Annotated in this window: 204 protein-coding genes, 1 pseudogene and 1 riboswitch (2 of these 206 cut by a window edge); of the genes and pseudogenes, 106 read left to right on the top strand and 99 right to left on the bottom strand. The window is 71.1% G+C overall.

What is annotated here, in order from left to right; all coding sequences use genetic code 11:
• The 3 genes in view from ACQPZX_RS37920 to ACQPZX_RS37910 are tightly spaced (each overlapping or abutting the next) and all read left to right on the top strand, a layout consistent with a single transcriptional unit that may run on beyond the window.
• Positions 1-1,617 carry the 3' portion of an FtsX-like permease family protein gene (locus tag ACQPZX_RS37920; protein WP_433366542.1) on the top strand. It extends 1,344 nt beyond the left edge of the window, so the window shows 1,617 of its 2,961 coding nt (coding positions 1,345-2,961); its start codon lies beyond the left edge, outside the window; it ends in the stop codon at positions 1,615-1,617.
• Positions 1,614-4,790, top strand: a complete 3,177-nt coding sequence (locus ACQPZX_RS37915; protein ID WP_433366539.1) for an FtsX-like permease family protein — start codon at positions 1,614-1,616, stop codon at positions 4,788-4,790. The genes ACQPZX_RS37920 and ACQPZX_RS37915 overlap by 4 nt, the downstream gene beginning before the upstream one ends.
• Positions 4,771-5,424 carry an ABC transporter ATP-binding protein gene (locus ACQPZX_RS37910; RefSeq protein ID WP_433366536.1) on the top strand — a complete coding sequence of 218 codons (654 nt, stop codon included), beginning with the start codon at positions 4,771-4,773 and terminating at the stop codon, positions 5,422-5,424. The genes ACQPZX_RS37915 and ACQPZX_RS37910 overlap by 20 nt, the downstream gene beginning before the upstream one ends.
• A 20-nt stretch (positions 5,425-5,444) precedes the next feature.
• Here the strand turns inward: ACQPZX_RS37910 and ACQPZX_RS37905 are convergent, their stop codons facing one another.
• Complete coding sequence (locus ACQPZX_RS37905) at positions 5,445-6,287, bottom strand: ABC transporter ATP-binding protein (RefSeq protein ID WP_433366533.1); 843 nt, start codon at positions 6,285-6,287, stop codon at positions 5,445-5,447.
• Positions 6,288-6,303: 16 nt separating this feature from the next.
• Positions 6,304-6,588, bottom strand: a complete 285-nt coding sequence (locus tag ACQPZX_RS37900; RefSeq protein WP_433366530.1) for an ArsR/SmtB family transcription factor — start codon at positions 6,586-6,588, stop codon at positions 6,304-6,306.
• A gap of 72 nt (positions 6,589-6,660) precedes the next feature.
• Between ACQPZX_RS37900 and ACQPZX_RS37895 the strand changes: the two genes are divergently transcribed.
• Entirely contained in the window at positions 6,661-7,599 is a 939-nt protein-coding gene (locus ACQPZX_RS37895; protein WP_433366527.1) for a ribose-phosphate diphosphokinase, read from the top strand.
• 18 nt (positions 7,600-7,617) lie between these two features.
• On the opposite strand, the gene ACQPZX_RS37890 is transcribed toward ACQPZX_RS37895, so the two are convergent.
• From ACQPZX_RS37890 to ACQPZX_RS37880, 3 genes are all read right to left on the bottom strand, one after another.
• Entirely contained in the window at positions 7,618-8,019 is a 402-nt protein-coding gene (locus tag ACQPZX_RS37890) for a hypothetical protein (protein ID WP_433366524.1), read from the bottom strand.
• A gap of 5 nt (positions 8,020-8,024) precedes the next feature.
• Positions 8,025-8,828 (bottom strand): SDR family NAD(P)-dependent oxidoreductase, encoded by an 804-nt coding sequence (locus ACQPZX_RS37885; RefSeq protein WP_433366521.1) that lies wholly within the window; start codon positions 8,826-8,828, stop codon positions 8,025-8,027.
• Between the two features lie 233 nt (positions 8,829-9,061).
• The gene (locus ACQPZX_RS37880) at positions 9,062-10,150 is read right to left on the bottom strand and encodes a lytic polysaccharide monooxygenase auxiliary activity family 9 protein (protein ID WP_433366519.1); all 1,089 of its coding nucleotides are present in this window, start codon (positions 10,148-10,150) and stop codon (positions 9,062-9,064) included.
• 256 nt (positions 10,151-10,406) lie between these two features.
• Here ACQPZX_RS37880 and ACQPZX_RS37875 point away from each other — a divergent pair, with 256 nt between their 5' ends.
• The 8 genes from ACQPZX_RS37875 to tuf all read left to right on the top strand — a co-directional run bounded on the left by ACQPZX_RS37875 (position 10,407) and on the right by tuf (position 20,388).
• Complete coding sequence (locus tag ACQPZX_RS37875) at positions 10,407-11,342, top strand: SIR2 family NAD-dependent protein deacylase (protein WP_433366516.1); 936 nt, start codon at positions 10,407-10,409, stop codon at positions 11,340-11,342.
• Between the two features lie 132 nt (positions 11,343-11,474).
• The gene (locus ACQPZX_RS37870) at positions 11,475-12,035 is read left to right on the top strand and encodes a GNAT family N-acetyltransferase (protein WP_433366513.1); all 561 of its coding nucleotides are present in this window, start codon (positions 11,475-11,477) and stop codon (positions 12,033-12,035) included.
• 200 nt (positions 12,036-12,235) lie between these two features.
• The gene (locus ACQPZX_RS37865) at positions 12,236-12,973 is read left to right on the top strand and encodes a phosphodiesterase (protein WP_433366510.1); all 738 of its coding nucleotides are present in this window, start codon (positions 12,236-12,238) and stop codon (positions 12,971-12,973) included.
• A 154-nt stretch (positions 12,974-13,127) separates the two neighbouring features.
• Positions 13,128-15,143, top strand: coding sequence for a response regulator (locus ACQPZX_RS37860; RefSeq protein WP_433366508.1), 2,016 nt, complete (start codon positions 13,128-13,130; stop codon positions 15,141-15,143).
• Positions 15,144-15,971 carry a DNA-3-methyladenine glycosylase family protein gene (locus ACQPZX_RS37855; protein WP_433366505.1) on the top strand — a complete coding sequence of 276 codons (828 nt, stop codon included), beginning with the start codon at positions 15,144-15,146 and terminating at the stop codon, positions 15,969-15,971.
• A gap of 145 nt (positions 15,972-16,116) precedes the next feature.
• A complete protein-coding gene (locus ACQPZX_RS37850; RefSeq protein ID WP_433366502.1) occupies positions 16,117-18,168 on the top strand; it encodes a serine/threonine protein kinase in 2,052 nt (683 codons plus the stop codon).
• A 30-nt stretch (positions 18,169-18,198) separates the two neighbouring features.
• Positions 18,199-18,939 (top strand): L,D-transpeptidase family protein, encoded by a 741-nt coding sequence (locus ACQPZX_RS37845; RefSeq protein WP_433366499.1) that lies wholly within the window; start codon positions 18,199-18,201, stop codon positions 18,937-18,939.
• A gap of 258 nt (positions 18,940-19,197) precedes the next feature.
• Entirely contained in the window at positions 19,198-20,388 is a 1,191-nt protein-coding gene (gene tuf, locus ACQPZX_RS37840) for an elongation factor Tu (RefSeq protein WP_433366496.1), read from the top strand.
• Positions 20,389-20,432: 44 nt separating this feature from the next.
• Here tuf and ACQPZX_RS37835 read toward each other — a convergent pair whose 3' ends face one another.
• From ACQPZX_RS37835 to ACQPZX_RS37820, 4 genes are all read right to left on the bottom strand, one after another.
• A complete protein-coding gene (locus ACQPZX_RS37835) occupies positions 20,433-22,631 on the bottom strand; it encodes a carbohydrate-binding protein (protein WP_433366493.1) in 2,199 nt (732 codons plus the stop codon).
• A gap of 611 nt (positions 22,632-23,242) precedes the next feature.
• Positions 23,243-24,280 carry a hypothetical protein gene (locus ACQPZX_RS37830; protein ID WP_433366490.1) on the bottom strand — a complete coding sequence of 346 codons (1,038 nt, stop codon included), beginning with the start codon at positions 24,278-24,280 and terminating at the stop codon, positions 23,243-23,245.
• Positions 24,281-24,284: 4 nt separating this feature from the next.
• Positions 24,285-24,695: a PLD nuclease N-terminal domain-containing protein gene (locus ACQPZX_RS37825; protein WP_433366488.1), complete on the bottom strand. Its 411-nt coding sequence runs from the start codon at positions 24,693-24,695 to the stop codon at positions 24,285-24,287.
• A gap of 97 nt (positions 24,696-24,792) precedes the next feature.
• Positions 24,793-25,581: an SGNH/GDSL hydrolase family protein gene (locus ACQPZX_RS37820; protein WP_433366485.1), complete on the bottom strand. Its 789-nt coding sequence runs from the start codon at positions 25,579-25,581 to the stop codon at positions 24,793-24,795.
• Positions 25,582-25,818: 237 nt separating this feature from the next.
• Here ACQPZX_RS37820 and ACQPZX_RS37815 point away from each other — a divergent pair, with 237 nt between their 5' ends.
• Entirely contained in the window at positions 25,819-26,199 is a 381-nt protein-coding gene (locus tag ACQPZX_RS37815) for a hypothetical protein (protein ID WP_433366482.1), read from the top strand.
• On the opposite strand, the gene ACQPZX_RS37810 is transcribed toward ACQPZX_RS37815, so the two are convergent.
• From ACQPZX_RS37810 to ACQPZX_RS37790, 5 genes are all read right to left on the bottom strand, one after another.
• Positions 26,196-27,938: a HelD family protein gene (locus tag ACQPZX_RS37810; protein WP_433366480.1), complete on the bottom strand. Its 1,743-nt coding sequence runs from the start codon at positions 27,936-27,938 to the stop codon at positions 26,196-26,198. The two genes, ACQPZX_RS37815 and ACQPZX_RS37810, sit on opposite strands and share 4 nt — an antisense overlap.
• A gap of 15 nt (positions 27,939-27,953) precedes the next feature.
• Positions 27,954-28,217 carry a DUF6510 family protein gene (locus tag ACQPZX_RS37805; RefSeq protein ID WP_433366477.1) on the bottom strand — a complete coding sequence of 88 codons (264 nt, stop codon included), beginning with the start codon at positions 28,215-28,217 and terminating at the stop codon, positions 27,954-27,956.
• On the bottom strand, positions 28,214-28,966 hold the full coding sequence (locus ACQPZX_RS37800; RefSeq protein ID WP_433366475.1) for a ferredoxin reductase: 753 nt from the start codon (positions 28,964-28,966) through the stop codon (positions 28,214-28,216). Before ACQPZX_RS37800 ends, ACQPZX_RS37805 begins: the two co-directional genes overlap by 4 nt.
• Positions 28,936-29,535 carry a sulfite oxidase-like oxidoreductase gene (locus tag ACQPZX_RS37795; RefSeq protein WP_433366472.1) on the bottom strand — a complete coding sequence of 200 codons (600 nt, stop codon included), beginning with the start codon at positions 29,533-29,535 and terminating at the stop codon, positions 28,936-28,938. The genes ACQPZX_RS37800 and ACQPZX_RS37795 overlap by 31 nt, the downstream gene beginning before the upstream one ends.
• Positions 29,536-29,604: 69 nt before the next feature.
• The gene (locus tag ACQPZX_RS37790) at positions 29,605-31,272 is read right to left on the bottom strand and encodes a S8 family peptidase (RefSeq protein WP_433366469.1); all 1,668 of its coding nucleotides are present in this window, start codon (positions 31,270-31,272) and stop codon (positions 29,605-29,607) included.
• Between the two features lie 96 nt (positions 31,273-31,368).
• Between ACQPZX_RS37790 and ACQPZX_RS37785 the strand changes: the two genes are divergently transcribed.
• Positions 31,369-32,124 carry a hypothetical protein gene (locus ACQPZX_RS37785; protein ID WP_433366466.1) on the top strand — a complete coding sequence of 252 codons (756 nt, stop codon included), beginning with the start codon at positions 31,369-31,371 and terminating at the stop codon, positions 32,122-32,124.
• Between the two features lie 83 nt (positions 32,125-32,207).
• On the opposite strand, the gene ACQPZX_RS37780 is transcribed toward ACQPZX_RS37785, so the two are convergent.
• Complete coding sequence (locus ACQPZX_RS37780) at positions 32,208-34,178, bottom strand: S8 family serine peptidase (protein WP_433366463.1); 1,971 nt, start codon at positions 34,176-34,178, stop codon at positions 32,208-32,210.
• Between the two features lie 131 nt (positions 34,179-34,309).
• On the opposite strand from ACQPZX_RS37780, the gene ACQPZX_RS37775 reads away from it, so the two are divergent.
• A complete protein-coding gene (locus ACQPZX_RS37775) occupies positions 34,310-35,002 on the top strand; it encodes a hypothetical protein (protein WP_433366460.1) in 693 nt (230 codons plus the stop codon).
• A 248-nt stretch (positions 35,003-35,250) separates the two neighbouring features.
• Positions 35,251-37,095: a hypothetical protein gene (locus tag ACQPZX_RS37770; protein WP_433366457.1), complete on the top strand. Its 1,845-nt coding sequence runs from the start codon at positions 35,251-35,253 to the stop codon at positions 37,093-37,095.
• A 72-nt stretch (positions 37,096-37,167) separates the two neighbouring features.
• On the opposite strand, the gene ACQPZX_RS37765 is transcribed toward ACQPZX_RS37770, so the two are convergent.
• Positions 37,168-37,782: a hypothetical protein gene (locus ACQPZX_RS37765; protein ID WP_433366455.1), complete on the bottom strand. Its 615-nt coding sequence runs from the start codon at positions 37,780-37,782 to the stop codon at positions 37,168-37,170.
• A gap of 646 nt (positions 37,783-38,428) precedes the next feature.
• Between ACQPZX_RS37765 and ACQPZX_RS37760 the strand changes: the two genes are divergently transcribed.
• The 5 genes from ACQPZX_RS37760 to ACQPZX_RS37740 all read left to right on the top strand — a co-directional run bounded on the left by ACQPZX_RS37760 (position 38,429) and on the right by ACQPZX_RS37740 (position 44,189).
• The gene (locus ACQPZX_RS37760) at positions 38,429-39,319 is read left to right on the top strand and encodes a hypothetical protein (RefSeq protein ID WP_433366452.1); all 891 of its coding nucleotides are present in this window, start codon (positions 38,429-38,431) and stop codon (positions 39,317-39,319) included.
• Between the two features lie 74 nt (positions 39,320-39,393).
• Positions 39,394-40,599: an IPT/TIG domain-containing protein gene (locus ACQPZX_RS37755; RefSeq protein WP_433366450.1), complete on the top strand. Its 1,206-nt coding sequence runs from the start codon at positions 39,394-39,396 to the stop codon at positions 40,597-40,599.
• Positions 40,600-40,660: 61 nt separating this feature from the next.
• Entirely contained in the window at positions 40,661-40,954 is a 294-nt protein-coding gene (locus ACQPZX_RS37750; protein ID WP_433366448.1) for a DUF1540 domain-containing protein, read from the top strand.
• Positions 40,955-41,264: 310 nt separating this feature from the next.
• Complete coding sequence (locus ACQPZX_RS37745; RefSeq protein WP_433366445.1) at positions 41,265-43,700, top strand: beta strand repeat-containing protein; 2,436 nt, start codon at positions 41,265-41,267, stop codon at positions 43,698-43,700.
• 108 nt (positions 43,701-43,808) lie between these two features.
• Positions 43,809-44,189, top strand: a complete 381-nt coding sequence (locus tag ACQPZX_RS37740) for a PPOX class F420-dependent oxidoreductase (protein ID WP_433366442.1) — start codon at positions 43,809-43,811, stop codon at positions 44,187-44,189.
• Positions 44,190-44,264: 75 nt separating this feature from the next.
• Here the strand turns inward: ACQPZX_RS37740 and ACQPZX_RS37735 are convergent, their stop codons facing one another.
• Complete coding sequence (locus ACQPZX_RS37735) at positions 44,265-45,047, bottom strand: hypothetical protein (protein ID WP_433366439.1); 783 nt, start codon at positions 45,045-45,047, stop codon at positions 44,265-44,267.
• A gap of 123 nt (positions 45,048-45,170) precedes the next feature.
• On the opposite strand from ACQPZX_RS37735, the gene ACQPZX_RS37730 reads away from it, so the two are divergent.
• Genes ACQPZX_RS37730 through ACQPZX_RS37720 form a run of 3 tightly spaced genes read left to right on the top strand, consistent with a single transcriptional unit; the run spans position 45,171 to position 47,611 of the window.
• Positions 45,171-45,740 (top strand): TetR/AcrR family transcriptional regulator, encoded by a 570-nt coding sequence (locus tag ACQPZX_RS37730; protein ID WP_433366436.1) that lies wholly within the window; start codon positions 45,171-45,173, stop codon positions 45,738-45,740.
• Between the two features lie 20 nt (positions 45,741-45,760).
• Positions 45,761-46,189, top strand: coding sequence for a hypothetical protein (locus ACQPZX_RS37725; protein WP_433366433.1), 429 nt, complete (start codon positions 45,761-45,763; stop codon positions 46,187-46,189).
• A gap of 3 nt (positions 46,190-46,192) precedes the next feature.
• Complete coding sequence (locus ACQPZX_RS37720) at positions 46,193-47,611, top strand: multicopper oxidase family protein (RefSeq protein ID WP_433366431.1); 1,419 nt, start codon at positions 46,193-46,195, stop codon at positions 47,609-47,611.
• A gap of 4 nt (positions 47,612-47,615) precedes the next feature.
• Here ACQPZX_RS37720 and ACQPZX_RS37715 read toward each other — a convergent pair whose 3' ends face one another.
• The 7 genes from ACQPZX_RS37715 to ACQPZX_RS37685 form a co-directional block, all read right to left on the bottom strand.
• The gene (locus tag ACQPZX_RS37715) at positions 47,616-48,779 is read right to left on the bottom strand and encodes a DUF5925 domain-containing protein (protein ID WP_433366428.1); all 1,164 of its coding nucleotides are present in this window, start codon (positions 48,777-48,779) and stop codon (positions 47,616-47,618) included.
• A gap of 75 nt (positions 48,780-48,854) precedes the next feature.
• Complete coding sequence (locus ACQPZX_RS37710; RefSeq protein ID WP_433366426.1) at positions 48,855-49,295, bottom strand: nitroreductase family deazaflavin-dependent oxidoreductase; 441 nt, start codon at positions 49,293-49,295, stop codon at positions 48,855-48,857.
• A 58-nt stretch (positions 49,296-49,353) separates the two neighbouring features.
• Positions 49,354-50,226, bottom strand: a complete 873-nt coding sequence (locus ACQPZX_RS37705) for a class I SAM-dependent methyltransferase (protein ID WP_433366423.1) — start codon at positions 50,224-50,226, stop codon at positions 49,354-49,356.
• A gap of 3 nt (positions 50,227-50,229) precedes the next feature.
• Positions 50,230-51,630 (bottom strand): VWA domain-containing protein, encoded by a 1,401-nt coding sequence (locus ACQPZX_RS37700; RefSeq protein ID WP_433366420.1) that lies wholly within the window; start codon positions 51,628-51,630, stop codon positions 50,230-50,232.
• Positions 51,627-53,789 (bottom strand): DUF5682 family protein, encoded by a 2,163-nt coding sequence (locus ACQPZX_RS37695; RefSeq protein ID WP_433366417.1) that lies wholly within the window; start codon positions 53,787-53,789, stop codon positions 51,627-51,629. Before ACQPZX_RS37695 ends, ACQPZX_RS37700 begins: the two co-directional genes overlap by 4 nt.
• On the bottom strand, positions 53,782-54,843 hold the full coding sequence (locus ACQPZX_RS37690) for an ATP-binding protein (protein ID WP_433366414.1): 1,062 nt from the start codon (positions 54,841-54,843) through the stop codon (positions 53,782-53,784). Before ACQPZX_RS37690 ends, ACQPZX_RS37695 begins: the two co-directional genes overlap by 8 nt.
• Positions 54,840-57,569 carry an SWIM zinc finger family protein gene (locus ACQPZX_RS37685; RefSeq protein ID WP_433366411.1) on the bottom strand — a complete coding sequence of 910 codons (2,730 nt, stop codon included), beginning with the start codon at positions 57,567-57,569 and terminating at the stop codon, positions 54,840-54,842. Before ACQPZX_RS37685 ends, ACQPZX_RS37690 begins: the two co-directional genes overlap by 4 nt.
• A gap of 82 nt (positions 57,570-57,651) precedes the next feature.
• Between ACQPZX_RS37685 and ACQPZX_RS37680 the strand changes: the two genes are divergently transcribed.
• Entirely contained in the window at positions 57,652-58,275 is a 624-nt protein-coding gene (locus ACQPZX_RS37680; protein WP_433366408.1) for an epimerase, read from the top strand.
• Here ACQPZX_RS37680 and ACQPZX_RS37675 read toward each other — a convergent pair.
• A complete protein-coding gene (locus tag ACQPZX_RS37675; RefSeq protein WP_433366405.1) occupies positions 58,268-59,266 on the bottom strand; it encodes a glutathione S-transferase family protein in 999 nt (332 codons plus the stop codon). The genes ACQPZX_RS37680 and ACQPZX_RS37675 overlap by 8 nt on opposite strands.
• Positions 59,267-59,292: 26 nt before the next feature.
• On the opposite strand from ACQPZX_RS37675, the gene ACQPZX_RS37670 reads away from it, so the two are divergent.
• On the top strand, positions 59,293-60,378 hold the full coding sequence (locus ACQPZX_RS37670; protein WP_433366402.1) for a calcium:proton antiporter: 1,086 nt from the start codon (positions 59,293-59,295) through the stop codon (positions 60,376-60,378).
• On the opposite strand, the gene ACQPZX_RS37665 is transcribed toward ACQPZX_RS37670, so the two are convergent.
• Positions 60,379-61,407 carry a LacI family DNA-binding transcriptional regulator gene (locus ACQPZX_RS37665; protein ID WP_433366399.1) on the bottom strand — a complete coding sequence of 343 codons (1,029 nt, stop codon included), beginning with the start codon at positions 61,405-61,407 and terminating at the stop codon, positions 60,379-60,381. It abuts the gene before it with no gap.
• A 279-nt stretch (positions 61,408-61,686) separates the two neighbouring features.
• On the opposite strand from ACQPZX_RS37665, the gene ACQPZX_RS37660 reads away from it, so the two are divergent.
• Positions 61,687-62,235, top strand: coding sequence for a hypothetical protein (locus tag ACQPZX_RS37660; protein WP_433366397.1), 549 nt, complete (start codon positions 61,687-61,689; stop codon positions 62,233-62,235).
• Positions 62,236-62,608: 373 nt separating this feature from the next.
• Positions 62,609-64,015, top strand: a complete 1,407-nt coding sequence (locus ACQPZX_RS37655; protein ID WP_433366395.1) for a DUF1996 domain-containing protein — start codon at positions 62,609-62,611, stop codon at positions 64,013-64,015.
• Positions 64,016-64,061: 46 nt separating this feature from the next.
• Here the strand turns inward: ACQPZX_RS37655 and ACQPZX_RS37650 are convergent, their stop codons facing one another.
• A complete protein-coding gene (locus ACQPZX_RS37650; protein ID WP_433366392.1) occupies positions 64,062-64,628 on the bottom strand; it encodes a DUF305 domain-containing protein in 567 nt (188 codons plus the stop codon).
• A gap of 128 nt (positions 64,629-64,756) precedes the next feature.
• Positions 64,757-64,825: riboswitch (guanidine-III (ykkC-III) riboswitch) on the top strand.
• Positions 64,826-64,839: 14 nt separating this feature from the next.
• Here ACQPZX_RS37650 and ACQPZX_RS37645 point away from each other — a divergent pair.
• Positions 64,840-65,154, top strand: a complete 315-nt coding sequence (locus tag ACQPZX_RS37645; protein WP_433366389.1) for a DMT family transporter — start codon at positions 64,840-64,842, stop codon at positions 65,152-65,154.
• A 62-nt stretch (positions 65,155-65,216) separates the two neighbouring features.
• Here the strand turns inward: ACQPZX_RS37645 and ACQPZX_RS37640 are convergent, their stop codons facing one another.
• From ACQPZX_RS37640 to ACQPZX_RS37615, 6 genes are all read right to left on the bottom strand, one after another.
• Entirely contained in the window at positions 65,217-65,387 is a 171-nt protein-coding gene (locus tag ACQPZX_RS37640) for a hypothetical protein (RefSeq protein ID WP_433366387.1), read from the bottom strand.
• 125 nt (positions 65,388-65,512) lie between these two features.
• The gene (locus ACQPZX_RS37635; RefSeq protein WP_433366384.1) at positions 65,513-66,301 is read right to left on the bottom strand and encodes an endonuclease/exonuclease/phosphatase family protein; all 789 of its coding nucleotides are present in this window, start codon (positions 66,299-66,301) and stop codon (positions 65,513-65,515) included.
• A gap of 17 nt (positions 66,302-66,318) precedes the next feature.
• Positions 66,319-66,693 (bottom strand): VOC family protein, encoded by a 375-nt coding sequence (locus ACQPZX_RS37630; RefSeq protein WP_433366381.1) that lies wholly within the window; start codon positions 66,691-66,693, stop codon positions 66,319-66,321.
• A gap of 108 nt (positions 66,694-66,801) precedes the next feature.
• Positions 66,802-70,230 (bottom strand): galactose-binding domain-containing protein, encoded by a 3,429-nt coding sequence (locus tag ACQPZX_RS37625; RefSeq protein WP_433366378.1) that lies wholly within the window; start codon positions 70,228-70,230, stop codon positions 66,802-66,804.
• A 245-nt stretch (positions 70,231-70,475) separates the two neighbouring features.
• The gene (locus tag ACQPZX_RS37620) at positions 70,476-71,132 is read right to left on the bottom strand and encodes a response regulator (protein WP_433366375.1); all 657 of its coding nucleotides are present in this window, start codon (positions 71,130-71,132) and stop codon (positions 70,476-70,478) included.
• Positions 71,129-72,229, bottom strand: coding sequence for a histidine kinase (locus tag ACQPZX_RS37615; protein ID WP_433366372.1), 1,101 nt, complete (start codon positions 72,227-72,229; stop codon positions 71,129-71,131). The genes ACQPZX_RS37620 and ACQPZX_RS37615 overlap by 4 nt, the downstream gene beginning before the upstream one ends.
• A gap of 185 nt (positions 72,230-72,414) precedes the next feature.
• Between ACQPZX_RS37615 and ACQPZX_RS37610 the strand changes: the two genes are divergently transcribed.
• From ACQPZX_RS37610 to ACQPZX_RS37595, 4 genes are read left to right on the top strand one after another with little or no spacing between them, the layout of a single operon-like run.
• Positions 72,415-72,723 (top strand): DUF6223 family protein, encoded by a 309-nt coding sequence (locus ACQPZX_RS37610; RefSeq protein ID WP_433366369.1) that lies wholly within the window; start codon positions 72,415-72,417, stop codon positions 72,721-72,723.
• A gap of 29 nt (positions 72,724-72,752) precedes the next feature.
• Positions 72,753-73,442, top strand: coding sequence for a response regulator transcription factor (locus ACQPZX_RS37605; protein WP_433366366.1), 690 nt, complete (start codon positions 72,753-72,755; stop codon positions 73,440-73,442).
• Positions 73,435-74,790, top strand: coding sequence for a sensor histidine kinase (locus ACQPZX_RS37600; RefSeq protein ID WP_433366363.1), 1,356 nt, complete (start codon positions 73,435-73,437; stop codon positions 74,788-74,790). The genes ACQPZX_RS37605 and ACQPZX_RS37600 overlap by 8 nt, the downstream gene beginning before the upstream one ends.
• A gap of 34 nt (positions 74,791-74,824) precedes the next feature.
• Complete coding sequence (locus ACQPZX_RS37595) at positions 74,825-75,334, top strand: hypothetical protein (RefSeq protein WP_433366360.1); 510 nt, start codon at positions 74,825-74,827, stop codon at positions 75,332-75,334.
• 51 nt (positions 75,335-75,385) lie between these two features.
• On the opposite strand, the gene ACQPZX_RS37590 is transcribed toward ACQPZX_RS37595, so the two are convergent.
• A complete protein-coding gene (locus ACQPZX_RS37590) occupies positions 75,386-76,162 on the bottom strand; it encodes a DUF5995 family protein (protein WP_433366357.1) in 777 nt (258 codons plus the stop codon).
• 157 nt (positions 76,163-76,319) lie between these two features.
• Positions 76,320-79,127 carry a helix-turn-helix transcriptional regulator gene (locus ACQPZX_RS37585; protein ID WP_433366355.1) on the bottom strand — a complete coding sequence of 936 codons (2,808 nt, stop codon included), beginning with the start codon at positions 79,125-79,127 and terminating at the stop codon, positions 76,320-76,322.
• A gap of 248 nt (positions 79,128-79,375) precedes the next feature.
• Between ACQPZX_RS37585 and ACQPZX_RS37580 the strand changes: the two genes are divergently transcribed.
• The 8 genes from ACQPZX_RS37580 to ACQPZX_RS37545 all read left to right on the top strand — a co-directional run bounded on the left by ACQPZX_RS37580 (position 79,376) and on the right by ACQPZX_RS37545 (position 90,127).
• On the top strand, positions 79,376-80,005 hold the full coding sequence (locus ACQPZX_RS37580) for an adenylate/guanylate cyclase domain-containing protein (RefSeq protein WP_433366352.1): 630 nt from the start codon (positions 79,376-79,378) through the stop codon (positions 80,003-80,005).
• A gap of 158 nt (positions 80,006-80,163) precedes the next feature.
• Positions 80,164-82,233, top strand: a complete 2,070-nt coding sequence (locus ACQPZX_RS37575; RefSeq protein WP_433366349.1) for a DNA gyrase/topoisomerase IV subunit B — start codon at positions 80,164-80,166, stop codon at positions 82,231-82,233.
• 13 nt (positions 82,234-82,246) lie between these two features.
• Positions 82,247-84,769, top strand: coding sequence for a DNA gyrase/topoisomerase IV subunit A (locus ACQPZX_RS37570; RefSeq protein ID WP_433366346.1), 2,523 nt, complete (start codon positions 82,247-82,249; stop codon positions 84,767-84,769).
• 741 nt (positions 84,770-85,510) lie between these two features.
• The gene (locus tag ACQPZX_RS37565) at positions 85,511-86,131 is read left to right on the top strand and encodes a M15 family metallopeptidase (protein WP_433366343.1); all 621 of its coding nucleotides are present in this window, start codon (positions 85,511-85,513) and stop codon (positions 86,129-86,131) included.
• Positions 86,132-86,171: 40 nt separating this feature from the next.
• The gene (alr, locus tag ACQPZX_RS37560) at positions 86,172-87,266 is read left to right on the top strand and encodes an alanine racemase (RefSeq protein WP_433366340.1); all 1,095 of its coding nucleotides are present in this window, start codon (positions 86,172-86,174) and stop codon (positions 87,264-87,266) included.
• Positions 87,267-87,268: 2 nt separating this feature from the next.
• Positions 87,269-88,219, top strand: a complete 951-nt coding sequence (locus ACQPZX_RS37555; protein ID WP_433366337.1) for a D-alanine--D-alanine ligase family protein — start codon at positions 87,269-87,271, stop codon at positions 88,217-88,219.
• Positions 88,212-89,483 (top strand): sensor histidine kinase, encoded by a 1,272-nt coding sequence (locus tag ACQPZX_RS37550; RefSeq protein ID WP_433366334.1) that lies wholly within the window; start codon positions 88,212-88,214, stop codon positions 89,481-89,483. Before ACQPZX_RS37555 ends, ACQPZX_RS37550 begins: the two co-directional genes overlap by 8 nt.
• The gene (locus tag ACQPZX_RS37545; RefSeq protein ID WP_433366331.1) at positions 89,480-90,127 is read left to right on the top strand and encodes a response regulator; all 648 of its coding nucleotides are present in this window, start codon (positions 89,480-89,482) and stop codon (positions 90,125-90,127) included. Before ACQPZX_RS37550 ends, ACQPZX_RS37545 begins: the two co-directional genes overlap by 4 nt.
• A gap of 62 nt (positions 90,128-90,189) precedes the next feature.
• Here the strand turns inward: ACQPZX_RS37545 and ACQPZX_RS37540 are convergent, their stop codons facing one another.
• Both ACQPZX_RS37540 and ACQPZX_RS37535 read right to left on the bottom strand, forming a co-directional pair.
• Positions 90,190-90,399 carry a hypothetical protein gene (locus ACQPZX_RS37540; protein ID WP_433366328.1) on the bottom strand — a complete coding sequence of 70 codons (210 nt, stop codon included), beginning with the start codon at positions 90,397-90,399 and terminating at the stop codon, positions 90,190-90,192.
• Positions 90,400-90,423: 24 nt separating this feature from the next.
• Positions 90,424-91,554 carry an MFS transporter gene (locus tag ACQPZX_RS37535; RefSeq protein WP_433366325.1) on the bottom strand — a complete coding sequence of 377 codons (1,131 nt, stop codon included), beginning with the start codon at positions 91,552-91,554 and terminating at the stop codon, positions 90,424-90,426.
• 37 nt (positions 91,555-91,591) lie between these two features.
• Between ACQPZX_RS37535 and ACQPZX_RS37530 the strand changes: the two genes are divergently transcribed.
• On the top strand, positions 91,592-92,623 hold the full coding sequence (locus tag ACQPZX_RS37530; RefSeq protein WP_433366322.1) for a LacI family DNA-binding transcriptional regulator: 1,032 nt from the start codon (positions 91,592-91,594) through the stop codon (positions 92,621-92,623).
• Here ACQPZX_RS37530 and ACQPZX_RS37525 read toward each other — a convergent pair.
• Positions 92,620-93,441 carry a class I SAM-dependent methyltransferase gene (locus tag ACQPZX_RS37525; protein WP_433366319.1) on the bottom strand — a complete coding sequence of 274 codons (822 nt, stop codon included), beginning with the start codon at positions 93,439-93,441 and terminating at the stop codon, positions 92,620-92,622. The genes ACQPZX_RS37530 and ACQPZX_RS37525 overlap by 4 nt on opposite strands.
• A gap of 77 nt (positions 93,442-93,518) precedes the next feature.
• On the opposite strand from ACQPZX_RS37525, the gene ACQPZX_RS37520 reads away from it, so the two are divergent.
• Positions 93,519-94,748 carry an ROK family protein gene (locus tag ACQPZX_RS37520; protein WP_433366316.1) on the top strand — a complete coding sequence of 410 codons (1,230 nt, stop codon included), beginning with the start codon at positions 93,519-93,521 and terminating at the stop codon, positions 94,746-94,748.
• A gap of 437 nt (positions 94,749-95,185) precedes the next feature.
• Here the strand turns inward: ACQPZX_RS37520 and ACQPZX_RS37515 are convergent, their stop codons facing one another.
• From ACQPZX_RS37515 to ACQPZX_RS37480, 8 genes are all read right to left on the bottom strand, one after another.
• Complete coding sequence (locus tag ACQPZX_RS37515; RefSeq protein WP_433366313.1) at positions 95,186-96,580, bottom strand: GH1 family beta-glucosidase; 1,395 nt, start codon at positions 96,578-96,580, stop codon at positions 95,186-95,188.
• A gap of 66 nt (positions 96,581-96,646) precedes the next feature.
• Entirely contained in the window at positions 96,647-97,663 is a 1,017-nt protein-coding gene (locus tag ACQPZX_RS37510) for an ABC transporter ATP-binding protein (protein WP_433385671.1), read from the bottom strand.
• Positions 97,663-98,715, bottom strand: coding sequence for an ABC transporter permease (locus ACQPZX_RS37505; protein WP_433366310.1), 1,053 nt, complete (start codon positions 98,713-98,715; stop codon positions 97,663-97,665). The genes ACQPZX_RS37510 and ACQPZX_RS37505 overlap by 1 nt, the downstream gene beginning before the upstream one ends.
• 3 nt (positions 98,716-98,718) lie before the next feature.
• Positions 98,719-99,699, bottom strand: a complete 981-nt coding sequence (locus ACQPZX_RS37500) for an ABC transporter permease (protein WP_433366308.1) — start codon at positions 99,697-99,699, stop codon at positions 98,719-98,721.
• Positions 99,696-100,742, bottom strand: a complete 1,047-nt coding sequence (locus tag ACQPZX_RS37495; protein ID WP_433366305.1) for an ABC transporter ATP-binding protein — start codon at positions 100,740-100,742, stop codon at positions 99,696-99,698. Before ACQPZX_RS37495 ends, ACQPZX_RS37500 begins: the two co-directional genes overlap by 4 nt.
• Positions 100,743-100,806: 64 nt before the next feature.
• Positions 100,807-102,492 (bottom strand): ABC transporter substrate-binding protein, encoded by a 1,686-nt coding sequence (locus tag ACQPZX_RS37490; protein WP_433366302.1) that lies wholly within the window; start codon positions 102,490-102,492, stop codon positions 100,807-100,809.
• 167 nt (positions 102,493-102,659) lie between these two features.
• Positions 102,660-103,661, bottom strand: a complete 1,002-nt coding sequence (locus ACQPZX_RS37485) for a LacI family DNA-binding transcriptional regulator (protein ID WP_433366299.1) — start codon at positions 103,659-103,661, stop codon at positions 102,660-102,662.
• A 211-nt stretch (positions 103,662-103,872) separates the two neighbouring features.
• Positions 103,873-104,664 carry an NAD-dependent protein deacetylase gene (locus tag ACQPZX_RS37480; protein WP_433385668.1) on the bottom strand — a complete coding sequence of 264 codons (792 nt, stop codon included), beginning with the start codon at positions 104,662-104,664 and terminating at the stop codon, positions 103,873-103,875.
• Positions 104,665-104,801: 137 nt separating this feature from the next.
• On the opposite strand from ACQPZX_RS37480, the gene ACQPZX_RS37475 reads away from it, so the two are divergent.
• The 3 genes from ACQPZX_RS37475 to ACQPZX_RS37465 all read left to right on the top strand — a co-directional run bounded on the left by ACQPZX_RS37475 (position 104,802) and on the right by ACQPZX_RS37465 (position 107,160).
• The gene (locus ACQPZX_RS37475) at positions 104,802-105,161 is read left to right on the top strand and encodes a hypothetical protein (protein WP_433366296.1); all 360 of its coding nucleotides are present in this window, start codon (positions 104,802-104,804) and stop codon (positions 105,159-105,161) included.
• A 135-nt stretch (positions 105,162-105,296) separates the two neighbouring features.
• Positions 105,297-106,010 carry a hypothetical protein gene (locus ACQPZX_RS37470; RefSeq protein WP_433366294.1) on the top strand — a complete coding sequence of 238 codons (714 nt, stop codon included), beginning with the start codon at positions 105,297-105,299 and terminating at the stop codon, positions 106,008-106,010.
• 148 nt (positions 106,011-106,158) lie between these two features.
• Positions 106,159-107,160, top strand: a complete 1,002-nt coding sequence (locus tag ACQPZX_RS37465; RefSeq protein WP_433385665.1) for an App1 family protein — start codon at positions 106,159-106,161, stop codon at positions 107,158-107,160.
• Here the strand turns inward: ACQPZX_RS37465 and ACQPZX_RS37460 are convergent.
• Positions 107,134-107,352, bottom strand: coding sequence for a hypothetical protein (locus ACQPZX_RS37460; RefSeq protein ID WP_433385662.1), 219 nt, complete (start codon positions 107,350-107,352; stop codon positions 107,134-107,136). The genes ACQPZX_RS37465 and ACQPZX_RS37460 overlap by 27 nt on opposite strands.
• Positions 107,353-107,387: 35 nt before the next feature.
• Here ACQPZX_RS37460 and ACQPZX_RS37455 point away from each other — a divergent pair, with 35 nt between their 5' ends.
• Positions 107,388-108,035: a hypothetical protein gene (locus ACQPZX_RS37455; protein ID WP_433366291.1), complete on the top strand. Its 648-nt coding sequence runs from the start codon at positions 107,388-107,390 to the stop codon at positions 108,033-108,035.
• Here the strand turns inward: ACQPZX_RS37455 and ACQPZX_RS37450 are convergent.
• Positions 108,030-108,971, bottom strand: a complete 942-nt coding sequence (locus ACQPZX_RS37450) for a L,D-transpeptidase (protein WP_433366288.1) — start codon at positions 108,969-108,971, stop codon at positions 108,030-108,032. The genes ACQPZX_RS37455 and ACQPZX_RS37450 overlap by 6 nt on opposite strands.
• Positions 108,972-109,361: 390 nt before the next feature.
• On the opposite strand from ACQPZX_RS37450, the gene ACQPZX_RS37445 reads away from it, so the two are divergent.
• The 3 genes from ACQPZX_RS37445 (at position 109,362) to ACQPZX_RS37435 (ending at position 113,890) form a co-directional block, all read left to right on the top strand.
• Positions 109,362-110,432, top strand: a complete 1,071-nt coding sequence (locus tag ACQPZX_RS37445; RefSeq protein WP_433384968.1) for an IS110 family transposase — start codon at positions 109,362-109,364, stop codon at positions 110,430-110,432.
• A 135-nt stretch (positions 110,433-110,567) separates the two neighbouring features.
• Entirely contained in the window at positions 110,568-113,339 is a 2,772-nt protein-coding gene (locus ACQPZX_RS37440; protein ID WP_433366285.1) for an ATP-binding protein, read from the top strand.
• Positions 113,340-113,374: 35 nt separating this feature from the next.
• Entirely contained in the window at positions 113,375-113,890 is a 516-nt protein-coding gene (locus tag ACQPZX_RS37435) for a YceI family protein (protein WP_433366283.1), read from the top strand.
• 13 nt (positions 113,891-113,903) lie between these two features.
• On the opposite strand, the gene ACQPZX_RS37430 is transcribed toward ACQPZX_RS37435, so the two are convergent.
• A complete protein-coding gene (locus ACQPZX_RS37430) occupies positions 113,904-114,512 on the bottom strand; it encodes a dihydrofolate reductase family protein (RefSeq protein WP_433366280.1) in 609 nt (202 codons plus the stop codon).
• Positions 114,513-114,585: 73 nt separating this feature from the next.
• Between ACQPZX_RS37430 and ACQPZX_RS37425 the strand changes: the two genes are divergently transcribed.
• Positions 114,586-117,183: a helix-turn-helix transcriptional regulator gene (locus ACQPZX_RS37425; protein WP_433366277.1), complete on the top strand. Its 2,598-nt coding sequence runs from the start codon at positions 114,586-114,588 to the stop codon at positions 117,181-117,183.
• A 32-nt stretch (positions 117,184-117,215) separates the two neighbouring features.
• Here ACQPZX_RS37425 and ACQPZX_RS37420 read toward each other — a convergent pair whose 3' ends face one another.
• The gene (locus tag ACQPZX_RS37420; RefSeq protein WP_433366274.1) at positions 117,216-118,823 is read right to left on the bottom strand and encodes a DEAD/DEAH box helicase; all 1,608 of its coding nucleotides are present in this window, start codon (positions 118,821-118,823) and stop codon (positions 117,216-117,218) included.
• 152 nt (positions 118,824-118,975) lie between these two features.
• On the opposite strand from ACQPZX_RS37420, the gene ACQPZX_RS37415 reads away from it, so the two are divergent.
• The gene (locus ACQPZX_RS37415) at positions 118,976-119,824 is read left to right on the top strand and encodes a sigma-70 family RNA polymerase sigma factor (protein ID WP_433366271.1); all 849 of its coding nucleotides are present in this window, start codon (positions 118,976-118,978) and stop codon (positions 119,822-119,824) included.
• Positions 119,825-119,868: 44 nt separating this feature from the next.
• On the opposite strand, the gene ACQPZX_RS37410 is transcribed toward ACQPZX_RS37415, so the two are convergent.
• On the bottom strand, positions 119,869-120,384 hold the full coding sequence (locus ACQPZX_RS37410; RefSeq protein WP_433366269.1) for a hypothetical protein: 516 nt from the start codon (positions 120,382-120,384) through the stop codon (positions 119,869-119,871).
• Between the two features lie 160 nt (positions 120,385-120,544).
• Here ACQPZX_RS37410 and ACQPZX_RS37405 point away from each other — a divergent pair, with 160 nt between their 5' ends.
• Positions 120,545-122,878, top strand: coding sequence for a HelD family protein (locus ACQPZX_RS37405; protein WP_433366266.1), 2,334 nt, complete (start codon positions 120,545-120,547; stop codon positions 122,876-122,878).
• 40 nt (positions 122,879-122,918) lie between these two features.
• On the opposite strand, the gene ACQPZX_RS37400 is transcribed toward ACQPZX_RS37405, so the two are convergent.
• Complete coding sequence (locus ACQPZX_RS37400) at positions 122,919-123,839, bottom strand: sigma-70 family RNA polymerase sigma factor (protein WP_433366263.1); 921 nt, start codon at positions 123,837-123,839, stop codon at positions 122,919-122,921.
• Between the two features lie 128 nt (positions 123,840-123,967).
• Here ACQPZX_RS37400 and ACQPZX_RS37395 point away from each other — a divergent pair, with 128 nt between their 5' ends.
• Positions 123,968-124,468, top strand: a complete 501-nt coding sequence (locus ACQPZX_RS37395; RefSeq protein WP_433366260.1) for a DUF456 domain-containing protein — start codon at positions 123,968-123,970, stop codon at positions 124,466-124,468.
• Here the strand turns inward: ACQPZX_RS37395 and ACQPZX_RS37390 are convergent.
• Both ACQPZX_RS37390 and ACQPZX_RS37385 read right to left on the bottom strand, forming a co-directional pair.
• Entirely contained in the window at positions 124,461-125,723 is a 1,263-nt protein-coding gene (locus ACQPZX_RS37390; protein WP_433385659.1) for a D-alanyl-D-alanine carboxypeptidase family protein, read from the bottom strand. The genes ACQPZX_RS37395 and ACQPZX_RS37390 overlap by 8 nt on opposite strands.
• Before the next feature lie 92 nt (positions 125,724-125,815).
• Positions 125,816-126,244: a hypothetical protein gene (locus ACQPZX_RS37385; RefSeq protein ID WP_433366257.1), complete on the bottom strand. Its 429-nt coding sequence runs from the start codon at positions 126,242-126,244 to the stop codon at positions 125,816-125,818.
• A 201-nt stretch (positions 126,245-126,445) separates the two neighbouring features.
• Between ACQPZX_RS37385 and ACQPZX_RS37380 the strand changes: the two genes are divergently transcribed.
• Positions 126,446-126,793 (top strand): histone-like nucleoid-structuring protein Lsr2, encoded by a 348-nt coding sequence (locus ACQPZX_RS37380; RefSeq protein WP_433385656.1) that lies wholly within the window; start codon positions 126,446-126,448, stop codon positions 126,791-126,793.
• Here the strand turns inward: ACQPZX_RS37380 and ACQPZX_RS37375 are convergent.
• The 4 genes from ACQPZX_RS37375 to ACQPZX_RS37360 all read right to left on the bottom strand — a co-directional run bounded on the left by ACQPZX_RS37375 (position 126,790) and on the right by ACQPZX_RS37360 (position 129,829).
• A complete protein-coding gene (locus tag ACQPZX_RS37375; protein WP_433366254.1) occupies positions 126,790-127,659 on the bottom strand; it encodes an LLM class flavin-dependent oxidoreductase in 870 nt (289 codons plus the stop codon). The genes ACQPZX_RS37380 and ACQPZX_RS37375 overlap by 4 nt on opposite strands.
• A gap of 14 nt (positions 127,660-127,673) precedes the next feature.
• The gene (locus tag ACQPZX_RS37370; protein ID WP_433366251.1) at positions 127,674-128,138 is read right to left on the bottom strand and encodes a MarR family winged helix-turn-helix transcriptional regulator; all 465 of its coding nucleotides are present in this window, start codon (positions 128,136-128,138) and stop codon (positions 127,674-127,676) included.
• A gap of 82 nt (positions 128,139-128,220) precedes the next feature.
• Positions 128,221-129,363 carry a PP2C family protein-serine/threonine phosphatase gene (locus tag ACQPZX_RS37365; RefSeq protein WP_433366248.1) on the bottom strand — a complete coding sequence of 381 codons (1,143 nt, stop codon included), beginning with the start codon at positions 129,361-129,363 and terminating at the stop codon, positions 128,221-128,223.
• Between the two features lie 79 nt (positions 129,364-129,442).
• A complete protein-coding gene (locus tag ACQPZX_RS37360; protein WP_433366245.1) occupies positions 129,443-129,829 on the bottom strand; it encodes an ATP-binding protein in 387 nt (128 codons plus the stop codon).
• Positions 129,830-129,985: 156 nt separating this feature from the next.
• On the opposite strand from ACQPZX_RS37360, the gene ACQPZX_RS37355 reads away from it, so the two are divergent.
• Entirely contained in the window at positions 129,986-131,788 is a 1,803-nt protein-coding gene (locus tag ACQPZX_RS37355; RefSeq protein ID WP_433366242.1) for a sigma-70 family RNA polymerase sigma factor, read from the top strand.
• A 9-nt stretch (positions 131,789-131,797) separates the two neighbouring features.
• On the top strand, positions 131,798-132,796 hold the full coding sequence (gene fgd, locus ACQPZX_RS37350) for a glucose-6-phosphate dehydrogenase (coenzyme-F420) (protein ID WP_433366239.1): 999 nt from the start codon (positions 131,798-131,800) through the stop codon (positions 132,794-132,796).
• Between the two features lie 99 nt (positions 132,797-132,895).
• Here fgd and ACQPZX_RS37345 read toward each other — a convergent pair whose 3' ends face one another.
• A complete protein-coding gene (locus ACQPZX_RS37345) occupies positions 132,896-134,446 on the bottom strand; it encodes a glycosyltransferase family 2 protein (RefSeq protein WP_433366236.1) in 1,551 nt (516 codons plus the stop codon).
• Between the two features lie 288 nt (positions 134,447-134,734).
• Between ACQPZX_RS37345 and ACQPZX_RS37340 the strand changes: the two genes are divergently transcribed.
• The 3 genes from ACQPZX_RS37340 to ACQPZX_RS37330 are packed head-to-tail and all read left to right on the top strand — an operon-like array spanning position 134,735 to position 137,063.
• Entirely contained in the window at positions 134,735-135,601 is an 867-nt protein-coding gene (locus ACQPZX_RS37340) for an LLM class F420-dependent oxidoreductase (protein WP_433366233.1), read from the top strand.
• On the top strand, positions 135,598-136,257 hold the full coding sequence (locus tag ACQPZX_RS37335) for an HAD family hydrolase (protein ID WP_433366230.1): 660 nt from the start codon (positions 135,598-135,600) through the stop codon (positions 136,255-136,257). The genes ACQPZX_RS37340 and ACQPZX_RS37335 overlap by 4 nt, the downstream gene beginning before the upstream one ends.
• Positions 136,257-137,063 (top strand): alpha/beta fold hydrolase, encoded by an 807-nt coding sequence (locus ACQPZX_RS37330; RefSeq protein WP_433366227.1) that lies wholly within the window; start codon positions 136,257-136,259, stop codon positions 137,061-137,063. Before ACQPZX_RS37335 ends, ACQPZX_RS37330 begins: the two co-directional genes overlap by 1 nt.
• On the opposite strand, the gene ACQPZX_RS37325 is transcribed toward ACQPZX_RS37330, so the two are convergent.
• On the bottom strand, positions 137,056-138,231 hold the full coding sequence (locus ACQPZX_RS37325) for an FAD-dependent monooxygenase (RefSeq protein ID WP_433366224.1): 1,176 nt from the start codon (positions 138,229-138,231) through the stop codon (positions 137,056-137,058). The genes ACQPZX_RS37330 and ACQPZX_RS37325 overlap by 8 nt on opposite strands.
• A gap of 76 nt (positions 138,232-138,307) precedes the next feature.
• Between ACQPZX_RS37325 and ACQPZX_RS37320 the strand changes: the two genes are divergently transcribed.
• The 4 genes from ACQPZX_RS37320 (at position 138,308) to ACQPZX_RS37305 (ending at position 141,351) form a co-directional block, all read left to right on the top strand.
• The gene (locus ACQPZX_RS37320; RefSeq protein WP_433366221.1) at positions 138,308-138,985 is read left to right on the top strand and encodes a TetR/AcrR family transcriptional regulator; all 678 of its coding nucleotides are present in this window, start codon (positions 138,308-138,310) and stop codon (positions 138,983-138,985) included.
• Between the two features lie 68 nt (positions 138,986-139,053).
• Positions 139,054-140,718: a sodium:solute symporter family protein gene (locus tag ACQPZX_RS37315; protein WP_433366218.1), complete on the top strand. Its 1,665-nt coding sequence runs from the start codon at positions 139,054-139,056 to the stop codon at positions 140,716-140,718.
• Positions 140,719-140,731: 13 nt separating this feature from the next.
• On the top strand, positions 140,732-141,013 hold the full coding sequence (locus tag ACQPZX_RS37310) for a hypothetical protein (RefSeq protein ID WP_433366215.1): 282 nt from the start codon (positions 140,732-140,734) through the stop codon (positions 141,011-141,013).
• Between the two features lie 89 nt (positions 141,014-141,102).
• Positions 141,103-141,351, top strand: a complete 249-nt coding sequence (locus tag ACQPZX_RS37305) for a hypothetical protein (RefSeq protein WP_433366212.1) — start codon at positions 141,103-141,105, stop codon at positions 141,349-141,351.
• A 37-nt stretch (positions 141,352-141,388) separates the two neighbouring features.
• Here the strand turns inward: ACQPZX_RS37305 and ACQPZX_RS37300 are convergent, their stop codons facing one another.
• On the bottom strand, positions 141,389-142,507 hold the full coding sequence (locus tag ACQPZX_RS37300) for a PQQ-dependent sugar dehydrogenase (protein WP_433366209.1): 1,119 nt from the start codon (positions 142,505-142,507) through the stop codon (positions 141,389-141,391).
• Between the two features lie 77 nt (positions 142,508-142,584).
• Here ACQPZX_RS37300 and ACQPZX_RS37295 point away from each other — a divergent pair, with 77 nt between their 5' ends.
• The 7 genes from ACQPZX_RS37295 to ACQPZX_RS37265 are packed head-to-tail and all read left to right on the top strand — an operon-like array spanning position 142,585 to position 151,567.
• Positions 142,585-144,027 (top strand): alpha/beta hydrolase, encoded by a 1,443-nt coding sequence (locus tag ACQPZX_RS37295; RefSeq protein WP_433366206.1) that lies wholly within the window; start codon positions 142,585-142,587, stop codon positions 144,025-144,027.
• 56 nt (positions 144,028-144,083) lie between these two features.
• Positions 144,084-145,844: an ABC transporter ATP-binding protein gene (locus tag ACQPZX_RS37290; protein WP_433366203.1), complete on the top strand. Its 1,761-nt coding sequence runs from the start codon at positions 144,084-144,086 to the stop codon at positions 145,842-145,844.
• Complete coding sequence (locus tag ACQPZX_RS37285; RefSeq protein ID WP_433366200.1) at positions 145,841-147,772, top strand: ABC transporter ATP-binding protein; 1,932 nt, start codon at positions 145,841-145,843, stop codon at positions 147,770-147,772. Before ACQPZX_RS37290 ends, ACQPZX_RS37285 begins: the two co-directional genes overlap by 4 nt.
• A gap of 42 nt (positions 147,773-147,814) precedes the next feature.
• Complete coding sequence (locus ACQPZX_RS37280; protein ID WP_433366197.1) at positions 147,815-149,590, top strand: gamma-glutamyltransferase family protein; 1,776 nt, start codon at positions 147,815-147,817, stop codon at positions 149,588-149,590.
• A gap of 37 nt (positions 149,591-149,627) precedes the next feature.
• The gene (locus tag ACQPZX_RS37275) at positions 149,628-150,101 is read left to right on the top strand and encodes a GyrI-like domain-containing protein (protein ID WP_433366194.1); all 474 of its coding nucleotides are present in this window, start codon (positions 149,628-149,630) and stop codon (positions 150,099-150,101) included.
• 34 nt (positions 150,102-150,135) lie between these two features.
• Complete coding sequence (locus tag ACQPZX_RS37270) at positions 150,136-150,573, top strand: HIT family protein (protein WP_433366192.1); 438 nt, start codon at positions 150,136-150,138, stop codon at positions 150,571-150,573.
• Positions 150,574-150,616: 43 nt separating this feature from the next.
• Positions 150,617-151,567, top strand: coding sequence for a hypothetical protein (locus tag ACQPZX_RS37265; protein ID WP_433366189.1), 951 nt, complete (start codon positions 150,617-150,619; stop codon positions 151,565-151,567).
• Between the two features lie 187 nt (positions 151,568-151,754).
• On the opposite strand, the gene ACQPZX_RS37260 is transcribed toward ACQPZX_RS37265, so the two are convergent.
• Genes ACQPZX_RS37260 through ACQPZX_RS37250 form a run of 3 tightly spaced genes read right to left on the bottom strand, consistent with a single transcriptional unit; the run spans position 151,755 to position 155,578 of the window.
• Complete coding sequence (locus ACQPZX_RS37260) at positions 151,755-153,002, bottom strand: MFS transporter (protein WP_433366186.1); 1,248 nt, start codon at positions 153,000-153,002, stop codon at positions 151,755-151,757.
• Entirely contained in the window at positions 152,995-153,555 is a 561-nt protein-coding gene (locus ACQPZX_RS37255; protein WP_433366184.1) for a winged helix-turn-helix domain-containing protein, read from the bottom strand. Before ACQPZX_RS37255 ends, ACQPZX_RS37260 begins: the two co-directional genes overlap by 8 nt.
• A gap of 46 nt (positions 153,556-153,601) precedes the next feature.
• A complete protein-coding gene (locus tag ACQPZX_RS37250) occupies positions 153,602-155,578 on the bottom strand; it encodes a copper-translocating P-type ATPase (protein ID WP_433366181.1) in 1,977 nt (658 codons plus the stop codon).
• A 67-nt stretch (positions 155,579-155,645) separates the two neighbouring features.
• Here ACQPZX_RS37250 and ACQPZX_RS37245 point away from each other — a divergent pair, with 67 nt between their 5' ends.
• Positions 155,646-156,128, top strand: coding sequence for a pyridoxamine 5'-phosphate oxidase family protein (locus ACQPZX_RS37245; RefSeq protein ID WP_433366178.1), 483 nt, complete (start codon positions 155,646-155,648; stop codon positions 156,126-156,128).
• Complete coding sequence (locus ACQPZX_RS37240) at positions 156,118-157,029, top strand: hypothetical protein (protein ID WP_433366175.1); 912 nt, start codon at positions 156,118-156,120, stop codon at positions 157,027-157,029. Before ACQPZX_RS37245 ends, ACQPZX_RS37240 begins: the two co-directional genes overlap by 11 nt.
• Here ACQPZX_RS37240 and ACQPZX_RS37235 read toward each other — a convergent pair.
• From ACQPZX_RS37235 to ACQPZX_RS37215, 5 genes are all read right to left on the bottom strand, one after another.
• A complete protein-coding gene (locus tag ACQPZX_RS37235) occupies positions 157,026-159,158 on the bottom strand; it encodes an ATP-binding protein (RefSeq protein ID WP_433366172.1) in 2,133 nt (710 codons plus the stop codon). The two genes, ACQPZX_RS37240 and ACQPZX_RS37235, sit on opposite strands and share 4 nt — an antisense overlap.
• Positions 159,159-159,584: 426 nt before the next feature.
• Positions 159,585-160,259: a tRNA (guanosine(46)-N7)-methyltransferase TrmB gene (trmB, locus tag ACQPZX_RS37230; protein ID WP_433366170.1), complete on the bottom strand. Its 675-nt coding sequence runs from the start codon at positions 160,257-160,259 to the stop codon at positions 159,585-159,587.
• Between the two features lie 46 nt (positions 160,260-160,305).
• Positions 160,306-160,695 carry a hypothetical protein gene (locus ACQPZX_RS37225; protein ID WP_433366167.1) on the bottom strand — a complete coding sequence of 130 codons (390 nt, stop codon included), beginning with the start codon at positions 160,693-160,695 and terminating at the stop codon, positions 160,306-160,308.
• Positions 160,696-160,756: 61 nt separating this feature from the next.
• On the bottom strand, positions 160,757-161,704 hold the full coding sequence (locus tag ACQPZX_RS37220) for a TolB family protein (protein ID WP_433366165.1): 948 nt from the start codon (positions 161,702-161,704) through the stop codon (positions 160,757-160,759).
• Positions 161,705-161,830: 126 nt separating this feature from the next.
• The gene (locus ACQPZX_RS37215) at positions 161,831-162,487 is read right to left on the bottom strand and encodes a MerR family transcriptional regulator (RefSeq protein ID WP_433385653.1); all 657 of its coding nucleotides are present in this window, start codon (positions 162,485-162,487) and stop codon (positions 161,831-161,833) included.
• Positions 162,488-162,546: 59 nt separating this feature from the next.
• Between ACQPZX_RS37215 and ACQPZX_RS37210 the strand changes: the two genes are divergently transcribed.
• A complete protein-coding gene (locus ACQPZX_RS37210) occupies positions 162,547-163,281 on the top strand; it encodes a DUF4188 domain-containing protein (RefSeq protein WP_433366162.1) in 735 nt (244 codons plus the stop codon).
• Between the two features lie 320 nt (positions 163,282-163,601).
• On the opposite strand, the gene ACQPZX_RS37205 is transcribed toward ACQPZX_RS37210, so the two are convergent.
• Together ACQPZX_RS37205 and ACQPZX_RS37200 are read right to left on the bottom strand one after the other, a co-directional pair.
• Entirely contained in the window at positions 163,602-164,264 is a 663-nt protein-coding gene (locus ACQPZX_RS37205) for a hypothetical protein (RefSeq protein ID WP_433385650.1), read from the bottom strand.
• Positions 164,265-164,322: 58 nt separating this feature from the next.
• Positions 164,323-164,892, bottom strand: coding sequence for a TetR/AcrR family transcriptional regulator (locus ACQPZX_RS37200; protein ID WP_433366159.1), 570 nt, complete (start codon positions 164,890-164,892; stop codon positions 164,323-164,325).
• A gap of 179 nt (positions 164,893-165,071) precedes the next feature.
• Between ACQPZX_RS37200 and ACQPZX_RS37195 the strand changes: the two genes are divergently transcribed.
• Both ACQPZX_RS37195 and ACQPZX_RS37190 read left to right on the top strand, forming a co-directional pair.
• A complete protein-coding gene (locus ACQPZX_RS37195) occupies positions 165,072-165,329 on the top strand; it encodes a hypothetical protein (protein ID WP_433366156.1) in 258 nt (85 codons plus the stop codon).
• 25 nt (positions 165,330-165,354) lie between these two features.
• Positions 165,355-165,504 carry a hypothetical protein gene (locus tag ACQPZX_RS37190; RefSeq protein ID WP_433366153.1) on the top strand — a complete coding sequence of 50 codons (150 nt, stop codon included), beginning with the start codon at positions 165,355-165,357 and terminating at the stop codon, positions 165,502-165,504.
• 69 nt (positions 165,505-165,573) lie between these two features.
• Here the strand turns inward: ACQPZX_RS37190 and ACQPZX_RS37185 are convergent, their stop codons facing one another.
• The 3 genes from ACQPZX_RS37185 to ACQPZX_RS37175 are packed head-to-tail and all read right to left on the bottom strand — an operon-like array spanning position 165,574 to position 168,910.
• Positions 165,574-167,718, bottom strand: a complete 2,145-nt coding sequence (locus ACQPZX_RS37185) for an FtsX-like permease family protein (RefSeq protein WP_433366150.1) — start codon at positions 167,716-167,718, stop codon at positions 165,574-165,576.
• Positions 167,715-168,389 carry an ABC transporter ATP-binding protein gene (locus ACQPZX_RS37180; RefSeq protein WP_433366147.1) on the bottom strand — a complete coding sequence of 225 codons (675 nt, stop codon included), beginning with the start codon at positions 168,387-168,389 and terminating at the stop codon, positions 167,715-167,717. The genes ACQPZX_RS37185 and ACQPZX_RS37180 overlap by 4 nt, the downstream gene beginning before the upstream one ends.
• Entirely contained in the window at positions 168,386-168,910 is a 525-nt protein-coding gene (locus ACQPZX_RS37175; RefSeq protein ID WP_433366144.1) for a PadR family transcriptional regulator, read from the bottom strand. Before ACQPZX_RS37175 ends, ACQPZX_RS37180 begins: the two co-directional genes overlap by 4 nt.
• A gap of 63 nt (positions 168,911-168,973) precedes the next feature.
• On the opposite strand from ACQPZX_RS37175, the gene ACQPZX_RS37170 reads away from it, so the two are divergent.
• On the top strand, positions 168,974-169,717 hold the full coding sequence (locus tag ACQPZX_RS37170) for an alpha/beta hydrolase (protein WP_433366141.1): 744 nt from the start codon (positions 168,974-168,976) through the stop codon (positions 169,715-169,717).
• On the opposite strand, the gene ACQPZX_RS37165 is transcribed toward ACQPZX_RS37170, so the two are convergent.
• From ACQPZX_RS37165 to ACQPZX_RS37155, 3 genes are read right to left on the bottom strand one after another with little or no spacing between them, the layout of a single operon-like run.
• The gene (locus tag ACQPZX_RS37165) at positions 169,714-170,541 is read right to left on the bottom strand and encodes a hypothetical protein (protein WP_433366138.1); all 828 of its coding nucleotides are present in this window, start codon (positions 170,539-170,541) and stop codon (positions 169,714-169,716) included. The two genes, ACQPZX_RS37170 and ACQPZX_RS37165, sit on opposite strands and share 4 nt — an antisense overlap.
• Positions 170,538-171,449 carry a hypothetical protein gene (locus ACQPZX_RS37160; protein WP_433366135.1) on the bottom strand — a complete coding sequence of 304 codons (912 nt, stop codon included), beginning with the start codon at positions 171,447-171,449 and terminating at the stop codon, positions 170,538-170,540. The genes ACQPZX_RS37165 and ACQPZX_RS37160 overlap by 4 nt, the downstream gene beginning before the upstream one ends.
• A gap of 55 nt (positions 171,450-171,504) precedes the next feature.
• On the bottom strand, positions 171,505-172,410 hold the full coding sequence (locus ACQPZX_RS37155) for a proteasome assembly chaperone family protein (protein ID WP_433366132.1): 906 nt from the start codon (positions 172,408-172,410) through the stop codon (positions 171,505-171,507).
• A gap of 185 nt (positions 172,411-172,595) precedes the next feature.
• On the opposite strand from ACQPZX_RS37155, the gene ACQPZX_RS37150 reads away from it, so the two are divergent.
• The gene (locus tag ACQPZX_RS37150; protein WP_433366129.1) at positions 172,596-173,276 is read left to right on the top strand and encodes an EcsC family protein; all 681 of its coding nucleotides are present in this window, start codon (positions 172,596-172,598) and stop codon (positions 173,274-173,276) included.
• Between the two features lie 65 nt (positions 173,277-173,341).
• Entirely contained in the window at positions 173,342-173,917 is a 576-nt protein-coding gene (locus ACQPZX_RS37145) for a hypothetical protein (protein WP_433366126.1), read from the top strand.
• Here ACQPZX_RS37145 and ACQPZX_RS37140 read toward each other — a convergent pair.
• The 5 genes from ACQPZX_RS37140 to ACQPZX_RS37120 are packed head-to-tail and all read right to left on the bottom strand — an operon-like array spanning position 173,904 to position 178,942.
• Positions 173,904-174,749, bottom strand: coding sequence for an NAD-dependent epimerase/dehydratase family protein (locus tag ACQPZX_RS37140; protein ID WP_433366123.1), 846 nt, complete (start codon positions 174,747-174,749; stop codon positions 173,904-173,906). The genes ACQPZX_RS37145 and ACQPZX_RS37140 overlap by 14 nt on opposite strands.
• Positions 174,746-175,819 (bottom strand): cytochrome P450, encoded by a 1,074-nt coding sequence (locus ACQPZX_RS37135; RefSeq protein ID WP_433366120.1) that lies wholly within the window; start codon positions 175,817-175,819, stop codon positions 174,746-174,748. Before ACQPZX_RS37135 ends, ACQPZX_RS37140 begins: the two co-directional genes overlap by 4 nt.
• Positions 175,816-177,234: an AMP-binding protein gene (locus ACQPZX_RS37130; protein WP_433366117.1), complete on the bottom strand. Its 1,419-nt coding sequence runs from the start codon at positions 177,232-177,234 to the stop codon at positions 175,816-175,818. Before ACQPZX_RS37130 ends, ACQPZX_RS37135 begins: the two co-directional genes overlap by 4 nt.
• Positions 177,234-177,950 (bottom strand): glycosyltransferase family 2 protein, encoded by a 717-nt coding sequence (locus ACQPZX_RS37125; RefSeq protein WP_433366114.1) that lies wholly within the window; start codon positions 177,948-177,950, stop codon positions 177,234-177,236. The genes ACQPZX_RS37130 and ACQPZX_RS37125 overlap by 1 nt, the downstream gene beginning before the upstream one ends.
• Positions 177,947-178,942 carry a 3-oxoacyl-ACP synthase III family protein gene (locus ACQPZX_RS37120; protein ID WP_433366112.1) on the bottom strand — a complete coding sequence of 332 codons (996 nt, stop codon included), beginning with the start codon at positions 178,940-178,942 and terminating at the stop codon, positions 177,947-177,949. The genes ACQPZX_RS37125 and ACQPZX_RS37120 overlap by 4 nt, the downstream gene beginning before the upstream one ends.
• An 88-nt stretch (positions 178,943-179,030) precedes the next feature.
• Here ACQPZX_RS37120 and ACQPZX_RS37115 point away from each other — a divergent pair, with 88 nt between their 5' ends.
• From ACQPZX_RS37115 to ACQPZX_RS37070, 10 genes are all read left to right on the top strand, one after another.
• Positions 179,031-180,587 carry a Na+/H+ antiporter gene (locus ACQPZX_RS37115; RefSeq protein WP_433366109.1) on the top strand — a complete coding sequence of 519 codons (1,557 nt, stop codon included), beginning with the start codon at positions 179,031-179,033 and terminating at the stop codon, positions 180,585-180,587.
• Positions 180,584-180,850 carry a UBP-type zinc finger domain-containing protein gene (locus ACQPZX_RS37110; RefSeq protein ID WP_433366106.1) on the top strand — a complete coding sequence of 89 codons (267 nt, stop codon included), beginning with the start codon at positions 180,584-180,586 and terminating at the stop codon, positions 180,848-180,850. Before ACQPZX_RS37115 ends, ACQPZX_RS37110 begins: the two co-directional genes overlap by 4 nt.
• 8 nt (positions 180,851-180,858) lie before the next feature.
• Positions 180,859-181,776, top strand: coding sequence for a ketopantoate reductase family protein (locus ACQPZX_RS37105; protein WP_433366104.1), 918 nt, complete (start codon positions 180,859-180,861; stop codon positions 181,774-181,776).
• 124 nt (positions 181,777-181,900) lie between these two features.
• Complete coding sequence (gene glgX, locus ACQPZX_RS37100; protein WP_433385647.1) at positions 181,901-184,012, top strand: glycogen debranching protein GlgX; 2,112 nt, start codon at positions 181,901-181,903, stop codon at positions 184,010-184,012.
• A complete protein-coding gene (gene treY, locus ACQPZX_RS37095) occupies positions 184,012-186,324 on the top strand; it encodes a malto-oligosyltrehalose synthase (RefSeq protein WP_433366101.1) in 2,313 nt (770 codons plus the stop codon). Before glgX ends, treY begins: the two co-directional genes overlap by 1 nt.
• Positions 186,321-188,054 carry a malto-oligosyltrehalose trehalohydrolase gene (treZ, locus tag ACQPZX_RS37090; protein WP_433366098.1) on the top strand — a complete coding sequence of 578 codons (1,734 nt, stop codon included), beginning with the start codon at positions 186,321-186,323 and terminating at the stop codon, positions 188,052-188,054. Before treY ends, treZ begins: the two co-directional genes overlap by 4 nt.
• Before the next feature lie 30 nt (positions 188,055-188,084).
• Complete coding sequence (locus ACQPZX_RS37085; RefSeq protein WP_433366095.1) at positions 188,085-189,200, top strand: transporter substrate-binding domain-containing protein; 1,116 nt, start codon at positions 188,085-188,087, stop codon at positions 189,198-189,200.
• Positions 189,197-190,216 carry a hypothetical protein gene (locus ACQPZX_RS37080; protein WP_433366093.1) on the top strand — a complete coding sequence of 340 codons (1,020 nt, stop codon included), beginning with the start codon at positions 189,197-189,199 and terminating at the stop codon, positions 190,214-190,216. The genes ACQPZX_RS37085 and ACQPZX_RS37080 overlap by 4 nt, the downstream gene beginning before the upstream one ends.
• Positions 190,217-190,307: 91 nt before the next feature.
• Positions 190,308-191,030, top strand: coding sequence for a PP2C family protein-serine/threonine phosphatase (locus ACQPZX_RS37075; protein ID WP_433366090.1), 723 nt, complete (start codon positions 190,308-190,310; stop codon positions 191,028-191,030).
• An 88-nt stretch (positions 191,031-191,118) separates the two neighbouring features.
• Positions 191,119-193,446: a putative bifunctional diguanylate cyclase/phosphodiesterase gene (locus ACQPZX_RS37070; RefSeq protein WP_433366087.1), complete on the top strand. Its 2,328-nt coding sequence runs from the start codon at positions 191,119-191,121 to the stop codon at positions 193,444-193,446.
• A gap of 578 nt (positions 193,447-194,024) precedes the next feature.
• Here the strand turns inward: ACQPZX_RS37070 and ACQPZX_RS37065 are convergent.
• On the bottom strand, positions 194,025-196,628 hold the full coding sequence (locus ACQPZX_RS37065) for an ATP-dependent RNA helicase (RefSeq protein WP_433366084.1): 2,604 nt from the start codon (positions 196,626-196,628) through the stop codon (positions 194,025-194,027).
• Between the two features lie 210 nt (positions 196,629-196,838).
• On the opposite strand from ACQPZX_RS37065, the gene uraD reads away from it, so the two are divergent.
• The 9 genes from uraD (at position 196,839) to ACQPZX_RS37020 (ending at position 207,052) form a co-directional block, all read left to right on the top strand.
• Positions 196,839-197,348 (top strand): 2-oxo-4-hydroxy-4-carboxy-5-ureidoimidazoline decarboxylase, encoded by a 510-nt coding sequence (gene uraD, locus ACQPZX_RS37060; protein WP_433366081.1) that lies wholly within the window; start codon positions 196,839-196,841, stop codon positions 197,346-197,348.
• Positions 197,335-197,697: a hydroxyisourate hydrolase gene (gene uraH / locus ACQPZX_RS37055; RefSeq protein WP_433366078.1), complete on the top strand. Its 363-nt coding sequence runs from the start codon at positions 197,335-197,337 to the stop codon at positions 197,695-197,697. The genes uraD and uraH overlap by 14 nt, the downstream gene beginning before the upstream one ends.
• 4 nt (positions 197,698-197,701) lie before the next feature.
• The gene (gene pucL, locus ACQPZX_RS37050) at positions 197,702-198,592 is read left to right on the top strand and encodes a factor-independent urate hydroxylase (RefSeq protein WP_433366075.1); all 891 of its coding nucleotides are present in this window, start codon (positions 197,702-197,704) and stop codon (positions 198,590-198,592) included.
• The gene (locus ACQPZX_RS37045) at positions 198,589-200,091 is read left to right on the top strand and encodes an 8-oxoguanine deaminase (RefSeq protein ID WP_433366072.1); all 1,503 of its coding nucleotides are present in this window, start codon (positions 198,589-198,591) and stop codon (positions 200,089-200,091) included. Before pucL ends, ACQPZX_RS37045 begins: the two co-directional genes overlap by 4 nt.
• 177 nt (positions 200,092-200,268) lie before the next feature.
• Positions 200,269-201,822: a DUF1996 domain-containing protein gene (locus ACQPZX_RS37040; protein WP_433366069.1), complete on the top strand. Its 1,554-nt coding sequence runs from the start codon at positions 200,269-200,271 to the stop codon at positions 201,820-201,822.
• 255 nt (positions 201,823-202,077) lie between these two features.
• Positions 202,078-203,625: a malate synthase A gene (gene aceB / locus ACQPZX_RS37035; RefSeq protein WP_433366066.1), complete on the top strand. Its 1,548-nt coding sequence runs from the start codon at positions 202,078-202,080 to the stop codon at positions 203,623-203,625.
• A gap of 4 nt (positions 203,626-203,629) precedes the next feature.
• Positions 203,630-204,763 (top strand): DUF6986 family protein, encoded by a 1,134-nt coding sequence (locus ACQPZX_RS37030; protein WP_433366064.1) that lies wholly within the window; start codon positions 203,630-203,632, stop codon positions 204,761-204,763.
• Between the two features lie 297 nt (positions 204,764-205,060).
• The gene (locus ACQPZX_RS37025; RefSeq protein WP_433366061.1) at positions 205,061-205,720 is read left to right on the top strand and encodes a PadR family transcriptional regulator; all 660 of its coding nucleotides are present in this window, start codon (positions 205,061-205,063) and stop codon (positions 205,718-205,720) included.
• A 150-nt stretch (positions 205,721-205,870) separates the two neighbouring features.
• Positions 205,871-207,052, top strand: a complete 1,182-nt coding sequence (locus ACQPZX_RS37020) for an FAD-dependent oxidoreductase (RefSeq protein ID WP_433366058.1) — start codon at positions 205,871-205,873, stop codon at positions 207,050-207,052.
• Here ACQPZX_RS37020 and alc read toward each other — a convergent pair.
• Together alc and allB are read right to left on the bottom strand one after the other, a co-directional pair.
• Positions 207,022-208,032 carry an allantoicase gene (alc, locus tag ACQPZX_RS37015; protein WP_433366055.1) on the bottom strand — a complete coding sequence of 337 codons (1,011 nt, stop codon included), beginning with the start codon at positions 208,030-208,032 and terminating at the stop codon, positions 207,022-207,024. The two genes, ACQPZX_RS37020 and alc, sit on opposite strands and share 31 nt — an antisense overlap.
• Positions 208,033-208,036: 4 nt before the next feature.
• Positions 208,037-209,347, bottom strand: a complete 1,311-nt coding sequence (allB, locus tag ACQPZX_RS37010; protein ID WP_433366052.1) for an allantoinase AllB — start codon at positions 209,345-209,347, stop codon at positions 208,037-208,039.
• Positions 209,348-209,385: 38 nt separating this feature from the next.
• Here allB and ACQPZX_RS37005 point away from each other — a divergent pair, with 38 nt between their 5' ends.
• From ACQPZX_RS37005 to ACQPZX_RS36995, 3 genes are read left to right on the top strand one after another with little or no spacing between them, the layout of a single operon-like run.
• The gene (locus tag ACQPZX_RS37005; RefSeq protein ID WP_433366049.1) at positions 209,386-210,486 is read left to right on the top strand and encodes a phosphotransferase; all 1,101 of its coding nucleotides are present in this window, start codon (positions 209,386-209,388) and stop codon (positions 210,484-210,486) included.
• Positions 210,483-211,568 carry a protein-L-isoaspartate O-methyltransferase family protein gene (locus ACQPZX_RS37000; RefSeq protein ID WP_433366046.1) on the top strand — a complete coding sequence of 362 codons (1,086 nt, stop codon included), beginning with the start codon at positions 210,483-210,485 and terminating at the stop codon, positions 211,566-211,568. The genes ACQPZX_RS37005 and ACQPZX_RS37000 overlap by 4 nt, the downstream gene beginning before the upstream one ends.
• On the top strand, positions 211,565-212,095 hold the full coding sequence (locus tag ACQPZX_RS36995) for a DUF6817 domain-containing protein (protein WP_433366043.1): 531 nt from the start codon (positions 211,565-211,567) through the stop codon (positions 212,093-212,095). Before ACQPZX_RS37000 ends, ACQPZX_RS36995 begins: the two co-directional genes overlap by 4 nt.
• On the opposite strand, the gene ACQPZX_RS36990 is transcribed toward ACQPZX_RS36995, so the two are convergent.
• The 4 genes and pseudogenes from ACQPZX_RS36990 to ACQPZX_RS36975 all read right to left on the bottom strand — a co-directional run bounded on the left by ACQPZX_RS36990 (position 212,048) and on the right by ACQPZX_RS36975 (position 215,295).
• Positions 212,048-212,479, bottom strand: a complete 432-nt coding sequence (locus ACQPZX_RS36990; RefSeq protein WP_433386083.1) for a hypothetical protein — start codon at positions 212,477-212,479, stop codon at positions 212,048-212,050. The genes ACQPZX_RS36995 and ACQPZX_RS36990 overlap by 48 nt on opposite strands.
• A gap of 103 nt (positions 212,480-212,582) precedes the next feature.
• Positions 212,583-213,095 (bottom strand): annotated as a pseudogene (locus tag ACQPZX_RS36985) (NAD-dependent epimerase/dehydratase family protein); the annotation flags it as partial.
• 72 nt (positions 213,096-213,167) lie between these two features.
• Entirely contained in the window at positions 213,168-213,704 is a 537-nt protein-coding gene (locus ACQPZX_RS36980; RefSeq protein WP_433366040.1) for a TetR/AcrR family transcriptional regulator, read from the bottom strand.
• Positions 213,705-213,765: 61 nt separating this feature from the next.
• On the bottom strand, positions 213,766-215,295 hold the full coding sequence (locus ACQPZX_RS36975) for a phospholipase D family protein (RefSeq protein ID WP_433385644.1): 1,530 nt from the start codon (positions 215,293-215,295) through the stop codon (positions 213,766-213,768).
• Between the two features lie 89 nt (positions 215,296-215,384).
• Here ACQPZX_RS36975 and ACQPZX_RS36970 point away from each other — a divergent pair, with 89 nt between their 5' ends.
• Positions 215,385-215,576: a hypothetical protein gene (locus ACQPZX_RS36970; protein WP_433366037.1), complete on the top strand. Its 192-nt coding sequence runs from the start codon at positions 215,385-215,387 to the stop codon at positions 215,574-215,576.
• Here the strand turns inward: ACQPZX_RS36970 and ACQPZX_RS36965 are convergent.
• The 4 genes from ACQPZX_RS36965 to ACQPZX_RS36950 all read right to left on the bottom strand — a co-directional run bounded on the left by ACQPZX_RS36965 (position 215,566) and on the right by ACQPZX_RS36950 (position 220,662).
• Positions 215,566-216,222 (bottom strand): class I SAM-dependent methyltransferase, encoded by a 657-nt coding sequence (locus ACQPZX_RS36965; protein ID WP_433366034.1) that lies wholly within the window; start codon positions 216,220-216,222, stop codon positions 215,566-215,568. The genes ACQPZX_RS36970 and ACQPZX_RS36965 overlap by 11 nt on opposite strands.
• Positions 216,223-216,824: 602 nt before the next feature.
• Positions 216,825-218,417: a transposase gene (locus ACQPZX_RS36960; RefSeq protein ID WP_433366032.1), complete on the bottom strand. Its 1,593-nt coding sequence runs from the start codon at positions 218,415-218,417 to the stop codon at positions 216,825-216,827.
• Between the two features lie 190 nt (positions 218,418-218,607).
• On the bottom strand, positions 218,608-219,453 hold the full coding sequence (locus ACQPZX_RS36955; protein ID WP_433366029.1) for an NAD-dependent epimerase/dehydratase family protein: 846 nt from the start codon (positions 219,451-219,453) through the stop codon (positions 218,608-218,610).
• Between the two features lie 12 nt (positions 219,454-219,465).
• Positions 219,466-220,662: an aminopeptidase gene (locus tag ACQPZX_RS36950; RefSeq protein WP_433366026.1), complete on the bottom strand. Its 1,197-nt coding sequence runs from the start codon at positions 220,660-220,662 to the stop codon at positions 219,466-219,468.
• A gap of 51 nt (positions 220,663-220,713) precedes the next feature.
• On the opposite strand from ACQPZX_RS36950, the gene ACQPZX_RS36945 reads away from it, so the two are divergent.
• Both ACQPZX_RS36945 and ACQPZX_RS36940 read left to right on the top strand, forming a co-directional pair.
• The gene (locus ACQPZX_RS36945; protein WP_433366023.1) at positions 220,714-221,451 is read left to right on the top strand and encodes an alpha/beta fold hydrolase; all 738 of its coding nucleotides are present in this window, start codon (positions 220,714-220,716) and stop codon (positions 221,449-221,451) included.
• Positions 221,448-222,338, top strand: a complete 891-nt coding sequence (locus ACQPZX_RS36940; RefSeq protein WP_433366020.1) for a HEAT repeat domain-containing protein — start codon at positions 221,448-221,450, stop codon at positions 222,336-222,338. The genes ACQPZX_RS36945 and ACQPZX_RS36940 overlap by 4 nt, the downstream gene beginning before the upstream one ends.
• A 1-nt stretch (position 222,339) precedes the next feature.
• On the opposite strand, the gene ACQPZX_RS36935 is transcribed toward ACQPZX_RS36940, so the two are convergent.
• From ACQPZX_RS36935 to ACQPZX_RS36925, 3 genes are read right to left on the bottom strand one after another with little or no spacing between them, the layout of a single operon-like run.
• Complete coding sequence (locus ACQPZX_RS36935; RefSeq protein ID WP_433366017.1) at positions 222,340-223,302, bottom strand: pirin family protein; 963 nt, start codon at positions 223,300-223,302, stop codon at positions 222,340-222,342.
• A 1-nt stretch (position 223,303) separates the two neighbouring features.
• Positions 223,304-223,744: a MarR family winged helix-turn-helix transcriptional regulator gene (locus tag ACQPZX_RS36930; protein WP_433366014.1), complete on the bottom strand. Its 441-nt coding sequence runs from the start codon at positions 223,742-223,744 to the stop codon at positions 223,304-223,306.
• 47 nt (positions 223,745-223,791) lie between these two features.
• Positions 223,792-225,168, bottom strand: a complete 1,377-nt coding sequence (locus ACQPZX_RS36925; RefSeq protein WP_433366011.1) for an alpha/beta fold hydrolase — start codon at positions 225,166-225,168, stop codon at positions 223,792-223,794.
• A gap of 61 nt (positions 225,169-225,229) precedes the next feature.
• Here ACQPZX_RS36925 and ACQPZX_RS36920 point away from each other — a divergent pair, with 61 nt between their 5' ends.
• Positions 225,230-225,688 carry a GNAT family N-acetyltransferase gene (locus ACQPZX_RS36920; RefSeq protein ID WP_433366008.1) on the top strand — a complete coding sequence of 153 codons (459 nt, stop codon included), beginning with the start codon at positions 225,230-225,232 and terminating at the stop codon, positions 225,686-225,688.
• 11 nt (positions 225,689-225,699) lie between these two features.
• Here the strand turns inward: ACQPZX_RS36920 and ACQPZX_RS36915 are convergent, their stop codons facing one another.
• Positions 225,700-226,200 carry a tetratricopeptide repeat protein gene (locus ACQPZX_RS36915; protein WP_433366005.1) on the bottom strand — a complete coding sequence of 167 codons (501 nt, stop codon included), beginning with the start codon at positions 226,198-226,200 and terminating at the stop codon, positions 225,700-225,702.
• Between the two features lie 164 nt (positions 226,201-226,364).
• Here ACQPZX_RS36915 and ACQPZX_RS36910 point away from each other — a divergent pair, with 164 nt between their 5' ends.
• On the top strand, positions 226,365-227,054 hold the full coding sequence (locus tag ACQPZX_RS36910; RefSeq protein WP_433366002.1) for a hypothetical protein: 690 nt from the start codon (positions 226,365-226,367) through the stop codon (positions 227,052-227,054).
• Between the two features lie 3 nt (positions 227,055-227,057).
• On the opposite strand, the gene ACQPZX_RS36905 is transcribed toward ACQPZX_RS36910, so the two are convergent.
• Together ACQPZX_RS36905 and ACQPZX_RS36900 are read right to left on the bottom strand one after the other, a co-directional pair.
• Positions 227,058-227,831, bottom strand: a complete 774-nt coding sequence (locus tag ACQPZX_RS36905; protein ID WP_433365999.1) for an inositol monophosphatase family protein — start codon at positions 227,829-227,831, stop codon at positions 227,058-227,060.
• Between the two features lie 61 nt (positions 227,832-227,892).
• Positions 227,893-228,652: the final stretch of a DUF1996 domain-containing protein gene (locus tag ACQPZX_RS36900; RefSeq protein WP_433365996.1), read on the bottom strand. Its footprint extends 962 nt past the window's final position; 760 of the gene's 1,722 nt are visible here — the last part of the coding sequence; its start codon lies beyond the right edge, outside the window; it ends in the stop codon at positions 227,893-227,895.

The raw sequence follows: 228,652 nt of genomic DNA, 5'->3' as shown, positions 1-228,652 counted from the left end.
CTGGCCCGGCTGCTGGGGCGGGTCGCCGACCGCGGGGGCGGCGCGGCCGTGCGCACCGGTCACCTGCGACTCGGGCTGACCGCCGTGCAGGTGTCCCGCCAGCCCGGCGGCGACCGGGTGTTCGCGCTGGTGGTGGTCGCGGTCGCGGTGTTCGCCACGGCCGTGGGCGGCTACGCCGGCGAGCGTACGGCCCGGGTGCAGCGCGCCAACGCCGAGCTGGGCGCGGTCCGGGTGCTGAATGTGCAGGCGCCCAACCGCACGGCGCTGCTGGCCGCGGTGCGCGCCGCCGACCCGGTGGGCGACCAGGCCATGGCGGTGACGGTCGACCGCACCAGCAACCCGCCGGTCCTGGCCGTCGACAGTGGACGCCTCGCCGCGGTCGCGCGCTGGCGGCCCGAGTACGGGCCGATCGGTGCGCTGCCCGCCACCGTCGCGCCCGCGCCGCTGCCCCGGATCACCGGCGCCCGGCTCGCCGTGCGGGTCAGCCACCAGGGCGCGCCGGTGGAGCTGACGCTGACCCTCCAGCACGAGGGCACGGGCGCGCCGGTGCCGGTGCGGTTCGGGCGGGTGGACGCGGGGGAGCGGACGCTCGAGGCGCCGGTCGCCGGCTGCGCCGCCGCGCCGGGCTGCCGCATCCTGCGGTGGGAGGTGAGCGGTCCGGCCGCCATTTCCGTACGCGGGCTCGACCAGCTCGATCCGCCCGGCGTGATCCTCGACCCGGCCCGCCTCGCCGACGTCGCCCGATGGCGGTCCGGCACGGCCGGCCCGTCGCTCGACCTGACCGCCGCCGGCGGCGCGCTCACCCTGGCGGCCGACACCGACCCGGGCGAGCACGGGGAGCGCGGCACCGCCGCGTACGCCGTCGACACCGACCTGCCGCTGCCGGTCGTGCTGGCCGGTGCGGCCCCGCCGGCCTGGCAGTTCGGCGAGCCCACCCTGCTCTCGCTGGGCAGCGAGCCGGCCCCGGTGCGGGTGGTCCGCACGGTCGGCGCGCTGCCGGTCGTCGGCCGCAGCGGGGTGCTCGCCGACCTCGACGCGACCCGGCGGGTCATCGGCGACGCCACCCCGGCCGGGGAGTTCCAGGTGTGGCTCGCTCCCGGCGCGCGGCCCGGCATCGTCGGCGCGCTCACCGGGGCCGGCCTCACGGTCGCCACCGACGAGACGATCGGCGACCGGACAGCCCACCTGGCCGGCCAGGCGCCCGCCGTGGTCAGCCGCTTCACGCTGATCGCCGGGGCGGTCGTGCTGTTGCTCGCGGCGGCGGCCGTCGCCGTGGCCGGGGCGGTGGACCGCCGCTCCCGGCTCGAGCAGCTGCGGGCACTGCGCGTGCAGGGGCTGCCGGGGAGGGTCGCGGTCGTCACGGCGTACGCGGGAATCGCTGCTCTTGTTCTCTCCGGTCTGGTCGTGGGTCTCCTCGCCGCCGCGATCGCGCGGCCGATGGTGCGCATCACGCTGCCCGCCTTCACGGACGGCTGGAACGTGCTGCCCGCGCCGAGCGCGCTCGGCCTCGCCCCGCTCGCCCTCGCCGGGCTGGCCGCGCTGCTCGTGCTGGGCGTCACCGGATGGCTCGCGGTGCTGCCGCTGACCCGCCGCCTGCGCCGGGAGGCGGGCCGATGATCCGCCTCGTCCTCGCCATGGTCTGGACCCGTCGCGGGCAGTCGCTGACGCTCGCGCTGCTGGCCCTGCTCGCGGTGGCCGCCGCGGTCGCCTCGCCGGCCTATCTCGCCGCCGCCGACCGGGCCGTCGCCGCCGGGCAGATCGCCACCGCCAGCCCCGCCGAGCGCGGCATCGTGCTCAGCTCCGGCCAGGACGAGCGCGGCGGCAACAACGGCAACCCTGACTTCAGCAACGTCGGCGCCGCGCTGGCCGGCCTGCCCGGCTTCGAGTACCGCTTCTCCGCCGAGTTCCCGGCCATCGGCATCGAGCCCGACAACGTCATCGCCTCGCGGGTCGTCTTCCGCCAGGACGCCTGCGGCCACCTGCGGATCGTCACCGGCCGCTGCCTGATCGGCGAGGGCGAGGCGATCCTGGGCGCCGAGACGGCCAAGCGCGCCGGGCTCGCGGCCGGCGACGCCATCACGCTCACCTTCGCCAAGAGCAACAACGACGACCACAACCCGCTCTACATCCCCGACGGCAAACCCCGGCGGCTGTACGTGGCGGGGACGTACACGGTGCCGCAGCCCGGCGACGCCTATTGGGGCACCCACGGATACTTCACCGCCGTGCCCGGTCACGGTCCCGGCGAGCCGGTCTTCATCGGCGCGGCCACGCTGGCGGTCATCGACCACGGCCGCACCGAGATGGCGATCGACGGCACGGCGGGGCCGGAGGCACTGAACATCGACCGGCTGCCGCAGCTGCGCACCGGCCTCGAGACGCTCAAGTCCCAGGCCACCAAGCTCGGCCCGACCGTGCAGATCAACACGGAGCTGCCGTACCTGCTCGACCGCATCGACGGCGGCCGCGGCAACGCCCGCCTGCTCGTGCCGGTGATGGCCGTGCCGCTGGTGCTGCTCGCCTGCTTCAGCATCTTCCTGGCGGTCAGCTACGGCGCGCAGGGCCGGCAGCCCGAGCTCGCTATCGTCGCGCTGCGCGGCACCCGCTGGTGGACCCGCTGGTGGCTGGCGGCAGGGGAGAGCCTGGTCGCGATCCTGGCCGGCGCCGTCGCCGGCTGCGTCGCCGGGCAGCTGCTCGTCAACGCCGTGGCCGCCGCCCGCTTCCCCGGCGTGGGCGTGGCCGCCGGCTGGTCGTCGCTGCGCTACGCCCCGATCGCCGCGCTGGCCGCCTGCGCCGCCGCGGTCCTCGCCCAGCGCCGCCAGCTGGTCAGCCCGGTCGCCACCCTGCTGCGCCGCAACCCCGGCCGGGTCAACGGCCCGCGCGCGGTCGCCGTCGAGGCCGTCATCGTGCTGCTCGCCGCGCTCAGCGGCATGCAGCTCGCGGTCTCCGGCGGAGAGCTCACCGGCGTCGCGCTGCTGGCCCCGGCGTTCGCCATCCTGGCCCTGTCGCTGCTCGCCGCCCGCGCCCTGCTTCCCGCCGTCACCCGCTACGCGACCCGGGCGCTCGGCGCCGGACGGCTCGGCCCGGCGCTCGCCGCCTTCCAGCTCTCCCGCCGGCCCGGCGCGCAGCGGCTCTTCGCGCTGCTGGTCGCGACGGTGGCGGTGGCCGGGTATGCGGCGTGCGCGGTCGACGTGGCGGCCCGCGGGCGGGACGTGCAGGCCGACCTGGGCGTGGGCGCCGCGCGGGTGCTGAGCGTCGACCCGGTGCACCGCAGCCGGTTGCTGCACGCGGTCGAGATGGTCGACCCCGGCGGGCGGTTCGCCATGGCGGTGGTCCGGCTACCCAGCTCTTCGGCCGACGAGGCGCTGGGGCTCGCCGTCGACTCCCGGCGGCTGGAGGCGGTGGCGTCGTGGCCGGGCGGCGGTCCGTCGGCGCGCGAGGTGGCTTCGCGGCTCCGGCCCCCGGCCGCCGAGCCGACCGTGCTGCAGGGCCAGGATCTCGGAGTCACGGTCACTACCACCGGGATGCAGAAGGGCAAGGAGCTCAAGCTGCTCGTGGCGGTCTCGTCGGAGGCCGGCCTCGGCGACGAGGTGGTCGACTTCGGCACGCTGCGGAACGGGCGCAGCACCTACAAGCAGCGGGTCGAGACCTGCCGGCTGAAATGCCGGATCAACGGCATCGAGGTGACCATCGCGACCACCGACCTCGGCGTGACCGGCCGCGTGGTGATCAACTCGCTGGGCTCGGCCGGGGCGGCGCTGCCGGCCGAGGCACTCGCGGACACGTCGCGGTGGCGGCTCGGCGGTCTCACAGGCGACGCGGCCGGTCCGGGGGCCGTCGTGGCCGATCCGGGTGGGCTGGGCATCGATGCGACGGCGCCGAACGGGATCCGCGACGGGATCTGGGCCAAGCCGGTCGACGCGCCGTCGCCGCTGCCCGCCGCCTACGCCGGAGCGAAGCCGGCCGGCAACACGGTCACCGGGCTCGACGCGAAACCCCTCGCGGTGCGGCCGATCGACCGGCTGCCGGCGGTGCCGCGGGTCGGCGACCGCGCGACGCTGGTCGACCTCGAATACGCCGACCGCCTGTCGGCGGACGCGGCCATCTCGCTCGACCCGCAGGTGTGGCTCAACGATCGCGCGCCCGCCGACATTCTCGACCGGCTGGCCGCACAGGGCCTGACTATCACCGGGGACACCCGGTCGGACGAGGTGCGCGACCGGCTCGCCGAGCAGGGGCCGGCGCTGTCGCTGTACTTCTACTTCCTGGCGGCCGGGCTCTCGGTGCTGCTCGGGGCGGGGGCGCTGGTGCTGGCGGCGGCGGTCGACCGCGAACGCCGGGTCGAGGATCTGTCGGCCCTGCGCGCCCAGGGACTGCGCCGGGCGGTCGCCGGGCGGGCCACGCTCTGGACATACCCGGTGCTGGTCGCGATCGCGGCGGTGGCCGGGGTACTGACCGCGCTCGCGGTGTGGGGGCTGACCGGGTGGGCGCTGCCGCTGGCCGGCGCGAGCCCGCCGGCGTTGCCATTGCCGGCCTGGCCCCGCATCCTGATCGTCCTGGCCACCGCCGCGGTGGTCCTGCTGCTGCTCGCCGCGGTGGCCGCCGGCACGGGCCGGGACCTGCACCGCCGCATCGACCCCGCCGGCCTTGGCCTTGGTGGCCGCCGCCCTGGCTCTGGTGGCCCCCGCCCTGGCTCTGGTGACCCGTCTGGCCCTCGTGACCGGGGTGACCGGGTTGACCGCACGACCGCATCGAACCGAGGAGACGCACGTGAAGACGTTGACCGTTGAGGCCGCGGACCTTGCCTGGGACGGCGGCCGGCCGGTGCTGACCGGAGTCACGGTCGTCGCCAAGCCGGGGGAGATCCTGGCTGTCACCGGCACCTCGGGCGCGGGCAAGACCACGCTGCTCAGCGCGATGGCGGGGCTGCTGCCGCCGGCCGGTGGGAAGGTGCTGATCGACGGGGAGCCGCTCGGGGACCGCGACCACGCGGTGTCTCTCGGGGTGGTGCTGATCCCGCAGGACAACGGGCTGGCCGCGATCCTCACGGCGGCCGAAAACATCTCGGTGGCGGTGATCGCGACCGGGGGGACGCCGGCCGAGGCGCGCCGGCGGACGGCGGAGTCGCTCGAGCCGCTCGGGCTGTCCGGGCAGGCGAACCAGCTGATCGAGGAGCTGTCCGGCGGCCAGCAGCAGCGGACGGCGATCGCCCGCGGGCTGGCGCTGCAGGGCGATGTGCTGCTGGCCGACGAGGTCACCAGCGAGCTGGACGCGGCCAACCGGCAGCGGGTGATCGAGCTGCTGCGGGCCGAGGCCACGCGCGGGGCCGCGGTGGTCTTCGCGACGCACGACCCGGAGGCGGCCGCTGCCTGCGACCGCGAGCTGCACCTGGCCGACGGCGAGGCGATCTGGGCACGCCCTTAGGGCGCTGGGCGTTCGCCGAGTCAGGCGGCGTGGTCGGTGCCGCCGGGGACCAGGGTCACCTCGCCGTCTATGTGCTGGACCGTGAACAGGGTGCCGGGCGGGTAGTTGCCCAGCACCTCGGGTGGCAGCTGGACCGTGCCGTCGCCGGCGACCACGGCGAAGTCCTGGCCGTCCCGGCCCTCGGCGCCGACCCGGCCGTCGCGGATCGTCACCGCCCGGCCCAGGCGCGCGCCCACCTCGTTGTCGTGGGTGACCACGACGATGGTGGTCTGGCGTTCGGCGTTCACCGTCTCCATGGCCGCCAGGACCTCGTCGCGGCCGGCCGTGTCGAGGCGGCTCGTGGGCTCGTCGACCAGCAACAGGCCGGGGCCGGTGGCGATGCCGACGGCCAGGGCGGCGCGCTGGCGGCCGCCCGGGGTCAGGTCGGCGAGGCGCTGGCGGCCCTGGCCGGGGAGACCGACGAGGTCGAGGATGCGATCCGGGTCGTCGAGCTTGATGCCGCGGGTGTGCGCGGCCCGGCGTTGCGCGAGCCAGATGTTGCGGTGCAATGACGCGTACGGCAGGAGGTTGCGCGACGCGCCCTGCAGGACCACGCCGATCTCCGTGCCCCGCAGCCGGGAGATCTCGCCGTCGGAGAGCTTGCCCATGTCGTACGTGCCGATGTTGATGCGGCCGGCCGACGGCCGCATCAGGCCCGCCAGCAGCGCGATCAGCGTGGATTTGCCGGAGCCCGAGGGGCCGACCAGCGCGAGCGTCTCGCCCGGCGCGATCGAGAGGTCGACGCCGGCGAGCGCGACGACGTCACCGGCCTCGGCGCGATAGATGTGCACCACGCGGCGGCAGGCCACGGCAAGTCCGTTCATGCGCTCACGCTAGCGGCTACTCGGGAAAAGCGTCGTCCCACATTCCGACCAACCATCGCTGCAAAGCGGTGAAGCCCTCGGGAGCCAGCGCGTACAGGTTTCGCGTCCCGGCGCTCTCGTGCACGACCAGCCCGGCGCCCTCGAGCACCTTGAGGTGTTTGCTCACCGCGGGACGTCCCACCGGCAGCTCGGCCGCGAGCGCGCCGACCGCCGACGGGCCGGCGGCGCGCAGGCGCTCGACGATCCGCCGCCGCGTCGGATCGCCCAGCGCGTCGAGGGCGGACTCCCATTGGTCACTCATGAGCAACGGTTACCGTAGGGGCACCGAAGGTCGCTCGCAAGTGTCCGCCGGTATCCTTTTAGGGTGGTCCCCGTGCGTGACATCGCCGTTTTCTCCGGATCCGCCCATCCCGCGCTCGCCGCCGAGATCTGCCTGCATCTGGGCGTGCCGCTGATGCCGACCCGAACCTCCCGCTTCGCCAACGACTGCATCGAGGTGCAGCTGCAGGGCAACTGCCGGGAACGGGACGTCTTCCTCATCCAGCCGCTTGTCCCACCCGTACAAGAGAATTTGGTGGAATTGCTCTTCATGCTCGACGCCGCACGCGGCGCCAGCGCCGGCCGGATCACCGTCGTGCTGCCGCATTACGCGTACGCGCGCAGCGACAAGAAGGACGCGCCGCGCATCTCCATCGGTGGCCGCCTGGTCGCCGACCTGCTGAGCACGGCCGGCGCCGATCGGGTTCTCGCGATGACCCTGCATTCGCCCCAGGTGCACGGCTTCTTCAGCATTCCCGTCGACCACCTGCACGCCCTGCGCGAGCTCGCCCACCATTTCCGCGGCTATGACCTCAGCAACACCGTCGTCGTCTCGCCCGACCTGGGCAACGCCAAGGAGGCGGCGGCGTTCGCCCGGATGCTCGACATCGACGTGGCGGCCGGCGCGAAGCAGCGCTACGCCGACGACAAGGTGGTCATCAGCACGGTCATCGGCGACGTCACCGACCGCGACGTGATCGTCCTCGACGACGAGATCGCCAAGGGCAGCACGGTCTTCGAGCTGCTGGCCCGGCTCCGGGAGCGCAACGTGCGCAGCGTGCGCGTGGCGTGCACCCACGGGCTGTTCACCGGCGACGCCATCCGGCGGCTCTCCGACGAGAAGGAGATCGAGGAGATCGTCTGCACCAACACGGTGCCGATCCCCAAGGAGAACAGCACCGACAAGCTGACGATCCTCTCGGTGGCGCCGGCGCTGGCCGAGGCCATGCGCCGCATCCACAACGGCGAATCGGTCAGCGCGCTGTTCGCGTAGCGCTGTCCGTTCTGCTGTTCAGCGGACGGCGGCCTCTGCCAATGCCACGGCCGCGGCGTCCTCGGCCACCGCGGCCGGGAGGTCGAGGCCGTGCCGCTCGGCGAGGGCGCGCCAGCTCGCGCCGGCGTAACTGGCGGCGAAGGCTGTCGCGCCCGCGACGGCCGCCGGCAGGAAGACCGAGCGACCCCGGCGGTGGGCGTAGATGCCGGCGGAGAGCGCGCCGAGTGCGACCCGGCCGGCCAACGGGGCTGGTTGCAGGCGGCTCGGCGTGCCGGGCAGCTTGTCGGCGATGAGCTCGCCGATGGCGGCGACCCGGGCGGCGACGCGGAGGAAGCCTCGATCGGCCAGCGCGGCCAGTGGGGTGACGCTGCGGCCGCCGGCGGACGCGCCCAGTGCGGCGGCTCGGATGAGAAGGCTCATGACGGCTACTTCTGGCCGGAGCCGGGCTCGGCCATCTTGCGGTGCATCTCGGCCTTCATGCTGTCCGGCATCACCTTGGCCGCGGCGCCCTGCGTCCTGGTCTTGAGGGAACCGGCCACCACCTTCTGCTTCTCCTTGATCATGGCCTCGAAGCCCTGCTTGGCGACGTCGGCCGGGTCGTCCTTCTCGCTCGCGCCGACCTTGGTGTCGTCCATCTCGGCGCGGTGGAAGAAGTTCGTCTCGGTGGGGCCGGGCATCAGCGACGTCACGGTCACGCCGGTGTCCTTCAGCTCGGCGCGGACCGCCTCGGCGAAGGACTGCACGAACGACTTGGAGGCGTTGTAGACCGCCTGGTACGTGCCGGGCATCGTGGCGGCGATCGACGAGGTGAACAGGACCTGGCCGCCGCCCCGGCTCACCATGCCGGGAAGCACGCGCTTGGCCAGGTGGACCGTCGAGGTGACGTTGACGTCGATCACGTTGAGCTCGTCGGCGAGGTCCGTGTCGCGGGTGAAGTCGCCGCCGATGCCGCGGCCCGCGTTGAGGGCGATCGCGTCGACGTCCCGGCCGGTCTCGAGGATCGCCGCGTACACCTGCTCGACCCCCTCGTAGGTGGCCAGGTCGGCGCGTACGGGAATGACCTGGTTGTTGCCGTCGCGGCGCAAATCGGCCGCCGCCTGGTCGATGGCGGCGTCCTCGGCGGCGATCAGCAGGTCGTAGCCGTGCTCGGCGAACTGCCGGGCCAGCTCGAAGCCGATCCCGCTGGACGCGCCGGTCACCACGGCGAATTCTCTGGTCGACGTTGTCATGCCGACTCGGATGCCCCGAGGGCGCGGGCTTAACCGGGCTGTGACGGGAAGCTCCGGTGAGCGGGGGACGGGGAGGGCGTCCCGACCCCCGCTCCAGTCCATGTGGACGGATTGGTGTCTCTGGGAACCGGTGTCACGCGTTAGGCGGGGGGCCTCCCTTCATTTGCGAGGGTCGATGTTGGGAGCGCTCCCAGACGACTGTAGCGGTACGTCCGGGAGTTGAACAGGGTTCGTCAGGTCGTTGCCGAGCAGGTGACCGTCGGCGTGCTGGCCGTGCCCGATCCGAGGAAGCCGAATGTGGTGTTGCCGCCGGCGCCGAGGCTGCCGTTGTAGCTGACATTCGTGGCGGTCAGGACGTTGCCGCTGATCGACGACGTCGCGTTCCAGGTCTGCTGGATGCTCGGCGCGCCGGAGTACGTCAGGCGTACGGTCCAGCTCTTGATCGCCGACGATCCGGCCGTGACCGTCACGCCCGCCTGGTACCCGCCGGACCACTGGCTGCTCAGCGCGTAGGTGGCCGAGCAGGCGCCGGTGACCGGAGGCGACGTGGGCGGGGAGGTCGGCGGGGTGGTCGGCGGCGTGGTGGGCGGAGTCGTCGGCGGCGTGGTCGGCGGGGTCGTGGGCGGAGTCGTCGGGTTGCCGCCGCCGCCGAAGTCCACGTCACTGCACCAGTAGTACGACTGGTCCAGGTGGCTGGCCTGCCAGATCGTGTAGACCATGGCCCGGCCGGTCCGGCCGCTCAGCGACACCGGGATGTTGAGCTGGACGCCGCCGTCGACCGGGTTCCACTGCGAGGCGGGTGTGTTGCCGACGACCGCGACCCGGGTCAGGTCCGACCACTTGAGGGCGGTCGTCGCCGGGTTGAAGCCCGGGTTCGTGACGTACACCCAGAGGTAGTCGGCGCCGTGCAGGGCCTGATCGAACACCTGGACCGTGAAGCTGTTGCCGATCGAGGCGGCCTTCCAGTTGCCGACCGTGTCGAGCGCGTTGTACCGGCCGCTCTGCGTGTGGCCGGCGCTGCACAGCTGGCCGTCCGGGATGGCGCCCTGGTGGTTGCCGGCGACGCCTTCGCGGAAGAGGCCGTTCCAGTTCCACATGGCGTTGGGGTCGGCCTGCCAGGCCTGCCAGCACATCGGGTCTTCGGTGGCCATGGTGGGGTCCTGGAACTTGCTGCCCCACCGCTGCCAGCAGCCGTAGTTCCGGGACGCGGGACTGATGACGTTGCCGTGCGCCTGTGCCGGCCCGGACGGGAGGGCCACCAGCGTTATCGCGGCGGCCAGAGCGCCGACGACGGCGCTGATGAGGAGTTTTCTGGTCTTCATGAGGGCTCTGCTCCGTCGAATGAACGGCCCCGGTGGACGAGGCCTGGTCATGGGGGAATCGGCGAAGGCTGCCCTCGGCCTTCACCCGGCGCGTGACCCGGCGGTGCGGCCCAACCATCCCTTCTGAATTGACATCTGTCAATGCTGAAGGGTTACGGGGACGCGCCAAACGTGCAAGTTGCGCGAGAATGCCTCGGAGGCGTCGCGGCACTGGGGCCGCGGTCACACGCCGCGTGCTGCCAGGAGGTCCGGAAAGATGCCGGAGCGTGACGCCGCGGATCTGCTCCGCGACGCGAAACGGGTCGTCGTCTTCACCGGCGCGGGGATGTCCGCCGAGTCCGGGGTTCCCACGTTCCGGGACGCTCAGACCGGTCTCTGGTCCCGTTTCGACGCCAAGACCCTCGCCACCCCCGAGGCGTTCGCGAGGGATCCAGCGCTCGTGTGGGGCTGGTACGAGTGGCGCCGCGCCGCGGTCGAGCGCGTGCGGCCCAACGCGGGGCACCAGGCCGTGGCGACGATCGAGGCCCGGATCCCCGACACGGTGGTCATCACGCAGAACGTCGACGACCTTCACGAGCGCGCCGGCTCCCGGGGGCCCATCCATCTGCACGGGAGTCTGTTCGCGCCGCGCTGCTCGGCCTGCGCCAAACCCGCGCCCGCGCCTGCGTCGAGCGGGGCCGAGTCGAGCGGGGCCGAGTCGAGCGGGGCCGAGTCGAGCGGGGCCGGGTCGAGCGAGGCCGAGTCGAGCGGGGCCGGGTCGAGCGAGGCCGAGTCGAGCGGGGCCGGGTCAGGCGGGGTTGGGTCGGGCACGCCGGGGTCGAGCGCGGCCCAGGCGACCGACGGGCCGGCAGACGCGGGCGAAGGGGACGGGCGGGTGAAGCCGCCGGCCTGTGCGCACTGCGGCGCGCACGTGCGGCCGGGCGTGGTCTGGTTCGGCGAGCAGCTCTCGACGAACGCGCTCTCCGCCGCCACCGAGGCCGTCTTCGGCTGCGACCTGCTCTTCACCATCGGCACGTCCGGCCTGGTCTATCCCGCCGCCGAGATCCCCTACGTGGCGGCCCGCTCCGGCGCCGCCGTGGTGCAGATCAACCCCGAGCCGACCTCCCTCGACGCGGTAGCCGACGTCAACCTGCGTGGACCCGCCGCCCGGATCCTTCCCGACCTCGTCGCCCGCGCCTGGGGCCGTCCATGACCCCGACAGGCGGCCCCGTCATGCTCTTGCGGCGGCGCGCCGCCGACTGCGCCTGGGGCAATCCATGACCCCGGCAGCCGGCCGCGTCCTGCTCTTGCGGCGGCTCGCCGCCGACTGCGCCTGGGGTCGTCCATGACCCTGGCCACCGATCGCCTGCTGCTTCGGCAGTGGCGTGCCGCCGATCGCGAGCCGTTCGCGGCCATGAACGCCGACCCGATCGTCATGCGGCACTTCCCGGCGCCGCTCACCCGTGCGGAGAGCGACGCCTTCGCCGACCGGAACGAGGCCGGCATCGCCGAGCGCGGGTGGGGGCTGTGGGCGGTCGAGGTCGACGGGGAGTTCGCCGGCTTCATCGGCCTTCAGCCGTTGCGGCCGGCGCTGCCGTTCGCCCCGGGCGTCGAGATCGGCTGGCGGCTGGCGGCGAGATTTCACGGCCACGGGTACGCCACCGAGGGTGCCCGCCAGGTCGTTACCTATGCCTTCGGCACGGTCGGCCTCCCGGAGATCGTCTCGTTCACCACCGAGCGGAACACCGCGTCGCGCCGGGTGATGGAAAAGCTGGGCATGACTCACGACCCTTCCGAGGACTTCGACCACCCGGCCGTGGCGGCGGAGTGGGCCGGGCGCCGCCACGTCCTCTATCGCCTGGCTGCGCTGCCCTCCACCTCATCAGCGCCCGGCGCGCGGCGATAGTCCTCCGAAGTCGGTCGACGCACCGACTTTGGTCGATGCCGGGCGCCGACCTTCGAACGCCACCCGCCGACCTTCGAACGCCACCCGCCGACCTTCGAACGCCACCCGCCGACCTTCGAACGCCACCCGCCGACCTTCGAACGCCACCCGCCTACCTTTGGCCGTCGAGCCCGCCGGCCACTCCCGCGTAGCGTCGGCGCATGGTTCTCATCGCGCATGTCAGCGACATCCACGTCGACGCGGGGGAGCGGAGCGCCGAGCGCACCGGCCGGGTCTTCCGCTACCTCGCGGGGCTGCCCTCGCCGCCCGACGCGGTCATCGTCACCGGCGACATCGCCGATCACGGCGCCGAGGCGGAGTACGAGCGGGTTCGCGGCCTGGTCAGTCTGCCGTCGCCGGTGCTGTGGTGCCCGGGCAACCACGATGACCGGGGGCCGTACCGCAAGGCGCTGCTCGGTGAGGATGCGAACGAGAAACCGGCCAATCGGGCGTACGAGATCGCCGGGATCTTGATCTTGATGGTGGACTCGAGCATCCCGGGGCGTAACGACGGCTTGCTCGCGGACGAGACGATCGCCTGGCTGGAGTCGACCCTGGCGGGGCGGGCCGAGCTGCCCGCGCTGATCTGTTTCCACCATCCGCCGGTGACGCTGGGCATCCCGTTCGTCGACGGCATCCGGCAGTTCGGCGCCGAGCGGCTCGCCGCGGTGGTGGAGCGGCATCCGCAGGTGGTGGCGCTGCTCTGCGGTCACGCGCACACGGCGGCCGTCTCGACCTTCGCGGGGCGTCCTCTGGCGGCCGCGCCGGGCGTGGTGTCGACTTCGATGCTGCCGTTCGAGACCGAGGAGATCGTCGATCTGCGGCAACCGCCGATGATCGCGTTTCACCTGCTCGACGATGATCGCCGCCTCACCACCCACTACCGCGTCATTCTCTGAGCATTCGAGGCTTGTTCGCGACCTACCTCGAGCCGCACGCTGCGCAAGGTCACCGACCGGATCTCCACCGTCGCGAACAAGCCTCGTTAGTTGCAATGCTGGCGAACCGGCCGCACGCACCCCACCAGGCACGGATCATGTCGGCATGGGTGTCATGGCTTACCCCCTCCGGTACGCGCTCGCTGACCTCGCCCTGGCGCTCAGCCGGGTCTCCGACAACACCGCGGAGGTCCGCTCCACGGCGGCGCGCGCGGCCGCCGACATGATCGGCGACGGGGCCGGCGTGCAGTTGCTGCGCGACGACGGCCGCTACGACGCGATCACCTACCACCACATCGACGACGAGCGGTCGGCGTCGCTCGGGCGGGTGCTCGACCACGCCGGGCAGCTGCCCGACGACGACTTCTCCACCGCGCTCGCCGCCAGCCGCCGGCCCATCGTGCTCGCCGGCGACGGGGTCGAGCCGCTCGCGGGGGACGAGCACCACATCCACGCGGCGGTGCTCTGCCCGGTGATCGTCGACAACACGTACGCCGGGTATCTGGTGCTGACCCGGGAGACGCCCGGCGCCTTCTACTCCACCGCCGAGGTCGAGCTGGCCCGCGACATCTCCGGCGAGCTGGCGCTGGCGTGTTCGAGCGCCCGCGCGCTGGAGCGGCTGCGGGCGAGCGAGGAGCGCTACCGGCGGGTGCTCGAGACGATCCCCGAGGGAGTGCTGCAGCTCGATCCGGACGGCGTCGCCACGTACGCGAACGAGCCGATCGGCGTGGTGCTCGGCATGCCGCGGCACCAGCTCGTCGGGGTGTCGCTGCGCGGCTTCCTCGACGACCAGGGACAGAAGGAGCTGACCCGCCGGATCGCCGAGTGCGAGGCCGGGCGGTCGACGGTCGGCGCGACCCGGCTGATGCGCGCGGACGGCTCGAAGCGCAGCGTCCGGATGAGCATGATGCCGCTGATGGACGAGCAGGGCCAGTTCAACGGCGTGGTCTGCATGGTCACCGACACCACCGACCACATCGACGCCCGCGGCCTCAAGCGGCAGCTCGACCACCTGCGGCGGCTCGACAGCCTCGGCCAGCTGATCGGCGGCATCTCGCACGACTTCAACAACCTGCTCACGGTCGTGGGCGGCTCGGCCGACATGATCCTGTCCCAGGTCGACGAGGGCTCGCCGCAGCACCGGCTCGCGCAGGACATCCTGGAGGCGGTCAGCACCGGGCGCACGCTCACCCACCAGCTGCTCGCGTTCGGCCGTAGCGAGGGCAACCGGCCCGAGATCATCCCGATCCCCGACCTGCTCACCGACGTGCAGTCGCTGTTCAGCCGCACACTCGGCGAGCACATCGGGCTGGACCTGGCGTTCGGGCCCGACGTGTGGCCGGTGCGGGCCGAGCGCGGGCCGCTCGAGCAGGCGCTGGTCAACCTGGCGGCGAACGCCCGGGACGCGATGCTGCACGGCGGCATGCTGCGGGTCGCCGCGGTCAACGAGGTGCATCAGACCGGCGAGCCGCCCGAGGGGGCGCCGCAGGGACGGCTGGTCCACCTGGTCATCACCGACACCGGCACCGGCATGACCGAGGAGGTGCGGCAGCGGGCGCTGGAGCCGTTCTTCACCACGCGGCCCACCGCCGCGGGCCTCGGGCTGGCCACCACCGCCGGCATCGTGCAGGGGATCGGCGGCCACATCGAGCTGGAGTCGCAGCCGAGGCTCGGCACGACGGTCCACCTCTACCTGCCGGCCGCCGAGGAGAAGCAGCCCGCCGAGGCCCGCCAGGCCACCAACCAGGTGATCGGCAACGTGCTGATCGTCGAGGACCAGCCCGAGGTGGCGCAGCTGGTGCAGCGGCTGATCGAGCCGGCCGGGTACGTCATCACGGTCGCGACCGACGCGCTGATGGCGGTCACCCAGGTGGCCGCGGGCGCGCATCCCGACCTGCTGATCACCGACGTCGTGATGCCCACGATGACCGGTCCCGAGCTGGCGTCGGCGCTGCGCACCCACCATCCGGACCTGCCGGTGCTGTACATGTCGGGCTACACGGCGGCGTCACTCGGCCCGCAGCTGCACCTCGACGAGAACAGTATGCTCATCGAGAAGCCGTTCACGCGTTCGACGTTGCTGGGCGCGATCCGCACGCTCTGCGGTCCCCAGCCGACACCCGGGGAGTGAGTGATCAAGGCCGAGTGGGAGGTCGTCGGACCCTGGTCGCTGGCCACTTCCCGCGCCTTCTGGGAGGGCTTCGCCCCGGCCGCGCTGGACAATCAGGCCGGCGACACGCTGCGGACGGTCTTCCTCGCCGAGCGCGAGTGGACGACCGTGACCGCGACGGTTCGCCAGGAGGGCTCGACGGCGCACATCGCCGTGACCGGGACGGGTGACCTGGACGCCGCCGCGGCGCAGGTGGCCCGGTTCCTCTCCCTCGACGTCGACGCCCGAGGCTGGCCGGCCGTCGGCGACCGCGATCCGGTGATCGGCGCGGCCCAGCGCGAGCTGCCCGGCCTGCGGCCGTGCGGATTCCATTCACCGTACGAGGCCGCCGCGTGGGCCGTGCTGTCGCAGCGCGTACGGATATCGCAGGCCGCCCAGTTGCGTGCCGGCCTCCTCGGCGCCGACGGCGCGTTCCCGGCGCCCGACCGGCTCCGCGAGCTCGATCTCGACCTGCCCGGACGCAAGACGGAATACCTGCACGCGGTCGCCGACGCGGCTCTCGACGGGCTGCTCGACGGCGCTGACCTGCGCGAACAGCCCGCCGAAGCCGCCATCGAGCGGGTCCGGCAGATCAAGGGGATCGGGCCGTTCGCGGCCGAGCTGGTGGTCCTCCGCGGCGCCAACCATCCCGACGCTCTTCCGAGGCATGAGGGCCGGCTCGAGGAGGAGATCATTTTCCGGTACGGCCGGGACGCCGACGCCGACCGGATCGCGCAAGCCTGGCGGCCTTATCGCACGTGGGCGGCCGTCCACCTGCGTGTGCTGCGGGAGATGCGCCTGTCTTCCTGACCGCTCGAACGAGCGCTGCGGCCAAGGGTGACGCGAATCCGGCTACTCCTACCAAAGGTGCGAACTTGGACGCACAGGCTTGCCAGTCGATCCGGACAAACAGCAGGATTCCGGGGCATCGCTGACTGCCCGGAAGGAAGCTTGAGTGACCAAGGATCGCACGAGCAGCGTCGCACGCGCGGATTCCGACGGCGCGTCGACCATGGATCTCAGCGGGCGATGCGTGGGGAACTCGTACGTCCTCCAGCATCCGATCGGGCAGGGCGCCACCGGAACGGTGTGGCGCGGCCTGGATCGGGCCTCGGGAGCGCCGGTCGCCGTCAAGCTGCTGCACGAGAGCCTGCTGCGGCAGCCGAAGCTGGTGACCCGGTTCGTGCAGGAGCGGACCATCCTGCTGATGCTGCGGCACCGCAACGTGGTGCGGGTGCGTGATCTCTTCAGCGTCGGGGAGACGCTCGGGCTGGTGATGGATCTGGTCGACGGCGGCAGCCTGAGAGATCACCTGCGAGAGCATCACACCGTACGGGCGGGGGAGGCCGCCCGGCTCGCGGCTCAAGTGGCGGCGGCGCTCGCCGAGGCGCACGAGCTCGGGGTGATCCATCGGGACCTCAAGCCGGACAACATCCTGCTGCGCGTGGAGGACGGCAGGCTGGACACCCGGCTCACCGATTTCGGGATCGCACGGATCCTGAACACCCCGAGCATGACGACGCCGAACGCGGTCGTGGGGACGCCGCACTACATGGCGCCCGAGGCGTTCCACGGGGTCACCGCGAGTGCGGCGACCGACGTGTACGCGCTGGGTGTGCTCCTCTATGAGCTGGTCACCGGGCGTCCCCCGTACGACAGCGACTCGATCCCGGACCTGATGCGCCGGCACATGGAGGGCAACCCGTCGCGCCGGCCCGGAATCCCGGACGGGATCTGGGAGGTGATCACGTCCTGCATGTCGATCAAGCCGCGCTTGCGGCCGACGGCGGCGGAGCTGGTCGCCGAGCTGTCGGACGCGGCGGGGCGGTTCCGGGAGGTGCCGGCGCTGCCGCGGCCGGCGACGTCGGGGGCCAGCGAGATCGACCCGGACAAGGCGGACGTCGCCGACGTGGGTCTGGACGTGGCGTGGCGAAGCGAGGTGCCGGGTCAGCGGGGGATGCCGAGGCAGGGCGGCACGGACCAGCCGCGCGCGCGATGGGTGGACAACCCTCGTGGTGCCGGACGGCGGTCGGCCGGAGCTCAGGGCCGGGCCGGAGAGAGCGCGGGGAGTGGAGACGAGGCGCGGCCGGGCGACAGCACGGAGGGCCGGCCGAGCGTGGACAAGCCGAGCCGGGACGAGCGGTCCGGCCGGGACGAGCGGTCCAGCCGGGCTGAGCGGCCCGGCCGGGAGGGTGGGCCGGAGCTGGGTGGGGACGATCCGGATGCGGTGAGTCTGCTGCCCCTGCCGCGGAACGGGGAGCGGAAGGCGGCTCGGCGGAACGCGGTGCCCAGCTGGCGTTGGGCCAAGCCGCGGGCGACCATGGCGATCATCGCGCTGGCCATGATCGCGGCGGCGGTGGTGGCCACGGTGTGGCACTACCAGCGGGACCCCGGCCGGGAGCAGGTCGCGCCGGAAGGGACCCGGATCCTCGCGGTGCCCACCGCGTCGACTCGGCCGTACCGGGGTGCGATCGCCGCCGGCAAACCGACGAAGGGCGCCGTCACCCCGAGCGCGGTGCGGGGCGAGCCCGGTGAGAAGGCGCCCGCCGACGCCGTGCGGTTGGTTACTCCGTCACCCGTACGATCAAATGCTCCCGCACCCAGGGTGACCAAGTCTCGGTCACCGCAACCCGAAGCCAAGGCCTATGGGCCGTGGCAGTGCACGCGGTCGATCGCGTTCGACATGGCGACGCGGCTGGCGCTGGCGCCCAAGCCGTGCCAGATGCTCGGGCGCGACATCCAGTACCAGGGCTCGCTGACCGCGCCCGGCGGCGGGACCGGCAGCATCACTCTCACGCTCCAGGAGGCGAGCAGCGGGCGCACCGTGGCCGGGCCCAAGACCTGCGGAAACTTGACTTTCAGCGGGGAAGGGTCGACGCAGGGATGCGGGCCGGCCGGGGCGAGTCCGGCAAAGGGCAAGAAATACGCCGTGGTGATGTCTGTCCGGTATGTCCGGGAGGGCCGCATGATGGCGAGCACGGCGAAGGGGTCGGTCTTCGACTGGTGAAGCGGGCGATCGGGCTAGCGTGAACATGCCATGGGAACCCTGCCGGCCACACTGGCGATCGTGCTGACCCTGAGCGGGCCGCCGACGGACCCGGCGTACTTTCCCACCCGTCTCACCCACCTCGGTGACGCTCGGCAGGCCATTGTCGTCACCGGGCGCTCGATGGGCTCGAGCTACGCGACGTTGCGTGCCTACGGCCGTGGTGACGACGGGCGATGGCGGGCGATCTTCCCGGCGATGGCGGCCCGCAACGGGTACGGCGGGTGGCAGTGGGCCGCCAAGCGGGTGCAGGACACGGGCACCACGCCGATCGGGACATTTCGCCTGACCGAGGCCTACGGGCTCGCGGCGGACCCCGGCGCGCGCCTGCCCTACCGCCGGCTCGACCAGAACGACTACTGGGCCGGCGATCGGCGGGATCCGCGGACCTACAATGTGTTCCAGCCGGTGGCGAGTCCGCAGCGGACGTGGCGGATCAGCCAGGCCGAGCGGCTCGGCGCCTATCCACGGCAGTACGCCTACCTCGCGGTGATCGACTTCAACCGGCCGGCGGCGACGGCCTGGGATTCCGCCAGGCACCAGTACTTCGCCGCGGATCCGGCGGTGGCCGGGCGAGGGTCGGCGATCTTCCTGCACGTCGACGGCAAGGGCTCGACGGCCGGCTGCGTCTCCGTCGCCCGGGCCGGCATGATCACCCTGCTGCGCTGGCTCGACCCTTCGCTGAAGCCACGCATAGTGATGGCCCCGCTCGGCGACATCACCAGAGCGTGACCGGAAATTAAGTCGCGGCCACGAGCGTTGCCGCCTACCGTGATCCTCATGTTCGCCCACGGTCTGCAGCTGCCCCTCGCGGTGGCTCCCGTGTGCGTTCTTCCCGGCGCAGATACGCGACTCTGACCCTTCCCCACCGGCAGCAGAACCCCGGGGAAGGGTGGCTGCCGCATGAGCGAAGCGGGTTCTGACGCGCCCCGCCTGGCGACGGGGTGTGTGACACCGATTGCCTTACATCCAGTGAGGACTGAGAAAACCATGGCGAAGAGCCAGTTCATCCGCACCAAGCCACACGTCAACATCGGCACGATGGGGCACGTCGACCACGGCAAGACGACCCTTACCGCCGCGATCACCAAGGTTCTCGCCGACCGCGACCCGGCCGCCAACCGGTACGTCGCGTTCGAGGGGATCGACAAGGCCCCGGAGGAGGCGGCGCGCGGCATCACCATCACCATCGCGCACGTCGAGTACGAGACCCCGAACCGCCACTACGCCCACGTCGACATGCCCGGCCACGCCGACTACGTGAAGAACATGATCACGGGGGCGGCGCAGGTGGACGGCGCGATCCTCGTGGTGTCGGCGCAGGACGGGTCGATGCCGCAGACCCGCGAGCACGTGCTGCTCGCCCAGCGGGTCGGCGTGCCGTACCTGGTGGTGGCGCTCAACAAGAGCGACGCCGTCGACGACCCGGAGCTGCTCGACCTGGTCGAGCTCGAGGTACGCGAGTTGCTGAGCGAGTACGGCTTCCCCGGTGACGAGGTTCCGGTCGTACGCGTCAGCGCTCTCAAGGCCCTCGAGGGCGACCCGCAGTGGGTCAAGTCCGTCGTCGACCTGCTCGACGCTGTCGACGACTACGTGCCGGTGCCGCCGCGCGAGCTGGGCGAGGCCTTCCTCATGCCGATCGAGAACACCCTCTCGATCAGCGGGCGGGGGACGGTCGTGACCGGCAAGGTCGAGCGGGGCACGCTGCGGGTCGGCGACCCGGTCGAGGTGGTCGGCCTCGGCCCGACGGTCGGCAGCGTCGCGACCGGGCTGGAGATGTTCGGCAAGTCGCTGGAGCAGGCCGAGGCCGGCGACCAGGCCGCCATTCTCCTGCGCGGGGTGAAGCGCGAGCAGGTGCAGCGCGGCCAGGTGGTCGCGGTGCCCGGCAGCGTCACGCCGCACACCAGGTTCAAGGCCACGATGTACGCGTTGACGGCGGCCGAGGGCGGGCGGCACACCCCGTTCGCGGCGGACTACCGCCCCCAGTTCTACTTCCACACCACGGACGTGTCCGGCGGGATGGACCTGGGGGACCGTGACCTGGTCATGCCCGGCGACACGCTCGACGCGGTCGTCGTGACGCTGGGCAAGCCGATCGCGCTGGAGGCCGGCATGGGCTTCGCGGTCCGTGAGGGCAACCGCACGGTCGCGGCCGGCACGGTGACGGAGCTGTTGGACTGAGGAAAGGTGCGGCCCGGCTTTCATCAAGCCGGGCCGCACTAATTTCAGCTCAGGCGCAGGTAATCCAAGTTGAAGCCGCCGGTCTCGCAGTAGACCGTGACCACCTGATCGCCGGCCGCCAGCGTCACCGGGACGTGCACCGACTGATAGGCGCCCCAGCCGCCGGTGTCCGGCACCGACGCCTTCGCCAGGACCGTGTCCGAGCTGTCCCGCAGCGACACCGCGTCGGCGGCCACCGCGCCGGTCCCGTTGGCTACCCGCAACTCCAGGTCGTAGGTGCCGGCCGTCGCGACATCGAGCCGGTACCGCAGCCAGTTGCCGGCCGCGGTCCAGCCGACGTTCTTGCCGCCGCTGGCCGACGCGTTCGACTCGACGAAGTTGACGCCCTCGGTCCAGCCGTGCTGCGCCACATAGGCCTCGGCCTCGACCTTCTCGCCGATCGGCGCGCCGTGCGGGGCGACCGTCAGCGGGACCGTCGTGGCCGCCCGGGACTTACCGTCGGTGACGTAGAAGGTGAGACTCTGCGTGCCTGCGGTGGTCGGGTGGACGGTGACGACGCCGGTGCGGGCGTCGAGCGACACCCCGTCCGGCAGGTCGGTCGCGTAGAAGGCGAGCCGGTCCCGGTCGCGGTCGGACGCGGCCAGCCGGAAGGACGTGGTCACGTACTGGTCCGCCGTCACCGGCGCCGCCGGCGCGAAGACCGGCGTGTGGTTGCGGTGGCTGCCTCCGACATTCGCTTTCCACGTGTACGTGGCGTAAGCACCCGCCGGCACGGACACCACGAAGCTTTCGCCGGCCAGGATCACCCGCACCGTCGACGAAACCGCGTTCGCGTTCGCCACGATCGCCTTGTACGAGGATCCGTCGCGGTATACGACATTGCTTACGCCGTGGGATGCGCCGCTGGATTCGACGCGGCGGTCGCCGGGGGAGAGGTAGCGGGCGAACTGCCCGAGCGGGTACAGCTCGTCCCGTACGGAAAAAGTCTTGGTGTTGGTATTGACCTTGACGAGCCGATCGGGCCACTTGGTCGTCGCGGCGATCTCGTCCCAGTCGACGTTGTTGTCGCGCTTGTCGGTCCAGTGCAGGGTGCCGCCGTCCTGGTCGGTGGCCTGCGCCCAGAGCACATAGGAGCTGGCGTCGAGCCGGAAGTAGCTCAGCACCGTGCCCGGGTTGAGATCGCTGGTCTCGGTCATGTGCACCGGCTTGCCGAACTCCTCGTAGGCGTCCCGCATCACGGTCGGATCGCCCCAGTACGGGTGGAACGCGATCGCGTCGGCCGCCTTCCGCGTGGCCGGGTCGTTCATGATCCGGTAGTAGTTCTTGGTCTCGGTGCTGTTCGGGTCGCGCCAATCCCAGAAGTTGAAATCGTGCACGTAGAGGTCGGCCTTGATCCTCGCGCGCCCGAGCTCCCGCTTGATGGCGACCGCGAGCTTCTGCTGCTGCTCGACGCTGATGTCCATCGCCGGATAGACCACATCCATGCCGGGCTCGTTCAGCAGGGTCAACGCGTCGACCTTCACACCGGCTTTCGCGTACGCCTGCAGATACTTCACGTAGTAACGGGCGAACACGTCGATACAGTCGTCGCGCAGCTTGCCGACCTGGTAATGGTCGGTGGTGCTGCCCGGCTTGAGTGCCACCTCGCCGAGGAACTTGTTGTTCGTCTTCATCCAGGCCGGCGCGCTCCACGCCGACGCGAAGAAGGTCGCCTTCGGGTTGTACTTCAGGATCAGCCGCGCGGTGTCCACGATGTGCAGGTCGACGTCGCGCTGGATGGAGAAGTGCTGGAGCCCGAAGTCGCTGCTCACTCCGGCCGGCAGGTCGTCGTAGGACCAGAACGGCAGATGCTCGATCAGGTCCGGGCTGCCGATCGTCAGCCGGAACCGGTCGAGGCCCGCGCCCGTCCTCGGGTCTGCCAGCAGGCGGATCGCCTTCTCCCGCTCGGCCGGCGTCAGCTTCCAGAGGTTGGACACGCTCGTCTCGTCCAGCGAGAACCCGATCCCGCTGTAGGCCTGCTTCACCTGACTCGGGTCGATCACGACGGTCGCGTCGGTGGCCTGCCCGCGGTCCCGGCCGACCCGCGTGTCCGGCAGCTTCTCCCAGGCGTGCCCCGCTCCCGTCGAGTAGGTGCCGCTGACAATCTGGCCGTGGCCGCCATGGGCCAGCGCCGGTTGCGCCGCCGCCAGCATCAGCGAGGCCGCCGATGCGACGGCCAGCGCCGCGGTTGTGGATCGCCTCACGAGCCCTCCCGGAATAGATCGCTCACTATCCCGCGGAGTTTATTAACCTCTTTAACTAAGGCGCAACAGCCCCGAAACCTCATTTGCGCCCTACCCGCCGCCGTTTGATGACTTGCCGCCCAAACTCATCAGGCTCGCGCCGCCGCGCTGACGCCCCCGCCGCGATGATGACTTGCTGTGCGTTGGGGGCGCGAGTTCATCAAGGTCGTGTCAGTGCGCTGACGCTGCGTCGCGTTGATGACCTGCTGTGCGTTCCACGCCCAAACTCATCAAGGTCGCGATGACGCTGCGCCGGGTTGATGACTTGGCGCGCGCTCCGGACGGCAACTCACCGTTGATTACTTGCCGCGCGCCCGGTGGCTTGCTGCCGACCGTCTCACTGCCGGCCGCTCGCCCGGGGCTTCGCGCCGATCTTGATGAAGCGCTGTCCGGAGTGGGCCGCAGGTCATCAGGGTTGGGCGGCGGGCTCACCGAAGACTGGGCCGGCCGAGGCGGCGCTGGCAATCTGGCTCGATCTTGGAGGGTTGGTGTGCGGGCGGACTCGAACTCATCAGGGTTCGCTGCGCGGCGCGTGGCGTGGGGTGTTGCTGTGCGAGGGAACTCGCCAGGGCTCACGCCGACGGGAAAAGCTCGCGGTAGAAGGGCGTCGCTCGGAACGGTCCGCCGTGGTGGGGGCTGTGCCAGACCGGGCGACCGTCGAGCGCGACAACGTAGTCGGGGTGGATGCCGTCGTCGCTCGTGGTGCGGGCCAGGGCCAGCGTCAAATGGTCGCCGGCGGTGACCGCGGCCGGGGCGGGAAGCGGGACGTAGACCGGGGCCCACGCCCGGGTGTCGCCGGACAGGGCGTCGACCTCGCGGCCGCCGCGGGCGGAGACGGCTACGCGGGCCCACAGCAGGATGCCGGTCATGGTCGCGTCCAGGGCGATCCGCAGCGTGGCTTCGCTCTGCTCGTCGCTCGGAATCCAGGGCCGGTCGGGTGGTGGCGGAGACTCGAAAGCCTCGAAGGTCACCGACTCGAGCGGGACGCAGGAGGAGATCAGGGTGTCGCCGGCCGGGCCGGCCAGGCACAGGCGCGGGTCGAAGGGCGCGCCGGTGGTGTCGAAGATGGCGTGCAGATAGGGCCGGGACTCGGCGGCCAGGGACAGCGCCCCGGCCGCGGAGAGGTCCACCGCGGCGGCGAAGGTCTGGATGCGGAACGGAATCCACAGGCAGGTGGGGGTGCACAGGCGGGCACGGGCGTCGTCGAGAGTGGGGATCGCGCCCTCGGCGGTGGCGATGTTGCCGACTATCTCGGAGACGCAGACCTCGGCCCGGGTGGGCAGCGCCAGATCGGTGGAGAGGCCGGGCAGCACGGTCACCCGGTCGGTGAGGCCCGCCGACTCGACTGCCTCGGCGGCACGGGCGGCGAAATGCGGGTCGGCCTCGACGGCGTAGACGTGGCGCGCGCCGGCGTGGGCCGCCTCGACGGCCCACAGGGCGTCGCGGCCGGTGCCGATATCGACGACCACCTTGCCGGGAGCGGCCGCCCGGACGGCGTCGCGGTAGGCGCGATGACGGTCGTCGGCCGCGTCGAAGGCGTCGTAGACGTGGTCGTCGTACACCTGGTACTCGCCCATGGACGGGAAGAGGGCGAAGCGTGAGCCGGTCACCGGCTCATTGTTCACCGTTCTCGCGGCGGCGCAGGTCCTCCTCGCGGCGGCGGAGGTCGGCCTCCCACTTCTTCATCATCGACTCGTCGTCTTGCAGGGAGGTGGCGAGGTTCTTCAGGAACTCGGGGTCGTCGTCGGGCGCTAGCTGGGCGCCTCGCTGACGCGGGCGGTCCGACTCGGGGAAGCCGTTGCCGGGGCGCCACACCGTGCCGTTGCTCAGGCGGACCGGCGGGGCGGGGCGGCCGGCCACGAACCACGCGATCGCGCCGACCGGCGAGAACAGCAGGATGATGAACACCCAGGCCACCCGGGGCAGGGCCCTGATCGCGAACTCCTCGGCCGACAGGCAGTCGATCAGGGCGACGACCAGCAGCGCCAGGTCGAGGAGGACGAACAGCGAGTAGAGGCGAACCATGGGCGTAGATACTGCCAAACCTGGGAAGATCCTGTGGTCCCGGAAAAGGTGCAAATCGGTAGTGTGGCCCGGCCGGTGCGACCGGGCCACCGTGCGTCTAGACGGCCGATGAGAAAGCGGGCAGGTATCCGTACGTGTAACCGCTCTTGTTGGGGTGGAAAGAGTTCTGCGGCGGGGCGATGGTCAAACCGTTGAGGTACGCCGTGGACGCGCAAATTCCGTGGCCGGCGAACTCGTCGCGTACGTCGGAGAAGGTGAACCCGGCCGCGGCCGCGCGTTGGGCGATCAGATCGTCCAGCACCTGCGCCCCCTGGTTGAGGACGCGGCGCTTGGCCAGGCTCATGCCGGCGAGGCCGCAGTACGAACTCGACGTGTCGAAGAGCAGGGGATAGCCGAGCACGACGACCTTCGCCTGCGGCGCCTTCGACTTGATCGCCGCGTAGGTCGCGTCGAGCTTGCCGGGCAGCGTGGATCGGATGTCGGCCTCGGCGTCGGCGACCTTTTGGGCGCAGGACGCGTCGCTGGAGACCTGGCAGCTCAGCACGGTCGGCGCGAAGCCGGCGTCGTTGCCGCCGATGGTGATGCTGATCAGGTCGGCGCCGCCGGGGATGAGCGGCACCTGCAGGCTGCGGACGTCGCCGGTGACGGCGCCGCCGCAGGTGAGGTTGGTGAACGACTTGGGCGCGTTGCGGCTGGCCCACTGGGCGGGGTAGCCGTTGGGGCTCTGCAGGCACAGCCCGGTCTGTCCGGGGGCGCCGACGCCCGAGGAGTACGAGTCGCCGAGCGCGACGTAGTCGGTGGAGGAAGCCGCCGAGGCGGGAGCCGCGACGGCGAGGGTGAGTGAGACGGTGACGAGACAGCCGAGGACGAGGGAACGGTTGCTCATCGGATGGCCTCCGGTCCGTGGGGGAGAGGAAGCCGAAGCGCTCCGGTTACCGCACGGTAAGTCAAGGGGCCGGGAAAAGATACGTCGTGATTTTCCCGTTACAACGGAGTAACATACGTCGATGTGACCTGCATCTATGTCATGCAGTGATCGATCGTGTACCGCTCGTGGTGACCTTTCATGAGTGCCACAGGCGGCCCTCAGCGTGTGCACAGTTGATCGCATTACCGTCTTCACATGGAAGAAGAACGGGCACGTCGGGTCGTCGAAACGCTTCGGGCACGCAACGTCTTCGCCCATGTCAAGCTGCCGCAGGCCGGCATCACCCAGTACGGCATCCGCGTGGTGCTGCCGGACGGGCGCGAGGCCATCTGGGACAACGACGGCACGGCGGGACTCGAGGCGCAGATCATGCGGAACGGGATCCTGGTCGGCTACGTCGCCTCGATCCCCGACTCGGAAAACTTCGGCGACGGCCAGATCGTCGAGGCCATCGCGACGGCCGACTACGACCGGCCCGTGGGCCGATCGCGCCCGGCCCGCCCGGCGACCGCGGCGACCGTTCCGCCTCGGCCCCCGGCGAGCCTGGCCCAGCGCCTGCGTGGCGGCTTTCGCTAGACCTCGGGGTTGATCAGCTGCTCGAGCCGGTTCATCGCCACCGGCCACAGCTCCGGCGTCAGGTTGGTCAGCAGCGTCTCGGCCATCGCCTGCACCACCTGGTTGATGGTCTCGTCCATCGCCGGGTCGAGCTCGATCACCGGCGGAGGCGCCGGCGCCGGCACGGGCGTGGGCTCCGGCTCTTCGGCGACCGTGGGCGGGGGCTGCTCGATCGGCAGATCCTCCGGCGCCCCGATCAGGTGCAGATGACCGGTCGAGCGGGTCAAAGCGATGTACAGGAGCCGATGCCCGCGCGGATCGTCGTCGAGGATGTGCCCCGGCTCGACCACCACGGCCGCGTCGAATTCGAGGCCCTTCGCCTCCTGCGGCGCCAGCAGTGCCACGCCGGCGATCCCCGGCGCGTCCTCGGCGGCCGAGTGCCAGTCGAGGCCCTCCGCGTCCAGGCCGGCCTCGATCTCGGCACGGCAGCGGGCGGGGCACACCACGGCCACCGATCGTCCCTGCTCGGCGTGCCCGGCCGCCGCGGCGGCGACCAGTGAGGCCCGGTCCGCGGGGTCGGCCGGCACGATCACCGGGTCGGCCGCGCCCACGCGTACGGTATTGGGCGCCGGAACGCTCGGCGCGGCCATCGGCAGGAGCTCCGCGGCCAGATCGAAGATCTGCCGCGGGATGCGGTAACCGAAACGCAGCTCGCGGTGCTCGTGCGGCTGCGCCGACGGCAGCTGCGTCACCAGGTCGTGCCAGTCGTCGCGCGCCCACAGCCCGGTCGACTGGGCCACGTCGCCGACCACGGTCATCGACCCGGTCGCCGACCGCCGGGCGACCGCCCGCAGCTGCATCGGCGACAGGTCCTGCGCCTCGTCGACCACCACGTGGCCGAAGCCCTTGGGATCGCCGTCGATCAGGTGCGCGGCCTCGTCCAGCAACGGCAGGTCGGCCGCGCTCCACCCCTCGTCCGCGGCGCGGTGGAGCGACACGATCTCGCGGTCGGTGAACTCGCCTCCGGCCGCCGACGCCAGCAGCTCGCGCGAGCCGAACAGCTCCCGCAGGAAGCCCTCGGGGTCGAGCGACGGCCACAGTCGCTCGGCGAGCCTGTTTGCCGCCTCCAGCACCAGCCGCGGGTCACTCGTGCCGGCGACCAGCGTGGCGCGCAGCAGGATGCGCCGGTCGGTCGGGGAGGCCTCGCTGGCCCGGGCGGTGTCGATCACCCGCTGGAGCGCGGCGGGGTCGAGTTCGACGGTCTTGCCGTCGATGTCGATCGAGCTGGGCAGCTCGCCGGTCGGGCTGCCGGGCCGCTCCTCGAACGCGCGGGCCAGCAGCCCGGACATCCGCGCCTCGCCCTTGAGCCGGGTGACCTGCGGCGACTCCTCCCGGGCGCGATCGGGCGCGGGCAGCAGGGCGGCCACCGAGCGATGCGCGATCCGGTCGTAGCCCCAGCCGGTCAGCACGTCGTCGGTGAACCGGGCGAACGCCGCCGACGGGCCCACCACCAGCGTCTCCGCGTCGTCGACCAGGCCCTCGTCGATCAGCCAGGCGACCCGGCGCAGCGCCGTCATCGTCTTTCCGGTGCCCGGGCCGCCCTGGACGATCACCAGGCGGTCGAGCGGGGCACGGACGATCTCGTCCTGCAGAGCGCGGATCGTCGCGACCAGCTCGGGCCCGTCCGCGAGGTGATCGCGGCCGAGCTCGGCGAGCAGGTCGTCATCGGCGGGAAGGCCCGCGTCGGCTTGGCGGAACACGGGCGGCCGGCCGGTTCAGGAGCCCGCGAGGGGCAATTCGAGGCGGACGGCGCCGCGCACGTCGAGGAAGACGCGATCGGTCGCCCGCACCAGGCGGAGCACCACGTCGTCGCAGTGCGGGCACCGGGCCACCCGGCCCATCTCCTGCCCCCACAGCATCAGCGCGCCGATCGCCTCGGCGTGACCGCAGCCCGCACAGGTGTACCGGGCCGCGGTCACGTCGAACGCGAAGATCTCGCGCAGATCGCCCGCCATAGCGTTGCCGTCGAGTTCTTTCACGAAGTCCCTCCGAAGCGTTCCGTCCGGATGCGCTTGGGGTCGTGGCCGAGCGCGACGAGGATGTCGGCGGCGGTCTCGACGAAAGTGGTCGGTCCACACACGTAGCAGTCCGGCTCGAAGTCGGCCGGCCACCCGTGCGTGTTGATCGTTGCCACGTTCACGCGCTTCGGGGCGTTCGGCGAACCCTCCGGCGCCTTGCGCGTGTAGTTCACATAAAGATCAAATCCGGGGTCATCCCGTACGTGCCGGGGCAGCTCGTCGCGATAGAGGACGTCCTCCGGCGTGCGGACCGAGTAGATCAGCCGGAACGGTTGCATGCCCCTCGCCAGGCCCCGGGCACGGACCATCGCCATCAGCGGAACCACCCCGGAACCGCCGCCGAGCAGCAGCACGGGACGCTGTTGCGTCTCCCGCCAGACGAACCAGCCGCCGACCGGGCCGCGCAACTCGATCTGTTCGCCCACCTCGAGCACGTCGGTAAGGTACGGCGATACTTCGCCGTCGTCGAGACGTTGAATGGTCAATTCGACCTTTCCGCCATCTTTCCAGGCGGACGCGATCGAGTAGCTGCGCTGCGCGGAGTACCCGTCCGGGGCGGTGAGGCGCACGTCGATGTGCTGGCCGGGCAGGTGTCCCGGCCAGTCCGGCACGTCGAGCACCAGGGTGCGCGCCGACGGCGTCTCCTGGCGCGCCTCGGTGAGGGTCGCCGCCCGCCAGGTCAGTCGCCCTGGTAACGCTGCTCGAGCCATGGGTCTCCGTACATGTGGTAACCGGCCGCCTCCCAGAAGCCCGGCTCGTCCTCCTGCATCATCTGCAGGCCGTTGACCCATTTCGCGGACTTCCAGAAGTACAGGTGGGGGATGAGCATCCGGGCCGGGCCTCCGTGCTCCGGGTCAAGATCCTCACCGTCGAACTTATAGGCGATCCAAGCCTTGCCGTCCAGCAGGTCTTCCAGCGGCACGTTCGTGGTGTAGCCGCCGAAGCTGTGCACCATCGTGTAGTCCGCAGCAGTCTCGACGTCCTCGAGCAGCGTGTCTATAGAGACGCCGCGCCAGGCGGTGCCGAGCTTCGACCATTTCGTGACACAGTGGATGTCCACGGTCACGTCGTCGTGTGGCAGAGCGGTGAACTCCTGCCAGGTCCAGCTCTTGCGCTCACCCGTCTCGGTGGTGATCGTGAAGCTCCACCGGTCGAGCGGGATGCGGGGCGTGGGCCCCGCGGAGAGCACCGGGAAGTCGTGGGTCAGGTACTGACCGGGTGGCAGGCCGGGGACCGACTCGCGTCGGCGGCCGCCGAAGCCTCTCGAAATGATGCCCATGAAGCATGAGTAAACCGCACGATCATTTCCAATCTCTACTGGTTGCGGGGCATTTCCGGGTGCGCGCGCTCACAACTCGATCGGATCCGAGATCGTCTCGGCGTACCGGCCGGAGGCGGGGACGACGACGCGGTACACGGTGTCGGTCGCGAGCCCGTCGAGCCGGGTGATGAGGGTGGCCGGGTAGGCGTGCACGGTCGTCCAGCGGCCGCGGTCGTAACGCTGCAGCTGGACGGTCTGCCCGTCGAGGCCGTCGACGACGATGAACAGCTTGGCGGGGCCGGCGCGGACGATGCGGAGATCGACCGGCGGGGCCGGGGCCGGGGCGCTCTCGGTGGCCGTCGGGGTGGAGGTGGGCGTCTCGGTCGGCGAGGGCTGTTCGTCCGACGGCGTGGGCGCCGCTTCCGATGGGGTGGGCGTGGGGTCGGCGCTGGGCGTGGGGTCGGTCGAGGGCGTGGGCTCGGTCGAGGGCGTGGGGGTGGGCGTGGGCTCGGGTGCGGCCTCGGTCGTCGGCGTGAGGTCAGTGGTGGGCGTGAGCTCGGCCGAGGGCGTGGGTTCCGCGGACGGGCTCTCCTCCGGCGTGCGCGGGGCGACCGCGGCGAGGGCGGCGGTGGCGTCGACACGGCCGTATCCGTAGTCGTCGTCGCGGCCGGGCGCGCCCAGGTCGACGGCCGTGGACTCGATCGCCCGCTCCACCTCGTCGGGCCCCAGGCGGGGGTCGGCGGCGCGGATCAGGGCGGCCAGGCCGGCGACGTGCGGCGTCGCCATGGAGGTGCCGTTCATCATGCGGTAGCCCGTGGACGGGAACGTGCTCACGATGCCACTCCCGGGCGCGGCCACGTCGACGTAGTCGCCGGCGTTCGAGTACGACGCGACCCGGTCGGCCCGGTCGGTGGCGGCCACCGCGATCACGCCCGGCTCGGCCGCCGGGTAGGAGACCGGGCTGCCGGATCCGCGCGAGTTCCCGGCGGCGGCGACGACCACGATGCCGCGGCTGCGGGCATATTCGATCGCGCTCGTCACCGAGGACGCCCGCATGGTCGCGCTCACCGACAGGTTGATGACGTCCGCGCCGTGCTCGGCCGCGTACACGATGCCGTTGGCGACGTCGGACAGGTAACCGCTGCCGTTGGCGCCGAGCACGCGTACCGGCAGGATCCGGGCGTCCGGCGCCACACCGGCGATGCCGACGCCGTTGCCGGCGGCCGCGGCGATGACCCCGGCCACGTGGGTGCCGTGGCCGTTCGGGTCGATGGCGATGCCCTCCACGCCACCGACGAAGTCGGCGCCGGGCAGCACCTGGCCGGCCAGGTCGGGGTGGTCGGAGGCGACGCCGGTGTCGACCACGGCGACGGTCACCCGGTCGCCGGTCGAGGCGGCCCAGGCGCCCGGCGTCCGCGTGGTCTCCAGGTCCCACTGCTGGTCGCGGAGCGGGTCGGAGCCTTCCGGCGCCTCGGCCACGGTCGCGATGCCGTCCAGCTCCACACCGACCGCGTTGCGGGCGCGCCGGCCCTGGTCGATCAGCTTCGTGGCGGACTCGCGGTCGGTGGCCGTGCGCGCGGTGACGACGGGCCGGCCCCGGGCGTCCAGGGTGGTGCTCACGACCCGTACGGGATGGGAAACCGAAACCAGCGACGGCAGCGTGACCTCGGGCGCGTCGTGGTGCCCGAGCACCGGCCCCGACGCGCTCGCCACCGCGCCCATCAGCGCCGCGCCCAGCAGCAGTTTCTTCCTCATGTGACCGCCTCCCCGATTCGTGGTCGGTCTGAGGATTCGGCCGGTGGCGGCGGGCACCGAGTGCGGAAGGGGTGCTTTGCCGTTTTGGAGCGGTTTGTGGGGTTGGATGAGATCATCGAGGCGACCACGGACCGCTACGGAGAGCTGGGCATGGGCCAGGACGACGGGATCTATGTCTCGGCAACGCAGCGCCGCCGGCGGCGGCGAAAGACCGGCGTGGCGGTCGCGGCCGTGGGGCTGATGCTGGGGGCCATCGCGTACGGCGGAACGACCTGGTACCTGGGTCGTCAGGCGACTGTCGCCCTCGAGCCGGCGCCGTCGGTCGCCCCGCCCACGCGCGCCACGCCCGTCCCCGCGCCGGCCGAGCCGCAGATCATGCCGGGCTCCGGGCCGCCGCCGGGGACGATCTCGGCCGCGCGCCGCTCCTGGCTCCCGTCGCCGGTGCCGTCGCCGAGCGGGCTCACCGACGACGAGCTGGCCGCCTCGCAGGTGAGCCGGCTCCTCGAGCCGCACCCGAGCGGGGTGGCGGCGGCCGACGCGGGCGCGATCGTGCGCAACGAGGTCGGGCCGGACGGCGCCCAGCTGCGCGTGGTGTCGGCTCGCTTCGACCTCACCCCGCGGTGGAAGCTGCTCGGGGTGGCCGACGCGGGGCAGCCGGTGGGGAACGCGCGGTGCACGCAGAGCTTCCGGCCCGACGGGTCGGCCACTCCGGAGAGCCGGCCAGGGCTGCTGGTGTGCTGGCGGACGTCGCCGTTCAAGAGCATCGTCGTGGTCGCCACGCGGGCGGCGGGGCGGCCGGAGCCGGCGGTCGGTGGGGCCGTGATCGCGCGGGAGTGGGCGAGCATGGGCTGAGGCCCGGGACGCATGCGGTCCCGGGCCTCAGATGGTGGTGCGTCAGGCGATCCGCACGAGCGCGTTTGAGACGCCGGTGCGGGTCAGGCGATCTTCACCGTCGCGCTGGTCACGCCGGTGAGCGTCGCGGTGGAGGCGACGACCACCCGGTACTGGGCGGCGGACGTCAGGCGGGTCACGGTCAGGCCGGAGGCCGGCACGGTCACGGTCTTGGCGACCACCCAGCGGCCCTTGTCGAGGCGCTGCACCTGCGCGGTCTGGCCGGTCGCGCCGGTCAGCACGGCCTTGAGGGTGCCCTTGGCCGGGGAGGCCACGGCGATCTGCGTCCGCACCGTGAAGGTGCTGATCGCCGAGCTCGCCTCGAGTGTGGTGTCGGAAGCCGGGACCAGCAGCTTGACCTGCAGGCTGGCGGTCGCCTTGCGGGCGAAGGTCACGACGCCGGCGGCGTTGGTGGTCGCGTTGGTGTAGGCGAAGGCGCCCTTCGGCGCGGCGGTGCCGATCTTGACGGTCTTGCCGGCGTAGGGCTTGCCCGCGGCGGTGACCGTGTAGCTCACGCCGATGGTGCTGCCGTAGACCGGCGAGGGGGAAGAGGCGACGACCCTGATGGCCGGGACCACCTTGGGCGCGGTCTTGGTCGGCGTGGGCGTGACGGTCTTGCTCGGGGTCGGCGTGGCCGTCTTGCTGGGGGTCGGCGTGACGGTCGCGCTCGGGGCCGGGGCCGCCTTCGACGGGGTCGGGCTCGGGGACGCCGGTGCCGTGGTGGGGGCCGTCGTCGTGGTGGGGGCCGTGGTCGTGGGTGCCGTCGTGGTGGGGGCGGTCGTCGTCGGGGCCGTGGTGGGGGCGGTCGTGGCGGGGGCGACGGCGGTCACGGCGGCGAGGGCGTCGATCCGGCCGTAGCCGAAGTCGGTGTCCTTGCCGGTCGTGCCGAGGTCGACGGCCGAGCTCTCCAGCGCCGACTCGATCGCGTCCGGGGTGAGCGCCGGGTTGTAGGCCTTCATCAGCGCGGCGACCGCGGCCACGTGCGGCGTCGCCATCGACGTGCCGTTGTAGCTCGAGTAGCTGCCCTTCGCGACCGGGACCGTGCTCCAGATGTTGCTGCCGGGCGCCGCCACGTCGACGTAGCTGCCCTGGTTGGAGTAGCTGGCGATGCGGTCGGCCGAGTCGGTGGCGGCCACGGCGATCACGCCCGCGTCGGCGGCCGGGTAGCTGACCGGGCTGCCCGACTGGCGCCCGTTGCCGGCCGCGGCGATGACCGTGACGCCCTTGCTGCGGGCGTAGGTGACCGCATTGCTCATCGTGGTCGACTGGCCCGAGCCGCCGAGCGACATGTTGATGATCTTCGCGCCGTGGTCGGCGGCGTAGATGATGCCGCTGGCGATGTCGGAGGTCCAGCCCGATCCGTCGGCGCCCAGCACCCGTACGGGAAGAATCTTGGCACTTGGCGCGACAGCCGAGACCCCGGTGCCATTGCCGGTCAGCGCGGCGATCGTGCCCGCGACGTGAGTGCCGTGGCCGTTCGGGTCGGTGCTGACGCCCTCGGTGCCGGCGACGAAGTCCTTGCCCGGCAGAACCTGGCCGGCCAGGTCCGGGTGGCTCGCGTCCACGCCGCTGTCGATCACCGCGACCGTGACGCCGGCGCCGGTCGACCGCTGCCAGGCATGCGCCACGTGAAGCTTGCCGAAGTCCCATTGCTGCGCGCGATAGGGGTCGGTGCCGGTCGGCACGTCGAGGGCGGTGACGACCGAGTCGACCTCGACGCCGACCGCGCCCTTCGCCTTCTGGGCGGCCTTGACCAGCTGGGTCGCGGTGGTCTTGTCGGTCGCGGTGCGCACGGTGACGACCGGTTTGCCCTTGGAGACAGAGGTGCTGACCACGCGTACGGGCCGGGCCGCCGAAACGGTGGCCGGAAGGATCTGCTGCGGGCTCTGGTCGAGTCCGCGGGTGACCGGCTGCCAGTCGGCGGCTGCCTGGGTCGGCAGCCCGAGGGCGGCGCCGCCGGCGATCGCGCCGACGGTCAGGGCGCCCGCGGCGTACCGGCGCAGGTGTTTCCTCATCGCTGTCCTCACTCACGTTGGGGGTCGAGGACAAATGTCGGTTCCGCTGAGCGCTACTTGGTGATCCCCGGGGTGCGGCTCGGTTGCTGCGTTTTAGCCCGCTATGACCGGTTCATTGCGAGCATGAGGTCATGGCTGTTCGAGATTTGTTGACGGGCCGGTGGCGTCGCGGCGTCCTGATGGCCGGGGTTGTCGGCACGGCGGTGGTGCTGGGCGGCGGGAGTTACCTGCTCACCGACCACCTGACCCGCGGAGACAACGTGACCACCGGGGCCGGCCCGGTGGAGGTTTCCGTCGCGCCGTCCGTGGCCTCCGCCTCGCCCGCGGCGTCGTCCCCGGCCGCGCAGTCGGCCTCGCCCTCGGCTGTGCCGACCGCTGCCGCCCAGGCGGTGCCGACGACGTCAGAGGCCGACGAGGCAAAGACGAAGAAGGAGATCCAGGCGGCCCGCGACGCCGCGGAGCGGGACGGGGTTCCGCTGCGCCGGGCACGCACGCCGAAGAGCGCCCCGGTCGCGGACGCGGTCACCCGCACCGAGGACATCGCGGGCGGCACGATCCGCATCACCACCGCCCGGGGCGACCTTTCCGGACAGAGCGATCAGCTCATCGCGGCCGACGACGGCGAGCCGGTCGGGACGGCCCGCTGCACGCGGAACCTGCGATTCAACAACGTCGACAAGGTCAAGCAGATCCCCACGGTGCTGCTGTGCTGGCGCACGTCGGCCGAGCGCAGCGTGGTGACTCTGGCGGCCGCGGACAGCGGCAAGCCGTCATCCGCGGCGAGCGTCAAGGTCATCGAGCGGGAGTGGGCCAAGCTCGGCTGATCGGCATCCTACTGAGGCTGTCTGACATATGAGGATGTTTGTGACTCTACGTCAACGAACCCCTACCAATCGTTACGCTTCGGGCGAGACGGCCCGCCGCCTGCGATGTGCGGGCCCACCCATCCCACAGACGCGGTTCGTCAGAACCCGCAGGAGGACCTCGCATGCGTAAGCCTCGTAACAGAACCGGCCTCCGGGCCGGTATTGCCGTGGCGGCGACGGCCGCCGCGGTCGTGGCCGGGACGACAGTGCCCGCCTATGCCGCCGCAATCGCTCTGACCGTGAACGCGAAGCAGATCCCCATCCAGGGCGGCCTTCCGATCACCGTCTCCGGAACGAACATGTTTACCGTCGCCAAGGCTGTCTCGGGTGCAGGACCGTACTACTACACCGGTCGATTGGTCGGTGGGGCCAGTCCCACCTGTACCGGTGCCAATGCGGGGGCCGCCCCTGCGGCCGACGGAATCACGATCATCGACACGGGCAACCTGACCCGCATCGACGACAACACGGCCAGCGTCGTCACACCGGCGGTACCCACGACCGGAGGCCCCTGGCTGCTGTGTGCTTACAACTCCACTGATGTCGGTACCGCGGCGGCCACGAACGCCGCGGTCGTATTCGGAAAGATGAGCGCGATCACCGGCTCCAGCGTGGGTGGCGAGACTCTGCAGCTCACCGCGCCGGCCGACACGTTCAGCGGCACCTCGTACGCCGCCGAGTTCAACGTCGCGGCGGCCGGATGCCCGGCCACCTACGCCACCGCCTCGGGAACGAACGTCGTCGCGTCCACCGCGACGAAGGCGTCCGGGTCGACGAGCGTGATCAACGTCCCGGTGCCGAGGGCCGGCGCCATCGCGGCCAGCACCGCGTACAGCATCTGCATCTACAACGGAACAGCCTCCAACAGCACGCTCGTGGCCAAGGGCGACACGCTTTACAGCGCCTATGTCACCACCAGCACGGCCAACGTCACGGCGTTGCCGGCCGCCACCCTCAACCCGGCGAGCGGTACCACGGGTGGAACCAACGCGATCACGCTCAGCGTCCCGACCGGCACCCTCGACCTGGTGACGAACCCCAGCCCGGCGGTGATCTTCACGCGCGGAGTCTGTGCGAGCACCTACCCGACGGTTTCCACGCTTCAGGAGCCGTACGCGGCGACCACCACGCCGATCTCGAGCGCCAAGGTCGCCGTCACCGTGCCGACCCGGGTTCTCGCGAACGGCACCGACGCCACCACGCCGTGGAACGCCTGCCTTTACAAGAGCGCCTCGAGCGGCGCGCTGGCCGCGCTTCCGGCCACCTACACCGTTGCGCCCGTCCTGACTGTGACGGGTGCGACCCTCGGGACCACCTCCGGTCCCTCTCAGGGTGGAACGAAGATCCTGTTCACTACGTTGGGGGCGGGCAGCCTCGCCGGTATCCCGACGGGCACGGATGTCGGTGACATGATGTCGGCCACCCTCGGTGGAACGGCCTTGACCAGCATCCGCGTCGTCAGCCCCACGTCCTTCACCGCCGTCACGCCCGCGCATGCGCCTGGGGTGGTCGACCTGGTGGTCACGACGGCTGCGGGATCGGATACGAAGACCTCGGCCTTCACCTACACCAACGGCATCACCGTCGTGCCCAACACTGCGACGGCCGGCAGCACGCCGGTGCTGGATGTCACGGGTGCCGGCTTCAAGACGATCCCGGCCGCGAACTGGGGCAGCAACATCCCGGCCTCGGGAGGCACGACCCTGGCCACCACGGCCAAGGCGCGCGTGGTTCTCACCGACAACGGTTGGAACCAGCAGGACTTCACCGGGGCCGGCCTCGCGCCGTTCGGCGCGTCCTTGGCGCCGAAGGCGCAGTGCATGAACGTGCTCGTCATCAGCGACAGCGAGCTGATCTGCACCATGGATCTCGCGCACCTGCTTGTCACCGACGCCACCGCTCTGAACGCGCCGACGCCGGGAAACGCGGTTCCGGAGGGTGTGTACAACGTGACCCTCATCAACCCGAATGTTTCGAACAAGCTGGTCAGCACCGCGGGTAACTACTCCGTGGTCTCCAGCGGATCGACCTTCACGGTGTCCGCGTTCTGATTTTGTCCGCTAACAGCGAATCGGCGGCCCGGAGTGAAATCCGGGCCGCCGATTCGTTTGGTCGAGATTCTCTCAGTCCATGTTCTGCCATTTCGCGTTGATTGCTTCGATGGCCTTCGTGCGCGAAGGGTGCCCCTTGAAGTCCACCACCATGGCGGCGACGCTCTTGGTCGGGCTCGTCTTCCAGCACATCACCAAGTTGTCCTTCTTGGCGGGTGCGGGATTGGTGGCGAACTTGAACGTCTGCGAGCACTCGGCGCCTTGGTAGGCGGTGACCCCGCCCGCCACATACGCGAGTTCCTGCTGTCCGGTCAGATCTCCCCGAGCCCAAATGACGCGAACGCTGCCGTCGGTTCCGGCGGCTGTGCTCCGCTGGACGTCAGCGACCGGTTTGACGGCCTTGGGGATGATCGGGTGCTGCACCTTGACGCCGTATTTAGCGCCCGCCTCCCGGGCCTCTTTGATCTTCTTGGCCACATCGGGCGGCAATGACGACGTGGTGCCTGCGGCCGGCTTGCGCGCTTGCGTCGTCGAAGCGGCGGCTGAAGGAGACGTCGCCTGCGCCAGTGGGGCGATGGCGGCCGTGTTCGTCGTTCTCGCCGTCTCGCCGCCGTTCCCGGACGTGCTCAGGTAGACGGTGCCACCCAGGGCCGCGGCCAGGCCGGCCACGCCGGCCACCGCCTTCACGCGGCGGCGACCCGGGCGACGGAGTTTCCGATCATCACGACTGGTCATTTCCGCTGTTCCTCTGCGATCTCGACTAGCGACCCCGCGGGGGTCCTCGATCTCATCGTCCCAGCGCATAAGACATAGCGGGTCAAAACGGCCGACGGGCGGCTGTGCGTTGCCTGAAAGCAGTGCCGGTTGCGGGCTTCTTCCTGGCTGCTCTCCGGCATCGTCGTTCTGAAGGGATCGTGCTTTCCGGGTCAGTTGTTAATGGTGGGGCGCAAATGATTCGGAATTTCATCGATCCACCCAGGAATATCTATCTTGACTTCTCGCGGAACACCGGGTGCTAGGTTGATTTCGCAGGCTCATTGGAGGCGGCCGCCAAGCTGGCTCGCTATCGGTAGTTCCGAGAGGATCTTGCTCCATGTCAAATGTCCGAGGTGGGTGGCGTGCCGCCACCAGTGTTGGCGCAAGTATGCTGGCAGCATCCGCGCTGACAATGCTCGTGCCCTCCGCGGCCCACGCGGGAACCCTTGCCAACGCCACCGTAAAAGTCACCTCGCCGGCCAATGCGAAGGTGGCTGCGGGTCTGGCCAAGCAAGTGGTCAACCTGACCGTTTCGGGAACGGGCGCACCCGCACTCACCGAAAGCAATGTCACCGGTGTGACGCTGGGCTCTTGCACGAACATTCAGAGCTATGTCGTCACCAGCGCCACCACCGTGACTGTCAAGACCCCGGCGCTCGGCTGCACCGCGTCGAGCGGCAGCGGCGACAACGTCTCGATCATCGTGGGCAGCGATGACATCACCACCGCCAACGCGATCACCTTCGTCACCCCGCCCGCCATCGACGTCGTCGGCAACAAGCCGGTGACCGCCGACAACAGCCTCGTTCTCGCGAGCGGGCAAAAGGTGCAGAAGTTCACCACGAACGGCGGTCAGTACGTCCGGGTCGTCGCCGACGCCGCCTATGCCTTCGACCCGCGTTCCGCCGCGGGCCTGGCCGTCACGTTCGGCGGCAAGGCGGGCACGGACATCAAGGTCTACGCCGACGCCGACGACACCACGGCGCTCGCCAACTCCGTTGCCGGCACGGCGGGCAACTCGTTCACCTTCAAGACGGCTTCCGGCCTGACGGCGGCGGCCGATCCTACGCTGACCATCACCCAGAACGGTGTCAGCTCCTCGTTCCAGACCGCCGCCACCGGCGCCTCGATCGTGAACGCGCCGACCATCACCTCGATGAGCGTCACGTCCGGCAAGGCCAAGGCGAGCACCACGACGGTGATCACCGGAACCCACTTCGACACCACCGCCGCCAACTACGGCTCGACCACGAACGTGACGTTCTGCGGCGTGGCCGCCACCTCGTACGGCAACCCCGCGGTGAACGCGGCGGGAACGCAGATCACGGTCGTCACGCCGGACGTCACCAACGTGACCCCCGGCCTCGGAGTGGGCTACTACGCCGGCTCGTGTGGCGTGGTCGTCGACGACGGTACGAACAAGAGCCCGGTGACGCCGGCGAGCGTGTTCACCTTCCTCAAGGAATAAGCAATCCGCGATCACTTCGATGGTTGAGTGCCCGGCCCGTATGGGTCGGGCACTCTCCATATTGGGGAACTCCGATGACTATCTCGCAGCACACGATCCGCCGCGCCGGGCTGGCCTCGGCTGCGGCAACCGTCCTGGCGCTGGCCGGTACCGCCGTGCCGGTGAGCGCCGCCGCACCGGCCTTGAGCCTCAGCGCCGCGGCGGGCCCCACCGGCGGCGGCAACACCATCATCGGCACGGTCGCCGGGACGACCGCCAACCCGAGTCCGTTCCCCGCGGGCGCGCTGCCGACCGTTCAGTTCCAGTACGCCGCCTGCACCGCGCACGCGAGCAGCCCCACCCAGCTCGACGTCACCGGCACCACCATGAACGCCGGCGTGCTGACGGTCGACCCGTTCGACGTGAACCGGATCTCGGGCACCAGGATCGCGTTCAAGGTGCCGTCGGCCGGATACCCCGATCTGGCCGTCAACTCGACCGGGCTGGTGCTCGGCGGCGATCAGACCAGTGCCACGTGGACCGTCTGCGTCTACGACAGCGACTCCGCCGTCTCCAGCACGCTGCTGGCCACCGGCTCGTACACGATCCTGCCCCGGCCGGCCATCACCTCGATCACGCCGGCGAGCAGCCCGGCCGTCGGCGGCCAGGCGATCACGGTGGTCGGCACCGGCTTCACGCAGGACGCCACCGTCGCGATCGGCGGGGTGGCCGTCACCAACCTCAAGATCGCGTCGACCGGGACCAGTCTCACCGCGACCACCGCCCCGAAGACCGCGGGCGCCGGGCTGGCTCTGACCGTCACCACCCCGGGCGGGAGCGTGAGCAGCCTCGACCCGGACAACAACGGCAACGGCTCCGACGCGATCCCGTTCAGCTACAGCAACGGCATCACGGTCTCGCCGGACACCGGGCCGGTCGGCGCCGCGGTGACCGTCGACGTGACCGGGGCGGGCTTCTCGCAGCTGCAGTTCGACGCCGGCAGCGGCACCCCGACCAGCACCAACGCGCACGTGTTCCTGGTCGGCGGCGCCTACAACTCGTCGAACAACCGGGGCGTGGCCGAATGCGTACGCGTGGCGGTGATCAGCGACACCGAGCTCATCTGCACGCTCAACCTGGCCGGGAACAAGCTGAGCCCGGCCGACAGCTCGGTCGTCCTGAGCACGCCGATCGACCAGGGTGCCTACATCCTGACGGTGGTGACCAACGGCGCCATCGGGGCCTCCGCGAACCCGACGATCATCAGCAGCGGCGCCGCGTTTGTCGTCGCCCCGTACTAAAATCAATTCGAATCGGGTTTATGGTCGAAGGCGTATCCGAGCTCGGAACCAGGAGGCCGACATGACGCAGATGCTGGAAATGCCGCGGGTACAGACCTGCACAGTCACCGCTTGTGGCTACAACCACGACGGGTGTACGGCGTTCGCGGTCACCATCGGAACCACGATGTCCGCGGAGTGCGACACGTTCGTCGAGACGGCCGACAAGGGCGGCATGGGCAAGGCGTTGGCGCAGGTGGGAGCGTGTAAGCGGTCCGACTGCATGCACAACGCCGACCTCGAGTGCCACGCCCCGGCCATTGTCGTCGGTCAGTCGGGTGACAAGGCCGACTGCCTCACCTACGAAAAACGATAAAGAGAATTTACGGCGCCCGTCGTCCTGCCCGGGACGGCGGGCGCTTTGCTATTTAGGTAAGGCATGCCTTGGCCATTCGGCGGGGGACGGCCATAATTCTTCAAAATCAACGGCGCATCATCCGTACGGGATGAGAAAGCGCTTTTGTGTTGTCGGACTTATGCCGTGAACCGAGCGAAGTGTGCGCTTCCGGCGAAGGCCCCTAATTCGGTCGGCTACGCTCCGGCGTGACGGCCCGGCGCGACCGTGACTCGACGCGGGCCCCTCGATACCTCGCCCTAGCGGTTGCTCAACCGTAGGAGGACCTCGCATGCCCAAATCCAAGCTCCGAGCCCGGACGATCGTGGCGGTGGGTGCGGTCGGCGCGGCGCTGCTCGTCGCGCCCCAGGCCGCCCACGCGGTCGGAACCGTCGGACCGCTGATCGTCGCGCCCGGCGGCAACGTGACCATCAACGATCCCGCCGTGTCGTTCAACCTGACCGCCTCCGCGGTGGTCCTGTCCCAGGCGTCCTGCCCCGGCACCTTCGCGATCGCCGGCGGCAACGGCTTGTGGAACGGCACGGTCAACACCCGCGCCACCACCTCGATCAACTTCACCGTTCCCGCCAACGGTGGCCCGCCGACCGGCACGAACGGCGCGCTCAAGGCCTACAACGTCTGCGTTTTCGACGGCACCACGCAGAACAGCAGTCCGCTGCGGAGCAACGCCGTCATCTACGTCGGCTACCCGGCGGGGGTGAATCCGGGCAGCGGCGCCACCGGCGGCGGCAACCAGCTCAGCGTCAACGCCCAGCCGAACGCGCCGATGTTCACCGGCCTCACCGCGGTGGCCGGCGTGTTCACGACCGGCGCCTGCGCCGCGACCAACGGCACGAATCCGCCGAACCTGGTCGCGACCAACGTCGTCAAGCAGTCGAACACCGCCGTGGGCCTCACGGTGCCGCCCGGCGTCGTCTCCGGCGGCGGGGGCGCGCCCCAGACCTACAACGTGTGCCTGTACGACGGCTCCACCGCCGCCGGCGGCCTGCTGACCTTCGCGCCCTACACGGCGACCTCGGCCACCGTGAACCCGGCCAGCGGCTCCTACCTGTCCACCACGGGCGTCACGATGACCTCGCCCACCCCGTTCCTGTCGGGCGTCACGACCCCGGCGGCGCTGCTGGTGAGCCAGGGCGCCGGCTGCCCCGGCACCTACTCCACGTCACCGATCGGCACGATCAACCCGATCGCGGTCACCGGGTCGGGCGTACGGCGGCTGTCCAACAACCGGGCCGTGCTCAGCATCCCGCCGCTGCCGCTGATGAACAACCAGCCGACCTCGTACCAGGTCTGCCTCTACTCCGGCGCCACCGCCGCGGCCAATCTGGTCGGCTCGGGCGCCTACACCGCGTCGATCGTCGCCAACCCGACGGCCGTGACGCCAGGCGCCGGGCCGGCAATGGGCGGCAACACGATCACCGTCGTCGGCACCGACTTCCCGACCGAGCCCGGCCGCATCACCGCTACGCTCGGCGGCATCCCGCTGATGAACATCCAGCCGCTCACCGACAAGGCGTTCTCGGCCGTGGCGCCGGCGCACGCGGTCGAGGAGAACGTGCCGTTGGTGGTGAGCACGTCGGCGGGCACGAAGGCCCTGCCCGGCGCCTACTCCTACCGCAACCCGATCAAGGTCTCGCCGAACACCGCGCCCAGCACGTCCCCGACCGTGGACCTGTCGATCGGTGGCCAGGGCTTCATGTCGATCAACTTCGGGTCGACCGGCACCGCGGGCCGGGTGTTCCTGGTCAACGGCGTCTACAACGGGGCCGACGCGGGCGCCGGCGTCCGGGCGAACGGGCCGGTCGCCGAGTGCGTGAACGTGCTGCCGCTCAGCGACGAGGAGCTGATCTGCACGCTGCAGCTGAACCGGCGGCTCAACGCGACCGGCACCGGCTTCTTCGACACGATCGGCTACACCAACACGATCAGCGACGCGACCACGATCGCGGGCAGCAAGGTCGTCACCTCGCCGTCCGGCAAGTTCGCCCCGGGTGACGTCGGGCAGCCGATCGTGCAGGGCGGCAACAACCTCATCCCGGCGAACAGCTTCGTCACGTCGGTGCTGAGCCCGCAGAAGGCGGTCATCTCGGCGTTCTCGCCGAACAGCGGGTCGGCCTCGGTCACCATCGGCAACCAGCCGGTGCGTACCCTCGCCAACGCCGTGACCACGACGGCCGGCAGCACCACCATCAGCCTCACCACGGGTTCGTTCTCCCGTGACGACGTGGGCCGGGTGGTGACCGGCGCCGGCGGGCTCCCGGCAGGCGCGACGATCACCGCGGTGGCGCCCGGCGGCGCGACCGCCACGCTCTCGGCGCCGGCCACGGCGAGCACCGCGAGCACGCTGTCCAACGTCTCGATCAGCGATGGCAGCACCCTGCTGACCGGCTCGGGCCTCGCCGCCGGCGACGCGAACGCCATCATCGGCCCCAACACGATCGGCATCCCGGTCGGCACGACGATCAGCACGGTCACGCCGTCGACGAACGCGACGCTGTCGGCGGCCGCGGTCGGCGGTGGCACGGCGGCGTCGCTGCCGATCAACCGTCCGTTGAGCGTCAGCCTCTACGCGGCGGCGGCGGTGCCGGACGGCTCCTACAACCTGGTGGTGGTGAGCAACGGGGCTCCCGATGCCCCGATGACGGATCCGGATTACTTCCAGACCGACGTGACCAGTAGTTCCGCCTTCACGGTCGCTTCCTTCTGACCGTTTCTGCTCGATTGCCCGGCGCGCGTTGTGCGCCGGGCAATCTTTGCGCTAACGTCGTAAGTAACTACTTACTTACGTTCGTTTTCGTTCGCCGTGGAGGCAGAGATGGGCACGCTCGAGGAGCTGGGCCGGGAAAGGTGGCTGCTGCTGGAGACCCGCAAGCGGGACGGCAGCTGGGTGGGCACGCCGGTGAACCTGGTGGTGGAGGACGGGCGCGCGTTCTTCAAGACCTACGACCCGTCGGGAAAGGTCAAGCGCCTGCGAAACTTCCCGGAGGTGCGGGTCGCGCCGTGCACCATGCGCGGGCGGGTCACGGGTTCACGCGTGGAAGGACGCGCTACGTTGCTCGACGCGTCACTGTCGACCCGGGCGGGGGCGTTGCTCGCCCGCAAGCACCCGCTCCTGCAGGGGCGGCTGGTGCCGGCCTTCCACAAGCGCAAGGGGCTGAAGACGTTGTACTACGAGTTGACGCTGGAGCAGAACTGAGTTCGATCATGGCGGCCGCCATGGATCTTTACGCGCGTCGAAACTCAAGTTCTACCGGCAGATCAGGGGCGGAACTTACGCGCGGACGACGTCGTCGGCGGTGGTGGCGGTGACGGCGCGGCGCAGCCAGGTGGCGAGCTGGTCGATGTCGGTGCACGCCATGATCTGGTCACGGATCTCGTCGGGCACCGGCAGGCCGCGTTCCTCGAGCACAGTCAGGATGGCCTGGGCCTCACCTCGGGCCTCGCCGAGGGCTTCGCCACGGGCCTGGTGCTCGGCCTTGTATTGATCCGAAAGGTTGCGCAGCAGCTCGCTTTGAAACTCGTAGCCGGCTGTGGCAGTCATGAACGCCTCCCATTGGGTGCGGGCCGCCGGCGGCAGCCCGGCCAGCAACGGGTTTTCTCTGGCCAGCTCGACGCTGGTGACCAGCGGTAGATCGTCAGGTGTGAAGATCAACGGGCGCAGGGTCAGAGACGACGACTCGTCTTCCTCGAAGAGCGTGCGGTAGCGACGGGCGATCGCGGGATCGGGGCAGTAGACCAGGAGCGCCGTGGCGACGTCTACCTCGGCCTCGAGCTGGGCCACGTAGAGCTTCCACGTGCGCAACTTGCCGATGTCCCAACCACGCTGAACCTCCAGCACCGCGCCCATCAGGGGCCGATCGGCCGCGTCGCAGAACAGCACCATGCTGTCGGCGTGATAGGTGCGCGGCACCATCACGCGCACATCCGTGGCGTGCGGTCGGGCATGTTCAAACTCGGGAACCTTTCTCTCGAACTGGGATCTGAGCAGCCAGGCCAGCAGATCCGGATTTGTCCGGACGACTGCCACCGGGCCTTCGTGCTGCGAACTAGGCATGCGGCTAGGCTAGTCACGTGACGGGATATGTCGATAGGTTGGGACGTCTTAATGTAATGATCTTCTAGGGTGTAAGTGGGCACTTATTCAGCGGAGGCGGAACTGAACACCAAGGACACGATCGTGACCGCCGCCATGGACCTCTTCGGGCGGCAGGGTTACCACGCCACCACGATCGCCCAGATCGAGGCGGCGGCGGGGCTCTCGGCGGGGGCCGGCGGGCTGTACCGGCACTTCAAGAGCAAGCGAGCGCTTCTGGAAGAGGGCCTGGCGCGGCAGGCGGCGGCCGGCCGGGTCTTAGTGGATGATCTTGCGATTGCCTCGCCTCTGTCCCGGCGGGAGCGCTTCCTCGCCGTGGCCCGGGCCGGCCTCGCCCGCCTTGAGCAGGAGCGTGACGTGAACCGGCTGCTGCTTCGTGACCTGGCCGCGTTTCCCGATCTTTTGGATTTCGTACGGGAGAACGAGCTGCGCCGGGTGCACGTGGCCGTGACGGCCTTCCTCTCCCGTGAGCTTCCCGATGCGGAGGATCCCGAAGCGCTCGCCGCCGTCGTGATGGCCGCGGTCAGCCACTACTGGATCATGGCGGACGTGTTCGGCGGCACGCACCCGCACGAGGTGGATACTGAGCGTTTCCTGAGGGCCCTCGTGCGACTTGTCGTACCCGAGGAGCAGGATGTGCCTACGAAAACGTAGGCCACTGGAGGGGGAGTGTCGTGCGCGCTGTGTATCGGGTTCTCGCCATGCTGATCGCGATCGGTGTGGTGATCCAGGCGGCGGCGATCGCCTACGCCCTGTTCGACATCCTGCACAAGACCGACGACGGTCAGGTCTTCACCAAGGACTCCGACAACGCCGGCATCGCCGTGCACCAGGTGGTCGGCGAGATGATCGTTCCGCTGATCTGCCTGCTGCTGCTGATCGTGTCGTTCTTCGCCGGCATCCCGGGCGGGGTCAAGTGGGCCGCGATCACGTTCGGCGTGATGGTGCTGCAGATCGTGCTCGCCTACGCCGGCTTCCCCGTGCCCATCCTCGGCACGCTGCACGCGATCAACGCGTTCGCGCTGGCCGCGGTTGCCTCGCTCGCGATGCGGCAGGCCCGCGTCGCCGGCACGCCACAGGCGAGCACGCCCGTCGCGGCCTGACCGGTGCGCCAGTCTTTCAAGATCGCCATCGCCGTGGGGGCGACGGTGGCGATCCTCGGACCCTTGGGCTACTTCTGGCAGCAGAGCCTCGTTCCGTCCACGTACGACATGGCGTCGATGGGCTATCCCGACTCCGGGGGCGGCCAGCAGGCGGGGCACGCGCACGGGACGGGCGGCCTCGACGTCGCGACGCTGAAGGGGCCGTCGACCGGCGACCCCGACGTGGCGGTGACGCTGACGGCCCGTAGCGAGAACGGGAAGTACACGCTCAACGGCACCACACCCGGCCCCGAGATCCGCGCGCTGAAGGGCCAGCTCGTCCAGGTGACGCTGGTCAACGACAACATCACGGACGGCATCACGCTGCATTGGCACGGCCTCGACGTGCCGAACGCGGAGGACGGCGTCGCCGGCGTCACGCAGAACGCGGTGCGGCCGGGGCAGAGCTACGTCTACCGGTTCGTGGCGCAGGACGCCGGGACGTACTGGTACCACTCCCATCAGGTGTCGCACGAGCAGGTGCGGCTCGGGCTGTTCGGGGCGCTCGTCGTCACCGAGCCGGTCTTCAGCGAGGGGATCGACCAGGTCGTCCAGGTGCACACCTACGACGGCCGCCGCACGATCAACGGCGCCGTGGGGGAGTCGCCGCTGCCCGCGCACGCCGGGCAGGTGGTGCGGGCGCGGGTGATCAACACGGACGCCGGGCCGTTGCGGGCGTGGGTTTCCGGCGCGCCCTACCGGGTGGTGGCCATCGACGGCCGGGCGGTCTCCGGTCCCACCGACATCTCCGGCAAGGCGGTGACGGTCACCGCGGGCGGGCGGGTCGATCTCACCTTCACCGTGCCGGCGTCCGGGGCCGCGCGGGTCGATGTGGGGACGGGGGTCGCGCTGGTCGCGGGCGGGCTGCCGGCTTCGGCCGAGCCGTCGGGCGTCGTCGACTTCCTCTCGTACGGCGCGAGCGCGCCGGTCGGGTTCGACCCGGCCAAGGCCACGCGGAAGTTCGACTACCGCATCGGCCGGCGCGTCGGGTTCCTCGACGGCAAGCCCGGCTTCTGGTGGTCGATCAACGGGCACCTCTTCCCCGACGTGCCGATGTTCATGGTGAGCACCGGCGACATCGTGCGGATGACCATCGCGAACAGCAGCGGCGAGGTCCACCCGATGCACCTGCATGGGCACCACGCGGTGGTGCTGAGCCGCAACGGGGTGGCCGCGACCGGCAGCCCGTGGTGGTTCGACTCGCTCGACGTGGGCGACGGGGAGACGTACGAGATCGCCTTTGTGGCCGACAACCCCGGCATCTGGGTCGATCACTGCCATAACCTCAAGCACGCGGCGGACGGGCTGCTGGCCCACGTGGCGTACACGAATGTGACCACGCCGTTCCGCATCGGCGGCGCGGACGGCAACAGCCCGGAGTAATGCCCTACAGATACATGCCGGTCGTCGGGGTGGTGGTGGGGACCGTGACGGGCCGGGCGCCGGTGCGCAGCGCGTACAGCTCGGCCAGCGTCGCCCCCTCCGGCCCGATGCCGCGCGCCGAGCCCAGCCACGCGGTCGCCTCGGCGTACGGCAGGCGCCCCACCTCGATGCTCGCGAGGCAGCGCCCGGGCCGGATCACCGCCGGGTGCAGAGTCGCCAGGTCCTCGTTCGTCGTGATCGCGATCAGCGCGTTGCGCCCCTGCCCGAGCAGCCCGTCGGTCAGGTTGAGCAGCCGCGACAGCGACTGGCCCGCGCTCGCCTTGGCCTCGCCGCTGACCAGCTCGTCGCAGTCCTCGAGCATCAGCAGGCGCCAGCGCGGCTCGTCCTCGTCGCCGCTGCCCAGGGCCACGCTCATCAGGTAGGCCGGGTCGCTGAACAGCCGCTCCGGGTCGAGCACGCAGTCGACCTGGCACCACGAGCGCCACTGCTGCGCGAGCGCCCGCAGCGCCGTCGTCTTGCCCGTGCCCGGCTCGCCGTGCAGCAGCAGAAGCCGCCCGTTCACCACGCTGCCGTCGAGCGCCATGAGCCGCTCGAGCGTCTGCGCGACCGGGCGCGCGTAGTTCTCCCGGATCTTCTCCCAGGGCGCCGCGTCGATCTCTCGCTGCACACGTCGCGGTCCGTGCGGGCCAAAATGCCAAAATCCGATGGGTACGGAGTCGTCAGCGGGCGCCGGCTCTTCGACCGCGCCGGCGGTCACCTTGTCCAGCACGGAGTCGGCGAGCTCGGCCGTCACCGCCGTGACGGTGACCCGCGCGCGGCGGCTCTGCTTCCAGCGCGTCACATGCAGCGTCCAGCCGTCGCCGACCATGAGCCGCCCCTGCCCGTCGTCCTCGATCGCGTCCCGCTCGACGCGGGCGTCATCGGTGCTGAGGGGGGCGTCGGCCAGGACATTCTCGAGGTACTTGCTGCGGCCGAACGGCTCCCGCCCGGTCACGAACGCGTCCAGCGCGAGCAGGTCGACGACATCCACCAGCCGGTCGCCGTCGTCGACGGATCCCGACAGCGGCAGCGTGACGTGAGCCGGCGGGTTGACCGCCTGCTCAACGGCGCGCCCGGCATGCCGGTCGACGGACTGATGGGGAGTGCGCATGATGCCATGATCGGTCATCGATGCCCCTGAGGCAGCCGATTTTCCCGAGGTTTGCCCAATCGGGATTGCCGGCCCCGGCCCGGCCCGCGGGCGTCAGGCGTCGACGCGGGTGAGGACAAAAAGCGGGATGAGACGATCGGTCTTCTTTTGGTAGTTCGCGTAGTCCGGGTACGCCGCGACGGCCCGCTCCCACCAGAGGTCGCGCTCCTCGCCCGACGTCTCCCGGGCCAGGTAGTCGTTCTTCTCCGGCCCGTCCTGGAGCTCGACGTGCGGCTCCTTGCGTACGTTGTAGACCCAGACCGGGTGCTTGGGCGCCCCACCGAGCGAGCCCACCACCGCATACTGCCCCTCATGCTCGACCCGCATGAGCGCGGTCTTGCGCAGCTTCCCCGACTTGGCCCCGATCGACGTCAGCACCACGACCGGGAGCCCACGAATGAAGCCGCCCTCCGAGCCACCGCTGGCCTCGATCTTCTCCGCTTGCTTGCGCGCCCAGCCGGTAGTGCTTGGCGCATACTCTCCGCTAAGTGGCACAACCCCAACCTATCCGCTTCGCATGCAGATCGTCCGCTCCGCCCATCGCCCAGGCAGCTCAGCGGACGCCCACTACTACCGCGTCGGTGCCGCCGCGCCAAAGCACCCCGGCCTCGGTGAAGCCGGCCGTCCGCAGTGCGTCGATGTGCCAAGTGGCCGGGGGCGTCCACTCCTGGGCGTGGGCGGCGTCGGGGTAGATGCTCTGCCGCTCGACCACCTTGGGACCGAGGAACGTGTCGGCGGCGGCACGGTCCCACCAGTCGCCCCACGAGGTGGCGGCGCCTGACGCGTACGTGATCTCGCGCCGCTCCCGTGCCTGCGCCCGCAGCCGATCGGAGAGGGTGGGCAGCGACTCCTCCGGCATGTGGTCGGCGTTCGCGAAGATGCCGCCGGGCCGCAGCACCTCGCGGATCTCGCGGTAGAGCGCCGCGACCCGCGCGGCCGGCAGCCAGTGCAGGGCGGTCGCCGTGAGCACCGCGTCGAAGCCCTCCGCCGGCAGCTTGCTCCGCCACGACGGGTCGCCCAGGTCGGCGTCGACCACCGTGGCTCGGCCGCGCAGCGACGCCGACGCGATGGCCAGCAGCACCGGGTCCTGGTCGAGGACGGTGACCTCGGCGCCGGGGAAGCGGGCCAGCGTACGCAGCGCGATCGTGCCGGTGCCGCCGGCCAGGTCGAGCACGCGCGGGGTGGCGCCGCTCGCTGGCCGGGCGGAGTCGTCGCGGGTGGCGTGGGTGCGGGCGGCCTGGGTGCGTGCGTCGAGGGCGTCGTGGGTGACGGCGTCGTGGGCGTCGTGGGCGCGGGCGTCGTGGGTGACCGCTTCGAGCGCGAGCAGCATGGCGGCGAACCGTTCCTCACGGTCGGGCATGAACGCCTCTTGCTGCCGATCCCAGCTGGCCTGCCAGATCTCCGGACGCGAAAGGTAAGCACTCATGCGCTACATGGTAGTTACCAATCGCTCGGCGAAGGCCATCAGGTCGCGCCGTTCGATGGCGGCGGCCATCAGGTCGGGGAAGGCGTCGGGCGTGCACGCGAAAGCCGGCACGCCGAGCGCGGCCAGCGCCGCCGCGTTCTCGTGGTCGTAGGCGGGCGCGCCCTCGTCGGAGAGCGCCAGCAGCACGACCACCTGAACCCCGGCCGCGGTCATCTCGGCGACCCGGCGCAGCATCTGCTCGCGCACGCCACCCTCGTACAGGTCGCTGATCAGCACGAAGATGCTGTCCCGTGGCCGCGTGATGAGCTGCTGGCTGTAGGCGATGGCCCGGTTGATGTCGGTGCCGCCGCCGAGCTGGGTGCCGAACAGGACCTCGACCGGGTCGCTCAGCTGGTCGGTGAGGTCGACGACCGCGGTGTCGAAGACGACCAGCGACGTCCGCAGCGACCGCATCGAGGCGAGCACCGCCGCGAACACGCCGGAGAACACCACCGACGACGCCATCGATCCGGACTGATCGACACAGAGCACAACATCCCGCTGTACGGCGGTGGTGCGCCGGCCGTAGCCGACGAGCCGCTCGGGGATGACCGTCCCGAGTGAGGCCTGGTAGTGCTTGAGGTTGGCCCGGATCGTCTTGTCCCAGTCGATGTCGGCGTGGCGGGGGCGGTTGATGCGCGAAGCCCGGTTGAGCGCGCCGCTGACCGCCGCCCGCGTCTTCTGCGAGATGCGCTTCTCCAGTTGCTCGACGACCGTCTGCACCACGGCGCGGGCGGCCTCTTTGGTCTTGGCCGGCATGACCCGGTTGAGCGAGAGCAGCGTCCCCACCAAATGCACGTCGGGCTCGACAGCGGCCAGCATCTCGGGCTCGAGCAGTAGCCGGGTCAGATCGAGCCGCTCGATCGCGTCGGACTGCATGACCTGCACGACCGTGCTCGGAAAGTATTCGCGAATGTCGCCGAGCCAGCGCGCCACCTTGGGCGCCGACCCGCCCAGCCCGGCCGACCGCCGGCTGCCGGCCTCGCTGTCGCCCGGCCCGCCCGAGTCGTAGAGCGCCGCCATCGCCGCGTCCATCTGCCCGTCCCGGCCTTCGGCCTTGCCGAGCGCTTCCTCGGCCGGCCCGCCAAGCACCATCCGCCAGCGCCGCGCCCGCTCCCGCGCCGGCTCCCCCTCACCCTCGCGCGAAGAAGCCCGCTCGTGGGAGGGCGCCGGCTCGTGGGAGAGCGCCGGCTCCTGGGAGGGCGCCGGCTCCTGGGAGGGCGCCCGTTCGCTGGAGGGCGCTGATCCGTGGGAAGGCGTCCACTCGTGGGCGGGGGCGGGCTCGTGGGAGGGCGCCGGCTCGTGCGAGGGCGCCAACTCGTCGGCGGGCGTCGGCTCGGGCGACATATCCGAAAAGTCGGTCACAGGTTCCTCCCGAGCAGCGCACTCAGCGTCGGCAACACCAGGTCGGCGCGGGATTCGTCGAAGCCCAAACCCGACGCGTTCCCGCCGGCGCGGCCACCCGCGATCTTCTCCCCGATCGCCCGCCGCTCGCCGGACTCGAACGCCCCGAACGTCCGTCGCAGCAGCGGCAGCACGTCGTCGAAGGCGTCCGCGGGAATGTCGGCCAACCATCCGTCCAGCAGGTCGAGCAGCGCGTCGTCATGCACCAGCAGCAGCCCGCCCCCGGAGAGGAAGCCCTCGACCCAGGCCGCCCCGTGCGCCGGCGGCGTCCCCACCGTCAGCGGCAGCCGCAGGCGCCTGCGCGCTTCGGCCGCGTCCAGCCGTCCGGCGTCGAGCAGCAGGCGGGTGAGCCGCCCCGCCAGCAGCCCATGCAGGTCGTCGCGGCCGGCCAATGAGGCCAGCGTGGTCAGCCACCGCGAGCGCAGCTCGTCGTCGGCCAGCAGCCCGACCGCGGAATGCACGCCGTCGATCCGGTCGCGCAGCAGCTTGGCCGCCTCGTCGGAGACGGAACCCACCGCCGACGGCAGGCCCGCGCAGACCCGGGTCAGCAGGCTCGCGGTCACCGCGGCCAGCCCCTCCACGTCGGTCTTCCGCACGTCGCCGTAGCGCAGCGTGCGCGCCAGCGCCGGGATCGCCGCCATCAGGTGCCCGACGTCGGCGTCCAGCGCCGCCCGCACGTCCAGCGCCGCCAGCACCGGCCTGTACGCGTCCGCGAGGTCGGCCAGCAAGCACGTCTCCACGAGCGCGGTCACCTCCGCGAGGGTCTCCGCGTCGTCGGCCGCCTTGGTGACCTTGGCCGTCGACGCCGACACCACCGTGGTGCCGTACATGCTGCCCTCGACCAGCTGCACGGCGAACTCCGGCTGCCACCGCAGCTTCCACTCCTCGCGGAACGTGCCCATGCCCCGGCTCCCGGCCACCGGCTCGCCCCACGGGAGGTCCAGCGTGCGCAGCCGGTGCAGCAGGCGGCTGCGCTTCAGGTCGGTCTCCTTGCGCAGGTCGAGGTCGAGCGCCCGCTCCAGCGCCTCGGGCTTGAGCCGCACGTTGCGCTGCTGCGCGGCCAGGTCTTTCGCCAGGGGAAGGGCCGGCATCTCCTCGGGCACGCCGCCCAGCCGCTCGCCGACCACGAGCCGCTTGTTGATCAGCTCGACGCGCAGCGGCTCGGCGTCGCACATCACCGCCTCGGCGGCCTCGGTCACCTCGGCGAGCCCGGCGAGCGGCCGCCCCCGCATCGTGGCGAGGGCCTCGGCGAGCCGGGTGGCCTCGATGATGTGCGCCGACGACGTGGGCACGCCCTCGGCGCGCAGCACCCCGGCCGCGTCGACCAGCCAGCGCGGCACGACCTCGTCGGCCGAGGTGAACAGGTGGTGGTACCAGCCCGGGGAGCGCACCCCCGCGCCGTAGCCGGACCAGGACGCGAGCCGCCCGTAGGTCCACGGCACCCACGTGAAGGAGACCTTCGCCTTCTTGCGCCCCTTGAGCAGCGCGGCGTCGTCCTTGACCGCGACCTTGCGGGTCAGCGCGGGCACGTGCCAGGCGCCGCAGACCACGGCGATCTCGTCGTGTGTCTTGCGGACCTCGCGCAGCACTGTACGCATGTGGGCCTCGCGCAGCAGATCGGACGGGTCCTCCGGCGACTCCTCCCGGATCGCCGTCATGGCCTCGGCGATCGCCTCGAAGGCCGGCATCCCGCGGTGCTCGACGACGTCCTCCCACCAGCGTTCGGGGTCGTCGTACCCGGCCGCGGCGGCGAGCTCGCCGATCGGGTCGACCGGGCGCTCCACTGAAGAGGACGAATCGCTCATGGAGAATCGATAACCGAACGGCAGATCGAAGAACCGCACCGGAACACCCTCGGACACCGCCCACTTCAGAGCCTGCCACTCCGGGGAAAAGACAGCGAAGGGCCAGAAGGCAGCCTGCCGCGGATCGTCGGCCGCATAACCCAGGAGCGCGACCGGTGGCTCCAAGGAGGAGGACGCGACCCATTGGACGAGGTCGTCGGCTTCCGGCGGCCCTTCGATCAGCAGGATGGACGGCCGCTGGAGAGCCAGAGACGCCACGACCGCCCGGGCCGACCCCGGCCCGTGGTGGCGGATCCCGTAGATCTGTTCAGGCATCGCGGGCGGCCCGGTAGAAGTCGATCCAGTCGGGCCGCTCCCGGACGACGGTCTCGAGGTACTCCCGCCAGACCACGCCGTCCGACACCGGGTCCTTCACCACCGCGCCGACGATGCCGGCCGCCACGTCGCTCGCGTGCAGCGTCCCGTCGCCGAAGTGCGCCGCCAGCGCCATCCCGTTGGTGATCACGGAGATCGCCTCGGCCGTGGACAGCGTGCCGGTGGGCGACTTCAGCTTGGTACGCCCGTCCTCGGTGAGCCCGGTGCGCAGCTCGCGGAAGACCGTCACCACCCGCCGGATCTCCTCGAGGGCGGTCGGCACCGCCGGCAGGTCGAGCGACGCCCCGAGCTGCGCCACCCGGCGCGCCACGATCTCGACCTCCTCGTCGGGGGAGGCCGGGACCGGCAGCACCACCGTGTTGAACCGGCGGCGAAGGGCGCTGGACAGCTCGTTGACCCCGCGGTCGCGGTCGTTGGCCGTGGCGATCAGGTTGAACCCGCGCTCCGCCTGCACCTCCGTGTTGAGCTCGGGCACCGGCAGCGTCTTCTCCGACAGGATGGTGATCAGCGCGTCCTGCACGTCGGACGGCACCCGGGTGAGCTCCTCGAGCCGCGCGATCGTGCCGGTGCGCATGGCCCGCATGATCGGGCTGGGCACCAGCGCCGCGTCGGTCGGGCCCTCGGCGAGCAGGCGCGCGTAGTTCCACCCGTACCGGATCGCCTCCTCGGCCGTGCCGGCCGTGCCCTGCACCAGGAGTTTCGAATCGCCGGAGATCGCCGCGGCGAGATGCTCCGACACCCACGTCTTGGCCGTGCCCGGCACGCCGAGCAGCAGCAGCGCCCGATCGGTGGCGAGGGTGGCCACCGCGACCTCGATGAGCCGGCGCGATCCCACGTACTTCGGCGTGATCTTGGCGCCGTCGCCGAGCAGGTACGTCACCACGGCCTGCGGGGAGAGTCGCCAGCTGGGCGGCCGGGGCCGGTCGTCGTCGCGGGCGAGCTGGGCCAGCTCCTCGGCGTACTGGTCCTCGGCGTGCGGGCGCAGAGCGGTCACTCGAACTCCTGAAACATCTCGTGGCGGAAGGTGAGCGTGCGGGCGAGCTCGGCGACCGGCCGCACCCGCGACTGGTCGGCCGGCTCCTGGTCGAGCTGGACGGCGAGGCGGCCGGCCAGCTCGGCGTACGCCGGGGGCATGGCCAGCGCGGCGGACCGGCACAGCTCGCCGAGCTGCCAGCTGTGCCGGTCGGTGCGGGCCCGGTGGGCGATGGTCTCGAGCACGGTGGCCGAGAGCTCCTCGGGCCACCGGCCGGGGTGGATGGAGAGCAGCCGGTGCGCCATCGGGTCTTCCTGCCGCAGCGCGTCGGCGGCCAGCCGGCCGAGCTCCTCGGCCGGGAGCACGAGGTGCAGATCCCATCGGATCGACTCGCGCAGCGCGCCCGGTGTCTCGCGCAGCAGGACCGTGGCCCAGGCGGCGTCGTTTTGCGCGACCGCGGCCTTGGCCCAGCCCTGCAGCAGCGCCGACTCCCAGTCGTTGCCGCGCGCCAGCCGCTGCATGGTGACCGGGTCGGACCAGGTGCCGAGCGGCGCGCCGGCCAGCACCTCTTCCAGCAGCCACGCGCTCACGCCGAGCCCGCGCGCCGGGGTGGCGGCCACGCCGTCGCGGCGCAGGCCGGCATCGAGATCCTCCGGCGGCGTCACGAGCAGCCGGCCGCGGGGGTCGAGCCGCACGGCCGCGGCCGCCCGCGCTGCCATCCGCTTGCCGAGCGACGAGCCGGGCAGGCCGCGCAGCAGGTCGAGGGCGGCCTCGCGGACCTCCTTGCGCCGGTCGTCGAGCGCCCTTTCCAGGAACTCGTCGTCGGCGAGCGACAGGCCGGTGCTGAGGGCCGCGACGAAGCGGGCGCGGTCATCGGACGACTCCTGCGGCCAGGACGCCTCGAGCAGCGCGAGGCCGCGCGCCGGGTCGGACCGGCGCAGCTCGATCAGGTAGCCCAGGCGTTCCCCGATCGTGCCAGTGTCCCATTCGTAGGAAGAGGAGGAGACCGTCTCGTCGCGCAGCCAGTGCCAGTCGCCGCGCATCCCGGCCAGCCACGCGCCGCGCCGGCCCGCGACCCGGGCCATCGCCGGGCGGATCAGCGAATTACGTCGGCCGGCGTCGAGCAGCGCGGGCAGCACGACCGGCGGCACGTGACCGCCCTTGGCCGCGGCCGCCTCGAGCCACTGCGACAGCAGCTCGTTGGCGATCTGGGCGCCGCCGGGCACGCCCTCGCCGAGGATGCGGACCAGCCGCGCGCCAGCCGCGGAGGGCAGCGGGGGAGTGGGCTCGGTCGGCGCGGCCGGCACCGGCGCGTGGCCGGCACCCGGTGTCACGCCGGCCCGGTGCCGGGCGAGCGCGACCGCCGCGTCTTCCAAAAGGGACCCGGCCGGCCAGGGGCGGCGGTTGGTGCCCACCAGCGCGGCGGCGAGCAGGTCGGGCGGCAGCTCGGGGTGGCGGGTCGCGCCGGCGTCGGGCAGGGGGAAGCCGGCCCGCACGTAGAGGCCGTCGACCCAGGCCGCGAGCGGGCGAAGGCCGGCCGGGGACCACTCGGCGGCCACGGTCGCTGGGGCGGCGCCGGCTGCGGCGAGCAGCCACCACGGCTCGCGGTGCCCCGGGGCCAGCGGCAGGGCCGCGCCGGACTCGTCGGCCAGCCAGCCGTCGTCGGTCGGCGTGACCCCGGCGAGCAGGACGGGAGCGTCGTATCGCCACGGCTCGGCGGCGACCGTCGTGGCCCAGCGGCCGAGCGCCTCGGACAGCGGGACCGCGCCGTCGGGCGCGTGGAACGGCTCGGCCGCGCTGGCCCGCTCGGCGACCAGGGCGCGCAGCGGCGCGGCGCCCGGATAGAAGGTCAGGTCGCCGCGGAACTCGGTGCCGGGGACCAGGTCGGCCATAATCGGCTGGCCGGGCGCGGCGAACGCCAGGATCAGCGCGAACCGGCCGGTCGCCGCGCCGCGCAGCCACGTGCGCCGGGTGGTCAGCGCGCCGTCGTCGACCTCGACCTGGCCCAGCACCTGCCAGCGGTCGGTGACCCGCGGGCCGGCCAGCACCTCCTCGGTCGACACCGGGAAGCCGATGCGGGAGCGCACGGTCGCCGCCAGACCGGCGGGCAGGTCGGCGAGGCGGTCGTAGCCGTCGACCAGCAACTGCAGGAGCGCCAGCTCGCCGAGCAGGCGGTCGGCCCAATGCGGGCCGATGCCGGCGATCGTGCCCAGGCGCCGCACCGCTCCGGCGGCCGCCGGGGCCTGTGCGTCGACCAGCCGGGCGGCCATCGCGTCGAACGGCTGCGGCCCGCCGCGCTGCGCCCCGGCCAGGCCCTGCCGGATCTGGTCGTCGAGCCACCGGCTCAGCTCGGCCATCCCGCTGGCCACCCGGGCGGCACGCTGCTCGGCCCGGCGCGCGGCGGCCTCGGGGTCGGGAGTGGACTCGGCCTTGGGGCGTTTCACCCGCGAGGCCTGCCACTCGGTGGCGAAGGCCGGCGCCTCGGAAGACGGCAGATCGGACGACGCCCACAGCATCAAGAGGCCGAGAGCGTGCTTACAAGGGATCTTGCGGCTCGGGCAGTTGCAGCGGAACGCCGGCCCGGAGAGGTCGACACACACCTGATAGCTGCGGCACTCTCCCCAGAGGATGTCGTCGAGCCGGCCGGCCGCCGACCACGAGCCGGCGAGGCCCTGCGCGGCCCGCACCGACGCGGCGTCGGGGGCCAGCGCCTCGACCTGGGAAAGGGACCATCGCTCAACAGGCACGGGCAAACCCTAGACGCGCGGTACGACATTTTCGGGCCGCCGGAGTCGATGATGATCACGCACAGCGAGCGAGGAGGACGGGATGAAGGTGGTCATCTTCGGCGCGACCGGGATGGTCGGCCAGGGCGTGCTGCGGGAGAGCCTGCTGGCGTCCGACGTCGAGGAGGTGCTCGCCGTGGTCCGCACCCCCACCGGCGTCCATCACCCGAAGCTCCACGAGCGCAAAGTAAGCAATTTTGCCGAAATAGGCGACCTAAAGGGATACGACGCTTGCTTCTACTGCCTGGGCATCAGCTCGGTCGGCATGGATGAGGCATCTTATACCGAAATTTCGTACACGTACCCGATGGCGGCGGCCCGTGCGGTCGACCACGAAGCGTGCTTCATCTACGTATCCGGGGCGGGAACCAGCGCGACCAGCCGCCAAATGTGGGCACGAGTCAAGGCGCGCACCGAGCATGAAATCATCGAGCTTCTCCCGAACGGTTACGCAGTGCGCCCCGGAATCATCCAGCCTACCCACGGCGTACGATCGAAGACTCGCCTTTATAATGCGATCTACACGGTGACCGCGCCCGTGATCCCGGCATTGGAAAAGGTCGCGCCGAAATACGTAACCACCTCCGACAAGCTGAGCCGGGCCATGCTGCAGGTCGCCCGGGTCGGCTTTCCCCGGCGCATTCTGGAGAACATCGACCTCAGATAGCCCCGTGCCCCGCCGGCACCGGTTCCCGAGGCGGCTCCGGCGGAGTTCCGTCGCCGAAAGGACGCCCGCCGAGCGCCTCCCGCCCGTGCGGCGAAAGCCAATTCCGCAGGTCCGGACCGGCCGGCACGATCCCGGTCGGGTTGATGTCCCGATGCACCAGGTAGTAGTGCTTCTTGATGTCCACGAAGTCGATCGTGTCCCCGAACCCAGGCGTCTGAAACAAATCTCTCGCGTACGCCCACAGCACCGGCATCTCGCTCAGTTTGCTGCGGTTGCACTTGAAGTGGCCATGGTAAACGGCATCGAAACGCGCGAGCGTCGTGAAAAGCCGTACGTCAGCCTCGGTGATTGTCTCTCCGACGAGATAGCGACGCTCCGCCAGATGGGAAGACAACTTGTCGAGGCGCGCAAAGAGGCGCTCATAGGCCTGCTCGTAAGCCTCCTGCGTCCCCGCGAAACCGGCCCGGTACACCCCGTTGTTCACATCCGCGAACACGAAGCGGTTCACCTTGTCGATCTCGTCACGCAGCGCGACCGGATACAGCGCCGGCGCCCCCGGCCGGTGATACTTCGCCCATTCCAGCGACAGGTCGATCGTGATCTGCGCGAAGTCGTTTGTCACCACTTTCCCGGTCGGGACGTCCACGATCGCCGGCACCGTGATGCCCTTGTCGTAATCGGGGAACCGCTTGAGGAACGCCTCCTGCAGTCGCTCGATGCCCAGCACCGGGTCGCGCCCGTCCGGGTCGAGGTCGAAGCTCCAGCTCCGCTTGTCGTGGGTCGGGCCGGCGATGCCCATCGACAGCACGTTTTCGAGCCCGAGCAAACGCCGTACGATAATCGCCCGATTGGCCCACGGACACGCCCGGCTCACCACAAGCCGGTATCGGCCCGGCTCGACGGGATAGCCGTCGCGGCCGTCCTCGGTGACTCGCGTCGTGATGTATCGCTGGTCCCGGTTGAACTCACCTGACGGATTCACATAGGCCATGTACCCCAATCTGGCAGAGTTGTCGGATGCTGGCCAAGATTCGCTGGACCCGCTCCGTACCCGTCGTCGCCATCGTCGCCCTGATCCTGACCTGGGGCCGTGACCTGCCGCCGCCCCTGGTCGTGGTCGTTGCCCTGCTCCTCGGCGGCGCGGTGCTCGCCGCCGTCCACCACGCCGAGGTCGTCGCCCACAAGGTCGGCGAGCCGTTCGGCTCCCTGGTCCTCGCCGTGGCCGTCACCATCATCGAGGTCGCGCTCATCGTCACCCTGATGATCAGCGGCGGCGAGAAGACCCAGTCCCTGGCCCGCGACACCGTCTTCGCCGCCGTGATGATCACCTGCAACGGCCTGCTCGGCCTGTCGCTGCTGGTCGGCGCCGCCCGCCGGCACGTGGCCGTCTTCAACTCCGAGGGCACCGGCGGCGCCTTCGCCACGGTCATCATGATCGCCACGCTCAGCCTGGTGCTGCCGAGCTTCACCACCAGCCGCCCCGGCCCGCAGTTCTCCCCGGCCCAGCTCGGCTTCGCCGCGGTCACGTCGCTGGCCCTCTACGCCCTGTTCGTCACCGTGCAGACCCGCCGGCACCGCGACTACTTCCTGCCGATCACCACGGCCGGCGAGGTGATCGACGAGGAGGAGCACCTCGACCCGCCCAGCAACCGGGCCGCGCTGACCAGCCTCGGCCTTCTCCTGGTGGCCCTGATCGGCGTGGTCGGCCTGGCCAAGGGCGTCTCACCGGCGATCGAGAAGGTCGTCGTCGACCTGGGCATGCCGCAGGCCGTGGTCGGCGTCGCGATCGCGCTGCTGGTGCTGCTGCCCGAGACGATCGCCGCCGTGCGAGCGGCCGCCCGCGACCGCGTCCAGACCAGCCTCAACCTGGCGGTCGGCTCGGCGATGGCCAGCATCGGCCTGACCATCCCCGTGATCGCCATCGCGATGATCTGGCTGCCCGGCCCGCTCCTGCTGGGCCTGGGTGGCACGCAGATGGTGCTGCTGGCGCTGACGGTGGGCGTCGGCACGCTGACGATCGTCCCCGGCCGTGCCAACGTCCTGCAGGGTGGCGTGCACCTCAGCCTCCTGGCCGTGTTCCTGTTCCTGGCCGCAAGCCCGTGATCAGGCCGATTTCCGCAGCACCAGCGTCGGCTCGTAGATCACCGACGAGACCCGCATCCCCGGATCCTCGATGCGCGCGAGCAGCAACCGCGCCGCCTCGGCCGCCATGTCCTCGAGCGGATGCCGCACGGTGGTCAAAGCGGGCGCCGCCGCCACCGCCGCGCTGCTGTCGTCGAAGCCCACGATCGCGATGTCGGCCGGCACCCGCCGACCCGCCTCGCGCAGCGCCATCAACGCGCCCACCGCCATCAGGTCGTTCGCCACGAACACGCCGTCGAGCTCGGGATGCGAGGCCAGCAGCGACCGCATCGCCGCTTCGCCGCTCTCCTGCGTGAAGTTGCCCGCCACGATCGGCACCCATCCATGCCCGTGCTTGGCCATCGTCCGCCGGAACCCCGAGATCCGGTCGTGGCTGGCCGGCACCTCGGCGGGCCCCGAGATCATCGCTATCCGCTGGCACCCGCGCCCGAGCAGATGCTCCGCCGCGAGCGAGGCCCCCGTCTCGTTCGCCAGATCCACATAGTTGATCGGCACCGGCTCACCCGGCCGCCCGATCATCACCGACGGCACACCACCCTCGGTGAGCATCCGCGGCAGCGGATCAACAGCCGGTAGCGACAACACGATCGCCCCATCGGCCTGCCCGTTCCGCAGGTCGCCGACCAGCCGCCGGCGCCCTTCATCGGTCCCCACGATCTGCAGTGCGAGCTGCACCCCCGCCTGCCGGAGCACGCTCATCAGCCCACCGACGACCCGCCCGAAGTAGGGATCCGCGAAGAAGCGCCCCATGAACGGATCGTCATCATGCGTCTCGGAGTCGGAAACAACCAGCGCCACTGTGCCGGTCCGCCGCGTGACCAGCGACCGCGCCAGCCGATTCGGCACATATCCCGTCCGCCCGACGGCCTCCCACACGACCTCGTGCAGCTGCGGGTCCACGTTACGAATCCCGTTGATGACCCGCGAAACGGTCGCGCGCGACACTCCCGCCACCCGCGCCACATCCTCAAGCGTCGGCAGCCGTTCCATGCCCGCCTTTATAGCACAGAGGGAAAGCGCTCTCCGAGCACGTCACGCTCCTTGCCGATCACCCTCTCCATGACGGGTACGCGTCCGCGCCGCCCCCGCCGAACATCGACCGCCCCCGCCGCGCAACGCGACCATTTGCCACAAGAGGCCGCAGCGCGCCCCACGCGCCACCGACACTCACCCCACCCCCGGCCCGCGCCGCTCGCACGGCTCGCACCGCTCGCGCCGCCCGCGCCGCCCGCAGTGCTCGCGCCGCCCGCAGTGCTCGCGCTGCCCGCAGTGCTCGCGCTGCCCGCAGTGCTCGCGCCGCTCGCGCCGCCCGGGCTGCTCGCGCTGCCCGCGCCGCCCGCAGTGCTCGCGCTGCCCGCGCCGCCCGCGCCGCCCGCAGTGCTCGCGCCGCCCTCGCCGCCCGCGCTGCCCGCAGTGCTCGCGCTGCCCGTAGTGCTCGCGCTGCCCGCACTGCGCGCCGCTCGCGCCGCCCGCACGCTCGCGCCGCCGCTCGGCGATCTTGATGGCTTGGCGCGCGCTCCGAACCGCAATTCATCACACCCGCGAGCCCGCTGCGAGCCGGCTGCGAGCCCGTCTGCGGTGCGGCGCGACCTTGATGACGTGGCGCGCGCTCCGAACGGCAGTTCATCATGGCGGCGAGCCCGCCGCAGGCTTGCGCGGGCCTGCCGTGAGCCTGCCGCGAGCCCGCCGTGGGCCCGCCGTGGGCCCGACGCGAGCCTGTCTGTGGCGCGGCGCAACCTTGATGAATTGGCGAGCGCTCCGAACGGCAGTTCATCACGGCGGCGAGCCCGCCGCGGGCCTGCCACGAGCCCGCCGTGAGCCCCCTGCGAGCCCGACGCGAGCCCGACGCGAGCCCGACGCGAGCTGACTCGCCCGCCAGCTCCAGCGCCCGCTCGTCTGTGGCGCGGCGCGACCTTGATGAATTGACGCGCGCTTCGAACGCGAACTCATCACGAACCCGTGGGTTCGGCTGTAGCGCGGGGCGGCGTTGAGGAGCTGCGGCTTGGGGTGCGCGGGAACTCATCAACGGCGGGGATGGGCGGGCGGCGCGGTTCCGGAACCGTCGGGGCGCATTGACGTGTGTGACATCCAGGCGTAACACTCGGAAAGCGCTCTCCAAACCACGCCGCCCGTTGTTCCCCGCACTGGGCGGGTGCATACCCCATCCCCGTGGAGAACTGTGGAGATCTGAGTGAACAAGCCAGCCAGACTCAAGAGCAGACCGATCCTCGCCTCGATCGCCGTGGCCGCCCTCGCGGGCACCCTGGCGATCGCGGGCGTCCAGGCCGCCCACGCCGCCGACACCCTCCTCTCGCAGGGCAGGCCCGCGCTGGCCTCCTCGACCGAGAACGGCGGCGCTCCGGCGGCCGCCGCCGTCGACGGCAACGGCACGACCCGCTGGGGCAGCGCCTGGAGCGACCCGCAGTGGCTGCGCGTCGATCTCGGCGGCACCGCCACGATCACGTCCGTCCAGCTGCAGTGGGAGGCCGCCTACGCCAAGGCGTACCAGATCCAGACCTCGGCCGACGGCAGCACCTGGACCACCATCTATTCCAAGACCAATGGCGCCGGCGGCGCCGAGACCCTCACCGTGAGTGGCTCCGGTCGCTATGTCCGGATGTACGGCACCCAGCGTGGCACCGGCTACGGCTACTCGCTGTACGAGTTCAAGGTCTACGGCAGCCTGGTCAACCCGCCCGCGAGCGACGGGCCCGGCTACATCATGGCCAACCCGCCGGTCACCGGGGTGATCCCGTCGACGGCCGTCCCGCCGGACACGAACCCGCCGACCACGCACCACGAGTTCCAGGCCAACTGCTCGGTGAGCCGTTCCAACCTGAACGACGACCCGATCGTGTTCCCGAACATGCCGGGCGCCTCGCACTCGCACACGTTCATGGGCAACGTGACGACCTACGCCGGCACCACGCTCAACAGCCTGCAGTCGGGCGGCACCTCGTGCATCACACCCGGTGACAAGACCGGTTACTGGATGCCGACGCTGCTCAACGGCACCACGGCCGTGCAGCCGGTCGGCCGCCAGGTCATCTACTACAAGAGCGGCGTGATCGACTACCGCAGCGTGCGCCCGTTCCCGCCGGGCCTGCGCTACGTCGTCGGCAGCCCCACCGCCACGATCGACGACTTCCGCAATTCACCCGGCGCCGTCGAGGGCTTCGAGTGCGGCGACCTCTCCCATAACTGGGATATCCCGGCGAACTGCGTGGCCGGCACCCAGCTGAACGTGCGTATGCAGGCCCCGAGCTGCTGGGACGGCCTGCACCTCGACACGCCCGACCACAAGTCCCACATGGCCTACCCGGTGCTGGGGGTCTGCCCGATGGACCACCCGGTGGCCGTCCCGATGATCGAGTTCAAGATGGCGTGGCCGGTCAGCGGGAACATGGCCAACGTCCACTTCTCGAGCGGTCGTGGGTTCAGTTTCCACTACGACGTCTTCAACGCCTGGGACGTCCGGACGCTGGCCGCGCTGACCACCCATTGCATCAACGGCGGTCTCCAGTGTGACCCGCGCGGTTTCGATCTGTACAAGCCGGACCGCGGCGCCGCCCTCAACGAGAATTACGAGCTCCCGTAACCGCGAATGGAAAAGGGCGCCGTCCATAGACCGGGCGGCGCCCTTTTCACGACAGCTGTTTTATGGTGGCCAGCGCCACTTCGCGGGTGCGGAGCACTTGCAGAGCCAGGGAGCGCGTCTGCGGCTCGACCCCCGATTTGTCCTCGCTGCCGGCCAGGTTCTGGCTCTGCTCGAGATGGGCCTGCAACGCCTTGAGGACGGTCTTGTCGAAGTCTTTGCCGGTCTGCGCCGAGGCGTCGGTGACCTCCTGCGGCGTGACCATGCCGGGCATCGGCATGCCCTTGTGCGGGTTCACCGCGGGGAGCCCGGCCTGGTCGTGCAGGGCGCGCAGGGCGCTGAGCTCGGCCTCCGTGAACGCCTGCACCTGCGCGGCGAGGGCCTGCACGTCGGAGCTGCCGCTGCGCTCGGGCACCAACTGGAGCAGCGGGATCAGCTCCTCGTCCATCGCGATGCTGATCTCGATCCAGGCGAGGTCGGTGCCGCCGAACTGGGTTGCCGTGGTCGCCGCGGGGGAGTCGACGGGCTCGGGAGCGGAGTCCCGGCAACCCGCGAGGCAGCCCGCGAGTCCGAGCGCCAGCAGGCCGGCGAGCAGGACTCGGGCAATCAGTTTCACGCGGGAGAGTCTGACTTTTCCGGCCATCGGTGTCAACGATTCGATATTGATGGATGGCAACACTCCCGTAACAATAACGCTCTTCGATGGAGCGCTCTCTCACCGCAATTCTTTTGCTATGGTGGGGAGCGATGCCGCAGCGGCGGACATCCCGGACGAGTGCGCGTCGTACCCGGCTCTGACAAGACGACCGCCGAAGAGGTGACTCGTCATGGCGTGGGTCGTGCTTGTCCTGTCCGGTCTCATGGAAACCGCCTGGGTGATCGCGCTCGATCGCAGCGCCGGTTTCAGCCGTCCGATCCCCAGCGTGACCTTCCTGGCGACGCTTGCGCTCAGCATGGGCGGCCTCGCCTACGCTCTGCGCACGATCCCGATCGGCACCGGTTACGCGGTGTGGGTGGGCATCGGAGCGGTCGGTACCGCCGTGTTCGGCATGCTCGCTCTGGGTGAGTCCGCGACGCTGCCGCGCCTGCTCTGCCTGCTGCTCGTCGTGGCCGGCGTGGTGGGGCTGAAGGTCTTCCACTGAAGTGGGCGCTTGCCCCACCTTAAGTGGGCAAGCGCCCACTCAGCGGGGCAAGCGCCCACTCACTACACGGTCACATCCACCAGGCTGCCCTTGTTGCCGCGGGACTGCAGTTCCCGCCGGGCCGCCTTGTTGGCCCGCGCGATCGCGTCGTTGTCTTCCTCGACGGCGCGTGCCGCGGTGTCGCGGGCGGCGGTGTCCGCATCGAGCCGCCGCTGATACCGAAGGAGCTCCACGCGGGCATTGGAGCCGACTCCACCTACAGCCATCTCCCGTCCCCCTTTGCTGGGTAGCGATTCCGTTGCCGGTCACTATCGGCAAGGTTGCCCGCCGCTTGTGAACTCTCCGGCTGCGAAAAGGCTCACGGTTCGAGGTCGACGCCCACGGCGTAGTGATCGGACGGGTAGACGCCGTCGCACGGGCGGTCACCGGCCAGGAAGGCGCCGTGCACCGGCACCTGCTGACCGGGCCGCCCGGGCCGCGCCAGCACATGATCGATCCGCCGGTCGAGCAGGTGCGGCGCGTCGGCCGGCGCGTAGGGCACGGCCGAATCGAACGTCACGGCGCCGGGATCGGCGCCGGCCGCCGACCACAGATCGACCATCGACTCCAGCAAGGGGGCAAGCGGAGGCTGGTCGGCGGTCGCGTTCAAATCAGCGAGCAACAGTACGGGTAAAGCACCGTCCAGCCGTTTGTCGGCCGCTATCGCCGCCAGTTCCCGGCATTGCGCCAAACGGTCACCGGCATACCGCTCGTCCGGTTCGCTGCCGGACACGATCACGTGCAGCGGGCCGCGCGGATGGTCGAGCGTGGCGAGCACCGCGACCGGCACCGGCCCACCCTTCTCGGGATTGGGGAGCTCGTGCGATTCGATGGCCACGATCGGCCACCGGCTCAGCAGGCCGACCCCGAATCCGATGCCGGGCTCCTCGTCGTACGCGATCGGGGGAATGGACGACGGCGCCCAAGCGGCGAACATGCCGCAAGGGGCCGCCAAGCGGTGGGGTTGATCGGTGCCCTCGCCCGACCAGCTCTCGACGAGGCCGAGCACATCCGGCCGGTACGCCTCGAGGGTCGCGGAAATGCTCTCCTCGCGCTGCCGCCAGTTGCCGCCGAAACGCCACCACACATTCCAGACCATCACGCGCATCGATCCAACGTACAGGGCTAAGCGTTCTGCCAGAGGCCGATCAGGTTGCCCTCGGTGTCGTGGAAGTAGGCGCTGAATCCCATGGTGCCGACCGGCTGCCGGCCGATCGCGACCTTGCCGCCGAGCTTCTCGATCCGGGCGAGCGCGTCGTCGAGGTCGTCGACCCCGATCGTGATGACGGGCGCGGTGATCGGGCCCTGCCGGCCGAGCATTCCGCCGTTGATCCCGCCCGGCTCCTTGGGGCGGCCCTGCTCGTCGGTCTCGGTGGTGGAGACCATCGTGTACTGGTACTGCGGCATCGAGTCGAGCCGCCACCCGAACGCCTCGCGGTAGAACGTCGTGGCCCGCTCGCCGTCGTCGAACGGCACCTCGAAATGGACGACCTTGTCCATGGCTGACCTCCAGTTTGTGCCTGTCCCGGCAGACTAGGCCGCCAAATGGAACGACAGAAGTAGCCGGGGCGCCCCTTCCCCACAAGGAGCGCCCCGGCCGGGGGAGTCTCAGCCGCGGTAGACGCCGAACTCCCACAATGAGTAGCCGTACGCGGTCGCCCGGCTTGTCCCGTTGACCCGGACATAGCGGCCGGAGCCGGAGATGTTCAGGTCGTCGAAGCCGCCGTCGCCGCCGGCCGTCGAGTAGATCGTCGTCCAGTTCGACCCGTCCGTGGAGGTCTGCACCTGGTAGCCGGTCGCGTACGCCGCCTCCCACGCCAGCTGCACGTGGTTGAACGACTGCGTCGATCCGAGGTCGACCTGCAGCCACGCGGTGTCGACCCATTCGCTGGCCCAGCGCGTGCCGTAGTCGCCGTCGGTGGAGTACTGCGGCAACTGCGGGCCGTTGGTGCCGGTCGGCTGGTAGGTCGAGGCGGTGGTGGTTTTACCCTTCGCTAGGTTGGTCCCCGGCACGGTGGGTGGCACCACCCGGATCGACTTCTGCTCGATGCCGACGTTGCCGTGGCCGTCGAAGGCGTAGACGTACACCTTCCACACGCCGGTGGACTGTGGCGCCTTGACCGTGAACGAGCCGTTCCCGTTGTCGACGAAGGAGACGTTCGTCAGACCGGTCCCGCCGCTGATGTACTTGTCGGAATACATCAAGTTGTAGCGGATCAGGTCGTTCTGCGGATCGCTGGCCGACACGTTCACCGTGAACGTGCCGCCGGCCGGCACCGCGGTCGGGCTCGACACCGACATCGAGGAGATGACCGGCGGCGTATTGGCCGGCGTCTGTCCCGAATAGGCCTGCGCAAGCGAGTAGTAACCGAGGCGCCGCCACCCGCCGGTGAAGGTGTTCAGCCAGACCCCGCCGAAGTCGTTCTCCAGTCCGTAGTGGAACTCGGTCACGCCGAGCGACACCCCTGGGTGCGCGTTGATGGCGGCGACGCTGTTCGCGTACCCGTCACGCTTCTGAATGTCGGTCGGCTCGGTCGGCACCCCGTTGACGTCGTTGGGCACCTCCCACTCGCCGGCCGGGCCACCCTCGGTGACGATGTACGGCTTCGTGTATCCGCCGGCCACCCAGTCGTTGTAGACGTTGCCGATCGCGCCGTACGAGTTGACCGCGAGCAGGTCCAGATCCGGGGCGTACTGCTTGTAGTACGGCCACGCGCCGGTATAGGCGTCGGTCGACGTCACCGGGTGATTCGGGTCGGCGGCGTGGATCGCCTGCGCCACCTGGTTCACGAATTTCGCGTACCCGACCCGGCGCGCCTCGACCTCGGCCGCGGACAACCCGTGGTCCTGCATGGTGAGGATGACCTCGTTGCCGACGTCCCACATCAGCACGCCCGGATTGTTCTTCAGCGTGTTGACCCGGTTCACGATCTCGGCCTTCACCGAGTTCATGTAGGCGGTGTCGTTCACATAGTCGGCGCCCTGGTTGAGCCAGTGCCCGACGACCACCTTGATGCCCTGCTGCGCGGCCCGGTTCAGCAGTGTCGGCGTATTGGCGTCGTCCACTCCCCAGATCCGGATCGTATTGACGCCCATGTTCTTCAGGTCGCGCATGTAGCCGTCGGCGGCGGCCTGCGGCGGCCCGTAGGTCAGGCCCTTGAGCCGGTAGGCGGCGCCGTTGACCTGCAGCTGCCAATTGCCCTGCGTGCCGGTCACCTTCACCACGCTGGGCCCGCCCGGCGTGGCCGGGTCGGTCATCGCCGCCGGCGTCGTACCGGTCGCCCGCGACACGGTCACCGAGTCCACGCTGAGCACGCCACCTGAGGTCGTGTCGGCCGTCGGCGTGGTGCGCCCGGCGATCGCGTTCGGCAGCGACCCGCCGATCCCGAGGTCGAAGCGCAGGAAGAACCCGTGGTGGACGGCCGCGTTCCAGGCCGTGACCCCCACCTGCGACTCGCGGACCACCCAGGTCTGCCGCCCGTCCAGGTAGAACCGGATCTCCTCGTCGGTCTTCGTCCGGTCGATCACCTGCGCGTACTCGTGGTAGCCCGTCTGGCAGCCGGCGCAGCTGGCCAGGCCCGAGGCGCGCCCGTTGTATTCGGCGCACGGGCCGTCGGGCGCCGTGCCGCAATGCAGCGTCTGCGACAACTGGCTACGGCCATTGACGTCGGTCATGATGTCGGTCTCGCCGACGCCCGGCCAGTTGTTGTAGTTCCCGCGGTACGCCGCGCCGGTGGCCCGGAATCCCGGCCAATACCCCAGCCCGTTCGCCACATCGGGTTGCTTGAGGACCGCGCTGAATTTCGTCTGCGTCCCGGCGAGCGGCTCGAAGTCGGTCCGCTGCGTCTCGATCCGCCCCGACGTCCAATTGCCGGCGCCGTCGCGAATCGCCTTGATGTTCAGCTTTCCGGCGCCGTCGAGAGAGACGTTCGCGGTGCTCGCCGAGGCCGTTTCCACCTCGCCGGTGCCCCAGTTCGCGGCGCCGCCCGGATACGACGTTCCCGTGCGCAGCAGCCAGTTCGCCGCCGAGGGCGAGGTGTTGGCGGAACCGTCGAAGGTGTCCTGCCAAACCGTGGTGAAGTCTTGAGTGGGCGGCGTGGTCGGCGGGGTGGTCGGCGTCGTGCCACCGCTCGTGAGGATCTTGAACTCCCACAGCGAGTAGCCGTAGCCGCCGGGACGCTGGGTGCCGTACATCCGCACGTACCGGCCGGTGCCACTGACGGTGAGCGTCTCGGTGCCTCCGGCGCCATTGCTCGTGGAGTAGATCGAGGTCCAGGCGTTGCCGTCCGGCGAGGTCTGGATCTGGTACGCCTTGCCGTACGCGCTCTCCCATTGCAGGACGACCTGGCAGATCGCCTGCGACGAGCCCAGGTCAACGCTGATCCACTGCGGGTCGCTGAACTGCGAGGACCAGCGCGTGGCCGCGTTCCCGTCGGTCGCCTTGGCCGCCGCCACGTCCGCGCCCTCCTGCGACGACGCGGTGGTCGCCCTGCCCTGGGCCGCGTTGACCGGGCCGCACGCGGCCGGGGTGCTGCCGGTGGAGCCGTAGACCTTGAACTCGAACAGCGAGTAGCCGTAGCCGCCGGGACGCTGGGTACCGTACATCCGCACGTAGCGCCCGCTGCCGCTCACGGTGAGCGTCTCGGTGCCGCCGACGCCGGTGGTGGTCGAGTAGATGGTGGTCCAGGCGTTGCCGTCCGGGGAGGTCTGGATCTGGTACGCCTTACCGTAAGCGCTCTCCCACTGCAGCACGACCGACGAGATGGTCGCGGTGGCGCCGAGGTCCACCCGGATCCACTGCGGATCACTGAACTGCGAGGACCACCGGGTGCCGGCGTTGCCGTCAGTCGCGTTGGCCGGCCCGACGTCGGCGCCCTCCTGGGACGAGGCCGTCGTGGGTTTGCCCTGCGAGAGGAGGGTGTCGGCGGCGTGCGCGCCGAGCTGCGCCACCGCGACGTAGGCGACGATGATCGCCAGGACAAGGAGGGGGATGAGGCGCCGCCAGGCGTGGCGAGGCGACGAGGAAGCCGTGTTCACGGATAACTCCCGGGGATAGAGCGGCGGAGCGGGGGAAAGCGCTCTCCGTCATTCCGCGCAGTGTTACGCCCGGCTTTCAACCATGTCAATAGAACGCCACGGTTCCGGTCCGGACGCCCCCTGCAACCCGTGCAAATCAGACACGCCCATTGACATTTGCCCGCCCGGAGCCGCACAGTGGAACGCAGATTGGAGAGCGCTCTCCAAGAATGCGGGGTGACCGGCGGGCCGCACCCTCCCGCCGGTCACCTCGACGACATGAGCCCCGACTGATAGGCGAACACGACGAGCTGCGCCCGATCGCGGGCGTGCAGCTTGGTCATCGCCCGGTTGATGTGCGTCTTCGCGGTCGTCGGGCTGATCACCATCCGCCCGGCGATCTCGTCGTTGGACAGGCCCTCCGCGACCAGCGCGACGGCCTCGCGCTCGCGGTTGGTGAGCGCGCCGAACGCCGGGCCGGGATCCGTCCGCGGCGGCTGGGTGACGTACCGGTCGATCAGCTTGCGGGTGATCGACGGAGCGAGCAGCGCGTCGCCGCGCGCCGCGACCCGGATGGCGTGCAGGAAGTCCTCCGGCTCGATGTCCTTGACGAGGAACCCGGCCGCGCCGGCCCGCAACGCGTTGAAGACGTACTCGTCCAGGCCGTAGTTGGTCAGGATCACCACGTGCACGTCGGCCAGGGAGGGATCGGCCGCTATCCGCCGGGTCGCCTCGATCCCGTCGACGACCGGCATCTGGATGTCGATCAGCGCGATGTCCGGCCGGTGCTGCCGGGCCAGCGCCAGGCCGGCGCTGCCGTCGGCCGCCTCGGCCACCACCTCGATGTCGTCCTCGACGTCGAGCAGCGCGCGGAATCCACTGCGGATCAACGGCTGGTCGTCCACGAGCAGGACCCGGATCACGACGTACGTCCCACCGGCAGCTCGGCGTGCACGCGGAAGCCACCCTCCCGGCGCGGCTCGGCGCGCAGGCGCCCGCCGAGGGCGGTGACCCGCTCGCGCATGCCGAGCAGGCCGACCCCCGGCACCGGCTCGGATGCCGGCGTGGCCCGGCCGTCGTCCTCGACCCGGATGGCCACCGCGTCGGGGCGGTAGTCGATCCGGACCGACGCCGAGGCGGCCGCGGCATGCCGGGCGATGTTGGTCAGCGACTCCTGGACGATCCGATAGCCGGTCCGGTCCACCGCCGCCGGCACGTCCGCGCGGCGGCCCTCGATCGTCAGGGTGGCGTCCAGGCCGGTCGTGCGGGCCCGCCGCACCAGGTCGGGAACGTGGTCGAGCCCGTACGGCGCGGACTTCTCGTCGTCGCGCAGCGCCTCCAGCGTCGCGCGCAGCTCGCGGGACGCCTCGCGGCCGGCCTCCCGGATCGCCAGCAGCCCTTCCGGCACCTCCTCGCCCCGCTTCCGCGCCAGGTGCACGGCGGCCTCGGCCTGGATCTTGATCACCGAGATCTGGTGGGTGAGCGAGTCGTGCAGCTCCCGGGCGATGTGCAGCCGCTCCTCGTCGGCGCGGCGCAGCGCGCTCTCCTCGCGGGTGCGCTCGGCCTCGTCGGCGCGGCGCTCGGCCTGCCGCAACGCCTCGCCCGCCGCGCCGGCCGCGATCAGCCAGGCCAGCTCCAGGACGCTCCGGGCTTGGGCGAACGCCTCGCCCGCGGGCAGGCCCGAGACCATGGCCGCGAGCGGAAGGGTGCCCAGCATGAGCACGCTCGCCGCGACGGTGGCCCAGCGGCGCCCGGCCCGCATCGCCGCGTACACCGCGATCAGGTAGGCGATCGCGAACACGTCGAAACCCATGGCCTGATAGCCCCAGGCGCACAGCCCGGTGATGACAAGGACGGCGACCGGGAAACGGCGGCGCGTGACGAGCGCCAGTCCGCCCACCGCCAGCAGCGCATAGCCCAGCAACCCGGCGCCGGTGGCCGGGCGGTGCTCGGCCGCCCCGGCGACCACCAGGATCGCCGCGGTCCCGGCGGCGATGAGCCAGTCGCGTGCCCTGCTCATGGCTGCACCCTAGCCGGACGCCCGCCCCGGGCGAGTCGTGCGAGCGAAGCAGCCCGTATACCGCGCGCGTGGTATCCGATACGCCGGCTACCGCGCGAACGGCAGCGCGAAGTGTCCGCGCCGGCACGACGCCCAGCGGCGGGTCCGGCGTACACGATCGGCGGCAACGAAGAGAGGAGATTCCCATGTACACCCAGCATCTGACCGCCGACCGCCTCGTGGCGACCTCTGCCGTCCTGGTGGCACTGGCCGGCGTGATCCTCGGCGCGCTCGCCCTGGCCCGAGGCGGCCGCCGGAGGTCGATGACCGCTCTGGTCGCCGGGGTGATCGGCCTGGTCGTCGGCGGGTTCGTGGTCGTCACCGCGGATGGCGGTCCCGGCACCGGCAACGGGATAGTCGGTGGGTATGTGGCCGTGGTGCTCGGCTTGGCCGCCGCCGTCCTGGGCGGCCTCGCCCGGCGCCGCACCGGTGGCCTTACGTTGCCCGAACACTGACGGGCGGCCGCCCCGGGCATGATGGAGCCGTGACCGACGCCCCCGCCAAGGGCCTGATCCTCGTCGTCGAGGACGAGCGCCCGATCGCCGATCTGGTGCGGCTCTATCTGAGCCGGGACGGCTTCGGCGTGCACGTGGAGCACGACGGCACCGCCGGCCTGGCCGCCGCGCGGCGGCTGCGGCCGGTGGCCTGCATCCTCGACATCGCGCTTCCGGGCCTGGAGGGGACCGAGATCGTACGGCGTCTGCGTGCGGACGGTGACTGGACGCCCGTCATCTTCCTCACCGCCCGTGACGACGAGGTGGACCGGATCCTGGGCCTCGAGATGGGCGGCGACGACTACGTGACCAAGCCGTTCAGCCCGCGGGAGCTGGTCACCCGGGTCAAGACGCTGCTGCGACGGGCCGGGGGACCGCCGGACGGCGACCGGCCCACGACGCTGGGCCCGATCACGCTGGACCCCGGCCGCCGTCAGGTGACGGTGAACAGCGCCCCGCTGAGCCTCACCCCGACCGAGTTCGACCTGCTCGGACACCTGCTCAAACGGCCCGGCCGGGTCTTCACCCGCGAGGAGCTGCTGGCCAGCGTCTGGGGTTACGCGTCGGCGGCCGGCACCCGTACGGTCGATGTGCATGTCGCCCAGGTGCGCGCCAAGCTGGGCGACGCGGCGTCCTTGATCCGCACGGTCCGCGGCGTCGGCTACACCGCCGATGCGTGACTTCTTCCGCACGCTGACCGGCCGGGTCGCGCTGGTCACGGCCGCGACCGCGGTGGTCGCGGTGATCGTGACGGCCCTGGTCGCGGTGCCGGTGGCGATCCGCTCGGTGAACACCCAGATCCGCGCCGAGCTGGTCGAGCAGAGCAAGATCGCGGTCGAGCTGCTGACCACCGAGAAGCAGGCGGCCCGCGAGCGCATCGTGATGGACCTGCGCGGCGAGGACGTCGAGGTCTATCTCGTACGCCGTGGCGTGGTCGACCGGTCCGGCCTGCCGCCCCGGGTGATCCAGCAGGTCGCCTCGGGCGCGCTGGTCAACACCCGCGCCCCGGTGGAGGGCCGCCCGTCGTTCATCGTCGGCCGTCCGCTGAGCGGCCAGCGCAGCGGCGTGATCCTCACCCGCCCGGTCGCCACCGGAACCGCCGCCCGGGTGCTCGGCAGCACCTGGATCGCGATGCTCGCCGGCCTGCTCGGCGGGATCCTGGCGGGCGCGCTGCTGGCGCAGTTCATCGTGCGGCCGATCCGGCTGGCCGCCGGCGCGGCCGCCCGTCTCTCCGCCGGGGACAGGTCCGTGCGCATCCCGCGCCGCGGGTCGACCGAGGCGGTCGACCTCGCCGACGCGATCAACCAGCTCGCTACCGCATTGCAGATCTCCGAGGGACGTGAGCGGGACTTCCTCTTGTCCGTCTCGCATGAGCTCCGCACGCCCTTGGCCACCATCAGGGGGTACGCCGAAGCGCTGGCCGACGGTGTGGTGGTGGACGAGGACGCCGCCAAGGCCGGATCCACGATGCTCGCCGAGGCCGAGCGCCTGGACCGGCTGATCTCCGACCTGCTCGTGCTCTCCCGCCTCGAGGCCGCCGACCTGCCACTCGACGTGGTCCCGGTCGACGTCGTCGAGCTGATCCGTGCGGCGGGGGAGGCGTGGGCGGCCCGCTGCGGGCCGGACGGGCCGCTGCTGCGGGTCCAGTTGCCCACCTCGCCGCTCGTGGTCGAGACCGATCCGGGCCGGATCCGGCAGGTGATCGACGGCCTGTGCGAGAACGCGCTGCGGGTCGTCCCGGCCGGCGCGCCGCTGGTGCTGGCCGTGCACGCCGGCCCGGACGCCGCGGTGATCGAGGTGCGCGACGGCGGTCCCGGCTTCACCGACGAGGACCTCGAGGTGGCCTTCCAGCGGGGTGCGCTCAACCGTCGCTACCGGGACACCCGCAAGGTCGGTAGCGGGCTCGGCCTGGCCCTGGCCGCGCGCCTGGTGGCCCGCCTCGGCGGCCGGATCACCGCCGGCCACGCGCCCGAGGGCGGGGCGATGTTCACGGTGGAACTTCCTTACCCTCCCCGAACATTGTCCTGACGCTCCCCACGCGTACGGGATGAAGGATTTTGCCATGAGACGAACCCTCTTGGCTCTCGGCATCGCCGGCGCGCTGGCCATCGGCGGCTGCGGCATCGGTGGCGGCGACACCGCAGCTTCTGAAAACGCTGCCTCCGACGTCGCGGACGCCGCGGTCGCGCTTCAGCAGGTCGGCTTCGAGACCGGACTGGCCGACGACCCGTCACCGGCGGCGGACGCGGGCAGCGGCGACGCCCCGCGCAAGACGCTGCGGAAGTACCTGCGCCGGAACACCCTGCACGGCGAGGTCACGATCCAGACCAAGAAGCAGGGCGCGAAGACGGTCGTGGTGCAGCGCGGCTCGGTCACCGCGGTGGCGGCCGACAAGATCACCGTGAAGTCGACCGACGGCTTCACGCTGACCTGGGCCTACGGCGAGAAGCTGCGGGTCGTGCAGGACAAGAAGACCGTCGAGAAGTCCGCGATCAAGTCGGGCGCGGAGATCGGCATCGCCGGCCTCAAGGACGGCGACGCCAACAACGCCCGGCTGATCGCGATCAAGTAGTGGGTGCCGCGGCCCGTCTCCCCCGGGACGGGCCGCGGCGCTCGGTAATGCCTACTGCAGGAACTCGCCCAGCGGGGAAAGCAGCAGCTTTCCGAGGTCGGCTGAGATCCGGTCGAGGTGGGCGCGCTCCTTGTCGGTGGCCGACATGTCGTGGCGCATGCCCCACAGCTTCTGCGCGTTGCGCCAGGCGACGTTGCGGGTGTACTCGACCGCCTCGCCCTGCCACCAGTCGTCGAGCCGGCCGTTCATCGTGTCGATCAGCAGCTGCCACTTGTCGAGGTACCCGCGGCGCAGGCCCGGGATCGCCTCCGCGAAGATCTCGTTGATCTGCAGGTAGTCGTGGTGCTGGTCGCTGTCGTCGATCGGGTCGGAGCCCAGGTGGTCGAACGTGGTCACCAAGGCGAACGGCAGGTCGAAGTTGATGTGCGCGTTCACCCCCGCGCAGGCGGCGGGCAGCGGCCGGCAGTCCGGACCGGGGATCCGGACGAACAGGCCGGACCAGACCCGCGGGCAGTGCGGGCTGGCGTCGGGGCCGGCCCAGGCGCGCAGCGCGTCGAAGTACCGCGCCGCGAACTCGACGTCGAGCCGGGCGAGGAACGCCGGATCCTGGAACTTGCCCGCGTAGAGACGCTCCAGCACGCTCTCGGTGATCGTCAGGTACAGCTTGTTGAAGTCGCAGAGCGGGTTCTCACCCAGCAGGGGCGGCACGCGGCCCAGGATGTCCTGCAGCTTCCTCAGCTGATCGACCACGGCGGGCACGTCGTCGGGGTGCGACTGCAGCAGGTCGGACATCTCCTGCCGCACCGGACCCCAGACCGACTGAGTCATCGGTTTCCTCCAGGTGCTGATCACTCGGAGGGCCCCCTAGCACCGCCCGGCGGCGGTGGCCGCCGGGCGGTGCTCCCCCGTAGGGGAAGCCTTCCACCGGCGGCCCGCGCAGGGATCGGTAGATCTACGTATCTCGCGTACGTAGATAACGAAAAGGTCACGCCGCGGTGAGATACACCCGGCTGGCCTGCACCCTTGTGCGTACCTGGAGTTTGTCGAAGATGTGTCCGACGTGTACGCCGACCGTTCGCTCGCTGATGAACAGCCGCTCGCCGATCTCCCGGTTGGTCAGGCCCTCGGCGACCGCGGCGAGTACCTCGCGCTCGCGCTGGGTCAGCACCGAGAGGCCGTCGTCCTGCTCGTCCGGCATGGTCATCGGCACGGTGTCGACGTCGTCGGCCAGCGCGACCTTGAAGCGCTGCGCGGTCGAGACGATCTCGGCGGCGAACGGGCGCGCGCCCATGGAGACCGCCGTCGCGTACGCCTCCCGCAGCGCCAGGACCGCCTGGGCCTTGCGGCTCTTGCGGCTCAGCGCCGCCTCGGCGCGGCGCAGCCGTGCGTACGCGGCGGGATAGGGCTGGTTGCGGCGGTCCCACGCGCTCGCGGCGCGCAGCCACGGCTCGGGGTCGTGCCGCTCCTCGACCCGGCTGATCTCGGCGTGGCACAGGTCGATGTAGCCGTCGATCACCGCTCGGACCGGGGTTGCGGCGCTGCCCACACCCTCGGCCATGCGGTCGACGACGGTGCGCAGGCGGCGGATCGCGCCCGGGTCGACCGGCTCGCCGGCCGCGCGGGCCTCGGCCTCGGCGCGCAGGCCGTGCCAGGCCAGCACGCCGAGCAGCACCAGGTCGTCGGAGCGGGTCTCGGTGAGTCCGCGCTGGACCGCGGCGCGGGCGTGGGCGTGCCGGCCCTGCCACATCGCCAGGCCGGCGCGCAGGGTCAGCATCGGCAGCACGTGCCGGGCGCCGCCGCCGGCGAGGAGGGTGGCCACGGCGTCGAGGTCGCGATGGGCCGCGTCGATGTCGCCGAAGCCCACCCAGAGGCGGCACCGGGCCAGCAGCAGCTCGACCGCGTCGGCGCCGGACGGCCGGTGGGCCATCGCGGCCTCGAGGACCTGGTCGGCCTCGGCCCACTGACCGACCCGGAACAGGCCGTTGCCGGCGATCGCCAGCAGGCGGGTCTGGTACGTGCGGCCGGCGCCCAGGGATGCCAGCCGCTCGGCGCCGCGTCGGGCGACGAGCACCCCCTCCTCGACGTTGTTGAGCGGGCCGGCCAGCAGCTCGGCCAGATGCAGATAGGCCACGCCCAGGTCGTCGGGGTGCCCGGAGCGCTCGGCGATGTCGACCGCGTGCCGGATCACCGCGAGGCCGGCATCGGGGTCCTCGCGGAAGGCCGAGCTGAAGCCGAGGGCGGCACTCGCGCGCACCAGATCCTGCGTGGAGCCCACGGCGGCCTGATCGAGGGCCTCGGTGGCCCGCTCGTACGCGTCGGCGTAGCGGCCCAGGTGCAGGAGCAGCTCGGCGAGGTTGGCCGCGGCCGAGACTCGCTGCTGCGGGGTGCAGTCGGGCGCGCGCAGGGCCAGCTCGTACTCCACCTCGGCGGTGGCCGAGCGGCCCGCGGCGGCCAGGTAGCGGGCGCGGCGCAGGTGCAGCTCGCACTCGGCCGGCGCCTCGGGGTGGCGGGCCAGCTCGGACAGCCGGTCGAGGGCGCGCTGGTGCTCGCCGCAGCGGTGGGCCGTCTCGGCGGCGTGCGAGAGAAGCTCTGTCCTCTCGGGGGCGTCGTCGCTGGTCAGGTCGAGTGCGAGAGACCAGTGACGATGCGCCTCGGTGTACCCGTACAGCTTCTCGGCGCTTCTTGCGGCCGCGACCACCGACGGCAGTGCGCGAGCCGGCTCGCCCGCCTTCTGCCAGTGATGAGCGAGACGGGCGTGATCGACAACGCCCCCCGCCTCCATCGCCTCCGCGTAGCGGCGGTGCAGCGCCGCCGCCTCGGCCGGCAGCACCTCGGCCTCGAGGATCTCGGCGACCAACCGGTGCCGCAGGCGATAGCCGTCGGTGGCGCTGGCCACGAACCGGTGCGCCACGGCGGCCCGGATCGCCTCGAGCAGCTCGTCCTCGGCAAGCTTGGTGACCTTGGCCAGGACCTGGTGGTCGACCGGCTCGACGCCGGCCGCGACCGCGTGCACCACCGAGTGCGCCGCCGGAGGCAGCTCGTCCACCCGGGACAGGAAGATCTCGCGCAGCGTGTCGGACAGCTCGACCCGGCCGTCGCGCAGGTCACGGGCCAGTTCCTCGGCCACGAACGGGTTGCCGCCGGAGCGCTTGAAGACGCGGTCGGCGTCCTCCGGCTCGATGCCGCCCGCGATCGCGTTGACCAGCTCGAGGGTCTGCTCGCGGTCGAGCGGGGCCAGGTCGACGACCTTGACCGAGCGCAGCCGGCGCAGCTCGGCCAGGACGCGGCGCAGCGGGTGGGCGCCGTGCAGCGCCTCGGCGCGCACCGCCGCCAGCACCGACAGGCGGATGCCGCCCAGGCCGGCGAGCAGGTAGAGCAGCAGCTGCCGGGTGCTGCGGTCGGCCCACTGGAGATCGTCGAGAACCAGGAGGAGGTGTTTGTCGCCGGCCACGGCGCGCAGGTCACGGCTCACCCGGTCGAGCAGCGCGTCGGCGCCGGCGGTCTGATCCCACTGCTGAAGATCCGGCTGATATTGCCGCAAGGCCTGAAGAACCGGATGCAAAGGGGACGCATCGCCGATATCGAGGCAGGTCCCGGACAGCACGGAGTAACCCGCGTCACCCATCGCCCGGGCGGTCTCCCGCAGCAGCCGGCTCTTGCCGACGCCGCTCTCGCCGGTGACGAACACCGCCGCTGTACCGCCAGGACCGACATTGCGCAGGTCGGACTGGACATCGGCAAGCGTGTCGGTGCGCCCGACAAGCGGACCGTCGTCCCCCTCGTCGCTGGCCATGCAGGGCAGCCTAATGCGAATCGACCTAGCACGTTCTCGTCGGTTCGGTCTGTTCTGCGTCACAAAAATGACGGGAGCCCCGGCTGTCAGAGATACGTCGTTCTGACGATCCAGAAGTGGACGGCGCCTGGCACCGTTCACACCCGGGGCAAGCAATGAGGTTTGTTCGCGACCTACCGGGAGTGAGCAGGCGACGGCGTCTCCACCGTCGCGAACAAACCTCATTTTGATCTGGGGGAGTGTGAGACATGACCGCGATCGCTATGGCGGAGCAGGAGCGGCGTCAGACAGTGACGGTGTTGTTCATCGACATCGTTGGTTTTACCTCACTAATAGATGATCTTGATTGTGCGGTGGTTCGCGCGTTGCAGCGGGACTACTTCTCCACCGTGTGCGACATCGTCCGCGAGGGCGGCGGAGTGGTCGAGAAGTACGTGGGCGACGCGGTCATGGCGGTGTTCGGGGCCGGACCGGGGGGGTTCGGTCCAGAGGCGGCCGCTTCGGCGGTACGGGTGGGCCTGTCGGTCCAGGAGGCGTTGAGGGGGCAGCTCCTGGCCGGCAGGTTCGCTGTACGTACCCGCGTGGGGCTCGCGACCGGCGACGTGATCGTCGACCTCGCGGCCGCCCGGGAGTTCGGGCACGGGATGGTCAGCGGCAGCGTGGTCTCGACGGCCGCGCGGCTGCAGGCGTACGCGCCGCACGACACGGTCGTCGTGTGCGCGGCGACCCAGGCGGTCACCGACGAGCTGATCGCCTATCAGGAGTTGCCGCCGGTGCGGGTGGCCGGCAAGCCGTACCCGCTCGACCTGTGGCGCGCGCTGCAGCCGCAGCGGGTCCCGGCCGGCAAGAGGCAACTCTGTGGGGTGGGTGCCGAGTAGGGGCGCTCGGCGCCCACCCTTCCGGGGTGTCGTGGCTCACCACCTGGGGTATATGCGGTTATTATCCGGGATCTTCGTGACCGCCTCTCGGCTCGGTGCCGAAGAAGTGTCGGAGGGTCCCGGTAGGCTCGCCGCGAATTGACCACCACCTAGGGCCGATGGGATGTGCCACCACCGTGACCGCGGAAATCCTGTACGGGGCTGACGACCTCACGCACCTCGAGGGGCTTGACGCCGTCCGGAAACGCCCGGGCATGTACATCGGCTCCACCGACAGCCGCGGCGTCAACCACCTGGCCAACGAGATCATCGACAACTGCACCGACGAGGGTGTGGCCGGCTACGCCACCAAGGTGGCCGTGATCCTGCACGCCGACGGCTCGGTCCAGGTCGACGACGACGGCCGCGGCATCCCGACCGACATCAACGCGAAATCCGGGCTCAACGGCGTCGAGCTGGTGCTCACCCGCCTGCACGCCGGCGGCAAGTTCGGCGGCTCGGGCTACAAGACCTCCGGCGGCCTGCACGGCGTCGGCGCCTCCGCGGTCAACGCGCTGGCGCTGCGCTTCGACGTGACGGTGAAACGCGACGGCAAGGTCCACGAGATCTCGTTCCACCGTGGCGCCCCCGGCGTCTTCGACGGCCCCGGACCGTCCTCCCGTTTTCATCCGGAGTCCGGCCTGCGCGTCGCCCGCAAGCTGAAGCGTGGCGAGCCCACCGGCACCTCGATCCGGTACTGGTACGACGCGCGGTACTTCGAGACCGGCGCCCGGCTCGACGCCGAGGCCGTCCGGGCCAAGCTGCGCAACACGGCGTTCCTGGTCCCCGGCGTGCTGTACACGCTGCGCGACGAGACCGCCGAGGAGCCGGTCACCGAGACCTTCCACTTCCCGCGCGGGCTCACCGACATGGTCGAGTTCCTCACCCACGCCGGCGACAAGCCGGTCTCCGGCATCCTGATGGTGACGGGCGAGGGGACGTACAAGGAGAACGCCGCCGACGCCAACGGCGTCATGCAGTCGAACGTGGAGCGCCGCGCCGAGATCGAGGTCGCCTTCCGCTGGGGTACGGGGTACGACCGCACCATCGAGTGCTTCACCAACACGATCCGTAACGTGCACGGCGGCACGCACCGTAAGGGCTTCGAGCGGGCGCTGGTGCGGGCGCTCACCGAGGCCATCCGCAACACCCGCGGCCTGCTACGCCCCAAGGAGGACCCGCCGGTCCTCGACGACCTACTCGAGGGCATGACCGCGGTCATCCACGTGCGGGTACCCGAGCCGCAGTTCACCTCGCAGACCAAGGACGAGTTGTCCACGGCCGGGGTCACCCGGGTGATGCAGTCGCTGATCGAGGCCCACCTCAAGGAGTGGGTCGACGGCCGCAAGACCAAGACCGAGGCGCGCACCGTGCTGCAAAAGGTGGTGGACGCCGCTCGCGTCCGCCTCACCCAGAAGCAGCAGAAGGACGCGGCCCGGCGCAAGACCGCCCTCGAGGGCGCGTCGATGCCGCCCAAGCTGGTCGACTGCCGGGCCACCGGCATCTCCCGCTCGGAGCTGTACATCGTCGAGGGCGATAGCGCCCTCGGCACCGCCCGGATGGCCCGCTCCTCGGAATACCAGGCGCTGCTGCCGATCCGCGGCAAGATCCTGAATGTGCAGAAGGCGTCGCTGCAGCAGGTGCTCGACAACGCCGAGTGCTCGGCGATCGTGCAGGTGCTGGGGGCCGGCTCCGGGCGCACCTTCGAGCTGCCGGCCATGCGCTACGGCCGCGTCATGATCATGGCGGACGCCGACGTCGACGGCTCCCACATCCGCACGCTGCTGATCACCCTGTTCGCCAAGTACATGCGACCGGTGATCGAGGAGGGCCGGCTCTTCGCCGCGATGCCACCGCTGCACAAGGTTGTCACCAAGGGGCGCAACTCCGAGACGATCTTCACGTACACGCAGCAGGAGATGGAGGCGACCGTCTCCCGCATCGAACGCGGCGGCCGGTCGGTGCAGAAGCCGGTGCCCCGGTTCAAGGGCCTCGGCGAGATGGACGCCGACGAGCTGTGGGAGACCACGATGAACCCGGCGACCCGCACCGTCCGGCGCATCACGCTGGACGACGCCGAGCGGGCCGAGGCCACCCTCGAGCTGCTGATGGGCGAGCGGGTCGAGCCGCGGAAGAACTGGCTGATCGAGGCGGCGGGCCGCATCGACGAAGAGACGATCGACGCCTGAGAGGTCATGTTTCATGGCACGCCGTAAGAACGAGAACAACCGCGTCGATCCGTCCGCGTTCGACCAGGCGGGCGCCCGGGTCATCGACAACCCGCTGACGACCGAGGTCGAGGATTCGTACCTGGAGTACGCGTACTCGGTCATCCACTCGCGGGCCCTGCCCGACGCGCGCGACGGCCTCAAGCCCGTGCACCGCCGCATCCTGTGGTCGATGTCCGAGCAGGGCCACCGCCCCGACCGGGCGTATGTGAAATCTGCTCGCGTCGTCGGCGACGTGATGGGTAAGTACCACCCCCACGGCGACGTCGCGATCTACGACGCCCTGGTCCGCCTGGCGCAGGACTTCTCGCTCAACGCGCCGCTGATCGACGGCCACGGCAACTTCGGCTCGCCCGACGACGGCCCGGCCGCCGCGCGGTACACCGAGGCGCGTATGTCGCGCGAGGCGATGCTGCTGGTCGGGGAGCTCGGCGAGGGCACTGTCGACTTCAAGGCCACCTACGACGGCAACGACCTCGAGCCCAAGGTGTTGCCGGCCGCGTTCCCCAACCTGCTGGTCAACGGCACCTCCGGCATCGCGGTCGGCATGGCGACCAACATGATCCCGCACAACCTCGGCGAGGTCGTGGCGGCCGCGCGGCACCTGATCACCAACCCCGAGGCCGACCTCGACACGCTGATGCGCATCGTGCCCGGCCCCGACCTGCCGACCGGCGGCCACCTGCTCGGGCTCGACGAGGTGCGCCGGGCCTACGAGACGGGCCGTGGCGTGGTGCGTATGCGGGCCAAGGCGCAGACGGGCCCGCTCGAGGGCGGACGCGGGCGCCAGGCGATCACGGTGACCGAACTGCCGTACGGTATCGGCACCGAGAAGATCATCGAGGCCATCACCGACGAGGTGAAGGGCAAGCTGATCGTCTCCGGACCGAAGCGCGGGCAGCGGCAGGCCGCCCGGCTGACCGGCATCGCCGACGTCAAGGACCTCACCGACCGCGAGCACGGCACCCGCCTGGTGATCGAGTGCAAGGTCGGCGTCAACCCGCAGGCCCTGCTGGCCGACCTGTACCGCCTGACGCCGCTGGAGAGCTCGTTCGGCATCAACAACCTGGTGCTGGTCGACGGGCAGCCGCAGACGCTCGGGCTCAAGGCGCTGCTCGAGGTCTTCGTCCAGCACCGCTACGACGTGGTCACCCGGCGCACGCTGTTCCGGCGCACCAAGCGGGAAGACCGCCTGCACCTGGTCGACGGCCTGCTCATCGCCCTGATCGACATCGACCGGGTGGTCGCCATCATCCGGGGCAGCGACGACGCGGCCGCGGCCAAGGCGGCGTTGATGCAGGAGTTCAGCCTCTCCGACATCCAGGCGACGTACATCCTGGACACCCCGCTGCGGCGGCTCACCCGCTTCGACCGGATCGAGCTCGAGACCGAGCAGGAGCGGCTGCGCAACGAGATCGCCGAGCTGTCCCGCATCCTCGACAACGAAGACGTGCTCAAGCAGCTCGTGTCCGACGAGCTGGCCGAGGTGGCGTCGGAGTTCGGGGCACCCCGGCGCACCACGCTGATCGGCGGCGACCTCAAGGAGGTGCTCGCCGCCTCCGCGCCGGCCGGCCCGCTCGAGGTCGCCGACGACCCCTGCCAGGTGATCCTCTCGGCCACCGGCCTGATCGCCCGCACGGCCGCCGAGAGCGAGGAGGCGCCCGAGGCGTCCCGCCGCCGCTCCGGCCGCGTCAAGCACGACGCCGTCCGCTCGGTGATCCACTCGACGGCCCGAGGCCGCATCCTGCTGGTCACCAACCGCGGCCGCGCCTTCAAGACCGACGTGCTGACCCTGCCGGTCCTCCCCGAGCAATCCGGCACGGTGTCGCTGCGCGGCGGCATGTCGGCCTCCGAGATCGTGCCGCTGGAAAAGGGCGAACGGGTGGTCGGCATCGCGCCGCTCGCCGACGGCAGCCCCGGCATCGCCATGGGCACCCGGCACGGCGTGGTCAAGGTGTGCTCCCCCGAGTGGCCGGTCCGCTCCGACGAGTTCGAGGTGATCACCCTCAAGGACGGCGACGAGGTCCTCCAGGCCACCTGGCTCACGGACGGCAACGAGTCGCTGGCGTTCGTCACGTCGGACGCGTCGATGCTGCGCTTTCCGGCCAAGACGGTGCGCCCGCAGGGCCTCAAGGGCGGCGGCATGGCCGGCATCAACCTTTCGGCCGACGCCGAGGTCATCGCCTTCAACGTGGTGAACACGACCGACACCGAGCACGGCGAGGTCATGGTGGTCACGTCCACCGGCACCCAGGTGAAGGTGACCCCGTTCGCGTCCTACCCCGCGAAGGGCCGAGCCACCGGCGGCGTCCGCGTCCAGCGCTTCCTCAAGGGCGAGTCCCGCCTGGCGGTGGCCTGGGTCGGCCCGCGCCCCATCGGCGCGAGCAGCACGGGCGACCCGGTCGAGCTCCCCGACACCGACCCCCGCCGCGACGGCTCCGGCGCCGCGGTCATCATGGGCCCGCAGATCATCGGCCACCTGATCGAACGAGGCTGACACCCGCGGTCGGGTGCCGACGCGGTCGGGTGCTGACGCGGTCGGGTGCTGACGCGGTCGGGTGCTGACGCGGTCGGGTGCTGACGCGGTCGGGTGCTCAGGCGCTCACGCGGCCGGGCGGGCACCGGCGGCGTGTGGCCGGGCGGGCACGGGCGTCTGCGCTGCCGGGCGCGCTCAGACGCTCGCGCGTCGGGTACTCGCCCAGCCGAGCGTCAGGCGGACCCGGGCACGGCGCTGACGCGGTCTGGCGCTGACGCGGTCTGACGGCCGCGCGCTCACTGGGTGGCGCGGCCGGGCGCGCTCAGACGCTCGCGCGTCGGATACTCGCCCAGCCGAGCGTCAGGCGGACCCGGGCACGGCGCTGACGCGGTCTGGCGCTGACGCGGTCTGACGGCCGCGCGTTCATTGGGTGGCGCGGCCGGGCGCTCGCTCGGTCGCGCGGTTTGGGCGCTCGCGCGGGCGGCCAGCTCACGCGGGCGGCCAGCTCGCGCGGGCGGCCAGCTCGCGCGGGCGGCCAGCTCGCGCGGGCGGCCAGCTCACGCGGGCGGACGCTTACGCGGGCGGTCGGTCACGTGCCCGGCCGACTCGGCGCCGCGGGCGTCGGGACTGCTGCTCGGATGGATGGCGCCGTGCTTGGGCTGGGGACGGATGCCTTGCGTGGGATGCGGCGGTACCTGGGGACAGGGCGGCGGTACCTGAGAACGATGCGGGCGGGTGGTGGGCCAAGCGATCTTTGGCCGCATGGTGATCCTTCTCAGCGACCCCCGGGTGTCGGCCGTGCCGGTGCGGGATGCCGGGGTTCCGTTTGTGCGGCTCGGGGCGGAGTTCGGGGTGGCGCGCGCCTGGGTGCGGGCCGACCTTGCCGAACGGCTCGGGTGGGCGCGGGAGGCGCTGCCCGCCGGGCTTTCGCTGCGGGTGGTGGAGGGGCATCGGGAGCTTGCGCGGCAAACGGAGATCATTGACGCGTACGCGGCGGAGCTGCGCGCCGCCGACCCTGGGGTGACCGAGGCCGAGCTGCGGCGGTTGACCAGCCGGTTCGTGGCGCCGGTCGAGGTGGCGCCGCACGTGGCCGGCGCGGCCGTCGATCTGACGCTGGCGGGGCCGGACGGGGACCTCGACATGGGAACCCCGATCGACGCCACGCCGGAGGAGTCGGGCGGGGCGTGCTACTTCGCGGCCGGCAATGTGGGGGTCGAGGCGCGGGCCAACCGGATGCTGCTCGGCCGGGTCCTGGGTGGCGCGGAGCTGGTGAACTATCCGACCGAGTGGTGGCACTGGAGCTACGGCGACCGGTATTGGGCGCTGATGACCGGAGCGCCGGCAGCCCTGCACGGGCCGGTGGGCGAGCGGGTGGCGGCGTGAGCGCGAAGGCCCCGACCGCGCCGACCGAGCGGGTAGCGGCGTGAGTCTGACGGCACTCGACGCGCCGGCGGGGGCGCGGATCACGGTTGATCTAAGAGCGGTGGCCGACAACACGCGCACGCTGGTGGCCCGCGCTCGCGGCGAGGTGATGGCCGTGGTGAAGGCGGACGGGTTCGGGCATGGGGCGGTTGGCGTGGCGCGCGCGGCATTGGGTGCGGGAGCGACTTGGCTTGGCGTTACGGGGCTGGGGGAGGCGCTGGCGTTGCGAGCCTCGGGGCTTGAGGGGCCGATGCTGAGCTGGCTCAACCCGCCCGGTGCGGACTTCGCGGCGGCGGTGGGGCAACGGGTCGATCTCGCCGTGCCCAGCCTTGCCCACCTGGCGGCGATGCCGCCGGGGGCCCGGATTCACCTGCACCTTGACACGGGGATGGCCCGCGACGGCGCTGCCGAGGACGAATGGCTCGCGCTGTGCCGGGCCGCGCGCGAGGCCGAGCTGCGCGGGCGGGTCGCGGTGATCGGGGTGATGAGCCACCTGGCGGGGCCGGATACACCGGCGGCGGTGCGGCGGTTTCGGGAGGGGGTCGCGATCGCGTACGGGATGGGATTGCGCCCCCGGGTGCGGCATCTTGCCGCGACCGCCGCGACGTTGACCGAGCCTGACACGCACTTCGATCTGGTTCGGACGGGGGCGGGGCTGGTTGGCATCGACCCTTCGGGGACCACGGTCCTGCGCGGGGCGATGACGCTCACCGCCCCGGTCGTCGAAGTGCGGCGGGTCGTGGCGGGGACGCCGGTGGGCTACGACCACACCTGGCGAGCGCCGAGGGACACCACGCTGGCGTTGCTGCCGGTCGGATACGCCGACGGGCTCCCGCGCAGCGCCGGGCCGCGCGGGGAGGTGCTGCTGGGTGGTCGTCGCTGCCGTATTGCGGGCCGGATATCGATGGACCAGATCGTCGTCGACACCGGCCCAGGAGAGGGCGTTCGCGTCGGGGACGTCGCGGTTGTGTTCGGGCCGGGGTTGGGTGGCGAGCCGACCGTTGCTGATTGGGCCACGTGGGCCGGCACCTTGCCGCACGAGATTGTCACGGGGCTGGGTAGCCGGCCGCATCGGCACGTTGTTGGAGGGAACTGAGCATGTCGCGGATTCGGGTGGCTGTCATCGGGGGCGGCGCCAACGGTGAGCATGACGTGTCGCTGGCGTCGGCGGCGGCTGTGGTGGGGGCGCTCGACCCGGGCGCGTACGAAATCGTTGGTCTCACTATTGGGCGGGACGGCACCTGGCTGGACGCGGCCGGTGAAGTCATCGGGCTCGCGGCTGCCGTGGAAATGCTTCAAGGCTGCGATGTCGCGCTCCCGATCGTGCACGGGCCCCGCGGGGAGGACGGCACGCTCGCCGCGTTGCTGGAGCTTGCGGATGTCCCGTACGTCGGCTCGGGTCTGCGGCCCGGAGCGTTGGCGATGGACAAATGGGTGACCAAACTGATCGCCCAGGATCTGGGGATTGCCGTGGCGCCGGGGCGGCTGCTGACGGCGCGCACTGCGGCGGACTACACCTGGAGCGCGCCCGTGGTGGTCAAGCCGGTGGCGGCCGGGTCGAGCCTCGGGGTGACGCTGGTGAGCCGGCCCGAGGACCTCGACGCGGCGATGGCGGAGGCGCTGCGCCATGACGATCGCATCCTGGTCGAGCAGGTCATCAAGGGCCGCGAGATAGACATCGCTATCCTGAAAAATCCGGACAAAATCGTGGCGAGCCCGACGCTTGAGATCATCACTGACGGCGGGTTCTTCGACTACGCGGCCAAGTACGGCGGGGAGGCGACCAAGTTCCTGATCCCGGCCCCGATCGAGCCGGCCGCGACCAGGGCGATCGAGGAAGCCGCAACGGCCATGTACGAAGCGCTCGGCTGCCGGGGTGTGGCGCGGTTCGACTTCTTCGTCACCGAGGAAGGCACAGTGCTCAACGAGGTGAACACGATGCCGGGCTTCACCGCGCACTCGCAGGTCCCGAGGATGTTCGCGGCCGCCGGAATGCCGTACCCACGACTGCTCGACACGCTGATCGGCCTAGCGTGTGGGCATGGGTGATCAGCCACATCGGTTGCCGGGCCTGGGCGAGGCGATGGCCGCGGTCGCCGTCCTCTTCCTGGGCCTGGTCGAGTACGAGACGCAGCCGTGGCTGGGCAGCCCGGGCTGGCGCGTCCTGTACTGGCTGGTCGTCCTCGGCACCGCCATGGCGATCGCGCTGGTTCGCCGGGCGCCGTGGCTCTCGCTGACGCTCGCCTGGCTGATCCCGATATGCCAGGTCCTCACCGGGACCCCGGTCGTGTTCACGCAGGTCGCCGTGCTGGGGGTCGCGTTCGGTGTCGCTCGCTGGGGCGGCTGGGCGACGCTCTGGGCGAGCGGGGTGTCGATCCCGGCGGGTTCGGCGGTCGCGGTGTTCCTGTTCCAGTTCCTCGGCGTACGGATCAACCTGCCGGTCAGCTCGGCGGACCTGATCGCCAACGCCGTGCGCGGGCTCGGCATCGGCTGGCAGATCGGCGTGGCCCTGGTGTTCATGGCGGTGCTCGGCGCGCCCTGGCTGGCCGGCGTCGCGCTGCGCACCGCCGACCGGGCCCGCGACGAGGTGGACCAGGCGGCCCGGGAGCGCGCGCGGGCCGAGGAGACCGCCCGGATCCGGGACGCGCAGACCCGGCTGGCCCGGGACGTGCACGATGTCGTCGGGCATTCGCTGGCGGTGATCCTGGCCCAGGCCGAGTCGGGCCAGTACCTGCCGGATGAGAATCCGGCGGCGCTCAAGTCGGCCCTCGCGACGATCGCGACCTCGGCCCGGACGTCGCTGCGGGAGGTGCGCGACGTGCTGTCGGCGACTCGGGACGACGGGCTGCCGGCGACCCGTGATGACGTGCCGTCAGCGACCCGGGACGACGTGCTGTCCTCGACTCGAGAAGGCGTGCTGACGACGACCCGGGAAGGCATGCCGGCGACGTCCGACGGCCTGGAGAAGCTGATCGGCAACCTGCGGGCCAGCGGCCATGAGGTGGTGTCGGGGCAGGATGGGACGCCGCTGGCGCTGGGGGAAGCGCGGCAGGTCGTGGCCTACCGGGTGCTGCAGGAGATGCTGACCAACGCGATCCGGCACGGCCGGCGGGACAGCCCAGTGATCGTGCGGCGGTCGTGGGCGGCGGGCGCGTTGATCATCGAGGTGCGCAACGCGGCGGGCGCGGGCGCCGAGAGCAAGGGTTCCGGTGTGGACGGCATGCGGGAGCGCCTCGCGGCGGTCGGGGGAGACCTGTGGATCGAGCGCCGCGAGGACGTCTTCGTGGCGACGGCGCGGATTCCAGCGGCATGAGCGACATCGGGGTGCTGGTCGTCGACGACCAGGAGTTGTTCCGGGCCGGCGTCGTGGTGATCCTCAACGCGCAGGAGGGCATCCGGGTCGTCGGGGAGGCGGGGGACGGGCGGGACGCCGTACGCCTGGTCGATGATCTTGATCCTGATGTTGTCTTGATGGATCTGCGCATGCCGGGGATGGATGGCGTGGAGGCGACGCGGTTGATCTATGCGACGCCGCGTCCGCGTCCGGTGCGGGTCCTGGTTCTGACGACGTTCAACCTGGACGATCGGGCGGCCACGGCGATCCGGTACGGCGCGAGCGGCTTCCTGCTGAAGGACACCACGCCCGCGCAGCTGGCCGATGCGGTCCGCAGCGTGCACGCGGGGAACGCCGTGCTCGCGCCGACCGACCTGACGGCGTTGCTGGAGACGCAGTTCGCGGCGCGGGCGCCGGTGCCGGACGCCTACCTGTCGCTCACCGAGAAGGAGCGGATGGTCTTTCGCGCGGTGGCCCGGGGGCTGTCGAACGCTGAGATCGCCGCCGAGATCTTCGCTGGGGAGTCCACTGTGAAGACCCACGTGGGCGCGATCCTGCGGAAGTTGTCGCTGCGGGATCGGGTGCAGATCGTGGTGTTCGCCCATGAGCATGGGCTGCTCTGAGAAAGGGGGCGACGGCGAGAGGTGGTGGGTCCTGTCGCCGCCGCCCGGCTGGCGTGGGGGATTTATTTGCTCGGCTCGGGGATGTCGCACTTGATCTTCGGGTTTACGCCCAGCCAGTTCAGAGGTCCGGCCACGATCGTCACCATGACCGTGCCGGCCTCGGCGCAACTGGTGTCGCCGGTGTCCTTGAAATAGCCGCGCTGGTAGGCGGCCACGCTGCCCAGCAGCAGCCAGATGATCACGATGGCTGCGCCGATCGAACCTGTGCGCATCGGGGGTCTCCTCGGTCGTGGGGATTACCGCGGGATACCCCGCCCGGGTCGATCTCTAAACGGACGCAGCAACGTGGGAGTGAGGGCGGCCAGCACCACGCCGAGGGCGGCGACCGCGAGCATGGCGCCGCGCAGCCCGATCGCTTCCGCGCACAGTCCGACGTAGACCGGCCCGACGATGAAGCCGAGGTAGGAGACGGTCGTGACCACCGACGTGGCGCGACCCCGGTGGGACTCGTCGACGTCGCGCGAGACGATCCCGACCAGGGTCGGGAACAGCACGGCGGTGCCGGCGGCGGCCACCACCAGGCCCAGCGCCGCAACCGGCAGCGTGGGGGACAGGGCGATGACGACGGCCCCGAGGGCGGCGAGGGCCGCGCCGGCGAGGAGCACGATCCGGGCGTACGGCGGCCGCAGCCCGCCCGCGGCGAACCGCGTGATCGCGACGGTGCCCGCGAAGACAGCCGGCGCGATCGCGCTGGTGCCGACCGTCGAGTGCAGCACGTCGTGGGCGAAGACCGCGCTCCAGCTCTGGTGCGCGTTCTCACTGGCGAACGCGAGCGCGCCCAGCGTCCCGATGAGCAGCAGGGGAGCGATGGGGCCCCGGGGGGCAGGGGCCGGAGCGCCCCTGTCTTGATCGCCGCCGTGGGGTAGCGCGGCGGCCGCTGTCAGGGCGAGGACGGCCACCCCGGCGAACGGCGCCACCAGCGGCAACGACGAGGTCAGGCCGCTGGCGAGACTGCCCAGCACGACCATGGTGGAGAAGATGCCGTGCGCGCGGGTGATGACCGGGCGGCCCGCCACGGCTTCGGCCCGGCCGGCGACCGCGTTCTGGGCCACGTCGGCCGCGCCGCTGGTGGCGCCGACCACGGCCAGGCCGGCGCACAGGCTCGGGAGGTTCACGGCGGTCAGCGCCAGCCCGGCGCCGGCCAGGCCGAGCGCGCCGACGGCCCAGGCGGAGAATCGCAGGCCCCAGCGGTCGAGCGCGCGGCCCGCGAGCAGCATTGCCGGCAGGGCGCCGGCACCGATGAAGAGCAGCGCAAAGCCCAGTTGACCGTCGCCGATGCCGGCCTGCTGCTGAACCCGGGGGACCGCGCCGCCCCAGACGCCCCAGAACGCCCCGAACGCCCCGAACGCGGCGAAGGCCCTTCTCATCTGTTTAACGTTACACAGCCCAGGCTAGAGTGGCACGGTGACGAAGAGGGCGACCCTCGCGCAGGTGGCCGAGCTGGCGGGCGTGTCGGTGATGACCGCGTCGTACACGTACAGCCGGCCGGGACGAGTCGCCGCGGAGACCCGGGCGCGGGTGCTGGCGGCGGCCGCCCAGCTGGGATTCGCGGGGCCCGACCCGAGCGCCCGGTCGCTGCGACGCGGCAGCACGCAGACCATCGGGGTGGTGCTGGGCGAGCACCTCACGTACGCGTTCGATGACCCGGAGGCGGTGTCCTTCCTGGCCGGGGTCGCCGAGGTGTGCGCCGGGCGCGGATTCGGCATGACCATCCTGCCGATCACGGGGGCTCCCGACGACGTCGCGCGCGTGCGGAACGCCGCCGTCGACGGCTTCGTCGTCTGGACCACCGCCGACGACGACCCGGTGCTCGCGGCGGTGCGGGCGACGCGCCGGCCCGCGGTCGTCCACGGTGGACCGGCGGTCGACGGCGTGGGCCTGGTGAGCATCGACAACCAGGCGGCGGCCCGGGCGATCGGCGCGGCCGCCTTCGCCGGCGCGCGGCGGCCGGCGGTGGTCAGCTTTCCGCTCTCCCGCGACCGGGCCGGCGCGATCACCCGCGGCGCGGACCTCGCCGAGGTGCTGTTCCCGGTGACGCGCGAGCGGTTGGAAGGCTATCGCCAGGCGGCCGAGGACGCGGGCTTCGACTGGCGGGGCGTGCCCGTCGCGGTGTGCGCGACCAACGCCATGGCGGAAGCCGAGCGGGCCGCGGCCGCGTTGCTGGCCTCCGCCGAGCCGCCCGACGCGATCGCGGCGATGAGCGACCAGCAGGCGGCCGGCGTTCTGCGGGCGGCCCGCGCCGCCGGGCTTGCCGTTCCTCGCGACCTGGCGGTCACCGGATGGGACGATGCCGCGGTGGCCGCGCCCCTCGGGCTGACCACCATTGCCCAGTCGCTGCGCGATCAGGGGGCCGCGTGCGCTCGCGTGGCGCTGGGCGACGGCCCGCCCGGAGGGCCGGCGCCGTGGTCGCTCGTCGAGAGGACCAGCACCCGCTAGGCCGGGCGGACCGCCTGGAGGGTGTAGGTCAACGGCAGCCGGTCGGGCTCCTCGTCGAGGACCCACTCGCCGGTCGGGAGCATGTGCATGCGGCCCGGCAGCGCCTCCCACGGCACCGATCGGTGCTCGACCAGGCCGGTCACCGTCATCCCGGCGTCGAGGATCGCGGTGATCAGCTCGCCGAGGCCGTGGTTCCACTCGTGGGTGGTGCTGCCGCGCAGCTCGATGTCGGTCTCGACGTAGGAGCCGTCGGAGGTGAAGACCATCGGCTCGGCTCGCTCGAAATATGGATATCTCACGACAAGGGCGTCGGGGTTCTCATCGTCGAGCGACCACAGCATCGGGTGTCCCTCGCGGAGGAACAGCCGGCCGCCGGGCTTCAGGAGCGACGCGACCACCCGGGCCCAGCGCGCGACGTCGGGCAGCCAGCAGAGGGCCCCCACGCCGGTGTAGACGAAGTCGTAGCCGTCGCCTGCGACTTCGAGCGCGTCGTACACATCCGCTTGGACAAATCGGACGTCGGCGCCGGATCGTGCGGCGATGTCTCGCGCTTCATCGAGCGATTTGTCCGAAAAGTCCAGTCCGGTCATCGTCGCGCCGAGCCGCGACAGCGACACCGTGTCCGTACCGATGTGACACTGCAGGTGGATCCCGCGCTGACCCACCAGGGAACCCAGCAGCGACCGGTCGAAGGCCACGACCTCGCTGAGCGCCGCCGGATCGGACACGAGGGCGGCCACCGGATAGCCCGGCGACGCGGCGTGGGCGGCGGCGCGCTCGTTCCAATGGCTCAGATTGACGTCCCGATAGTCGGTCACGGGGGCACCATAGACGCCCCGGGGGCGAAGCGCCGTAGAGTTTCGGGTCAGGTGCAGCAGGTGAGGGAGGCGCGAGGTTGGAGAGCAGGCGTACGACGGTGCGAGACGTGCGCCGGGCCAACCGGTCCAGCCTGCTCACCGACCTGTTCCACGGCGGCCTGCAGAGCCGCCAGCAGCTGGCCGCGACCACGGCGCTGAGCCAGGCCAGTGTCAGCAACCTGATCGGCGAGATGCTCGAGGAGGGCCTGGTCGAGGAGGCCGGCCTCGTCGGCTCGGACGGCGGCCGCCCGCGGGTGCTGCTGCGGGTGCGGCCCGGCTTCCGCTACGTGGTGGGCGCCGACGTGGCCGAGACCCGGGTGCTGGTCGAGCTCTACGACCTGTCGATGGCCCGGCTGGCGGCGGTCGAGCTCGAGCACGACGACGATCCCGCGCAGGTGGCCGAGCAGTTGCTGGCCGGCCTGGCCACGGTGATCGCCGAGGCCGGAGTGCAGAGCAAGGACGTTCTCGGGTACGGCGTGGGCGTCCCCGGCGTGGTCGACCAGGACGGCGTGGTCGACTCGCAGTCGACGGGGTGGGACGCGGTGCCGCTCGGCGCCATGCTGCGGGCCGGCACGAGCGTGCCGATCTTCGTGGAGAACGGCGCCAAGACCTTCGGCCAGGCCGAGATGTGGTTCGGCTCGGCGCGCGGCGCACGCCACGCGGTCATCATCATGATCGGTACGGGCGTGGGCGCGGCCGTGGTGATGGACGGCCGCGGTTATCGGGGCGCCAACAGCAACGCGGGCGAGTGGGGTCACACCACCCTGGTGTACGACGGTGAGCTGTGCCGCTGCGGCGCCCGCGGATGCCTCGAGGCGTACGTCGGCGCCGGCGGAATCTCCCGCCGGCTGGCGGCCGCGACCGGGCGTCCCGACACCCCCGACCTGGTGGACGCGATGCTGACCGACACGCCCCCCGAGGCCGAGCCGGTCTTCGCCGAGACGGCCGGCTACCTGGGCGCCGGCATCGCCGACCTGATCAACCTGTTCAGCCCCGAGCGCATCGTGCTCGGCGGGGTGGCGGGCGCACATTTCGGCGAGCGCTTCCTGCCCGAGATCCGCGAGGCGGCGGCCCGGCACGCGCTGCGCCGCCCCTACAGCCAGACGAGCATCGACCTGTGCACGCTGGGGCCGGACGCGGTGGCCATGGGGGCGGCGACGCTGCCCATCGCCCAGTTGCTGGCCGAGGGCGGTTTGCCCGAGCCGGAGGAGCCGATGATGGCCCTCCCGCCCCGATCACGCCGCCCGAACGAGCGCACCCGCCGCTGACCCAGCGCCGCCGCCGCTGGCCCCGCGCCGCCGCTGACCCCGCGCACCCGCCGCTGGCTCAGCGCAGTGGGCCCGCGTCGCGCGGGGTTCGCGCGCTCAGAGTCCGGCACGCCCAGGCCCGACATTTCCGATATGTGCGCTTAATTTCTGCGCCGTGGGCGAGAGCCCGTCGGCTCTGATGAGTTGCTGTGCGCCGCGAACCGGAAGTTATCAAGATCCCGGCGGCGGGCACGGGCGGCTGGCGCGGCGGGGGGCACGGGCGCGGCCGGCGGGTGCGGTGCGGGGCGGTGTGGGCGGTGTTGATGAGTTGCTGCGCTGGGCGAACCGGAAGTTATCAAGGTCTGAGGCAGTGTGGCGGGGCCGGGCGGAGTGCGGGCAGTGCGGGGTGGTGGCCGCCGACGGCCCCGGGGGTGATCCGCGGAGCCGCCGGCGGGGTATCACTGCGCCGATCGGGTGTGGGCGATCGTGTCGCGGAACCAGAGGGCGCTCTGCTTGGGCGTACGCGTCTGGGTCTCGTAATCGACGTGGACGATGCCGAAACGCTTGGCGTAACCCTCGGCCCACTCGAAGTTGTCCATGAGGGACCAGGCGAAATACCCGCGCACGTCGGCGCCCTGTGCACGAGCGTCGGCAACGGCGGCGATGTGCGAGGACAGATAGGCGGTGCGCGCGTCGTCGGCGACAAAGCCCGAAGCGTCGGGGTTGTCGACGAAGGCGGCGCCGTTCTCGGTCACGACAAGCGGCATACCCGGGTAGTCCTGGTGCAAGCGCACCAGCAGCTGAGTGAATCGTGAAGGAGTGATGGGCCAGTTCATCGCGGTCCGCGGCGTGTCCGGCAGCACGGCCCGCACCACGGGCTCGCCCGCGGCGTCGTGCGTGTTGCCCGCCTCGTCCGTGCCGGCGAAGTCCTGCCCGAAGTAGAAGTTGACGCCGAGCACCTCGAACGGCTCCGAGATGATCGCGAGGTCGCCGTCCTGGACCGGGAACGCCGACCCGCGAGCCGCGAGATCCTCGACGATGTCCGCGGGGTACCGGCCGTACCGCAGCGGGTCGAGGTAGATCCGCAGCCCCATCCCGTCCGCGCGCCGGGTGGCCTCGCGGTCCTCGTGGCTGTCGGTCAGCGGGTCGGCCGTGCCCATGTTCAGCGTGATGCCGTACGTGTGCGGCCGCGTCTCGAGCGCCCGCATCCGCTGGGTGGCGAGCCCGTGCCCGAGCAGCAGGTGGTGCACCGCGCTGATCGAGTCGTCGAAGTTCTGCCGCCCGGGCGCGTGCACCCCGACGTTGTAGCCCAGCCACGCCGAGCACCACGGCTCGTTCAGTGTCGTGAACGTCGCCACCCGGTCCTGGAGGCGCTCGAAGACCAGCGCCGCATAGTCGGCGAAGCGGTACGCCGTGTCCCGGTTCGGCCAGCCGCCGGCGTCTTCGAGCTCCTGCGGCAGGTCCCAGTGGTAGAGCGTCACCCACGGGTCGATCCCGTTGGCCAGCAACTCGTCCACGAGCCGGTCGTAGAACGCGAGCCCGGCCGGGTTCACCGGTCCGCGCCCGCCCGGCTGCACCCGCGGCCACGAGATCGAGAACCGGTAGGAGTCCACGCCCAGCGATTTGATCAGCGCCACGTCGGCGGGCATCCGGTGGTAGTGATCGCACGCCACGTCGCCATTGTCGGCGTTGTGCACGGCGCCGGGCTTACGGCAGAACGTGTCCCAGATGGACGGTGTGCGGCCGTCCTCGGCGGCGGCGCCCTCGATCTGGTACGCGGATGTCGCGACGCCCCACTGAAATGTGGTCGGCAGGCCGGTGGCGAGGGGGACAGCGGTGGTGGTGGGGTTCATGTCTCTCCAGAGTGGGGATAGGGAAGGGGCCGGTCCTCAAGCGGTGAAGGACCGGCCCCTGCTGAGCTAGCCCGCGGAAATCGAGGCGGGCTGCTCGGCCGGATGAAGCCAGCACGCGACGGAACGGCCGGCTCCATCCGGGGTGTCCGGACGGCCGAGCACCGGGATGACGGTGGAGCAGGGCTCGAATGCCTTGGGGCAACGGGGATGGAACGAGCATCCTGTGGGCATGCCCGCCAGGTCCGGCGGGGAGCCGGGGATGCCGGCGAGCTCACGCCGGGGACCGCGCAGGGCCGGGAAAGAGCTCAACAGGCCTTTCGAGTACGGGTGCAGAGCGTCCCGATAGATCGTGGCCGCCGGCGCCTCCTCGACGATCCGGCCGCCGTACATGATCGCGATCCGGTTCGAGAACTCGACCAGCAGCGACAGGTCGTGCGTGATGAAGATGACCGAGAAGCCGAGCCGTTCGCGCAGGTCGATCAGCTGCCCGAGGATCTGCCGCTGCATCACCACGTCGAGCGCGGTGGTCGGCTCGTCCATGATGACCACCTGCGGCTGCAGAATCAGCGCCATGCCGATCATCACGCGCTGCCGCATGCCGCCCGACAGCTGGTGCGGGTAGGCGTCCATCCGGTCGGGCGAGATGCCGACGAGCTTGAGCATCTCGCGGGCCCGGGCGTTGCGGCTGTGCTCGGTCATCTTCGGCTCGTGGGCCTGCAGCACATCGGTCAGCTGCGTCGAGATCTTGTGCACCGGGTTGAGCGAGTTCATCGCGCCCTGGAACACGATCGCCGTCTGGTCCCAGCGGTACTGCCGCAGCGCGCGGTCGCTCAGCGACAGAACGTCGTAGGCCGGGCCCTCGGCGGGGTGGTAGACGACCTCGCCGCCGGTGATGACTCCGGGCGGCGGCAGCAGCCGGGTCATGCCGTAGGCGAGTGTCGACTTCCCCGACCCGCTCTCGCCGGCGAGCCCGAGGACCTCACCCTTGTGCAAGGTCAAACTCACATCGCGTACGGCGTGCACAGCGCGATCGCCGAGCCCGTAGTCGACGTTGAGGTTGCGAATCTCGAGTACCGGTTCCATCACTTGGCCTCTCTAGCCACGGGGGTGGCCAGCCGCGCCGGCTCCTCGATGATCGGCGCGCTGGAGAGCACCGGGGTGAAGCCGATCCGCATCCGCACGGTCCGGCCCGAGGTCGTCTTCACCTTGGTCTTGCCGGCGCTGCGCAGGCGCGGGCTGACGAACTCGTCGATGCCGAAGTTGATCAGCGAGAGCGACATGCCGAGCAGCGCGATCGCGAGGCCGGCCGGCACGAACCACCACCACGCGTCCTGGCCGAGCGCCTGCTGGCCCTGCGCCCAGAACAGGATCGTGCCCCAGTTCCAGCCGTTGTTGACGACGCCGATGAAGGCCAGGGTGATCTCGGAGAGCACCGCGAAGATGACCGTGCCGACGAAGCCCGACGCGATCACCGCGGTGAGGTTCGGCAGCAGCTCGAAGCCGATGATCCGCCAGGTGCGCTCGCCGGACGCGCGGGACGCCTCGACGAAGTCCCGCCGGCGCAGCGACAGCGTCTGCGCGCGCAGCACCCGGGCGTTCCACGACCAGCTGGTGAGGCCGATGATGACCGCGATCAGGGTGTCGCTGACGTTGTTCAGCGTCGAGGTGATGATGATCATCAGGGGCACCGCGGGGATGACCAGGATGACGTTGGTGAGCACCGACAGCGTGTCGTCGGTCTTGCCGCCGAGGTAGCCGGCCGTGACGCCGATCAGCACGCTCAGCACGGTCGCGATGATGCCGGCCAGGAAGCCGACGTACACGACGCTGCGGGCGCCGACCAGGATCTGGCTGAAGATGTCCTGACCGAGGTGGGTGGTGCCGAACCAGTGCGCGGCCGACGGGCCCTGCACCAGGTCGTTGCTGCGCGCGCTCGGGTCGTACGGCGCGATCCACGGCCCGATGATCGCGAGCAGCACGTAGACGGCCAGGATGATGAGGCCGGCGGCCGCCTTGCGGTTGCGCACGAATCGGAACCGCTGCCGCTTGACCTTGCCCGGCTTCGGGCTCTCCGGCTGGGCCATCGAGCCCTGACCCGGGATGACCTGCTCGATGCTGGAGGTGGGAATCGTCATCGCTCAGCCCTCCTTGCGGGTGCGCGGGTCGAGGAGGAGGTAGGCGACGTCGGCCAGCAGATTCGCCAGCAGCACCGCGATCGTGATGATCAGGAAGATGCCCTGCATGAGCGGATAGTCCTTGGCGCCCACCGCCTGCAGCAGCGTGAAGCCGAGCCCGGGGTAGGAGAAGACGATCTCCACGAGGAGCGTGCCGCCGACGATGAAGCCGAGCGCCAGCGCGAAGCCGGAGATGCTCGGCAGCAGCGCGTTGCGGGCCGCGTACGACAGCGCCACCCGCCGCTCGGGCAGGCCCTTGGCGTGCGCGACGGTGATGTAGTCCTCGGAGGCCACCGTCACCATCATGTTGCGCATGCCGAGGATCCAGCCGCTGACCGAGGAGATCAGGATCGTCAGCGCCGGCAGCAGGCTGTGCTGGATCGCGCTCGGGATGAAGTACTGGTCCCAGGCGGGCACCAGGCCCGAGTCGAAGCCGCCCGAGGACGGGAAGAAGCTGTCCGGCCCGGCGAGCAGGTAGATCGCGATGATGCCGAGCCAGAAGTACGGCACCGACGAGAAGAACGTGGTGACCGGCAGCAGGCTGTCGGCCCAGGAGCCGCGCCGCCAGCCGGCGAGCACGCCCAGCCCGGTGCCGAGCGTGAAGCTGATGACGGTGGTGATGCCGACGAGCAGGACGGTCCACGGCAGTGCCTGGCCGATGACCTGGGAGACCGGAGCCGGGAAGAAGGTGAACGACAGGCCGAGGTCGCCGTGGAGCAGCTGCTTCCAGTAGTCGATGTACTGGTCCCAGAGGCTCTGGTTCTTGTCGAGTCCGAAAAGGACGTAGAGCGACTGGATCGACTTGGTGGAGAGCTGGCCCTGGTACTTCGTGATCAGCGACTGGACCGGGTCGCCGGGCACCAGCCGGGGGATGAAGAAGTTGATGGTGATCGCGGCCCAGACCGTGAAGAGGTAGAACGCGATGCGCTGGAGGAAATACCTCACTTGGCCACCTCAGCAGTGTCATACAGCCAGCACGCGGCCCAGTGGCCCGGCTTGTCGCCGATCTCGAGGCGTACGGGAAGGTCGGTCGAGCAGCGCGGCATCGCGGCCGGGCAGCGCGGGTGGAAGCGGCATCCCGTCGGCGGGTGGATCAGGCTCGGCGGCTCGCCGTTGCCCTTGTCCTCCTCGAGCGGGTCGACGTCGCCGGTGAGCCGGTCCGGGTCCGGCGCCGAGTCGATCAGCAGCCGGGTGTACGGGTGCGCGGGCGTCTGCGTGACGGTCTCGCTGTCGCCGCCCTCGACCATCCGGCCCGCGTACATCACGAGTGTCTCGTCGGCGAAGTAGCGGGCCGACGCGATGTCGTGGGTGATGTACAGGATCGCGAGGTTGAGGCGTTCCTTGAGGTCGCGCAACAGGTTCAGCACGCCGAGGCGGATCGACACGTCCAACATGGACACCGGCTCGTCGGCGAGCAGGGCCTCGGGCTGGGCGCCGAGCGCGCGGGCGATCGCGACGCGCTGGCGCTGGCCGCCGGAGAGCTCGTGCGGGAACTTGTCGAGGTAGCGCTCGGGCGGCGTGAGGCTCACCCGGGTCAGCAGCTCGGCCAGCGCCGCCTCCAGGTCGTCGCCCTCGTTGTGATGGATCCGCAGCGCCCGCGTCAGGTGGTAGCGGATCGTGTGGATCGGGTTCAGCGAGGCGAACGGATCCTGGAAGATCATCTGTACCCGGCTGGCGTAGGCGCGGAACGCGCGGCCGCCCTTCACCCGGGTCGACTCGCCGTGCAGCGTGATGTCGCCGGCGGTGCGCGGATAGAGCTGGGCGAGCAGCCGGGCCACTGTGGACTTTCCGGAGCCCGATTCGCCGACGAGCGCGACGACTTTGCCGCGCCGCAGGGTCAGGTGCACATCATCGACGGCGTGCACCGCGTCATGCGTCCGCGTGAAGAGGTCACGCAGTTTCCGGCGTACGGGAAAGTGCTTCGTCAGGCCGACAGCCTCGAGCACCACTTCGTCCGCCGGGGCCTTGGCGTCTTGAACCGACGTCATGCCACTTCCTTCGAAGGTGGGGCGCCGCTCCCCTGACCGAAATCAGGGGAGCGGCGTGGTGCGATCAGGAGTTGGCGGGCTTGAGGTGCAGGACGACGTCGAGCGCGTACGGCTGGGTGGGCTGCATGCCCGCGTACGGGTCGGCGTCGCCCGGCCAGCCGGTCCAGTTCTTCGTGCTGTAGAAGCCGCCGACGTTGTCGGAGCCGACCGGCAGCATCGGGGCCTGCTCCACGAAGATCTTCTGGATCTGGTTCATCGCGGTGGTGCGGTCGGCGTCGCTGGTGGCGTTCGCGTACGCCTTGAGCGCGGCGGTCGCCTCGGGCGACTTGAACCGTCCGAAGTTGCCCTGCTGAGCGGCGGTGCCGATCGGCTTGAGCATGTCGCCGTCCATGACGGTCTGGTAGATGTCGTACGGCGTCGCGCCGCCGTTCGTCCACCGCATCGTGGCCTGGAAGTCGCCCTTCTGGACGTTCTGGTCCCACTTGTCCTGGTTGGCCTTGTCGACCGTGGCCGCGATGCCGATCTCGGCCAGGTTGGTCTTGATGATCTCCAGCGTGGTCTGGTAGTCGGACCACGGCGCCGGGTCGGTCAGGGTGATCTTGACCGGCTTGCCGGACGGGTCGGTCAGCGTGGTGCCGTTCAGCTTGTAGCCCGCGCCCTGCAGCAAAGCCTTGGCGCCCGCCACGTCCGGGGTGAGCTTCTTGTCCTTGTACTCCGGCGCGACGAACGCGTCTCCGGCGCCGTTCGGCAGGCCGGTCACGCTGTCGATCTGCGGGTGGAAGTAGCCGGCCTCGGCCTGGTTGAAGATGTCCGCCCGGTTGATGACCATGTTCATCGCCTGGCGCAGCTTCGCGTCGTCGAACGGTTTGATCGTGGTGTTGATGTACAGGCCGTGGATGCCGAGCACGCCGGGCGCCCACATCTTGTGGTTCGCCGGGTCCTTCGAGACGAAGGTGGCCTGGTAGTTCGGGATGAAGACGAAGCTCCACTCGGACTCGCCGTTGGCCAGGGCGGTGGTCTGCGCGCTGTTGTCCGCGTAGGACACGTAGCGCAGCTCCTTGACCTTGGGCAGGTCCTGCCAGTAGCCGCTGTCCCGGACGGACAGCACGACGCCGCCCTGGGTGAACGACTTCAGCGTGTACGGGCCCGAGCCGATCGGGTTCTTGTTGATGTCGGTGGCCGGGTCGGCGATCTTCTCCCAGATGTGCTTCGGCACGATCGGGGTGTTCGCCATGATCTTGTTCTGGTTGACGAACTGCGGCGTCTTGAACGTCAGGTGCACGACGCTCCCGTTGACCGTGATCTGGTCGTAGGGGATCGCGTACTGGTTGAGCGCCTCGTTGCCCTTGAGCAGCGTGAACGTGTACGCGACGTCGTCGGCGGTCAGCTTCTGCCCGTCCGACCAGGTGGCGTTGTCGCGCACGGTGACGTCCACCGACTTGTAGTCCGCCGCCCACTTCACGTCGCTGGCGAGCCACGGCTTGGCCGGGTCGGCCGGCTTGACCGGGTTCCACTGGGTCAGGGGCTCGTAGATCATCCACTTGTAGCCGAGCGCGTTGGCCGAGGAGGTGCCGGCGAACGGGTTGTGGTTCTCGGTCTGCGTGCCGTTCGGCATGCCGATCTTCAGGAAGTCGACCGACGACTTGTTCGCGTTCGCGTTGTTGGCGTTCGGCGAGTCGCTGCACGCGGCAAGACCGCCGCTGGCGAGCACGCCCGCCACGGCGACCGCGAACAGTTTCCTTCTCTGCATCGCTAATGCTCCTCAGATGAAATGGGTGAAGAGGGGTGCCCGAGGGCGTGCGATATCGCGGTGCCGGCTGGCGGCCGGCTCCGTGAGCTCGCGGTGTTTATCTGGTCAGGTCACCGGGGCGCGGTGACTTTCCTGGAGGCTGCCGGGGCGCGGCGGCCGCGGAACAATCAGGCGACTGTGGAGCCGCGGGTCACGAAGGTCGTAGGGATGACGGTCGGCGTGCTGGGCAGGGGTGTGCCCTCGAAATGGGCGAGCAGCGTGCGTGCCGCGGCCTCGCCCATCTCGCGCAGCGGTTGGTGCACTGTGGAGAGCGGCGGCTGGGTGTGCGCCGCGGTCGGGATGTCGTCGAAGCCGACCACCGCTACGTCTTGCGGTGTGCGGCGGCCACTGTCGAGCAGCGCCTGCATCGCGCCGAGCGCGGAGAGGTCGTTGTGGGCGAAGACCGAGTCGAACTCGACGCCGGCCGCCAGCGCGGTGTTCACCGCGTCGGCGCCGCAGGCGACCGTGAAGTCGCCGAGCGAGACGCGCTCCGGAGGGATGGCGAGGCCGGCCTCGGCGAACGGCGACGCGAAGCCGGCGGAGCGCTGGACGGTGCAGCCGAAGCGCTCCGGGCCGGTGATGACCAGCGGCTTGCGGCGGCCGATCTGCAGCAGGTGGCGCGCGGCCGAGCCGGCGCCGTCGTGGTTGGTGGTGCTGACGCTCGGGATGTCGCCCGAGGTCTGATCGCGGTCGTCGATGAGCACCACGGCCAGGCCGCGGCGGTGCAGCGTGTAGATGTAGTCGAGGGTGCCCTCGGGCTCGATGACCAGCAGGCCGTCGAACGATTTCGCCGACACCTGGGCGCCGAACTGGCGCATCGACTCCTCGCCGCGGTTGCAGGTGAACAGCAGCAGGCCGTACCGCTCGGTCTCGAGCACGTCCACCGCGCCCTGGATCACCTCGCCGATCCACGGCCAGGTCAGCGACGGCACGAGCATGCCCACCACCCGCGTACGGCCGCGGGCCAGCCCGACGGCGCGCGAGCTGGGGACGTAACCGAGCTCGTCGATCACCGCCCGCACCCGCGCGGCGGTCGACTCGTCGAGCTCACCCTTGCCGTTCAGCACCCGGGACACGGTCGTCTTGCTGACCTTCGCCCGGGCCGCCACATCGGCGATGGTGATCGGCACTGGTCCTCCTGTCCGGCGCATACCCGCGATTCTCCCGGACGCCCATCGCGTTCACCGATGGGAGCGTGTCCATTTCCCGGAGGTTGCGGAACCGGTTTCGGGACCGGTTCCGGCAGTTAACGACAGTGGCCCGTGTCACGTCAATGAGAAACAAACTTTATTTGCGTATCGCTACGGTAACCTCGCCGAAACCGACCGGACAAATGCTGATTTAGGCGGTGGGGACGGCGGCCACGTGCGGCAGCACGATGCCCAATGGGGCATCGATGAGGAGACTTGCGTACGGCTCTCCACGCGTCACGCCGCGATTGACGATCGCCACTCGGATGCCGTGCTTCACGGCCCGCAGCACGAACCGCCGCCCCGACATCACGGTCAGCGAGGAACCGAGAACCAGCAGCGTACGGGCGCTTTCCACCAGCTCGAAACTGCGCTGGACCCGATCGGCCGGCACGGTCTCGCCGAAATAGACGACGTCCGGCTTGAGCATCCCGCCGCAGTCCAGGCAATCCACCGTGGTGAATCCGTCCAGCGACTCGTCGGCCAGCTCCGCGTCGCCGTCGGCGTTGAAGGCGATCGCCACCCCCGCGAAGGCCGGATTGACCGCGTCGAGGCGGCCGCCCATCTCCTCGCGCGGCGTCAACGCGCCGCAGTCGAGGCAGGTGATGCGGGCGAGGTTGCCGTGCAGCTCGATCACGTCGCGGGCGCCGGCCGCCTGGTGCAGCCCGTCCACGTTCTGCGTGATGATCCCGTCGAGCAGGCCCTGCTCCTGCAGCCGAGCCACGGCCCGGTGACCGTCGTTGGGCGCGGCCTGGCCGATCGTGCGCCAGCCGAGGTGGCTGCGCGCCCAGTAGCGCCGCCGGGCGATCGGGTCGCGGGTGAACGTCTGGTAGGTCATCGGCGTGCTCCGCCGGGCCGAGCCGGACGGGCCGCGGTAATCCGGGATCCCGGAGTCGGTCGACAGTCCCGCGCCGCTCAGCACCACAACGCCACCCTCGGCCATCCACTCGCCGAGGGTCGCCACCTGCTCCACCACCTGAAGGTCCACCCAGCAATAGTCCCTCGCGAGGTGGACCGAGTCACACGGCCGTGACGTCGGCGACCCGTGCACGTTGCACACCAATTCGGTAGGTTGTTCCCGTGGCGGCTGTGGCGAATGTGCTTCGCGGTCACTGCGTCGCCAGCTTCCTTGGCCGCAGTGACTGGGACGTTCGCCGTCTGCTCCGCTTCTTCGCCGGCCTCGCTCTGCTGGCGCTGGCTCTGACCGGTCCGGTCGCGGCGCCTGAGATCTCTGCGCCATCACCGGCGGTGATCACGACGGTTACGACGCCGACTTCGGTCACCGTGAGTGATTCGGCGTCGGCGCCTTCTCCCGTACGGGTCATAGCCCCGCCCTCTCTGCCCGAGCCGGCCGCGGCGATTGTCGTCGCGGCCCTGACGGTCGTGCTCGCCGGCGCCGTCCTCCGGGTCCGCGGTCAGCGGGCCCCGCCTACGGCCTGACGCCTCCGCACGCACCGCGACCGGCCGCCGCTTCAGCAGCCGAAGACTCCGCTGCGTGAGGACTCGCCCCGTCGACCCGTACGGAATGAATCTTTGAAGTTTTAGGCGTATCCCCATCTCTTTGCGAGGTGTTCCGTGGAAACCGCTTTGGACAGTTTTCTCGTCTCCGTCCCGCAGGCCGCCGCGCTCTGGGTGCTCATGCTGCTCGGTGTGTTCCTCCTGGCCGGCATGCTCGCCCGCCGCACCCGCCCGGCGCCGGAACCGGTCGACGACGCCGATGCCGACGCCCGCCGCTTTGCGAGCGAGGTGTCCGTGGCCGCCCAGCGCGCCGCCGCGACGGCCGAGCGCCGCCGATCCGCCTGGAGCGCGGCGCAGCAGGAGCTCGACGCCGCCTGGCTCGCGTTCGACGCGGCCGACAAGATCGCCCGCGAGGCCGCGAAGGCCTGCGCCTACCCGCTGATGAGCCGGCGTCGCAAGCCGGGGGAAAACGCGGAGCGTCAGCGTTATCTCCATCACGCTGCGAGTGCGGCGGCCCGCAACCGGCAGATCTCCATCGCCCAGCTGAACGACGTCTTCGCCCACCGCGGCTGGAACCCGCGGCTGCATCCGGTGGTGCAGGAGTCGGCGCTGCGGCAGGCGATGCGCGATCATCGGTGGGCGGAGTATCAGAAGGCCCTCCAGCACGAGCGTGTCGCCTGGCAGGAGGCGGAATCGGCGGCCGAGGCGCTGCGCAGCCTCCGGCTCGAGACGGCCGCCGCCGTCACGCGCGCGGGCGCCGGGCAACCGGCCGCCGATGAACAGTGGTGGGCCGACTCGTGGACCACGGCCGAGCTTCCGGCGGCCGCCTGAAAGTCGTGAATGGAGTGGTCACGCATTACTCCGCGAGTGTCATACCGGGCAGGTACGGTAACCGCACGGGATGACCGCCGCACCTTATGACGGTTAGGAGGCCAGCGTGACGCAGTCCCCGGCGGGAGCCTCCCCGCCCGCGGTCCGCATGCACCGTGCCGCGGTGGTGGAGGACGCCCTCCACGAGATCGTCGAACGCCGGTTGCGCAACCGCGGCTGGCGCCCGGTGATCACGGCGTACACGGGGTACGGCGCGCCCGGCTGGGCCCGGGTGATGGCCCGCGTCGTGCTCACCCGCGGCGGCGACGCGCGGAAGAAGCTGGAAAAGGTGCGCGGCTGGCGCAGCTTCATGAGCTCGCCGGTCAGCAACGCGGTGGTGCGCATCCAGATCGGCGACCAGGTCACCGAGACCCGCACCGACCGCAGCGGCTACGTCGACTGCCGGGTCAAGGGCGACCTCGAGCCCGGCTGGGCCAAGGCGCGCCTGACCATCGAGGGCGCGCAGCCGGCCGACGCGCCGATCCGCGTGGTCGACCCCGCCTGCCGCTTCGGCCTGATCTCCGACATCGACGACACGGTCATGGTCACCGCGCTGCCGCGCCCGCTGCTCGCGGCGTGGAACACGTTCGTCCTCGACGAGCACGCCCGCATGGCCGTCCCCGGCATGGCGGTCCTCTACGAGCGGCTGATCACGGCCAACTCGGGCGCCCCGGTGTTCTACCTGTCCACCGGCGCGTGGAACGTCGCGCCCACCCTGACCCGCTTTCTCTCCCGCCACCTCTATCCCGCCGGCCCCCTGCTGCTCACCGACTGGGGACCGACGCCGGATCGCTGGTTCCGCAGCGGCCAGGAGCACAAGCGCAACACGCTGCGCCGCCTGGCCGACGAGTTCCCGCACATCAAGTGGCTGCTGATCGGCGACGACGGCCAGCACGACCAGGAGATCTACTCCGAGTTCGCGCACGCCCACCCGGAAAACGTGGCGGCCGTGGCGATCCGCCGGCTGTCCCCGACACAGTCGGTGCTGGCCGGCGCCGTTCCCGGGCCGGCCGGCACGCCCGAGATGGTCGGCTCGGGTGGCAAGACGTGGTTCAGCGCGCCCGACGGCGCCGGGTTATGGTCGCTACTCCGCGACACTGATGTCGTCTGAGGCCATGCCGCCGCCGACGCCTGGTCCTCCGGACGGCGCGGAGAACCCGTGCTCCGCGGGAGAAGCCGCCTCGGCGACCCGCTGGTGCAGCCGGTCACGCACCTCGTCGGGGGTGTATGCCCGGCGCTTGCGCTCCGAGCGGGCCACGACGACTCCGGTCGCCGCGACTCCAGCCAATCCGGCCAAGCCCACTACCTTCCACCAACGCATCATCCGAGGATAGACACGTGGACGCCGCAATCAGTCTCGATCAGGCCCTCGACCTGACGCGCACGGGTGACATCTGGATCTTCCGTGGCCGCTCCGGCCCCGACCGGGCGATCCAGACGCTGACCAACAGCCCGGTCAATCACGTCGGCATGTCCCTGGTCATCGAGGACATGCCGCCGCTCATGTGGCACGCCGAGCTGGGCAAGTCGCTGCCCGACCTGTGGTCCGGCACGTTCCAGCGCGGCGTCCAGCTGCACGACCTGCGCGACGCCGTCACGGTGTGGGCGCACCGCTACGGCCAGCGCGGCTGGCTGCGCCAGCTGGAGCCCGGCGTGCCTCGTCCCATGGAGGACAAGGCGCTGAAGACGGTGGCGCGCCTGGACGGCACGCCGTTCCCGTCGTCGACGCAGCTCGCGTGGCGGTGGGTGCGGGGCCGGGTGCCGCAGGTCCGGCCGCGCAAGTGGAAGCGCGGTCCGTCCGACGCCGGCCTCGAGACCGCCTACTGCGCGGAGGTGGTCGCCGTGACGTACGAGGACATGGGCCTGTTGCCCCGGGGCCGCCAGCCCAACTGGTACGACCCCGGCCGCTTCTGGAGCGGGGACGAGCTTTCGCTGTGCGACGGCTTCACGCTCGGCGACGAGATCGAGGTCGACGTCGCCTCATAGTGTTTTGTAAAGGCCGCCCGCCTGCCACGTGCTCCACGGCAGATTCCAGTCGCCGTATCCGTCCCAGCTGGGCATCTTCGGCCCGCCGGTGTTGGTGAAGACGGCCACGTCCCCGACCTGCGCGAAGCCGAAGAACTTCTGGGCGTCGCCCACGTTGAGGTTGGTGCACCCGTGCGAGGTGCTGCGCTGGCCGATGTTCCCGCCGTTCCAGCTGGCCGCGTGGAAGAACTCGCCCGAGTTGGTGATCCGCACCGACCACGGCACCTTCTCGTCGTATCCGGGGCCCACCATCCGCTGGACCTTGACCTTCTCCATGACCACCTTGGTGCCGCTGAACGTGGGCGTGCTCGCCTTGCCCAGCGAGACCGGGAAGCTGAACACCTGCTTGCCGTCCGAGGTGACCACCATCCGCTCGGCCTTGCCGTCCACCTTCGTGATGTTGGCGGCGCCGGTGCTCATGTCGAGACTCAGACTGTTGTCGAACACCAGCCCCGGCCCCGCCGGCTGCCCCTTCACGGCCAGGTCCATGTGAATCTTGGCGTGCGCCGGCCAGTAGCTCTCGGTGCGGTAGTGCGCCTCGATCGGATACTTGGCGTAGATCGCCGACTTCTGGAAGAACCAGGCCCCCTGCGCCGGCGCCCCGTTGACGGTGACCGTCGTAGCCGCCGCGAACGCATGCGCATCCCCGATCTTGGCCGACAGGTAGGCGATGATCGGCATGCCGACACCCCAGGTCGACCCGTCCCCTTCGAGCAGCCGCACATGCACGGGCTTCCCGGCCGGCGTCGTGGACGCCGCCGCCGATGGGCTTGCCGGCGCGGCCGCGCCGGTCGGCCCACCTTCCCAGGCGCCGCCGGACGAGGACCCACCGCAGGCCGCGAGCAGGCTGAGGCCGACCCCGGCCACCACAAGCCGCCACGAACGAGAACTTCTCATGACAGCGACGATGCTACGAACCGCGCTCACCCGCCAGCCGGGTCCCTTTGCGCTGCGCAATCTTGATGACTTGCCGCTCGGAGCGAACCGCAGGTCATCAGAGCTGGGTAGCTCGCGCGCGCCGGACTGTCCGGCTCGCTTGCGCTGCGCAATCTTGATGACAGAGATGATGGTGGGTGAGCACCTCCCGCCGGGGTCTGACCCGCTTGATGACTGACTTCGGGTCCTTCGTAAGACTTGTCGGCTCCGGTCGGGAGGTGCTCGTGCACGTGCCGGGTCGTGGCGTTGTGACTTCATAGGAGCCTGGCCAGAGGCCCCATCTCTGTCTTGTCCATCGTTGCCCGGCCGGTGCGTGCCGCCCTGCCCACAGTCACGAACGACAGGACGACGATGCCCTCCATTACACCTGACCCGGCCCTTTTCGATGTCGTCGGCGGCGTCGACACCCACCTGGACACTCACACCGCGGCGGTCATCGACCTGGTCGGGCGGGTCCTGGGCACCGAGCAGTTCCCGGCCACGGCGGCCGGCTATCAGGCGTTGCTGGCCTGGATGCGCGGGCACGGCCGGCTGTGGCGGGTCGGCGTCGAGGGCACCGGCGTCTACGGTGCCGGGCTGGCCCGCCGGCTGCGCGCCGCGGCCGTTGAGGTGATCGAGGTCGACCGCCCGGACCGCAAGACCCGCCGGTCACAGGGCAAGTCCGACCCGATCGACGCCATCGCCGCGGCCAAGACCGCCCTGGCCGGCGAACGCACCGGCCTGCCGAAACAACGCGACGGCCAGGTCGAGGCCCTGCGCCACCTGCGGCTGGCCCGGCGCAGCGCCATCGACCAGCGCGCCGACACCCAACGCCAGATCAAAGCCCTGATCGTCACCGCCGACGACCAGCTGCGCGCCCGGCTCCGCGAGCTGAGCGTCAAAGAACTGATCGGCACCTGCGCGAACCTGCGGCCGGACCGAGCCGACGCCGCCAGCCCGGCCACCGCCACCAAAATCGCCCTGCGCTCGCTGGCCCGCCGCCACCAGCACCTGACGGCCGAGATCACCGACCTGGACAGCCTGCTCAAACCCCTGGTGGCCGCGATCAACCCGGCCCTGACCGCCGCCCACGGCGTCGGCACCGACATCGCCGGTCAACTACTGGTCACCGTCGGCCAGAACCACCAGCGACTCACCAGCGAAGCCGCGTTCGCCATGCTCTGCGGCGTCGCGCCGATCCCCGCCTCGTCCGGCAAAACCCGCCGGCACCGGCTCAACCGCGGCGGCGACCGCCAAGCCAACGCCGCCCTCCACCGCGTCGCCATCGTCCGGCTCCGCAGCGACCCCAACACCCGCGCCTACGCGCAACGCCGCACCAAAGACGGCCTGTCCAAAAAAGAAATCATCCGCTGCCTCAAACGCTACATAGCCCGCGAGCTCTACCAACTCATCACCACCAACACCCACGAACCCGCCGCTTGACATCTATAGGAGCGTCTTGCCGTCCGGAGCGAACCGCAGGTCATCAGAGCTGGGGTCGCTCGCGCGCCGTGCTGTCCGGCGTGTCGCCCGGCCCGTGTATGGACATTCCGGCCGCGCCGGACCAGCGTGGTCTCCATGGGTGGGGGCTTGGTGGGCCGGGTCGCCGAGGTGGCGGCGCTCGACGAGCTGCGTGCCGGAGCGGCGCGTGGTGAGGGCGTGGTGGCGCTGCTGACCGGCGAGGCCGGCGTCGGCAAGACGGCCGTGGTCGAGGAGGCGGTCGCGCGCGCCACCGGCATGGCCGTGCTGACCGGGCGCGCCTCGCCCGACGAGGGCGCGCCCGCGTTCTGGCCGTGGCTGCGACTCCTGGAATCCGGTGTGGACGGACTGTCGCCGTCCCTGCTCGTGCTCGCCGACGAGGGGGAGTCGGCCGCGAAGGCCCGGTTCCGCGCGATCGGCGACGTGGTGCAGGCCTTGCGGTCCGCCGCCGCCCATGTGCCGTTGATGCTGGTCCTCGAAGACCTGCACTGGGCCGACCCGGCCTCGCTGGCGTTGCTGTCGGCGCTGTCCCGCGAGCTCTCCGGCACCCGGATCCTGGTGCTCGGCACCTCCCGCACCGACATCGATCTCCCCGACGCGACCGTGCTGCCGCTCGGCCCGTGGGATGCGGCGGCCGTAGCGACCTACCTGGACGGCCTCGCCACGACCCCGGCGCACGGCACCTGGGCGCCGGTCGTGCACGAGCTGGGCGGCGGAAATCCGCTCTACACAAGGGAATTGGGCCGGTTGCTCCTCCGCGAGGATCGCCTGAGACACCCGGCTGGCGACATCGACCTGCCCGACGGGCTGCGCCTGCTGGTGGCCCGCCGCACCGCCCACTTGAGCCCGGCCTGCCAGGAGCTCCTGGGCGTGGCGTCCGCCTTCGGCGCCGAGATCGACACGACGGTGATCGCAGGCGCGCACGCGGTCGCAGGCGCGCACGGTGTCGCAGGCGCGCACGGTGTCGCAGGCGCGCGCGCTGTCGCAGGCGCGCACGCGAAGGCGGTCGTGGAAGCGCACGAGAAGGCGGTTGCGGAGGCCGTCGAGGCGGGCGTGCTTGTCGACGACCCGTGGGCGCCGACCCGGCTGCGGTTCGCCCACGAGCTCGTCCGCCAGGCCTGCTACGCCGGTCTGAGCCGCGACGCCCGCATCGCCATTCACGCGCGCCTCGCGGACGCCCTCACGGAATCCGGCGCCGGGCCGTTCGAGATAGCCCGTCATCGCGTACGGGCGGCCGCCGACCCGGACTCCCGCCGGTCAGCCGCCGCCGCGTGTGCCGCCGCGGCCCGCCACGCGACCGCGGCCCTCGACCACGGCGAGGCCGTGCGCTGGCTGACCCGCGCCCTCGAGAACGACCCGTCGGCCGCCCTGCGGATCGAGCGCGCCGGCGCGGCCTACCGGGACGGGCAACTCGACCTCGCGGTGACCGATTGCGAGGCCGTCGTCGACGAGATAGGCGCGCCGGCCGCCCTGGTGGTCCGCGGCGTCGGCGGCCTGGGCAGCCCACTCGCCCCGCGCCTGCTGCGTCTCTGCGAGCGGGCGCTGGAGCGCGAAAGCCAGCGCGAGAGTCAGGCCGACCTCGACGAGGCCGGCCGCGCGCAGGTCCTCGCCCAATACGCCTTCCTGATCGCCGAGATGCACGACGGCCCGCGTGCCGAGCCGATCAGCCGGGAGGCGATGGCGCTGGCCGAGCGCTCCGGCCACCCGGGCGCCCTGGTCGCCGCGATCCACGCCCGGCACGAGGTGATCGACCCGATCCAGGACGTCGACGAAGTGCTCGAGCTGGCCCGGCGCGGCGTCGAGCTGGCGGTCCCGGGCGGGCGGCCGGACGCCGAGCTGTGGAGCCGCACCTGGCGGCTCGACGCGTGGCTGTGCCTCGGCGACCTGGCCGGCTACGACGCGGAATGCGCCCGGCTGACCGAGCTCGTCGACCGGCTCGGCTGGCCGGTCGCCCAGTGGCATCTGCTGCGGGCCCAGGCCACCCGGCAGCTGCTGGCCGGCCGGTTCGCCGAGGCCGCCGCGACCGCCGTGGCGGCCCGCGACCTGGCCTTGCGCGCCCAGGACATGTCGGCGGAGCTGCTGCTGACCGCGTTCCAGGGCGGCCTGGCGTTGCACACCGGCGAGAACCGGCACTGGCCCGAGGACCTGGCCGCCCTGAGCCTGCGCTACCCGGGCGTGCCGATCGGCGTCGCCCAGCTGGCGCGCATCGCCATGGAGATGGGTGAGCGCGAGCTCGCGGCCGAGAAGGTCACCGAGCTGCGCGGGCTCCTGCCGCGACTTCCGGTGGACGGGCGGCGCCCGTTCATCGTGATCACGGCGGGGGAGGTGGCGGCCTGGGTGGGTGATCTCGATCTGACCGCGGAGTGTTACCGGCTCGGGCTGCCGTATGCGGGGCGTTACCTCAACACGACGACGGCCTGCTACGGCGCGACCGACCGGTCGCTCGGGGTGATAGCGGCGGCCGTCGGCGCGCCCGATGCCTTGCGGCATCTGGCCGACGCCGTCGAGATGGAGGAGAGGTTCGGTTCCGCGCCGTTCGTGGCTCTTTCCCAGCTCACGTACGCCCGGGCGCTGCGCTCGACGGATCACCGGCAGGCCCGTACGCTCGCCGGCTCTGCTCTTGCCACCGCCCGCCGCCTCGGCATGCGCAAGATCGCCGAAGAGGCCGCGGAGCTGGCCGGCGACGACCTGCTCACGGCCCGGGAACGGCAGATCGCCGGCCTGGTCGCGGCCGGCCTCTCCAACCGGGGGATCGCCGAGCAGTTGGTCCTCTCGGAGCGAACCGTCGAGTCCCACGTACGGAATGTCCTCGGAAAGCTGTCGCTGACCAGCCGGGCCGACTTGCGGGGGTCTTCTCAGTACCAGCACTGAGGTTTCCGTCCCCGCCAAGCCCGAGGCTCGGTGGCATGACGACGAACCTGAGCACCGACCTGAGGCCCGGCACCTACACCATCGACCTGGCCCATTCCACCTGCACGCTGACCGCCGCGCACGCGTTCGGCCTCAAGCCGGTCACCGCGACCATGGCCATCCGCGGCGGCACCGTCACCATCGGCGCCGACCCGTTCCGCTCCAGCGCTTCGGCGCAGATCGACGCGGCCTCGTTCCGTAGCGACGACCCCAAGCGCGACCGTGACATCCGCGGCAAGCGGTTCCTCTCCGTGACCGACCACCCGGTGATCGCCTTCCGCAGCACGGCGTGCGCGCGGTCCGGCGGCGGCTGGCAGCTGACCGGGGTCCTCTCGGTGCGCGGCACCGACAGCGAGGTCGTCCTGACCATCGACACCGTCGAGCCGACGGCCGAGGGCTACCGCTGCGTCGCCCGGTGCACCCTCGATCGGGTGACGGCCGGCGTGAAGGCGGGCCGGGGCATCATCGCCCGGCCCGTCCATCTCGAGCTCGACATCCGCGCAGTCGGATGAGCCGTCGGGTGAGTCACCGCGCCCGGTCGTAGAGCAGGCAGATCGCGCCCGATTCGGTCGTCGACAGGTCGGTGAGCGACCAGGACCCGGCCGGCAGGCCGTCGTCGAGCAGGCGACGGCCGCCGCCGACGATCTCGGGGGCGAGCGTGATGCTCAACCGGTCGAGCTCGTCCGCCTCGAGCAGCGCCAGGAGGACGCTGACGCTGGCCAGCACGATGATGTCGCCGCCCGGCTGCTCGCGCAGTTTCCGCACCTCATCGGCCGGGTCCGTGTCCGCGATCCGGGAGTTCTGCCAGGACGCTTCGGTCAGCGTCGTCGAGAAGACCACCTTCTCGACCTCGTTGAGCCACTTCGAAAAGGCACGATCCTGCGGCGCGGCGTTCTCGTCCTCGGCCACCGCCGGCCAGAAGCCGCCGAAGCCCTCGTAGTTCTTCCGGCCCAGCAGCGCGGTCGTGGCCGGGCTGGTCACGCGCACCATGTGGTTGCGGGCGGCCTCGGTGATCGCGTGCGGGACGATCCATCCCATGTCGTACTCGCCGCCGAGGCCGCTGACCCGGCCGTCGAGCGAGAGGGTGATGTTGGCGACGACGCGGCGGGCGGTGTTTCCGTTCTCGTTTGTCATGCCCTGAATCCTGTCGGGCCGGCGACCGGGGAACATCTGCCACCTGGCAGAGATGTGCTGGCAGACTTCGGGCATGCCGGATCTCCACCACCTGCCGCCCGAGCTCTCCTCGTTCGTCGGCCGGGCCGGCGACGTCAAGGCGATCGGCGCGGCGGTGGCGGCCGGACGGGTGCTGACGCTGGTCGGGCCGGGCGGCTGCGGCAAGACCCGGCTGGCGATCCGCGCCGGCCGGGAGTGGCCCGAAGTCTTCTGGGTCGGGCTGGAGAGCGAGTCCGATGCCGACCGCGTCGCGCATCGCGTGGCCGACGCCCTGGACGTGCTGTTGCCGTCCGGCCTCGACCCGCTGCGCGCGCTGGTCGCCGCCCTGCGCGATCGCGAGTTGCTCGTCGTGATCGACAACTGTGAGCACGTGCTGGCGGGCGCCGCCGAGGTCATCGCGGCGTTGCTGGCGGGCTGTCCCGGCATCGCGGTGCTGGCCACCAGCCGGGCCACGCTCGGCATCACGGGCGAGCGGGTGTGGCGGGTGCCGCCGCTGGAGCTCGCCGACGCGCTTGAGTTGCTGCTGGAACGATCCGGCGCCGAGGGCCCGGAAGCGCGGGCCGCGGCCCGGCGGGTCTGCGACCGGCTCGACCGGCTGCCGCTGGCGCTGGAGCTGGCGGCCGGCTGGACCGGCACGCTGTCGATGGCCCAGATCGCGGACTCCCTCGGCAGCCCCCTCGCGATGCTCGACGGCGGCGCGCGGACGGCGCCGTTCCGGCAGCAGACTCTCGATGGCTCGATGCGGTGGAGCCACGACCTGCTCGACGAGGACGAGCGGGTGCTGTTCCGCCGGCTGGCGGTGTTCGAGCCCGGCTTCAGCGCGGACGACGTGGTCGCGCTCTCCGGCGCGGCGACCCTGAAAGCGCTGCGCGGGCTGATCGACAAGTCGCTGGTGGTGGCCGACACGACCGGCGCGGCGGCGAGCTACCGGATGCTCGGCGTCGTCCGGGCGTACGCCCTCGACCGGCTCGACGAGGCGGAGGAGACGGCGGAGTTCCGCGACCGGCATCTCGACCTGCAACTGGCCCTGCTGGAGCGGCTGACCCCGCTGCTGGAGTCCGACAAGGACACCTGGCGAGCGCGGGTCGGCGCGGCCTACCCGGACATCCGCGCCGCCATCGAGTGGGGACTGTCCCATGAGGACGCTTCGCGGGGGCGCCGGCTCGCGGCGGCCTGTTCCTGGCTGTGGCACCTGGAGGGCCGCGGCGGCGAAGGCATCGAGCTGCTACGGCGGGCGGCCGGGCGCGGCGCGGACGAGCGAACGATTCTCCAGGCCGACGTGCTGGCGGCGCTGGCGCTGGTCGGCGACACCGGGCTGCCCGGCATCGAGGCCTACCAGGTGGCGCACGCGGCCCGCGAGCTCGCGGTCGAGGTGGGCGCGTCCGGGGCCGGCCGGATCAGCCGCGCCCTGACCGCGGTCGGGCAGCTCATGGTCGGGCTGGACGCCGCGATCGCGGAGGCCGAGGCGGCTCGCGACGAGGCCCTGCGGGCGGGCGACGCGTTCGTGGCCGACTCGGCCGAGGTGTTCATCGGCCTCGTCCACGTGCTCGCCGACGACTATCCCGAGGCGATCGCCCGTCTCGAAGCGGCGGTGGCGGGCCCGCTGGCCCGCGGCGACCGAGGGGTGGCGGCACTGGCCCTCGGCTGGCTGGCGCTGGCCTCCGCCCGCACCGGCGACCTGCGGCGGGCCGGCGAGCTCGCCGAGCAGGCCGTCGACACCGCGGCGCCGCTGCGGGACTTCCACTGGACCGGCTCGACCCGCTGCGTCCTCGCCGAGATCCGGGTCCTGCAGGGCCGCCCGGCCGACGCGGTCGCCGCGCTCGAGCCCATCGACCGCCTGCTCTCCGGCGACCTGCCGTTCATCACCGGCTGGGAGCGCACCAAGGCCATGCTGGCGCTCGAGGACGGCCACCCCGCCGAGGCGGTCGAGTGGTGCCGCCGCGAGGGTCGCTGGCAGCCCGTGCCCAGCGACGAGGGGCTGGCGCCCGAGACCAGGCTGGTGCTGGCCACCGCGCTGCGGCGGGCCGGCGACCGCGAGGCGGCGGCGCAAACGCTGCAGGCCCTGGGGGAGGCGCCGCTGACCCCGTCGATGCCGCGCATCCGCGCCGGCGTGCTGGACGAGCAGGCGCTGCTGGCCCGCGACGACGACACCGAACGCGCGCTGCGGCTGCACCACGAGGCCCTGCGGATCCGGATCGACCACGGCCTGGTGCTCGGCTTCCTCGCCAGCCTGGAGTCGCTGGCCGAGCTGAGCCGGCTGCGCGGCGCCCACGAGGCCGCCGGGCTCCTGGCGGCCGCCGCCGAGCGCGCCCGCGTCGACTTCGGGGCCGCGCCCCGCCCGAGCGGCGCCGATCTCCGAGAAGCGATGGATGTGCGGACGGCAGTCGCCTACGCCGCCAAGGCCCGCGGCCCCCGCCGCCGCCCGGACGCCGGCTGGGAGAGCCTGACTCCCGCCGAGCTGTCGGTGGTGGAGCTGGCCGTGCAAGGCCTCAACAACGTGGAGATCGCCGCCCGCCTGTTCGTCGGCCGCGGCACGGTGAAGACGCACTTGGCGCACGTCTACGCCAAGCTCCAGGTGGCCAACCGCACCGATCTGGCGCGCCTGGCCACCGAGCGCCGGGGACCCGGCTGATCATCGGTCCGGGCAACCCGGCCGGGACCGGCTCAGCGGCGGCCGCCCACCCGGCTGGAGGAGGAGAACGCGGCCGCGCCGCCGCCCGAGGACGACGAGCCCGAGCCACGCCGGCCGCGGCCCGCGCCGGCGGCCGGCCTGGCCGTGGTCACCGCGGTGGTCTCGCCGCCGTTGCCCGAGCCCCGGCCACGCCCGCGAGACCGCCCCGACCGCCCGGCCTCACCCTGCCCGCCGGCCTTGCCCGACGACGAGGCCCGCGACGAGCCGCCCGACGACGAGGCCCGCGACGCGTCAGCCGCCGAGGCGGCGGCGCGCGACGATCCGGCCGACGATGAAGCGGTCCGCGACGATGAGGCGCCCCGTGACGACGCGCCCGACGATGCGGCGGCGGCGTTCCGCCCGGCGCCCCGGCTGCGGGAACGGCCCCCAGGACGGCCTGACGGCGCCGGCTGGGCGGGCACCGAGGGCGGCGCCACGAACTTGCGCTCCCCGGGCGCCAGCTGAGCCAGCAGCGGGTCACCCGGCCGGATCCGGCTCGTCGTCGGCCGTACGCCGGCCTTGCGTGTCAGATCGCGGACCTCGGCCTGCTGATCGTCCGTCATCAGGGTGACCACCGTGCCCTGCGCACCCGCTCGGGCCGTCCGGCCCGACCGGTGCAGATATGCCTTGTGCTCGACCGGCGGGTCGGCGTGGATGACCAGCGCCACGTCGTCGACGTGGATGCCCCGCGCCGCGATGTCGGTCGCCACCAGCGTCTCGGCGCTGCCCTCCGAGAAGGCCGCGAGGTTGCGGTTGCGCGCGTTCTGCGCCAGGTTGCCGTGCAGCTCGACCGCCGGCACCCCGGCCGCGACCAGCTGCCGGGTCAGCACCTTGGCCCGCCGCTTGGTGCGGGTGAAGACCACCGTGCGGCCCGGCGCCGACAGCAGGTCGACCAGCACGCCGAAGCGGTCGTCGCCGCGCACGTGCAGCACGTGGTGCTGCATCTCGACCGGCGCCTCGGCGGCCGCGTCCACGGCGTGCGTCACCGGCTTGCGCATGAAGCGCTTGACCAGCACGTCGACCCCGTTGTCGAGGGTCGCCGAGAACAGCATCCGCTGCCCGTCGCGCGGCGTCTGCTCCATGAGCCGGCGCACCACCGGCAGGAAGCCGAGGTCGGCCATGTGGTCGGCCTCGTCGAGCACGGTGATCTCGACGGCGTCCAGCGACGCGTGCCCGTTGCGCAGGTGGTCGTCGAGCCGGCCGGGGCAGGCCACCAGCACGTCGACGCCGGCCGCGAGGCCCTTGATCTGCGGGGTGGCGCCGACGCCGCCGAAGACGACCTGCGTGCGCAGGCCGATCGCGGCCGCCAGCGGGGCCAGCGCGGCGTCGATCTGGGTGGCCAGCTCACGGGTCGGCGCCAGGATCAGCGCCCGTGGCTTGCCGGGTTTGCGCGGTTTGCGCGAAGCGGCCAGCCGGGCCAGCACGGGCAGCGCGAACGCGTACGTCTTGCCGGAGCCGGTGCGTCCCCGGCCCAGCACGTCCTTGCCGGCGAGCGAGTCGGGCAGCGTCGCGGCCTGGATCGGGAACGGGGTGGTGATGCCGAGCGTCGCGAGCGCCCCGGTCAGTTCGCGAGGCACGCCGAGCTCGGTGAATGTGATCATGTAGCGAGAACTCCCAATGTCAACAGCGATCAAGCATATAAGCAACCGTCCCGCACCCGTACGGGACCTGATTCGCACTTAACGCAGATCACCGTTCTCCTCAGTGCCCGGACTTCCCCCACCCGGGCGTTACCGCGAGGAGATCCCCCACCATGAGCGGTGTCACACCCGTCGACCGCCGCCGCGAGGACATCGTCCAGGAGCACATGCCGCTGGTCGGTCATCTGGTCCGCGAGATGCTGGCCCGGGTGCCGCAGCACGTCAACCGCGACGACCTGATGTCCGCCGGTTACGCCGCCCTGGTGCACGCGGCCCGCGGCTTCGACACCGACCGCGGTGTCCCGTTCGCCCGGTTCGCGGCCGCCCGGGTGCGCGGCGCCCTGCTGGACGAGCTGCGCGGCCTGGACTGGGCGAGCCGCTCGGTACGGCAGCGGGCCCGGCGCACCGACACGGCCCGCCAGGAGCTCACAGCCGAGCTGGGCCGCACGCCGACAGTGCAGGAGGTGGCGGACCGGCTGGGCTGCTCGGTGGAGGACATCGAGCACGCCGACGACGACGTGCACCGCGCCGTGGTGTTCAGCCTCCAGGGTTTCGCGACGGCCGCGGCCGACGACATGGTCACCGAGCCCAGCGCCGGGCCGGAGGAGATGCTGATCCGCCGGGAGAAGCTGGGCTACCTGCGGCACGCCGTGGACGCGCTGCCCGACCGGCTGCGCGCGGTGGTGCAGGGCTACTTCTTCGACGAGCGGCCGATGGCCCGGATCGCCGACGACCTGGGTGTCACCGAGTCGCGGGTGTCGCAGCTGCGCGCCGAGGCGCTGGGCCTGCTGCGCGACGGGCTGAACACGCACCTGGATCCGTCGATGGCGGCACAGGCCCCGCCGAAGGAGGGCTGCGTGGCCCGCCGCCGGGCCGCGTACTACGACCAGATCAGCGCGCGCGGCGATCTCCGTACGCGTCTGGCCATGACCGGCCCGGACGGCCTGCCGCGCGCGGCCTGACAGCGATGCCCGCCGCTTCGACGAAGCGGCGGGCATCGGAAGGGTCACTGACCGGCGCAGGTGCCGGCCTTCTTCTGCGCGGCGATCGCCTTGGCCGCGCCGAGCTTGTAGAGCGCGAGGCCCTCCTTGGCCGGCTCCAGCTTCCAGGCGTTGCTCTCGTAGACCATCGTGTACGACTGCGCCGCCACCAGCTGCTTCGCGATGACGATCGCCTTGTCCGTGCCCTCCATGCGGGCGCTGGTCAACTGGATCGCCAGGCCCTTGCGGGAGCAGGCCTGGTTGAGCTTGACGTAGTCGTCCTTGCTGATCGCCTGCTTGCCGGCCGTGGTGTACATGTCCCAGGCGCCGGCGAAGTCGCCGCCCGCGAAACGGTCGAAAACGGTCTGCGCGGCGGCCTTGGCGCCCTCGACAGTCTTGGGCTCGGGTCCGCCGGCGGCGGCCTGCGCGGCGTTGCCGGCGGGCTCGTCGTCGCCGCCGGAACACGCCGTGACGAGGGTGAGGGCGGCGACCCCGGTGAGGGCGAGCGCGCCGAGACGTCGGATCGGGTGGTTGTGGTTCATGCCCGGGTTAAGTCCGATCGACGGTCGCGCGTAACGGCTCGCCGGGAAAATTGACAGATTGCGGACAGCACCGTGACCGGTTGGGGAACGGCCGTCGATGGGCTAATCTGGCCGATTGTCGAGCAATAAAAAAGCAACCAAGAATGGTTGCTGGAGCCGAATGTTACCACAAAGGGGAGTGGATTTGTCAAGCTCCGCCGGGGACGACCTCCGTTCCGAGCAGGCGTACCTCACCACCCTCTACGGCCGCCTGGACAGCCTGCGTGAGCAGGCCGATCGGCGCCTCAAGACCATTCTGCTGGAGGCCGGCGGCACCCCGCAGGGCCGTACCCAGCGCGAGGCCACCCGGGCCCACTATGCCGAGCAGCTCGCGCAGATGAATGCGGTCGAGAACGGCCTGTGCTTCGGCCGTCTAGATTTCACCGCGAGTGAGCCGCGTTACATCGGCCGGCTCGGTCTCTCGGCCGAGGAGCACGACCGAGACCCGCTGCTGGTCGACTGGCGCGCCCCGGCGGCCCGGGCGTTCTATCTCGCGACCGCCGTCTCGCCCGATGGGGTGACCCGCCGGCGCCACCTGCGCACCAAGGGGCGCGTGCTCACCGGCATCGACGACGAGGTGCTCGACATCGAGCACGCCGCGCCGGGCGGCCGCGAGGACGTGACCGGCGAGGCGGCGCTGCTGTCGGCGCTCACCGCGAGCCGCACCGGCCGGATGCGCGACATCGTCGAGACCATCCAGGCCGAGCAGGACGAGGTGATCCGGGCCGGGCTCAACGGGATCATGGTCGTGCAGGGCGGGCCGGGCACCGGCAAGACGGCGGTGGCGCTGCACCGGGCGGCGTACCTGCTGTACACGTACCGGGCGCAGCTCACCAAGCAGGGCGTGCTGATCCTCGGGCCCAACACGACGTTCCTGCGCTACATTTCGCAGGTGCTGCCGTCGCTGGCCGAGACCGGCGTGCTGCTGGCCACGCTCGGCGACATGTTCCCCGGCGTCCGCGCCCGGGCGGCCGAGTCGCCGGCGGCGGCCGCGGTCAAGGGCCGCCTCGGCATGCTCGAGGTGCTGCAGAGGGCGGTCGCCGACTGGCAGACCGTGCCGGACGACTACATCGAGGTCGACCACGACGGCTATCCGCTGCGCATCGAGCGGTCCGTGCTCGAGGACGCCCGGGCCGCGGCCCGCAGGTCCGATCGCCCGCACAACGTGGCCCGGCAGATCTTCGTGACCGAGGCGATCCACGCGCTGTCGCTGCAGATCGCCGAGCGGATCGGCGCCGACCCGCTGGGCGGCGAGAACCTGCTCTCCGAGGCCGATCTCGCCGAGACCCGCCGCGAGCTGCGCGAGGACATCGACGTCCAGCAGGCGCTGTTCGACTTCTGGCCGGTGCTGACCCCGCGCCGGGTGCTGCGCGAGTTGCTTTCCGACCCGGCGCGGCTTTCGTCGGCCGCCGAGGATCTTGCGGAGAACGAGCGGTCGCTGCTGCTGCGCGGCCATGACGCCCGGTTCACCCCGGCCGACGTGCCGCTGCTCGACGAGTTGGCCGAGCTGCTGGGCGTCGACGACACGCTGCGCAAGCGGCAGGCGGCGGTGGAAAGGCGAGAGGCGATCGAGTACGCCGAGGGCGTGCTGGAGATCGTCGAGGGCTCCCGATCGCTGGACTTCGAGGATGAGCAAGACTTCGAAAAGGACGAAGTGCTCTCCGCGTCCGACGTGGTGGACGCCAGTGCGTTCGTCGAGCGGCACGAGGTCCTCGACACGCGTACGGCCGCCGAGCGCGCCGCCGCCGACCGTACCTGGGTCTTCGGCCACGTGATCGTCGACGAGGCGCAGGAGCTGTCGCCGATGGCCTGGCGGCTGCTGATGCGCCGCTGCCCGAGCCGCTCGATGACCGTGGTCGGCGACGTCGCGCAGACCTCCGAACTGGCCGGGACGACGGGCTGGGAGCAGGTCTTCGAGCCATACGTGGCGCAGCGCTGGAACCTGGTCGAGCTGACCGTGAACTACCGCACGCCGGCCGAGGTGATGGCGGTCGCGGCCGACGTTCTGGCGGCGGTCGACCCGGCGCTGCAGCCGCCGCGATCGGTGCGGTCCGCCGGCGTGGCGCCGTGGTCGCTCCGGGTGCCGCGAGCCGCGCTTCCCGCCGAGATCACAGCTGCCGTACGCCTGGAGGCGGCCGAAGCCGGTGAGGGGCGGGTCGGGGTTCTCGTCCCCGAGGCGCTCGAGCCCGAGCTGGGCCGGCACCTGGTCGAGACCGTCCCCGGCGCGGCCGTCGGCGAGCAGCCCGACCTGCTCAACCAGGTCGTGCTGATGACCGTCCGGCAGGCGAAGGGCCTCGAGTTCGACGCGGTGATCGTGGTCGAGCCCGACGAGATCATCGCCGAGAGCCCGCGCGGCTTGTCGGATCTCTACGTGGCGGTGACCCGCGCCACCCAGCGCCTCGGCGTCCTGCACACCGCCGACCTGCCCAAGGTGCTGACGGCTCTCGCGTCATGAAAAAAGGGCCCGGCGACATCGCCGGGCCCTTCGTTCCTGGTTACGCCGCGGGTGCGGGCGTGCGGTCGATCTGGTTGCGACCGAAGGTCGTGTGCCCGTGGGCGTTGGTCATCGCGAGACGGCTGTGCAGCGAGGTGCTGCTCGCGATGCTGGCGTAGTAGGTCGCCCGGCGGCGGGCGGTGATGCTCTCCGGGTTGTCCGGCACCGGCGCCAGGTCGGGGTTCAGGTGCGTGTTGAGGCCGTCCTTGAGCAGCGACAGCGCCTCGGCGCGCAGCTGGCTGATCCGGCTCTCGGTGACGCCGAGGTCGTCCGCGATGTCGGCCATCGGCCGCTCGAGGAGGAAGTACTCGGTGATCACGTACTGCAGCCGCTCCGGCAGCGAGCCGATCGCGTGGTGCAGGTAGCCGATCTGCTCGCGGCGCAGCAGCATGTCCTCCGGGCCCGGCGTCTTCTCGGTGACCAGGTCGTCGGCGCTGCTGGTGGTGAAGCCCTGCAGCGACAGCACGGTGGCGCGCTGCACGTCGGTGTCGGTCTGCTGCAGGTCGTTGGTGGTGGTGCCGAGCGCCTGGGCGAGCTCGTCCGGGGTGGGCGTGCGGCCCAGCGTGGTGGTGAGCTGCTGGCGGGTGGTGTCGGTGGCGCGCGCCTTGGTCCGCACCGAGCGGGTCGCCCAGTCCAGCGAGCGCAGCTCGTCGAGGATGGCGCCCCGGATCCGGGTGCTCGCAAAGCGGTGGAACGGGATGCCCCGGTCGGGGTCCCAGCCACGGGCGGCGGTCACGAGCGCGTGCAGGCCGGCGCTGGTGAGGTCGTCGCGGTGGATGTGGTTAGGGATGCGGGTGAGCATGTCGCGCACCAGGTGGCCGACGAGCGGCATGTGGGTGCGGATCAGCTCCTCCTGCTCGGTGGCAGAGAGCACCGTAGCGGCGGGCGCGGTGTCGACGGCGTTCGTCACGTTGGTGGTCATGTCATTCCCCCGGTTGTCGTTGCTGACGGGGAAGACTTTCCGTGGCGACGGGTACAGCTTCAGGTCACGCTCAGGTGCGTCAAAGTTGCGGAGTTTAGGAATTTGCGGGGATTGGGCAGGCTGAGTTCATGGACCTGACCGACAGCGGGACGACGGTCAATATCATCGCCGGGATCGCCATCGCGCTCGGCGTGATCGGCGTGGTCATCCCGATCCTGCCCGGACTGCTGCTGGCCTGGGCGGGCGTGCTCTTCTGGGCGCTCGCCGGGGACGCCTCGGGCGCGCTCAAGTGGCTCGTCCTCGTACTCGCGACGCTTGTTGCCGTGATCGGGGCGCTGATCAAGTACCTCGTACCCGGGAAGCGGTTGAAAGCCGCCGGCGTGCCCAACTCGGCGCTGCTGGCCGGCGGCGTGCTCGGCCTGATCGGGTTCTTCGTGGTGCCGGTGGTGGGGCTGATCCTCGGCTTCGTGCTCGGCGTGTGGCTGGTCGAGCGGGCCCGGCTCGGCCCCGGTCAGGCCTGGCCGTCGACCAAGCAGGCGCTCGGCGCGGCCGGCCTGGCCATGCTGATCGAGTTCACCGCGGGGCTCGGCGTCGCGGTCGTCTGGGTTTTCGGGCTGCTGGCTACCTGAACCTTCTCTTTCGCCGGCGCTGCGTGAGAAGCAGGAGCAGTGGCGTGCCGGCCAGCGCCAGCGCGATGCCGCCCGCCGCGATCACGGTGGTCAGGTCCCGTCCCGACGCCGTGCGGATCGAGGGAGCGCCCGCCTTGGGCGCGGTCGTCGACTCGGCTCTCGCGTCGGTGGTGGCCGCCTTCTGCTCGGCGACCTCCTCGGGGGTGACCAGCTTGCCGACCGAGGCGTCCTTGGGCAGCGAGAAACCCCAGTCCAGCAGCGCGGCGCCCTGCTGCCAGCCGCGCAGCGGCCGGGCCTCGGCGCCGAGCAGCGTCACCACGAGCCGCCGGCCGTTGCGCTGGGCCGCGCCCATGTAGCTGTGCCGCGCCACCGTGGTGAAGCCGGTCTTGCCGCCCATCGCCCCCGGGTAGTTGAAGATCAGCTTGTTCTCGTTCTGGAACTGGAAGCCGCCCTTCTTCAGCTGCGGCTGAGCGGGCATCTGCGCGGACTTGGTGAGCACGTACTTGCGGAAGTCCGCGTTCGCGAAATCCTTGCGGGCGATCAGCGCCAGGTCGTACGCGCTGGTGAATTGCCCCTTGCCGTCGAGACCGCTGGGCGTGACCGCGTGCGTCTGGTAGGCGCCGAGCCGCTGGGCCTCCGCGTTCATGGCGGCCACCGTCGTGGCCACGCCGTTGGCGCCGCCGCCACCGGCCAGCCGGGCCAGCGCATTGGCGGCGTCGTTGCCCGAGTTGAGCATCAAGCCCAGCCAGAGCGTGGAGATCGGGTACTTGCCGCCGACGAGAAGGCCCACGGCCGAGCTGTTGACCTCGATGTCCAGGTCGCTGCGCGCCACGGTCATGGTCTGCTTCGGGTCGAGCTTGTCGATCACCGTGGCGGCCAGCAGCGTCTTCTGCACGCTCGCCGGCGTCTGGTAGACGTGCGGGCCGCAGCCGCCGAGCACCTCGCCGGTGTCCAGGTCGGCGACCATCCAGGTGGTCGCGGTGACCGCGGGCGGCTGTCTCGCGCCCGCCGGAATGATCAGGCCGTGGGTGGCGAGGGCGTCGCCGCCGACCGCGCTGTTGACCGGATCGTCGGGTGGCGGCACCGGTCGCGGCGGTATGCCGGCCGGTTTCGCCACATTCGGCTTAGGACAGGGAACATCTGCTGCGCTGGCCGGTTCCGCTTCGCTCCACGGCGATCGCCTTGTAACCGGTGAGATGGCAGGCGGTTTTCCGCACTCCGCAAACCCCGCGGAGAGCGAAAAACCACATGCCATCTCACCGGCGGCGATCGCGGGGGCGGTGATCACCGCTACTACCGCGACTGTTGCGGCCAACGGTGCAGCGATCCGGCTGAGGGGGATGCGGATCAAGGCCAGGTGACTCCCGCGTCGAGCCGCTGGTCGAGAAGTCGAGCCAGCGGAATGGTCTCGCCGTCACCGCCGCCCGCGCCGACGATCAGCTTGGGGGTGCTGGGGGAGAGGTCGGCGCCGGCGAACCGGGCGCGCCACGATGACGGAACGGTCAGGACGTAATACTCGCCGTGCTCACCGACGGCGACCGAACGATTCGATTTCAGATACCACCCGCGCGCTCTCGTGCGATACGTCGCGTGGCCGTCGAAGCTGCGCGCGGTCAGCGGATGTGGCGCCAGGCCGCGCTCGGCGGCCCGCCGGACGAACGAGGACAGCAGGTCGGCGGCCTGACGCGCCTCGGCCTGCTGGCCGGCGGCCAGCGCGGCCGCGTGCTCGTCGATGGCCCGCCGGCGCTGCTCGTTCCACGCCGCACGCTCGTCCATGACTGCGACCCTAGGTGATCCACGTGGCCGCCTGCCACCCGGTCTTTCCTCGCCCGTTTCCTGTGAATGCCGGTCCCGCCATTTGAATAACGGACCGGTCGCGGAGGGAAACAATTGCGAATTCTGGCCCGATGAGTTGCGCCGGAACCCGGTTACGAGCAACACTGGGCGCGGTTGATCTGGATTAACTCGGGAGTCATTATGGCGCGGCAGGTTATCACCACGCTGATCGACGATCTGGACGGAAAGAAGGCGGACCGCACCGTCGAGTTCAGCCTCGACGGTATTAACTACACGATCGACCTTTCCGAGGCCAATGCCGGGAAGTTGCGTAAGGCTCTCGACCCGTTCATCAACGCGGGCACCCGTCTGGGCCGGAGCGCGGGCCGCATCCCCGCCCGGCGCACGGCCCCCAGCCGCACGGCAGGCTCGCGCGACGAGAACAGGTCGATCCGCGAGTGGGCTCAGGCCAACGGCCACCAGATTTCCGAGCGCGGCCGCATTCCGCAGTCCGTCACGGACGCGTACCGGGCCGCGAACGGCCGTTAAAGCGGTAGCAGCCCGGCGACGGATTCGAGAACTTTTTCGTCGCCGGCGTACCAACTCGATGCCCGGGGCCAATGGGTGATGGCGTCGGTGAAGCCCAGCGCGGCGGCGCGCCCCACCGCGTCGGTGAAGGCGTCGACGCTGGTCATCGAATAGACCGGGGACGTGTCCAGGTTGAGATAGCGCGGTATGGCGTCCAGCGGGCGGCCGGCCGCGCTCATCGTCTCTTCGAACCGGGCAACGGTCTCCGCTATCGACCGCCACCACGACTCCGCGTCCGGAACGTCGTGGGCGCCGGTCGTGACCCAGCCGTCGCCGTGCTTGGCGGCCAGCCGCAGGGCGCGCGGGCCGTTCGCCGCCACGATGAACGGCGGCCGCGGCTGCTGCAGCGAGCCGGGGATGCTGCGCGCGTTCACCGCCTGGTACCACTCGCCGCGCCACGTCGTCGCCGGGTTCGCCAGGATCGTGGCGAACACGTCGAGGAACTCGGTGAAGCGGTCGACCCGCCGGCGCGGGGTCAGCTCGGGCTCGCCGAGCACCGCCGAGTCGAAGCCGATGCCGCCGGCGCCCAGCCCGAGCAGCAGCCGGCCGCCCGAGATGTCGTCGAGCGAGATCACCTCGCGGGCGAAATGCACCGGGTGCCGGAAGTTCGGGGAGGCCACGTACGTGCCCAGCTTGATCCGGCTCGTCACCATCGCGGCCGCGGTCAGCGTCGGCACGGCGTCGAACCACGGACCGTCGATCAGGTCGCGCCAGCCCAGGTGGTCATAGGTCCAGGCGTGGTCGAAGCCGTACTCCTCGGCGCGGCGCCAGCGGCCGGCGGACACCGACCAGCGCTGGTCGGGAAGGATCACGATGCCGATGCGCATGCGGGGAACCTACCTCAGGCCGTACGCAAATCCGCCGTTTCCTCCTCGGCCGGCTCGGCCGCCTCGGCGAACACTCGCAACGACCGCAGCAGCTCCTCGCGGGACGACTCGGGCATGCGGTCGAGGACCTCGGCCAGCGCCACCCGGCGACGCTCGCGGATCTGGTCGAGCAGCCGCCGGGCCGACGAGGTCAGCATCAGCCGCACCTCGCGCCGGTCACGCGGGTCGGGCACCCGGCGCAGCAGCCCGGCGGCCTCGAGCCGGTCGCACAGCCGGCTCGCCGACGACGGGACCACGTCGAGCGCCTCGGCCAGCCGGCTCATGTTGGTCTGCCGATTGTCCGAGACGAAGGTCAGCACGCGCAGCTGGGCGGGCGGCACCGTGGGGGTCTGCGCGACGCGGGCGGCGTCCAGCACGGACACGAGGGACTCGACCGCCGATTCGACGGCCGCGGCGACGTGGGTGACCCGGTCGTCCATGTCGGATATATCCCTGTCTGCAGAAGGCCTGCGACGTGGTGCCGGACTGCGACTACCCCCTCTTGACGCGGTTCATGCCCGGTTATCTGAGCCAATCCAAGCAGACGAGCACGGCGTCGTCATCAGCGTCGAGGCCGTCGTGGTACTCGCGCAGCGCCCGGACGACCGTGCCGACCGCCTCGGACGGCGGCTGGAGCCGGGTCCGGCGCAGGGCCGTGAGCAGCGCCGAGGCACCGTACGGGGCCCGTCCGCCGGGCGCCGCGGCGTGCACGCCGTCGCTGGCCACCAGCAGTCGGTCGCCCGGCTCGAGCTGGAACTTCTGCGTCTCGTACCGGGTGTCGCCGAACATGCCGAGCGGCAGCTGCTGCTCCAGCGTGACCGGCCGGATGTCTCCGTTGTGCGCGACCATCGCCTTCGGCGAGCCGGCGTCGACCGCCTCCACCGCGCCGTCGGTCAGCCCGATCTCGAGCAGCAGGGTGGCCACGTACGCGTTGCCGCCGTGCCGCGAGTAGACCGCGTCGGAGGCCAGCTCGGCCTGCTCGACGATGCCGGCCCCGGAGCGGCGGGCGTTGCGCATGGCGTTGACCGCGACGGCGGTGAGCAGCGTCGCCTCGATCCCGTCGCCGTGCCCGTTGAGCACCGTGACGGTGAGCCGGTCGCCGGTGACCGACCAGTCGTAGTGGTCGCCGTAGACCGCGTAGGCGGGCTCCAGCGCCCCGGCCAGCCGGAACCGCTCGCCGGTGAGCGAGCGCCCGGGCAGCAGCTCCCACTGGAGCTCGGCCGCCATCGTCAGGCGCTGCCGCCGGCGCACCTTGTGGTAGCGGTCGGTGTCCCGGTCGGCGGTGCGCAGCGCCATGGCCAGCTCGTCGGCGACCACCGCGAGCTCCGTGGTCAGCTCCCGACCGGTCTCGAGCTCGGTCTCCAGGCTCAGCACGCCGAGCCGGTCGCCCCAGACGGTGAGGGGCAGAAGCACCTTGGCCGGGCCGTCCAGCCGCGGGTCGACCACGGGCAGCTGGCTGCCGAAGCAGCGCTGCTCCAGGGGCCCGCCGGTGGGGCCCTCGGGGTCGAGCACCGGCCACAGGGCGGACAGGCTCAGATCGCCGAGCAGCACCTCGACCCGGTCGGCCGCGTAGTGGGCGCGCAGGTGTTCGGCGGTGACCTCGGGAAGGCGATCGGGCGGCGCAGCGCGCAGTTGCGCGCCGACCGATGCCGGGCCGTCGGACACTCGATCTCCTTTCACGGTCGGCAATAATTGCCGGAGTGCAAGCATGATAGGCGCTTGCCTCCGCTGCGGCTGACGAGCCCTAGGCGAACGACTTCTCGAAGTGGATGAGGCTGCCGCTGCGGGGCGTGGAGTTCAGCCGTACGTTCTCGGCGAGCGCCTTGATCAGGAACAGCCCACGGCCGCGGTCGTTCTCCGCCTGTGGCGGGTCGATCGCGGCTGGGTCGAACCCGACCCCGTCGTCGCGCACATCGATCGTGCAGCGGTCCTCGGCGACCTCGAGATGGACCTCGAAGCTCTCCGTACCCGACGCGTGGTGGACCACGTTGGCGCAGGCCTCCGTGATCGCGAGCTCCAGATCGGCGCCGGACTCCTGGTCCACGTGCAGGACGGCGAGGGCGCTGCGCAACAGTCGGCGCACGGCGGGAACGCTGCCGGCCTCACGCGGCAGGTTGAGCCGGACTGTCATACGCATATCACTCATGTGCCCGGGGTGCGGCCCGCCTAATCGTCAGTGTGCTCAACCGGGTGGTCGCGAAAAACGTGTTATCCATGGACGGCTCGCGCGTCCCCCTATGGTCGCCCGGCAAACCACGGGCGGGGACGCACGACGAAAGGCAGGATCATGGCGGACCAACCGGACATCGCGACGGTCATCGCGGCCCGCGCCGGCGACCCGGCCGCCGTCGACCGGCTCGTCGCGGGGTACCTGCCGCTCGTCTACACGATCGTCGGCCGCGCCCTCGAGGGCCACGCGGACGTCGACGACGTGGTGCAGGACGTGATGCTGCGGGTCCTGCGCAACCTCGGTGACCTGCGCGAACCCGAGTCGTTCCGGTCCTGGCTGGTGGCCATCACGGTCCGCCAGGTGCGTGAGCGGTTCCGGTTCCGGCGCGGCGCGCCCGACGCGCTGGTCCACGAGGACGTCCGCGATCCCGGCGCCGACTTCACCGACCTGGCCATCACCCGCCTCGAGCTGTCCGGGCAGCGCCGCGAGACGGCCGAGGCGACCCGGTGGCTCGACGAGGAGAACCGCGAGCTGCTCTCGCTGTGGTGGCTGGAGGCGTCCGGCGAGCTCACCCGCGACGAGATCGTCGAGGCCACCGAGGTCACCCGCCAGCACGCCGCCGTGCGCATCCAGCGGATGAAAGGCCAGCTCGAGACGGCCCGCGTGGTGGTGCGGGCGCTCGCCGCCCAGCCGCCCTGCCCCGACCTGCGCCTGATCACCGTGCACTGGGACGGCACACCGGGCGCGCTGTGGCGCAAGCGCATCGCCCGGCACACCCGCGACTGCGTGCACTGCACGCCCGCCTGGCACAACCTGGTCGCGGCCGAGCGGCTGCTCGCCGGGATGGCCCTGGTGCCGATCCCCGCCTCGCTGGCCGGCAATGTCGGTGGCTCGGCCATCTTGTCGACCGGTGGCGCTCATCTCGCTACCAAGATCGGTCTGGGCGTCTCGCAGAAGGTGCTGACCGCGGCCCTCGCGACCACCGCGGTGGCCGGCGCCGGGACCGCCGTGGTCGTTTACCACCAGTCCTCGCCGCCGCAGCAGCCGACCGCGGCGGTAGTCGTCACCTCGGCGCCCGTTGTCAGGCCCACGACCGTTGCGGCGTCCCGCACCGCCTCGCCGAAGCCGTCGCCGACCCCCTCCAAGACCTCGAAGAAGCCCGCCGTCGTGATCACCGCGAAGGCGAGCAAGAAGAAGGGCGTCGGCGTCTGGAAATTCACCGGCCTCAAGGCGGCGCTCGCCGACGTCGGCGCGGGCTGGTACTACAACTGGGCCTCGAACAACGACGACGTGCCCGGCCCGTCCGGCGTCGAGTTCGTCCCGATGATCCGGGCCAAGGGCGACGCCACCGACGCCACGATCGCGCGGGCCAAGAAGGAGAGCGGCGGCGAACTGCTCGGCTTCAACGAGCCGGACATGGCCGGGCAGGCCGACATGAGCGTCGAGGACGCCCTGGCCGCGTGGCCCAAGCTCCAGGCGACGGGCTTGCGCTTGGGGAGTCCTTCCGTCGCGTACGGCGGTGACACGGCCGGCGGGTGGCTCGACCGATTCATGAGCGGGGCGAAGGACAAGGGTTACCGGGTCGACTTCATCACTTTGCACTGGTACGGGTCGGACTTCAGCGCCGCCTCGGTCGACCAGTTCCTCGGGTACGTGGACGCCGTGCACAAGCGCTACAACAAGCCCATCTGGATCACCGAGTTCGGCCTGATGAACTTCTCCGGCTCGCCGAAGTACCCGTCGTCGTCGCAGCTCGTCACCTTCATCAAGGGCACCACGTCGGGCCTGCAGAAAAGGTCGTACGTCGAGCGGTACGCCTGGTTCGGCCTGCCCGCGGTGGCCGACAGCGTGGACTTCGGCCTCTACAAGGACGGTGATTCTCCGACGGCGGCGGGGGAGGCCTACAAAGCCGCGGGTTAGGGTCGACTCATGATTCGGTTCGGGTACAAGGCGTCGGCCGAGCAGTTCGCGCCGGCGGAGCTCCTCGGGTACAGCGTGCTGGCGGAGGAGCTGGGCTTCGACTCGGTTTTCGTCTCCGACCATTTGCAGCCCTGGCGGCATCACGGCGGCCACGCGCCGGCCGCGCTTCCGTGGCTGGGGGCGCTCGCCGCCCGTACCGAGCGCGTGCTGATCGGCACGAGCGTGCTCACCCCGACCTTCCGCTACCACCCCGCCGTGGTCGCCCAGGCGTTCGCCACGCTCGGCATGCTGGCCCCCGGCCGGGTGGTGCTCGGCGTCGGCTCCGGCGAGTCGCTCAACGAGGTGCCGCTGGGCATCCCGTGGCCCGACGGCAAGGAGCGCTTCGCCCGGCTGAAGGAGTCGGTGCAGCTGATCCAGAAGCTCTGGCGCGAGGACCGGGTCACCTACGAGGGCCAGTTCTACCGCACCGAGAACGCCACGATCTACGACAAGCCCGAGACTCCGGTGCCGATCTACATCGGCGCCTCCGGCCCCGCCGCCACCCGCCTGGCCGGCCGCATCGCCGACGGTTTCATCACCACCAGCGGCAAGGGCCACGACCTCTACACGGAAACCCTGCTCCCCGCCGTCCGCGAGGGCGCCGAGAAGGCCGGCCGCAAGCTGGACGACCTGGACCTGATGATCGAGGTCAAGGTCTCCTTCGACGACGACCTGGACAGGGCCCGGAACGACACCCATTACTGGGGCGCGCTGGCCCTGTCGCCCGAGGAGAAGACCGGCGTGGAGGACCCGCTGGAGATGCAGCGCCGCGCCGACGCCCTGCCGGTCGAGCGCACGGTCACCCGCTGGATCTGCTCCTCGGACCCCGAAGAGCACGGTGACCGCGTCCAGGAATACCTGGACATGGGCTTCAAGCACCTGGTCTTCCACGCGCCAGGCCCCGACCAGGAGCGCTTCCTGCGCCTGTACGCGGACCAGATCCTGCCCCGCCTGCGCGCCAACGCCTAGGGTCTGTCCTGCCGCTCACGAGGGGCTGCGGCGTGGCCCAGGCGGCGCCAGCCACCACCTGGACCTCGCCTCGCTCCCGCGTGATCGGCAGGACAGACCCTAACCGCCGAGGTTCTCCTTCGGGACCGGGCGCAGCCGACCGCTTCGGGTGCGCCCGCCGCCCGTGCCCTCGCCGTTGATGACGCGCAGGTCGGGGCGCTGGCGCAGGCCCTCGATCCGGCGGCGCTTGGTGCCCACCTCGCGGCGCGCGGCCGGCGGTTGCAGCGGGACCGAGCGCGACTCGGCGGCGGGCGCCGACGGCGGGACAAAGCTGGACGCGGCCGAGTCGGGCCGCGCGTCCTCGGCGGAGCGCGGCTTGGCGTCGGGGCCGGTCACGCGGCCCGGGTAGCCGGTGCGCCACGCGTGCGGGGTCACGTTGGCGATCGAGCGCGGCGACGTGTGCGGGACCGGGTTGTCGCCGGCCTGCCACAGGTCACGCGAGGGCGATGGACGACGTCCCGGCGGGCCCCAGATCGGCCCGCCCGGCGGCCGGCGGTCGGCGCCGGGCAACACCACGCCGTCGGAGTCCGCGTTGCCGGCGCCCAGGTCGGCGGTCGAGGCCGCGTGTCCCGCCCCCGCGCCTGCGGTCCCGGCGCCTGCAGTGGCGGCGCTGGCGGCGTCTGTGCCGGCGGCTTCTGCGCCGGCGGCGCCCCGCGCGGCGAGCCCACGCCTGGCGAATCCTGTTCCCGCGAAGCCTGTGCGGGCGGCCGATCCGTCGGCGCGAGTGGAGCCGGCGCGCGAGGGGAAGCCGCCGCCGGGGGAGGCGCCGGCCGGGTAGCCAGGGCCGGAGGCTGTGCCGGTCGTGGGGCCGGAGCCGGTCGGTGTGCCGGGGCCGGTGGCGAGGCTGGTCGGTGAGCCGGGGGCGGTCGCGGTGTTGGCGTGGCGGCCCTGGCGGTGGGGGAACTCTCTGGCCAGGAGGCGGAGCCAGTGGCGCGGGCCGGGGCGTTCGGCGCGGGACGGGCGGCTCATGCGGGGGTAGGCGACGCTCGGCACCTCAGTGACCCGCAGGCCGCGGATCGACGGGCGCAGGGACAGGATCGGGGCGAGTTCGGGGCCGTCACTCCAGGCGGCGCCGGCCCGGGAGGACGGGTCGGGGAGGTCCAGGTGGGGGACGGCGTCGCTCCAGAAGGCGGCGTAGCCGAAGCCGGGGTCGGTGCGGCGGACGCCGAAGACCGTGTTGACGATCCAGATCAGCAGGACGTTGGCCCAGCGGCGGAAACGGCCGCCGGTCAGGTCGCGGCCGGGGTCCCGGTAGCGGGAGCCCACCGCCACGTCGGCGCCGGCGGTCAGGGCGGCCACGTAGTTCGGGATCTCGGCCGGGTCGGTGGAGCCGTCGCCGTTCAGCGTCACGATCACGTCGCCGCGGGCGGCGGCCAGGCCGGTGGCCAGGGCGTTGCCGGGGCCAGGACGGCCGGCGCGGAGCACCCGGGCGTCGGGCCGGGCGGCGTGGACGATCGCCGCGACATCGGCCGGGGACCCGATGCCGGGCGCGCCGAACGCGGGTTCGGGAGAAGCGACGGCGGGGGTTTCGCTGACGACGATGACCTCGTCGACGGGCGGGAGGCCGCGCAGGGTCAGCGGGAGGCCGCCGGGGTCGCGGACCGGGATCACGACGCTTACGGACGGTGATGGTCGGCGGTGACGGGTCGTCGCTGGGCTGAGCGGCGAGGGAGGCATGGCGGTGCTCCTCACGGTGAACTGCTGATCTTCGAAGCTACCGGTCGGCAACCGAACAGCAACTCAGCGGAACGGTGGAGGGCCCTCCCCGGGACGGACCGAACCGGACCTCCCGGACGGCGGTCACGGACCGTATCTGTTAGCCGAGCGGCTACTGTGCGTACAGAAAATGGGAGTAAGCGGTAGGGTCGTCGTGAATGTCCTCGTGGAAGGAACAGGGCTGTGAAACTTGGCCTGCACATCTCGAACTTCACCTGGCCCGGAGACGCCCCTCGGCTCGGCCCCACGCTCGCCGACGTCGCCTCGTCGGCCGACGAGGCCGGTTTCGACCGGATCAGCGTGATGGACCACGTCTGGCAGATCCGCGGGGTGGGTCCGGCGGAGAACGCCATGCTCGAGGCGTACACCGCCCTCGGCTACCTCGCCGCCCACACCAAGACCGCCAAGCTGTTCACCATGGTCACCGGCGTGACCTACCGCGACCCGGGCCTGCTGGCCAAGGCGGTGACCACCCTCGACGTGCTCTCCGGCGGCCGCGCCCTGCTCGGCATCGGCGCCGCGTGGAACGAGGACGAGTCGCGCGGCCTCGGCCTGTTCTTCCCCTCGACCAAGGAGCGCTTCGAGCGGCTCGAGGAGACGCTGCAGATCTGCAAGCAGATGTTCGCCGGCGACGAGACGCCGTACCAGGGCAAGCACTACCAGCTGGGCCGGCTCCTCAACTCGCCGATGCCGCTGAGCAAGCCGCACCCGCGGATCCTGATCGGCGGCGGCGGCGAGAAGAAGACCCTGCTGCTGGTCGCGAAGTACGCCGACGCCTGCAACCTCTTCCCTTCGCCCGAGGTGGGCCACAAGCTCGACGTGCTCAAGCAGCACTGCGAGAACGTGGGCCGGGACTACGACGAGATCGAGAAGACCGTCATGTTCCACTACGACCTCACCACCAAGAGCCCGGGCGAGCTTGTCGAGGGCCTGCGCGGTCTGGCGGCGATGGGCTTCCAGCAGGCCCACGGCAGCCTGGTCAACGCGTACGACACCAAGCAGTTCGAGATCTTCCAGAAGGAGATCATCCCCGCGGCAGCGGAGCTGTGAGCACCATCCGGGCGGTGGTCTTCGACCTCGACGGGGTCATCATCGACTCCGAGGAGGTCTGGGAGGAGGTTCGCCGGGGGTACGTGGCCGAGTACGGCCGCGAGTTCCTCCCGGACACCCAGGACCGGATGATGGGCATGAGCACCGGCGAGTGGTCGCGGCACCTGGCCGAGGAGGTCGGCGTGCCGCGCGCCCCCGAGCAGGTGGCGGCGGAGGTGCTGGGCCGCATGGCCGAGCGGTACCGCTCGGACCTGCCGCTCATCCCGGGCGCGGTCGAGGCCGTACGCCGGATCGGCGAGCGCTTCACGCTGGCGCTCGCCAGTTCCTCGGCGCGGATTCTGATCGATCAGGTGCTGGCCACGGCCGGTCTGACCGGCGCTTTCCAGGTGACGCTCTCGACCGAGGAGGTGCCGCGGGGCAAGCCGTACCCCGATGTGTATCTCGCCGCGGCGGAGAAGCTCGGCCTCAGCCCGGCGGTGTGCGCCGCGGTCGAGGACTCGAGCAACGGCCTGCGCTCGGCCGCCGCGGCCGGGCTCGCGGTGGTGGCGGTGCCGCACGGCGTCTACCCGCCCGCCGCGGACGCCATCGCGAAGGCGAGCCTGGTCGTGTCCGATATCGGAGCGCTGACAGTGGAAGAGATCGATAGGCTCCGCTGATGGGGGTCTTCCGGTCGGCCGCGGGCACCGAACTGCACTACGAGCTGCGCGGCGACGGGCCGCTCCTGGTCTGCCAGCCCGGCGGGCCGGGCCGGCCCGCCGGATATCTGGACGACCTCGGCGGGGTGCATCGCACCCTCCTGCTGCTCGACCCGCGCGGCACCGGCGGCTCCGAGCCGGCGCCGTCGCACGTCTTCACCGATCTGGCCGACGATCTCGAGCAGCTGCGGCTCCACCTCGGCACTGACCGCCTCGACCTGCTGGGGCACTCGGCCGGGGCGTGGCCCGTCCTCGCCTACGCCGCGCGGCACCCCTCGCGCGTCTCGCGGCTCGTGCTTCTCACCCCGTCGCGCAAGCCGATCCCGCTCGGCGCCGACGAGCCCAACCAGGACGTGCTGGTGAAGAGGTGGTTCTCGGCGGAGCCCTGGTACGCCCCCGCGAAGCTCGCCTGGGACGCCGACTCCGACGACGCCGAGGCCGACCCGGCCCTCATGCCGCTGGTTTACGGCGCCGACACCGAGGCGGTGCGCGAGCATGCCCGCCGGCCCGAGGCGACCGCCGCGTACGAGGACTTCTGGTCGGCCACCCTCGACCCCGGCGACCTGGCCGCGGTCGGCGTGCCCGTCACCATCATCGCCGGCGACCGGGACGTGGTGACCGGCCTGGCCGCGCCGCACGTGCTCGCCGACTGGCTGCCGAACGCCTCGATCATCTGGCTGCCGGACGCCGGCCACTTCCCCTGGGTCACGGACCCCGACGGCACCCGCGCGGCGATCGACGGCGCGCTTTCCCAGCCGGCTACCTGACCGCGCGAGCGGAGTAGTCGGGCAGCTCGATGTTCGTGCTGCGGTCGGCCGCGATCTTGAAGGTCAGGTCGATGAACCATTTCTGGTTGTTGAGGAAGTTGCGGGCGCGGATGCCGGTCGCGGTCTTGGGCGCCAGGAACTTGCCGGTGGTGTCGCCACCTTTCTGGGTGCCCCGGGCGAACTTGCCGATCCGCTTCTCGTACGCCGGGAAGGCCACCCGATGGTCACCGCCGGCCGCCGCGAGCTCGCCGGCCAGCACGTACGCCGAGACGATCGCGGTGCCGTTGCCCTGCCCGCCGATGGTGGCGCCGCACGCCGCGTCGCCCACCAGCGCGACCCGCCCCTTGGCCCACTGCGGGGCGTCGACCCGGCAGATCTGGTCGAACCACAGGTCGGGCGCGGTGTCGAGCACGTCGAGCAGCCGCGGCGCCAGCCAGCCCATGCCGGCGTAGCGCTCGCGCAGCAGCCGTTTCTGCGCGTCGCGGTCGTGCCGGTCGTAGTCGAGCCGGTCGGAGGCGAACGCGACCAGCGTCGCCGCTCGCGAGGGATGCTGGTGGTCGCCGCCGACGCTCATCATGCGGCCCGGCTCGTTGTGCAGCAGCATCGTCCGGTCGAGGCCCCACTCGTTGGGCACATCCCAGCCGCCGACGTAGTAGCCCAGGTGCTTCACGAACTGCTCCTCGGGGCCGAACGCCAGCCGCCGCACCCCGGAGTGGACGCCGTCGGCGCCGACCACGAGGTCGAAGACCCGGTGCAGGCCGCTCGCGAAGGTGACCTCGACCCCGGAAGGCGTCTCGGTCATCGCGGTGATGCGGTCGCCGAAGAGGAACTCGGTCCACGGGCCGGCGTCGCAGAGGACGCGGGACAGGTCGCCGCGCTGCACCTCGAGGTCGCCGCCGGCCAGCCCGGCCGGCCACTCCATGAGCTTGGCACCGTCGGCGTCGACGACCCGCATCACGGTCCCGCCGGTCTGCAGCGCGCGCAGCGCCGGCAGCACGCCCATCCGCTCGAGCACGCCCATGTGCAGCGGCCCGCGGAAGTCGACAGCGCTGCCGCCGGTGCGCAGGGCCGGCGCGACCTCGACGATCGTCGGCTCGAAGCCGAACCGGCCCAGCCAGTAGGCCAGCGCCGGCCCCGCGATGCTCGCACCCGAAATCAGGACCTTCATGATCTCCCCCAAAAACTGTGTCCATCGGACTCGGTTATTTCTGTGTACGGTAGACGCTGTTCGAAGGGATGGCAACATGACGGCAGATTTCTTCTGGGCGCCCCGCCCGCGACCGACCCGCGGTCCCAAGCCCGCGCTGACCCTCGAGCAGATCGCCGACGCCGCCGTCGCGATCGCCGACGCCGAGGGCCTCGCCGCGGTCTCGATGCAGCGGGTGGCGGCCGACCTGGGCTATACGAAGATGTCGCTGTACCGCTATCTGTCGAGCAAGACCGAGCTGGTCGCCGCCATGATGGAGCGCGCCCTCGGCGGTTCGCCGCAGATCTCGGCGCGGGCGGACTGGCGCGACGCCCTGACCCAGTGGGCCACCGCGCTGCTCGCGGCGTACGAGAGTCATGTCTGGTCGCTGGAGGCGACCACCGGCCGCCGCCCGGTCGGCCCGCACGAGATCGCCTGGCTGGAATGCGCCCTGCGGGTCCTGCCGCCCGGCCTCACCGGCGCCGAGCGCCTCGACGCCGTGGCCACGCTCGCCGGCCACGTCCGGATGATCGCCGGCCAGCACGGCGGCGCCGAGAGCGATCTGGCCGACGCGATGAGCGCGATCCTGCGCGACCACGCCGCCAGCTATCCCGCGGTCGTGGCCGCTCTCTCCGAAGTGGCCGATGAGGGCGGCGCCGACAACGCCTTCGCCTTCGGCCTGGCCCGCATCCTCGACGGATTGGAGTCACTTCTGGAAAGGAGAGTGTCGAGGTGACGGGCGTTACGAGTGTGAAACATGTTCATGCCGGGTAGTCGATGGCGACTTCGCCTGGGAGGTGGCACGTGGATGTGCTTGCGGCGAGCGGACTCCGGCTCGACCTCGACATTTTCGACTATCTGATCCTCGCTCTGTACTTCGTGACCGTGCTGGGCATCGGCTTCGCCGCCCGCGCCGCGATCAGATCCAGCAGTGACTTCTTCCTCTCGGGGAGATCGATGCCGGCCTGGGTGACGGGCCTGGCCTTCGTCTCGGCCAACCTCGGGGCCCTCGAGATCATCGGCATGGCCGCCAACGGCGCCCAGTACGGCCTGATGACCCTGCACTACTACTGGGTCGGCGCGGTGCCGGCCATGGTCTTCCTCGGCATCGTGATGATGCCCTTCTACTACGGCTCCAAGGTGCGCAGCGTCCCCGAGTTCCTGCGGCGGCGCTTCAACAACAGCACGCACCTGTTCAACGCGGTCAGCTTCGCGGTCGCCCAGGTCCTCATCGCCGGCGTCAACCTGTACGCCCTGGCCCTGATCCTCGAGGCGCTGCTCGGCTGGCCGCTCTGGGTCTCGATCATGCTGGGCGCCGCGATCGTGCTGGTCTACATCACGCTCGGTGGTCTCTCCTCGGCGATCTACAACGAGGTGCTGCAGTTCTTCGTGATCCTGGCCGGCCTGATCCCGATCACGATCGTCGGCCTGGTCAAGGTCGGCGGCATCGACGGCCTGTTCGACAAGGTCCGGCAGAGTCCGCTGGGCGAGGCGGGCCTGCATACCTGGGCCAACACCGGCAGCACCGACAACCCGCTCGGCGCCAGTTGGATCGGCATCATCTTCGGCCTCGGCTTCGTGCTGTCCTTCGGCTACTGGACCACCAACTTCGCCGAGGTGCAGCGGGCGCTCTCGGCCAAGAGCGAGAACGCCGCGCGCCGTACGCCGATCATCGGCGCCTTCCCGAAGCTGCTGATCCCCGTGGTGACGGTGATTCCCGGCCTCATCGCGCTGGTGACCGTGCAGGGGCTGGGCGCGGACGAGGGCGACCTGGTCTACAACAACGCGATCCCGCTACTGATGCGCGACCTGCTGCCCAACGGCGTGCTCGGCGTCGCGGTGACCGGCCTGCTGGCCTCGTTCATGGCGGGCATGGCGGCCAACGTCTCCGGCTTCAACACGGTCTTCACGTACGACATCTGGCAGGCCTACGTCCGCAAGGACCGCCCCGACGGCTACTACCTGCGGGTGGGCCGGTACGCGACCATCGCCGGCGTCATCGTCGGCATCGGCACCGCGTTCATCGCGGCCGGCTTCAGCAACATCATGAACTACATCCAGGCGCTGTTCTCGCTGTTCAACGCCCCGTTGTTCGCCACCTTCATCGTCGGCATGTTCTGGAAGAGGATGTCCGCCTGGGCGGGTTTCTGGTCGCTGTTCCTCGGCTTCCTGGCCTCGCTGACGCTCTACATCCTGCACCTGACCGAGACGATCAAGTTCAACTCCGACCTCGACGAGAGCTTCTGGGGCGCGGGCGCCGCGTTCGTGGTCGCCGTGATCGTGGCGGTGATCGTCACCCAGTTCACCCCGTCGAAACGCGAGGAAGACCTGCGCGGCCTGGTGTACGGCCTCGAGGGCAACGCCGGCGAGGCGATCCTGGCGGGCGAGAAGGTCTGGTGGCGCAACCCGGTGCTGCTCGGCGGCATTGCCGTGGCGCTGGCCGTCCTCTTCTACATCCCGGTCTGGTGAGAGGAGACTTGCGATGACCAACGATTCCGGCAGTGAGAAAAGGGCCGCCCGCCTCTTCGACGTGCGGCGGGTGATCGGCGGCCTGTTCGTGATCTACGGCGTGATCGTGACGCTGCTCGGCCTCTTCGACTCGCCCGCCGAGATCGACAAGGCGCAGGGCGTGCGCATCAACCTCTGGATGGGCATCGCCATGCTCGTGCTGGGGTTGCTGATGCTGCTCTGGCTACGGCTGAGCCCGCCGGAGGCCGCCCCGAGCGTCGAGAAAGCGGAAAACGGGGAAACCGAGCGGGAATGATGGCCAGGCCGGTGCTCGATCGGTGCGGTTCGGTTGCACAGGTTCCTCATATCTTCCAGTCGAGGGTCTGACCTTCCGATAGACAGGGCATGGAACCCCTGGCCTCAGTCAGCTTCGCCACCTCCGGCGGTAGCCGTCCCGCCGGCTGGCAGGCACAAGTGAGAATCGACTACGTCATCAACAAGGTCGCGCAGACGCATCGCGGACAGTCCGAGGATGCGGTTGCGCAGGCGATCCACGATCAGCTCCGAGCCGTCGGAGTCGTGCCCAACGGGCGGCAGATCGCGCAGTACGCCACCGCGATCTCCGCTCTTCCCCAGATCCCACCGAACAAGTAGGTCAGTGGCCCGGTCCGTGGACCGGGCCACTTTCCGTCTACGAAGCGGCGAATCGCAGGATCCGGTCGTCGCCCGAGCTCGGATCGCCCCGGCCGTCCCGGTTCGAGGTCGTCAGCCACAGGGCGCCGTCCGGCGCGATCCCCACTGTCCGCAGCCGGCCGTACTCGCCTTCGAATGAAGCCGAGGGCTTGTAGGAGCCGTCCAGCGGCACCTTCCACAGTCGCGCGCCCTTGAGCGCCGCCACGTACAGCGTGTCCCCGGCGATCGCCGCCCCCGACGGCGACGCGTCGTCGGTGCGCCACTGCACGATGGGGTTGGCGAACTTCGGGTTGTCGCCCTTGCCCTCGACCTCGGGCCACCCGTAGTTCTTGCCGGGCTCGATGATGTTGACCTCGTCCCAGGTGTCCTGCCCGAACTCGATGGCGTACATCTTCTTGTCGGCCGACCAGGCCAGCCCCTGCACATTGCGATGGCCCATCGACCAGACCGGCGAGCCCGCGGTCGGGTTGCCGGGCGCCGGTTTCCCGGCGGGCGTCAGCCGCAGAATCTTGCCGTTGACGTCCTTCGGGTCCTGCGACTGCTCGCCGTCGCTCGCGTCGCCGGTGCCGACGTAGAGCATCCCGTCCGGACCGAACGCGAGCCGTCCGCCGTTGTGCCGCGATCCCCGGGTGATCCCATCGAAGATCACCGTGGGCGTCTTGTCGGTGAGTTTGAAGCGGACGATCCGGTTGTCGTCGGCGGCGGTGTAGTACGCGTACACGAATTGGTCTTGAGCGTAAGTCGGTGAGACCGCGAGCCCGAGGAGCCCGCCCTCGCCCCCGCTCTCCGATTCTGCGATCTTGTAGACCTGCTCCGGATCACCGCCGCCGACCGGAATGCGTAAAATGTCACCTTTGTCGCGCTCGCTCACCAGCGCGCTGCCATCCGGGAGGAACGCGAGCCCCCACGGCACCTCCAGGCCGCTCACGATCGTCTGCGGCTTGCTCAAGTCGGGAGTGCCCGGCGAGCCGGAGGAGGAGGGGGCAGCGGGCGGCGCGGACGGCACGGTGGCCTCGGCGCGAGGTGGCGAGGACGACGACGGTGTGTCGGAGCAGGCGGAAAGGAGGGCCGCGCCGGTCGCGACGGCGAGCAGGCGCGTGCGTGAGCCGGTGGTCATCGGTCTACCGTGCCACGGCTTGGCGAACTTCACCCATTCGCCAGACTGAAGATCATGATTCGTCCGACGATATCGCGGTGCGAGCTCTGGCGGCGGCGGTCACGGTCGTGACACTTCTTTTCCCGTACGGCGAAAAGCTTGCGACCCCACCGACGGTCGAGTGGGCGCCGTGCCCCGAGGACGCCAAGGTCCAATGCGGCACCATGCGGGTCCCGGCGGACTGGGCGAATCCGCTCGGCCCCACCGTCATGCTCACCATCGCCCGCCGCCCCGCCCTCGACCCCGCCGAGCGGATCGGCACGCTGGTGGTCAACCCCGGCGGCCCCGGCGGCTCGGCCGTGAACTTCACCTTCGACGCGCCCACCTTCTTCAGCGAGGAGCTGCGCAAGCATTTCGACATCGTCGGCATGGACCCGCGCGGCGTCGGCCGCAGCACCCCGGTCCTGTGCTCGCAGGATCTGGTCGACGCGACGCCGTCGCCGCTGGTCACCAGCGAGCGCGAGTACGCCGCCCTGATCGATTACAACCGCCGGCTGGCCGCCGACTGCGCGGCCCGCACCGGCCCGGTCTTCGGCCACGTCGACACCCTCAGCGTGGTCCGCGACGTCGACGCGCTGCGCGAGGCCCTGGGCGAAGACAAGATCAGCTTTTACGGCGCCTCGTACGGCTCGCTGATGGGCGAGCAGTACGCCCAGAACTACCCGGACCACCTGCGTGCCCTGGTCCTCGACGGGGTGATGGACCACAGCGTCAGCGTCGGGACGTTCCTGGTGCAGGAGACCGACGCCGCCCAGGACTCGTTCGACGAGTTCGTGGCCTGGTGCGCGCGCGACAAGACGTGCGTCCTGCGCGGCCAGGACATCCCGGCGCTCTGGCAGAAGCTGGTGGAGCGCGCGACGGCCGGCACGCTGGAGAACCCGTACGACCGGCCGGCGAAGCTCGACGTCGCCGACCTGACCCTCGCCGCGTTCGCCGCGTTCTATCAGCCGGAGTGGTACTCGTTCGCCTACTACCTCAAGGACGCCGCGGGGCCCGCCGCCAAAAGAGCGCTGCCGCCGGTGGACATCATCGATCACAGCTTCCCCCCGGTGATCTGCTCGGACTGGTACCTGCCGATCACCGGCTATCCGGACCTGCGCCGCCGGCTGGCGATCCTGCGCGCGCGTGCCCCGCAGATGCTGGCTTCGCCGCTGGCGATCAACTCGGTCGCGGCCTGCCTGGGCTGGCCGACCGCGCCGCCGAACCCGCAGAAGCCGTTCGCCCCGCCGCCCGGCATGCCGCCGGTGCTGCTGATCGGCTCGCGGCACGACCCCGCCACCACGTACATGTGGGCCGAGCGCATGGCCCGGCAGCTGGGCCCGCTGGCCAGCCTGGTCACCTACGAGGGCTGGGGTCACGTCGTCTACGACCACAGCACCTGCGTCTCGGGGGCGGCCGACGCGTACCTCATCGGGTTGACCCGCCCGGCCGAGGGCACGACCTGCGCGGCGGTGGAGCCTAAACCGTTTGGGGTCATCTGAGCGGCGTTGTATCGTTAGCCAAGCTAAGTACTCTGCCGCTCCTCGGGAGGCTTTGCTTGAGCCGGCGCGCGCCCAAGGCGTCCATCGACCCTGATGTCCGTAAGAGCTGGTTGCGTCGTGCGCTGCCGCTCGTGAAGGCCCACAAGGCCCTGCTGATCACCTCGCTGGTGCTGTCGTTCGTCGGGCTGATCGTGCAGGTCCAGATCCCCAACCTGGTCCGCATCGGCATCGACGACGCGATCGTCGACCGCACCGGCAAGCTCGCGACCTACGTCATGGCGATCATCGGCCTGGCCCTGCTGCAAGGCCTGATCAACTATCTGGCCCGCCTCTACCTGCTGCGCACGGCGTACGAGATGGAGTACGACCTGCGTAACATCGTCTACACCCATCTGGTCCGAATGCCGTTCGGCTTCTATGACCGGGTGCAGTCCGGCGAGCTGATGTCGCGCTCCGGCTCCGACATCCGGGCCGTGCAGATGTACCTCTCGTTCGGCCCGTCGATCCTGGTGCAGTGCCTGATCGCGGTCGTCGCGTTCGTGCTCATGCTCTCCATCAACGTGCCGCTCGCGATCGTCGCCATGGTGACCATGCCGGTCATCGGGGTGCTCGGCGTGAGCATGCGCAAGGCGATCTTCCCGGTGTCCTGGATGATCCAGGCCCGGCTGGCCCGGCTGGCCACCGTCGTCGACGAGAACATCCAGGGCGTACGGATCGTGAAGGCGTTCGCGGCCGAGGGGCGCCAGCTGCGCACGCTCGCCGAGAGCGCCGACCGGATCCGCTGGGCCTACCGGCAGGACGCGCGCATCCGCAGCCGGTGGAACCCGCTGCTCGACAACCTGCCGCGGCTCGGCCTCGCGCTGGTGCTGCTGGTCGGCGGCTTGATGGTGATCGACGGGCACACCACCGTCGGCACGATCGTCGCCTTCAACTCGTACGTGTTGATGCTGCAGCCCCCGTTCCGGCTGCTCGGCATGATGATCATGATGGGTCAGCGGGCGTCGGCGTCGGCGCGGCGGATCTACGAGATCCTCGATACGCCGAGCGAGATTCTGGACGACCCCGACCCGGTCGAGCGGCCGTTGCGCGGGGATCTTGCGTTTGTCGACGTCCGTTTCGCGTACCCGAATGGCACTGTGGCCGTGGACGGCCTGAAACTTTCCCTCAAAGCCGGGGAAACCGTCGCCGTCGTCGGCGGCACCGGGTCGGGAAAATCGACGCTGGGCCGGCTCGCGGCCCGCTTCTACGACGTGACCTCGGGCAGCGTGACCATCGACGGCACCGACGTCCGCAAGATCAAGCTGTCGTCGCTGCGGGAGCAGGTCGGCATCGTGCCCGACGAGCCCTTTCTCTTCTCCCTTTCGATCCACGACAACATCGCGTACGGGAAACCGCACGCCACCCATCGAGAGGTGATCGAAGCGGCCGTTGCCGCCGGCGCTGACGAGTTCATCCTCGAGCTGCCCGAGGGGTACGAGACCGTGGTGGGGGAGCGCGGCTACACGCTGTCCGGCGGGCAGCGGCAGCGGATAGCGATCGCGCGGGCGCTGCTCGTGGACCCGCCGATCCTGGTGCTCGACGACGCGACCAGCGCCATCGACGTGGGTGTCGAGCAGCGCATCCACGGCACGCTCAAGGAGCGCATGCGGGGGCGGACGACGCTGATCGTGGCGCACCGCCTCTCCACGATCAGTCTCGCCGACCGGGTCGTGCTGATGGAAGGCGGCCGGGTGATCGCCGACGGCACGCACGAAAGCCTGCTGGCCTCCGAGCCCCGGTACGCCGAGGTTCTGGCCGCCCAGGTGGTGACCGCATGAGCATGTTCGGTGGTGGCTTCGGCGGGTTCAGCGTCGGCGGCCGGCCGACCGTGGGCGCGGCCGGTCGGAAGGACAGCGGGGCGCCGTTCGCGGGAATTCCCGCCGACCTTGCCGCCGGAGTCGCGAAACTCGAGGCGACCGAGCCCGATCACGGCGACCCGCACGCGCCCTTCGACCCGGTGGGCGACTCGGGCGGGCGGGTCTCGCTCGGCCGGCTGCTGATCCGGCGGCCGGGGCTGCTGGTGGCGGCCTCGCTGGCGATCCTGGTGGAGACGCTGCTGCTGCAGGCGGGGCCGTACCTCGTCCAGGTCGGCATCGACCACGGCATCGCCGACAAGAACTTGCGCGTGCTCGTCATCGTGACGATCGGTTTCGTGCTGGCTGTCGTCTTCACCGGGCTGGCCACCGCGGTGCGGATGCGCAAGAGCGGCGTGCTCGCCGCGTCGGCCACGCGTGACCTGCGGATCCGCATCTTCGCACACCTGCAGCGCCAGTCGCTCGACTACTACACGCGGGAGAAGGCCGGCGTCACCATGACCCGGATGACCTCCGACGTGGAGTCGTTGCAAAGCCTGCTGCAGGACGGTTTCGCCCAGTTCCTCATCCAGGCGCTGACCATGGTCGTGGTGACGGCGATCCTGTTCCACTACAACGTGCTGCTGGCGATCCTGACGCTGGTCCTGGTGGTGCCGCCGCTCACGGCCGCGTCGCTGTGGTTCCGGTACGCGGCCGACCGTGGCTACAACCGGCAGCGCGACACGATCGCGGCGATGTTCGCGGACCTTTCCGAAAGCCTGAACGGGGTGCGCGTGGTGACCGCGCACAACCGGCAGGAGCGGAACGTGGTCGCGCACCGGTCGGTGGTCGGCGCGTACCGGGACGCCAACGACTACACCGGGCGGATCAACGCGATCTACGGGCCGGGCACGTCGGTCATCGGGCTGGTGGCGATGGCGATCCTGCTGCTGGTCGGCGGCCGAATGGTGTTGCAAGGTTCCTTGACCATCGGGGAGCTGACCGCCTTCGTGCTCTACATCAACGCGTTCTTCCAGCCGGTGCAGCAGTTGGTGCAGCTCTATACGCAGTACCAGCAGGGGAAGGCCGCGATCGGGAAGATCCGGTCTTTGCTGGAGATGTCGCCTTCTGTCCGGCAGTCTCCCGCCGCTTTCGTGCTGCCTCCGGTGACCGGGGAGATCGTCTTTGACGACGTCACTTTCGGATATTTGCCTTCACGTCCGGTGTTGTCGCACTTGTCGTTGCGGATCGCGCCGGGGGAGACGGTCGCTTGTGTGGGCCCTACCGGCGCGGGAAAGTCGACTTTGGCCAAGCTGGTGACCCGCTTTTATGACCCTGACTCTGGACATATCCGAATTGACGGGCACGACCTGCGGGATGTCACGCTGGACTCGCTGCGCACCCAGATCGGGGTCGTGCCGCAGGAGCCGTTCCTCTTCGCCGGCACGCTGCGCGACAACATCGCCTTCGCCCGCCCGGAGGCCACCGACGAGGAGGTCTGGGCCGCCGTCGACGCGGTCGGCCTGCGCGAGCTCGTCGAGCGCTCCCCGGAAGGCCTGGAGACCGCGCTGCACGAGCGCGGCCAGTCGGTGTCCAGCGGCGAGCGGCAGCTGCTCGCCCTGGCCCGCGCGTTTCTCGCCGAGCCGCGCGTCGTTGTGCTCGACGAGGCCACCTCGAGCCTCGACCTGCGCTCCGAGCTGCGGGTGGAGGCGGCGCTCGACGCGCTGTTGCAGGGGCGCACCGCGATCCTGGTCGCGCACCGGCTCTCCACGGCGATGCGCGCCGACCGGATCATCGTGGTCGACGACCACGGGATCGTCGAGTCCGGCTCGCACGCCGACCTCGTCCGGGCCGGCGGCCGATATGCCGCCATGTTCGAGACGTGGGCCGCCGCATCTGGTAGGCAGGGATAGACAGCAACCTCTGCCCATGGCGAAGCCCACTTCGGAGGATCGATGCGGATCTTGCCGGTTTCAGCAGCAGTGTTATTGATGTCGGCGCTTGTCGCCGCGCCCGCGTCGGCCTCCACGCCGACTTTGGGCCCGACCGCCTACGGCTACGGCGGCGGCATCGCCACGGTCGACGCGACCGCCACCGCCGCCGGCCTCGACGTCTTGCGGCACGGGGGCAACGCGATCGACGCCGCCGTCACGGCCGCGGCCACCCTCGGCGTCACCGAGCCGTTCGTCGCCGGCCCCGCCAGCGGCGGCTTCCTCGTCTACTACGACGCCAAGCGGCACAGCGTCTCCACCATCGACGGCCGGGAGACCGGTCCCGCGACGATGACGCCGACCTACTTCATCGACCCCGCCGACGGCCTGCCCTACGACTTCCAGGAGGCCCGGGTCAGCGGGCTGTCCACCGGGGTGCCCGGCGCGCTCGCCACCTGGGACGCCGCGCTGCGCCAGTGGGGCACCCGCTCGCTGGCCTCGATCCTGCGGCCCGCGGCCGCGGTGGCCGACCGCGGCTTCACCGTCGACGCCCAGTTCCGCCAGCAGATCAACGACAACCTGGCCGCGTTCGGCCAGTTCGACTCCACCAAGGCGCTGTACCTGCCCGGCGGCGCCCCGCCCGCGCTCGGCTCGACCCAGCGCAACCCCGACCTGGCCGACACGTACCGGCAGATCGCCCGGCAGGGCATCGGCGCGTTCTACCGCGGCCCGATCGGCGCCGACCTGGTCAAGACCGTCCAGCACCCGCCCGTCTCGGCCGACCCGGTCGGCACCTGGGCGTACCCGATCCGCCCCGGCGTGCTCACCATGGACGACCTCGCCGCCTACCGGATCCGGCGGCCGGGCCCGACCGTCTCCGACTTCCGCGGCCTCAGCGTCTACGGCATGTCGACGCCGTCCAGCGGTGGCACGGCCGTCAGCGAGGCGCTCAACATCCTCGAGACGATCGACCCGCAGGATGCCACTCAGGTGTTGCACACCTATCTGGAGGCGTCCGCGCTGGCCTTCGCCGACCGCGGCCGCTATGTCGGCGCGTACACGTCGAAGGACGTCCTCCGCAAGCTGATCTCCGACCGCTGGGCCGCGCAGCGTGCCTGCAAGATCTCGCCGACCGCGGCCATGACGAAGCCGGTCGCCCCCGGTGACATCAACGCCTCCGGCTGCACGCCCGCCCCCGCGACGTTGACGCCCGACAACGGCCTGAGCACCACCAACATCACCGTTTCCGACCGGTGGGGCAACGTCGTCGAGTGGACCTTCACGCTCGAGCAGTTCGGCGGCAACGGCATCGTCGTGCCCGGCCGCGGCTTCATGCTCAACAACGAGCTGACCGACTTCAACTTCACGCCCACCCAGGGCACCGCCCCCGACCCGAACCTGCCCGGTCCCGGCAAGCGGCCGCGCAGCTCGATGTCGCCCACGATCGTCCTCAAGCACGGCAAGCCGATGCTGGCCCTGGGCTCGCCCGGCGGCGCCTCCATCATCACGACGGTGCTGCAGATCCTGGTCAACCGCTTGGTCCTCGACATGGACCTGCCGACGGCGCTGGCCGCCCCGCGCGGCTCGCAGCGCAACACCGCCGGCATCCAGGCCGAGCCCGCCTTCCGAACCCAGTACGGCCCGTCCTTGACCGCTCTGGGCCATACGTTCGGCCCCGACATGGCCGAGATCGGCGCCGCGACGGCCATGGAGTTCACCGCCCACGGCGGCATCATCGCCTCCGCCGAGCCGGTCCGGCGCGGCGGCGGCGCGGCCGGCGTGGTCCACCCCACCCGATAGCGGCTCCCGCTGGTCCCGGCGTGGTGGAATCGATCGCATGGAGATCTTCGAGGGTCCTTCCGCGGTCGACCGCCCCGAACGCCACTACGCCGGGATCCGCGTGGTCACCCCGTTCCGGGGCATGTTCGCCGTCCGCGACGAGCTCATGAGCGAGCTGCACGCCCGCTACGACAGCGGCCTCACCTTCTTCCGCCTGCACGTGATCGACATGGACGGCCCGATGGACATCGAGGTCGGCGTCGTCACCGACAGCCCGCCCGAGCCCGACGGCCGCATCCGCCCCGGCGTCCTCCCGGCCGGCCGCTACGCCGCGATGACCTTCGCCAACCACGGCCGCCGCGCCAACGGCACGCTGATCGACTGGATCCGCGCGCAGGACCTGCGGATGGACGTCGAGGAGAGCCGGGAAGGGGACCGGTTCGCCTGCCGCTACGAGGCCTACCTGACCGATCCGCGCACCGAGCGCATGAAGACGAAATGGCACACCGAGGTCGCCATCAAGCTGCGGTGATCGTCGCTTGCCCGTACGGGATAGCTTCCGCCCTATGGATTGTTACGCCTGCCGCAACAACGCCCGCTTCGACGAGCTGCCGCCCCGCGAGCGGATCGCGGCCGACGACTCGTGGCGCGTGGTGCACGATTTCAACAGTGCCCTGCCGGGCTGGCTCGTCCTGCTGCCGCGCCGGCACGTCACGGCGATCGCCGAGCTCACCGACGCGGAGGCGGCCACGCTCGGCCGGTGGCAGGTGCGCCTGTCGCGGGCGCTGCACGAGGTGACCGGCTGCGCCAAGACGTACGTGCTGCAGCTGGCCGAGGCGGAGGGCTTCGCCCACGTCCACTTCCACATCGTGCCGCGCATGCCCGACCAGCCGGCCGACCGGCGCGGGCCGGCCGTCTTCGGCTATCTGGACCCCGAGAACGCCCTGCCGGACGCCGAGCGCGACGAGTTGGCCCTCGCCGTGCGCGCCGCCCTCGCGCACTGACAGCTAGCATGTCGTCACCGTAAGCCGGACCTCGGGATGCAGAGTGACGACGCCGGATGCCGACACCTGGACGCTCGCCGTCCACAGCCGCGAGCGGGACGGCGCGACGGGATTCGAGCCGCTGGGCGCGGCGGTGGCGATCGACGAGCCGGGCATCGCCGACGTGGCGGTGCTCCATTTCGACGAGGACCGGCCGGTCGAGGTCGAGCCGGCCCGGCCGCGCGCGCCGGAGCCGCGGGACCTGCTGGGCCTGCGCTGGTGGGCGTTCGGCTTCCCCAAGGGCAGCCGGCACGGCAGCGAGACGGGCAGCGCTGACGAATCGCTCCTGCACGCCGATCTGCTGCGGCTCATCCCGGCCGCCGCCGGCTCGGAGAGCGAGACCGGACGGCTGCGCACCCAGCTGCTCCGGCTGACTCCCCAGGCGGCCGGCGCGGCGCCGGGCGAGCGGGCGGCGATGTTCAGCGTCAGCCAGGCGTTGCAGGGCCTGCCGCCGAGCATCGTCCACGACCGGATGCCGTACCGGGCGCGGTGGGCCCGGACGCCGGCCGCGTGTCGAGCAGGCGACGCTGGAGGGGCACACCGCCGAAGTGACCGCGATGGGCGCGGTCGAGATCCGTGGGCGTCCGATGATCGCATCGGCGGGCGCCGACCAGACGATTCGCGTCTGGACCCGGGCACCGGTGAGGTCCACGCCACCCGGAAGGTGGACGGCGGCGTGACGGCGCTGTGCGTGATCGAGGACGATCGGCGACCGGTGCTGGCGTACGCCGCCCCCGGCCGGCTGGAGATCTGGGACCCGGCGGACGGCGGCGGCCGCATCGTGTCGAATACCGAACCGGGGGCGATGTGCGCGGTCGACATCGACGGGCGTCCGGCGCTCGCCTACGCCGGAGGCGGCGTGACTAAGCTGTGGGATCCCGCCACCGGCGCCCACACCGGGCTGGACGGCTATGGCGGCCCCGTGACGACGATGTGCGCGATCCGGGTCGACTGACGCCCGATGATCGCCACCGGTGACGACCACGGGTCCCGGCTCGTCTCGTCGAGCGCCGACGAGACGGCACGAGTGTGGGACGTGGATACGGGCCGCAGTCTTACCATCCCGGTCCACTACCCCGTGCACTGCTGTGCCGCGCTGGGCACCGACGTCGTGCTCGGTCTCAGCTCCGGCCTGCTGGTCATCAGCCTTCTGACGTCACGGGGAGCTCCCGCATACGGCGCAGCGGGGAGAACACGATCCACACCACGCCTAGTAGTGCGCCCACGGTGGCGATCCACAATGCCGGCCGCACCCCGATCGTCGCGCCCAAGGCGCCGCCCAGGACGGCGCCGATCGGGCGGATGCCGTAGTTGACGGTGCGCTTGAAGCCGGAGACGACCGACAGGCGCTCGTGCGGGGTGGCGGCCGTCTGCACCGAGCCGGCGGCGATGTCGAGCAGCATGACGCCCAGGGCCGCGACGAACTCGGCGACGAACAGCAGCCCGGGGCCGGTGGCCAGGGGGACCAGGATCAGCGGCGCGGGGAAGACGACCATGCCGGCGATCAGCGCGGGGCCGATCCCGATGCGCCGGGCGATGCGCTCGGCGAGCACCGCGCCGACCAGGCCGCCGATCGCGCCGGCCCCGGTGATCAGGCCGAGCAGGCCGGGGGAGACGTGCAGCTGGGTGGTCACGTAGAGGACGAACAGGGCGGCGAAGATGTAGTTGAAGAGGTTCAGCGTGGAGGTGCCGAACAGGATCGCGCGCAGGACCGGTGAGCGGAGCACGAAGCGCATGCCGGAGGCCATCCCGCCGCCCTCGGCCGTGGCCGGTGGCCGGCGCTCGGTGACGGCCATCCGGGAGAGGAAGCCGGCCGACGCCACGAAGGTGACCGCGTCGGCGATCAGGGCGAACGGCGCGGTGAAGACCTGGACGAGCAGGCCGCCGACGCTGGGACCGGCCACGTAGGACATCGCGCGGCTGCCGTTGACGAGGCTGTTGGCGCGGACGTAGTCGGGGCGCTCGACCAGCGAGGCGAACAGGCTGCTGTGCGCGACCTCGAAGAGCACCGAGAGCGTGCCGGTGCCGAACGCGACCGCGTACAGGATGGTGAGGGTGAGCGAGCCGCTCCACCAGAGGATGGGCACGAGCAGCAGAAGGCCGGCCCGGCCGAGGTCGGCGGCGATCATGAGGCGGCGCTTGTACGGGTACCGGTCGACCCAGGCGCCGGCCGGGAGCGAGAAGACCAGGTTGGGCGCCAGGGCGGCGGCGGTCAGGTAGCCCATCTCGGCCGGACCGGCGCCGATCGCGAGCACCGCCAGCAGCGGCATCGCGAGCACGGTGATCTGGTCGCCGAAGAGCGAGACGGTCTGCGCCGACCAGTAGCGGCGGAACGGCGGGCGGCGCAGGAGGGCGGGCGGGTCGCGGCGCTCCTGGAGGGTGTCAGTCACGGGGGACCGCCATCCGGATGATCTGCACCGGCCGGGAACCGGCCGGGCGCCGCGACGGGTCGGTGAGGCGGTCGTCGTAGCGGGCCATCAGCGCGTCGATCTGCTCCATCAGCTCGAGCAGCTCGTCGGCGGTGACGTGGGCCAGCACGTCGCCGAGGCCGGCCGCCCGGCGCCACTCGGCCGGCTCGTCGCCGCCGGCGGCCAGCCACTCCTGCGCGCGGCGGGCGTAGTCGGTGACGAGCGCGGAGCTGAGCTGGTCGGTGGCGGCGCGCACGGCCGGATCGTCGGAGTAGTTGTCCCAGGACGTGTACTGCGCGGTGGCCCGCCACGGCCGTTCGCGCGCGTCGGCGCCGGGCGCGCGCTCGGCGAGACCGTACTTCGCGAGCTGCCGGAGGTGGAACGAGCAGTTCGGCACGGTGTCGCCGAGCCGGGCGGCGGCCTGGGTCGCGGTCATCGGGCCCTCGGTGCGGAGCAGGCTGATCAACCGCAGGCGCAGAGGATGCGCGTACGCCCGCAGTGACGTGGCCTCGGTCAGCCGGATAGCCTCATGCATACCCTAGAGAATGCTTTAGAAAGACATCTTTAGCAAGTGGGAACGGTCAGAAACCACGTCGCAGCAGCTGAGCGTTGAGGGCCACCACGATCGTCGAGGCCGACATGAGGATCGCGCCGACGGCCGGGCTCAGCGCGAAGCCGGTCCAGGCCAGCACCCCGGCGGCGAGCGGAATGGAGATCACGTTGTAGCCGGCCGCCCACGCCAGGTTCTGGATCATCTTGCGGTAGGACGCCCGGGACAGCCGGATGACGCCGGTGACCCCGCGCGGGTCCGACGACGCCAGCACCACCCCGGCCGACTCGATCGCCACGTCGGTGCCGGCGCCGATCGCCACCCCCACGTCCGCCCGGGCCAGCGCGGGAGCGTCGTTCACCCCGTCGCCGACCATCGCCACCGTCAGGCCGCGCGCCTGCAGGTCGGCGACGGCCCGGTCCTTGTCGGCCGGCAGCACTTCGGCGAAGACCTCGTCAAGACCCAGGTCGGCGGCGACGGCATCGGCGACCGGCTTCGCGTCCCCCGTGATCATCAAGATTTCGCGTACGCCTTCGCGGCGCAACGAGGCGATCGCGTTCCGCGCCTCCGGGCGCACCTCGTCCTCGAGCGCGAACGCGCCGACCACGTCGGTATCGGATATCAAATACAAAACCGCGGCGCCGCGGCGCGACCACTCCCCGGCCGCCTTGCTCAGATCGTCGGGGACGGTGAGGCCCAACTCGCGTAGCAGGGCCGGCCCGCCCACGGCGTACGGATGATGATCGATCAGCGCACGCACCCCGCGCCCGGTCAAAGACTCGAAGCTCGACGCCGTGATCCGCCGCGGCGCGGCGGCCACGATGGCCCTGGCCAGCGGATGCTCACTGTCGGCCTCGACGCCCGCGGCCAGCGAGAGCACGTCGTCCTCGGTGTGGCCGGCCGCCGCCGCGACCCCGGTGACCTTGTGCGCGCCCTTGGTGAGCGTGCCGGTCTTGTCGAAGAGGACGGCGTCGACGGTGCGCATCCGCTCGAGCGCGAGCCGGTCCTTCACGAGGATGCCGTTCTTGGCGGCCAGGGCCGTGGAGATCGCGATGACCAGCGGGATCGCCAGGCCCAGCGCGTGCGGGCAGGCGATCACGAGCACGCTGACCGTGCGCACGACGGCCTGGCTGAGATCGCCGACGGCCGCCCACCAGGTCACGAACGTGATCAGGCCGGCGCCGGCCGCGACGTAGAACAGCAGCGCGGCGAACCGGTCGGCCAGCACCTGCGCCCGGCCGCGCGAGGCCTGCGCCTGCGCGACGAGACGCCCGATCCCGGCCAGCGCGGTGTCGTCGCCGACGGCCGTGACCTCGACCCGCAGCGCCGAGTCGGTCGCGACCGTCCCCGCCACCACGCGCTCGCCGATCCCGCGCGACACCGGGCGCGACTCGCCGGTGATCATCGACTCGTCGAGCGACGCGGCACCCTCGACGATGGTCCCGTCGGCCGGCACCCGGCCGCCCGAGCGCACCAGCACCGTGTCGCCGACGCGGAGGTCGTCGATCGTGACCCTGGTCGTCCCGCCGTCCGCGCCGACCCGCTCGGCCTCGTCGGGCAGCAGCGCCGCCAAGGCGCTCAACGCGCCCTGGGCCTGGCCGATCGCCTTCATCTCCTGCCAGTGGCCGAGCAGCATGATCGTGACGAGGGCCGCGAGCTCCCACCAGAAGTCGAGGTCGAACCAGCCGAAGCTGGTCGAGATCGACGCGACGTACGCGACGGTGATCGCCATCGAGATCAGCAGCATCATGCCGGGTTGGCGCCCGCGGATCTCGTGCAGGCCGCCGGTGAGGAACGGCCACCCGCCGTAGAAGAAGACGATCGTGCCGAGGACCGGGCCGACCCAGCCGATGCCGGGGAAATCGAGGTTGTAGCCGAACCAGTCCATGACCATCTCGCTGGTCACGACGATCGGGACGGTCAGGGCGAGGCTGAGCCAGAACTTCCGCCGGAAGATCTCCGGGTCGTGCCCCGCGTGCTCGCCATGCGCGTGCGCTGTGTGCTCCATCGACGTCCACCTCCGTCCCCGAACATATACCCCCTGGGGGTATTCGCCAACCCGATATGGTGATCGGATGCGCGAAACGCCGGAGGAACTAGCCGCCCTTCAGGACCTGCTCGACGCCTCGCTCGCCCGATCCACCGCCCACCTGCGCTCGATCGTGGCCGAGCGCACGATGACCGCCCCCGACCTCGTCGAGAAGCTGACCGGCATGTGCACGCTCGCGCTGTCGACCGTGACGGCGACGGGCGAGCCCCGGATCAGCGGCGTCGACGGCCACTTCCTGCACGGCAGGTGGCACTTCGGCACCGCCCGCACCGCCGCGAAGGCACGCCACCTGGCCGCCCGCCCGGCTGCGAGCGCCGCCCACATGCGCGGCGAAGAATTGGGCGTCTTCACCCACGGCACGGCCGAGGAGCTGGGCCCGTCCTCCGCGGATTGGCCGGAGCTGCTCGCGTACCTGCGGGAGCACTACGGCAAGGACGCCTTCGACTGGGAGAACGAGGTCGTCTACTACCGTTTGCGCCCACATTGGATGACGGTCTATGCGGCCTGAGATCGAGGGTTTGCTGGCCTCGCCCGAGCCGGCGATTCGGTGGCTGGTGCGGTCCCGGGTTCTCGGCGAGGCCGCCGAGGAGGATCGGGCCGCCATTCCGGCGTCGGAGATGGTGCGGCGCATGGTGGCAGGGGTCGGCTCTCAGCCGTACGCGAAATGGCAGGGCGCCCACTGGGTGCTGGCGGCGCTCGCCGAGATCGGCCACCCACCCGGCTCGGCGGAATTGATTCCGTTGCGAGAGCAGGTTCTCGCGGCGTGGCTCGACGAAAGCTATGACCGCGAAGTGTCGGTCGCGTATGGCAAGCGGGGCATTCCGCTTCTCGACGGGCGTTATCGGGCGCACGCGTCCCAACAGGGTTATGCGCTGTGGTTCTTGCTGAAGCTGGGGCTCGCGGACGAGCGCTGCGACCGGCTCGCCGAGATGCTGCTCCGGTGGCAATGGCCCGATGGCGGGTGGAATTGCGACCGCAATCCCGCGGCGTCGGCGTCGTCCTTCATGGAGACGCTGCTGCCGATGCGCGGATTATGGCTGTACGGGACACCGCGCGCTCGGGAGGCCGCTCGGGCCGCGGCGGAGGTCTTCCTGACTCGGCGGCTGGCCTTCGGGGCGCGCAGCGGCGAGCTGATCCGGGCGGAATTCGGCAAGCTGCATTTCCCGCTCTACTGGCACTACGACATCCTCGGCGGGCTCAAGGCGATGGGCGAGATGGGGCTGCTGGGCGATCCGCGCTGCTCGGAAGCGCTCGAAATGCTGCAGTCGATGCGGCTGGCGGACGGGTGGCCGGCGCACGCCCGCTATTACTCGGCCACTTCCGACAACGCGGATTGGGGCGGCACGAGCGTCAAGCGCGCGAATCCCTGGGTCACGATCGACGCGCTGACCGTCCTGGGCGGCGCTTAGCGGGCATCCATCGGCAGGCGCACCAGCACCGTGGTGCCGGTACCGTCGGTCTCCACCAACTCGATGCTGCCGTGGTGCCGGGTCACGACCGCGCGGCTCAAGGTGAGGCCCAGACCCGTACCCGGAATCGCTTTGTCGCGGGCGCGGCTCGTCCGATAGAGCCCGGTGAACATCTTTTCCCGTTCGTCGGTCGAGACGCCGAGTCCGGTGTCCGAGACGGCCAGCTCGGCCGCGCGGCCCGCCGCCTTCAGCGTCACCCCGATGTGGCCACCGTCCGGGCTGTATTTGACGGCGTTCCCGAGAAGGTTGTCGACGACCTGGCGCAGCCTTTTCCGGTCGCCCGGCAGCACCAGATGCTCCGGCAGTTCCTCCTCGATCACCAGCGGCGCCCCGTCGACCGCCGCGCGCGCCTTAGCCAGCGAATCCCGCACCACCTCGGCCAGATCCATCGGCGCGAGTTGCACATCGGCGTGGCCGGCGTCCAATGCGGACAACTCCATCAACTCGTTGATGATGTGCCGCAGCTGATTGGTGTTCCGGTCGATGACTTCGAGCAGCCGCGGGCCCTCGGCGACCAGCGTCGGCTCGTCCGCCTCCCGGAGCAGCTCGGTATAGGCGCTGATGGATGTCAACGGGGTGCGCAGCTCGTGCCCGATCAGCGCCAGATATTCGTTCTTCGAACGGTTCAGCTGACGCTGCAGGTCGTCGACCAGACGCCGCTCAACGAATTGACCGATGTGCGCGGCGATCCCCGACATGAGGGCGAGCAACTCGTCCTCCGGATCCTCGACCGTGTCCGCGAAAACCGTCAGAACCCCAAGAGTCTCGAAGCCTTCCCGTACGGGGATGGCAAGCGCCGCGTGCAGCCGGGAGCTTTTCGCCGTCTCCTCCGAGATGAGGCTCTGCGGCTGACCGACGTCCCGGATCCACAGCGGTTTGCCGACCTGCCAGGCCCGGCCGGCCAGTCCCGTCCCGTACGGAAGATCCACCGGCACGTCGATGTCGGCCTGCCACCCCGGGGCGCTCCACCGGGCGGCCGACCGCACGACCGCCGCCGCGTCGTCGACCAGCCACAACTCGGCGTGCACCCAGTCGAGGGTGCCGACCACGGCCTCCAGCACGCGCGGCCCGGCGGCCTCGATGCTCGGCGCCTCCGCGAGCGCCGTCGTCACCGCGAGCTCGCAGGTGCGGAACCGCTCCACCCGCCGGCGCCGCGTCACGTCCTGCACGGCCTGCACCGCCCCGACCGTGTGCCCGTCCGGCCCGGTGATCGGATGCGCATCCACCAGGTAGTGGCGGGTGCGCCGGTCCGAGCCGTGCAGGATCACCTCCTCGTCGCGCAGATGATCGCCGCGCAGCGCCCGGAAGATGCCGAGGTCGTCGCGGGCGAGCGACTTGCCGTCCACGTCGGTCAGCCCGTCCGGCAGCCGGTCGTCGGGCAGCCCCGCCTCGCCCCACATGGCCCGCATCCGCTCGTTGACGAAGACGATCCGCCCATCCGCGTCGCAAGCGGTCACCCCGTCGTGCAGGCTGTCGAGCACCGCGTCGAGGAACCGGCGCTGCTGGTCGATCTCGTGCCGCGCCACCTGCTCGGTGATCAGCAGAGTGCACACCTGCGCGGCCTCCGCGACCGCCGCCACCTCGTCGGCGGTCCACGAGCGCGGCTCGCTGTCACACGCGCAGCAGATGCCGAGCACGGCGCCGTGCTGGTCGCGGATCGGATGTCCCAGATAGGCCCCGCTCCGCCCGCCCCGCACCCGGTCGTCCGCGCTCAGATCGGTGATCAGCACCGGCGCGTCGGTCCGCAGCACGATCTCGGCCAGCGACTCCTCGACCGGCACGTCCGCGACCTCGTCCCAGCTGCCCGAAAGCCCCCACCCGCCGTAGAGCCGCAGCCGCCCCCCTTGCACGAAATGGATCAGCCCGACCGGCGCGTGCGCGGCCCGGGCCACCAGCGCCGCGAGCTGATCGGCCGCCCCGCTGGTGAGCACCCCGCGATGCGGCTCCGCCGAGGTGCTCAGCATCCCCTCTTCGAGCACGCCGGGTCGCCATACCCCGCCCGCGACCGTCGTCGAAGCCCGGGCGCCCCACAAGCGTCCGGCGTCCAGGCCGGGGTCCTCACGCCGCATGGCCTACCTCCGGCTTCCCAGCCTAGGGAAGAAAGACCTTCAAAACCGCCAAACCATCAGGTACGCCCACCGCCCGCAACGAGTCGCCACCAGCGCTCTTGATGACTTGCCGCACACCCCGAGCCCCACCTCGTCAGCGCTGCCGCTGCCGCTGCCGTGATGAGTTGCCGCGCGCCTCGAGCCCCAGCTCATCAGCGCTGCCGCCGCCGCGATCGTGATGAGTTGCCGTGCGCTGCGGGCCCTACCTCATCAGGGCTGTCGCTGCCGCGATCGTGATGAGTTGCGGTGCGCTGCGGACCCACCTCATCAAGGTTACCGGCGGCGCGATCTTGATGAGGTTCGGTGCGCTGCTAACGGCAGTTCATCAATGATGAGTTGCTGTGCGCTGATCGCGGCTGTTCATCAAACCTGGCGGAGCCGGGCGGGTCAGGCGCGGGCGTAGCGGAGGTCGGCGATGTGGCGGCCCGCGGCCGTGCCCCGGCGCTCGAACTTTGTCTCGGGCCGGCCGGCCCGCTCGGCGTCAACGCGATGCAGGCCGGGGTCGGCGTCCAGGGTCTCGGCCATCGCGGACGCGTAGTGGGGCCAGTCGGTGGCGCAATGAAGGATGCCGCCGGGGCGCAGACGCTCGCGGAGCAGGACGACATTGTCGGCGCGGATCAGGCGGCGCTTGTGGTGTCGGGCCTTCGGCCACGGATCGGGGAAGAAGACGTTTATCGCGTCCAGCGAGGCGGGGGCGAGCTTGTGGAGCAGTTCGATCGCGTCGCCGCGCGCCACGCGTACGTTATGGAGGTTTTGATTATTGATATTTGATAGGAGGTTGGCGATGCCGGGGGTGTGCACTTCGATGCCCAGGTAGTCGCGGGGCGGATCGAGGGCGGCCATCGCGGCCAGGGTGTCGCCCATGCCGAAGCCGATCTCAAGCACCACCGGAGCCGAGCGGCCGAAGAGCGAAGTGAGATCGAGCGGGGTGCGGTCGCCGTCCTCGACGGTGAAGCCGAAACGCGGCCACAGCTCGGCGTGCGCGTCGGCCTGACGGGCGCCCAGCCGGCCCCGGCGCGGGTGGAAGGTGCGGATGGGCCGGTGGTCAGCGGTCTCGGTCATGGTGACCCAAGCCTACTGAGACCGGCCGCGGCAGGCCCCGCGCCGGTCAGGCCGAGACGTCGATGCCTCGGGGGCCGCTGCGGGACAGGTAGTCCAGGGCCTTCGTCAGATACGGGCCGACCGGGTTGGGGCCGCCCGCGCGGTCGAAGCGGCGGTTGAGGTCCTTGAGGTAGACCGCGGTGACCGGCTGGCCGGGTGCCAGACGGCCGGCGGCGCGCTCGGCGGCGATCGCGGCTGCGAACGTCGTGGTGGACTCGCGCACCGGGTCGAAACCGGGGGCTATGCGCTGGCCGGTCGCGTGGTGGATGAGCTCACGGTCGGCCACGGTGAGGGCGTCGAAGTCGTTGCGGTGCGACTTCTCGTGCACGCGGTGCCGGTGCACGGGCGCGACAGGTGTGCGCGGCGTGAACGCCGAGCCCAGGCCGGAGACGGTCATCGGCGGATCCCCCATTTTGTTGCACCGGTCTACACCCTGTTCGGCACCCTCGCCGAAACGCTTAGCGGGTAGGACGCACGCTCGGCTGCGAGCCGGAATGGAACAGCGTGCGCGATCCGTCGGTCAGGCCGACGAAGGTGACCCAGGAGCCGCCGTGGTACTGGCCGGTGACCACCGCGCGAGTCGTGCCGAGGTAGGCGAGCTCGCGATCCATCGCGCCGCCGACGGTGTGCTTCGCGCGGGTGGCGGGATCGTATTCGACCAGATGGACGGGCTCGTTCTCGGCGGTCGTCTCACCCTCCTGATACGCCGTCCAAGCCAGCCGCGCGCCGTCCCCGCGCCAGCTCGGCACCACCGCGAAGCCACGATTCTGCAAACTGCCGCCACCGTACGCGGCGACGGCCTGCTCCCCGCCGGTCGTGACCGTCCCCACCGAGAGGCAGGAGTCGTAGACGGATTCGCAGTCGCCGCCCCGGAACGCGATCTTGGTGCCGTCGGGTGACCAGGCGACCGCGTCGTCGGTGCGCAGCCGGTCGGTCAGCGTGCCCACGCGCGCGGCGGCGGACTCCGTCGGCGGCACCTCCTCGCCGCGGCAGTCGCGGGGGAAGAGGACCTCGGGCGTGGTGGTCGTGCCAGCCGCGCCGATGCGGTAGACGCCCGGCCCGCCGGTGCACGACAAAGAGGCGAAGGCGATCCACTTGCCGTCGGGCGACCAGGAGGGGCCCGCAGCCGTACGGGTGGTGAGCCGGCGCTGGGCGGTGCCGTCGCCGTTCATGGTCCAGAGCTGGGCGCCGGTCAGATAGGCGAGCCGCTTGCCGTCGGGCGACCAGCGCGGGCGGGAATGGCCGCCGCCGGTGGTCAGGCGCTTCTCGGCCGGGCCGCTGCTGACGTAGATGTCGCCGCCGCGAACGTACGCGATCGTGGGCAGCGCGGTGGCCGCCCGCGCGACGTTCGGCGTGGCCGTGAGGAACGCGCCGGTCGCGGCCAGGATTGCGGTGATCTTCTTCATGCCCTGCATAACGGAACGCCCCCCGACGCGCCTCGCCCCCTGCTTACACCGAAGGAATCGTCCGCAACCGTTCCGCACCTGAGCGAATACCCGATGCAAACTGTCGGACCTCCGAGGCGGCGGCGCTCAGCTCGGGCGGCCGCGCAGCTGGCGGGCACTTTCATGCTGGTGGGCAAGCATGCGCAGAGCACTGAAGAGCGCTTCTCCCAACACCGTCCCGAGCACCACGAGCTCCATCCGGGCCGCGGGGTCGGGCCGGTCGAGCACTGTCCCGACCTCGACGGCGGCCAGCTGGTCGGCGGCGTCGGCGTAGTCGCTCAGCTTGTCGAACAGCTCGGCCACCCCGAGCGAGTCCCCGGCCGCGAGCGCATCGGCGACCAGATCGATCGCGGGGGAGTCCGGATAGATCAGCCAGCCCCGCTCCTCGATCAGCGTGATCACCCGCTCGCGAGCTTTGCGCCACCCCGGGGTGTCGCGGTCCGGCCGATGCCGAGGCTCGACGGCCGACTGCGCCCACCCCAACAATTCCAAAGGATCATTCGCGTACGTGCCGAGCGCCGCCACCACGTCGCGCGCGCCCGCCACCGAGACACCGCCGACGTCGATCAGCGCCCGGATCAGCCGCAGCCGGCGAACGTGCTCCTCGTCATAGTCGGCCTGGTTGGCCGCCGTGGCCACACCCGGCGGGAGCAGCCCTTCCCGCAGATAGAACTTGATCGTCGGGATCGGCACCCCGCTGCGCCGGCTCAGTTCTCCCACTCGCACCTTGCGATCATCCTCCATCAAGTGGATAGTCTAACTATCGATAGTGACACTATCCAAAGGTCGGGGAGTTGGTTGCGATGTCGAAGGTCGTTCCGGGCTACACCACCGCCGAGGTGGACGGCGACTTCGTCGTCTTCCTGATCGGGATGCGGGTCAACAAGGTGTGGAAGCTGCACAAGTGGATCCCCGTGGCGCTGGCCATGGGCCCGATGCTCCGCGAGCTGGTCCGCCGCAAGGAGCTGGGCCTGATGAGCTTCACGTCCTGGGTCGGCCCGAGAGGCCCGGTCCTGGTGCAGTACTGGCGCAGCGTAGAGCAGTTGGAGTCCTTCGCCCGAGACGCGCGGCTGCCCCACCACCCAGCGTGGAAGCGCTGGAACAAGGCAGTAGGCAACAGCGGCGATGTAGGCGTCTGGCACGAGACATACGTGGTGCGGGAGGGCACGTTCGAGGCCTTGTACGGCAACATGCCCACCTTCGGCTTGGCGTCCGCAGGCAAGCCGGCCCCACTGACCAGATCAACCCGCACAGCAGCGTCCCGCCGCGCAGCAAACGCGGCCCAGTCCCCGACCGCGGACTCCCCGACCACAGAGGCCCAGACGGCGGAGGCCCCGACCGTAGAGGCCCCGACCGTAGAGGCCCCGACCGTAGAGGCCCCGACCGTAGAGGCCCCGACCGGCGGGGCCCAGGCCGCGGAGGCTCAGGCCGCGAAGGCCCAGGCCGCGGAGGCCCAGGCCGCGGAGGCGCCGGTCGCCGAAGCCACACACCCGTCGGAGCCTCAGTCGCCGACGCCCGAGGCCGCCAACGCCGCGTGACGCGAGGGCACCACGTTCGCGCCGCAGGTTGAGCCGCCTTGGAAGCAACCTGCAGCCCGACGTGCCGCGGCCGCCCCGGGAGGATGGGCGGCCGCGGGCTCTGGGGTGGTACTCCGTCGGTCGAGCCGCCGCCGTCATGGTGGCTGGGCTGCGGTGAGCGGCTCAGCCGGAGGAACGGCGGCCGGGCGGCGGCGCGGGGGCGGCGGCGCGGGGGCGGCGGCCGGCAGGCTGCGGCCCGGAGGCTGCGGCCCGCAGGCGGCGGCCCTGCAGATGGCGGCCTGGAGGTGACGGCCCGGGGGTGGCGGCCCCCGGGCCGTGGGTCAGGCGACCGTGGTGGACCACATGGTGGTGAAGGCGGCTGCCTCGCCGGTCAGCCAGCTCTCGATGTCGGCGGGTTTCATAGCGGGGTCTATGCGGTGGGTTACGCCTCGGCGTAGGTCGACCAGGACCGGGTCGGCGTTGGGGAGGATCTGGTCCATGTGACCGGCCATCAGGTGCAGCGTTGCGGTGATGGCTTCGGGGGTTGGCGGGGCCTCGTCGAAGTGCAGTCTGACGGCCTCGCGGTGGCCGTCCTCGTAGCGCAGGCCGAAGTGAGGGTTGATCTTTACCGCCAGGGGGCCGACCGAGGCCAGGGCGTCGCGGGTCTGGGCGAGGCTCACCTGGTCGGGGTCGCCGAGGGACTTCAGGTAGGTGAGGGCGCCGGTGCTGACTGCCTCATACAGCGGCTTCCACCGGTCTTTCACCAGGGCGGTGACGCCGTTGAGGTAGCTGCCGCCGGTGCGGAAGGCGATGTCGGCCTTCAGCGCCTTGACCAACTGACCGTGCGGGTTGAAGCCGGTGCGGCGCTCGCGGGCGCGTCGCAGACCGCCGACGAACGTGGCCTTCGCGGGGCCGGTGCGGGTCACGTAGCGGGTGAAGCCGAGCATCGTCGCGTAGGGCGGGATCACAGGCACAGCCGATTCTGAAGTCGGCAGAGTGGACATAACAGGCGCGGTCACGTTGATCTCCTCGCAGGTCACGGCCCCTTTTAGTACATACATTCTAATCGACGGGTACGACATTCCCAACCCGGTCGGCGTGCCCCGGCGTGACTGTTTCGATCCAGTCGTGCAGGCGCCGGATCTCCGCGGTCAGGACCTCCGGCTCGCGGAGCGTCGCGGCCAGCAGAGCGCTGCCCTGGATCGCCGAGAGCAGGGTGATGGCGAGGTTGCGCGCCTCGGCGCAGCCGAGCTCCCGGAACTGGGTCGTCGTCCATTCCAGGATGTTGCGCATCGGGGTCGCGTCGGCCTGGCCGACGCTGTCGTCCCGCCGGGTCAGCTCGGTCGACAGGCTGCCGAACGGGCAGCCGTAGCGGGTGACCACGTCGCGCATCTGGTCCCAGCGTGAGGCCAGCGCCTTGAGCCGCTCGGCGGGATCCTGGATCGCGGCGAAGCCCTCGACCATCGCGGCAACCTGCGCGGTCTGGGCGTCGAGCACCGCCCGCACCAGGTCGTCCTTGGTCCGGAAGTAGTAGTACACATTGCCCAGTGGCACCTCCGCCCGCTCGGCGATGCCGGCCAGGCTGGTCGCGCCGACCCCGTTGCGGTGCAGCAGCTCCGTGGCACTGGCCACCAGGCGAGCGCGCTTGCCGGAAGCGGCAGGAGCGGCGGAAGCGGCAGGAGCGGCAGGAGCGGCGGAAGCGGCCGGGGTGGCTGCGGGCCCGGCTGGGGTGGCGGCGGACGCGGCCGGGGTGGCGGCGGACGCGGCCGGGGTGGGTGCGGGTCCGGCTGGGGTCCGTCGACCGCCGGGTAGTGCCGGTCGACCTGAGCCGTCCCGACGGCGCCGCCACCCTGCTTGCCGCCACCGCGGATCTCGACGTCGGCCTGCTTGTCTCCAACGCCGGCGGCGGCAAGCCCGGCCGCTTCCTCGATCAGGAGCCCGACGACCTGCGGCAGCGCCTCACCCTCAACGCCGTCACGCATGCTGCCGGGCAACGTGGACACCCCGATCATCGACAAGTTCGGGGTGGACCGGGCCAGGCTCCCGATCAGTCCGCTGCCGCCGGGTAGGGCCGTAGACCAGACCGTCCGTGCCTTGCTGGCGGGGCGCGCGACCTTCATTCCCGACCGCCGGATGCGGGTGGCCACCCGGCTGACCCCGCGCGGCGTGTCGATCCGCCTGAACGGCCGCATGCTCGGCGAGGCCGCCGCCAACCTGGCCCGCGACAAGGCGCCGGCCCACTGACAGGCACCCGCGAACGGAATCAGGTCCACAGAAAAGCTGAAAGGCACCGGCGGACGGAATCCTAGGAGCTCACTCGAAGCGGGCCGTGTCGAGCCGGGTCGCGGTCTCCATGAAAGGCAGCGCAACCAGCGACACCGCGTACGCGATCACCGCGCCCACCCCCAGCCCGGCCAGGAACTGGGCGCTCGGCACGACCCACTCCGACGGCGGCACGACCGCCAGCGACTGCACCGTCGCCAGCCCGACCCCGAGCAGCAGCGTCACGGCCAGGGGCGCGCCGGTCTCCAGCAGCACGATCCGCCGCAGCTCGCCGAGCCGCACCCCGGAGGCGCGCAGCAGCGCGAAGGGACGCCGCCGCTCGAGCACGCCGGCGATCACGGAGACGGTCAGGCTGCAGGCTGTCAAGATCAAAACAAAGCTCATCCCGTACGGGAGGAGGGTTGTCACCGCCGGAAGCACGACGGGGCGTGACGTCAGATCGAAGCTGGTCTTGCTCCGGGAAAGCGGCGCGGCGACAGCCGCCAGCGTCCGCACCCGCTCCTGCGCCGCAAGTGTCCCATCGGTCGGCACGAACAGGGTCTGCACCGGCAACCGCTCGAAACCGGCCGCCGGCAGGGCGATGCTGTACGGCTGGAAGATGGCGTCGGCCGACGTCGGATTCGGGTACGGCAAGGTGAACAGATCCTCGGCCGGCAGGAACAAGGCGGATTCTTCCTCCGGCAGCGGGCACCGGACCACGCTCACCCGCGCGAGCCCCTCGCAGGACACCACGATCTGCTTGCCGTTGAGCCGGGCCACAACGACCTCCGGGCCCATCAGCGCGGGAATCTCCGTCCCCTGTGTGTGCACGGCGACCACACCTTGATCCAGGATCGACGCGGGCGTCGTGGTGGCGGAGGCCGCCGCCGCGAATCCCACCGTGGTGGCCACGTACATCGCGATCGCCGCCCCGCCCACCATGCGGAACGTCGCGTAGGGGTCGGCCGCGATCCGCCGCGCCACGATCAGCGACGCCGCGCCCCGGGTCAGCCGCGCCAGCCCCCGGCTGACCCACATGCACGCCCAGGCCCCGGCCAGGAAGAACCCGATCACCGTGAGCAGCACGGACAGCATCGAGACCAGCGACAGCGCCGACTGGGCGGCCGGGTTCTCGACGACCGACGGATCGTTGGCCTTCGAGAACGCGAACCACGCCCCGATCAGCCCGAGCGGGATCGGCGCGAGCCGCCACACGCTGGGCGGCCGGCGACGCCCCCGATGGCGGACGCCCAGGGGCGTCAGCTGCACCGGCCGCAACGCCACCAGCGTGGTGATCACCGCGAGCGCCGGCACCCCGGCCAGCACCACCAGCAGCGGCGTCCACGGCACCGCGATGTCGGAGGCGAAGATCGGCGACCCGTGCCCGAGCGTCACCATCCCCGCCACCACCGGGCGCAGCAGTAAATAGGCCAGCCATCCGGCGAGGGCCCCGCCGATCGCGGCCACCGCCGTCTCGGTCGCCGCCAGCACCGCCGTCTGGAACCGGGTGGCCCCGGCCAGCCGCACCGCCGCGAACCGCACCTCGCGCCGCACGCCGCCGACCCGGGTCGTCATCACCACGAACACCACCACCGGCCCCACGACCAGGGCCGCGACCAGCCCGAAGAACACGCCCCACAGCCCGGCGAGATCCAGCCGCAGGCCGGGCTGCTCGATCCCGGCGATCTCCACGGCGCCGTTCACGGCGCGCATCTCGGCCGCCGTCTGCCCCACGACCGCCACCAGCTCGCCGGTCACCACCAGGCCGTCGGGCCCGATCCGCCCGACGTCACGTCCGGGGAACCGGTCGCCAAGTTGATCAGCGGGAACCGACCTGATCAAAGAAGCGAGCGCGGGGGAGAGCACCTTCTCGCCCGGGCCCGGCAGCCGCGTGATACCCGGCGGCACCGGTGGCCGCGGCCCGAGCGCCGCGACGTGCACCCGGATGACGTCGTGCCCGTCGTAGCGGTCGGTGACCGCCAGCCACATCGCGTGGTCGGGCGCGGTCGCCGGGCTCTGCGCGGTCGTGCGGTGCCAGGCCAGCCGGTCGATGTGGCTCTGCATGATCGGCAGCGCCGAGAGCGCCAGCAGGATCAGCGGCACCCCGACCGCGATGCCGGCCGCGGTCAGCCCCGCCCGGGCCAGGGACTCCCGGCCGCCGGCGAGCATCATCCGGAACCCGAGCAGCACGTTCACGACGTCACCGCCGCCGGCGCGGTGGTCCCGTCCCGGACGGTGACCTGGCGATCCGCATACGCCGCCACGCGGGGCTCGTGGGTCACCAGCACGACGCTCACCTCGCACGACTTGGCCGTGGTGACCAGCAGTTCCATCACCTCGTCGGCGGCGACCGAGTCGAGCGAGCCGGTGGGCTCGTCGGCGAACACCACGCGCGGCGACGCGATCAACGCTCGCGCGAGGGCCACCCGCTGCGCCTGCCCGCCGGAGATCTCGCCGGGCAGCCGATCGGCGCAGCCGTGCAAGCCGAGCCTCTCCTCCCAGGACGCAGCCGTGGCGAGCGCCGGCCGCCGTCTCTGACCCGCGAGCAGCAGCGGGAGCGCGATGTTTTCCCGGACCGGAAGCTCCGGCACGAGCTGGCCGAATTGAAAGACAAATCCACATTGGGTACGGCGCAGCCGAGCGCGCTCCGCGTCGGGCATCAGGTCGACCCGCCGCCCGTCGAAGGTCACCTCGCCCGCGTCGGGGGTGAGGATGCCGGCCAGGCAGTACAGCAGGGTCGACTTGCCCGACCCGCTCGGGCCCATCACGGCGAGCACCTCGCCCGCCGCCACCTCCAGGTCGATCCCGCGCAGCGCCGGGATCGGACCGAAGCTCTTGTGCAGCCCGTGGGCATCGAGAAGCGTCATGACCGGATCTCCGATGCGAGCGTGTCGAGGCGGCCCACCGCGTGCTCGATCCAGCGCAGGTCGGCCTCGATGTGGAAGAGCTGGTAGTCGATGAGCATGCCGTCGCGCAGCGAGGATCCGCGCCGGGCGGCGGTGAGCTCGCGCATCACCGCGAGGTGCCGCTGCCGCTGGTCCTCCAGGAAGGCGCCGGCCGGCCGGCCCGACAGCAGGGCCGTGACCACCTTGGTGAACAGCACCGTCTGCAGCTGAGGTTGCGGATCTTCCGGTTCGGACAGCCAGCGCTCCAAGTCGGTCACCCCGTCCGTCGTGATCGAGTACCGCTTGCGGTCGGGGCCGGCGCCCGCCTCGACGCCGGCCACCGTGATGAGCCCGTCCCGCTCGAGCTGGGCGAGCGTGCGATACACCTGCCCGAACCGCAGCGGCCGGGCCGCGCCGAACCGGCGATCGTAGGACTGCTTGAGGTCGTAGCCGTGGCGGTCGGCCTCGTCGAGCAGTCCCAGCAGCGCGTACGACAGCGTCATGCGGCGGACTATACTCATCGGGTATACCCACCGGGTATAGAGTGGATGTGCCAACCTGAGGCCATGGCCTTGATCCGGGTGGACTTCGCCGCCGAGACGCTCGAGCTGGACACGTCGATGACCGTGGTGCTGCCGCAGGAGGGTGACGATCCGCCCCCGGTGCTCTACCTGCTGCACGGGCTCACCGACGACGACACCGCCTGGACCAGGTTCACCTCGATCGAGCGGTACGCCACCGCACGCGGCCTGGCCGTCGTCATGCCCCAGGTGCACCGCAGCTTCTACGCCAACGAGGCGTACGGGATGCGCTTCTGGGATTTCCTCACCGAGGAGCTGCCGCAGACGGTCGAGCGCTTCTTCCGGGTCTCGACGCGACGCGAGGACACGTTCGTGGCCGGGCTCTCGATGGGCGGCTACGGAGCCTTGAAGTGGGCGCTACGCGAACCGCGGCGCTTCGCGGCGGCGGCCAGCTTCTCGGGCGCGCTGGATCTCGCGTACATCCAGGAATTCGACTTGAGGCCGCACATCCGCACCCTGGTCTCGCGGGTCTTCCCCGATCGCAAGGTCGCCGGAGGCGACGAGGACCTGTTCCACCTGGTCAAGAAGGCCGACAAGGCGGAGCTGCCGCGTCTGCTGCTGCGCTGCGGCACCGAAGACCACCTGGTCAAGCAGAACGAGCGCTTCGTGGCGGCCTGCAAGACCGCGGGCGTGGAGATCGACGCGGCCTTCGGCCCGGGCGAGCACGAGTGGGGCTATTGGGACGAGCAGATCCAGGCGGGTCTCGAATTCATGCTGGGGCCACGCTAGCGTCCCGCCTTGACCGGTGGCAGCTCGGTGGCGGCGCAGGCAGCCTGCTCGGCGGCGCAGTCGTGCCCGGCGAGGACCCCTTTGTCGTTCCATACGAACTGCTGCCGGTAGTCGGCCGGCGCCACGAACGCGGTCATCCGGAACGGGGGCTGCCCGGCCGGCGGCACGGTCACCTCACGGTCCGCCCCGCGGTAGCGCAGCCGCAGGTGGAGGCGCCAGGCGTACTCGTGCCCGGTGGTCCGCGACCGCACGTCGATCACCCACAGCTCGCCGCGTCCGAGCGTGATGTGCTTGCCGGTGAAGTACGGGCCGCCACCCGCCGCGACCGGGACGGGCCGGGGCGCGTCGAGGTCGAGGTCGACCACCGTGTTGTCCCCCTCGCCCTGCGACCGGACGAAGATGAGGGTGCCCCGGCGCGGTGGCAGGCGCTCGACGATCTCGACGGACATGTCCAGCACCGTCACCGGGGCCGAGCGTCTGCCCTCCAAGGTGAGCCGGGTGCCGGCGTATCCGGCCGGCACGAACCGGGGATCGGCGACGATGTTCTCCGGCTCGGTCGTCACGACCTCGGTGGCGGCCTGGCCGAGAAACTCGGCCGACGATCCGATCTCGCTGCGGACGTCGGCGATCGGCGCGCGGAAGAGATCCAGGGTGTGGTCGGAGACGTACGGGAGCACGCCGGGGACCACCGCCGCCACGGCGGTCGTGCCGACCAGAGCCACCAGCGCCTTCGTCGCCTTGGACAGCTGGGCCCAGCCCGACGGCGGCTTCTCCGGCGTCGGCTTGGCCTTCTTGGCCGGTGCCTTGCGCGGCTGTTTCTTCACGGGCGAGGCTCCGTCGCGGCCGGCTCGGAGGCCTTCGATGGCAATGCCAGGAAACTGGCCGTGAGCAGCAGCATCGCCACAACGGCGAGGTGGTGGCCGGGGCCGATGCGATCCCAGGAGAACTGCGACGCGGTCTGGCGCGCGACGGCCACGTATCCGTTCAGGAGCAGCACGGTCACCCCGATGCCGACGACGAGCCCGAGCAGCCGCAGCCACGGAGCGTGCCGACGCAGGACCAGGGCGAGAACGGTGATCGCGAGGCAGGCGGCGATGCCGGCGCGGTAGAGGACGAGCCACACCCCGGTGTCGTTGTGTCCGGCGTCGGCGACGCTTCTGCCGAACCAGGGGAGGACCGCCGCGACGACTGCGACGACCAGGCCGGCGAGCAGCAGGAGGCGGTGCGGTGCCGGGCGGCCCTCCGGGCGGGGTGGACGCGGTTGGAACCCGCGCACGGCAACCTCGGTGATGCCGGCGCCGACCGCGATCAGCATGAGCCCGGCGACGTACAGCAGGCAGCCGGTGTCCGGGATGACGTGCCGGACCGCGACCAGCGACGGCTGGTCGGTGAGGCCGGCGTGTGCCAGCACCGTCGAGCCGTTCACCAGGAGAGTGAGGCCAAGCACGTAGAACGAGCCGACGCTCGCGGTCACGATGGCGCCGATCCGCGCCACGGACGCCCACGGGGACGAGCCGCGGGCGGCGAGGGCGCCGCCGGCCGCGAGTATCAGCCAGAGCGCCGCCACCGGCGCCGCGACGCGGTTGAGGTCGGCGAGGCGGACGAGAGAGAAGGTCCCGTACGCGTCGCTGACACGTGCCCAGTACAGCGTCGTCCCGACGAACGCCAGCACGCCGCCCGTGCAGATCGCGGTGAGCGTGACACTTCGCGGCGGGGTGGAGCGCTCCGTCATGCGCCGAAGATATCGTCACCGCTCCATTGAGGAGACAGGCGGTGGCCTCAGCGCCCTAGGTGTCGTCGCGGGTCTGCTCGGCGAGGAAGCGCTCGAGCTCGGCCCCCAGCTCCTCCGCGGTCGGCAGCGGGGTGTCCGACTCGGCGAGCAGGTTGTTCTCGCGGCCGCGCAGGAACGCGTCGTACTGCGCCTCCAGCGAGCTGACCAGGCGCTCGGCCTGCTCGTCGTCGGCGATCTGCTTGTCGACGTCGGCGCGGACGATCTCGGCGGCCTTGCGCAGCTCGCCCGTGGGCAGGGCCAGCCCGGTGCTCGACGACACCGAGTCGGTCAGCAGCTCGGCGGCCGCCGGATAGGTGGTCTGCGCCAGGTAGTGCGGGACGTGCGCCGCGTACCCCATGGCGTCCTTGCCCTGCTCGCCCAGCCGGAACTCGAGCAGGTTGCCGACGCTGGCCGGCACCTGCACGCGCTGCAGCCACGACTCGCGGTCGCCGAGCAGGCGCACGTCGGTGGCGTGCGCGGTGACGCTGACCGGGCGGGTGTGCGGCACGGCCATCGGGATCGCGTTGAGCCCGACGGTGAGCTTGACGCCGAAGCGCTCGATCAGCCCGGTCACGGCCACGATGAACCGCTCCCACTGCAGGTCGGGCTCGGGGCCGGCGAGCATCAGGAACTCGGTGCCGAGCTGGTCGCGCACCAGGTGCAGGGCGAGGCTGGGCGCCTCGTAGGACTCCCAGTGGTCCTCCACGAAGATCATCGGGGGACGGCGGGAGCGGTAGTCGAGCAGCTGGTCGAGGTCGAAGGTTGCGACGACCCTGGTCTCCAGGGCGTCCAGCAGGTTCTCGCGGAACAGCTGGATGGCGCTGCCCGCGTCGACGAACCCGGTGAGCGCCTGGACGAGCACCGGCTCATCCAGCGCCGGCAGGTCGTCGGCCAGCTCGTAGAGCTCGTGTGGGTCGAGCACGTGGAGGACCTCCTGTGCAGAAAAGCGGGTAACTGAAGGTAACAACGGCGGCCCGGGGTTCATTCCGGCACAACCGTGCTCAAGATCTCAGTGCGGATACAAAATCATCTGCACCCCTCGTCTGCACGTGCATGCGCACGCCACAATGGATCAGGATCACCCCATCCCCCCAACGGAGCGATCTGATGAGCGAAGCCGCCACCCCCGTCAGAGAGCAGCTGCCGGAGACGATCGCGCCCCCGGGCACGCTCTGGTCCCACATGAAGTCAGACCCGCAGTATGCGCCCGAGCACCTCGCCCTCGACGCGGTCCGCCGCCTCGGGCCCGAGGCCGCCCAGTGGGCCGAGCGTATGCGGCTCGACCACCCCGGCATCGCCCCGCATGCCCTGGCCGAGCGGGCCGTGCGCCGCTTCACCACGCTCGCGCGCATCTCCGGCGCCGTCTCGGGCGCGACCGGCCTGCCCGGCGCGGTGCTCGACGTGGGCGTTCTGGCCTGGACCCAGTCGCGCATGGTGCTGCATGTCGCCGCCGCGTACGGGCACGACCCCGCCGCCGCCGAGCGCGCCACCGACCTGCTGGTTCTGCAGCGGGTGCACAAGGCCGCCGAGGGCGCCCGCACGGCGCTGGGCGTCGCGGCCGGCCGCGAGCGGGCGAGCCGCCTGTTCACCGACGTCGCCGACCGCCCGCTCACCGGCGTGATGCTCAAGCTCGGTTTCCGGCTCGGCCAGATGGCCGGCGTCCACGCGGCCCGCCGCATGTTCGCCAAGATGCTGCCGGGCGCGTCGGTCGTGCTGGGCACCTGGGTCAACTCCGCCGCCACCAAGGATCTCGCCACCCGCTCCAAGGCGCACTTCGCCGCCGCCTAAGGGTCTCGAGGCCCCGGCCGATCTGAACCCCGACATCGAGCTGTCGATTCGGGGGAGGCGATCAGGTGCGTCGTCGTTGGCTGGGCATGGTGATCCTGGCGCCGCTGGCGCTGGCCGGCTGCAAGGCGAGCACGACCGCGACCGCGGTGCCGAGCCCGAGCGGGTCACCGTGGGTCATCACGTCGCAGGGCAGCGCTACGCCGTCCGCGGCGCCCTCCGGATACACGGCGACGCCGAGCACGTTCCCGACCGGGTTCCTGCCGGTCGCGTCGGCCACGCCCACCCCGAGACCCACCGGCAGCCCCACCTGCCCGCCCGACACCGCGCACGCCATCGCCGGCGCCACGGTCGTCCCCGGCAGCGGCAGCGCCGCCGTCACCTTCTACAACTACGGCGGCAACTCCCTGGTCGAGTACCGCATCACCGCGATCTCCCAGGACCTCGTCCCCGGCGAGCAGCGCGACGTCGGCTGGACGGTCATGACCCCCGGCGCCGGCTGCGGCTACCTCACCGCCACGGTCACCGGCCTCGACGCCAGGACCCGCTACGTCTTCTCGGTCGACGCGGTCACCACCCAGCTCGGCAAGGACGGCACGCTGGCCAAGACGGTCGCGCGCTCGGGCGTCGTCACCACCCTGTGAGCCGGGCCGCCGGGCGCCAGCCGGTGCCGAGGGCCTTGCCGATGTCCAGGACCATCCCGTCGGTGACCTGGTCGACGCTGTAGCGGGTCAGCGTCCGGCCCGGCAGCATCGCCGCGGCGCGGGCGACCGCGAGGGGCACGTGGCGCACCGGCACGCCGAGCACGCTTTCGACGGCTTTGTCCCGCTGGTAGGTGACGTCGTCGGCGATGTTGTAGGCGCCGGCCGGCCAATCCAGGGCCGCGAGGCAGGCGGAGGCGAGGTTCTCCACGGCGGTCAGGCTCAGCGGCACGTCGGGGCCGGGCAGCCAGGCGCGGCCGCCGCGCACGATCCGCCGCAGGCGGGGCATCAGGTGGGGGTCGCCCGGGCCATGGACGGCGCGGGGCCGTAAAACCACGGCGCCACCGGCAAGAGCGATTCCCTCACCCCATGATTTCGTACGGCCGTAGGCGGTGCGCTGCCGATCAGTGGGATATTCCTCGGTCAGCGGGTTGGCGTAGGGCCCCGGCCGATACACCGAGGCGCTGCTGACCCATACGACCGGCCGGCCCTCCGCCGCGGTCATCAGCCGCCGCGTCCCCTCGACGTTGACTTCGCGGAACGCCCGTTCGGTGTCCTTGCCCGGCCGCGGATCACCGACGGCCGCTGCGAGGTGCACGACGGCATCGCACCCGGAAATATCGGGATTTGTCCGGTCGGCGGCATCCCAGAGGACGTGCTTGCCCACCGGCCCGGGCCGTCGCCCGAAGCAAACCACGTCGTTCCCCTGCTCTTGCGCGAGCCGAGCCACGGCGCCGCCGCAGAATCCGCTCGCTCCCGTGATCGCGATTCTCACGTAGTGCCCCGCACGACCAGCGTCCGCCAACTCGGCAGCGCGGCCCGCCGATCGACCTTGGCCGTGACGACCGTTGGCCGGTGCGGGGCCAGCGCGTCGAGCAGGTCACCGAGCTGCCGCCGGGCCAGCCTTGCTCCCGGGCAGGCATGCGTTCCCGCGCCGAAGACCAGCTGTGCTGTCCGCGCCGGCGCCGGATCGATCGGATCCGGGTCGCGATGATGTGCTTCCGCCGCGTGCCGGGCGACCAGCAGCATCCGATCTCCTGCATGCACCGGGCAGCCCGGGGCGATCTCACCTCCGGCAGCGGCCACCCGGGGGAGAAGCGGCGTAGGCGAGGTGACGCGCAGCAGCTCATCGATCATTTCCGCCCGCGTCGCGCTTGCCCACAGCCCGCCATCGCTCACCCACGCCGCGGCCCGGGGCAGTGTTGCGATGGTGGTGTTCACCGCGGCCACGGCGAGCGTCGCCGCCAGCCCGGCGTCGGCTCGTCCGCCCGTATTGATCAGCGCGATCAGCCGTTTCGCGGACTCCTCGGATTGCCGTGCGACGCGGCGGCGGCCCAGGCCGGGCAGGTGCGCGCGGGCCGCCGTGGCTCCGGCCTCCTGCGCCGCGGCGGCCAGCTCGAAGGGGTCGACGTCGAGGTCGAGCAGGGCGGCAGCGGTGGTGCCGGCGATCTCGGCGGCCAGCGGCACGAGGTCGACCGTGCCGCCGTCGGCCAGGGGCGCCAAGCGCTCGTCGAGCAGGCGGGTCCAGACCGGGCGGAGCCGCTCCACGCCGGCCGCGCCGAGCCGCTCGGCGACGTCGCGCCTGGTCTGGCGGTGCTCGTTGCCCTGCTGGTCGAAGAGGCCGCCCGATCCGGCCAGGCGATCCACCGCGCCGCCGGTCGTCCCCTCGGCCGTGCGGTCCAGGGGGATGCGGGTGAGGGCCGCGAGGTAGGCCTCTTGGTCGTTCACCACGAGCGTGCGGCCCAGACGTTGCACAGGCTTGTGCCGGACAGCCGCGAGCAGCGCGAAGAGCACCGGATGGCTGAGCAGGTAAACGCGCCGGTCACGGGCGCGAGCAGTAGTCATGCGCCGGCCGCCAGCCGGGCGGTGGCCTGGCGATCGGGCTTGCGTGAGCGGCCGGCCAGCGGGATCCGGGCGAAGAGGAGCTCGTCGGGGCGGGCGGAACCCATCCGGGCCAGCGGGTCGCGCAGGGCGGATCGCAGCCGGGTCTCGTCGGCGCCGGGGGAGGGCTCGATCACCGCGACCACGCGCTCGTCGCCGTCGCCGGCCGGGACGCCCACCAGCAGGGCGAGTTCCACGCCGGGGACGTGCAGGGACGGCTCGTACAGGCCGGGATAGATGTTCTCGGCGCCGCGCAGGATCATGTCCTTCAGTCGTCCGCCCAGCACGATGCGGCCGTTCTCGACCCGGCCCAGGTCGCCGGTTGCCACCGCGTCGAAAGGCTCCTCGCCGAGGTAGCGGTCGGCCGCGTTGGGACCCGAGAGCAGGAGCTGGCCGTCGGGGCCGGTCGTCGCGGTCACCCCGGGCAGCGGCGCGCCGACTAGATCCCCTTCTCCGGAAAAATCGGATTTGTCGGAGGACTCGACCGCGGCGGCGGGGAAGACCTCGGTCAAGGCGTAGACGCCCCAAGCCTCGGAGGCGCCGGCGGCCCGCACGGCGGCGAGCAGCGCGGCGCTCACCGGGGCCGAACCGCTGTATACCCGGCCGGTGAAGCGCACCCCGGAGGCCAGCGCGGCGCGAAGCTGCGGCGGCGTCAGGTAGGTGGCCTGCGGCGACAGCGACCGGATCTGGCGGCCGAGGTTGCGCCGCGACGGCAGGGCGACCGGCGCGCCACTGGCCAGGGAAGGAAGCAGGACGAAGAAGGTCCCGCCGAGGACAGGCACGCCGGGGACCGGGCGAACCAGGTCGCGGACCGCGGTCATCCCGGCCGACAGCGAGCGCCGGGTGTGCACGACCGCTCGCGGCCGGCTGGTCGTGCCCGAAGTGAAGACGATCACTGCGTCGCCGTCGCCGTCGAACGCGGGCGGCAGTGGGCCCGGCAGCGGGCGCAGGGCGGGTGGGCCGCCGGGCAGGCGGCGGCCCACCGTCAGCACCGGCGCGAGCGCCGAGAGCGTGGGCAGCGCCAGGTGGGCGCGGCGGGCCAGCGGCGCGAGCCAGCCGGCCACCGCCTGGGCGGCGGCGTCCGCGAGGATCAGCCGCGGCGCGGCCAGCGCGAGCCGGGCTTCGAGCACGTCCGGCCCGGCGGTCGGGTCCAGCACCGCGATGCGCAGGCCCAGGTGGTACGCCGCGAGCATGGCGGCCAGGGCGCGCGGCCCCGGCCGTACGCATAAACCGATGGTCTCCCCGGCAACCAGCCCATGCGTGTGCAGCGCGACGGCGAAGCCGTGCGTGAGACGGGCGAGGTCGCCGCGCGTGGCCCGGCCGGCCAGCGCGGGCCGGGTGTCGGCGGGATCGAGGCCGGCGATGAGCTGATCGAGCATCAGCGCGGGTCCGCCGTGAGGGCGCCGCTGCCGCGGTCCAGGTACCACTTCGCGGTGCCGACGACGCCGTAGGCGCGGATGCGGCGGGTCGAGTTCGCCACCACCATGTCGCGGGCGTGCACGATCGCGCTGCTGGTGCGCCGCACCCGGTTGAGGAAGGTGCGGTCGGTGGGCGAGGGACGCCGCGGCATGCCGCCGCAGGCCAGGTACAGCTCGGCGGTGATGGCCATGTTGTTGCCGGCGTGCATCCGGTACGGCGCCAGGTACTCCCCGCTTCGGTGGGCCGGGCGCAGGCGGCCGAAGGCGGCGGCCAGCCCGACCAGCACGCGGAAGAAGGCGCGACCCATCAGGTTGTGCTCGTCGTGGCGGGCCACGATCCGGCCGCAGGCCAGGCCCTGTCCCTCGACCAGGGCGCGGCGCGCGGCGGCCACCCAGCCGGGCGCGGGCAGGCAGTCGGCGTCGGTGCGGGCCAGGTGCCGGGCGCCGTGCGCGATCGCGTACCGGAAACCGGTGTCGACCGCGCAGCCGACGCCCTTCTCCGGCTCGACCAGGACCTGTGCGCCGAGCGAGCGCGCCAGCGAAGCCGTGCCGTCGGTCGAGCCGTTGTCGACCACCAGCAGCGTGAAGTCGGTGTCAGTCTGTGCGGCTAGGGCCCGGAGGGTGTCGCCGATCCGGGCTTCCTCGTTGTATGCGGGGACGATGACCCAGAGCGTCACGAGACCTCCCAGACCATGGTCATCAGGCTGACCCCGCCGCCCAGGCCGACCAGCAGGACCCGGTCGCCGGTCTCCAGGGACGGCCGGACCCGGGCCAGCTGCACGCCGAGCGTCGCCGAGGCCATGTTGCCCAGCTCGTCGACGGTGACCTCGAGCTTGTCGCGGGGCACGCCGGTGGCCTCGACGAAACGGTCGAGGTAGGGGAGCGTCACCTGGTGCACGAGCACTTTGGCGTACGCGTCCCAGCCGTACCCGGTGCGCAGCGCGACCCGCTCGATCAGCCCGGCCCCGATCTGCTCGAAGATCCGGCGCAGCCGGTGCCCGTCGCCGGTGAAGTAGGTGTGCTCGTCGCCGCGCGGATGCCGGGAGCCGCCGCCGAAGATCCCGCCCGCGGCCCAGTGCCCGGAGTGCGTCTCGGTGTCGACGTCGACGATGCCGCCGGTGGCGACCGGCTCGACCAGCACGGCCGCGCCCGCGTCGCCGAAGGTGAAGCCGGCGAACGCCGTACGCGCCTGGGCCAGGCCGTCGATCCGCGGCCGCATCGCCCGGGTCGGCGTCTCGCCGGTCACCACCAGCGCGCGGCGCGCCCGGCCGGACAGGATCATCGCGCGGGCCATGTCGATGCCGTTGAGGAAGCTGTTGCAGGCGTTGGTGACGTCCATCGCATGCGCCCGGCTGCCCAGCGCGGCCTGCACCACGTGCGCGGTGGCCGGCTCGGCCATGTCCCGGGTGGCGCTGGCGAACAGCAGCAGGTCGACGTCGAGCGGGTCGGTGCCGGTGTCGGCGAGCACCTTGGTGGCCGCGTCGATCGCCAGGTCGGAGGCGTACTCGCCGTCGGCGGCCATGCGGCGTCGCTTGATGCCGGTGGCCTGCTCGAACATCCTCGGCGGCAGCGCCAGCCCGCTGGCCACCGCGATGCTGCGCTGCAGCTCGGCGGTCGGCACCTCGCGGGCCGGCAGGGCGTACGCGATCCCGGTGATCCCCACATTCATGGGCGACAGCCTTCCGTACCCGGCGTGGCCCGGGCGTGAGTAGAAGTGCTTATCTTTGATCACCGATCGCCTGACTAAGCTTTCCGGCGTGGGGAGCATCGTCGACGTGGTCGTGCTGGTGGCGATCTCGGTTCTCGGCGCCGCTCTGGCCCGCAGGCTGGGCTTCGTGGCGCCACTTGTCCTGTTGGTGGCGGGCCTCGGCTTGTCGTTCGTGCCCGGTTTCCCGGAGGCGCACCTCGAGCCCGAGCTGGTGTTGATCGGCATCCTGCCGCCGCTGCTGTACGTGGCGGCCCTGCAGACCTCGGTGCCGGCGTTCCGCCGCCAGATCCGCCCGATCCTGCTGCTCGCGGTGGGGCTGGTGCTGGTCACCGCGTTCGCCGTGGGCACCGTCGTGCACGTTCTGCTGCCCAGCGTGCCGTACGCGGCATGTGTCGCACTCGGGGCGATTGTCGCCCCACCCGACGCCGTCTCCGCGACCGCGATCGCCCGCAGGGTGGGGTTGCCGCGCCGCGTGGTCACGATCCTCGAGGGCGAGAGCCTGCTCAACGACGCCACCGCGCTGGTGCTGGTGCGGATCGCGGTGGGCGCCCTGGCCGGCGGCGCGGTCGGGTTCTGGCCGATCGCCGGGCAGGTCGCGCTCAAGGCCGGCCTCGGGGTGGTGATCGGCCTGGCCGGCGCGGTGATCGCCGCCAAGCTGCACCGCAAGATCCTCGACCCGCTGCTGGACGACGCGGTGTCGCTGCTCACCCCGTTCGTCGTGGTGATCGTCGCCGAGGAGCTGCAGAGCTCCAGCGTCGTGGCCGTGGTGGTCGCCGGGCTCTACCTGGGCCACCGCATCCCCTACCTGCTGTCGGCGACCTCCCGGCTGCAGATGGACGCGGTGTGGCGGCTGATCACCTTCCTGCTCGAGGGCGTCGTCTTCCTCATGGTGGGGCTGCAGCTACGCAGCATCGGCGAGGGCATCAAGACCGACGTGGGCACGACCGTCGCCGTGACGGTCGCGGTCATCGGCGTCGTGGTGGTGGTCCGGTTCCTCTGGATGTACCCGGCGACGTACCTCGTCCGGATGATTCCGCGGATCCGCGAGCGGGAGGAGCGGCCGCCGGTCGCCGTGCCCACGGTGATCGCCTGGGCCGGCATGCGCGGCGTGGTCACGCTCGCGGCCGCGCAGTCGCTGCCCGACGAGGTCGCGAGCAAGGACCTGTTCCTGTTCGTGGCGTTCGCCGTGATTGTTTTCACGCTGCTGCTGCAGGGCACCACGCTGCCGTGGCTCGCCGTGCGGCTCAACGTGCGGCAGGACACCACCTCGGCGGATGCGCTGGCCGAGGCGGGCGTGCAGTATCAAGCGAGCCGGGCGGCGCTGGAGGCGCTCGACGAGAAGGCCGACGGCGCGCCGGTCGAGGTGGTCGAGCGGCTGCGGGCGCTGATCGGCAGCCGGTCCAACAACGCGTGGGAACGGCTGGGTAATCAGCAGCAGGAGACCCCCTCGGCGGCGTACGGTCGGCTGCGTCGCGAGATGATCACGGCGGAACGGCACGTCTTCAAGATCGCCCGGAACGAGGGGCGGATCCCCGAGGAGGTGCTGACCCGCGCCCAGCGCGAGCTCGACCTGGAAGAGTCCCAGCTGCAACGGAGTGACGATTGACCTGCCTGCACCTGGCGGAGGCCGGCGATCCGGCCCCGCAGTCGGCGTACGAGGAAGGCTGCCCGCAGTGCGTGGCCGGCGGATTCACCCATGGGTGGGTGCATCTGCGCGCGTGCCTCGAATGCGGGCTGGTGGCCTGCTGCGACTCGTCGCCGCGCCGCCACATGTCCGCCCATCACGAGCAGACCGGGCACCCGGTGATGCGCTCCTACGAGCCCGGCGAGAAATGGCGTTGGTGCTTCACCGATGAGCTTTTGGGTTAGATAGGTACGTGCGCACACTCTTCGTGGGAGCCGGCGCGACCGGCGGGTACTTCGGTGGCAGGCTGGCTCAGGCCGGCAAGGACATCACCTTCCTGGTCCGGCCGGGCCGCCAGGCGGTGCTCGACCGGCGCGGGTTGCGGATCAAGAGTCCCGGCGGCGAGACGGTCGTCCGGCCGCGGACGATCACGGCGGAGACCGTGGACGGGCCGTACGACCTGGTCGTGCTCGCGGTCAAGAGCTACGCGCTGGAGCAGGCGCTGATCGACATGGCGCCGGCGATCGGTCCTCGTACGGTGATCGTGCCGCTGCTCAACGGGATGCGGCACATCGACGAGCTGCAGGGCGCCTTCGGCCCCGAGCGGGCCTGGGGCGGGGTGTGCCTGATCCAGGCGACGCTCGACGACGAGGGCGACGTGGTGCAGATGACCGGCCTGCACCGGCTCGGCTACGGCCCGCTCGACGGCGGCGAGGACGAGCGGCTCGCCGAGGTGACCTTCGCGCTCTCCGGTGAGGAGTTCGACTCGAATCCGTCCCACACCATCCTCCGCGACATGTGGGAGAAATGGGTCTTCCTGGCCAGCCTGGGCGCGGCCACCACGCTGATGCGGGCCACCGTCGGCGACATCAACGCGGCGCCCGGGGGCCACGACTTCGGGGCGCGGATCGTGGCCGAGGCGATGGCGATCGCCGCCGCGGCCGGGCACCCGTCGCGGGCCGGCGCGGTGAGCTTCCTGCAGTCGAACATCGCCAGCACCGCGCCGCTGAACTCGTCGATGTACCGCGACATGATGCAGGGCCTGCCGGTCGAGGCCGACGCGATCCTCGGCGACTTCGTGGCCGAGGGCGCCAAGCACGACGTGCCCACCCCGATGCTCTCGGCCGCCTACACCAACCTGAGCATCTATTCGGCGAAGAGAAGCGGCTGACGGACAGTCGCGCGGAAGTTTGTCAGTCGCATCCGAGAGAATGACCGCTGACGCGGCCGCGCAGGATTACGCCGGACGGCCGGCGGGCATGCTGCGTGGCGCCGACGAGGGGTGGGAGCACGACATGCAGGTTTGGCCTGGTCACCGGTACCCGCTGGGTGCTACGTACGACGGCACGGGCACGAACTTCGCGATCTTCTCCGAGGGGGCCGAGGCGGTCGAGCTCTGCCTGTTCGACCCGTCCGGGAACGAGCGCAAGGTCCAGCTGCACGAGCAGGACGCCTTCGTCTGGCACGCCTACCTGCCGGGCGTCGAGCCGGGCCAGCGGTACGGCTACCGCGTCTACGGCCCCTACGAGCCGGGCCGCGGGCTGCGGTACAACCCGCACAAGCTGCTGCTCGACCCGTACGCGAGGGCGGTCGACTCGGACATCCAGTGGCACCCGTCGCTGTACGCGTACGACTTCGACAACCCCGACCAGATGTCGGATCTCGACTCGGCGCAGTACATGGCCAAGGGCGTCGTCGTGAACCCGTACTTCGATTGGGGGAACGACCGGCGCCCGGACATCCCGTACCACCACTCGGTGATCTACGAGACGCACGTCAAGGGCCTCACCGAGCGCCACCCCGAGGTCCCCAAGGACATGCGCGGCAGCTACTCGGCGATCGGCCACCCGGCGATCATCGAGCACCTCAAGAGCCTGGGCGTGACCGCCGTCGAGCTGATGCCGGTGCACCAGTTCGTCCACGACAACCGGCTGCACGACCTCGGCCTGCGCAACTACTGGGGCTACAACACGCTCGGCTTCTTCGCGCCGTACCAGGGCTATTCGTCGACCGGCACCCTCGGGCAGCAGACCCAGGAATTCCGCGGGATGGTCAAGGCCCTGCACAAGGCCGGCATGGAGGTCATCCTCGACGTCGTCTACAACCACACCGCCGAGGGCAACCATCTGGGTCCGACGCTGTCGCTCAAGGGCATCGACAATCGTACGTATTACCGCCTGGTCGACGATCAGCCGCAGTTCTACATGGACTACACCGGAACGGGTAACAGCCTGAACGTGCGCAGCCCGCAGAGCCTCCAGCTGATCATGGATTCGCTGCGGTACTGGGTCACCGAGATGCACGTCGACGGGTTCCGCTTCGACCTCGCCTCGACGCTGGCCCGCGAGTTCTACGACGTCGACCGGCTCTCCACCTTCTTCGAGGTGGTGCAGCAGGACCCGGTGGTCGGCCAGGTCAAGCTGATCGCCGAGCCCTGGGACGTCGGTCCGGGCGGTTACCAGGTCGGCAATTTCCCGCCGAACTGGACCGAGTGGAACGGCAAATACCGCGATACCGTACGGGATTTCTGGCGCGGCGAGCCGGCGACGCTGGCCGAGTTCGCGTCCCGGATCACCGGGTCGGCCGACCTCTATCAGGACGACGGCCGCAAGCCCTTCCACTCGATCAACTTCGTGACCGCGCACGACGGGTTCACGCTCAACGACCTGGTCTCGTACAACGACAAGCACAACGAGGCCAACGGCGAGGACAACCGCGACGGCGAGAGCCACAACCGGTCGTGGAACTGCGGCATCGAGGGCCCGACCAAGGACGAGAAGGTGCTGGCGCTGCGCGCGAAGCAGCGGCGCAACTTCCTGGCCACGCTGATGCTCTCGCAGGGCGTGCCGATGATCTCGCACGGCGACGAGCTCGGCCGCACCCAGCAGGGCAACAACAACGCGTACTGCCAGGACGACGAGATCTCCTGGATCGACTGGGAGCACGCCGACGAGCAGTTGCTCGAGTTCACCCGGCGGCTGACCGCGTTCCGGCACCGGCACCAGGTGTTCCAGCGCCGCCGCTTCTTCACCGGGCTGCCGGTGACCGCGCGCGGCGGCGGCGACCCGCTGCCCGACCTCGAGTGGTTCACCCCCGACGGGCGGCGCATGGTCGGCGACGACTGGGGTAATGACTTCGGCCGGGCGGTCGCGCTGTTCGTCAACGGCGAGGGCATTCGCGAGCGCGGCCAGTACGGCCAGCGGCATGTGGATTCGTCGTTCCTGCTCTTCTTCAACGCGCACGACGCGCCGCTCGAGTTCGCCACGCCTCCCGCCGAGTACGGGGAGAAGTGGGAGAAGGTCATCGAGACGGCCGAGCCGTCGCCGGATCGCCCGTCGGTCGTCGAGGCGGGCAGCAAGATCTGGGTGGCTGACCGGTCGCTCATCGTGCTGGACAGGACGGTCTGATGCCCCATCCAACCACCCCGCCGCCGCCCTTGACCGGACTGAAGGCTTTTCCCTCTGGAACCTATCGGGTCCAGGTCCGCCCCGATTTCCCCCTGTCGGCGGCGGGCGCGCTCGCCGACTACTTGGCGGATCTCGGGGTCAGCCACCTCTATACCGCTCCCATCCTGACCGCCGTGCCCGGTTCGTCCCACGGCTATGACGTCGTCGATCACCGCTTCGTCAACCCCGCGCTCGGGGGCTCTTCGGGTTTATCGGATTTGTCCGAAACGCTCCGCGCGGCGGGCTTGGGCTTGGTGGTCGACATTGTGCCGAACCATGCGGGTGTCGCGGTGCCGCACGCCAATCCGACGTGGTGGGATGTCCTGAAAAACGGGCAGAAATCGGACTTCTCGGGCTTCTACGACATTGATTGGTCGCGCGGCCGGATCCTTCTCCCTGTTTTGGGGGAAGGGGCGGACGAACTCGACAAACTGACCGTCGAAGGCGACGAACTCCGCTACTACGACAAGCGCTACCCCATCGCCGAGGGCACCGGCGAGGGCACCCCGCGGGAGGTCCACGACCGCCAGCAATACGAGCTGGTCGCCTGGCCCCGCGGCGACGCGGAGCTCAACTACCGCCGCTTCTTCTCGATCACCGACCTGGCCGGCCTGCGCGTCGAGGACCCGGCCGTCTTCGACGCCACCCACGCCGAGATCCTGCGCTGGCACGCCGAGGGCATGATCGACGGCATCCGCGTCGACCACCCCGACGGCCTGCGCGACCCCGGCGAATACCTGACCCGGCTGCAGGCCGCCGCCCCCGGCGCGTGGCTCGTGATCGAGAAGATCCTCGAGCCCGGCGAGCACCTCCCGGCCTGGCCGGTCGCCGGCACCACCGGCTACGACTCGCTGGCCGAGGTCTGCGGCGTCTTCGTCGACACGACGACCGAGGCGTTCTTCGACACCCTCCAGCATCACCTGATCGGCAACGTGGTGTCCTGGCAGGACCAGGTGCACGAGGCGAAACTGGCCGCCGCGAGCACGATGTTCGCCGCCGAGCTCGGACGCATGGCCCGGCTCGTACCCGAAATCGAAGCCGCACCCCGCGCCCTGGCCGAACTTGCCGCTTGTTTTCCGGTTTATCGCTCTTATCTGCCCTCCGGCGGGCGCTATCTCGCCCAGGCCCGCGCCGAGGCCGGTCGCCGGCGGCCGCAGCTCATCCCGGTGCTCGACGCGCTCACCGCCCGCCTGCGCAACCCCGCCGACGAGCTCGCGCTGCGGTTCCAGCAGTACACCGGCGCGGTCATGGCCAAGGGCGTCGAGGACACCGCGTTCTACCGCTGGACCAGGTTCACCGCGCGCAACGAGGTCGGCAACGATCCCGCCAAGTTCGGCGTCACGCCCGACGAGTTCCACGAGCTCAACCAGGAGAGGCTGCGGGACTGGCCGGAGGCGATGACCACGCTCTCCACGCACGACACCAAGCGCAGCGAGGACGTGCGGGCGCGGCTGGCGGTGCTGGCCGAGGTGCCGGGCGACTGGACCGAGGTGGTGCGCCGCTGGGTCCGGATCGCTCCGCTCCCGGACCCGTCGCTGGCCCATCTGATCTGGCAGGCCGCGGTGGGTGCATGGCCGATCTCGCGGGAGAGGCTGCACGCGTACGCGTTGAAGGCCGCCCGCGAGGCGGCAAGCGCGACCACCTGGAAGCGCCCCGACGAGCGCTTCGAGACGCTGCTGCGCGAGATGGTCGACCGGATCTACGACGACCCGGCGCTGCACGAGGAGATCACCGGCTTCGTCGAGTCGATCACGCCCCCGGGCTGGTCGAACGCGCTCGGGCAGAAGGCCGTGCAGCTGACCATGCCCGGCGTCCCCGACGTCTACCAGGGCAGTGAGCTCTGGGACTACTCGCTGGTCGACCCGGACAACCGGCGGCCGGTCGACTTCGCGGCCCGGCGGGCGCTGCTGACCCAGCTCGACGACGGCCGGCTGCCGCCGGTCGACGAGACCGGCGCGGCCAAGCTGCTGGTGACCAGCCGCGCGCTGCGCCTGCGCCGGCAGCGGCCGGAGCTGTTCACCGGGTACACCCCGGTCTTCGCCGAGGGACGCGTGGGCGAGCACTGCCTGGCCTTCGACCGCGGTGGCGCGGTGACGATCGCCACGCGGCTACCGGTCGGATTGTCACGCCACGGCGGCTGGGGCGACACCACTGTGTCACTCGACGGCCACAGCTGGACGGAAGTGTTCACCGGGACGAGCTACGGCGGTAATCGTCTGTCGGTGGCCGAGCTGCTGCGCACTTACCCCGTCGCTCTCCTGGTGAAAGAATGACACTCTTCGAAGTCTGGGTCCCCGAGAAGACCGTCAGGTTGCTGGTGGCGGGGGAGGAGCGCGCGATGGAGCGCGACGATTCCGGCTGGTTTTCCTTGGACGTGCCGTCCGCCGGCCCGGGCAGCGACTATGCCTTTATTCTTCCCGATTCGGAGTCGCCGCTCCCGGATCCGCGATCGCCGTGGCAGCCGTCCGGAGTTCATGGCCCCAGCCGGGTCTACGACCATTCTGCTTTCTCCTGGACCGACCAGGCGTGGACCGGCAAGCAGCTCCCCGGCTCGGTGTTGTACGAGCTGCATGTCGGGACATTTACCGCCGCTGGGACATTCGACGCGGCCATCGATCGGCTGGACTACCTCGTCGAGCTCGGCGTGGATCTGGTGGAGCTGCTGCCGGTCAACTCCTTCAACGGCGCGCACAACTGGGGTTACGACGGCGTCTGCTGGTACGCGCCGCACGAGCCGTACGGCGGGCCGGACGGGCTGAAGCGGTTCGTCGACGCCGCGCACGCCCGCGGCCTCGGGGTCGTCCTCGACGTCGTCTACAACCACTTCGGTCCGAGCGGCGCCTACGCCCCGATGTTCGCTCCTTACCTGAGCAAGCACGGCTCGAACCCGTGGGGCGACTCGATCAACCTGGACGGCCCGCTCTCCGACGAGGTGCGCCGCTACATCGCCGACAACGTGCTGATGTGGCTGCGCGACTACCACGTCGACGGGCTGCGTCTCGACGCCGTGCACGCGCTCGTCGATCACTCCGCGGTCAACCTGCTCGAGCAGCTCGCGGTCGAGGTCGAGTCGCTCTCCGCGCACCTCGGCCGGCCGCTCTCGCTGATCGCCGAGTCCGACCTCAACGACCCCAAGCTGATCACCCCGCGCGAGGCGGGCGGGTTCGGCCTGCAGGCGCAGTGGGACGACGACGTGCACCACGCGCTGCACACGCTGCTCACCGGCGAGCGGCAGGGCTACTACGGCGACTTCGGCTCGCTGGACTGCCTGCAGACCGTGCTCGAGGGCGCGTTCTTCCACGCCGGCACCTGGTCGAGCTTCCGGCAGCGTCATCATGGGCGGCCGGTTTCTTCGAAGACGCCGGGTCATCGCTTCGTGGCGTTCCTGCAGAACCACGACCAGATCGGCAACCGCGCGGTCGGCGACCGGCTCTCCGCGCTGCTCTCGCCGGGGCTGCTCAAGGTCGGGGCGACGCTGCTGCTCACCGCGCCGTTCACGCCGATGCTGTTCATGGGCGAGGAGTGGGCGGCCAGCAGCCCGTGGCAGTTCTTCACCAGCCACCCCGAGCCCGAGCTGGCCGACGCGGTGCGCACCGGGCGGCGGCGCGAGTTCGCCGAGCACGGGTGGGCTTCCTCCGACGTGCCCGACCCGCAGGACCCGGCCACCTTCGAGCGGTCCAAGCTGGACTGGGACGAGCTCGGCAAGCCGGGGCACGCCGAGGTTTTGGACTTGTATCGCCGCTTGATCAAGCTGCGCCGTGACTTTTCCGACTTGTCGGATCCGTGGCTCTCGAAGGTCGAGGTCTGGCACGGCGACCAGCACGTGGTGATCCGCCGCGGCGGGTGCGTCGTGGCGGCCAACCTGGCGCCGGAGGCGCAGACCGTCAGCCTGCGGTCGGTGCCCAGCAAGGTGCTGCTCGCCACCTCACCCGGGGTGGTGCTGCAACGCGATCGGGTGGAGTTGCCGGCCGAGAGCGCTGTGGTGGTCGTAGCCCGCCTCTAGATTCTTTGCGGGATGCGGCACCATGGGGCGATGACCGACGGGAATTCGAGCCGTTTCGCGTGGCCGGTGCGGCGACGGACCCCGCCCGGTCCGGAGGGGACCGCCGAGGACATCGCGGTGCAGGACATCGCCGAGCGCGAGGCGGTGGACCGGCAGCTGCCGCCGCCCGCGCCGGAGCCCCTGATGGAACCGCGGCCGCGTTTCAACCTCGCGGTCTTCCGGCTCGCCGGGCTCGGTCTCGCGCTGATCCTCGCGCTCGTGCTCGGCATCGTCCGGGTGGTCGGCAGCGGACCGCCGTCGATCGCGCAGCTGCGCGCCGAGGCCGGCGTCGACTCGTGGCCGGTGCTGACCATCGGGGTCAAGGGCGACCAGCCCGGCATCGGCTATTACGACCCCAAAGGGCTCACCTGGAGCGGCTTCGACATCGACATCGCCTACATGGTCGCGGAGGACCTCGGGTTCCGCCGGCAGGAGGTCCGGTTCTACGCGATCCAGAGCGAGGACAGGGCCCGCATGCAGGCCACCGACCCGGCCAACCAGAAGCGGGTGCCGGTCAAGATGGTGATCGCCAGCTACAGCATCACGGCCGCGCGGACCGCCATGGGCGTCAACTTCGCGGGGCCTTACCTCTACACCGAGCAGTCGGTGGTGACCCTCGAGGGGCACTCGCCGGTCACCACCTTCGGCGACCTCTCCGGCAAAACGGTGTGCTCGCTCTCCGCCTCCACCAGCGCCGGCGCGCTCACCGACGCGCACGCGATCGTCACCACCCGCAACCAGGTCAGCGAGTGCTTCGACCTGCTCTACAAGCATGACGTCGAGGCGATCAGCACCGACGCCGCGATCCTCGGCGGCTACAAGTCGCGCGACACCACCAACCGGATCCACCACTGGGACCTCGGCCTCGACTCCAGCGAGAAGTGGGGCGTCAACGTCGGCGAGAACAAAGCGCTGCAGACGCTCGTCAACATCACGCTCTACAAGTCGTGGAAGGACCCGCACGACGACCGGTGGGAGCTCGCGTACGAGCACAACCTGCAGACCGAGATCGGGAAGAACCTGCCCACCCCGCTGGCCGTCGCCGAGCAGCCGCCGGTGCCGCGGCCCGAGGTGCGGCAGCTGCCCTGGGAGAACGACCTGCCGTGACCGACATCCTGGTCAAGGGCGGACCGATCCCGCCGCGCCGCCGCCGGGCGCAGCTCAACTGGCTGCTCACCGTGCTGCCGGCGTTCCCGCTGGTGCTGCTGGTCCTGAGGTTGTGGTACCTCAGCCGCCAGGACCTGCCGACGATGCTGCTGCTGGTGCAGTACATCAGTCCGCTCGGCATGATCAGCGCCCTGTTCATCACGCTGATCTGGACAGTCCCCGCGGTGATCCTGGTGCTGCGCGCGCTCGGCGGCATCCTGCTGGTCAGCGACCCCGACGAGGCCGGCCGCTCGCTGCTCGCCGTCACCGCGCTGCGGATGCCGGACTGGGTGGTGCTGCTCGCCACGATGCTCGCGGCCTTCACCTGGCAGCTGAGGCTGCTGCCGACGCTCGGCATGCTCGTCGTGTCGATCCTCGGCAGCACGGCGGTGCTGCGCTTCCGCACCGAGCGGTGGCTGATGCGGTGGATCACCCTGGGCGTGCCGCTGCTGGTCGGGGCGCTCGTGCTGATCTTCGTGTGGCCCGGCGTGGTGTCGGCGCTGCGGCACGGGGAGATCTCCACGGCCCTGCTGCTCGCGGTGCCGCCGCTGCTCGGGCCGCTGCTCACCGGGCCGGTGCCGCGCTGGTCGGCCCGGCTGGTCACGCACTGGCCGGCGGTGGCGGCGGCCCTCGTCGCGCCCCTCGCGGTCGGTGTGATCTTTCTCCGCGCGCCGGTGCTGCCCAACAGCGCGGTCGAGATCAGCTCCTCTCCGGGGGTGCAGGTCGTGCGCGGCCAGCTCATATCCGTGGACGACACCTCGACCACCATGCTGCAGAGCGACGGCGAAGTCGTGTTCATCCCCAACGGTCAGGTGCGCTCCAAGACCCTCTGCCCCGAGCCCGTCCGGCCGCCCGACAGCGCCGTCGACGTGCGCGGCTGGCAGATCGAGGAGTCGGCGCTCTCCTGGATCGCACCCACCCACCGCGACAGCGAGGTTGACCCACGGTGTCTTGGCCGTCCGCTGAACCCCAGTTGAACAGCTGTCCCGTCCGCCCGAATCCCCTTTCTGGCGACTCGCCGCCGCCCGCGTGCAGACAGGCTCGCGGTGATCTGGGAAGCTGCACGCCATGACCTTGCACCTCCGGTGGGCGGCAGTCACCGACCAAGGACATGTCCGCAGCAACAACGAGGACTGTTACTACGCCGGTGACCACCTGCTCGTCGTCGCCGACGGCATGGGCGGGATGGCCGCCGGCGATCTCGCCAGCCGCCTCGCGATCGAGTCGATGAGCGTCCTCGACGTGCCCATCGACAACGACCACCAGATGGACGCGCTGCACCGGGCGCTCGAAATCGCCAACGGTCGGATCGCCGAGCAGGTCGCCGCCGACCCCGAGCTGCAAGGCATGGGCACCACGCTCACCGCGGTCATCTTCTCCGGCACCCGGGCCGCCATGGCACACGTCGGCGACTCCCGGGCCTACCTGCTGCGCGACGGCCGGCTCAATCAGCTGACCAAGGACGACACGTACGTCCAGATGCTCGTCGACCAGGGACTCATCAAACCCGAGGAGGCGGCCGGTCATCCGCGTCGCTCGGTGGTCACCCGCGTGCTGCAGGGCGAGCCGGTCAGCCCCGCGTACGTGATCGTCGAACCCGAGCCCGGCGACCGCTGGCTGCTCTGCAGCGACGGCCTCACCGCCGTGGTCAGCAACGAGACGCTCGAGCAGGAGATCCTCGCCGCCGCCGACCCGAAGTCGTGCGCCGAGCGCCTCATCGACCTCGCCCTGCGCGGCGGCGGCCCCGACAACGTGACCGTGATTGTCGCCGATCTGACAGGCGCCGAGTAGGTTTTTCCGCCATCACCCGCCGCTTGCGGTAGGTTACTCCGGTCGCGGAGCAAGGGGGTCCCGCGGCTCTTTTGCGGGTGGTGAATGGATGACAGCGCGACTGTTCGTCACGCTGACGCTCGTCCTGGGTTCCACGGCGCTCGGCGAGCTGGTCGGCGCGGGAGGTTGGCGGCTGTACGACGATGCCGCGCAGGCGGTCGCGGGGGCGGCCGCCGCCTGGGTGTGCTTCGCGGCGGCGGGCCGGCGTACGGGCGTGCAGCACCGGTGGCGGATCCTCGCCGGGTTCGGCCTGGCCGGCTGGTCGGTGGTGCGCCTCTGGTGGTTCGTGCAGGACGTGGCCGATCCCGGCCGGCCGGTGGGCTCGGTGGCCGACATCGGCTTCCTCGTGCTGCCCGTGTGCATGCTGATCGGCCTGCTCAACGTGCCCTACGCCCGCCCGCGCCCGGTGCCCACCTCGGCGCGCCGCGACCAGATCGCCCTGGTCATCGACAGCGTGCTGATCACCGGCTCGCTGATCGCGCTGGCCTGGTCGGCGGTGCCGCGCGATCTGGTGGCCTGGGACGGGCTCGACGGCGTGGTGGTCGGCATGGCCGCCGCGTACCCGATCGCCGATCTTCTGCTTTTGACCATGGCCATGCTGTTGCTGATCACCCGGCCCGGCTCGCCGGCCGGCCGGCAGCCGCTGCACCTGGCCGGGCTCGCGCTCGCCTTCTTCGCGGTCAGCGACACCCTGCGCCTGCTGCGCCTCGGCGACGGCCCGCTCAGCCCGCTCGAATCCGCCGGCTACCTGCTGGGCTGCGGCTTCGTGGCGCTCGCCGCCGTCAGCAACCCCAGCTACCACACGGTCGACCCGGCCACCGACGTCGCCGAGCGCGACTGGCTGCACCTGCTGCTCCCGTACATTCCGGTCACCGCCACCGGCATCGTGATCGCCATCAGCACCGGCGCCGGCAACCCGCTGTCGCCCTTCGAGGCCTACCTGGGCTGGCTCGGCCTCGGCCTGGTCGTAGCCCGGCAGATGTTCACCATCGTCGACAACACGGTGCTGCTCGACCGCGTCTCCGAGGGCCAGCAACGCCTGCGGCACCAGGCCTACCATGACCCGCTGACCGGCCTGGCCAACCGCGCGCTGTTCCGCGAGCGGCTGGTGCTCGCCCTGGACGCCCACCGCCACCACGGCAAGCCCCTCGCGGTGCTCTTCGCCGACCTCGACGACTTCAAGCTCATCAACGACAGCTTCGGCCACGCGATGGGCGACCGGGTCCTGCGCGCCATCGCCGAACGCCTGCAAGCCTGCGTCCCACCCGACGACTTGGTGGCCCGCCTGGGCGGCGACGAGTTCGCCGTGGTCCTCGACCATCGCCCCGCCGAGGCCGAGCCGCTGGGCCACCGCATGCTCGCCGCGCTGCGGGAGCCGTTCCTGATCGACGGCCACCGCATCGGCGTAGGCGCCAGCATCGGCCTGGTAGTCCCCGAACCCGGGGAGCCCCTCTCGGCCGACGCCCTGCTGCGCCGGGCCGACGCCGCGATGTATTCGAGCAAGCGCCGCGGCAAGGGTTCCCTGGCCCGCTACGCCGGCACGGCCGACGGAAGCCCCAACGCCGACCTGCCGCACCTACTGGCGCAAGCGCTCCTGCCCGGCGGCCGCCCCGCAGCGTCCGGTTTCGAGGTCTACTACCAGCCCATCGTCCGCCTGTCGGACGGCGCGACGGTAGCCGTGGAGGCGCTGGCCCGCTGGACCCTGCCGGCTGCCGGCGGTCCCGTGCATCCGGATGTCTTCGTCACGGTGGCCGAGCGCACCGGTCAGGTAGCCGCGATCGACGATTTCGTGCTTGACCAGGCATGCGCCGACGCCTCCCGGTTGGCCCTGGTCTACGGCCGCCCGATCGACGTGCACGTCAACGTCTCCGCCGCTCGCCTGGGCCAGCCCGGCTTGGAGGAGGCCGTCCGAGCCGCCCTGGGCCGGCACAACCTCCCACCGTCCCGCCTCATCATCGAAATCACCGAGACCCACCGCATAGGCGACCTCCCCGGAGCCGCAGCCGCCGCTACCCGCCTCAGAGCCCTAGGGCCGCGCATAGCCCTGGACGATTTCGGCAGCGGCTTCAACGCCTTGGCCCAGCTCCACTCCCTCCCCGTAGACATCGTCAAACTCGACTCCACCCTGACCGATGTGGACGTAGCCCCCGACCGTGCCGGCGCCGTCTGCCGCTCAGTCCTGGCCATCTGCGACGAGCTGCACATCACCGTCGTAGCCGAAGGCATCGAGACGCTCGCCCGAGCCAACGGCCTGTCCGAGCTGGGCTGCCCGCTAGGCCAGGGCTACTTGTTCGGCCAGCCCGGCCCGTTGCACCGCCTGAAGCCACCCGCGATCCCCGCCCAGCCAGGCTCAACCTCCCTCCAGCAACTAACCTGACCCACCGCCCCGCTCGCACCAGTCCCCGCTCGCGCTGGTCCCCGCTCGCGCCGGTCCTTGCTCGCGCCGGTCCTTGCTCGCGCCGGTCCTTGCTCGCGCCGGTCCCTGCTCACGCTGGTCTCCGCGCGCCGGTCCCGTTCGCGCCGAGCCGGTCGAGCCGGGCCGCGCCGCTCGCGCCCGCGCTGGCCGCGCGGGCTTCGCTCGCGCCCGACGTCGGGCCGCGCTGTTCGCGCCCGCGCTGTTCGCGCCCGCGCTGTTCGCGCCCGCGCTGTTCGCGCCCGCGCTGTTCGCGCCCGCGCTGTTCGCGCCCGCGTTGTTCGCGCCCGCGTTGTTCGCGCCGGCTTCGCTCCGCGCGACGTCGGGCCGCCCTGTTCGCGCTGGTCCTGGCCACGGCCGCCGCGCTCACGCGCCGGCTCGCGTCGGCCCTGCTCGCGTCGGCCCTGCTGGCGTTGACTCGCGCCGGTCCCGCTGGCGTCGGCTCGCGCCGGCCCGGCTGGCGTCGGCCTGCTCGGTTTCTCGGGGTTGCTTGCCGGCGGCCCGGCGCCTTGCGTCATCGCGTCGAAGTGGCGGCTCCTTTCTCAGCGGGAGCGTGGGTTGGTGCGGCGGGTCGGTTCGGCGGTGGTGGGGTCTTCGGGCCAGGGGTGGCGGGGATAGCGGCCGCGGAGTTCGGCGCGGACCTGCGGGTAGCCCTGCTGCCAGAACGACGCCAGGTCTCTCGTGACCGCAACCGGCCGCCCCGCCGGGGAAAGCAGGTGCAGCAGGACCGGCACGCGCCCGTCGGCGAGGCGCGGTGCGTCCTTCCAGCCGAACGCCTCCTGAACCTTGACCGCGAGCACCGGCGCGGCAGTGTCCGAATAGTCCACCCGGACCCGCGACCCGCTCGGCACGGGCAGCCGCTCGGGCGCGACGTCGTCGAGCCGCCCAGCGACCGACCAGGGCAGCAGGCGCCGCAGCCCGGCGGTCACGTCGAGCTTCGCGAGATCGGCCCGCCGCCGCGCCGAACCGAGCTGGAGCCACTCGTCGGCCCGGTCGAGCAAGGCTTCGTCACCGACGTCGGGCCACGGCTCGCCCAGCGCCGCATGCGCGAACGCCAGCCGCTCCCGCAACTCGACCGCACCCCGGCTCCAGGTCAGCAGCCCGAGCCCCGCATCGCGCAGCCCTTCCAGCAGCGCTGCCCGGACAAGAGCCGGAGCGGGCTCGGCAATCCGCCGCTCCACCAGCGTGATCGCCCCGAGCCGCTGAACGGTGCGCGCCACCACGTCTCCGTCGACCCAACCGATCTCGGTCGACTCGGACAGCATCGCCCCCGCCGCCTCGCGGGCGGTCGCCTCGTCAAGCGGCGCCGCTGCTCGAACCCGCGCGGTCCGCGCCCCGGCCGCCCGATCGGCGGCCGCCACCGCGATCCAGCCAACGCCGGCGAGCGAACTGCCCGGCCCGAGCTCGGCCGCGGTCCCGCCCGCCATGAGATAGGCCCGCCCACCGGCCTCCCGAACCCGAGCGACCCGCTCCGGATAAGCCATCCCCACGATCAGCCCCGCCGCCAGATCGTCGGGCAGCCGCCCCCCTTCGGAGGCGCGCACCCTATTCGGGCCGCCCTGGCTGACAGCCGCGCGCTGCTGAGTAGGCGTGTCGGCGCCTTGAGGGTCGAGTGCCTGCTCGTCCTCCCCGAAGGCTGCGGCTGCATCGGCTACATCCGGAACTTCGACGTCGTCGGTGGGGGAGCGGTTGAGCGCCGCGGTCAAGCGCCGCACCTCGTTGCGCCACGATGGGTCGTTGGCCGAGCGTGCCCGTCGCCAAGCGGCGACCAAGTCGTCGGAGGTTGCGCGGTCGTCGTCGAGGAGGGCCACTATCTCGGCCGCGCGGCGGTCGCCCACCACCGGCGCGCCGTCGAGCAGGGCACGGGCCAGGCGTGGGTGCAGGCCGGCGTCGGCCAGCGCTCGGCCTCGTGCTGTGATGCGGCCCGAGTCGTCGACCGCGCCGAGGTCGCGCAGCGTTGCCACCGCCGTCTGCAGGGCGCCTGCCGGTGGGCGATCGGGCAATGACAGCCCGGTGCCGTCGGGGTGGCCCCACAGCGCGAGGTCGAGGGCGAAGCCCGTCAGGTCGGCTGCGCCGATCTCGGGCTCGGGCTGGGCGGGTAGGCGTGAATGCTGTGCCTCGGACCAGCAACGGTAGACCCGGCCGGGAGCCTCGCGGCCCGCGCGGCCGGCGCGCTGGGTGGCGGCCGCCCGCGAGACCGGAACGGTGACCAAGGCTCCTAGGCCGCGGGCGTGGTCCATCCTCGGGACCCGGGCCAGGCCCGCGTCGACCACGGACCGGACGCCGGGCACGGTGAGGCTGCTCTCGGCGACCGCGGTGGCCAGCACGACCCGCCGCCGGGAGCCGGGGCGCAACGCGGCGTCCTGAATGGACGACGGCTGGCGGCCGTGCAGTGCCAGCACCTCGACCCCGGCGCCGCCGAGCCGGCCGGCCACGGTATCGATCTCGCGGGCGCCGGGCAGGAACACGAGCACGTCGCCCTCGCCCTCGGCCAGCGCCCGCCGCACCACCGTCGCGACGTGGTCGAGCAGGCGGGGATCGACGCGCAGGCCGAGCGGCGGGCTGATCGGGCCGGACGGCGGCGCCCAGCTCACCTCGACCGGGAACAGACGTGCCGACGCGCTCACCACCGGCACGTCGCCGAGGACCGTGGTGTCGGCCGTCGCGGAGGCGGCCACCAGACCGAGATCGGGGCGCAGCGCCGCCCGCACCTCGAGCAGGAACGCGAGCGCGAGGTCGGTGTCGAGGTGGCGCTCGTGGCACTCGTCGATCATCACGACGGCGGTGCCGGCGAGCTCGGGGTCGCGCTGGAGTCGCCGCACGAGGACGCCGGTGGTGACGACCTCGACCATCGTGCGGCGGGAGACGCGGCGCTCACCGCGGACGGAGAAGCCCACTCGATCGCCCACCCGCTCGCCCAGCAGAGATGCCATGCGGCGGGCCGCGGCTCGCGCCGCGAGGCGGCGTGGCTCAGCGACCACCACCCGCCCGGCCGGCCCGGCGAGAGCCAGCGGAACGAGCGTGGTCTTGCCCGTGCCGGGCGGCGCCACCAGCACCGATGCGCCCGCCGCCGCCAGTGACTCGCGCAGGGCGGGCAGCACCGGCCGGATCGGCAGATCGGGGAGTGAGGCGTCGGAGATGAGCACGCGACCATCCTCGCGCAGGGGTCCGACAAAACCGGACCGGCGGCCGGCTCGTCTGCCGACAGCAGAAGTCGATCGCCACGGCGGCAAACTGTCGGACCCGCGTGGCAGGGTGACTCGCAGCCGGGAACGGGCTCGTAAATTCCCGGGCAAAGGTCTGCACTCGCACGACCGGGCCTGCTTGACTGATCGACACAGGAGGGGGTTTGCCGGATGGACGCGGTCGAGGTCTTCAATTCGCTGCCCGCCGTTCGCCTCGAGGAGGAGCTCCTCGCCTGCTGTGCCGCGCCCGCCTGGGGCGCTGCGATCATCGCCAAGAGGCCATACCGGGAGCGATCAGAGATCCTCTCGGCCGCCGATGCCGCGGCTCGCGAGCTGAGCTGGGACGACATACGCGTCGCCATGAGCGCCCACCCGCGGATAGGGGAGCGGGCGACCGGCGACACGAAGGACGCGGCCTGGTCGCGGCGGGAGCAGTCCACGGCCGCCCAGAGCCCCGACGAGCTGACCGCCGCTGCGCTTGTCGACGCCAACCGGGCGTACGAGAAACGGTTTGGTCATGTGTTTTTGATCTTTGCCAGTGGTCGCACGCGGGAGGAGATCCTGGCAGCGGCGCGTGAGCGGCTGGGCAACGACGAGGAGAGCGAGCGGGTCATCGTGGCGGACGAGTTGCGCAAGATCGCGTTGCTGCGGCTGGAGCGGGTGCTCGATGCCCTCCGATGACGGCACGCAGCCCGCGTTCCACGCCCGGATCTCGACGCACATCCTCGACACGGTCAGCGGCGAGCCGGCCCGCGACGTCTACGTGCGGCTCGAGCGGCGCGACTCGGAGGGCTGGCGCACGATCGGCGAGGGGCGCACCGACGGCGACGGACGCCTGCGCTACCGCGTGCCGATGCACGAGTGGCAGGCCGGCGGTTACCGACTGTTCTTCTACGTCGAGCCCTACCTGGGTGAGGACTGCTTCTTTCCCGAGGTCACCGTCGCGTTCCACGTGCGCGACCCCGAGCGCAACTATCACGTGCCGTTACTGCTGAGCAATTTCGGCTACACCACCTATCGAGGGAGCTGACGCCGTGGCGATCGTTCTCGGACCCAATCGTTACGGCAAGGCCGAGACGCGCCTGGTGCGCGTCACCCGCGACGGCGAGACACACACGCTGACCGATCTCAACGTCGGCGTCGCGCTCTCCGGCGACCTGGCCGCGACCCACCTGACCGGCGACAACTCGGGCGTCCTCCCGACCGACACCATGAAGAACACGGTGTACGCGTTCGCGAAGAAGCACGGGGTCGGCGAGCCTGAGGAGTTCGCGCTGCTGCTGGCACGCCACTTCCTGAAGACCCAGGGCCAGGTGCGCGCCGCGCGGGTGGGGATCGAGGCTTACGGCTGGGATCGTCTCGGCCCGCACTCGTTCCGCCGCCAGGGCGCCTGGATCCGGGTTGCCGAGGTGGTCGCGACGGCCGAGCAGGAGCAGGTCGTCTCCGGCGTCACCGGCCTGACCCTGCTCAACACCACCGCGTCGGAGTTCCACGGCTTCGTCCGCGACCGATATACGACGCTGCCCGAGACCACCGACCGCATCCTGGCCACCGCCGTCGACGCCCGCTGGCGGCATCTGGGCACGCAAAATCTGGGCACGCAAAATCTGGGCACGCAAACCGACTGGGCCGCCTCCTTCGACGGGGCGCTAACGACGCTGACCGAGGCGTTCGTCAACACCTACAGCCTTTCGTTGCAGCAGACCCTGTTCTCGATGGGCAGCTACACGCTGCACGAGCGCCCCGAGATCGCCGAGATCCGGCTGACCCTGCCCAACAAGCACCATTATCTGGTCGACCTCTCGGTGTTCGACCTGACCAACGACAACGAGGTGTTCATCGCGGGCGACCGCCCCTACGGCCTGATCGAGGGCACGGTCACGCGCGACGACGCGCCCCCGGCATTCGCGGAGTGGTACCTGTGATCGTCATCGAGAACGCCGCGATCGCCACGGTCGACGCGACCGACACGTATCACCCCAACGGCCACGTCGTGATCGGCGACGACGGCCGCATAGTCGCGGTCGGCGCCGGAAGCGCGGTCGGCGGAAGCGCAGGCGCCGGAAGCGCGGTCGGCGAAAGCGCAGGCGGCGAAAGGGCGGGCGGCGAAAGGGCGGGCGGCGAAAGGGCGGGCGGCGAAAGGGCGGGCGGCGAAAGGGCGGGCGCGGGAAGCGCGGGGGGTGCCGGAAGCGGGGGCGACGGAGGGATAGGCGCCGCCAGGAGGATCGACGGCACCGGCTGCCTCGTCACCCCCGGTCTGGTCAACACGCACCACCATCTCTACCAGTGGGCGACCCGGGGCCTGGCCCTCGACGACACCCTCTTCGGCTGGCTGACGACCCTCTACCCGATCTGGGGCCGCCTCGACGCCGGCATAGTCGGCGCGGCGGCCGGCGCCGGCCTCGGCTGGCTCGCGCTTTCGGGCTGCACCCTGAGCATGGACCACCACTACGTCTTCCCCCGGGACGGCGGCGACGTCCTCGAGGCCGAGATCGGGGCGGCCCGGCGTATCGGCCTGCGTTTCCATCCCACCCGCGGCTCGATGGATCTCGGCGAGAAGGACGGCGGCCTCCCGCCCGACAACATTGTCGAGACCACCGACGAAGCCCTCGCCGCCACGGAGCGCGCGATCGACCGCTGGCACGACCCGTCGCCCGACGCGATGCTGCAGATCGCCCTCGCGCCCTGCTCGCCGTTCTCGGTCACCACCCGGCTCATGCGCGAGGCCGCCGAGCTGGCCCGCCGCAAGGGCGTCCGGCTGCACACCCACCTCGCCGAGACCGACGACGAGGAAGACTTCTGCCGCAAGCATTTCAACTGCACCCCGGTCGAGTACGCGGAGCGGGTCGGCTGGCTCGGCGACGACGTCTGGCTCGCCCACGGCGTCCACCTCGACGACCAGGCGATCGCCAAGCTCGGCGCCACCGGCACCGGCGTGGCGCACTGCCCGAGCTCCAACGCCCGGCTCGGCGCCGGCATGGCCCGCGTCCGCGAGTTGCTCGATCACGCCGTCCCGGTGGGCCTCGGCGTCGACGGCGCCGCCTCGCAGGAGGTCTCCCACCTTGGCGCCGAGCTGCGCCAAGCGCTCTACACCGCGCGGCTCCGCGGCGGCCCGGCGGCGATGAGCGCCCACCAGGCGCTGCGTCTGGGCACCATGGGCGGCGCCCGCTGCCTGGGCCGGCAGGATCACCTCGGCTCGCTCGAGCCCGGCAAGCTGGCCGACCTCGTCATGTGGCGCCTCGACGGCATCGGCCACGAGGGCATCGACGACAAGTTGGCCGCGCTGGTCTTCGGGCCGCCGGCCCCGGTCGAGCTCTCCCTGGTCGGGGGCAGGCCGATCGTCGAGCGTGGCGAGCTCGTCCACGCCGACGCCGAGACTCTGCAGCGTGACGCCGAGATCGCGCACCGTCGCATTCTGGCTTAAGGAAAGCTTAAAGGAACCTCACTATGAAAAGCGTTATTCAAAGCCCGGACAACGGCCACCAGCACCCTTGGAAAAGGCAATTCACAAGTCTTCCTGAGCGCGTTGAATCATGGCCTTGAGCTGTGCATACTCCCTGATGACTTGAGACCCCCACGGTCATCGAAAAGGTAGATATAAATGCGCAGCGATGCCCTTCATGTCGCCCCGGCAAAACGCCGCCGCCGCACTACGCTGATTCTCGCCTCCGCCGTCGCCGTGACCCTCGGCGCGAGCGGCGTCTACATCGCCACCGCCGACGCCGCCCAGACCGATGCCGCTCAGACGAAGGTGCCCGGCCGCCTGCAGGCCGAGGCGTACAACGCCCAGAACGGCGTGCGCACCGAGAAGACGTCCGACAAGGACGGCGGCCGCAACGTCGGCTGGCTCCAGAACGGCGACTGGATGCGGTACGACAACGTCCAGGTCGGCGCCACCGTGACCGCCCGGCTCGCCTCCAACAGCAAGACCTCCGGCACGGTCGAGCTGCGCCTGGCCAAGCCGACCGGCACCCTGATCGCCAGCTTCCCGATCGCCAAGACCGGCGGCTGGCAGAAGTGGGTCACCAAGACTGCCACCGTGAAGGCCCCGCCCGCCGGCAAGCAGACCCTGTACGCAGTCATGAAAAGTCCACAAAAAACGGACTTCGTGAACGTCAACTGGTTCACCCTCGGCGCCCAGCCGGCGACAACAACGCCGACAGCCCCGGCGGCGAAGCCCGCGACAACGCCGGCGACCACCAAGCCGGCCACAACCGCACCGGGCACCCCCGGCGCACCGGGCGCCCCCGGCGCGACCGCACCCACGGCCGCGACCACCGCGCCGAGCACCGGCAGCGGCGCCGGCTGGGTCGACGTGGACCAGGCGAAATGGGCCGCCGAGCTAGCCGACTTCAAGGCGATGACCCCGCGCCCGATCGTCAACAACCCGGTCCGCGTCTCGGAGTTCAACGCCTCCTGCACGATCAGCCACGACCTGGCCGACGACCCCATCGTCTTGCCCAACATGCCGGGCGCGTCGCACATGCACTCGTTCATGGGCAACAAGACCACCAACGCGGCCACGACCCTGGGCACCCTGCTCACCAACAAGGACTCCAGCTGCAAGCCGATCGAGGACCACTCGGCGTACTGGATCCCGACCCTCTACGAGAACGGCAAGCCCGTCGAGCCGCACGGCGTCACCGTCTACTACGGCTCCCGCCTGCCCGACCCGACCCGGACCGTCCCGTTCCCACAGGGCTTCCGCATGATCGCTGGTGACGCGAAGCGCCAGATCGACACCCCCAAGGGCGCCCCGGGCCAGTTCTGGTGCGCCGGCATGGGCGGCGAGATCAGCCGCAGCGCCGACGGCAACTGGCCGGTCTGCGCCAAGACCGCCGAGCTGACCTTCCAGCTGACCTTCCCCGATTGCTGGGACGGCGTCCACCTCGACAGCCCCGACCACAAGTCGCACGTCGGTCCCGCCGACAACAAGGGCCAGTGCTCGGGCAAGTTCCCGGTCGCGATCCCGTCGGTTTCCTTCGTGATCGGCTACCCGACCAGCGGCTCGCCGGCCGGCTTCAAGCTCAGCTCCGGCAACGCCAGCTCGATGCACGGCGACGCGTTCATGGCCTGGGAGCCGTCGGCGCTCGGCCACCGCGTCAAGGACTGCGTGGTCCAGCACGCCAAGTGCAACACCGCAGGAACGTTCTAAAACCCCACATATCGTACGGCTGCGGGCCGCCCCCCAACCGCAGCCGTCCCCCACCCCGCCTCCGGCGGCTGCCGCACTCACGCGACCGGCGTGCGTGGCAGCCGCCGCAGCGCGCCACAGCTCCGTGCAACTCCAGGCGGAGACGTGGGCGGGGAGAGAGGCAGGGCCACTCCCGTGCAACTCCATCCGAGGCGCGGGGAGCGGCCCGGTCCACTACGGTACGAGGGAGTTGGCGCACCGAGGGGAGCCGTCGCGATGACCGAGATCCTTTCCGATGAGGCTGTGGCGTTTGTTGCCGAACTGAACCGGCGCTTCCGGGGGCGGCGCAACGAGTTGCTCGCCGCGCGTAAAGCCCGGCGGGAGCAGATCGCGGCCGGCGGCACGCTCGGGTTCCTGGAGGAGACCGCCGACATCCGGGCGGCGGAGTGGTCCGCGCCCGAGGCGCCGGCGGACCTGAAGGACCGGCGGGTGGAGATCACCGGGCCGACCGAGCGCAAGATGACGATCAACGCGCTGAACTCGGGCGCCAAGGTGTGGCTGGCCGACCTCGAGGACGCCAATACCCCGCACTGGTCGAACGTCGTCGACGGCCAGCAGAACCTCCACGACGCGATCCGGCGCACGATCTCGCTGGACACCGGCCAGAAGAAGTACGAGCTCGCCGGCGGCCCATACCCCACGATCGTGATGCGCCCGCGCGGATGGCACCTCGACGAGCGGCACCTGCCGGTGGACGGCGAGCCGGCCGTGGGCGCGCTGGTCGACTTCGGGCTGTACTTCTTCCACAACGCCGCCGAGCTGCTCGCCGGGGGCAGCGGCCCCTACTTCTATCTGCCCAAGATGGAGTCGCACAAGGAAGCGGCCCTCTGGAACGATGTCTTCGACTTCGCGCAGGACACGCTCGGCATTCCACGCGGGACGATCCGCGCGACGGTGCTGATCGAGACGATCCCGGCGGCGTTCGAGATGGAGGAGATCCTCCACGCGCTGCGGCCGCACATCTCGGGCCTGAACGCCGGCCGCTGGGACTATCTATTCAGCATCATCAAGTACTTCCGCGACAACCCGAACATGATCCTGCCCGACCGCGCGTCCGTCACGATGACCGCGCCGTTCATGCGCGCCTACACCGAGCTGCTCGTCTCGACGTGTCACCGGCGCGGCGCGTTCGCGATGGGCGGCATGGCGGCGTTCATCCCGAGCCGGCGCGACCCGCAGGTCAATGAGGTGGCCCTGGCGAAGGTCCGTGAGGACAAGGAGCGCGAGGCCGGCGACGGTTTCGACGGCTCGTGGGTCGCGCACCCCGACCTGGTGCCGGTCTGCCAGGAGATCTTCGACCGGGTGCTCGGCGACAAGCCCAACCAGCTCGACAAGCAGCGCCCGGAGGTAAAGGTCTCGGCTGCTCAGTTGTTGTACCTGAAAGATACCGGGGGAGCGGTCACCGAGGCCGGCCTGCGCAGCAACGTCTCGGTCGCCCTGCAGTACCTGGAGGCGTGGCTGCGCGGCAACGGCGCCGTCGCGATCAACAACCTGATGGAGGACGCGGCGACCGCCGAGATCTCGCGCTCGCAGGTGTGGCAGTGGATCCACAACGGCGTACGGCTGCCCGACGGCACCGAGATCACCGCCGACCTGGTCGGCCGCATCGAGGACGAGGAGCTCGTGGCGATCCGGAAGGCGGTCGGCGACGAGGTGTGGGCGAGCTCGCGGTTCGACGACGCGCGGAAGCTGTTCGAGCGGGTGGCCCTCGCGGATGATTTCGCCGACTTCCTCACCACGGCCGCCTACGACTCGATCGACTGACCGTATGCGGTTGACCGAAGACGATTACGCAGAGCTCGACGTCCGCCTGTCCGCTCACGATGCGTTCCTGAAGTCTCGTTACCCAGGGGAGCGGCCCGGCCGCCAGCCGGTACACACCGTGTACATCCCCGCCGACAAGCTCGACAATTTCCGCGAGTGGGGAGAGCTCGCCACCGCGGCGATGACGGATTTCCCGTGGCCGGCCGAGGACGTGCGCGCCAAGCTGGCCCGCGAGCCGATCGAGGATCTTCGCGTCGACTTCGAGGACGGCTACGGAGTCCGCTCCGACGACCAGGAGGACGAGGCGGTCCGCCACGCCGCCAAGATCCTCGCCGAGGGCCCGGTCCCGCCGTTCGTAGGCGTACGGATCAAATCGCTCGAAGCCGCCACCCGCCGCCGCGCCCTGCGCACCCTCGACCTGTTCCTTTCGTCCTATCAGGACGCTTTTGTCATCACCTTGCCCAAGGTGAGCGGCACGGATCAGGTGAGTGCGATGGTCACGCTCTGCGAGAGACTCGAGAGATCGTACGGGCTGGCGTCCGGCACCCTGCGCTTCGAGATCCAGATCGAGCTCCCCGCCGCGGTCCTGGGCGCCGACGGCACCGCCACGGTCGCCCGGCTGATCACCGCCGCCGGCGGCCGATGCGCCGGCCTGCACTACGGGACGTACGACTACAGCGCCGCCGCCGGCATCGCCGCTGCTTACCAGTCGATGGAGCATCCGGCGGCCGACTATGCGAAGGCCGTCATGCAGGCCGCCGCCGCCCAGACCGGCGTCCGCCTCTCCGACGGCTCCACCAACATCCTCCCGATCGGCTCCCCTGCCGAGGTCCGGTCCGCCTGGGAGTTGCATTACCGCCTGGTCCGCCGCTCGCTGGAGCGCGGCTTCTACCAGGGCTGGGACCTTCACCCAGCGCAACTGCCGACCCGTTACGCCGCCACCTACGCCTTCTTCCGCGACGGCCGCGACGCCGCGGTTGAGCGCCTGCACCGCTACCTGGCCCGCCAGGACTCCGGCATCGCCGACGAGCCGGCCACCGCGAGGGCCTTGGCCGCCTTCCTCCTGCGCGGACTGGACTGCGGCGCCCTCACCGACGCCGGCCTCCCGCGATCCGACCTCCTCGTCCTCGCCCGATAGCCGCCGGCCCCCGCAAGAAGAGGGCGCGCCGCCGCGGCGCAAGACGAGCGCACGCCGCTACGGGCGCAAGACGAGCGCCCGCTGTCGTGGGCCAGACAGGCTCGCCACCCGGCCAAGACGAACTCCGCATCGCGCGATGCCTTGCCCGCCGAATACTCGCATGCGTATACTCGTACACGAGTAAGCAGGCAACGAGTAGGTGAGTAAGCGAGAGCAAGGAACAAGCAAGGCGAGCAGCCGGGCAGCAACGAGCAACCGGATAGGCAGAGCCAAAGCGAGCGCGAAGGAGGCGGCGACATGGCCAAACGACGCCGAGTGGCGAACCTGATGGCGCTGGGCGTCCTCTCCACCGTCGCGTTCCGCCAGATGCACCCGTACGAGATGGCCAATGCTCTTAAAGGCTGGGGCAAGGAGCGCGATCTCCAGATCAAGTGGGGCTCGCTCTACACCGTCGTCCGCAACCTGGCCAAGCACGGCCTGCTGGCCGAGGTCGAGTCCAGCCGCGAGGGGCGCCGCCCCGAGCGCACCGTCTACCGCATCACCGACGAGGGCCGCGCCGAGCTCGTCGACTGGGCCCGCGAGCTGCTCTCGGTCGCCGAGCCCGAGCTTCCGCGCTTCCGGGCCGGCCTGAGCGTGATGGCAGTGCTCGGCCCCGACGAGGTGGTCTCGCTGCTGCAACAGCGTCTCGCCGCCGTCGAACGGGAGATCACCGAGGCCGAGGGCACGCTCGAGCTGCATTCCCCGCGCGTACCCCGGCTGTTTCTGATCGAGATCGAGTACGACCTGGCCATGCTGCGCGCCGAGGAGGGCTGGATGCGCTCGCTGATCGCGGAGATCAGCGAGGAGCGGCTGCCGGGCCTCGACGAGTGGCGCAAACATCACGAGACCGGCGAGATCTCCGCCGAGATGCAGGAGCTTGCCGACAGCAGCATCGAGGAATACGGCAAGCGGAAGTAAGAACGGCCCCGGCGGCCCTGCTGCAACAGGACCGCCGGGACCGGGCCTCGAACCAAGCCATGGCGAGCATGACCCCGTCCGAAGGCGGCACCTTGAGGATAGCGGGGCCTTCTCCCATGGCGGACACCACAAACCGCTTCAGGAGGAGCAATGAGCAAGCGTGTGCGCACGGCAGCGATCATCGGTGGCGGCATCGCGGGCCCGGTGGCGGCCCTCGCGCTGCACAAGGCCGGCATCGCGGCGACCGTCTACGAGAGCTATCCGAGCCCGGCCGAGGGTCTGGGCGGCACCATCGCGCTCGCGCCCAACGGCGTGGCCGCCCTGGACATCGTCGGCGCGGGCGACGCGGTGCGGAAAGTTGCCGACCCGACCTACCGGCAGGTGATGTCGGTCAACGGCAAGCGCGTCCCGCTTCCGGGCCTGTCGGGGGTCGAGCCGCTGCAGGTGGTGCGCCGCAGCGACATCCACCGGATCCTGCATGATCGGGCTGCTGCCGACGGCGTCGGCATCGAGCATGACAAAAAGCTGGTTTCCGTACGGGAGGAGCCCGCGGCCGTCACCGCATTGTTCGCCGACGGTTCGAGCGTCACCGCCGACGTGCTGATCGGCGCGGACGGCGTGCACTCGACCGTGCGCCGGCTGATCGACCCCGAGGCGCCGGGCCCGCGTTACACGGGCATGCTCGCCTTCGAGGGCCTCTCCCGGGCGTCGGTCGCCGAGGAGCCGGGGACCATGACGTTCGCCTTCGGCAAGCGCGGCTACTACCTGTACTGGCCGTCGACGGGCGGCACCACCTTCGGCGTGAACCTGCCGGCCAAGCAGCCGCTCACCATCCGGGAGGCCCGCGAGACGCCGAACGAGGAGTGGCTGCGCCGGCTGCTGGACGTCTACGGCGAGGACGAGCCGGGCGGCGACCTGGTGCGCAACCTCGCTCCGGAGGCCCTGCAGGTCAACGGCGCCCTGCACATCATGCCGCCGGTTCCGCGCTGGCATCGCGGCCGGATGGTGCTGGCCGGCGACGCCGTGCACGCCCCGTCCAACAGCTCCGGCCAGGGCGCGTCGCTGTCGATCGAGAGCGCCGTCCAGCTGGCCCGCTGCCTTCGCGACCTCGACGTGCCCGAGGCCTTCGCCACCTACGAGGGGCTGCGACGTCAGCGCGTCGAGCGCGTCGCCTCCCGCGCCGCGAAGATCAACCACACCAAGGCGCCCGGCCCGGTCGCCAAGGCCCTGATGCCGGTCATCATGCCCATCTTCATGAAGCTCGCCATGAACCCCGAGAAGACCGTCGGCGCCGAGCAGCGCTACCGCATCGACTGGTCAGCGTCGGTCTGAGCGACGTGCCGGCGGAACTTCTCCTCGAGGAAGTTCCGGTCGGGCCGCCCGATCACCCGCAGCCGCGCCATCCCGCCGTCGGGCAGGATGTCGAGCCGCACCCGATCGGCGGCCCGCCCGGGCGCGACCGCGAACCGGTGCGGCGTGTCCGGGTTGAGGCTCACCCGGGGCAGCACCTCGAACCACTCGCCGCCGTCGAGGGAGCCGAGCACCGACGCCGCGCCCGGCGCGTTCCCCTTGAAGTGGCTGGTGTCCAGGTCGACGAACTCGATCTCCGACGGCGCCGCCAGGGTCACCTCCACCCATTCGTTGCCGTCGGCGCGGCGCCGGGCCGTCTCCCAGCCGTCGCCCATGTGCTGGGCCAGCCCCGGCATCAGCATGTTGTGCGGCCGCCCGAAGAACATGTTGCTGCACCCGGAGACCCGGCCGCCGGCGGCGATCGCGGCCACGTCGAAGACTTCGGGCAGCAGCGCGGGATCGGGGACCACCTCGCCGTGCACCCGCAGCCGCGCCACCCCGCCGTCCGGATAGATCGTCAGCCGCACGTGCGTGAAGCGGCGGCGGTCGCCGACCGGGAACAGGTTGCGGGTGTCCCCGTCGAGCGGCGACTTCGGCACGATCGGCACCCAGGTGGCGGCCTGCAGCGCGGCCGGCGCCGGATAGCCGTCGGTGGCCAGCGCGTCCACCGACGCGTGCGTGGGGTAGTTGCCGACGAAGAACGCTGTGTCGACGTCGACGCCGTGGATCACGCCGGGCGCGCCGAGCCGCACGATCGCCACATCCTGCCCGGGGCTGCGCCGGCGGCGGGTCTCCCAGCCGTCGTACACCTGGCCCTTCTGGTCGAAGGTGCGCGGCGAGAAGGTCGGCGCCGTCGCCAGGACCAGGTGGTCCGCGGCCGCGAAGAACTCGTCGTTGGCGAACACCACGCCGCCGCCGAGCGCCCGTGAGGCGAGGTCGGTCCGGGTGCTGAACTCCTCCATCGTGCTACCCCTCTCGCGCGAGGAAACGGCCGCGGGCCTCGTCGCCGGTCACCCTGCGTCCGCGCAGCCAGGTCGTGCGGACTACTCCCTGCAACACCTTTCCCGCGTACGGCGTGACGGGGTTCCGGTGGTGCAGCCGACGCGGATCGACCTCGAAGGCCGCGCCGGGGTCGAACGCGACCAGATCGGCGTCCGCGCCCGGCGCGATGCGGCCCTTCCCGGCCAGCCCGGCCAGCTCGGCCGGGCGCCGCGCCATCCACTCCACCACGTCGGCGAGCCCGTGACCACGCTCGCGGGCCGCCGTCCAGATCACCGGCAGCCCCAGCTGCACCGACGCGATACCACCCCAGGCCGCCGCGAAGTCGCCGGTGTCGCGCCTCTTCAGCTCGGGCGTGCACGGCGAATGATCGCTCACCACGCACGTGATCAGCCCGTCCGCCAGCGCCCGCCACAGCGCGTCGGCGTTCGCGGCGTCCCGGATCGGCGGGCAGCATTTGAACTCGGTCGCGCCGTCGGGGATGTGCGCCGCGTCGAGCGTCAAGTAATGCGGACAAGTCTCCGCGGTGACGCGTACGCCATCGGCTTTTGCCTGTGAAATGAGCGGAAGCGCGCCGGCCGCCGAAAGATGCAGAATGTGCACGCGCCGGCCGGTCGCGCGCGCCGCGTCGATCGCCTTGGCGATCGCGGCGTGCTCGGCCGACGCCGGCCGGGAGGCGAGAAAGTCGGAGTACGCGGCGGACGACGGCGCGCCCCGCAGATGATCGGGATCTTCCGCGTGCACGACGAAGAGCGCGTCCACGGCCTCCATGGCGACGGCTAGCTCGGCGGCGGAGACCGGCGGAAACTCGGGGACGCCCGAATCGGCGAGGAAGGCTTTGAAGCCGAAGACGCCGGCGTCGTGCAGTGCCGGCAGCGCCGGAGCGTTGCCCGGGATCGCGCCGCCCCAGAAACCGACGTCGACGTGGATCTGGCCCGCGGCCGCGGCCTGCTTGATCCGCAGCGCGTCCACGTTCACGGTCGGCGGCAGGCTGTTCAGCGGCATGTCGATGATCGTGGTGACCCCGCCCGCGGCGGCGGCGCGGGTGGCGGTCGCGAAGCCTTCCCATTCCGTACGCCCCGGCTCGTTCACATGAACATGCGTGTCGACGAGCCCGGGCAGCAGGGCGGTGTCCCCGAGGTCGATCTGCTCGGGGGCGTCGATCGTCGCCTCGTAAGCCGAGACCTTGTCTATCCGCCCGCCGGTCACGCTCACCGCGGCGGGCCGCTCCTGGCCGTCCACGACCGCCCGGCGGGACCGCACCACGAGATCGACCATGCCACCGACCCTAAACGCCGGGACGGCACACTATGGGCGTGACGCGCATCGTGAATCTCGTCTTCGCCGACCCCGCCGGCCGGGTGCTGGGCGCCCTGCCGCCGTTCGAGGCGCCGACGCCGTGGCGGCAGGAGGTGGGGGAGTTCGCCGACGAGCGCTGGCAGGTGCTGCGGATGCTGCACGCCGACGGCCGCGAGGTGACCTACCTGGCCGAGACCGACGACCCGCCGGCCGGCCTGCTGCCCGTCGACGTGGATCTCGCGCCGCACCCCAAGCGCGCGCCCTACGCCGAGCTGGGCGGCCCGGCCGCATCCCTGGCCTGGGCGCGGTCGGTGCTCGGCCCCGGGGTGACGGCCCATCAGGTGCGCACGTGGAACCTGTCGGCGATCTGGCGCCTCGACCGCGACGGCCGGACGGTCGCCTGGCTCAAGCAGGTGCCGTCGTTCTTCGCCCACGAGCCCGAGGCGATCCGTCTGGTCGACTCGGTCCGCCCCGGGCTGGTCCCGCCGCTGATCGCGGCCGGCGACCAGGGGCGGATGCTGCTCGCCCACGTCGAGGGGACCGACCGCTACGGCGCGGGCGCCGACATCTGCGCGACGATCGCGCAGGCCTTCGTTCCGGTGCAGGTGGCGCTGGCCGGCTCGCCCGGGCTGAGCGTGATCCCGGTCGGCAAGCTGGAGGCGGGACGGGTCGCCGCGCCCTACTACGACGAGATCGCCGGGCTCGAGAAGCTGGTCGAGAGCCTGCCGGAACGCCTCGACGCGGTCGCGGAATGCGGCCTGCCCGACACCCTCGTGCACGGCGACCTGCACCCCGGCAACACCCGCACCGACGACGCCGGCCGGCTCACGATCATGGATTGGGGCGACTGCGCGATCGGCAACCCCGCCTTCGACATCCTCCGGCTCACCGAGGGCCTCGTGGACCCCGGCCCGGTGATCGAGCTCTGGGCGTCCGGCTGGAAAAACGCGCAGGCGTTGCGCGCGGTCGAGCTGTTGCGCCCGGTGGCCGCGTTGCGCGGGGCCGTGACCTACGCGGCGTTCCTCGACGCCATCGAGCCCTCCGAATGGCCCTATCACGCCGACGACGTGCCGGCCTGCCTGTCCGCGGCCGTCGCCGCCTCTATCGTGAAGGGGTGACCGGGCCGCGCGGCGATTATGTCGAGCAGATCCGGCGGGGTGGCGCCGACCTCCCGCCGGAGCTGGCGGCCGCTTTCGCGAAAGTTCCCCGCGAGGCTTTCGTGCCCGACGGCTTCCAGCGCCGCGACGGCAGCTGGGTGCGCCCCGCCGACCCCGAGTTCCTGAGCACCGTCTACAGCGACGACGTGCTGGTCACCAAGGTCGACAACAAGATCCCGGTCAGCTCGTCGAGCCAGCCGTCGCTGATGGCCATCATGATCATGGCGCTGCGCGTCGCGCCCGGCCAGCGCATCCTCGAGATCGGCGCGGGCACCGGCTACAACGCCGCCCTCCTCGCTTCGCTCGGGGCGACGATCATCAGCATCGACGTGCAGGAGGACGTCGCGGTCCGGGCCCGCGCGGCGCTGGCAAGAGCAGGCATTTCACACGTACGGGTGGAGCACGGCGACGGCTACGCGGGGCACCCGGGCGACCGCTTCGACCGGGTGATGGCGACCGTCGGCATCGGCGGCGTCCCTCCACAGTGGCTGGAACAACTCGCGCCCGGCGGTCTGGTGCTCGCCCCGGTGAAGCACGCCGGCACGCACCCCGTACTCGTCATCTCGGGCCCGCCGGACGGCCCGGTCACCGCCACCCCCGTCTGCCCGGCCGGCTTCATGCTCGCGGCCGGCCCGCTGACGGCCGACCACCCCGGCGCGTTCCCGTCGCCGGCCGGCCCGATGGACGAGCTCTCCCAGGCGGTGCCGGCCCGTTTCGACCCGGCCCTGGACGAGATCGCCTACCGCGACCTCTGGTACGCGGCCGGCGCCTGGAACCGCCGCGCGTCGCACGTGGCCGTCCCCGGCCGCGAACAGGGCTGCCTGACCCTGCTCGACGAGACCCGCACCGGCGGCGCCGTGATCCTCCCGGACGGCAGCATCCACACCACCGGCTCCGCGGATTTCGTCGGCCAGGCCGTGCGCGTCCTCGACCGCTGGACCGCGGCAGGCCGCCCGTCGATGCAGGCCTGGCAGGTGTCGTTCACCCTGACCGGCGACCCGTCGGCCCCGATCTGGGCGCCCGATGCTTGGGAGTTGTCGTGACCGACGCCGTACTGGAATGGCTTCGTCTCCGAGGCGCCGAGTCCGTCCCCCACGCCGGGGGCTCGCTCTACGAGCACCTGGGCCGGGTCTCCGATCGGCTGGCCGGTCACGGCGCCGCCCCCGCGGAATGCCTGGCCGCCCTGACCCACGCGGCCTACGGCACCGACGGCTTCGCGGTAGTGCTGCTCGACGTCGCCGAACGGCACGTCCTGCGCGACCTGATCGGCCCCGAGGCGGAGGAGATGGTGTACCGCTACGGCGGCTGCGACCGCGGCCGCACCTGGCGCGCGCTGCCCGCCACCTGCCTGATCTGGAGCCGCTTCACCGGCCACAGCGAGTCGCCCACGCCCGACGGGGTCCGCGCCTTCGCCGACCTGAGCATCGTCAACGAGCTCGACGTCTACGAACGCTCGCCGGAGATAGCCGCCAAAGCCGGCGACTACTTCCGCTCGGTCTTCCCCACCTGGGCCCCGCTGGCCTCACCCGCGGTGATGGCCGACGCCCGCCGCGTCCTCGGCCTGAGCTAGCAGGCTCTCGGCGGTGTCCACAATGGTTTCCTCGATGGGGCGGGTCTTCCAGCCCAGCAACCGTTCCGCCTTGGCCGACGTCGCGTCGAGGTTGCGGCCCAGCAGCGAGCGCAAGGCACCGACCTGCGGATTGACCCGGGCGAGCCCGCGCGCCGCCCACACCGGCAGCTCCCGGGCCGGCACCCGGCTCGCCCGCTCGCCGAGCCGCTCGCGCAGGACGGCGGCGATGTCGCGGGTCCACAGGCTGCGGCCGGCGGTCGCGATGAACCGCTCGCCCGCCGCGACCCGCTCGGTCATCGCGAGCACGTGCAGGGACGCCACGTCCCGGACGTCGACGAAGCCGCTGGCGAACGGCAGGAGCACCCGCATCGACCCGTCCAGCATGCGGGCGACGGTGTTGAGGGACGGTGAGTAGTCCCGGCCCGAGGACCGGGCCGAGCACCGCGGTCGGGTTGACGGTCGCCAGCTCGAGCCCGCTGCCTTCCCGCCTGGCGAAATCCCAGGCCGCGCGCTCGGCGAGGGTCTTGGACTTCTGGTACGGCGCTATTCCGCCATCCACGTTCGTCCAGTCCTCTTCGGTGAACGGTGTGTCGCGCGGGGCGTGGCCGTACGCGATCGCGCCGATCGCCGACGTCATCACCACGCGCCGGACGCCCGCGCCGCGGGCCGCCCGCAGCACCCGCAGCGTGCCGTCGATGGCCGGGCGGACCATCTCGTCGTCGCTGCGGGGCAGCTGGGTCAGCGTCGGCGACGCCACATGCAGCACGGCGTCGCAGCCGGCCACGGCGGCGTCCCAGCCCTCGTCGCGCTGCAGGTCGGCACGGACGACCCGCAGCGGCGCGCCGGGGTCGGCGCCACCTCGCCGCAGCATCTCGCGCACCTGGGGCTCGCGGGCCAGGTCGCGCACGGTGGTGCGCACCGAATACCCCGCCTCCAGCAAAGCCAGCACGCACCAACTGCCGATGTAGCCGGACCCGCCGGTCACCAATACGTCGGTCATCTCAGCCTCCTTCTCCCGTCCGACGGTAGTGGAGACCTCTCCACTTATCAACGGGAAACGGAGAAGTCTCCGCTACCGGCGCGTGGCGAGCCCGTCGAGGATCAGCGCGAGCATGGGCTGCGATCGGTCGTTCCCGCCCGCGGCGGCCCGCCAGAGCGCGCCGGTGAGCTGGAGGAAGTCGCCCGGATCGGCGTCGGCGCGGATGGTTCCGTCGGCCTTGCCCGCGTCGAGCAGCTGGGTGATCGCGCCGATGACCGGGCCGTACGTCTGCTCGGTGATCGGCTTGTGCGCGCCCGGGCTGAGCGCGTCGCCCAGGCCGTGCTTCTTGCGCATGGCGCTCACCAGCTCCGTGGTCCAGCGCCGCAGCGCCTCCAGCGGTGGCAGCTCGGCCAGGAGCTCCGGGACCGTGCCGACGAGCTGGTCGACCTCGTCCTGGTAGATCGCCAGGACGAGCGCCTCCACGGACGGGAAGTTGCGGTACAGGGTGCCGGGGCCGACGCCGGCGCGCTGGGCGATCTGGTTCATCGAGGCGCCGCCGTCCTCGGCGAAGGCCTGGCGGGCGGCCGCCAGGATGCGTGCCCGATTCTCGCGAGCGTCCGCGCGGACCATGCCCGACTCCTTGCTGTCCCGGGTATGCGGAGAGGTCTCCGAAACGATACCCGACGCCTGGTCAGAACGTGTTCCGGCGCCGCGCTCGCCACGGCCGGCCGTCGGGGTCGTAGAACAGGCGGTAGGCCGGCAGCGACCAGAGCCGCTGATGCCACGGCAAGTGCTCGGGGGAGTGCGGGAAGATGCGGCCGGGCGGGCGCGGCGACCCGCGGCCGTCGTCGCTCCACGCGCGCAGGCGATCGGCGGTCTCGGTCATCGCCTTGACGGCGGAGATCGGGTCCTGCAGGTCGGCGTCGTCGCCCGGCTCGCGGTCGAGGTGCTCGCGCATCAGCCGCAGGCGCAGATCGCGGGCGAATTGCCCCTCCTCATCGAGGATCGCGCACGAGATCTCGCTGTCGTGGGTCCACGAGCGGCGGTTGAAGTTGTCGCTGCCCACGCTGCACCAGATGTCGTCGATCACGCAGACCTTGGCATGCACGTACACCGGCGTGCCCTTGTGATTTTCCAGATCGAAGACGTGGACCCGGTCGGGCGCGGCCAGGTGGCACACGGCCAGGGCCTGCTCGCGGCCGATCTCGTTGGGCGGCAGCGCCATCCGGCCGTCCACGTCGGGATGGCGGGGGACCACCGCGACCAGGTGCAGGGTCGGCGTGGCCTTCAGCGCCTCGGCGAAGAGCTGGGCCACCTCGGTCGACCAGAGGTACTGGTCCTCCAGGTAGATGAGGTGCTTGGCCTTGCGGATCGCCTTGGTGTAGGCGCGGGCGATCGTGCGCTCGCCCTTTGGTGCGAACGAGTATCGCGGACGCATAGCCGGATATGTCCGCAGAACTTGGACATTCAGGGTGCCGCACGGTGGTGGGTCGGGTGGCTGCGGCGGCAGTCGGTCGGCGTGCTCGTCGGCGTGCTTGAGCCTGTCCATGATCGTGGAGATCGGGCCGTGCTGGTCGAGCGGGGCCGGGTCGCTCCACCGCTCGCGGAAGGTCAGGTCGAGGGCGCCCACGACGGGCCCTTTCAGGGCGAGCTGCACGTCGTGCCACGGCGGATTTTTCCCGTATTTGGTGGACATCTTCACCGCTTGCGGATCGCCCAGGTGCAGCGGCCCATCGCGGCGGCTATGGCAGAGGTCGATGCCGCCGACAAAAGCCACATCTCGGTCCGGGTTTCCCGGGTGCCTGATCACGACCAGCTTCTGATGGTGGGACCCGCCCCGCCGTACGCGTTGATCAAGCAGAACCTCGCCGCCGGCCTCCCGCACCGCGTCGCCGAGATTGCGGTTCTCCTCCTCGCTGTAGGCGAGCTTGTCCAGATGGGACCGCCACAGCAGGCCCTTGACGATCACGCCCCGTTTGGCGGCCGCCGCGAACAGGGACGCCACCGTCGGACCGTCGTCGCGCAACCGCTCGTCGGGGTCGCCACGCCAATCGGTGAAGAAGAGGTGGTCACCCTCCCGGAGGCTGTCCACCTCCTCCGCCAGCCGGTCAAAATACGTTATTCCGTGAATAAGCGGTTCGGCCGTGTTTCCCGTGCACCACGTGGGTATGGAGGAGTCCGGGTTGCCGCGCTCCTGCGTACTGAGGAACCAGTCCACCAACGCAGCCCCTTCGAGGTCGACGAAGCCCTCACGGTATGCCCCTTGACGCACCCCCGCACTCTGGACGCAACTCCCGGAGGGATCAGCCCATGAGCAGCGAGCCGCTCACGACCACGTCCGCCGACCCCGCCTCCGCCGCTTCCGCCGCCGCTTCCGCCGCCGCTTCCGCCGCCGCGTCCGCCCTCGCCGCGTCCGCCGCTTCCGCCGCCGAGAAGGGCCTGCTCATCGCGGTCCTGATGATCGTCCTGCTGGGCGTCGGCGCGATGCTCTTCATGATCTGACCGCGCTGATCGACAACGTGGTCGGCACCGGCGCCCCACCTTCGTGAAAGCCCCGGAACGAGAAGCCGGCCGCCAGAAACGCCTCTAGCAGCACTGGCAACGGATAGTGACTAGCACCCACCCGGTTGCGCACACCCTTCGTAGTCCACGAGTCGTTCGTCCAGTGACCGTCGACGTACCCCGGCCGGATCACCACCGCCGCGGGATCGCTCCGGTCCGCGAAGCCACCACAGAACGCCGGATGCACTCCAACGTGGACAAACGTGCCGCCCGAACGCAGAATCCGGGCGGCTTCACGCAACACCGCCGGGTAGTCCGGCATATCGGTATGCACCATGATCGCGACAACAGCGTCAAGCGTGGCGTCACGCACCGGCAGGCGCGTGGCGTCACCCTGGGCGACAGGCAGGCGTCCCTTCGCGTACGCCAACATGCGCGTGGACAGGTCGACGCCCAGAGGAGCCCAACCCAGGTCAGCAAGCTGGGCGGCGTGAATGCCGGTGCCGCACCCGAGCTCGAGGACCGGCCCCCGCCCACGACCGAGCAGAGCATCGATCGCCGCCCGAATCCCGATCGGATCCCCTGGCGTGCTCGTCGGCAGGAACTCCGTCTCGTACCAGTCGGCTATCGCGTCATAAATCGCCATTTGCGCCAAGCCCCCGCCCGGCCCCGCCCTCCACTGGGGGAGCCCCCGCTGGTCATTATCGCGAAAACAGAGAGCACTCGTGCCGCGGACCGCTGCAGCCTGTGGATAACCCACGCTTGTGGAAAACCCTCAGCGCCCAATCCCAGGCCAGCGTCTCCCAAGCCTTCGTCAGCAACGGCGTCGGGCCCCATCTGCAGTGCCGGGGCAACCGGAGTGTCCGGTCGACCTTCGTCGACTGCGCCCGGCTGCGTTGGTGCGGCCCGTCGCGGTGCCGGCCTCGCCCCAGCGCCTCGCCCCAGAGTCTCGCCCCAGCGTCTCGCCCTGCGTCTCGCCCTGTGCCTCGCCCTGTGCCTCGCCCAGCGCCTCGCCCAGCGCCTCGCCCAGCGCCTCGCCCAGCGCCTCGCCGCAGCGCCTCGCCCCGCGCCTCGCCCAGCGCCTCGCCCAGCGCCTCGCCCCCGCGCCTCGCCCCAGCTCCCGGCCGAATCTTGATGACTCGCTGCGAGGTGGAGCCTGTTGCTTTTTCGCTGGCTGGCTGTCGGTGCGGGACGTCCGGGCCCGGGGCTGGGCCTGGGTGGTGGCTGGAGGCCCCCGGGGGTTTGGGGTTATTCGGTGGTGAGGGTGTGGATGCGTAGGAGGTTGGTGACGGCGGCGGCGAAGCGGAGTTCGCTGTTGGTGGCGGTGAGGCCGCGGCGCAGGAATTGGCGGAGTCCGCGGCGGTCTTTGAGCCAGCTGTTGGGTGCTTCGACGAGTGGGGATCGGCGTTTGTAGAGGTTGCGGCCTGCGGTGGTGCGTAGCCGGTGGTTCATGGCTTGCCGGATGGTGGCGTGTTCGGGTGGCTGGCCGGTGGCCGGGTTGGTGGTGGCGTGGTCGCCGAGTTGGCGGCTGGTGGTGCCGGCGATGAGCCGGTCGGGGCCGTGGCAGGTGAGGTTGTTGATGCTGTCGTAGCCGGCGTCGCCGATCATGACGCCGATGGTCAGGTCGGTGCGGCCGGTGTGTGCGGTCAGGTGCGCGGCGAGGTCGGTGATGGCGGTGCGGGTGGGTTCGAATTGCTGGACGTCGTTGGCGTCCTGGGTGGCTTGGGCGTGCAGGAAGAACTGGTCTTCGCTGACGGCGGTTTGGCAGTTGTAGCCCTGCAGCCAGCCGTTACGGGTTTTCAGTAGCCGGGAGTCGGGGTCGGTCAGGTTCACCCGTGGCCCTGGCGTGTCGGTTGTGGTGGGGTCCTCAGCGGCGCCGGTCCCGGCGTCGACGGCTGCTGCGTCGTAGGCGGCTTTCGCGGTTTTGACCCGGCAGTGCTGGTCGGCGGGCAGTGGCGGGCGTCCGTGGGGCTGGTTCCCGGCGGCGCGGGTCCGTGCGGCCCGTTCGTGCCAGGCGTCGGCGCGGCGCTGGATCCGGGCGCGTTCACGCTGCCAGCGGGCCCGGGCCGCGGCGACCGGGTCCGCGGTCTTCGGCGGCGGCCCGAACACGCTCAGGTCCGGGTCGGCGAGGTTGCGTTCGTAGTCGGCGCCGGCCTGCTCGGCGGCGTCCCGGCGGGCCCGCTCGGCCGCGCCCGCTTTCTCGGCCTCGGCCAGGGCCTGCCGGATCCGGGCAGCCCGCCCGGACCGGTCCCGCAGCCTCGGCGGCAGCTCATCACCCCGCTCGTCCCCGCCGAACTCGGTGTCCTCGGCCGCGTCGGTCGCCGCGGTGTCGGCCAGATACTGCTCGGCCAGGCGCCGCAAGCCCTGCTCGCTGCGGTTGGCGTCACGGGCCGCGTTCCCGGCGATCTTCGTGCCGTCGAACGCGACCACCCCGAGCCGGACCATGCCCAGGCGGGCGGCCAGTAGCAGCGTCGCGGTCAGCAGGTCAGCCAGCGCCGTCTCGTGGTCTTGCCGGAACCGGGCGAGGACCGTGTGGTCCGGCACATCGGACGCGCAGATGACCCGGAACGCGACATCGGTGTGACACAACCGCTCGATCTGCCGCGACGAACGCACCCCGTGCGCCATCGCATACACCAGCAGAGTGAGCAGCATCTCCGGGTCATAGCCACGCCGGCCGACCCCGCCGAGCCGGGCCCGGGCGTGGAACGCGGCCGTGTCCAACTCGCCGACCGCGTCGATGACGAACCACACCAGATGATCCGCGGGCAGCCAATCCATCATCGACGGCGGCAACAGAAACACCTGATCACGATCCACCGGCCGATACCGTTTCGCCACCAGTAAATGGTGACAGGCATGGATCAATCAGGCCAGACCCGCCACCACCCGAAGCCAAAAAGCAACAGGCTCGGTGCGAGCACCAAGTCATCATCCTTGGACGCGTCCCACCAATGGCGACTGAATATAAACGGATATTTCCGGCGCGCGGGCGCCACACCTGCACGCCGGAGTCAGGCCAGCGCCCCCATCAGGCGGACGACGCGCGATCCCAGGCCAGCACATCCCGGGCCGTCGTCAGCAGCGGCGTCACGGCGCCCATCTCCGGCGCCGGCGTCCGATGCAACGTCGCCCACATCGAAGGATCCCTAACCAGCGGGAACCGCCCCCGCGACGGCTCCGGCACGACCTCAACCGAAGTGCCCGCCGCTTCGGCGCATATCTGGATAAGTCCGGAAAAGGTGGTGGCGGGGCCGGCCGCCAGGAAAGCGCCACCCCGATCCGCCACCAAGAGATTGACCACCAACCGTGCCAAATCCCTCGAGTCGACCAGCTGAATCGGCTGGGCGGGATCACCCGGCAGCGCAACCCGCCCACCCCGAGCCGCCGCCCGCACCCAGTAGACCAGCCCGTCCGGGTCGTCGTAGGGCCCCGCCACCTTCACCGGCCGCACGATCGTCGCCCGCGATCCGAATCGTTGGACCACGTCCTGCTCGCAAGCCACCTTCGAAGGCCCATAGGTCTCATCGGTCAACGGCCAGGAAGCGTCCCGGATCGGTGGACGCAGCCCCGGCCCCGCCCCGGCGATCACCGCATGGCTGGAGATGAACAGATAACGCCCCACCCGGTCGCCCAGCGCGTCCATCGCCCAGCCCACGTCCCGCGGCGTATACGAAGTCACGTCCACGACCGCATCCCACGAGCCGTCCCGAAGCGCTCCGAAGTCCCCCGCATACCGATCACCGACCAGCTGCGAAACCTCAGGAAACAACGACGCGTTACGCCCCCGGTTGAACAGCGTCGGCGTATGCCCGTCGGCGAGCAGGCGCTCGACGATGGTCCGGCCGATGAACCCGGTCCCGCCGAGCACCAGCACCCGCACGAGCGCTCAGAGCACCCATTCGTCGTCGCGGATGATCTCGACAGTTCCCTTGGGGCCCGTCCCCGTGACGGTGATTCCGTCGCCGCCGATCACCACGTCGGTGTGCACCGCCGACACGTTCAGGCCGAGCTCTTTCCGCTCCTCCTCGCTCAGGCCCATCCCGCCCTCGACCGCGAACGGGAAGCTCTGCCCCCACGCGACGTGACATCCGGCGTTCTCGTCGAAGAGGGTGTTGCGGAAGACGATCCCGGCCTTCGCGATCCGGCTGTCCCGGTCGACCAGCGACACCTCGCCGAGCCGGCTCGAACCCTCGTCCGTGGCGATCTGCGCTTTCACGACGTCGGCGCCTTCATCGGCGTACGCGTCAATGATCTTGCCGTCCTTGAAGTCGACCTTGAGTCCGGTGACCAGCTGACCCAGGATGACCATGGGCTTGGTGACCCGGATCGTGCCGTCGGCGCGGTGGCGATCGGGGCTGGTGAAGACCTCTTCGGTGGGGATGTTCGGCATGTACGGGATGCCGTCGCCGTCGATCATGCCGCCGCCGGTCCAGCGGGCGTTCGCCGGTAGCCCCACCGTCAGATCGGTGCCCTCGCCCACGTAGCGGACCTCGGTCAGCTCCAGCGCGTCCAGCTGGCGGGCGCGCGCCGCCAGCGTCGCCGACCGCTGCTGCCACTCGGCCGCCGGATCGGGCGAGTCGAGCCGCATCGCCGTGCCGACCGCCTCCCACAGCCGGTCGACGTCGGGCTCGCCGAAGATCTGCTCGGCCCAGCCCGCGTTCGGCGCCGCCACCACGCTCCAGCGCATCCGCCCGAACAGCGACCGCCGCCGCGCCTGCGCCTCGTCCCACCGGCGCGCCGCGACCTTGGCCGGGTCGGCGCCGTCGAACAGGTGCGGGTTCGCGTCGCCGACCAGCGCGATCGACGCCGCGCCCTCGGCCGCCCACTCCTCGATCCGGGCGAGCGCCCACGGCCGGCTCCGCGACAGCTGCTCGACGCTCAGGTGATCGACCGCCGACCGCTGCATCGGCCCGTCGTGCCAGACCGTCTCGACCCAGCTCGCGCCGGCCCGGTAGGCCGCCTCGACCACCGCGCGGGCGATCTCCAGGTGCTCGGTGTCGGTGTCGATCACGACACCCTGCCCCGGCTGCACGTTGACCCCGGCCCGGACGACCAGGTCGGCGAAGCGTTCGATCTGTCCCATGCCGGACAGCCTAGATCAGAGTGCGCGCCCGCAGGGTCTACCTTCGTCGGCGTGACTCTTGCCCATGACGTGACCGGTGACGGCCCCGCCGTCCTGCTGCTGCACTCGACGGTGGTCGACCGTCGCATGTGGGATCCGACGGTTCCCGCGCTGGTCGAGGCCGGCTTCCAGGCGATCCGCTGCGACCTGCGCGGCTACGGCGATTCCCCGCCGGCCACCGAGCTCTACAACGACGCCGACGACGCGCTCGACCTGCTCGGCACCGACCCCTTCACGATCATCGGTTCCTCGGGCGGCGGCCGCGTGGCGCTGGAGATCGCCGCCCGTTACCCCGGCTTGGTGACCGCCCTCGTGCTGCTCTGCTCCGCCGGCGACAACCTGTTTCCCGGTCCGGGCCTGCGCGCTTTCTGGGATCGCGAGAACGCCCTGCTCGAGGCCGGCGACATCGACGGCGCCGTGGACCTCAACGTCACCCAGTGGGTGGGTCCAGAGGCATCAGACCAAACCCGTGATTCCGTACGGGTGATGCAGCGTCACGTTTTCGACCTCCAGATGGCCGTCCCCGAGGAGCCACCGCAGACCACGTACGAGTACGACTACGCGGACATCGCCGCCCGGATGTTGCTCGTCACCGGCGCCCACGACTTCCCCGAGTTCGGCGCGGTCGCCGACGACCTGGCCGCGGTGCACCCCTCGGCGACCCGCGTGCACCTGCCGTGGGCGGGCCACCTGCCCAGCATGGAACGCCCCGACCTGCTGAACCCGATCCTCCTGGAGTTTCTGAAGTGACCAGCGGCTTGGCCCCGCTTCTCAGGCTGCTCGCCACCTCCGACCCGGACGAGGCCGACAGCCTGCGCAGCACCCTTGCCGAGTTGATGTGGAACGAGCCGGACACCTGCCGCGCCGCGCTCCTGCCGCTGCTCGACGACCCCGCCCTCCGCGTGGAGGCGCTGTGGGCGCTGGGTCACGTCGTCCGCCCCGACGACATCCCTCTCCTCACGCGGGCCCTGTCCTCCGAGGACCCCGCGATCCGGCGGGCCGCCGTGGACTCCCTGCCTGCTCTGACCGCCGATCCCCGCGTGGAGGATCTGCTCGTCGCGGCCCTGAGCGACCCCGACATGTGGACCCGCCACCACGCCGTCCTCGGCCTGGCCTGGGACGCCCCCGCCGCCGTGGTCGACCACCTGATTCCGCTCGCCACCGACGAGTCCTGGCAGGTCCGCGCGGCACTGGGCGAGGCACTCGGCCGCCTGTCCGCCGCCGCCGCCGCGGCCGCCGCCGCGCAGGCCGCCTCCGCCGACGCCCTGGCCGCTGGCTCCGACCGTCGGGCCGCTGCCGCCGAAGCATTGCTTGTGCTGCTCGGCGACGCCGAGCCCTCGGTCCGGGCGGGCGCCGCTCGCGGCCTGGGCAACCTCGGCGACGCACGGGACGCCCTCATCCCGTGCGCGGCCGACCCCGACGAACGTGTCCGCGCCGCTGTCGCCGTGGCGCTGGCCACCAGCGACGGCCCCGAATCCGTCGAGACACTGCGGGCCCTGGCCGCCGACGAGTCCTCCGAGGTCCGCTGGAACCTGGCCGCCGCGTTGGGCCCGTGCCAGTGGCCCGAGGCCGGCGAGCTGCGAACGCAACTTGCCGCCGACCCGAGCCCCGTCGTCCGCCAGGCAGCTACGTCCTAGCTCAGTCGGTGTGGGGGAGGCGCCCGGCCGGCACGACGCCGAGGCGGCCCTTCTGGAAGTCCTCGAACGCCTGGGCCAGCTCCTCCTTCGTGTTCATCACGAACGGCCCGTAGTGCGCCACCGGCTCCCGGATCGGCCGCCCGCCCATCACGAACAGCTCCATCGCCGGGATGTTGGAGTCCTGCGTGGCGTCCGCCGTCACCCGGATCGCGCCGCCCGCCCCGAAGGCCGCCAACTGTCCGATCTGGATCGGCCGCTGCTCGGCACCGACGTTTCCGCGGCCGGCGAGCACGTACACCAGCGCGTTGTAGTCCTCCTGCCACGGCAGGTCGAGCTGGGCGCCCGGCTGCAGGGTCACGTGCGCCAGGTTGATCGGGGTGAAGGTCGAGCCGGGGCCGTCGTGGCCGGCGATCGAGCCGGCGATGATGCGGATCAGGCTGCCGCCGTCCGGCGTGGTGATCAGGGCCGACTCGCGCCCGCGGATGTCCTGGTATTTCGGGGTGATCATCTTCGCCGCGGCCGGCAGGTTGACCCACAGCTGCAGGCCGTGGAACAGGCCGCCGCTGGTCACCAGGTGCTCCGGCGGCGCCTCGATGTGCAGGATCCCCTGCCCGGCGGTCATCCACTGGGTGTCGCCGTTGGTGATCGTGCCGCCGCCACCGAGCGAGTCCTGGTGGTCCATGATCCCGTCGATCATGTAGGTCACCGTCTCGAAGCCGCGGTGCGGGTGCCACGGCGTGCCCTTCGGCTCGCCCGGCGCGTAGTCCACCTCGCCCATCTGGTCGAGGTGGATGAACGGGTCGAGCTCGTTCAGCGGCACGCCGGCGAACGCGCGGCGCACCGGGAAGCCCTCGCCCTCGTAACCGGACGGCGCGGTGGTAAGGCGGCGAACCGGCCGGAAAGTCCCGGAAAAGGTCCCCAGGCGCGGCAGGACGAGCACATCGTCGACGGTGATGGCGGGCATCTCAGGCCTTCCTAACTTTGTCGAAAACCCGGGCGATGACCTCGAGCTCGTCGGGTTCGAGGCGGTCGATGAAGCTGTCCCGCACGGTGACCAGGTGCAGCGGGGCGGCGGACTCCAGCGCGGTCATCCCCTCCTCGGTGAGCACGGCCTCCTGGCCGCGCCCGTCCTCGGGACAGGGCTGCTTGCGGACGAGACCGCGCTTGACCATCGAGTTGATCTGGTACGTGATGCGGCTCGGCGAGAACACCAGCCGGCCCGCCAGCTCGCCCATGCGCAGCCGGTGGCCGGGCGCCTCGGAGAGGACGACCATGACGTGGTAGTCGTTCATGCTCAGGCCGGTCCGGGCGCGCAAGTCGTCCTCGAGGTGGGTGTGCAGCGCCCACGAGGTCTCGATGAACGTGCGCCAGGCGCGCTGTTCGTCGTCCGTCAGCGGTTCGGCCATGCGGGAACTCTAACTCTTTCAAATCTTAAATAACAAGGTGCCGTGGGTCACGCGGCGTCGCGGACCCGGTCCATCAGCGCCACGAACGCCGCCGGCTGATCGAACATCGACCGATGACCCGCGTTCTTGAGCGTCACGAGCTCTTTGCGCGGCGCCTTCAGCACCGCGTTCCAAAGACCGAGATCGCGTACGCGTGCGGGCACCTCACGGTCTCCGGCGACGAAATAGACGGGTACGGCCAGAGCGGGCACCTGGGTCTTGAAGTCGATCGAGCGCACCCGCGGGTAGTAGGCGTCGAACGAGTCGAGGAAGCCCGAGATCACGTGCACCTTCTCCAGGGCCCCGAGCTCGGGCGCCTCCACGTTCTCGATCAGCGCGTCGCCGTTGTCCGTCCCGTACACCCGATCTTCGTTGAGGATCATCGGCTCGTACCCGTAGATGTTGGTGTAAGGCGGCGGACCCACCTGCGTGAGCCGCGCGACCAGCGTGGCGTCTCCCCGGGCCCGCGCCCACGCCAGCGTGTCGTCATATTGCGTGCGGTCGCTGGCGGTCGGGTTCGCCACCTGACCAACTCCGACATAAGACGCAAAATACCCAGGGCTTTCCTGTACGGCCAGAGTCGCGCCGATCGTGCCGCCCGAATGTGCGACCAGGAAGACCTTGTCGCGACGGAACCGGGTGCGCAGGTACTCGGTGACCGCCAGGACGTTGCGGGTCTCGTTTTCCACCGTGAAGGTCGGCGTCGGGTCGAGCGCGCCGAACGACCGCGCGCCGCCGCGCCTGTCCATGGTCACCACGATGAACCGCTGCTCCAGAGCCGCGAGCCGCTCCCGCATCGCGCGCAGCTCCGATCCGCCCGGCGACCCGGGCACGAACAGCAGGATCGGGAGGTCCGTGCGGGCGCCCCTGATCATGAGACCGAGCTTCCCCGCGTACGAAAGCTCGGAAATGCCCCCCTTGATCGGCGCGACGCGCCCCGGGACCGCGACCACCACCCCCGTCGCGACCACCACGACGGCCAGAACGCCCGTCACGAAGCGGCCGACCCACCGCCAGGGGCTGCGGCTGCGCCGCGTCGAGCCCGCGCCGTAGGCCGCGGCGACGCCCATCGGCAGCAGCGTGAGCAGCGCCTCGAAGCCCCGCCCCACGATCAGCGCGAGAATCCCCAGGTCGGTGGGGCGCGGATAGTCCACGGTCGGGCCCGCGAACCCCACCCGCGTGACCTCGGCCGCCACCAGGAACAGCAGCGGCGTCAGCAGGATCGCCCAGCGCGACCGCGAATAGCGCCCCGCGAACGCGCCCACCGCGAGGCTGACCACCAGGATGCCGACGGCCTCGATCGGGAAGATCGGCCCGCGTGGCCGCCAGAAGGCCACGACCACACCCCAGACCAGCGCCGGAAGCAACCCCACGCCACGGACCATGCGGGGACGCTAGTCGGAATTCGATACGGCTCGCTGCCCCGGGACCGCTAACGTGCGTGCCATGATTGCTCGCCTCGCCGGTCCGGATGACGCAGACGAGCTGGTGCGCCTACGCGCCGTCATGTTGCGCTCCCTGCATACCGCGTCGTGGGACGACGACTGGCAGAAGCCCGCCCGCGCCACGCTCCTCGACCGCTTGGCCGCCGGGACCATGGCGGCGTTCGTCGTCGACCGCCCCGGCGCGACCGGCCTGGCGGCGTGCGCGCTCGGCGTGATCGAGGACAGGCTCGGCAGCCCCGGCAACCCCTTCGGCCGCAGCGGCTACGTCTTCAGCGTCGCCACCGACCCCGACATGCGCCGGCGAGGCTTCTCCCGCGCGTGCCTGACGGCGTTGCTCCACTGGTTCCGCGACCGCGACATCACCAGGGTCGACCTGCGCGCGTCGGCCGACGGCGAGCCGCTCTACCGGTCGCTGGGCTTCGAGCGCACTTCCGATCCCGCGATGCGACTACGCTTCTAGCGCTTGACCTTCTATTCGGGCCGGCCGTCGGCGAGCCACTGGGCGAGGCCGCGCAGGCCGGTCGACCAGCGGCCGAGGTCGGTGACCTCCGCGTGCTCGGTGACGACGGTGAGCAGCTCGGCCACGGCCTCGTCCGGGCGCTGCGCCTCGTTGAGGGTCAGGGCGCGGAAGACGCGTACGGAATCGGAGTCGGGGAACTCCCGGCGGGCGCGATCGAGCACCGCTAGCGATTCGTCCAGGTCGCCCAGCCACCGCAAGGTGCTGCCGTACTGGCAGAGGCACCGGCGCAGGACGTCGCCGTCGAGGCCAAGCGCCAGCGCCCGCTCGTAGTAGCCGCGGGCGGTTGCCTCCTGGCCGGCGGTGTCGTAGGCGCCGCCCACCTCGTACACGAGAACCGGATGGTCCGGGTTTTCGGCCAGCAGCGCCTGGAAGTAGGCGATCGTGGGCGCCATGTTCGCCCGGTCGCGCTGGTCGTAGCCGCGCTGGATGGCCTCGGCCAGTTCGGGAGTCATGAGCCGGAGCATAGTGCCGTGTATGGTGTGCGCAGCGCGTACCAGGGCGCCTCCCGTCCGCGGCAAGCACCGAGTGCACCTGGATTTCCCACCACTGTGCGTTGCCTCGCGCGTCGTCCGATCGCGCCCGGTTCGCAGCGGACCCGGGTGGCGATGGAGAGATCATGAGCGTTCGGAAGTTGCCCGAGCACGCCTCGACCGGCCAGCTGCGAGCCCAGGCCAAGGAGTTGCGGCGGGCGTACGCGGGCGGCAGTCCAGTCGCCGCGGCGCGGGTCCGGGCCGTGCATCCGCAGGCGGCCGGCGAGATCTCGTTGCGGGACGCCCAGCTGGTGATCGCACGGGAGCACGACTTCCCGGGCTGGCGCGATCTCGTGGCGGCCGTCGTCGCGCAGCAGAGCGGCGGCACCGACCTGCACCGGTGGTTCGGCGTGGAGCTGAACAACGGCACCTGGGACGTGCTGGGCAACGGCTTGTCCGAGCTCAGCCCGCAGATCGAGCGGGAACAGGCGCTGTACGCGGCGTACGCGTCGACCTACCACTGGATGCAGGCCGGCACGGTCGCCAACCACGGCCGCGGCGAGTACATGATCGCCAGCGTGGCGGTGGCGATCGGGCTGCTCGACGTCGCCGCCCGGCACGCGGCCCGGTATGCGGAGCTGATCGAGGCGCACCCGGCGGCGTTCGCCGATTGGGACCGGGCCTTCGCCGCCGAGGCCCGCGCCCGGGTCGCCGCCCGGTCGGGCGAGGCCGGCGCACCCGAGCTCAAGGCCGAGGCGGCCCGCGCCATCGAGGCGGTCGCCGACCCCGAGGACCGCCGGATCTGCGCGGAGCGGCTCGCCTCACCACCCTGGTGACAGCTAGACCTTCCGGACCCGTTCGGCGAGGTCGTCCCACAACGCGGGGGCGGCGCCGATGGTGAGCTCGGTCGAGAAGTCCGGGCCGCGGCCGCCGAGGACCACGCCGGCCTCCCGGGCGATCAGGGCGCCGGCCGCGATGTCCCACAACTTGGTGTCGAGGGCCAGGCCGCCGTCCAGCCGCCCGGCGGCCAGGTACACCAGGTTGAGCGCGGCCGGGAGCCGGCGGATGTCGCCGACGACCGGCAGCAGCTCGTTGATCACGCGGCCCGCCCGCTGTTTGGTCTCCGGGCCGGGCTGGAAGCTGACGCCCACCAGCGCCTCGCCGAGCGGCGGTCCGCCCTTCACCGCGAGCGGCTCGCCGTTCAGGAACGCGCCGCCGCCGTCGATCGCGCTGAAGGTCTCGTTCGCCACCGGCTCGTGCACCACCGCGAGCTTGGGTTGGTCCTCCTGATAGAGGGCTACGCACACCGACCACGGGCCGGTGCGACTGATGTAGTTCCGCGTGCCGTCGAGCGGATCGATGATCCACATCCAGCCGCTGGACCCGGACCGGCCGTGACCCTCCTCGGCCTGCACCGCGTCGTCGGGAAAGGCCGCGTTGATCGCCTCCACGATGAGGCGCTCGCTGGCGATGTCGACGTCGGAGACGACATCGTTGGCGTGCGCCTTGGGCGCGCCCACCCGCAGGGTGTCGCGGCGCTCGAGCTGCAGCCGGCCGGCTTGGATTGCCAGGGTGGCGGCGAGGTCGCGCGCCGCGAGGAGATCTCGGTCCATCACCGGACACGCTAGCGGAAGGTGCGGGGCGCCGCCGTGGCGAACCCCGCACCCGGTCCGCTCAGGCGCAGCGCCGCCCGTCGTTGATGCAGGTGGCGATGCGTTGCATGGTCCGTGCCGAGTTGACGTTGAGGAAGTCGTTGTGGTCGGAGAACGGGTTGTGGTTCTCCTCCGGGAACGAGTCGAGGGCGTACTGGCCCTTCAGCTGCACGTCGCGGGGAATCTCGTAGGAGATGGTGATCCGCAGCTGCGGGATCGCCACGAAGCCGCGCGGGCAGGCGCCGGTGGCCCGGTCGGCGAACGCGACGTGGTCACGATGGTTGGCGCTGTCGATGTTCTTGCCGTCCCAGCAGCCCGGGAAGTCCTGCACCCGCTGCACCTGGCGGCCGGCCGGGCAGACCGGGTACTTGTCGGAGAGCCGGTCGGCGAAGCCGGAACAGGTCCAGGTGGCGCGGGCGTTGGCGGTGCCCCGGCCGGCCGGCTTCGACTCGCCGGTCAGCTCCCGCAGGAACTTCGGCATCGGAACGACCTTGGTGCGGAGGTTGCCGCGGTACTCGATGCGTACCGCTGCGGGCCGGACGATGCCGCCGGTGTTGTTGGGCAGTTCGAGGTTCGGGCCCTGGGGGTCGGGCAGCGGGGCCGCAGCCTGTTGGCCGCCGCTCGGTTGGCCGCCGCTCGGTTGGCCGCCGCTCGGTTGGCCGCCGCTTTGCTGATCCACAGTGCACGGGGCGAGGGCGTTCAGGCCCTGCGGCCGGGTGGCGCCCTGCCGGGCGATGGCGATGGCGATCCGGTCCAGGGTGGCGGTCCGCTTCGCCGTGAGC

This window comes from Actinoplanes sp. CA-142083, from assembly GCF_050942195.1.
In the GTDB taxonomy this organism is placed as follows: domain Bacteria; phylum Actinomycetota; class Actinomycetes; order Mycobacteriales; family Micromonosporaceae; genus Actinoplanes.
Note: the sequence above shows the minus strand (reverse complement) of the source record. Positions and strands in the feature narration are given on the sequence as shown.

Bases quoted from the DNA above. Each gene is read 5' to 3' on its own strand.
- ACQPZX_RS37695 (WP_433366417.1), bottom strand. From the start codon at position 53,789: ATGCCTGAACAGATCTACGGGATCCGCCACCACGGGCCGGGGTCGGCC.
- ACQPZX_RS37610 (WP_433366369.1), top strand. From the start codon at position 72,415: ATGTACACCCAGCATCTGACCGCCGACCGCCTCGTGGCGACCTCTGCC.
- ACQPZX_RS37750 (WP_433366448.1), top strand. From the start codon at position 40,661: ATGACGCAGATGCTGGAAATGCCGCGGGTACAGACCTGCACAGTCACC.
- ACQPZX_RS37320 (WP_433366221.1), top strand. From the start codon at position 138,308: ATGACGGCAGATTTCTTCTGGGCGCCCCGCCCGCGACCGACCCGCGGT.
- ACQPZX_RS37210 (WP_433366162.1), top strand. From the start codon at position 162,547: ATGTCGAAGGTCGTTCCGGGCTACACCACCGCCGAGGTGGACGGCGAC.
- ACQPZX_RS37795 (WP_433366472.1), bottom strand. From the start codon at position 29,535: ATGGGCATCATTTCGAGAGGCTTCGGCGGCCGCCGACGCGAGTCGGTC.
- ACQPZX_RS37800 (WP_433366475.1), bottom strand. From the start codon at position 28,966: ATGGCTCGAGCAGCGTTACCAGGGCGACTGACCTGGCGGGCGGCGACC.
- ACQPZX_RS37880 (WP_433366519.1), bottom strand. From the start codon at position 10,150: ATGAAGACCAGAAAACTCCTCATCAGCGCCGTCGTCGGCGCTCTGGCC.
- ACQPZX_RS37890 (WP_433366524.1), bottom strand. From the start codon at position 8,019: ATGAGCCTTCTCATCCGAGCCGCCGCACTGGGCGCGTCCGCCGGCGGC.
- ACQPZX_RS37585 (WP_433366355.1), bottom strand. From the start codon at position 79,127: ATGGCCAGCGACGAGGGGGACGACGGTCCGCTTGTCGGGCGCACCGAC.
- ACQPZX_RS36980 (WP_433366040.1), bottom strand. From the start codon at position 213,704: ATGGTCCGCGCGGACGCTCGCGAGAATCGGGCACGCATCCTGGCGGCC.
- ACQPZX_RS37515 (WP_433366313.1), bottom strand. From the start codon at position 96,580: ATGAACCCCACCACCACCGCTGTCCCCCTCGCCACCGGCCTGCCGACC.
- trmB (WP_433366170.1), bottom strand. From the start codon at position 160,259: ATGACCGAGACCGCTGACCACCGGCCCATCCGCACCTTCCACCCGCGC.
- ACQPZX_RS37030 (WP_433366064.1), top strand. From the start codon at position 203,630: ATGCGGTTGACCGAAGACGATTACGCAGAGCTCGACGTCCGCCTGTCC.
- ACQPZX_RS37370 (WP_433366251.1), bottom strand. From the start codon at position 128,138: ATGGACGACCGGGTCACCCACGTCGCCGCGGCCGTCGAATCGGCGGTC.
- ACQPZX_RS37435 (WP_433366283.1), top strand. From the start codon at position 113,375: ATGACGACGAACCTGAGCACCGACCTGAGGCCCGGCACCTACACCATC.
- ACQPZX_RS37405 (WP_433366266.1), top strand. From the start codon at position 120,545: ATGTTACCACAAAGGGGAGTGGATTTGTCAAGCTCCGCCGGGGACGAC.
- uraD (WP_433366081.1), top strand. From the start codon at position 196,839: ATGGACGCGGTCGAGGTCTTCAATTCGCTGCCCGCCGTTCGCCTCGAG.
- ACQPZX_RS37555 (WP_433366337.1), top strand. From the start codon at position 87,269: ATGTCGCGGATTCGGGTGGCTGTCATCGGGGGCGGCGCCAACGGTGAG.
- ACQPZX_RS37325 (WP_433366224.1), bottom strand. From the start codon at position 138,231: ATGAAGGTCCTGATTTCGGGTGCGAGCATCGCGGGGCCGGCGCTGGCC.
- ACQPZX_RS37665 (WP_433366399.1), bottom strand. From the start codon at position 61,407: ATGGAACGGCTGCCGACGCTTGAGGATGTGGCGCGGGTGGCGGGAGTG.
- ACQPZX_RS37330 (WP_433366227.1), top strand. From the start codon at position 136,257: ATGGGGGTCTTCCGGTCGGCCGCGGGCACCGAACTGCACTACGAGCTG.
- ACQPZX_RS37675 (WP_433366405.1), bottom strand. From the start codon at position 59,266: ATGGCCTATGTGAATCCGTCAGGTGAGTTCAACCGGGACCAGCGATAC.
- ACQPZX_RS36950 (WP_433366026.1), bottom strand. From the start codon at position 220,662: ATGGGACAGATCGAACGCTTCGCCGACCTGGTCGTCCGGGCCGGGGTC.
- ACQPZX_RS37580 (WP_433366352.1), top strand. From the start codon at position 79,376: ATGACCGCGATCGCTATGGCGGAGCAGGAGCGGCGTCAGACAGTGACG.
- ACQPZX_RS36925 (WP_433366011.1), bottom strand. From the start codon at position 225,168: ATGGTCCGTGGCGTGGGGTTGCTTCCGGCGCTGGTCTGGGGTGTGGTC.
- ACQPZX_RS37305 (WP_433366212.1), top strand. From the start codon at position 141,103: ATGGAACCCCTGGCCTCAGTCAGCTTCGCCACCTCCGGCGGTAGCCGT.
- ACQPZX_RS37270 (WP_433366192.1), top strand. From the start codon at position 150,136: ATGGATTGTTACGCCTGCCGCAACAACGCCCGCTTCGACGAGCTGCCG.
- ACQPZX_RS37845 (WP_433366499.1), top strand. From the start codon at position 18,199: ATGGGAACCCTGCCGGCCACACTGGCGATCGTGCTGACCCTGAGCGGG.
- ACQPZX_RS36970 (WP_433366037.1), top strand. From the start codon at position 215,385: ATGAGCAGCGAGCCGCTCACGACCACGTCCGCCGACCCCGCCTCCGCC.
- ACQPZX_RS37645 (WP_433366389.1), top strand. From the start codon at position 64,840: ATGGCGTGGGTCGTGCTTGTCCTGTCCGGTCTCATGGAAACCGCCTGG.
- ACQPZX_RS37040 (WP_433366069.1), top strand. From the start codon at position 200,269: ATGCGCAGCGATGCCCTTCATGTCGCCCCGGCAAAACGCCGCCGCCGC.
- ACQPZX_RS37410 (WP_433366269.1), bottom strand. From the start codon at position 120,384: ATGAACCACAACCACCCGATCCGACGTCTCGGCGCGCTCGCCCTCACC.
- ACQPZX_RS37740 (WP_433366442.1), top strand. From the start codon at position 43,809: ATGGGCACGCTCGAGGAGCTGGGCCGGGAAAGGTGGCTGCTGCTGGAG.
- ACQPZX_RS37130 (WP_433366117.1), bottom strand. From the start codon at position 177,234: ATGCTCGATCAGCTCATCGCCGGCCTCGATCCCGCCGACACCCGGCCC.
- ACQPZX_RS37630 (WP_433366381.1), bottom strand. From the start codon at position 66,693: ATGGACAAGGTCGTCCATTTCGAGGTGCCGTTCGACGACGGCGAGCGG.
- ACQPZX_RS37280 (WP_433366197.1), top strand. From the start codon at position 147,815: ATGCGGATCTTGCCGGTTTCAGCAGCAGTGTTATTGATGTCGGCGCTT.
- ACQPZX_RS37575 (WP_433366349.1), top strand. From the start codon at position 80,164: ATGGGATGTGCCACCACCGTGACCGCGGAAATCCTGTACGGGGCTGAC.
- ACQPZX_RS37875 (WP_433366516.1), top strand. From the start codon at position 10,407: ATGCCGGAGCGTGACGCCGCGGATCTGCTCCGCGACGCGAAACGGGTC.
- ACQPZX_RS37590 (WP_433366357.1), bottom strand. From the start codon at position 76,162: ATGACTCAGTCGGTCTGGGGTCCGGTGCGGCAGGAGATGTCCGACCTG.
- ACQPZX_RS37465 (WP_433385665.1), top strand. From the start codon at position 106,159: ATGCACCGTGCCGCGGTGGTGGAGGACGCCCTCCACGAGATCGTCGAA.
- ACQPZX_RS37635 (WP_433366384.1), bottom strand. From the start codon at position 66,301: ATGCGCGTGATGGTCTGGAATGTGTGGTGGCGTTTCGGCGGCAACTGG.
- ACQPZX_RS37150 (WP_433366129.1), top strand. From the start codon at position 172,596: ATGAGCGAAGCCGCCACCCCCGTCAGAGAGCAGCTGCCGGAGACGATC.
- ACQPZX_RS37440 (WP_433366285.1), top strand. From the start codon at position 110,568: ATGGGTGGGGGCTTGGTGGGCCGGGTCGCCGAGGTGGCGGCGCTCGAC.
- ACQPZX_RS36905 (WP_433365999.1), bottom strand. From the start codon at position 227,831: ATGGACCGAGATCTCCTCGCGGCGCGCGACCTCGCCGCCACCCTGGCA.
- ACQPZX_RS37250 (WP_433366181.1), bottom strand. From the start codon at position 155,578: ATGGAGCACACAGCGCACGCGCATGGCGAGCACGCGGGGCACGACCCG.
- ACQPZX_RS37170 (WP_433366141.1), top strand. From the start codon at position 168,974: ATGGCCTTGATCCGGGTGGACTTCGCCGCCGAGACGCTCGAGCTGGAC.
- ACQPZX_RS37860 (WP_433366508.1), top strand. From the start codon at position 13,128: ATGGCTTACCCCCTCCGGTACGCGCTCGCTGACCTCGCCCTGGCGCTC.
- ACQPZX_RS37670 (WP_433366402.1), top strand. From the start codon at position 59,293: ATGCTGGCCAAGATTCGCTGGACCCGCTCCGTACCCGTCGTCGCCATC.
- ACQPZX_RS37225 (WP_433366167.1), bottom strand. From the start codon at position 160,695: ATGACCGTCTCCGGCCTGGGCTCGGCGTTCACGCCGCGCACACCTGTC.
- ACQPZX_RS37380 (WP_433385656.1), top strand. From the start codon at position 126,446: ATGGCGCGGCAGGTTATCACCACGCTGATCGACGATCTGGACGGAAAG.
- ACQPZX_RS37495 (WP_433366305.1), bottom strand. From the start codon at position 100,742: ATGACGTCGGTTCAAGACGCCAAGGCCCCGGCGGACGAAGTGGTGCTC.
- ACQPZX_RS37425 (WP_433366277.1), top strand. From the start codon at position 114,586: ATGCCGGATCTCCACCACCTGCCGCCCGAGCTCTCCTCGTTCGTCGGC.
- ACQPZX_RS37735 (WP_433366439.1), bottom strand. From the start codon at position 45,047: ATGCCTAGTTCGCAGCACGAAGGCCCGGTGGCAGTCGTCCGGACAAAT.
- ACQPZX_RS37120 (WP_433366112.1), bottom strand. From the start codon at position 178,942: ATGAATGTGGGGATCACCGGGATCGCGTACGCCCTGCCGGCCCGCGAG.
- ACQPZX_RS37360 (WP_433366245.1), bottom strand. From the start codon at position 129,829: ATGACAGTCCGGCTCAACCTGCCGCGTGAGGCCGGCAGCGTTCCCGCC.
- ACQPZX_RS37205 (WP_433385650.1), bottom strand. From the start codon at position 164,264: ATGTCCACTCTGCCGACTTCAGAATCGGCTGTGCCTGTGATCCCGCCC.
- treY (WP_433366101.1), top strand. From the start codon at position 184,012: ATGCCCCATCCAACCACCCCGCCGCCGCCCTTGACCGGACTGAAGGCT.
- ACQPZX_RS37825 (WP_433366488.1), bottom strand. From the start codon at position 24,695: ATGGTTCGCCTCTACTCGCTGTTCGTCCTCCTCGACCTGGCGCTGCTG.
- ACQPZX_RS37540 (WP_433366328.1), bottom strand. From the start codon at position 90,399: ATGCGCACAGGTTCGATCGGCGCAGCCATCGTGATCATCTGGCTGCTG.
- ACQPZX_RS37245 (WP_433366178.1), top strand. From the start codon at position 155,646: ATGCGCGAAACGCCGGAGGAACTAGCCGCCCTTCAGGACCTGCTCGAC.
- ACQPZX_RS37820 (WP_433366485.1), bottom strand. From the start codon at position 25,581: ATGAGCAACCGTTCCCTCGTCCTCGGCTGTCTCGTCACCGTCTCACTC.
- ACQPZX_RS37535 (WP_433366325.1), bottom strand. From the start codon at position 91,554: ATGAGAAGGGCCTTCGCCGCGTTCGGGGCGTTCGGGGCGTTCTGGGGC.
- ACQPZX_RS37755 (WP_433366450.1), top strand. From the start codon at position 39,394: ATGACTATCTCGCAGCACACGATCCGCCGCGCCGGGCTGGCCTCGGCT.
- ACQPZX_RS37395 (WP_433366260.1), top strand. From the start codon at position 123,968: ATGGACCTGACCGACAGCGGGACGACGGTCAATATCATCGCCGGGATC.
- ACQPZX_RS37085 (WP_433366095.1), top strand. From the start codon at position 188,085: ATGACCGACGGGAATTCGAGCCGTTTCGCGTGGCCGGTGCGGCGACGG.
- ACQPZX_RS37390 (WP_433385659.1), bottom strand. From the start codon at position 125,723: ATGGCATGTGGTTTTTCGCTCTCCGCGGGGTTTGCGGAGTGCGGAAAA.
- uraH (WP_433366078.1), top strand. From the start codon at position 197,335: ATGCCCTCCGATGACGGCACGCAGCCCGCGTTCCACGCCCGGATCTCG.
- ACQPZX_RS37905 (WP_433366533.1), bottom strand. From the start codon at position 6,287: ATGAACGGACTTGCCGTGGCCTGCCGCCGCGTGGTGCACATCTATCGC.
- glgX (WP_433385647.1), top strand. From the start codon at position 181,901: ATGCAGGTTTGGCCTGGTCACCGGTACCCGCTGGGTGCTACGTACGAC.
- ACQPZX_RS37595 (WP_433366360.1), top strand. From the start codon at position 74,825: ATGAGACGAACCCTCTTGGCTCTCGGCATCGCCGGCGCGCTGGCCATC.
- ACQPZX_RS37450 (WP_433366288.1), bottom strand. From the start codon at position 108,971: ATGAGAAGTTCTCGTTCGTGGCGGCTTGTGGTGGCCGGGGTCGGCCTC.
- ACQPZX_RS37815 (WP_433366482.1), top strand. From the start codon at position 25,819: ATGGAAGAAGAACGGGCACGTCGGGTCGTCGAAACGCTTCGGGCACGC.
- ACQPZX_RS37570 (WP_433366346.1), top strand. From the start codon at position 82,247: ATGGCACGCCGTAAGAACGAGAACAACCGCGTCGATCCGTCCGCGTTC.
- ACQPZX_RS37885 (WP_433366521.1), bottom strand. From the start codon at position 8,828: ATGACAACGTCGACCAGAGAATTCGCCGTGGTGACCGGCGCGTCCAGC.
- ACQPZX_RS37400 (WP_433366263.1), bottom strand. From the start codon at position 123,839: ATGACCACCAACGTGACGAACGCCGTCGACACCGCGCCCGCCGCTACG.
- ACQPZX_RS37420 (WP_433366274.1), bottom strand. From the start codon at position 118,823: ATGATCACATTCACCGAGCTCGGCGTGCCTCGCGAACTGACCGGGGCG.
- tuf (WP_433366496.1), top strand. From the start codon at position 19,198: ATGGCGAAGAGCCAGTTCATCCGCACCAAGCCACACGTCAACATCGGC.
- ACQPZX_RS37565 (WP_433366343.1), top strand. From the start codon at position 85,511: ATGGTGATCCTTCTCAGCGACCCCCGGGTGTCGGCCGTGCCGGTGCGG.
- fgd (WP_433366239.1), top strand. From the start codon at position 131,798: ATGATTCGGTTCGGGTACAAGGCGTCGGCCGAGCAGTTCGCGCCGGCG.
- ACQPZX_RS37775 (WP_433366460.1), top strand. From the start codon at position 34,310: ATGGCTGTTCGAGATTTGTTGACGGGCCGGTGGCGTCGCGGCGTCCTG.
- ACQPZX_RS37300 (WP_433366209.1), bottom strand. From the start codon at position 142,507: ATGACCACCGGCTCACGCACGCGCCTGCTCGCCGTCGCGACCGGCGCG.
- ACQPZX_RS37600 (WP_433366363.1), top strand. From the start codon at position 73,435: ATGCGTGACTTCTTCCGCACGCTGACCGGCCGGGTCGCGCTGGTCACG.
- ACQPZX_RS37615 (WP_433366372.1), bottom strand. From the start codon at position 72,229: ATGAGCAGGGCACGCGACTGGCTCATCGCCGCCGGGACCGCGGCGATC.
- ACQPZX_RS37275 (WP_433366194.1), top strand. From the start codon at position 149,628: ATGGAGATCTTCGAGGGTCCTTCCGCGGTCGACCGCCCCGAACGCCAC.
- ACQPZX_RS37865 (WP_433366510.1), top strand. From the start codon at position 12,236: ATGGTTCTCATCGCGCATGTCAGCGACATCCACGTCGACGCGGGGGAG.
- ACQPZX_RS37070 (WP_433366087.1), top strand. From the start codon at position 191,119: ATGACAGCGCGACTGTTCGTCACGCTGACGCTCGTCCTGGGTTCCACG.
- ACQPZX_RS37310 (WP_433366215.1), top strand. From the start codon at position 140,732: ATGACCAACGATTCCGGCAGTGAGAAAAGGGCCGCCCGCCTCTTCGAC.
- ACQPZX_RS37180 (WP_433366147.1), bottom strand. From the start codon at position 168,389: ATGACGCTTCTCGATGCCCACGGGCTGCACAAGAGCTTCGGTCCGATC.
- ACQPZX_RS37705 (WP_433366423.1), bottom strand. From the start codon at position 50,226: ATGAGTGCTTACCTTTCGCGTCCGGAGATCTGGCAGGCCAGCTGGGAT.
- ACQPZX_RS37285 (WP_433366200.1), top strand. From the start codon at position 145,841: ATGAGCATGTTCGGTGGTGGCTTCGGCGGGTTCAGCGTCGGCGGCCGG.
- ACQPZX_RS37075 (WP_433366090.1), top strand. From the start codon at position 190,308: ATGACCTTGCACCTCCGGTGGGCGGCAGTCACCGACCAAGGACATGTC.
- ACQPZX_RS37490 (WP_433366302.1), bottom strand. From the start codon at position 102,492: ATGCAGAGAAGGAAACTGTTCGCGGTCGCCGTGGCGGGCGTGCTCGCC.
- ACQPZX_RS37790 (WP_433366469.1), bottom strand. From the start codon at position 31,272: ATGAGGAAGAAACTGCTGCTGGGCGCGGCGCTGATGGGCGCGGTGGCG.
- ACQPZX_RS37445 (WP_433384968.1), top strand. From the start codon at position 109,362: ATGCCCTCCATTACACCTGACCCGGCCCTTTTCGATGTCGTCGGCGGC.
- ACQPZX_RS37780 (WP_433366463.1), bottom strand. From the start codon at position 34,178: ATGAGGAAACACCTGCGCCGGTACGCCGCGGGCGCCCTGACCGTCGGC.
- ACQPZX_RS36910 (WP_433366002.1), top strand. From the start codon at position 226,365: ATGAGCGTTCGGAAGTTGCCCGAGCACGCCTCGACCGGCCAGCTGCGA.
- ACQPZX_RS37680 (WP_433366408.1), top strand. From the start codon at position 57,652: ATGAAGGTGGTCATCTTCGGCGCGACCGGGATGGTCGGCCAGGGCGTG.
- ACQPZX_RS37870 (WP_433366513.1), top strand. From the start codon at position 11,475: ATGACCCTGGCCACCGATCGCCTGCTGCTTCGGCAGTGGCGTGCCGCC.
- ACQPZX_RS37160 (WP_433366135.1), bottom strand. From the start codon at position 171,449: ATGACGGAGCGCTCCACCCCGCCGCGAAGTGTCACGCTCACCGCGATC.
- ACQPZX_RS36965 (WP_433366034.1), bottom strand. From the start codon at position 216,222: ATGGCGATTTATGACGCGATAGCCGACTGGTACGAGACGGAGTTCCTG.
- ACQPZX_RS37220 (WP_433366165.1), bottom strand. From the start codon at position 161,704: ATGAAGAAGATCACCGCAATCCTGGCCGCGACCGGCGCGTTCCTCACG.
- ACQPZX_RS37215 (WP_433385653.1), bottom strand. From the start codon at position 162,487: ATGGAGGATGATCGCAAGGTGCGAGTGGGAGAACTGAGCCGGCGCAGC.
- ACQPZX_RS37505 (WP_433366310.1), bottom strand. From the start codon at position 98,715: ATGACGATTCCCACCTCCAGCATCGAGCAGGTCATCCCGGGTCAGGGC.
- ACQPZX_RS36915 (WP_433366005.1), bottom strand. From the start codon at position 226,200: ATGACTCCCGAACTGGCCGAGGCCATCCAGCGCGGCTACGACCAGCGC.
- ACQPZX_RS36935 (WP_433366017.1), bottom strand. From the start codon at position 223,302: ATGCCCGCCATCACCGTCGACGATGTGCTCGTCCTGCCGCGCCTGGGG.
- ACQPZX_RS37480 (WP_433385668.1), bottom strand. From the start codon at position 104,664: ATGGCCGAGGGTGGCGTTGTGGTGCTGAGCGGCGCGGGACTGTCGACC.
- ACQPZX_RS37900 (WP_433366530.1), bottom strand. From the start codon at position 6,588: ATGAGTGACCAATGGGAGTCCGCCCTCGACGCGCTGGGCGATCCGACG.
- ACQPZX_RS36930 (WP_433366014.1), bottom strand. From the start codon at position 223,744: ATGGCCGAACCGCTGACGGACGACGAACAGCGCGCCTGGCGCACGTTC.
- ACQPZX_RS37355 (WP_433366242.1), top strand. From the start codon at position 129,986: ATGGCGGACCAACCGGACATCGCGACGGTCATCGCGGCCCGCGCCGGC.
- allB (WP_433366052.1), bottom strand. From the start codon at position 209,347: ATGGTCGATCTCGTGGTGCGGTCCCGCCGGGCGGTCGTGGACGGCCAG.
- ACQPZX_RS37025 (WP_433366061.1), top strand. From the start codon at position 205,061: ATGGCCAAACGACGCCGAGTGGCGAACCTGATGGCGCTGGGCGTCCTC.
- ACQPZX_RS37020 (WP_433366058.1), top strand. From the start codon at position 205,871: ATGAGCAAGCGTGTGCGCACGGCAGCGATCATCGGTGGCGGCATCGCG.
- ACQPZX_RS37545 (WP_433366331.1), top strand. From the start codon at position 89,480: ATGAGCGACATCGGGGTGCTGGTCGTCGACGACCAGGAGTTGTTCCGG.
- ACQPZX_RS37510 (WP_433385671.1), bottom strand. From the start codon at position 97,663: ATGGAACCGGTACTCGAGATTCGCAACCTCAACGTCGACTACGGGCTC.
- ACQPZX_RS37175 (WP_433366144.1), bottom strand. From the start codon at position 168,910: ATGACGCTGTCGTACGCGCTGCTGGGACTGCTCGACGAGGCCGACCGC.
- ACQPZX_RS37745 (WP_433366445.1), top strand. From the start codon at position 41,265: ATGCCCAAATCCAAGCTCCGAGCCCGGACGATCGTGGCGGTGGGTGCG.
- ACQPZX_RS37255 (WP_433366184.1), bottom strand. From the start codon at position 153,555: ATGCATGAGGCTATCCGGCTGACCGAGGCCACGTCACTGCGGGCGTAC.
- treZ (WP_433366098.1), top strand. From the start codon at position 186,321: ATGACACTCTTCGAAGTCTGGGTCCCCGAGAAGACCGTCAGGTTGCTG.
- ACQPZX_RS37235 (WP_433366172.1), bottom strand. From the start codon at position 159,158: ATGCGGCGTGAGGACCCCGGCCTGGACGCCGGACGCTTGTGGGGCGCC.
- ACQPZX_RS37915 (WP_433366539.1), top strand. From the start codon at position 1,614: ATGATCCGCCTCGTCCTCGCCATGGTCTGGACCCGTCGCGGGCAGTCG.
- ACQPZX_RS37550 (WP_433366334.1), top strand. From the start codon at position 88,212: ATGGGTGATCAGCCACATCGGTTGCCGGGCCTGGGCGAGGCGATGGCC.
- alc (WP_433366055.1), bottom strand. From the start codon at position 208,032: ATGGAGGAGTTCAGCACCCGGACCGACCTCGCCTCACGGGCGCTCGGC.
- ACQPZX_RS37715 (WP_433366428.1), bottom strand. From the start codon at position 48,779: ATGACCGATCATGGCATCATGCGCACTCCCCATCAGTCCGTCGACCGG.
- aceB (WP_433366066.1), top strand. From the start codon at position 202,078: ATGACCGAGATCCTTTCCGATGAGGCTGTGGCGTTTGTTGCCGAACTG.
- ACQPZX_RS36990 (WP_433386083.1), bottom strand. From the start codon at position 212,479: ATGCTGGACGGGTCGATGCGGGTGCTCCTGCCGTTCGCCAGCGGCTTC.
- ACQPZX_RS37240 (WP_433366175.1), top strand. From the start codon at position 156,118: ATGCGGCCTGAGATCGAGGGTTTGCTGGCCTCGCCCGAGCCGGCGATT.
- ACQPZX_RS37415 (WP_433366271.1), top strand. From the start codon at position 118,976: ATGAGCGGTGTCACACCCGTCGACCGCCGCCGCGAGGACATCGTCCAG.
- ACQPZX_RS37135 (WP_433366120.1), bottom strand. From the start codon at position 175,819: ATGACTACTGCTCGCGCCCGTGACCGGCGCGTTTACCTGCTCAGCCAT.
- ACQPZX_RS36920 (WP_433366008.1), top strand. From the start codon at position 225,230: ATGATTGCTCGCCTCGCCGGTCCGGATGACGCAGACGAGCTGGTGCGC.
- ACQPZX_RS37385 (WP_433366257.1), bottom strand. From the start codon at position 126,244: ATGGACGAGCGTGCGGCGTGGAACGAGCAGCGCCGGCGGGCCATCGAC.
- ACQPZX_RS37430 (WP_433366280.1), bottom strand. From the start codon at position 114,512: ATGACAAACGAGAACGGAAACACCGCCCGCCGCGTCGTCGCCAACATC.
- ACQPZX_RS37375 (WP_433366254.1), bottom strand. From the start codon at position 127,659: ATGCGCATCGGCATCGTGATCCTTCCCGACCAGCGCTGGTCGGTGTCC.